The 219924-nt window shown below is 68.1% G+C and carries 234 protein-coding genes, 2 tRNA genes and 1 pseudogene (2 of these 237 cut by a window edge); 103 read left to right on the forward strand and 134 right to left on the reverse strand.

Features of this window, described 5'->3' with window-relative positions:
* Both E6N53_RS03040 and guaB read right to left on the reverse strand, forming a co-directional pair.
* Positions 1-71, reverse strand: partial view of a TrmB family transcriptional regulator gene (locus E6N53_RS03040; RefSeq protein ID WP_136602395.1) — the 5' end (the start) only. 1009 nt of this gene lie to the left of the window's left edge; only the first 71 of its 1080 coding nucleotides appear in the window; it begins with the start codon at positions 69-71; its stop codon lies beyond the left edge, outside the window.
* 85 nt (positions 72-156) lie between these two features.
* Entirely contained in the window at positions 157-1650 is a 1494-nt protein-coding gene (guaB, locus tag E6N53_RS03045; protein ID WP_142856775.1) for an IMP dehydrogenase, read from the reverse strand.
* A 554-nt stretch (positions 1651-2204) separates the two neighbouring features.
* Here guaB and E6N53_RS03055 point away from each other — a divergent pair.
* The 4 genes from E6N53_RS03055 (at position 2205) to E6N53_RS20615 (ending at position 4082) form a co-directional block, all read left to right on the forward strand.
* Positions 2205-3134, forward strand: a complete 930-nt coding sequence (locus E6N53_RS03055) for a DUF5794 domain-containing protein (protein ID WP_142856777.1) — start codon at positions 2205-2207, stop codon at positions 3132-3134.
* Between the two features lie 43 nt (positions 3135-3177).
* Positions 3178-3567 carry a secondary thiamine-phosphate synthase enzyme YjbQ gene (locus tag E6N53_RS03060; protein ID WP_142856779.1) on the forward strand — a complete coding sequence of 130 codons (390 nt, stop codon included), beginning with the start codon at positions 3178-3180 and terminating at the stop codon, positions 3565-3567.
* Between the two features lie 67 nt (positions 3568-3634).
* A complete protein-coding gene (locus tag E6N53_RS03065; protein WP_136588969.1) occupies positions 3635-3859 on the forward strand; it encodes a DUF5795 family protein in 225 nt (74 codons plus the stop codon).
* Between the two features lie 46 nt (positions 3860-3905).
* Positions 3906-4082: transfer RNA gene (locus E6N53_RS20615), tRNA-Trp, on the forward strand.
* Positions 4083-4409: 327 nt separating this feature from the next.
* Here E6N53_RS20615 and E6N53_RS03070 read toward each other — a convergent pair.
* Complete coding sequence (locus E6N53_RS03070; RefSeq protein WP_142856781.1) at positions 4410-4856, reverse strand: hypothetical protein; 447 nt, start codon at positions 4854-4856, stop codon at positions 4410-4412.
* 524 nt (positions 4857-5380) lie between these two features.
* Between E6N53_RS03070 and E6N53_RS03075 the strand changes: the two genes are divergently transcribed.
* Entirely contained in the window at positions 5381-6727 is a 1347-nt protein-coding gene (locus E6N53_RS03075) for a right-handed parallel beta-helix repeat-containing protein (protein WP_142856783.1), read from the forward strand.
* On the opposite strand, the gene E6N53_RS03080 is transcribed toward E6N53_RS03075, so the two are convergent.
* Both E6N53_RS03080 and E6N53_RS03085 read right to left on the reverse strand, forming a co-directional pair.
* The gene (locus E6N53_RS03080) at positions 6724-7515 is read right to left on the reverse strand and encodes a GTP cyclohydrolase III (protein ID WP_142856785.1); all 792 of its coding nucleotides are present in this window, start codon (positions 7513-7515) and stop codon (positions 6724-6726) included. The two genes, E6N53_RS03075 and E6N53_RS03080, sit on opposite strands and share 4 nt — an antisense overlap.
* Before the next feature lie 70 nt (positions 7516-7585).
* Positions 7586-7870: a hypothetical protein gene (locus E6N53_RS03085; RefSeq protein ID WP_136588972.1), complete on the reverse strand. Its 285-nt coding sequence runs from the start codon at positions 7868-7870 to the stop codon at positions 7586-7588.
* 88 nt (positions 7871-7958) lie between these two features.
* Here E6N53_RS03085 and E6N53_RS03090 point away from each other — a divergent pair, with 88 nt between their 5' ends.
* Complete coding sequence (locus tag E6N53_RS03090) at positions 7959-8744, forward strand: HAD-IIA family hydrolase (RefSeq protein WP_142856787.1); 786 nt, start codon at positions 7959-7961, stop codon at positions 8742-8744.
* 97 nt (positions 8745-8841) lie between these two features.
* Entirely contained in the window at positions 8842-8982 is a 141-nt protein-coding gene (locus E6N53_RS20905; protein ID WP_201740106.1) for a hypothetical protein, read from the forward strand.
* A gap of 99 nt (positions 8983-9081) precedes the next feature.
* Here the strand turns inward: E6N53_RS20905 and E6N53_RS03095 are convergent, their stop codons facing one another.
* Together E6N53_RS03095 and E6N53_RS03100 are read right to left on the reverse strand one after the other, a co-directional pair.
* Complete coding sequence (locus E6N53_RS03095; protein ID WP_136588974.1) at positions 9082-9489, reverse strand: OsmC family protein; 408 nt, start codon at positions 9487-9489, stop codon at positions 9082-9084.
* A gap of 81 nt (positions 9490-9570) precedes the next feature.
* Positions 9571-9990, reverse strand: coding sequence for an OsmC family protein (locus E6N53_RS03100; RefSeq protein ID WP_136588975.1), 420 nt, complete (start codon positions 9988-9990; stop codon positions 9571-9573).
* Positions 9991-10103: 113 nt separating this feature from the next.
* Between E6N53_RS03100 and E6N53_RS03105 the strand changes: the two genes are divergently transcribed.
* The gene (locus tag E6N53_RS03105) at positions 10104-10763 is read left to right on the forward strand and encodes a hypothetical protein (RefSeq protein ID WP_142856789.1); all 660 of its coding nucleotides are present in this window, start codon (positions 10104-10106) and stop codon (positions 10761-10763) included.
* A 40-nt stretch (positions 10764-10803) separates the two neighbouring features.
* On the opposite strand, the gene E6N53_RS03110 is transcribed toward E6N53_RS03105, so the two are convergent.
* Positions 10804-11238, reverse strand: coding sequence for an SRPBCC family protein (locus E6N53_RS03110; RefSeq protein WP_142856791.1), 435 nt, complete (start codon positions 11236-11238; stop codon positions 10804-10806).
* A 65-nt stretch (positions 11239-11303) separates the two neighbouring features.
* Positions 11304-12023 (reverse strand): metal-dependent hydrolase, encoded by a 720-nt coding sequence (locus E6N53_RS03115; protein WP_142856793.1) that lies wholly within the window; start codon positions 12021-12023, stop codon positions 11304-11306.
* 130 nt (positions 12024-12153) lie between these two features.
* Between E6N53_RS03115 and E6N53_RS03120 the strand changes: the two genes are divergently transcribed.
* The 6 genes from E6N53_RS03120 (at position 12154) to E6N53_RS03145 (ending at position 17070) form a co-directional block, all read left to right on the forward strand.
* Positions 12154-13335, forward strand: a complete 1182-nt coding sequence (locus E6N53_RS03120; protein ID WP_142856795.1) for a thiolase C-terminal domain-containing protein — start codon at positions 12154-12156, stop codon at positions 13333-13335.
* Complete coding sequence (locus tag E6N53_RS03125) at positions 13332-13802, forward strand: Zn-ribbon domain-containing OB-fold protein (protein ID WP_142856797.1); 471 nt, start codon at positions 13332-13334, stop codon at positions 13800-13802. Before E6N53_RS03120 ends, E6N53_RS03125 begins: the two co-directional genes overlap by 4 nt.
* Positions 13799-14038, forward strand: a complete 240-nt coding sequence (locus E6N53_RS03130; RefSeq protein ID WP_142856799.1) for a hypothetical protein — start codon at positions 13799-13801, stop codon at positions 14036-14038. Before E6N53_RS03125 ends, E6N53_RS03130 begins: the two co-directional genes overlap by 4 nt.
* A 78-nt stretch (positions 14039-14116) precedes the next feature.
* Positions 14117-14848 carry a fumarylacetoacetate hydrolase family protein gene (locus E6N53_RS03135; protein ID WP_142856801.1) on the forward strand — a complete coding sequence of 244 codons (732 nt, stop codon included), beginning with the start codon at positions 14117-14119 and terminating at the stop codon, positions 14846-14848.
* A 70-nt stretch (positions 14849-14918) separates the two neighbouring features.
* Positions 14919-15494, forward strand: coding sequence for a gluconate 2-dehydrogenase subunit 3 family protein (locus tag E6N53_RS03140; protein ID WP_136588982.1), 576 nt, complete (start codon positions 14919-14921; stop codon positions 15492-15494).
* Positions 15487-17070 (forward strand): GMC family oxidoreductase, encoded by a 1584-nt coding sequence (locus E6N53_RS03145; protein ID WP_142856803.1) that lies wholly within the window; start codon positions 15487-15489, stop codon positions 17068-17070. Before E6N53_RS03140 ends, E6N53_RS03145 begins: the two co-directional genes overlap by 8 nt.
* A 4-nt stretch (positions 17071-17074) precedes the next feature.
* Here E6N53_RS03145 and E6N53_RS03150 read toward each other — a convergent pair whose 3' ends face one another.
* Entirely contained in the window at positions 17075-17755 is a 681-nt protein-coding gene (locus E6N53_RS03150) for a helix-turn-helix domain-containing protein (RefSeq protein WP_142856805.1), read from the reverse strand.
* Positions 17756-18160: 405 nt separating this feature from the next.
* Here E6N53_RS03150 and hisC point away from each other — a divergent pair, with 405 nt between their 5' ends.
* The 6 genes from hisC to tpiA all read left to right on the forward strand — a co-directional run bounded on the left by hisC (position 18161) and on the right by tpiA (position 23123).
* Entirely contained in the window at positions 18161-19246 is a 1086-nt protein-coding gene (gene hisC, locus E6N53_RS03155) for a histidinol-phosphate transaminase (RefSeq protein WP_142856807.1), read from the forward strand.
* The gene (locus tag E6N53_RS03160; protein ID WP_142856809.1) at positions 19243-19818 is read left to right on the forward strand and encodes an adenylate kinase family protein; all 576 of its coding nucleotides are present in this window, start codon (positions 19243-19245) and stop codon (positions 19816-19818) included. Before hisC ends, E6N53_RS03160 begins: the two co-directional genes overlap by 4 nt.
* Positions 19815-20420: a CDP-alcohol phosphatidyltransferase family protein gene (locus tag E6N53_RS03165; RefSeq protein ID WP_142856811.1), complete on the forward strand. Its 606-nt coding sequence runs from the start codon at positions 19815-19817 to the stop codon at positions 20418-20420. The genes E6N53_RS03160 and E6N53_RS03165 overlap by 4 nt, the downstream gene beginning before the upstream one ends.
* 115 nt (positions 20421-20535) lie before the next feature.
* Positions 20536-21063, forward strand: a complete 528-nt coding sequence (locus E6N53_RS03170) for a multiprotein bridging factor aMBF1 (protein WP_142856813.1) — start codon at positions 20536-20538, stop codon at positions 21061-21063.
* Positions 21064-21153: 90 nt separating this feature from the next.
* Positions 21154-22251, forward strand: coding sequence for a carbon-nitrogen hydrolase family protein (locus tag E6N53_RS03175; protein WP_142856815.1), 1098 nt, complete (start codon positions 21154-21156; stop codon positions 22249-22251).
* Between the two features lie 227 nt (positions 22252-22478).
* Positions 22479-23123: a triose-phosphate isomerase gene (gene tpiA, locus E6N53_RS03180; protein ID WP_136602410.1), complete on the forward strand. Its 645-nt coding sequence runs from the start codon at positions 22479-22481 to the stop codon at positions 23121-23123.
* A gap of 72 nt (positions 23124-23195) precedes the next feature.
* Here the strand turns inward: tpiA and E6N53_RS03185 are convergent, their stop codons facing one another.
* From E6N53_RS03185 to aroC, 6 genes are all read right to left on the reverse strand, one after another.
* Positions 23196-25034, reverse strand: coding sequence for an ATP-binding protein (locus tag E6N53_RS03185; RefSeq protein ID WP_142856817.1), 1839 nt, complete (start codon positions 25032-25034; stop codon positions 23196-23198).
* Between the two features lie 67 nt (positions 25035-25101).
* The gene (gene dinB, locus E6N53_RS03190; protein ID WP_142856819.1) at positions 25102-26373 is read right to left on the reverse strand and encodes a DNA polymerase IV; all 1272 of its coding nucleotides are present in this window, start codon (positions 26371-26373) and stop codon (positions 25102-25104) included.
* Positions 26374-26468: 95 nt separating this feature from the next.
* A complete protein-coding gene (gene lrpA1, locus E6N53_RS03195) occupies positions 26469-26897 on the reverse strand; it encodes an HTH-type transcriptional regulator LrpA1 (RefSeq protein WP_136588993.1) in 429 nt (142 codons plus the stop codon).
* Positions 26898-27040: 143 nt separating this feature from the next.
* Entirely contained in the window at positions 27041-27979 is a 939-nt protein-coding gene (locus E6N53_RS03200) for a thiamine pyrophosphate-dependent enzyme (RefSeq protein ID WP_142856821.1), read from the reverse strand.
* A 2-nt stretch (positions 27980-27981) separates the two neighbouring features.
* Entirely contained in the window at positions 27982-29874 is a 1893-nt protein-coding gene (locus E6N53_RS03205) for a 2-oxoacid:acceptor oxidoreductase subunit alpha (RefSeq protein ID WP_142856823.1), read from the reverse strand.
* Positions 29875-30067: 193 nt separating this feature from the next.
* Positions 30068-31219, reverse strand: a complete 1152-nt coding sequence (gene aroC / locus E6N53_RS03210; protein ID WP_142856825.1) for a chorismate synthase — start codon at positions 31217-31219, stop codon at positions 30068-30070.
* Between the two features lie 123 nt (positions 31220-31342).
* Here aroC and E6N53_RS03215 point away from each other — a divergent pair, with 123 nt between their 5' ends.
* Positions 31343-31807 (forward strand): DUF6653 family protein, encoded by a 465-nt coding sequence (locus tag E6N53_RS03215; protein ID WP_142856827.1) that lies wholly within the window; start codon positions 31343-31345, stop codon positions 31805-31807.
* Between the two features lie 10 nt (positions 31808-31817).
* Here E6N53_RS03215 and aroA read toward each other — a convergent pair whose 3' ends face one another.
* Entirely contained in the window at positions 31818-33104 is a 1287-nt protein-coding gene (aroA, locus tag E6N53_RS03220; protein ID WP_142856829.1) for a 3-phosphoshikimate 1-carboxyvinyltransferase, read from the reverse strand.
* Positions 33105-33217: 113 nt separating this feature from the next.
* Here aroA and E6N53_RS03225 point away from each other — a divergent pair, with 113 nt between their 5' ends.
* Both E6N53_RS03225 and E6N53_RS03230 read left to right on the forward strand, forming a co-directional pair.
* Entirely contained in the window at positions 33218-33643 is a 426-nt protein-coding gene (locus tag E6N53_RS03225; protein WP_142856832.1) for a CBS domain-containing protein, read from the forward strand.
* A gap of 42 nt (positions 33644-33685) precedes the next feature.
* The gene (locus E6N53_RS03230) at positions 33686-34891 is read left to right on the forward strand and encodes a M24 family metallopeptidase (protein WP_142856834.1); all 1206 of its coding nucleotides are present in this window, start codon (positions 33686-33688) and stop codon (positions 34889-34891) included.
* Here the strand turns inward: E6N53_RS03230 and E6N53_RS03235 are convergent.
* Entirely contained in the window at positions 34867-35358 is a 492-nt protein-coding gene (locus E6N53_RS03235; protein ID WP_142856836.1) for a hypothetical protein, read from the reverse strand. The two genes, E6N53_RS03230 and E6N53_RS03235, sit on opposite strands and share 25 nt — an antisense overlap.
* A 194-nt stretch (positions 35359-35552) precedes the next feature.
* On the opposite strand from E6N53_RS03235, the gene E6N53_RS03240 reads away from it, so the two are divergent.
* From E6N53_RS03240 to surE, 5 genes are all read left to right on the forward strand, one after another.
* Complete coding sequence (locus tag E6N53_RS03240) at positions 35553-36053, forward strand: hypothetical protein (RefSeq protein ID WP_142856839.1); 501 nt, start codon at positions 35553-35555, stop codon at positions 36051-36053.
* Positions 36054-36109: 56 nt separating this feature from the next.
* Positions 36110-36877, forward strand: a complete 768-nt coding sequence (locus E6N53_RS03245; protein WP_142856841.1) for a prephenate dehydrogenase/arogenate dehydrogenase family protein — start codon at positions 36110-36112, stop codon at positions 36875-36877.
* Positions 36874-38295, forward strand: a complete 1422-nt coding sequence (locus tag E6N53_RS03250; protein ID WP_142856844.1) for a small ribosomal subunit Rsm22 family protein — start codon at positions 36874-36876, stop codon at positions 38293-38295. Before E6N53_RS03245 ends, E6N53_RS03250 begins: the two co-directional genes overlap by 4 nt.
* A gap of 138 nt (positions 38296-38433) precedes the next feature.
* Complete coding sequence (locus tag E6N53_RS03255; RefSeq protein ID WP_142856846.1) at positions 38434-39444, forward strand: hypothetical protein; 1011 nt, start codon at positions 38434-38436, stop codon at positions 39442-39444.
* Between the two features lie 60 nt (positions 39445-39504).
* Positions 39505-40281 (forward strand): 5'/3'-nucleotidase SurE, encoded by a 777-nt coding sequence (gene surE / locus E6N53_RS03260; RefSeq protein WP_201740107.1) that lies wholly within the window; start codon positions 39505-39507, stop codon positions 40279-40281.
* Here surE and E6N53_RS03265 read toward each other — a convergent pair.
* Positions 40269-45452: a right-handed parallel beta-helix repeat-containing protein gene (locus tag E6N53_RS03265; protein ID WP_142856849.1), complete on the reverse strand. Its 5184-nt coding sequence runs from the start codon at positions 45450-45452 to the stop codon at positions 40269-40271. The two genes, surE and E6N53_RS03265, sit on opposite strands and share 13 nt — an antisense overlap.
* Positions 45453-45687: 235 nt before the next feature.
* Positions 45688-46470 (reverse strand): helix-turn-helix transcriptional regulator, encoded by a 783-nt coding sequence (locus E6N53_RS03270; RefSeq protein ID WP_142856851.1) that lies wholly within the window; start codon positions 46468-46470, stop codon positions 45688-45690.
* Between the two features lie 153 nt (positions 46471-46623).
* Between E6N53_RS03270 and E6N53_RS03275 the strand changes: the two genes are divergently transcribed.
* Positions 46624-47193 carry an arsinothricin resistance N-acetyltransferase ArsN1 family B gene (locus tag E6N53_RS03275; protein ID WP_136589009.1) on the forward strand — a complete coding sequence of 190 codons (570 nt, stop codon included), beginning with the start codon at positions 46624-46626 and terminating at the stop codon, positions 47191-47193.
* Positions 47194-47209: 16 nt separating this feature from the next.
* Here the strand turns inward: E6N53_RS03275 and E6N53_RS03280 are convergent, their stop codons facing one another.
* From E6N53_RS03280 to E6N53_RS03290, 3 genes are all read right to left on the reverse strand, one after another.
* On the reverse strand, positions 47210-47767 hold the full coding sequence (locus E6N53_RS03280) for a sugar O-acetyltransferase (protein WP_142856853.1): 558 nt from the start codon (positions 47765-47767) through the stop codon (positions 47210-47212).
* 78 nt (positions 47768-47845) lie between these two features.
* A complete protein-coding gene (locus tag E6N53_RS03285; protein WP_142856855.1) occupies positions 47846-48136 on the reverse strand; it encodes a chorismate mutase in 291 nt (96 codons plus the stop codon).
* 34 nt (positions 48137-48170) lie between these two features.
* Entirely contained in the window at positions 48171-49046 is an 876-nt protein-coding gene (locus E6N53_RS03290; RefSeq protein WP_142856857.1) for a shikimate kinase, read from the reverse strand.
* Positions 49047-49181: 135 nt separating this feature from the next.
* On the opposite strand from E6N53_RS03290, the gene E6N53_RS03295 reads away from it, so the two are divergent.
* Positions 49182-49628: a DUF5796 family protein gene (locus tag E6N53_RS03295; protein WP_142856859.1), complete on the forward strand. Its 447-nt coding sequence runs from the start codon at positions 49182-49184 to the stop codon at positions 49626-49628.
* A gap of 1 nt (position 49629) precedes the next feature.
* Positions 49630-49863, forward strand: a complete 234-nt coding sequence (locus tag E6N53_RS03300) for a DUF7508 domain-containing protein (protein ID WP_142856861.1) — start codon at positions 49630-49632, stop codon at positions 49861-49863.
* 36 nt (positions 49864-49899) lie between these two features.
* Here E6N53_RS03300 and E6N53_RS21395 read toward each other — a convergent pair whose 3' ends face one another.
* Positions 49900-50034 carry a DUF7128 family protein gene (locus tag E6N53_RS21395; protein WP_268951685.1) on the reverse strand — a complete coding sequence of 45 codons (135 nt, stop codon included), beginning with the start codon at positions 50032-50034 and terminating at the stop codon, positions 49900-49902.
* Between the two features lie 103 nt (positions 50035-50137).
* Here E6N53_RS21395 and E6N53_RS03305 point away from each other — a divergent pair, with 103 nt between their 5' ends.
* The 3 genes from E6N53_RS03305 (at position 50138) to E6N53_RS03315 (ending at position 53280) form a co-directional block, all read left to right on the forward strand.
* Positions 50138-52339 carry an AAA family ATPase gene (locus E6N53_RS03305; RefSeq protein ID WP_142856863.1) on the forward strand — a complete coding sequence of 734 codons (2202 nt, stop codon included), beginning with the start codon at positions 50138-50140 and terminating at the stop codon, positions 52337-52339.
* 132 nt (positions 52340-52471) lie between these two features.
* Complete coding sequence (locus tag E6N53_RS03310) at positions 52472-52777, forward strand: hypothetical protein (protein WP_136589016.1); 306 nt, start codon at positions 52472-52474, stop codon at positions 52775-52777.
* A gap of 95 nt (positions 52778-52872) precedes the next feature.
* Positions 52873-53280 carry a DUF7522 family protein gene (locus E6N53_RS03315; RefSeq protein ID WP_136589017.1) on the forward strand — a complete coding sequence of 136 codons (408 nt, stop codon included), beginning with the start codon at positions 52873-52875 and terminating at the stop codon, positions 53278-53280.
* A gap of 27 nt (positions 53281-53307) precedes the next feature.
* Here the strand turns inward: E6N53_RS03315 and E6N53_RS03320 are convergent, their stop codons facing one another.
* Positions 53308-53757 carry an ester cyclase gene (locus tag E6N53_RS03320; protein ID WP_142856865.1) on the reverse strand — a complete coding sequence of 150 codons (450 nt, stop codon included), beginning with the start codon at positions 53755-53757 and terminating at the stop codon, positions 53308-53310.
* Positions 53758-53847: 90 nt separating this feature from the next.
* Positions 53848-56697 (reverse strand): DEAD/DEAH box helicase, encoded by a 2850-nt coding sequence (locus E6N53_RS03325; protein ID WP_142856867.1) that lies wholly within the window; start codon positions 56695-56697, stop codon positions 53848-53850.
* Positions 56698-56803: 106 nt separating this feature from the next.
* Between E6N53_RS03325 and E6N53_RS03330 the strand changes: the two genes are divergently transcribed.
* Positions 56804-57079, forward strand: coding sequence for a hypothetical protein (locus E6N53_RS03330; protein WP_136589020.1), 276 nt, complete (start codon positions 56804-56806; stop codon positions 57077-57079).
* A 1-nt stretch (position 57080) separates the two neighbouring features.
* On the opposite strand, the gene E6N53_RS03335 is transcribed toward E6N53_RS03330, so the two are convergent.
* The 4 genes from E6N53_RS03335 to E6N53_RS03350 are packed head-to-tail and all read right to left on the reverse strand — an operon-like array spanning position 57081 to position 61633.
* Complete coding sequence (locus E6N53_RS03335) at positions 57081-57872, reverse strand: metallophosphoesterase (protein ID WP_142856869.1); 792 nt, start codon at positions 57870-57872, stop codon at positions 57081-57083.
* Positions 57873-59759, reverse strand: a complete 1887-nt coding sequence (locus tag E6N53_RS03340) for a hypothetical protein (RefSeq protein WP_142856871.1) — start codon at positions 59757-59759, stop codon at positions 57873-57875. It lies immediately after the preceding gene.
* Positions 59756-61057 (reverse strand): Single-stranded DNA binding protein, encoded by a 1302-nt coding sequence (locus E6N53_RS03345; RefSeq protein ID WP_142856873.1) that lies wholly within the window; start codon positions 61055-61057, stop codon positions 59756-59758. Before E6N53_RS03345 ends, E6N53_RS03340 begins: the two co-directional genes overlap by 4 nt.
* Before the next feature lie 57 nt (positions 61058-61114).
* On the reverse strand, positions 61115-61633 hold the full coding sequence (locus E6N53_RS03350; protein ID WP_142856875.1) for an Ig-like domain-containing protein: 519 nt from the start codon (positions 61631-61633) through the stop codon (positions 61115-61117).
* A gap of 139 nt (positions 61634-61772) precedes the next feature.
* Between E6N53_RS03350 and E6N53_RS03355 the strand changes: the two genes are divergently transcribed.
* Positions 61773-62156, forward strand: a complete 384-nt coding sequence (locus E6N53_RS03355) for a DUF7510 family protein (protein WP_142856877.1) — start codon at positions 61773-61775, stop codon at positions 62154-62156.
* Positions 62157-62266: 110 nt separating this feature from the next.
* Here the strand turns inward: E6N53_RS03355 and E6N53_RS03360 are convergent, their stop codons facing one another.
* Entirely contained in the window at positions 62267-63310 is a 1044-nt protein-coding gene (locus E6N53_RS03360) for a glycosyltransferase family 4 protein (RefSeq protein WP_136602432.1), read from the reverse strand.
* A 468-nt stretch (positions 63311-63778) separates the two neighbouring features.
* Between E6N53_RS03360 and E6N53_RS03365 the strand changes: the two genes are divergently transcribed.
* Both E6N53_RS03365 and trxA read left to right on the forward strand, forming a co-directional pair.
* Positions 63779-64456 (forward strand): 2,5-diamino-6-(ribosylamino)-4(3H)-pyrimidinone 5'-phosphate reductase, encoded by a 678-nt coding sequence (locus E6N53_RS03365; protein ID WP_142856879.1) that lies wholly within the window; start codon positions 63779-63781, stop codon positions 64454-64456.
* A gap of 92 nt (positions 64457-64548) precedes the next feature.
* Positions 64549-64881, forward strand: a complete 333-nt coding sequence (gene trxA / locus E6N53_RS03370) for a thioredoxin (protein ID WP_142856881.1) — start codon at positions 64549-64551, stop codon at positions 64879-64881.
* Between the two features lie 44 nt (positions 64882-64925).
* Here trxA and E6N53_RS20910 read toward each other — a convergent pair whose 3' ends face one another.
* Both E6N53_RS20910 and E6N53_RS03375 read right to left on the reverse strand, forming a co-directional pair.
* On the reverse strand, positions 64926-65075 hold the full coding sequence (locus E6N53_RS20910; RefSeq protein WP_201740108.1) for a hypothetical protein: 150 nt from the start codon (positions 65073-65075) through the stop codon (positions 64926-64928).
* 92 nt (positions 65076-65167) lie between these two features.
* Entirely contained in the window at positions 65168-65470 is a 303-nt protein-coding gene (locus E6N53_RS03375) for a NifU family protein (protein ID WP_136589029.1), read from the reverse strand.
* 100 nt (positions 65471-65570) lie between these two features.
* On the opposite strand from E6N53_RS03375, the gene E6N53_RS03380 reads away from it, so the two are divergent.
* The gene (locus tag E6N53_RS03380) at positions 65571-66296 is read left to right on the forward strand and encodes a ribosome assembly factor SBDS (RefSeq protein WP_142856883.1); all 726 of its coding nucleotides are present in this window, start codon (positions 65571-65573) and stop codon (positions 66294-66296) included.
* 16 nt (positions 66297-66312) lie between these two features.
* On the opposite strand, the gene E6N53_RS03385 is transcribed toward E6N53_RS03380, so the two are convergent.
* Positions 66313-66630, reverse strand: a complete 318-nt coding sequence (locus tag E6N53_RS03385) for an FUN14 domain-containing protein (RefSeq protein ID WP_142856885.1) — start codon at positions 66628-66630, stop codon at positions 66313-66315.
* Between the two features lie 221 nt (positions 66631-66851).
* On the opposite strand from E6N53_RS03385, the gene hflX reads away from it, so the two are divergent.
* Complete coding sequence (gene hflX / locus E6N53_RS03390; RefSeq protein ID WP_142856887.1) at positions 66852-68153, forward strand: GTPase HflX; 1302 nt, start codon at positions 66852-66854, stop codon at positions 68151-68153.
* A gap of 121 nt (positions 68154-68274) precedes the next feature.
* Here the strand turns inward: hflX and moaC are convergent, their stop codons facing one another.
* Together moaC and E6N53_RS03400 are read right to left on the reverse strand one after the other, a co-directional pair.
* Positions 68275-68808, reverse strand: coding sequence for a cyclic pyranopterin monophosphate synthase MoaC (gene moaC, locus E6N53_RS03395; protein ID WP_142856889.1), 534 nt, complete (start codon positions 68806-68808; stop codon positions 68275-68277).
* On the reverse strand, positions 68801-70255 hold the full coding sequence (locus E6N53_RS03400; RefSeq protein ID WP_142856891.1) for an NAD(P)H-hydrate dehydratase: 1455 nt from the start codon (positions 70253-70255) through the stop codon (positions 68801-68803). Before E6N53_RS03400 ends, moaC begins: the two co-directional genes overlap by 8 nt.
* 126 nt (positions 70256-70381) lie before the next feature.
* Here E6N53_RS03400 and E6N53_RS03405 point away from each other — a divergent pair, with 126 nt between their 5' ends.
* Positions 70382-71542 carry an MFS transporter gene (locus tag E6N53_RS03405; RefSeq protein WP_142856894.1) on the forward strand — a complete coding sequence of 387 codons (1161 nt, stop codon included), beginning with the start codon at positions 70382-70384 and terminating at the stop codon, positions 71540-71542.
* Positions 71543-71694: 152 nt separating this feature from the next.
* Here E6N53_RS03405 and E6N53_RS03410 read toward each other — a convergent pair whose 3' ends face one another.
* On the reverse strand, positions 71695-71958 hold the full coding sequence (locus E6N53_RS03410) for a hypothetical protein (protein ID WP_394343903.1): 264 nt from the start codon (positions 71956-71958) through the stop codon (positions 71695-71697).
* A 195-nt stretch (positions 71959-72153) separates the two neighbouring features.
* Between E6N53_RS03410 and E6N53_RS03415 the strand changes: the two genes are divergently transcribed.
* Complete coding sequence (locus E6N53_RS03415) at positions 72154-74469, forward strand: ATP-dependent DNA helicase (RefSeq protein WP_142857256.1); 2316 nt, start codon at positions 72154-72156, stop codon at positions 74467-74469.
* Positions 74470-74472: 3 nt separating this feature from the next.
* On the opposite strand, the gene E6N53_RS03420 is transcribed toward E6N53_RS03415, so the two are convergent.
* A complete protein-coding gene (locus E6N53_RS03420; protein WP_136589037.1) occupies positions 74473-74667 on the reverse strand; it encodes a DUF7576 family protein in 195 nt (64 codons plus the stop codon).
* Positions 74668-74835: 168 nt separating this feature from the next.
* Here E6N53_RS03420 and E6N53_RS03425 point away from each other — a divergent pair, with 168 nt between their 5' ends.
* Positions 74836-75048, forward strand: coding sequence for a DUF7511 domain-containing protein (locus E6N53_RS03425; RefSeq protein ID WP_201741075.1), 213 nt, complete (start codon positions 74836-74838; stop codon positions 75046-75048).
* Here E6N53_RS03425 and E6N53_RS21595 read toward each other — a convergent pair.
* The 12 genes from E6N53_RS21595 to mce form a co-directional block, all read right to left on the reverse strand.
* Positions 74976-75212, reverse strand: coding sequence for a DUF1059 domain-containing protein (locus E6N53_RS21595; RefSeq protein ID WP_161569859.1), 237 nt, complete (start codon positions 75210-75212; stop codon positions 74976-74978). The two genes, E6N53_RS03425 and E6N53_RS21595, sit on opposite strands and share 73 nt — an antisense overlap.
* Positions 75213-75353: 141 nt before the next feature.
* Positions 75354-77078 carry a helix-hairpin-helix domain-containing protein gene (locus E6N53_RS03435; RefSeq protein ID WP_142856896.1) on the reverse strand — a complete coding sequence of 575 codons (1725 nt, stop codon included), beginning with the start codon at positions 77076-77078 and terminating at the stop codon, positions 75354-75356.
* A 49-nt stretch (positions 77079-77127) separates the two neighbouring features.
* Entirely contained in the window at positions 77128-77376 is a 249-nt protein-coding gene (locus E6N53_RS03440) for a UPF0058 family protein (protein ID WP_161596505.1), read from the reverse strand.
* Positions 77377-77446: 70 nt separating this feature from the next.
* Positions 77447-77845 carry a helix-turn-helix domain-containing protein gene (locus E6N53_RS03445; RefSeq protein WP_136589042.1) on the reverse strand — a complete coding sequence of 133 codons (399 nt, stop codon included), beginning with the start codon at positions 77843-77845 and terminating at the stop codon, positions 77447-77449.
* 75 nt (positions 77846-77920) lie between these two features.
* A complete protein-coding gene (locus E6N53_RS03450) occupies positions 77921-78730 on the reverse strand; it encodes an N-acyl homoserine lactonase family protein (protein ID WP_142856901.1) in 810 nt (269 codons plus the stop codon).
* A gap of 236 nt (positions 78731-78966) precedes the next feature.
* Positions 78967-79860, reverse strand: coding sequence for a dihydrodipicolinate synthase family protein (locus tag E6N53_RS03455; RefSeq protein WP_142856903.1), 894 nt, complete (start codon positions 79858-79860; stop codon positions 78967-78969).
* A gap of 51 nt (positions 79861-79911) precedes the next feature.
* Positions 79912-80724, reverse strand: a complete 813-nt coding sequence (locus E6N53_RS03460) for an SDR family NAD(P)-dependent oxidoreductase (protein WP_142856905.1) — start codon at positions 80722-80724, stop codon at positions 79912-79914.
* Between the two features lie 57 nt (positions 80725-80781).
* Complete coding sequence (locus tag E6N53_RS03465; RefSeq protein ID WP_142856907.1) at positions 80782-82008, reverse strand: MFS transporter; 1227 nt, start codon at positions 82006-82008, stop codon at positions 80782-80784.
* A 43-nt stretch (positions 82009-82051) separates the two neighbouring features.
* Positions 82052-83200, reverse strand: a complete 1149-nt coding sequence (locus E6N53_RS03470; protein WP_142856910.1) for an acyl-CoA dehydrogenase family protein — start codon at positions 83198-83200, stop codon at positions 82052-82054.
* A gap of 77 nt (positions 83201-83277) precedes the next feature.
* Positions 83278-84930 carry a long-chain fatty acid--CoA ligase gene (locus E6N53_RS03475; protein WP_142856912.1) on the reverse strand — a complete coding sequence of 551 codons (1653 nt, stop codon included), beginning with the start codon at positions 84928-84930 and terminating at the stop codon, positions 83278-83280.
* A gap of 58 nt (positions 84931-84988) precedes the next feature.
* Positions 84989-86998, reverse strand: a complete 2010-nt coding sequence (gene menE, locus E6N53_RS03480) for an o-succinylbenzoate--CoA ligase (protein ID WP_142857258.1) — start codon at positions 86996-86998, stop codon at positions 84989-84991.
* 149 nt (positions 86999-87147) lie between these two features.
* Complete coding sequence (gene mce, locus E6N53_RS03485) at positions 87148-87531, reverse strand: methylmalonyl-CoA epimerase (RefSeq protein WP_136589050.1); 384 nt, start codon at positions 87529-87531, stop codon at positions 87148-87150.
* Between the two features lie 111 nt (positions 87532-87642).
* Here mce and E6N53_RS03490 point away from each other — a divergent pair, with 111 nt between their 5' ends.
* The gene (locus E6N53_RS03490) at positions 87643-87825 is read left to right on the forward strand and encodes a hypothetical protein (RefSeq protein ID WP_136589051.1); all 183 of its coding nucleotides are present in this window, start codon (positions 87643-87645) and stop codon (positions 87823-87825) included.
* 81 nt (positions 87826-87906) lie between these two features.
* Here the strand turns inward: E6N53_RS03490 and E6N53_RS03495 are convergent, their stop codons facing one another.
* Both E6N53_RS03495 and E6N53_RS21400 read right to left on the reverse strand, forming a co-directional pair.
* Positions 87907-89586: an acyl-CoA mutase large subunit family protein gene (locus tag E6N53_RS03495; RefSeq protein ID WP_136589052.1), complete on the reverse strand. Its 1680-nt coding sequence runs from the start codon at positions 89584-89586 to the stop codon at positions 87907-87909.
* 117 nt (positions 89587-89703) lie between these two features.
* Positions 89704-89832: a hypothetical protein gene (locus E6N53_RS21400; protein ID WP_268951686.1), complete on the reverse strand. Its 129-nt coding sequence runs from the start codon at positions 89830-89832 to the stop codon at positions 89704-89706.
* Between the two features lie 217 nt (positions 89833-90049).
* Between E6N53_RS21400 and E6N53_RS03500 the strand changes: the two genes are divergently transcribed.
* From E6N53_RS03500 to E6N53_RS03520, 5 genes are all read left to right on the forward strand, one after another.
* Positions 90050-90724: an O-methyltransferase gene (locus E6N53_RS03500; RefSeq protein WP_142856914.1), complete on the forward strand. Its 675-nt coding sequence runs from the start codon at positions 90050-90052 to the stop codon at positions 90722-90724.
* A gap of 59 nt (positions 90725-90783) precedes the next feature.
* Entirely contained in the window at positions 90784-91167 is a 384-nt protein-coding gene (locus E6N53_RS03505; RefSeq protein ID WP_142856916.1) for a DUF7475 family protein, read from the forward strand.
* A gap of 102 nt (positions 91168-91269) precedes the next feature.
* The gene (locus E6N53_RS03510) at positions 91270-92043 is read left to right on the forward strand and encodes a creatininase family protein (protein WP_142856918.1); all 774 of its coding nucleotides are present in this window, start codon (positions 91270-91272) and stop codon (positions 92041-92043) included.
* 84 nt (positions 92044-92127) lie between these two features.
* The gene (locus E6N53_RS03515; RefSeq protein WP_142856920.1) at positions 92128-92526 is read left to right on the forward strand and encodes a nascent polypeptide-associated complex protein; all 399 of its coding nucleotides are present in this window, start codon (positions 92128-92130) and stop codon (positions 92524-92526) included.
* Positions 92527-92535: 9 nt separating this feature from the next.
* The gene (locus tag E6N53_RS03520; RefSeq protein ID WP_142856922.1) at positions 92536-93258 is read left to right on the forward strand and encodes a tRNA (adenine-N1)-methyltransferase; all 723 of its coding nucleotides are present in this window, start codon (positions 92536-92538) and stop codon (positions 93256-93258) included.
* Between the two features lie 137 nt (positions 93259-93395).
* Here E6N53_RS03520 and E6N53_RS03525 read toward each other — a convergent pair whose 3' ends face one another.
* The gene (locus tag E6N53_RS03525; RefSeq protein WP_161596506.1) at positions 93396-94355 is read right to left on the reverse strand and encodes a winged helix-turn-helix domain-containing protein; all 960 of its coding nucleotides are present in this window, start codon (positions 94353-94355) and stop codon (positions 93396-93398) included.
* 215 nt (positions 94356-94570) lie between these two features.
* On the opposite strand from E6N53_RS03525, the gene E6N53_RS03530 reads away from it, so the two are divergent.
* Positions 94571-94960 carry a hypothetical protein gene (locus tag E6N53_RS03530; RefSeq protein ID WP_142856926.1) on the forward strand — a complete coding sequence of 130 codons (390 nt, stop codon included), beginning with the start codon at positions 94571-94573 and terminating at the stop codon, positions 94958-94960.
* A gap of 72 nt (positions 94961-95032) precedes the next feature.
* On the opposite strand, the gene E6N53_RS03535 is transcribed toward E6N53_RS03530, so the two are convergent.
* From E6N53_RS03535 to E6N53_RS03570, 8 genes are all read right to left on the reverse strand, one after another.
* Positions 95033-96793, reverse strand: coding sequence for an alkaline phosphatase D family protein (locus E6N53_RS03535; protein WP_142856928.1), 1761 nt, complete (start codon positions 96791-96793; stop codon positions 95033-95035).
* 128 nt (positions 96794-96921) lie between these two features.
* A complete protein-coding gene (locus tag E6N53_RS03540; protein WP_136589061.1) occupies positions 96922-97476 on the reverse strand; it encodes a DUF6517 family protein in 555 nt (184 codons plus the stop codon).
* Positions 97473-98069, reverse strand: coding sequence for a DUF6517 family protein (locus E6N53_RS03545; protein ID WP_142856930.1), 597 nt, complete (start codon positions 98067-98069; stop codon positions 97473-97475). The genes E6N53_RS03540 and E6N53_RS03545 overlap by 4 nt, the downstream gene beginning before the upstream one ends.
* 1 nt (position 98070) lies before the next feature.
* Positions 98071-98397, reverse strand: a complete 327-nt coding sequence (locus tag E6N53_RS03550; protein ID WP_136589063.1) for an RPA12/RPB9/RPC11 RNA polymerase family protein — start codon at positions 98395-98397, stop codon at positions 98071-98073.
* Positions 98398-98439: 42 nt separating this feature from the next.
* On the reverse strand, positions 98440-98664 hold the full coding sequence (locus tag E6N53_RS03555; RefSeq protein ID WP_142856932.1) for a DUF5789 family protein: 225 nt from the start codon (positions 98662-98664) through the stop codon (positions 98440-98442).
* A 111-nt stretch (positions 98665-98775) separates the two neighbouring features.
* Entirely contained in the window at positions 98776-99039 is a 264-nt protein-coding gene (locus E6N53_RS03560) for a DUF5789 family protein (protein WP_136589065.1), read from the reverse strand.
* A gap of 170 nt (positions 99040-99209) precedes the next feature.
* Positions 99210-99995, reverse strand: coding sequence for an enoyl-CoA hydratase/isomerase family protein (locus E6N53_RS03565; protein WP_136589066.1), 786 nt, complete (start codon positions 99993-99995; stop codon positions 99210-99212).
* Positions 99996-100090: 95 nt separating this feature from the next.
* Positions 100091-100531 carry an ester cyclase gene (locus E6N53_RS03570; RefSeq protein ID WP_161596507.1) on the reverse strand — a complete coding sequence of 147 codons (441 nt, stop codon included), beginning with the start codon at positions 100529-100531 and terminating at the stop codon, positions 100091-100093.
* A 155-nt stretch (positions 100532-100686) separates the two neighbouring features.
* Between E6N53_RS03570 and E6N53_RS03575 the strand changes: the two genes are divergently transcribed.
* A complete protein-coding gene (locus E6N53_RS03575) occupies positions 100687-101220 on the forward strand; it encodes a DUF5797 family protein (protein ID WP_142856936.1) in 534 nt (177 codons plus the stop codon).
* Between the two features lie 12 nt (positions 101221-101232).
* Here the strand turns inward: E6N53_RS03575 and E6N53_RS03580 are convergent, their stop codons facing one another.
* Positions 101233-102207 (reverse strand): DUF5787 family protein, encoded by a 975-nt coding sequence (locus E6N53_RS03580; RefSeq protein WP_201741074.1) that lies wholly within the window; start codon positions 102205-102207, stop codon positions 101233-101235.
* Positions 102208-102219: 12 nt separating this feature from the next.
* Positions 102220-102675 carry a bis(5'-nucleosyl)-tetraphosphatase gene (locus E6N53_RS03585; RefSeq protein WP_136589069.1) on the reverse strand — a complete coding sequence of 152 codons (456 nt, stop codon included), beginning with the start codon at positions 102673-102675 and terminating at the stop codon, positions 102220-102222.
* Between the two features lie 131 nt (positions 102676-102806).
* On the opposite strand from E6N53_RS03585, the gene E6N53_RS03590 reads away from it, so the two are divergent.
* On the forward strand, positions 102807-103712 hold the full coding sequence (locus E6N53_RS03590; RefSeq protein WP_142856940.1) for a mechanosensitive ion channel family protein: 906 nt from the start codon (positions 102807-102809) through the stop codon (positions 103710-103712).
* A 113-nt stretch (positions 103713-103825) separates the two neighbouring features.
* Positions 103826-104158: an uS10/mL48 family ribosomal protein gene (locus E6N53_RS03595; RefSeq protein ID WP_136589071.1), complete on the forward strand. Its 333-nt coding sequence runs from the start codon at positions 103826-103828 to the stop codon at positions 104156-104158.
* Between the two features lie 35 nt (positions 104159-104193).
* Here the strand turns inward: E6N53_RS03595 and E6N53_RS03600 are convergent, their stop codons facing one another.
* From E6N53_RS03600 to E6N53_RS03610, 3 genes are all read right to left on the reverse strand, one after another.
* Positions 104194-104454: a DUF7513 family protein gene (locus E6N53_RS03600; protein WP_136589072.1), complete on the reverse strand. Its 261-nt coding sequence runs from the start codon at positions 104452-104454 to the stop codon at positions 104194-104196.
* A complete protein-coding gene (locus E6N53_RS03605) occupies positions 104451-105974 on the reverse strand; it encodes a Na+/H+ antiporter NhaC family protein (protein WP_142856942.1) in 1524 nt (507 codons plus the stop codon). The genes E6N53_RS03600 and E6N53_RS03605 overlap by 4 nt, the downstream gene beginning before the upstream one ends.
* Positions 105975-106104: 130 nt before the next feature.
* Positions 106105-106707, reverse strand: coding sequence for a helix-hairpin-helix domain-containing protein (locus tag E6N53_RS03610; protein ID WP_142856944.1), 603 nt, complete (start codon positions 106705-106707; stop codon positions 106105-106107).
* Positions 106708-106791: 84 nt separating this feature from the next.
* Here E6N53_RS03610 and E6N53_RS03615 point away from each other — a divergent pair, with 84 nt between their 5' ends.
* The gene (locus E6N53_RS03615) at positions 106792-108063 is read left to right on the forward strand and encodes an amidohydrolase (RefSeq protein WP_142856946.1); all 1272 of its coding nucleotides are present in this window, start codon (positions 106792-106794) and stop codon (positions 108061-108063) included.
* 6 nt (positions 108064-108069) lie between these two features.
* Here the strand turns inward: E6N53_RS03615 and E6N53_RS03620 are convergent, their stop codons facing one another.
* The 7 genes from E6N53_RS03620 to E6N53_RS03650 form a co-directional block, all read right to left on the reverse strand.
* Positions 108070-109437, reverse strand: coding sequence for a geranylgeranyl reductase family protein (locus E6N53_RS03620; RefSeq protein WP_142856948.1), 1368 nt, complete (start codon positions 109435-109437; stop codon positions 108070-108072).
* Between the two features lie 73 nt (positions 109438-109510).
* Positions 109511-110698, reverse strand: coding sequence for an MFS transporter (locus tag E6N53_RS03625; protein WP_142856950.1), 1188 nt, complete (start codon positions 110696-110698; stop codon positions 109511-109513).
* A 58-nt stretch (positions 110699-110756) separates the two neighbouring features.
* Entirely contained in the window at positions 110757-111830 is a 1074-nt protein-coding gene (locus E6N53_RS03630) for an ABC transporter permease (protein WP_142856952.1), read from the reverse strand.
* The gene (locus E6N53_RS03635) at positions 111823-113067 is read right to left on the reverse strand and encodes an ABC transporter permease (protein ID WP_201741058.1); all 1245 of its coding nucleotides are present in this window, start codon (positions 113065-113067) and stop codon (positions 111823-111825) included. Before E6N53_RS03635 ends, E6N53_RS03630 begins: the two co-directional genes overlap by 8 nt.
* Positions 113064-114647, reverse strand: coding sequence for an ABC transporter ATP-binding protein (locus tag E6N53_RS03640; RefSeq protein WP_142856954.1), 1584 nt, complete (start codon positions 114645-114647; stop codon positions 113064-113066). Before E6N53_RS03640 ends, E6N53_RS03635 begins: the two co-directional genes overlap by 4 nt.
* 116 nt (positions 114648-114763) lie before the next feature.
* The gene (locus E6N53_RS03645) at positions 114764-115933 is read right to left on the reverse strand and encodes a BMP family lipoprotein (protein ID WP_394344740.1); all 1170 of its coding nucleotides are present in this window, start codon (positions 115931-115933) and stop codon (positions 114764-114766) included.
* A 68-nt stretch (positions 115934-116001) separates the two neighbouring features.
* Positions 116002-117366 carry a phosphohexomutase domain-containing protein gene (locus tag E6N53_RS03650; protein WP_142856956.1) on the reverse strand — a complete coding sequence of 455 codons (1365 nt, stop codon included), beginning with the start codon at positions 117364-117366 and terminating at the stop codon, positions 116002-116004.
* Positions 117367-117503: 137 nt separating this feature from the next.
* Here E6N53_RS03650 and E6N53_RS03655 point away from each other — a divergent pair, with 137 nt between their 5' ends.
* The gene (locus E6N53_RS03655) at positions 117504-117800 is read left to right on the forward strand and encodes an acylphosphatase (protein ID WP_136602473.1); all 297 of its coding nucleotides are present in this window, start codon (positions 117504-117506) and stop codon (positions 117798-117800) included.
* Positions 117801-117827: 27 nt separating this feature from the next.
* Here E6N53_RS03655 and E6N53_RS03660 read toward each other — a convergent pair whose 3' ends face one another.
* The 3 genes from E6N53_RS03660 to E6N53_RS03670 all read right to left on the reverse strand — a co-directional run bounded on the left by E6N53_RS03660 (position 117828) and on the right by E6N53_RS03670 (position 119995).
* The gene (locus E6N53_RS03660; RefSeq protein ID WP_161596508.1) at positions 117828-118499 is read right to left on the reverse strand and encodes a DICT sensory domain-containing protein; all 672 of its coding nucleotides are present in this window, start codon (positions 118497-118499) and stop codon (positions 117828-117830) included.
* Positions 118500-118555: 56 nt separating this feature from the next.
* Positions 118556-119014: a DUF7960 family protein gene (locus E6N53_RS03665; protein ID WP_142856960.1), complete on the reverse strand. Its 459-nt coding sequence runs from the start codon at positions 119012-119014 to the stop codon at positions 118556-118558.
* A 267-nt stretch (positions 119015-119281) separates the two neighbouring features.
* Positions 119282-119995 (reverse strand): DUF429 domain-containing protein, encoded by a 714-nt coding sequence (locus E6N53_RS03670; RefSeq protein WP_201741059.1) that lies wholly within the window; start codon positions 119993-119995, stop codon positions 119282-119284.
* A gap of 110 nt (positions 119996-120105) precedes the next feature.
* On the opposite strand from E6N53_RS03670, the gene E6N53_RS03675 reads away from it, so the two are divergent.
* On the forward strand, positions 120106-120903 hold the full coding sequence (locus E6N53_RS03675) for a BtpA family protein (RefSeq protein ID WP_136589084.1): 798 nt from the start codon (positions 120106-120108) through the stop codon (positions 120901-120903).
* A 327-nt stretch (positions 120904-121230) separates the two neighbouring features.
* Here the strand turns inward: E6N53_RS03675 and E6N53_RS03680 are convergent.
* Positions 121231-122352, reverse strand: a pseudogene (locus tag E6N53_RS03680) (NAD(P)/FAD-dependent oxidoreductase); the annotation flags it as partial.
* 114 nt (positions 122353-122466) lie between these two features.
* Here E6N53_RS03680 and E6N53_RS03685 point away from each other — a divergent pair.
* Positions 122467-122907 (forward strand): DUF5518 domain-containing protein, encoded by a 441-nt coding sequence (locus E6N53_RS03685; RefSeq protein ID WP_142856962.1) that lies wholly within the window; start codon positions 122467-122469, stop codon positions 122905-122907.
* 93 nt (positions 122908-123000) lie between these two features.
* Here E6N53_RS03685 and mvaD read toward each other — a convergent pair whose 3' ends face one another.
* Both mvaD and E6N53_RS21405 read right to left on the reverse strand, forming a co-directional pair.
* The gene (gene mvaD, locus E6N53_RS03690; protein WP_142857265.1) at positions 123001-123972 is read right to left on the reverse strand and encodes a phosphomevalonate decarboxylase MvaD; all 972 of its coding nucleotides are present in this window, start codon (positions 123970-123972) and stop codon (positions 123001-123003) included.
* Positions 123973-124077: 105 nt separating this feature from the next.
* Positions 124078-124212 (reverse strand): DUF7989 family protein, encoded by a 135-nt coding sequence (locus tag E6N53_RS21405; protein ID WP_269090088.1) that lies wholly within the window; start codon positions 124210-124212, stop codon positions 124078-124080.
* A gap of 63 nt (positions 124213-124275) precedes the next feature.
* Between E6N53_RS21405 and E6N53_RS03695 the strand changes: the two genes are divergently transcribed.
* A complete protein-coding gene (locus tag E6N53_RS03695; protein WP_142856964.1) occupies positions 124276-124728 on the forward strand; it encodes an SRPBCC family protein in 453 nt (150 codons plus the stop codon).
* Between the two features lie 6 nt (positions 124729-124734).
* Here the strand turns inward: E6N53_RS03695 and E6N53_RS03700 are convergent, their stop codons facing one another.
* The 3 genes from E6N53_RS03700 to E6N53_RS20915 all read right to left on the reverse strand — a co-directional run bounded on the left by E6N53_RS03700 (position 124735) and on the right by E6N53_RS20915 (position 127050).
* Positions 124735-125319 (reverse strand): flavin reductase family protein, encoded by a 585-nt coding sequence (locus E6N53_RS03700; protein WP_142856966.1) that lies wholly within the window; start codon positions 125317-125319, stop codon positions 124735-124737.
* Positions 125320-125443: 124 nt separating this feature from the next.
* Positions 125444-125890: a DoxX family protein gene (locus E6N53_RS03705; protein WP_142856968.1), complete on the reverse strand. Its 447-nt coding sequence runs from the start codon at positions 125888-125890 to the stop codon at positions 125444-125446.
* A 158-nt stretch (positions 125891-126048) separates the two neighbouring features.
* Positions 126049-127050, reverse strand: a complete 1002-nt coding sequence (locus E6N53_RS20915; protein ID WP_201741061.1) for a hypothetical protein — start codon at positions 127048-127050, stop codon at positions 126049-126051.
* A 242-nt stretch (positions 127051-127292) separates the two neighbouring features.
* Between E6N53_RS20915 and E6N53_RS21215 the strand changes: the two genes are divergently transcribed.
* Entirely contained in the window at positions 127293-127946 is a 654-nt protein-coding gene (locus E6N53_RS21215; RefSeq protein ID WP_236642299.1) for a winged helix-turn-helix domain-containing protein, read from the forward strand.
* A 16-nt stretch (positions 127947-127962) separates the two neighbouring features.
* Here E6N53_RS21215 and E6N53_RS20620 read toward each other — a convergent pair whose 3' ends face one another.
* On the reverse strand, positions 127963-128112 hold the full coding sequence (locus E6N53_RS20620; RefSeq protein ID WP_161596509.1) for a hypothetical protein: 150 nt from the start codon (positions 128110-128112) through the stop codon (positions 127963-127965).
* 87 nt (positions 128113-128199) lie between these two features.
* Here E6N53_RS20620 and E6N53_RS03720 point away from each other — a divergent pair, with 87 nt between their 5' ends.
* The gene (locus E6N53_RS03720; protein ID WP_142857267.1) at positions 128200-128763 is read left to right on the forward strand and encodes a VOC family protein; all 564 of its coding nucleotides are present in this window, start codon (positions 128200-128202) and stop codon (positions 128761-128763) included.
* A 114-nt stretch (positions 128764-128877) separates the two neighbouring features.
* Here the strand turns inward: E6N53_RS03720 and E6N53_RS03725 are convergent.
* Positions 128878-128952 (reverse strand) — tRNA-Arg (locus E6N53_RS03725).
* A 329-nt stretch (positions 128953-129281) separates the two neighbouring features.
* Here E6N53_RS03725 and E6N53_RS03730 point away from each other — a divergent pair.
* A complete protein-coding gene (locus E6N53_RS03730; RefSeq protein ID WP_136589090.1) occupies positions 129282-129887 on the forward strand; it encodes an RAD55 family ATPase in 606 nt (201 codons plus the stop codon).
* A gap of 71 nt (positions 129888-129958) precedes the next feature.
* On the forward strand, positions 129959-130381 hold the full coding sequence (locus tag E6N53_RS03735) for a CoA-binding protein (RefSeq protein ID WP_142856970.1): 423 nt from the start codon (positions 129959-129961) through the stop codon (positions 130379-130381).
* 13 nt (positions 130382-130394) lie between these two features.
* Here the strand turns inward: E6N53_RS03735 and E6N53_RS03740 are convergent, their stop codons facing one another.
* From E6N53_RS03740 to E6N53_RS03755, 4 genes are read right to left on the reverse strand one after another with little or no spacing between them, the layout of a single operon-like run.
* Positions 130395-130778, reverse strand: coding sequence for a DUF5798 family protein (locus E6N53_RS03740; protein WP_142856972.1), 384 nt, complete (start codon positions 130776-130778; stop codon positions 130395-130397).
* Between the two features lie 53 nt (positions 130779-130831).
* On the reverse strand, positions 130832-131890 hold the full coding sequence (locus E6N53_RS03745; protein ID WP_142856974.1) for an ABC transporter permease: 1059 nt from the start codon (positions 131888-131890) through the stop codon (positions 130832-130834).
* Positions 131883-133673: an ABC transporter permease family protein gene (locus E6N53_RS03750; RefSeq protein WP_142856976.1), complete on the reverse strand. Its 1791-nt coding sequence runs from the start codon at positions 133671-133673 to the stop codon at positions 131883-131885. The genes E6N53_RS03745 and E6N53_RS03750 overlap by 8 nt, the downstream gene beginning before the upstream one ends.
* Positions 133670-134569, reverse strand: coding sequence for an ABC transporter ATP-binding protein (locus E6N53_RS03755; protein ID WP_142856978.1), 900 nt, complete (start codon positions 134567-134569; stop codon positions 133670-133672). The genes E6N53_RS03750 and E6N53_RS03755 overlap by 4 nt, the downstream gene beginning before the upstream one ends.
* A gap of 126 nt (positions 134570-134695) precedes the next feature.
* Here E6N53_RS03755 and E6N53_RS20920 point away from each other — a divergent pair, with 126 nt between their 5' ends.
* A complete protein-coding gene (locus tag E6N53_RS20920; protein ID WP_201740112.1) occupies positions 134696-134851 on the forward strand; it encodes a hypothetical protein in 156 nt (51 codons plus the stop codon).
* Between the two features lie 45 nt (positions 134852-134896).
* Here the strand turns inward: E6N53_RS20920 and fba are convergent, their stop codons facing one another.
* The gene (gene fba, locus E6N53_RS03760; RefSeq protein WP_142856980.1) at positions 134897-135889 is read right to left on the reverse strand and encodes a class II fructose-bisphosphate aldolase; all 993 of its coding nucleotides are present in this window, start codon (positions 135887-135889) and stop codon (positions 134897-134899) included.
* Positions 135890-135990: 101 nt separating this feature from the next.
* Positions 135991-136851 carry a 3-hydroxyacyl-CoA dehydrogenase family protein gene (locus E6N53_RS03765; protein WP_142856982.1) on the reverse strand — a complete coding sequence of 287 codons (861 nt, stop codon included), beginning with the start codon at positions 136849-136851 and terminating at the stop codon, positions 135991-135993.
* 361 nt (positions 136852-137212) lie between these two features.
* Between E6N53_RS03765 and E6N53_RS03770 the strand changes: the two genes are divergently transcribed.
* The gene (locus tag E6N53_RS03770; protein WP_136602488.1) at positions 137213-138091 is read left to right on the forward strand and encodes a class 1 fructose-bisphosphatase; all 879 of its coding nucleotides are present in this window, start codon (positions 137213-137215) and stop codon (positions 138089-138091) included.
* A 7-nt stretch (positions 138092-138098) separates the two neighbouring features.
* Here the strand turns inward: E6N53_RS03770 and E6N53_RS03775 are convergent, their stop codons facing one another.
* Positions 138099-138944: an NAD-dependent epimerase/dehydratase family protein gene (locus E6N53_RS03775; RefSeq protein ID WP_142856984.1), complete on the reverse strand. Its 846-nt coding sequence runs from the start codon at positions 138942-138944 to the stop codon at positions 138099-138101.
* A gap of 84 nt (positions 138945-139028) precedes the next feature.
* Between E6N53_RS03775 and E6N53_RS03780 the strand changes: the two genes are divergently transcribed.
* The 4 genes from E6N53_RS03780 (at position 139029) to E6N53_RS03795 (ending at position 142394) form a co-directional block, all read left to right on the forward strand.
* The gene (locus E6N53_RS03780) at positions 139029-139313 is read left to right on the forward strand and encodes a DUF5789 family protein (RefSeq protein WP_136589100.1); all 285 of its coding nucleotides are present in this window, start codon (positions 139029-139031) and stop codon (positions 139311-139313) included.
* Complete coding sequence (locus tag E6N53_RS03785) at positions 139313-139897, forward strand: adenylate kinase (protein WP_136589101.1); 585 nt, start codon at positions 139313-139315, stop codon at positions 139895-139897. The genes E6N53_RS03780 and E6N53_RS03785 overlap by 1 nt, the downstream gene beginning before the upstream one ends.
* A 276-nt stretch (positions 139898-140173) precedes the next feature.
* Positions 140174-141913: an acyl-CoA carboxylase subunit beta gene (locus E6N53_RS03790; RefSeq protein ID WP_142856986.1), complete on the forward strand. Its 1740-nt coding sequence runs from the start codon at positions 140174-140176 to the stop codon at positions 141911-141913.
* A 118-nt stretch (positions 141914-142031) separates the two neighbouring features.
* Complete coding sequence (locus E6N53_RS03795) at positions 142032-142394, forward strand: DUF5658 family protein (RefSeq protein ID WP_142856988.1); 363 nt, start codon at positions 142032-142034, stop codon at positions 142392-142394.
* Here the strand turns inward: E6N53_RS03795 and E6N53_RS03800 are convergent.
* Positions 142391-142849, reverse strand: coding sequence for a MaoC family dehydratase (locus E6N53_RS03800; RefSeq protein WP_136589104.1), 459 nt, complete (start codon positions 142847-142849; stop codon positions 142391-142393). The genes E6N53_RS03795 and E6N53_RS03800 overlap by 4 nt on opposite strands.
* An 86-nt stretch (positions 142850-142935) precedes the next feature.
* On the opposite strand from E6N53_RS03800, the gene E6N53_RS03805 reads away from it, so the two are divergent.
* Both E6N53_RS03805 and E6N53_RS03810 read left to right on the forward strand, forming a co-directional pair.
* Positions 142936-143808, forward strand: coding sequence for an HpcH/HpaI aldolase/citrate lyase family protein (locus E6N53_RS03805; RefSeq protein ID WP_142856990.1), 873 nt, complete (start codon positions 142936-142938; stop codon positions 143806-143808).
* A gap of 108 nt (positions 143809-143916) precedes the next feature.
* Positions 143917-145173: a Glu/Leu/Phe/Val family dehydrogenase gene (locus tag E6N53_RS03810; protein WP_142856992.1), complete on the forward strand. Its 1257-nt coding sequence runs from the start codon at positions 143917-143919 to the stop codon at positions 145171-145173.
* A gap of 158 nt (positions 145174-145331) precedes the next feature.
* On the opposite strand, the gene E6N53_RS20925 is transcribed toward E6N53_RS03810, so the two are convergent.
* The gene (locus E6N53_RS20925; RefSeq protein WP_201741063.1) at positions 145332-146822 is read right to left on the reverse strand and encodes a carbohydrate-binding protein; all 1491 of its coding nucleotides are present in this window, start codon (positions 146820-146822) and stop codon (positions 145332-145334) included.
* Positions 146823-147054: 232 nt separating this feature from the next.
* On the opposite strand from E6N53_RS20925, the gene pyrB reads away from it, so the two are divergent.
* The 3 genes from pyrB (at position 147055) to E6N53_RS03845 (ending at position 149623) form a co-directional block, all read left to right on the forward strand.
* Positions 147055-147978 (forward strand): aspartate carbamoyltransferase, encoded by a 924-nt coding sequence (gene pyrB, locus E6N53_RS03835; protein WP_142856994.1) that lies wholly within the window; start codon positions 147055-147057, stop codon positions 147976-147978.
* Complete coding sequence (gene pyrI / locus E6N53_RS03840) at positions 147975-148436, forward strand: aspartate carbamoyltransferase regulatory subunit (protein ID WP_142856996.1); 462 nt, start codon at positions 147975-147977, stop codon at positions 148434-148436. Before pyrB ends, pyrI begins: the two co-directional genes overlap by 4 nt.
* Positions 148437-148729: 293 nt before the next feature.
* Positions 148730-149623 (forward strand): alpha-amylase family protein, encoded by an 894-nt coding sequence (locus E6N53_RS03845; RefSeq protein WP_142856998.1) that lies wholly within the window; start codon positions 148730-148732, stop codon positions 149621-149623.
* A gap of 195 nt (positions 149624-149818) precedes the next feature.
* Here E6N53_RS03845 and E6N53_RS03850 read toward each other — a convergent pair whose 3' ends face one another.
* Entirely contained in the window at positions 149819-150748 is a 930-nt protein-coding gene (locus E6N53_RS03850; protein ID WP_142857000.1) for a PfkB family carbohydrate kinase, read from the reverse strand.
* Between the two features lie 130 nt (positions 150749-150878).
* On the opposite strand from E6N53_RS03850, the gene E6N53_RS03855 reads away from it, so the two are divergent.
* Positions 150879-151832 carry a nucleoside hydrolase gene (locus tag E6N53_RS03855; RefSeq protein ID WP_142857002.1) on the forward strand — a complete coding sequence of 318 codons (954 nt, stop codon included), beginning with the start codon at positions 150879-150881 and terminating at the stop codon, positions 151830-151832.
* Positions 151833-151985: 153 nt separating this feature from the next.
* On the opposite strand, the gene E6N53_RS03860 is transcribed toward E6N53_RS03855, so the two are convergent.
* A complete protein-coding gene (locus E6N53_RS03860) occupies positions 151986-152717 on the reverse strand; it encodes a ThuA domain-containing protein (RefSeq protein WP_142857004.1) in 732 nt (243 codons plus the stop codon).
* A 97-nt stretch (positions 152718-152814) separates the two neighbouring features.
* On the opposite strand from E6N53_RS03860, the gene E6N53_RS03865 reads away from it, so the two are divergent.
* Both E6N53_RS03865 and E6N53_RS03870 read left to right on the forward strand, forming a co-directional pair.
* Positions 152815-153180 (forward strand): hypothetical protein, encoded by a 366-nt coding sequence (locus E6N53_RS03865; protein WP_142857006.1) that lies wholly within the window; start codon positions 152815-152817, stop codon positions 153178-153180.
* A gap of 57 nt (positions 153181-153237) precedes the next feature.
* On the forward strand, positions 153238-153747 hold the full coding sequence (locus tag E6N53_RS03870; RefSeq protein WP_142857008.1) for a halocyanin domain-containing protein: 510 nt from the start codon (positions 153238-153240) through the stop codon (positions 153745-153747).
* A 2-nt stretch (positions 153748-153749) separates the two neighbouring features.
* Here E6N53_RS03870 and menC read toward each other — a convergent pair whose 3' ends face one another.
* The 5 genes from menC to menD form a co-directional block, all read right to left on the reverse strand.
* A complete protein-coding gene (gene menC / locus E6N53_RS03875; protein ID WP_142857010.1) occupies positions 153750-154799 on the reverse strand; it encodes an o-succinylbenzoate synthase in 1050 nt (349 codons plus the stop codon).
* Between the two features lie 2 nt (positions 154800-154801).
* Positions 154802-155743 carry a 1,4-dihydroxy-2-naphthoate polyprenyltransferase gene (locus E6N53_RS03880; RefSeq protein WP_142857013.1) on the reverse strand — a complete coding sequence of 314 codons (942 nt, stop codon included), beginning with the start codon at positions 155741-155743 and terminating at the stop codon, positions 154802-154804.
* Positions 155744-156417: 674 nt separating this feature from the next.
* Positions 156418-157326, reverse strand: coding sequence for a 1,4-dihydroxy-2-naphthoyl-CoA synthase (locus tag E6N53_RS03885; protein ID WP_142857016.1), 909 nt, complete (start codon positions 157324-157326; stop codon positions 156418-156420).
* A 66-nt stretch (positions 157327-157392) separates the two neighbouring features.
* Positions 157393-157857, reverse strand: coding sequence for a DUF8215 family protein (locus E6N53_RS03890; protein ID WP_142857018.1), 465 nt, complete (start codon positions 157855-157857; stop codon positions 157393-157395).
* A gap of 68 nt (positions 157858-157925) precedes the next feature.
* A complete protein-coding gene (gene menD / locus E6N53_RS03895) occupies positions 157926-159683 on the reverse strand; it encodes a 2-succinyl-5-enolpyruvyl-6-hydroxy-3-cyclohexene-1-carboxylic-acid synthase (RefSeq protein WP_142857020.1) in 1758 nt (585 codons plus the stop codon).
* A gap of 161 nt (positions 159684-159844) precedes the next feature.
* Between menD and E6N53_RS03900 the strand changes: the two genes are divergently transcribed.
* On the forward strand, positions 159845-160342 hold the full coding sequence (locus E6N53_RS03900; RefSeq protein ID WP_142857022.1) for an HTH domain-containing protein: 498 nt from the start codon (positions 159845-159847) through the stop codon (positions 160340-160342).
* Positions 160343-160348: 6 nt separating this feature from the next.
* Here the strand turns inward: E6N53_RS03900 and E6N53_RS03905 are convergent, their stop codons facing one another.
* Both E6N53_RS03905 and E6N53_RS03910 read right to left on the reverse strand, forming a co-directional pair.
* Positions 160349-161683 carry an isochorismate synthase gene (locus E6N53_RS03905; protein ID WP_142857025.1) on the reverse strand — a complete coding sequence of 445 codons (1335 nt, stop codon included), beginning with the start codon at positions 161681-161683 and terminating at the stop codon, positions 160349-160351.
* A gap of 88 nt (positions 161684-161771) precedes the next feature.
* Positions 161772-162383, reverse strand: a complete 612-nt coding sequence (locus E6N53_RS03910) for a sulfite oxidase-like oxidoreductase (RefSeq protein WP_142857027.1) — start codon at positions 162381-162383, stop codon at positions 161772-161774.
* A gap of 133 nt (positions 162384-162516) precedes the next feature.
* Here E6N53_RS03910 and E6N53_RS03915 point away from each other — a divergent pair, with 133 nt between their 5' ends.
* The 3 genes from E6N53_RS03915 to E6N53_RS03925 all read left to right on the forward strand — a co-directional run bounded on the left by E6N53_RS03915 (position 162517) and on the right by E6N53_RS03925 (position 164909).
* Complete coding sequence (locus E6N53_RS03915) at positions 162517-162726, forward strand: DUF7120 family protein (protein ID WP_136589123.1); 210 nt, start codon at positions 162517-162519, stop codon at positions 162724-162726.
* Positions 162727-162886: 160 nt separating this feature from the next.
* The gene (locus tag E6N53_RS03920) at positions 162887-163165 is read left to right on the forward strand and encodes a UPF0058 family protein (RefSeq protein WP_136589124.1); all 279 of its coding nucleotides are present in this window, start codon (positions 162887-162889) and stop codon (positions 163163-163165) included.
* A gap of 55 nt (positions 163166-163220) precedes the next feature.
* Positions 163221-164909, forward strand: coding sequence for a rhomboid family intramembrane serine protease (locus E6N53_RS03925; protein WP_142857269.1), 1689 nt, complete (start codon positions 163221-163223; stop codon positions 164907-164909).
* On the opposite strand, the gene E6N53_RS03930 is transcribed toward E6N53_RS03925, so the two are convergent.
* Positions 164906-165544, reverse strand: a complete 639-nt coding sequence (locus E6N53_RS03930; RefSeq protein WP_136589272.1) for an METTL5 family protein — start codon at positions 165542-165544, stop codon at positions 164906-164908. The genes E6N53_RS03925 and E6N53_RS03930 overlap by 4 nt on opposite strands.
* Before the next feature lie 338 nt (positions 165545-165882).
* Between E6N53_RS03930 and E6N53_RS03935 the strand changes: the two genes are divergently transcribed.
* On the forward strand, positions 165883-166836 hold the full coding sequence (locus E6N53_RS03935) for a transcription initiation factor IIB (RefSeq protein WP_136589125.1): 954 nt from the start codon (positions 165883-165885) through the stop codon (positions 166834-166836).
* Positions 166837-166864: 28 nt separating this feature from the next.
* Here the strand turns inward: E6N53_RS03935 and E6N53_RS03940 are convergent, their stop codons facing one another.
* The gene (locus E6N53_RS03940; protein WP_142857029.1) at positions 166865-168448 is read right to left on the reverse strand and encodes a flippase activity-associated protein Agl23; all 1584 of its coding nucleotides are present in this window, start codon (positions 168446-168448) and stop codon (positions 166865-166867) included.
* Positions 168449-168594: 146 nt separating this feature from the next.
* Here E6N53_RS03940 and E6N53_RS03945 point away from each other — a divergent pair, with 146 nt between their 5' ends.
* Together E6N53_RS03945 and E6N53_RS03950 are read left to right on the forward strand one after the other, a co-directional pair.
* The gene (locus tag E6N53_RS03945; protein ID WP_142857031.1) at positions 168595-169062 is read left to right on the forward strand and encodes a universal stress protein; all 468 of its coding nucleotides are present in this window, start codon (positions 168595-168597) and stop codon (positions 169060-169062) included.
* A gap of 73 nt (positions 169063-169135) precedes the next feature.
* On the forward strand, positions 169136-169459 hold the full coding sequence (locus E6N53_RS03950; protein WP_136589128.1) for a 2Fe-2S iron-sulfur cluster-binding protein: 324 nt from the start codon (positions 169136-169138) through the stop codon (positions 169457-169459).
* 41 nt (positions 169460-169500) lie between these two features.
* Here E6N53_RS03950 and E6N53_RS03960 read toward each other — a convergent pair whose 3' ends face one another.
* A complete protein-coding gene (locus E6N53_RS03960; RefSeq protein ID WP_142857271.1) occupies positions 169501-170628 on the reverse strand; it encodes an MBL fold metallo-hydrolase in 1128 nt (375 codons plus the stop codon).
* Positions 170629-170803: 175 nt separating this feature from the next.
* On the opposite strand from E6N53_RS03960, the gene E6N53_RS03965 reads away from it, so the two are divergent.
* From E6N53_RS03965 to galK, 4 genes are all read left to right on the forward strand, one after another.
* Positions 170804-171436, forward strand: coding sequence for a rubrerythrin family protein (locus tag E6N53_RS03965; RefSeq protein WP_142857035.1), 633 nt, complete (start codon positions 170804-170806; stop codon positions 171434-171436).
* Positions 171437-171541: 105 nt separating this feature from the next.
* Positions 171542-173224 carry a histidine kinase N-terminal 7TM domain-containing protein gene (locus tag E6N53_RS03970; RefSeq protein ID WP_142857037.1) on the forward strand — a complete coding sequence of 561 codons (1683 nt, stop codon included), beginning with the start codon at positions 171542-171544 and terminating at the stop codon, positions 173222-173224.
* A 54-nt stretch (positions 173225-173278) separates the two neighbouring features.
* Positions 173279-173794 carry an MOSC domain-containing protein gene (locus E6N53_RS03975; RefSeq protein ID WP_142857039.1) on the forward strand — a complete coding sequence of 172 codons (516 nt, stop codon included), beginning with the start codon at positions 173279-173281 and terminating at the stop codon, positions 173792-173794.
* 78 nt (positions 173795-173872) lie between these two features.
* A complete protein-coding gene (gene galK / locus E6N53_RS03980) occupies positions 173873-175063 on the forward strand; it encodes a galactokinase (RefSeq protein WP_142857041.1) in 1191 nt (396 codons plus the stop codon).
* 30 nt (positions 175064-175093) lie between these two features.
* Here galK and E6N53_RS03985 read toward each other — a convergent pair whose 3' ends face one another.
* The 5 genes from E6N53_RS03985 to E6N53_RS04005 form a co-directional block, all read right to left on the reverse strand.
* Entirely contained in the window at positions 175094-176050 is a 957-nt protein-coding gene (locus E6N53_RS03985) for an acetamidase/formamidase family protein (protein WP_142857043.1), read from the reverse strand.
* Positions 176051-176135: 85 nt separating this feature from the next.
* Positions 176136-176729 carry a transcriptional regulator gene (locus E6N53_RS03990; RefSeq protein ID WP_142857045.1) on the reverse strand — a complete coding sequence of 198 codons (594 nt, stop codon included), beginning with the start codon at positions 176727-176729 and terminating at the stop codon, positions 176136-176138.
* Positions 176730-176893: 164 nt separating this feature from the next.
* On the reverse strand, positions 176894-178132 hold the full coding sequence (locus tag E6N53_RS03995) for a mandelate racemase/muconate lactonizing enzyme family protein (RefSeq protein ID WP_142857047.1): 1239 nt from the start codon (positions 178130-178132) through the stop codon (positions 176894-176896).
* Between the two features lie 103 nt (positions 178133-178235).
* Complete coding sequence (locus tag E6N53_RS04000; RefSeq protein ID WP_142857050.1) at positions 178236-178649, reverse strand: luciferase domain-containing protein; 414 nt, start codon at positions 178647-178649, stop codon at positions 178236-178238.
* Between the two features lie 71 nt (positions 178650-178720).
* Positions 178721-179962, reverse strand: a complete 1242-nt coding sequence (locus tag E6N53_RS04005; protein WP_142857052.1) for an HAD hydrolase family protein — start codon at positions 179960-179962, stop codon at positions 178721-178723.
* 107 nt (positions 179963-180069) lie between these two features.
* Between E6N53_RS04005 and E6N53_RS04010 the strand changes: the two genes are divergently transcribed.
* On the forward strand, positions 180070-180513 hold the full coding sequence (locus E6N53_RS04010) for a DUF5799 family protein (protein WP_142857054.1): 444 nt from the start codon (positions 180070-180072) through the stop codon (positions 180511-180513).
* On the opposite strand, the gene E6N53_RS20930 is transcribed toward E6N53_RS04010, so the two are convergent.
* From E6N53_RS20930 to E6N53_RS04020, 5 genes are all read right to left on the reverse strand, one after another.
* Positions 180510-180659, reverse strand: a complete 150-nt coding sequence (locus E6N53_RS20930; RefSeq protein WP_201741065.1) for a DUF7557 family protein — start codon at positions 180657-180659, stop codon at positions 180510-180512. The two genes, E6N53_RS04010 and E6N53_RS20930, sit on opposite strands and share 4 nt — an antisense overlap.
* A 211-nt stretch (positions 180660-180870) precedes the next feature.
* Positions 180871-180996 carry a hypothetical protein gene (locus tag E6N53_RS21410; protein ID WP_269090089.1) on the reverse strand — a complete coding sequence of 42 codons (126 nt, stop codon included), beginning with the start codon at positions 180994-180996 and terminating at the stop codon, positions 180871-180873.
* Positions 180993-182711 (reverse strand): phosphoenolpyruvate--protein phosphotransferase, encoded by a 1719-nt coding sequence (gene ptsP / locus E6N53_RS04015; protein WP_142857056.1) that lies wholly within the window; start codon positions 182709-182711, stop codon positions 180993-180995. The genes E6N53_RS21410 and ptsP overlap by 4 nt, the downstream gene beginning before the upstream one ends.
* Positions 182708-182872 (reverse strand): hypothetical protein, encoded by a 165-nt coding sequence (locus tag E6N53_RS20625; RefSeq protein WP_161596510.1) that lies wholly within the window; start codon positions 182870-182872, stop codon positions 182708-182710. Before E6N53_RS20625 ends, ptsP begins: the two co-directional genes overlap by 4 nt.
* 297 nt (positions 182873-183169) lie before the next feature.
* On the reverse strand, positions 183170-184150 hold the full coding sequence (locus tag E6N53_RS04020; RefSeq protein ID WP_142857058.1) for an isocitrate/isopropylmalate family dehydrogenase: 981 nt from the start codon (positions 184148-184150) through the stop codon (positions 183170-183172).
* Between the two features lie 190 nt (positions 184151-184340).
* Between E6N53_RS04020 and E6N53_RS04025 the strand changes: the two genes are divergently transcribed.
* Positions 184341-184682: a hypothetical protein gene (locus E6N53_RS04025; protein WP_142857060.1), complete on the forward strand. Its 342-nt coding sequence runs from the start codon at positions 184341-184343 to the stop codon at positions 184680-184682.
* 85 nt (positions 184683-184767) lie between these two features.
* Here the strand turns inward: E6N53_RS04025 and leuD are convergent, their stop codons facing one another.
* The 7 genes from leuD to E6N53_RS04060 all read right to left on the reverse strand — a co-directional run bounded on the left by leuD (position 184768) and on the right by E6N53_RS04060 (position 192120).
* Positions 184768-185385 carry a 3-isopropylmalate dehydratase small subunit gene (gene leuD / locus E6N53_RS04030; RefSeq protein WP_142857062.1) on the reverse strand — a complete coding sequence of 206 codons (618 nt, stop codon included), beginning with the start codon at positions 185383-185385 and terminating at the stop codon, positions 184768-184770.
* Positions 185382-186803 (reverse strand): 3-isopropylmalate dehydratase large subunit, encoded by a 1422-nt coding sequence (gene leuC, locus E6N53_RS04035; protein WP_142857064.1) that lies wholly within the window; start codon positions 186801-186803, stop codon positions 185382-185384. The genes leuD and leuC overlap by 4 nt, the downstream gene beginning before the upstream one ends.
* The gene (locus E6N53_RS04040) at positions 186796-187047 is read right to left on the reverse strand and encodes a DUF7989 family protein (RefSeq protein WP_136589145.1); all 252 of its coding nucleotides are present in this window, start codon (positions 187045-187047) and stop codon (positions 186796-186798) included. The genes leuC and E6N53_RS04040 overlap by 8 nt, the downstream gene beginning before the upstream one ends.
* A 1-nt stretch (position 187048) precedes the next feature.
* Complete coding sequence (ilvC, locus tag E6N53_RS04045) at positions 187049-188119, reverse strand: ketol-acid reductoisomerase (protein ID WP_136589146.1); 1071 nt, start codon at positions 188117-188119, stop codon at positions 187049-187051.
* A 51-nt stretch (positions 188120-188170) separates the two neighbouring features.
* A complete protein-coding gene (ilvN, locus tag E6N53_RS04050; RefSeq protein ID WP_136602523.1) occupies positions 188171-188830 on the reverse strand; it encodes an acetolactate synthase small subunit in 660 nt (219 codons plus the stop codon).
* Between the two features lie 2 nt (positions 188831-188832).
* Positions 188833-190638 (reverse strand): biosynthetic-type acetolactate synthase large subunit, encoded by a 1806-nt coding sequence (gene ilvB, locus E6N53_RS04055; protein ID WP_142857066.1) that lies wholly within the window; start codon positions 190636-190638, stop codon positions 188833-188835.
* Positions 190639-190950: 312 nt separating this feature from the next.
* On the reverse strand, positions 190951-192120 hold the full coding sequence (locus E6N53_RS04060; RefSeq protein WP_136589149.1) for a LeuA family protein: 1170 nt from the start codon (positions 192118-192120) through the stop codon (positions 190951-190953).
* A gap of 433 nt (positions 192121-192553) precedes the next feature.
* Here E6N53_RS04060 and E6N53_RS04065 point away from each other — a divergent pair, with 433 nt between their 5' ends.
* The gene (locus tag E6N53_RS04065; RefSeq protein WP_136589150.1) at positions 192554-192844 is read left to right on the forward strand and encodes a DUF5779 family protein; all 291 of its coding nucleotides are present in this window, start codon (positions 192554-192556) and stop codon (positions 192842-192844) included.
* Between the two features lie 205 nt (positions 192845-193049).
* Here the strand turns inward: E6N53_RS04065 and E6N53_RS04070 are convergent, their stop codons facing one another.
* Complete coding sequence (locus E6N53_RS04070) at positions 193050-193739, reverse strand: VOC family protein (RefSeq protein ID WP_142857068.1); 690 nt, start codon at positions 193737-193739, stop codon at positions 193050-193052.
* Between the two features lie 103 nt (positions 193740-193842).
* Between E6N53_RS04070 and E6N53_RS04075 the strand changes: the two genes are divergently transcribed.
* Entirely contained in the window at positions 193843-194526 is a 684-nt protein-coding gene (locus E6N53_RS04075) for a hypothetical protein (RefSeq protein WP_201741066.1), read from the forward strand.
* Between the two features lie 75 nt (positions 194527-194601).
* Positions 194602-195081, forward strand: coding sequence for a JAB/MPN domain protein-containing protein (locus E6N53_RS04080; RefSeq protein WP_236639792.1), 480 nt, complete (start codon positions 194602-194604; stop codon positions 195079-195081).
* Between the two features lie 28 nt (positions 195082-195109).
* On the opposite strand, the gene E6N53_RS04085 is transcribed toward E6N53_RS04080, so the two are convergent.
* Positions 195110-195319, reverse strand: coding sequence for a ribbon-helix-helix domain-containing protein (locus E6N53_RS04085; RefSeq protein ID WP_136589152.1), 210 nt, complete (start codon positions 195317-195319; stop codon positions 195110-195112).
* 160 nt (positions 195320-195479) lie between these two features.
* Here E6N53_RS04085 and E6N53_RS04090 point away from each other — a divergent pair, with 160 nt between their 5' ends.
* Positions 195480-195803, forward strand: coding sequence for a DUF5789 family protein (locus tag E6N53_RS04090; RefSeq protein WP_136602525.1), 324 nt, complete (start codon positions 195480-195482; stop codon positions 195801-195803).
* A gap of 36 nt (positions 195804-195839) precedes the next feature.
* On the opposite strand, the gene aglJ is transcribed toward E6N53_RS04090, so the two are convergent.
* Positions 195840-196763 (reverse strand): S-layer glycoprotein N-glycosyltransferase AglJ, encoded by a 924-nt coding sequence (aglJ, locus tag E6N53_RS04095; protein WP_142857071.1) that lies wholly within the window; start codon positions 196761-196763, stop codon positions 195840-195842.
* 149 nt (positions 196764-196912) lie between these two features.
* Here aglJ and glmU point away from each other — a divergent pair, with 149 nt between their 5' ends.
* Complete coding sequence (gene glmU, locus E6N53_RS04100) at positions 196913-198070, forward strand: bifunctional sugar-1-phosphate nucleotidylyltransferase/acetyltransferase (RefSeq protein WP_136589155.1); 1158 nt, start codon at positions 196913-196915, stop codon at positions 198068-198070.
* A 2-nt stretch (positions 198071-198072) separates the two neighbouring features.
* Positions 198073-199875 (forward strand): glutamine--fructose-6-phosphate transaminase (isomerizing), encoded by a 1803-nt coding sequence (gene glmS, locus E6N53_RS04105; RefSeq protein WP_142857074.1) that lies wholly within the window; start codon positions 198073-198075, stop codon positions 199873-199875.
* Positions 199876-200561: 686 nt separating this feature from the next.
* Here glmS and E6N53_RS04110 read toward each other — a convergent pair.
* A complete protein-coding gene (locus E6N53_RS04110) occupies positions 200562-201545 on the reverse strand; it encodes a GDP-mannose 4,6-dehydratase (RefSeq protein ID WP_142857076.1) in 984 nt (327 codons plus the stop codon).
* A 161-nt stretch (positions 201546-201706) separates the two neighbouring features.
* On the opposite strand from E6N53_RS04110, the gene E6N53_RS04115 reads away from it, so the two are divergent.
* Positions 201707-202873, forward strand: a complete 1167-nt coding sequence (locus E6N53_RS04115; protein ID WP_161596511.1) for a DegT/DnrJ/EryC1/StrS family aminotransferase — start codon at positions 201707-201709, stop codon at positions 202871-202873.
* A gap of 18 nt (positions 202874-202891) precedes the next feature.
* On the opposite strand, the gene E6N53_RS04120 is transcribed toward E6N53_RS04115, so the two are convergent.
* The gene (locus tag E6N53_RS04120; protein WP_142857080.1) at positions 202892-203863 is read right to left on the reverse strand and encodes a hypothetical protein; all 972 of its coding nucleotides are present in this window, start codon (positions 203861-203863) and stop codon (positions 202892-202894) included.
* Between the two features lie 76 nt (positions 203864-203939).
* Between E6N53_RS04120 and E6N53_RS04125 the strand changes: the two genes are divergently transcribed.
* A complete protein-coding gene (locus tag E6N53_RS04125; protein WP_142857082.1) occupies positions 203940-204935 on the forward strand; it encodes an NAD-dependent epimerase/dehydratase family protein in 996 nt (331 codons plus the stop codon).
* A gap of 20 nt (positions 204936-204955) precedes the next feature.
* Here E6N53_RS04125 and E6N53_RS04130 read toward each other — a convergent pair whose 3' ends face one another.
* Positions 204956-206053, reverse strand: a complete 1098-nt coding sequence (locus E6N53_RS04130) for a glycosyltransferase family protein (RefSeq protein WP_142857084.1) — start codon at positions 206051-206053, stop codon at positions 204956-204958.
* A 194-nt stretch (positions 206054-206247) separates the two neighbouring features.
* Here E6N53_RS04130 and E6N53_RS04135 point away from each other — a divergent pair, with 194 nt between their 5' ends.
* Positions 206248-206727: an acyltransferase gene (locus E6N53_RS04135; protein ID WP_136589162.1), complete on the forward strand. Its 480-nt coding sequence runs from the start codon at positions 206248-206250 to the stop codon at positions 206725-206727.
* On the opposite strand, the gene E6N53_RS04140 is transcribed toward E6N53_RS04135, so the two are convergent.
* Complete coding sequence (locus E6N53_RS04140; RefSeq protein WP_136589163.1) at positions 206717-207376, reverse strand: PIG-L deacetylase family protein; 660 nt, start codon at positions 207374-207376, stop codon at positions 206717-206719. The two genes, E6N53_RS04135 and E6N53_RS04140, sit on opposite strands and share 11 nt — an antisense overlap.
* Positions 207376-208284 (reverse strand): methionyl-tRNA formyltransferase, encoded by a 909-nt coding sequence (locus tag E6N53_RS04145; protein ID WP_142857086.1) that lies wholly within the window; start codon positions 208282-208284, stop codon positions 207376-207378. The genes E6N53_RS04140 and E6N53_RS04145 overlap by 1 nt, the downstream gene beginning before the upstream one ends.
* Positions 208285-208459: 175 nt before the next feature.
* Here E6N53_RS04145 and E6N53_RS04150 point away from each other — a divergent pair, with 175 nt between their 5' ends.
* A complete protein-coding gene (locus E6N53_RS04150; protein ID WP_142857088.1) occupies positions 208460-209821 on the forward strand; it encodes a sulfatase family protein in 1362 nt (453 codons plus the stop codon).
* A 10-nt stretch (positions 209822-209831) separates the two neighbouring features.
* Positions 209832-211235, forward strand: coding sequence for an oligosaccharide flippase family protein (locus E6N53_RS04155; protein WP_142857090.1), 1404 nt, complete (start codon positions 209832-209834; stop codon positions 211233-211235).
* A gap of 14 nt (positions 211236-211249) precedes the next feature.
* Here the strand turns inward: E6N53_RS04155 and E6N53_RS04160 are convergent, their stop codons facing one another.
* Both E6N53_RS04160 and aglG read right to left on the reverse strand, forming a co-directional pair.
* Positions 211250-212401 carry an NAD-dependent epimerase/dehydratase family protein gene (locus E6N53_RS04160; RefSeq protein WP_142857092.1) on the reverse strand — a complete coding sequence of 384 codons (1152 nt, stop codon included), beginning with the start codon at positions 212399-212401 and terminating at the stop codon, positions 211250-211252.
* 24 nt (positions 212402-212425) lie between these two features.
* The gene (aglG, locus tag E6N53_RS04165; RefSeq protein WP_142857094.1) at positions 212426-213376 is read right to left on the reverse strand and encodes a glucosyl-dolichyl phosphate glucuronosyltransferase; all 951 of its coding nucleotides are present in this window, start codon (positions 213374-213376) and stop codon (positions 212426-212428) included.
* 116 nt (positions 213377-213492) lie between these two features.
* On the opposite strand from aglG, the gene aglM reads away from it, so the two are divergent.
* The 3 genes from aglM to E6N53_RS04180 all read left to right on the forward strand — a co-directional run bounded on the left by aglM (position 213493) and on the right by E6N53_RS04180 (position 219135).
* On the forward strand, positions 213493-214797 hold the full coding sequence (gene aglM, locus E6N53_RS04170) for a UDP-glucose 6-dehydrogenase AglM (RefSeq protein ID WP_142857096.1): 1305 nt from the start codon (positions 213493-213495) through the stop codon (positions 214795-214797).
* A 141-nt stretch (positions 214798-214938) separates the two neighbouring features.
* The gene (locus E6N53_RS04175; RefSeq protein ID WP_142857098.1) at positions 214939-218151 is read left to right on the forward strand and encodes an oligosaccharyl transferase, archaeosortase A system-associated; all 3213 of its coding nucleotides are present in this window, start codon (positions 214939-214941) and stop codon (positions 218149-218151) included.
* A 6-nt stretch (positions 218152-218157) separates the two neighbouring features.
* Complete coding sequence (locus tag E6N53_RS04180; protein WP_142857101.1) at positions 218158-219135, forward strand: DUF368 domain-containing protein; 978 nt, start codon at positions 218158-218160, stop codon at positions 219133-219135.
* A 28-nt stretch (positions 219136-219163) separates the two neighbouring features.
* Here E6N53_RS04180 and E6N53_RS04185 read toward each other — a convergent pair whose 3' ends face one another.
* Together E6N53_RS04185 and E6N53_RS04190 are read right to left on the reverse strand one after the other, a co-directional pair.
* Positions 219164-219319: a rubrerythrin-like domain-containing protein gene (locus E6N53_RS04185; protein ID WP_142857103.1), complete on the reverse strand. Its 156-nt coding sequence runs from the start codon at positions 219317-219319 to the stop codon at positions 219164-219166.
* A gap of 163 nt (positions 219320-219482) precedes the next feature.
* A protein-coding gene (locus E6N53_RS04190; protein WP_142857275.1) for a class I SAM-dependent methyltransferase crosses the window boundary here: on the reverse strand, positions 219483-219924 show its 3' portion. It continues 119 nt past the right edge of the window; only the last 442 of its 561 coding nucleotides appear in the window; its start codon lies off the right edge, out of view — the gene reads right to left on this strand; its stop codon occupies positions 219483-219485.

The following is a 219924-nucleotide window of genomic DNA, read 5'->3' on the forward strand; positions in this document are numbered from 1 at the left end:
TTGTACGCCTCTGCTTGGTACTGCGAGAGCCCAGCCTCTTCCAGTGCCGCGCGGAGTTCGGCCGTATTCATCGACTGTGTGTCACAACGCTTCCCGAGCGTAATAACCTTCGTTACTCGGGGCCGACGCAACCGCCCGGCAGCGAGCGTGTCGGCTCTACTGGTCGGGGCTGTAGTTCGGTGCCTCGTCCGTAATCATCACGTCGTGCGGGTGGCCCTCCGTCTGGCCGGCCGCGGAGATGCGGACGAGTCGGGCGCGTTCTTTGAAGCCGGGAAGCGTCTCGGCACCGACGTAGCCCATCCCGGACTTCATGCCGCCGACGAGCTGGTGGAGTTCGGAGGCGAGCGTCCCCTTGTACGGCGTCGCGGCCTCGACCCCCTCGGGGACGAACTCCTCGTCCTCGTCGGCGTCTTTCAGATACCGGTCGCCGCCGCCGGAGCGCATCGCGCCGACGGAGCCCATCCCTCGGTACTGCTTGTACTTCTTCCCGTTCATCGTGATGACCCTACCAGGAGCTTCCTCCGTCCCGGCGAAGTACGAGCCGAGCATGACGGCGTCGGCACCGGCGGCGACGGCCTTGATGGCGTCGCCCGAGTAGCGGATGCCGCCGTCGGCGATGACCGGGACGCCCTCCGGGGCGGCGACGTCGGCCACCTCGGCGACGGCCGTGATCTGCGGCATCCCCGCGCCGGTGACGACACGCGTCGTACAGATGGAGCCGGGACCGATGCCGACCTTCAGGCCGTCGGCGAAGTCGACACAGGCCTCGGCGGCCTCCTTGGTGCCGATGTTGCCGACGACGACGTCCGCGTCGACCTCCTCTTTGATGGCTCGCGCGGCGTCGAGCACGTTGAGGTTGTGCGCGTGTGCGCAGTCGATGAACAGCACGTCCGCACCGGCATCGTCGGCGGCGACGGCGCGCTCCTCCTCGAAGGGGCCGACGGCGACCCCGACTCTGAGCCGGCCCTCGCTGTCGCGGGCGGCCTCCTCGTGCTCGCGGCGCTGGAGGATGCCCTGCATCGTGACCAGCCCGACGAGGTGGTCCGACCCGTCGACGATGGGGACGCGCTCGATTTTGTGGTCGTACATGAGTTCGAGCGCCTCGCGCGCCGTGACGTCCTTCGTCGCCGTGATGACCTCGTCCGTCATCGCCTCGGTCACCTGGTCGGACTCGCCGACTTCGAGGAACGGCCGGATGTCCGTCCCGGAGATGATACCCAAGACGGTGTCGTCCTCGTCGACGACGGGCGCGCCGGAGACGCCCGCGCGCTCCATCATCTCGTCCACCTCGCGGACGGTCTGGGTGGGCGACGCGGTGACGACGTCCTCGCGACGGATGAACAGTTCGTCGGCACGCTTGACTGCCTCGACCTGTGCGGCCGTCTCTTCGACGGTCATGTTACGGTGGAGCACGCCGAGTCCGCCGTTGCGGGCCATCCCGATGGCCATTCCGGCCTCGGTGACGGTGTCCATCGCCGCCGACAGCACCGGGATGTTGAGTGTGACGTTCCGCGAGACGCGCGTCGACACGTCGGCGTCGTCCGGTTCGACCCGCGACTCCATCGGTCGGAGGAGGACGTCGTCGAACGTCAACGCCTCCGGCACGCGGAGTTTCTCCGAGAACAGACCTGAGTCAGCGTCCTTCGCCATATAAACCGTCAACGAGCGGGCGACAAAAGCGTTGCGAGAACGCACGTGTGTGGGTGGTGCTGGCACCCACGCGCCACGAGATACCCACGGTCGTGTGTATTCAACGTGACACCCCATCGGCCGGTCGGAACTGGCTCCCGCCGGAGGACGGCCGTGGCGGCTGGTCGACCATATAAACGGTCGAGTCGGAGCAATAATTGCTCGGGTACGGCGGAGCTGGCGACGATTCCTCACTCTATCTGGGGGTATCGCCGAGCATCCTTCACTCAAGCGCGCGGAGAGCGACTGTTCTCTTGTGACGTGCGGGCGAGTCCCACACAATCTTTAATATCCTACTCCAGCATCCTTCGAACATGGACTCCGAGCGTTCCATCGCGACCTACAGTGCCGGTCAGTCGACCCACTCCTCCGGCAGCCGATTCTTTACAGCGATGGCACGCACATTTAAACCCACCAACGGCCCCAACGCCCTCTCCGAGGACGTTCAGTGCGAGTCCGGGTCGGGTTTGCGCCCGTATCGCCGTTTGGCCGATGGTGACGGCTGCTGACGTGAGATGAGTGTCTCTCGTCACCCGGTCGCGCTCAGCATCGAGCAGCAGGTAGGCAAGTCGACCCGCCTGCTCGCGACGGTGATGGCGCTCCCGCTCATCGACGGCATCTTCCCCGCGCTAGTCCTCGCTGGCGCGCTCACCTACCCGTTCGGCATCCTCGAGACCGGACTGCTCGTCTTCGGCGGCTCCGCGACCGTCGCGGTCATCCTCGCGGAGATGGACGACTCCCCGCGGGAGATCGTCCCCGCGATCCTCCTCTTGGGACTCGTGCTCGTCCCCGTGGCGGCGCTGGAGGCCGCGCTCGCGCCCACTATCGAGAGCATGCTCGACATGGCGACGTTCCAACGCTTCGCCGGCCTTGTCATCGTCGCCGTCGCCGCGAAGACCGCCTCCGCAACCGTCGGCGAGTACCTCCCGCGCCCGGCGGTCATCATCGGTCTCGGGCTAGTCGCCAGCTTCCAGCCGACGGGCCTCGACGTCGCGCTCACCACCGACCCGGTCCTCATCGCGAAGGCCGCGGCGACCGCGGGCGTCGGTGTCGCGTTCGCCCTCGCCGTCGCTCTCGCGGGCCCCCAGCTCAGAGGGGCCGTCGACATCGACCGCTTCCGCTTCGGCTCCTCGGTGGCGCTGGGCATGCTCGCGCTCTCCGTCCTCGAACTCATGCCGACCGAGGCACCCGTCGCCCTCGGCGTGCTCGTCGTGACGGCGGTGTTCTCGTTCGACCCCGACGCGGCCGCCGCCCCGGCCACCGCGGACGAGAGCAACGACGACGCGGACGACGTCGAACCGGCCGTCGAGGCCGACTCGACCGGCGAATCCGACCCCGCCGCACCCGCGTCGGGCGTCCCCACCGTGGCCGACGGCGGCGACGACTCCGACGGCGACGCCTACCGCTACCCCCGCAGCGAGGATTCGCGGCTCCCCTGGCTGTGAGGACGGGGAAACACCCTTCTCCGTGCTCCGTGTCCGGTCGACCATGCCCCGACTCACCGTCTCGACCGACGCGCGACTGACAGTCCTCGACGTCACCGACCGGGTGCGCGAGGCGCTCGCCGACGAGGACACCGAGGGCGAACAGGTCTGTACCGTCTTCGTCGACCACACCACTGCCGGGGTCGTCGTCAACGAGGCCGAGTCCAGACTGCTCGGCGACGTCGAGTCGTTCCTGGGACGGGTCGTCCCCGACGAGGGGTGGGACCACGACGAACTCGACGGGAACGCCGACTCGCACCTCCGCGCGCTCCTCCTCGGCAACAGTGCGCAGGTTCCCGTCGTCGACGGCGACCTCGCGCTCGGGCGCTGGCAGTCGGTGCTGCTCGTCGAGTGCGACGGGCCGCGCGAACGGACACTCCGTGTCGTCGTCTGAATCGACTGCCCTCGTGCGGACCACGTGGATGACGAACGCTTACGTGTCCCGCTCTCTATCCTGACGTATGAGCAACCGCGTCGTGCAGGGACGGATGGTGACGCCCGACAAACTCGCCGAACTCATCGAGGGGGCCCGGCCGATGGAGACCGACGGTATCGAGGACGCCGACCGCGACTGTCCCGAGTGCGGGGAGAACGTCATCTCGGTGGGCTACATGCCGTCGGTCACCGAGTTCGTCACGGGCTACAAGTGCCAAGAGTGCGACTGGAGCGAGACGGAGCGACAGTAACTGAATCGAAAGCCCTTTTAGGCGAATCGGCATACGGGAAGGTGCAGGGGTCGTGGCCAAGCCCGGCATGGCGACTGACTCCAGAGGCTACCGCCCGGTGACGACACTCCAGACTGATATACCGAGCGACCGACTGATCATCGGTCGTGTTGACGACCCTCTGGAGGACCGAGGCGCGACCGGAGATATCAGTCGATCGGGGGTTCAAATCCCTCCGACCCCACTTCCTGTACGACATCACACGGCGAGCACCGCGTCGCGTGTGCTCGCGACCCGTTGTGAGCTGTGACGTCGACGGAGGGGGATTTGAACCACGCGGACGAGCGAAGCGACGTCCGCGTGGTTCAAATCCCTCCGGCCCCACCATCACTTTTCACCAGCATCAGGAACCCTCTCGCCAGATTACGGCAGATTCTTGATTGTTTCAACCACCAATCTACATCATCCGATGAGGGATTCGTCCCTGTGCCGTACTCGGAATGTCAGCGGGAAGGTATGAACCCCGAGGTTGAATATTTAGTTTCGTCAACAGGGTAATCAATCACTACTCTCACCAGCGCCCTGTTGATGACGCTTCCTCAGTGAGATAGCCCATTATCAAAAATAGCGCACCAACGACTGGTTCAATTGGTAGTAGAAATCCAGTAATAAACATCCAGTAGAACGACACTACACCCAACAAATCACTTTTATCATACATCAATATCGCACCAAGAGTCAAATCAAGCACGGTTCCAACATCAATCATTGAGTAAACAAAGTTAGAGAAGTTCGCGGTCAATATCGGGGTGACAGATACGAGTTCTTTAGAAATTAGCCCCATTGGTGAAAGCCCGACTGATAAAATCAGCCCGTTCCCCAGTGCAACCGTGGTTAGGAGTCGTTTGGCGGACTTGTCCCGAAATGCTCCTACGATTCCCATAAAGACAAAATACAAAACGAATATTGCGATACCTCCGCCAACTGCGTTTAGAAATGCTGTTGGGTTCGGATTCACAGAAAAATTGCTCAATTCCGAAGAATAAGTACCTGCCGCACGCCACGACCGCGATTACAGCAGATCGAAGAACCTGTCCCGTCGCTTCCGTTTCTCCCCCCTCCTTCGCGGCGTCGCAGTGCGCGTCAAGCACGTCTACGCCGACGTTCGCCCGTTCCACGAGGTGTGCTTTCGGGGAGTTCTGATTGAGCGCGTAGGTGATGGCCGCCCGGCGGAGCAGATGTGGACTCACGGACGACGGACAGCCGGACGCCTTCCGCATCTCCAAGTAAATACACGGACGAGTGACCCCGTACAGGTTCTTCCGGTACGTGTTCGACGTGACCCGCTGTTGGTGCGCGGCGAAGAGAGCCTATCGCCCGTTTCACGACCCGAACGGCCCCGTTGAGGAGCCGACTCATGACTCGCACGCGACCGAGCGCGACCCCGCACCCCCTCCGACGGCCGGCAGGGTCACCGTGTCGTCCTGCTCCGCGGCGTTAGCAGGTTGCTATTTATAACAGCCGGTCGCCAGAGTTCAGAGTATGACCCGGTCCCGACTCCCCTCTTCTCGGCCCTCCCGTCGGCGGTTCCTCGCGGCGGTCGGAAGCACCGCAGTCGCAGGGCTCCTCGCCGGCTGTGGGGACCAGCGCGGAAGCCAGCAAGCGCAGTCAACCCCGGCAACGACGACCGAATCCACGCCGACGGCGACGGCGACGCCGACACCGAACGGCCTCGCCGGAACGTACTTCGTCGACCCCGTGAACGGCGACGACGAGTTCGCCGGGAACAGTCCAGAGACGGCCTTCGCCAGCCTCCAGCCGCTGACCACCAACGGTCGCGTCACTCTGCGGCCGGGAGACGTCATCAAGCTCCGGGCGACGGCACCCATCGTCATCGAGGACAACGTCGACTTCTACCTCGTGAAGGGGACGCGCGAGAACCCCATCGTCATCGAACCGTACGGCGACGGCCGGCCGGTCATCGACGCGAGCGAGGTCGGCGGCTCGGCCATCCGCATGGAGGGCGCACAGTACATGACGCTCCGCGGCTTCGAACTCGAGAACGCCGGGAACGACGGTATCCAGGTCCCGGGGGCGGCGAACGGCAATCAGCAGGCCATGGGCTGTGTCTTCGAGGACCTCGAGATTCACCACTACGGACAGGGTGAGAGCACTGAGGGGAACGGTATCGGCTTCTACCGCGACTCGTACGACCACGTCGTTCGCGACGTCGTCTGCCACCACGGGTCGGTCGACGACAACTCCGACGGCTTCTACATCGGCGGGCAGAACCGCCGGTTCAGCGGTGGCCACCGGTTCGTGCGCTGCGTCGCGTACCGCAACGCCGACGACGGCTTCGACTTCTTCCGCTGTGACCCCGAGCGTCCGAGCACACTCGTCGACTGCGTCGCCTTCGGCAACGGGCGCGACGGTGAGGGGGCGACCGGCGACGGCAACGGCTTCAAGATGGGTGGCGGGTGGCGGACCGGCGGTAACCACGTCGTCCGCGCGCGGGCGTTCGACAACGACGCCATCGGCTTCGACTGCAACGGGGCGAGCGCCGCGAACACCTTCGACAACTGCACCGCATACGGCAACGGCACCTACGGGTTCGAGTTCACCGGCGACACGGACCCGGACCACGTCGTCCGCAACTGTATCGCGTTCGAGAACAGTGAGGGGCCGGCGAACCTCCTCTACAACGCCCGGTCGGAGGCGAACACCTGGGACCTCGAGATAGACGACCCGCGGTTCGCGAGCGTCGTCCCCGACGACTCGCGGTTCCTCCATCTCACTGCCGGCTCACCCTGTATCGACGCCGGTGTCGACGTCGGCGTGTCGTTCGTCGGGGCGGCTCCGGACCTCGGGGCCTTCGAGTTCGAGTCCTAATCGGACTCGATTTCGGCGGGTTCGGCCCGGCTGCCGAACTCGACCGCCGTGCCGTCGTGTCGACACGTCTCCAGCGCGTGCTTCGCAGCGAAGCCCGCGTCGTGGGCGTTCGAGCCGGCACCGACGCCGACCTTCAGTTCGACACCGACGCTGTCTTCGACGTGTGTGATGGCGTTCTGGTACTGCGCGGCGGTGAGCGCCGGACAGACCGCGATGATGTTGTCGCCGCCGACGAAAAACGAGAGCGCGCCGTGTTCCTCGCGCATGTAGCGCATCACGGCGGCGTACCCCTGTTCGATCTGGATGAACGAGTCGAACTCGTTGAGCTGGTCGGTGTACTTGCCGGTGGCGTCGTTGACGTCGAAGTGGGCGATGTGGACGTCCGTCTCTGTCCGGTCCGCGTCGGGGAGGGGGGTCCCCCGGAGCACCTGTCGGCGGTCGCCGTCCTGTGCACTTCCGACCTGCTGGACCAGTCCCGTCGCACGCTCGAGCGCGACGGCGGGCGACTCGTCGACGCCGACACCGAGACTCACCGTCACCGGGTAGCGGTTACGGACCGATTCCTGGAGGAGGGCGTGGTCGTCGAGATCGAGCCCGTTGGTGACGGCGACCATGTTGTCGAACCGGGTGAAGAAGACGTAGCCGTCTCGCGCGCCGATGAAGTTCGCGAGGTCGGCGAAGAGCCGCGACTGCATGGTCTGGAGGTCCATCTCACGGCGTGGTTCGGGGGTGACCGTCCACGGGCCGTAGTTGTCGATTTGGATGAGAGTGAGCTGCGTGTTCGTCACACCCGGAGTGTAGGAGGGCGAGAATATCCCTCCTTTGGTTCACGGGCTCACTGCCCGCGGGGCCACAGCGTCACCGGCTCACCGTCCCCCGTGAGACGGCCAGCCGTGACCGGGCCACGGTGACCCCGACGAGGAGCGCGAGCCACGTGGCGAGCCAGACGAACGCCCAGACGAACACGAGCGCCGTCGTCGAGAGCAACGGGAGGACGCTCACCACCGCGAGCACCACCGAGTACCCGACGGCGAGGCTGACGATGGCGACGCCGAGACTGACCACGCCACAGGTCGCCTGGCCGAGGCGTCCGACCGGTGACCACTCCTCCGCCGGACACTGTGCCGAGTTGCGCCAAGCCATGTGTTGTGATAACACGCCTCGAATCTTAACCGTTCCCCCGGTTGCGTCAGCCGACAGCCTGAATTTCCCTGCCTCCTCCACCTCGAGTATGCTCAACGGGGTCATCCTCGACGTCGACGGGACTGTCGTGCGCGGCGACGAAGCCTTACCGGGCGCGCGTGCGGGGCTCGACCTGCTCGAAGAGCGGGGACTGCGTCGGCTGTTCGTCTCGAACAACCCGACGAAGCCCGCCGCCGCGTACGAGGAGCGCTTCGCCCGCGCGGGCTTCGACGTCGCCGCCGAGGAGATCGTCACCGCCGCGACGGTCACCACCGCGTACCTCGACAGACACCACGCCGGGGCGGACCACTTCGTCGTCGGCGAGGACGGCCTGCGGGACATCCTCTCGGCGGCGGGCGTCTCCGTCACGGCAGACCCGGCGGAGGCGACAGTCCTCGTGGCCTCTATCGACCGCGCCTTCGACTACGAAACGCTCTGTACGGCGATGCGCGTCCTCGCGGACGACTCGGTCGCGTTCGTCGGCACCGACCCCGACATGATTATCCCGGCCGCGGAGGGCGACATCCCCGGCTCCGGTGCGGTCATCCACGCCATCGCCGGTGTCGCCGGCCGCGACCCCGATATCGTCCTCGGAAAGCCCTCCGCGCCCGCCAGAGAACTCGTCGAGGCGCGCCTCGGGGTCGACCCCCGCGAGTGTCTGGTCGTCGGCGACCGCCTCGACACCGACATCGCCTTCGGCGCCGCAGCGGGGATGACGACGGCGCTCGTCCGGACCGGCGTCACCGACGACGCGACGCTCGCGACGTCGGACGTCGAACCCGACTACGTCCTCGATTCGCTCGCCGACCTCGACGCGGTCGACGCGCTGTCCTGACCGGTGGTCGACCCGACGGAGCCGACCGACACGGAGAGACGCCCGTGTGTGAGCGTCTGACGAAGAGTTAAATACGTGTGGTGTGCTATCGAGGTACATGGACGAACCGGCCGAAGCACCGACCAGCCCGTACGTGTTCCGCGAGGAGCACGAAGCGCCCCCGTCGCACGACCCCGAGGAGCGAGAGGTCGTCATCGTCGACGGCCGGGCGATGAGCTACCGGGTGTACCGACGCTAGTCTTCTCCGCCGGCCCGTCGCGGTGAGCCGCCGCTCCTGGCGTCAGAAACAAGAGAGAGTGGCCGCGTCGCCGTCGCCGTTGCCGTCGTCGGCTCGCGTCTAGCCCTGGATGTCCGCGCCGCCGTGGACCGTGATCTCCGCGGCGAGGTCATCGCGGAGCGCGGTGTGGACGTGACAGATGCCCTCCGCGCGCTCGGTGATGTCCGCGAGTGTCTCGTCGTCGAGGTCCGCCTCGACGTAGATGTCGAACCGGATGGCCGAGAGGTCGTCGCCGTCGTCGAGGTCGGCCTCCGCGTCGATCTGGACCTTGCCGAGGTCGTCGTGACCGACCTGCTGGGCCCCGACGCGGAACGCCGGCAGGAAGCAGGCCGCGTAGTCCGCGACGAGTACCTCGTTCGGGTTCGGACCGGTCTCGTTGGTCGCGTCGATGTCGAGGGTGTAGTCGCCGACCTGGCTCTTCGTGGCGAAGCCGTCCGTGCTGAGCGTGTGCGTCTGGATATCTCCCATGGCATCGTAACCAGCGGACCGGACCGGCTTAAAAACTGATGACTCGGGCCGCCGCCGTGGCCGACTCCGAGCCCACCTCACTCAGACCAGCGTCGCGTCGAGTGAGATCTCCGCCCCGGCGAGTACCCGCGACACGGGGCAGTTCTCCTTTGCGCCCTCGGCGTACTCCATGAACGTCGCCTCGTCGATACCGGGTACCGACGCCTCGACGACGAGTTCGATGGTGTCGATGGTGAGTGTCTCCATGTCGAGGTGGACGTTCGCTGTCGCGTCGACCCGCTCCGGCTCGTGGCCGTCGGATGCGAGGTCGTTCGACAGCGCCATCGCGTAACAGCCCGCGTGGGCGGCCGCGATGAGTTCCTCGGGGTTCGTTCCCTCGCCGTCTTCGAACCGCGAGAGGAACGAGTACGACCCCTCGTAGGCGCCGCTGCCGAGCGACAGCTGTCCCTCGCCGTTCTTCAGGTCCCCTTGCCACGTCGCGTCAGAGCTTCGAGTTGGCATACGAGTAACACGTCTCCTCGGAGCGGCATAAATACTCACCCGCCGCTCGGCCGCGCACCCGCTGGGCTGCCACGAGAGTTAGGTGCGACGAGTCCTCCGAACCGGACGGGGAGATGACCGGCGACGCTTCCGACGGGCGCGACCCGCCCGAGACGCCCGAGACGTCCGACACGCCAGACACGTACGACGACCCCGTGGCCCAGACGCTTCTCGACGGGAGCGAGTTCCACCGCCGGCGGCTGGCCGTCGGCATCACCCGACTCTCACAGCGGCACAAACTGTTCGCGTTCGGTGCCGTCGCCGGGTCGCTCGCGCTGTGTCTCCCCATCGGTGCGACGCTTCCCGCAGCGGTCCGCGACGGCTTCCTCGGGGGCGCGCCGCTCGCTGCGACACCCGCCATCCTCGTCGTCGGCCTCTTCGGCCTCGGTGCGGAACTCGCGGCGGGTCTCGCCGTCGCTGCCGTCTCGGTTCGCGCGCGCCAGCGGACGCTGACCGAGCGTGAAGCGCTCCACCTCGTCGCCGTCGACAACGTCGCCACCATGGCCGGACTCGGCGTCGGAACGCTCGCCGTCCTCGCCACACTCTGTGGTTTCGCCGTCGGATACGGCGGTGTCGACCTAGTCCAGACGTTCGCCTCACCGGACAACGGTGTCACGGGGCCGTACACCGCCCCCGCCCTCCCGCTGCCGTCCGTCGGCACGGTCGGTGTCGCCGCGCTCGTCGTCGGTGGCCTCCTCACACTCCTCGGGGCCACGGTCGAGGCAGACGCGTAGCCGCGAGTCGACGTCGGCACGGCGGCGGCCCCGTCCCGTCTCACGTCGCCTCGAGCCCGTCACGCAGCCGAGCGAGTGTCTCGTCGAGTTCCCGCTCGTTGTACACCCGAACCACGGGACCGAACAGCGTCGCCAGCGGGCCACCCGGGACGGTGAACGTCGCCTCGCAGGTGACGCGCGTCCCGCCGTCGACCTCCCGGAGCCGCCAGTCCATCTCGCCGTCGATTCCCCCACGAAGCACGAACCCGAGTCGCCGCGGCGGGTCGTGGACGACGGCCTCGACCGTGCCGCGAAGCGGCACGCCGAACAGCCGATACGTGTACCCCGCGCGGTGGCCTCCCTCCGGGAGGCGCTCGACGTCGTGGACGGACGCGATGCTCGGCGAGATGCGTTCGTGGTTCGCCGGGGTGTCGAGGAAGGCGAACACCTCCTCGGGGGGTGCCGGCACCTGTGCTGTCGACGAGACGGTCACCATCGTCTGTCGTAGGCGCTCGTCGGGTGAAAACGTGTGGTCGACGGGTGATTCCTGTGTCGCCGCGCTCAGAGTTCGAACGTCTCGTCGCCCGCGAGGACGTGCACCTCGGCGTCGCTCCCGGTGGCAGCCACCTCGGTGACGAACTCGTCGGTGTCGACTTCGATGGGCGGGAACGTGTCGTAATGCATCGGAAACGCGTGGTCGACGTCGAGCCAGTCGACGGCGATGGCTGCCTGCCACGGCCCCATGGTGAAGTGGTCTCCTATCGGAACGGCGGCGGCGTCGGGTTCGAGGTACGGGCCGATAATCTCGCGCATCTCCGTCATGAGGCCGGTGTCGCCGGCGTGGTAGAACGTCGTCGACTCCTCGTCGGACATCTGCGTCGGCTTCGTGTCCGAGACGACGAAGCCGGCAGGCATCCCCGCGGAGGTGCCGTAGGAGGTCTCGATGCCGTTCGAGTGGTCCGCGCGGTGCATCGTCACGTAGGCGTCGCCGCACTCGACGGTCCCGCCGAGGTTCATCCCCATCCCGCCGACGGCGTCGTACTCGCCGAACTCGTCGCGGCAGTACTCGACCAGTTCGGGCGTCGCGACGAGCGTCGTTCCCTCGTAGCGGTCGACGTCGCCGATGTGGTCGGCGTGGCCGTGTGTCAAGAGGACGTAGTCGGGGTCGAGTTCCTCCGGGTCCGTGTCGGTGTGTGGGTTGTCGAAGAACGGGTCGATGAGCAGCGACGTGTCGTCGACCTGTACGTGCCAGCAGGAGTGTCCGTGCCAGGTGAGTTCCATGTGCGCCCAGGAGTTGTGTCGAGAGCTACATAAATGGTGCCGCGGCGGCAGGACGGCACCGACGGCCCTGCCGCCGCGCCGTCGGTGGTCGCGGGGAGAATTTTTTACCCGGGGTGCACGATGAGAGACGATGCCAGAGCCACGACTCGCCGCCGTCGGACTCTCCGAACTCGGTCGGACAGACCTGCCCGGTCGAGACCTGTTCTCGGCCGCGCTCGCCGACGCGTTCGACGGCCTGCCCGACCCCGCCGAGGTCGTCGATGCGCTCTACCTCGGCAACCAGTCCGAACAGTACGAGAACCAGATCATGCAAGGGACGCTCATGGCCGAGTGGGCCGGTCTCCGGTACGTCCCGGCCGAGCGCGTCGAAGGCTGCGCCGCCGCGGGCGCACTCGCGCTCAAGAACGCCGTTCGCGACGTCCGCGCGGGCGTCCACGACGCCGTCCTCGCCTGCGGCGTCGAGAAGATGACCGCCGGCGGGACCGCGGGCGCGACGGACGCGCTCGCGGCGGCGTTCGACCGCGCGCTCGAGCAGCGGTCGGGGGTGACCGCTCCCGCACAGTACGCGCTCCTCGCTCAGCGGTACCTCCACGACACCGAGGCGACCGAGGCGGACCTCGCGCGCATCGCGGTCAAGAACCACCGCAACGGCGCGCAGAACCCGGACGCGATGTTCCAGCGGGAAATCGACGTCGACACCGTGCTGGAGTCGCCGGCGGTGGCCCGGCCGCTGAAGCTGTACGACTGCGCGCCCGTCACCGACGGTGCCGCCGTCGCGCTCGTCACGAGCGCCGACGTCGCCGACGATTTGGTCGCCCGCGACGAGCAGGTCCGCGTCGGCGGGTCGGCCGTGACCGCAAACAACATCGCCGTCGCCGAGCGGGACATGACGTTCGTCGAGGGCGCACACCGCGCGTCGACCAAGGCCTACGAGCAGGCCGACGTCGACGCCGCGGACGTCGACGTCGCGGAGGTTCACGACGCCTTCACCGTCTGTGAGGCGCTGCTCTCGGAGGCCGTCGGCTTCGCGCCGCGGGGCCGGGGCGTCGAGTCCGCGCTCCCGCCCGCCGAACGGAGCGACGGCTGGACGGACGTCCACCTCAACACCAGCGGCGGCCTGAAGGCCCGCGGGCATCCCATCGGGGCGACCGGAATCGCCCAGGCCGCCGAGGCGTACGCCCAGTTGACTGGCCGCGCGGGTGACCGCCAGCGCGACGCCGACGTGGCCTTGCTGTTGAACGAGGGCGGCGTCGCCGACGCGGTCACGGCCGTCCACGTGCTTCTCGGCCCCGACACGGAGGTGGCACGATGAGCGACGACCGTGACTGGACTGAAGAGAGCGGGCCGCTCGCCCGTGAGAACCTCGTCTCCGAGAGCCCGTTCACGCTTCCGGGCTTCTTCGACGCGCTCGAAGCGGGCCGCCTGCTCGCCGCCGAGTGCCGTGACTGCGAGGCGGTGTTGGTGCCGCCGCGCCCCGCCTGCTACGAGTGTGGGAGTCGCCGCGTCGCCGTCGCCGAGCAGTCGAAGACCGGGACCGTCTACTCGTACACCGAGGTCGGCCGGCCGCCGACGGCGTTCGAGGAACTGGCACCGCTGACGCTCGCCGTGGTCGAACTGGACTCCGGCGGCCGGCTCACGGGGCGCGTCGACGCCGGGTACGACGACCTCGAGGTCGGGACGCCGGTGACGCTGACGACCAGAGCGCCCGACTTCGACGAGGAGGCGGTCCGCTCGTACGAGGCCGACTGGCCGGTCCACGTCTTCGAGCTTCGCGAGTGAGCGGTGACACGCCACGGGCGAGTGCGGCGGACGGACCCGTCCGTTTCGGACTACGCGGCGCGGACCTCTCCCGAGCGCGCAACGTGACGAAGGCAGTGACGGTCGTCCCGGCTGGAACGGAGTCACACGAGCGCCTCGGCTCTCTCGGCGACGGACTGAAACCGGTGAAGGCGTTCGACGAACACGGCGACGGGGTGACGGTCGTCTTCGACGGCGACGAGGTCGTCACGTTCTGACGGCGACTCGGGCCGCCGACTCCGGTCCGGATTTCTCCTTTCACAACTGCTTCCTCGTCTCGCACTGCACCGATGAGCATGCGACACGTTCGATTCCGCGACCCTGCGGGTGCGGTCCGAACCGGTGAGTGGCTCGACGACGGCGTGGCGTTCGCCGACGACGAGTACGACCTGAGCGAGGTGGACGTCCTCCCCCCCTGTGAGCCGTCGAAGCTCGTCTGTATCGGTCGCAACTACGCCGACCACGCCGCCGAGATGGACAGCGACGTCCCCGACCGGCCGATGCTCTTCTTGAAGGGGCCGAACACCCTCGCTAGCCACGGCTCGACGGTGACGCTCCCGGCGGGCAAAGACCGCGTCGACCACGAGGCCGAACTCGGCGTCGTCATCGGCTCGCAGGCACGGAACGTCCCGGAAGAAGCGGCCATGGACCACGTCGCGGGCTTCACCTGTGTCAACGACCTCTCCAACCGCGACGACCAGCGTGAAGAGCAAAACTGGGTCCGCGGCAAGGCGTTCGACGGCGCTGCTCCCATCGGCCCCGTCGTCGCGGACCCCGAAGACGTCCCGGACGACGCCCGCGTGCAGGCGCGGGTCAACGGCGAAGTCCGCCAGGACGGGTCGCGCTCGCAACTCATCTTCTCGATTCCCGAACTCGTCGAGGAGATAACGAGCTATCTGACGCTCGAACCGGGCGACGTCATCTCGACCGGGACGCCGGAGGGCGTCGGGCCACTCTCGGACGGCGACCGCGTCGAAATCGAAGTCGAGGGCGTCGGCACCCTCGAACACGATGTGCGGTTCCCCTGATACGCCGGCCGCGTCGCGAGCCCGTCGCGGATGATAACCCATAAGTTTAGGCTCGCCGAAAAATCTGACGATGAGGCTATCGCGACGAGACGCGCTCGCCGCGCTTGCGGGGGTCACAGCTGCGGGTGGGGGCGTGGCCGTGGGTGCCCTCGGGACGCGTGATGCGCCTGTCGCCGGGCGTGCGGCGGGGACCGACGAGGACGAAGGACGGACGGACGACGAGGCCCTCTCGGTGCTCGTCGCAGCCGCGGAGGTACTCTACCCGTCCGCCGTCGAGGGACACCGAGCGTTCGTCGAGACGTACGTCGACGGACGGCGCCGTCGCGACCCGGACCACTACGCGGGCGTCGTCTCGGCGGCCGCCGAACTCGACGCCGTCGCCCGTGACTGGCACGCCGCCGCCTTCGAGCGGCTCGCGCCCGAGACGCGCGACCGACTCCTCCGCGACCTCGGCGTGGACGTCGCCGACCCCGACCCCGGGGGGAACCTCTCGGACCGACTCCGCTTCTTCGTCGTGAACGACCTGCTGTACGCCTTCTACACCTCGCCCGCCGGTGGCCGACTCGTCGGGACCGAGAACCCGACGGGCTACCCCGGCGGTCTGTCCTCGTATCAGCGCGGCCCGGAGGCGGTCGACGATGGCTGACGGGAGACAGCCGTCACCCCGCGCCGACGTCTGTGTGGTCGGCTCGGGTCCGGCCGGGGCGCTCGTCGCGTGTCGACTCGCGGAAGCGGGCCACGACGTCGTCGTCCTGGAGGCCGGCCCGCGGTTCGACGGCGACCGGGAAAACCGGATGGAGACGCATCTCCGCCCCGACATGGCCAACCCGTGGGAGGTGGGCGGTCCCCGGGACGCCTACGCCGCTTCGGGACCCAGACACTACCCGCTCAACGCCGCGCGGGTCAAGGGCGTCGGTGGGTCGACGCTCCACTGGCACGGCATGGTGATGCGCCTCCACGAGCGCGACTTCGAGATGCGCTCGCGGTACGGCGTCGGCACCGACTGGCCCCTCTCGTACGCCGACCTTCGCCCGCACTACCGCGAGGCAGAACGCGAGATGGGCGTCGCGGGCGCACTCGACAACCCCTACGCCCCACCGCGAGCGGAACCGTTTCCGCTCCCGGCGTTCCCCCCCTCGTACTCGGACTCGCTGTTCGCCCCGGCGTGTGAGCGCCTCGGTATCGACATGCACTCGGTGCCGAACGCGCGTAACTCCGAGCCCTACGACGGACGGAGCTCCTGCGTCGGCTACGGCACCTGCAAACCCGTCTGCCCCTCCGGAGCGAAGTACACCGCCGAGACCCACGTCGCCCGCGCCGTCGACGCGGGCGCGAGAATCATCGACCGCGCGCCCGTCCAGCGACTCGTCCACGACGACACGGGTGAGACCGTCGACGCCGCGGTGTACGCGACGCCCGACGGGACCGAGTACGAACAGACGGCCCGGCGGTTCGTGGTCGCCGCCGGTGGCGTCGAGACGCCGCGACTCCTGCTCCTCTCGCGCTCGGAGACGTACCCCGACGGCCTCGCGAACTCCTCTGGAGCCGTGGGTCGGTACTTCATGGACCACCTCTTCGCGGGCATGGGAGGCCGACTCGACGTCGACACCCGTCAGCACCACGTCGGCTTCAACACCAGCGAGTCACACCAGTTCTACGACGACACGGAGCCAGTGAACGGTCTCAAACTGGAGTTTCTCAACTACGCCGGCCCGACCGTCGCGGGCGCGGCCCTCTCCTCGGGGACGTGGGGCGACGAGTTGCGCGACGAACTCGACGAGGTGTACGGGACGCAGATCGGGATGGGCGCGCTCGTCGAGCAGTTCCCGCGACGAGAGAACCGGGTGACGCTCGACGCGAGCGTGCGAGACGACCACGGCAACCCCGTCCCCGACGTGCAGTGGTCGCTCGACGGGGCGACGAAGGCGGCGCTGACGCGGGCGAACGAACTCCAGGCGCGGGTCCTCGCGGAACTCGGTGTCGAGGTCGAGTGGCGTGTCGGCCCCGAGAACACCGGGCCGGCGTTCCACCACATGGGGACGACCCGGATGGGGACCGACCCCGACGAGAGCGTCGTCGACGCCTCGCTTCGTACACACGACCTCTCGAACCTCTGGCTCGTCGGGTCGAGCGTGTTCCCGACGGGCGGGGCGATGAACCCGACGCTCACCATCGCGGCACTGGCGCTCCGTGCCAGCGAGGCGCTCGCCGAGGGGTTGTAGTCGCCTACCGGTCGACCTCGATGGATTCGACCGGCTCTCGCTCTTCGGTGTCGGCGAGCGTCGCGCCGACGAGTGACTTCATGCCCCGGCGGAGTCGCTCGGAGGCGGCCTGACTCGAGACGTCGAGGTCGTCCGCGACGTCCTGGAGCGAGGCGGCACGCGGGATGGTGAAGTAGCCGGTCTTCAGCGCGGTGAGGAGCGTCTCGTGCTGGGCCGTCGTGAGGCCGAACCGGTGTTCCGGCGCCTGCTGGTCGCGGTCGTAGACCGCGCGGATGTGTATGTCGAAATCGACCGCCCAGCAGCGCTCGCGGAACGCGGCGATGGCCTCCCGGCTCGGAAAGCGCAGCCGGACGAACCAGCCCTGGCCGTCGTTCTCGGCGTGGAGGACGGCACCGTCGAGGTCGACCAGCGCCCGGTAGGCTTCGACCTCGGGCACCTCCGCGGCGTACTGGATGCGGTAGAGTCGGGCGTCGCTCTCCTCGGCGAGGTGTTCGAACGTGGTGATGGTCGGGTCCGCTTCCAGTGCGGCCTCGAACCTGTCGAAATCACCGCCCGCCGCCCAGAAGAGGTGGCGCAGGGGAATCGCGTCCGACGCGTCGAGGGTGTCGACGACGACGGACATCCCCGGCGTGCGCTGGAGGGCGTGTGAGAGGACGTCCGAGTCGATATCGAATTCTACGATCATGAGTGTGGTCTCGTGGGGACGGCCCCGGAGGGCACCGCACCGGTCAGTCCGTAGACACGCTACGACGCCGAGTGACTTGAGCGCTCTGACGCGGCCGACGACACGCCGGGCGAGCGCCGCGTCGCCGCCGTCGGGGTCAGGCAGGGCCGAAGCTGGCGGGCCGGTCCGCAGAGCCACCCCGTCCAGTCGCAGCGTCAGAGTCAGGACGACGGCCGCCACTCCTCTCGCGGCTCCCGTCGGGTCTCCCCGTCGTCTCCCCCAGTGCCGGCCGGCATCGGTACATCAGTCCAGAGTCGCATAGTGTCCGGGGATGGATATTCAGGGGCTTCGCGGGCGACGCAGCCGCCGAACCGCCGGACGACGCATGAGCATTCTTAAGAACCGGGCACCGCATTTTCCGTCTATATGGAACCACGGGACCTCTCCGCGCACTCCCCGTACGTCCCTGGACGGGGCGTCGAGGAGGTCGCCCGCGACCTCGGCATGGCCCCCGAGGAGTTGACGAAGCTCTCTTCGAACGAGAACCCCCACGGCCCGAGTCCCGCGGCCGTCGAGGTGCTCCGCGAGTACGCCCCGAAGGTGCACGTCTACCCGAAAGCCTCGCACACGGACCTCACGGAGCGACTCGCGACGGAGTGGGACGTCGAGCCGACACAGGTGTGGGTCTCCGCCGGTGCCGACGGCTCGCTCGATTACCTCTCCCGCGCGATGCTCGACCCCGGCGACCGCGTCCTCGTTCCCGACCCCGGCTTCTCCTACTACGGCATGACCGCCCGCTACCACCACGGAACCGTCGCCTCCTACCCGCTCTCGAAGGCGGACGACTTCGAACAGACGGCCGCGGGAATCCTGGATGCGTACGACAGCGAGCGAATCGTCTACGTGACGACGCCGCACAACCCGACGGGGAGCGAACTCCCCCGCGCCGAACTCGTCACCCTCCTCGACCGGGTCGACGAGCACACCCTCGTGGTCGTCGACGAGGCCTACGGCGAGTACGCCGACGTCGAGAGCGCCGCCGGCCTCCTTGACGACCACGACAACCTCGCCGTCACCCGGACGTTCTCGAAGGCGTACGGGCTCGCTGGACTCCGCATCGGGTACGCGCTCGTCCCCGCCGCGTGGGGTGAGACGTACGCCCGCGTGAACACGCCGTTCGCGGCGAACGAACTCGCCTGTCGTGCCGCCCGCGCGGCGCTCGACGACGACGACCACCTCGAGAAGAGCGTCGAGACCGCCCGCTGGGGCCGCGACTACCTCCGTGAGGAACTCGACGCACACACCTGGGAGAGCGCGGGTAACTTCGTCCTCGCCGAGGTCGGCGACGCCTCCGCCGTCGCGGACGCGAGCCAGCGCGCTGGCGTCATCGTCCGCGACTGCTCCTCGTTCGGGCTGCCCGGATGTATCCGCATCTCGACGGGCACCCGCGAGGGAACGAAGCGCGCCGTCGAGGTGCTCAACCGGGTCGCCCGCGAGGTGACCGAGGCGTGAGAGTCGCCCTGACCGGGACGCCCGGGACGGGGAAGACGACGGCCTCGGAACGACTCCCGTACGATGTCGTCCACCTCAACGACGTGGTTCGCGAGCACGACCTCTGGACCGAACGGGACGCCGACCGCGACTCGCTCGTCGTCGACGTCGAGGCGCTGGCGGCGTGGGTCGACGAGTACGTGGCATCGAGCGACGCCGACGTCGTGCTTCTCGAGTCGCACCTCGCACACCTCCTCGACGTCGACCGCGTCGTGGTCCTCCGATGTCGCCCCGACCTGCTCGAGTCGCGCCTCCGCGAACGGGGTGAGAACGCGGCGAAGGCTCGCGAGAACGCAGAGCCGGCAGAGCCGTCTCAAGCGCTCGCTCGCAAGGCTCGCGAGAACGCCGAGAGCGAGGCGCTCGACGTCGTCCTCTCCGAGTCCGTGCGCGACCACGGCGCGGAGGCGGTGTACGAGGTCGATACGACGGACCGGACGCCCGAGGCCGTCGCCGCCGACGTCGAAGCCGCCGTCGAGGGCGACCGGGAGCCCTCGGCCGGCACGGTCGACTTCACCGAGTACCTCCAGCGATGACGCTCGACAGGCTTCGGCCGGTCGCCACACGCGCGCTCGGCCCCTTCGTCAGCGCCGCCGACGCGCTCGGTCTCACCCCGAACGGGGTGAGTGTCATCGCATTCGGCGTCGCCGTCGCCGCGGGCGGCGTCTTCTATCTGGCGACCCCCTTCGCGTACGTCGTCGGCGCGGTCTGTGTCTTCCTCAACGGCTGGCTCGACCTCGTCGACGGCGCGTTGGCTCGCGAACAGGGCGTCGCCAGCGACGCCGGGGACTTCCTCGACCACGTGTTGGACCGCTACGCCGACATCGTCATCATCGCCGGCCTCGCCGCCGGCGTCGGGCGATATGGCCTCGGCTTCGCGGCGGTCACGGGCGTCGTGATGACCTCCTATTTGGGAACACAGATTCAGGCCGTCGGCCTCGGCCGGGCCTACGGCGGTCTCGTCGGTCGAGCCGACCGCCTCGCGCTCATGGGGCTCACGGCTGTCGTCGCCGCCGTCGTGTCGGAGCCGCTGGTCTCGGGGCTCACCGTCGTCGGCCTCCTGCTCGCGTTCTTCGCCGTCGTCGGCCACCTCACCGCGCTCCAGCGTTTCTGGGGTGCGTGGTCAGACCTGACGTAAGTGGTGTCGGTGTTTCGGGCGGTGGTCGAAGGAACTGTGCTGAACCCGACGTACAGCGGGTCGCTCCCGACACCTCTGGCGCACCTTTTATACACAGGGCTCTGTTACTGTGGGTATGCCCCAGTGCGAGATGTGCGGCGCCTCCAAGTCGTCGCTCACTACCGTCAAGGTCGAAGGTGCCAAACTGGACCTCTGCGACGAGTGCAAGGACTTCGGCACCGAGGTCCGCACTGAGTCGTCCTCCTCGGCGTCCAGCAAGTACTCGACCTCCTCGTCGTCGGGGAAGGCCTCCTCTTCGTCGTCTTCGTCCTCGTCGGACGGTTCGTCGAAGCGGCGCCGGCGAGACATGTTCGACGACATGGACGAGATCGCGACGGACTACGACCAGCAGGTTCGACAGGCCCGAGAGAGCCGCGGGCTGAGCCAGCAAGACCTCGCGAACGAACTCAACGAGAAGACCAGCCTCATCCGGAAGATCGAACGCGGCGACGTCCTCCCGAGCGACAGCGTGCGCAAGAAGCTCGAACGCAAGCTCGAGGTGTCGCTCACCGAGGGACCGAGCGGCGACGACGACGAGAGCGAGTGGTCTTCGGGCTCGTCGACGAAGACGACTCTCGGCGACGTGGTCAAGCGGAAGGACTGAGCGCGCACGTCGTCGCCGTCTCGCTTTCTCCCTGCTCGTGAGCGTCGCGGTCGACCAAGACTTATATCTCCAGCTTCGGTGCGGTGTGGCATGGCATCACCAGCCCACGAGGAGTTCACGCTCGGCGCTGCACAGGTCGCACCGGTGTACCACGACAAGGAAGGAACACTGGACCGAACCATCGAGTGGATCGAACGCGCCGGCCGGGAGGACGTCGACCTGCTCGTCTTCCCCGAGACGTACTTCCCGGGCTATCCGTACTGGCGACGGAGCACGTCCATCTCGCGGTGGACGGACCTCGTCGTCGACCTCTCGAAGCACTCGCTTTCGGTCGACAGCGAGACCGTCGAACGCATCGGCGAGGCGGTCGACGACGCGAACCTCCACCTCGTGCTCGGGACCAACGAACGAAGCGACCGGCGAGGGTCGGAGACGCTGTACAACTCGCTGTTCTTCTTCGACCGTTCTGGGAGACTCGTGCGACGCCACCGGAAGCTGATGCCGACTCACGACGAGCGGACCATCTGGGGACGCGGCGACCCCTCAAGCCTCACTACCCACGACACCGACATCGGACGCGTGGGTGGCCTCGTCTGCTACGAGAACCACATGACGCTGTCGAAGGCGGCGCTGTGTGCGATGGGTGAGGAGATTCACGCGGCGGCGTGGCCCGGCTTCTGGGAGCAACGCGGCCATCCTGGCGACAAGACCGGTGCGGAGTCCGCCGCGGCGAAGGACACCTGTGACATCTATCCCGCCGTCCGCGAGTACGCCTTCGAGACACAGTCGTTCGTCGCCTCCTGCTCGGCGTACATGGACGACACCGTCCCCGAGCAGTTCGACGAGGACGAACTCGGCTTCGGCGTCGGCAACGGCGGGAGCATGCTCGTCAATCCGGCGGGCATCGTCAAGGCCGGCCCTGTCGTCGGCGAGGAGGCGCTGCTCACCGCCGACTTCCACCGCGACGAGCGGCGGGCCACGAAAGCGTACTTCGACGCGATGGGCCACTACGCGCGGTGGGACGCCGTCTCACTGCAGGTGTCGGACGAGACGCTCGACCCGATTCGGCCGGCGGACGGCACGCCGTCCCGCGCTCGACTGTCCGCTCACCGGGCGGAGGAACTCGCGACGGAGTACGACGTACCGGTCGAGGCCGTCGAGGACGTCGCCGAGGCGCTCCGCGAGTAACTGCGGACGAGACAGGGCCGAGGCGGACGTTCAAGTGCGATCCCGACCCCACCTCGCCGCGTGACGTAGCGACCGACGCGCGGCGAACAGCGGGCGTCCGGGCCGACGCCGCGCGAGCGAGGTGCCCGGCTGTCAGCCCCTCTCGGGCCTCGGTGCTCCCACAGCGCCGCTGTGCCGCCGCCGAGACGTGAAGCTATTTATCCGAGCCAGAGTGAAGACTCATCTGCATGTTCATTCTGGTGAACCTCAAGGCGTACCCCTGCGACCCCGTCGCGGTCGCGGAGGCCGCCCGTGACGTCGCCGAGGAGTCCGGTATCCGAATCGCGGTCTCCCCGCAGGCCGCACACATCGAACGCGTCGCCGAGACGGGCGTCGAGACGTGGGCGCAGCACGTCTCACCGAACGCGCACGGCTCGCACACGGGGAGCACGCTCGCCGAGGCAGTCGCGGAGGCGGGCGCGGTCGGTACCCTCCTGAACCACTCCGAGAACCGGCTGAAGCTCGCCGATATCGACGCCTCGCTCGACGCGGCCGAGCGTGCCGGCCTCGAGACGTGCGTCTGCGGCAACAACCCCGAGCAGATCGGGGCCGTCGCCGCGCTGGGTCCCGATTCGGTCGCCGTCGAGCCGCCGGAGCTCATCGGCGGCGACGTGTCGGTTTCGACCGCCGACCCCGACATCGTCGTCGACGCGGTCGACGCCGCTGGCGCCGTCGACGAGGACGTCGACGTCTACTGCGGGGCCGGTGTCTCGACCGGTGACGACGTCGTCGCCGCCCAGGACCTCGGCGCGACGGGTATCCTCCTCGCGTCGGGCGTCGCCAAGGCCGACGACCCCCGTGCGGCGCTGGAAGACCTCGTCGCGGGACTGTAAGTCGCACCGATCACTCGAGTCAGTTCCCGTTTCTCGTCCGGTGTCTGTCGCCGAGGTGGTCTCTCGCCGACCTCAGTCTGCGGTCGACTCGGCTTCGTCGGCGTCCTCGGCAGCGACCGCCTCGTCGGTGAACACCGCCTCGACCGCCTCGACGGCCTCGTCGAACGAGTCGGGGTGAAGCCGATGCGCGTACTCGTTCCGAACGTGGTCGGGGAGCGCGTAGGCGTACTTGCCTCGACCGGCGTGTCTGACGAATCCGGCCTTTCGAAGCGCGCGGTTCCGCGCGTACGCGACCTTGTGGTCGCCCGGCCCGCCCGCAGCGACCTGTGCGGTGACCGGGTCCCCGATTCCCTGTGACTGGTAGTGGGCGAGCATCCGGCGGGTGACTGCGTCGAACTCGGCCAGCTGTGCTCTGAGCTCGCCGGCGACGGTGCCGACTTCGCCGTCGGGAAGCGGTGGCGACGCGATGTTGAACGTCTCCGTCGACGCGTCGGTGTCTGTCTCGGGCTCAGTGCTGGCTGTGACCGACACCAGCCGTTCCCCACCAGTCGACTCGCCGTTCGTCGCTCCCGACGGTTCGTCGTCGTTGTCGGCCATCTCCGGGTCAGCGGCGAGCGGGAACGGCACGTCCGAGTCAGGGTCTGCACTCGCCGCGGCGTTGACGGCTGCCTCCTCGTCAGCAGCAGTGACCGCGTCCAGTGCCTTCTCGAACGCCTGGCTGGAGTCGTCTCCTCCGTCGTCTCCAGTCGCGGCCGTCGCCTCGTCAGTCGATGCCGTCGACTCTGCCTCGTACTCACGGAGCGCTCGCTGGTGCTCGTCGGGCCGATCGAGGTTTCGGCCGTTCCCACCACGATAGGGTGCCTCGGCCTTCTGGAACATCGCCTGTGCCATCTGGTCGGCGAACCGCCGCAGGTCGCGCGCCTCCTCCAGTTCGCGTTCGAGTTCCGCGATTCGGTGCTCCTTCTTCTCGAGTTCCTGTCTGAGGTCGGCGAGTTCGGACTCCCGTCGTTCCTTCTCGTCGCTGATAGACCGGAGTTCGTCGACGAGGTCACCGCTGACCGATTTGAGGTCCGGTCGTTCGAAATCTTCGAGCCCGGGGGTCGCACCGGCGTCGAACGTCGTCTTCCGGCGGAACTGGACTCGCCGAATCGACTCCGACCAGTCGGTGACCAGAAAGCCCTCACCGTCGCCCATATCCTCGATGGCGTCGGAGTACTCCTTCCCGAGGATGCGCTTGACCACCTTGGTGTCGTTCCGCCAGGTGAGTCGGTGCCAGACGAGCCAGTCACACTGGGTGATGAAGTCCTTCTTTACGTCGGCGGGTCGCTGAGAGATACCGACGATGCCGAGGCCGTGTTTCCGCCCGCGCTTGCCGACCTTGATGAGCATCTTCCCCGTCTCGTCCATCCCACCACCTTCGGGAATGTACTCGTGGCACTCTTCGACGAGCATCAAGAACGGTTTCTTCAGCTTCTTCTCCTTCGCGAAGAGGTGCCGCGTGGTCTGCAGCAGGAGGGACTTGGCCTGGCTCTCGTCGAGGTAGCCCGAGACGTCGAGGATGATCGGCACGTTCTGCTCGAGCGCCAGCGAGGCGATCTTCTCGGCGTGTTCGGGGTTGACCTGGATGTCACACTCCTCGTCCGCGCCGACGTGGAGGATCTCGAACTGCTCTTTCAGGCCGTAGTACTCGCCGTCGGTGTCGACGACCAGCACCGGAAAGTTCGCCGAGAGCAGTTTCTCGACGACGACCGAGGCTGTGTTCGACTTGCCCGACCCGGACTTCCCCGTGATGAACCCTCTCCCCGTGAGAATCTCGACGGCGGGGAGCGAGACGGTCGTCCCCGGATCAGTCCCGTCACCGCCCGGGCCGGCGCTTACGTCTGCAACTGTGATTGTCTCCCGTTCGGTCATGCGGTCTTGAGGATAGGTAACCGGCCGCGCACAAAGAGGTACGTCAGACGAGCGACTGACGACTGGCTCAGCTGCCCGTCTCGTCGGCGTCGAACTCCGCGAGCGAGGCCTGTCCCGACCGCCGTCGCCGTTCGGACCGACCGTCGGGGCGCAGTCCACCGGCTTTTCCCGCCTCGTCGTCGGTCTCGTACCCGTCGAGCCGGGCCTGTTCACCGGCACCGAACGTGAGGTTCGAGACACGCACACCGACCTTCCGGACGCGCTCGCCCTCGAACTCGGAGAGGAGGTCGAGCGCGACCCGTTCGACGAGGCCAGGGTCGTCGACCGGCCCCGACAGCGAGCGTTCCCGCGTGTTCACGTCGAACGGCGGCGTGACGACCTTCACACCGATGGTGCGGTACGTCGCTCCGCGGTCCGTCGCCCGCGTCGCCACGTCGCTCGCGAGCGTTCTGACCCGCTCGCGGACGCGCTCGGACTCGTCGGTAGCCTCGGTGAACGCCGACTCCCGCGAGAGGCTCTTGGGGCGTCCCGTCGGTTCGACGACCCGGTCGTCGTCGCCGCGCGCACGACGGTGCAGCGACACCCCGCGGTCGCCGAACCGCTCTCGCAACACTGTCGGGTCCGCCTCGCCGAGGTCGCCGGCCGTCTCGATTCCCATCTCGCGGAGGTCGCGCGCGGTGACCGGACCCACGCCGTGAATCTCGTCGACGGGAAGCGGTGCGAGAAACGACCGCAGTTCGCTCGGCGGGACGGCGACGAGACCGTCGGGTTTGTCGTGGTCGGAGGCGACCTTCGCCGTGGACATGTTCGGCGCGACGCCGACGCTCGCCGGCACGCCGACCTCCCGACTGATGCGCTGTTTGACGTACCGCCCGTACCCTTCGGCCAGTGTTCTGCCGTCCGCGCCGGCACGCTCCCACGACGTCCGCTCGGAGACGTCCAGATACGCCTCGTCGATGCTCACCTCCCGGACGACGTCGGCGCAGTCGCGGAGGACCGTCTTGACCGCCGCGGCCACCTCGCGGTAGTAGTCGAGGTCGACCGGGAGGTAGTGACCCTCGCCACCGTCTTCGACCCGGGGGAGGACGTCGAGCGCCTGCGAGATGGGTTGGGCGCTGTCGATGCCGAACGCCCGCGCCTCGTAGCTCGCCGTCGCCACTGCGCCGTGGGTCTCGCCCGGTTCGAACCCCATCCCGACCACGACCGGCTCGCCGTCGAGTTCGGGGTGTCGCCGGCGCTCGCAGGAGGCGTAGAAGCAGTCCATATCGACGTGGAGGACGACGCGTGCCTCGGTCTCCGCGGCGGGCGGACCAGCGAAGGGGTCGTCCGGGTCAGCCATCACGCGTTCGTACTCACTCGAGGCTACTGAGCGTTCCCAAAGCGGAGTGAAACTAAACGACCGGGCGGGGCCGAGTCGCGTCGAGGACGGGTCGGTTACTTCAGTCGTTCCTGGAGGAACGAGGGGTGAGCGGCGGTGACACCCTCGATGGTGAGGATATCCTCGGCGATGATGTCGCCGAGGGCGTTGCCGTCGGCGGCGCGGACTTCGGCCATCAGCATGTGGTCACCCGAGGAGGTGTACAACGATTCGACGGAATCGAGCGCCTTCAGCGCCCGTGTCGCCTCGACGTAGCGTTCGGAGGCGACGTCGATTCCCACCATCGCGATGGACTGCCCCGAGAGCTTCTTCGGGTCGACGTCGGCGGAGTAGCCGACGATGACGCCGTCCTCTTCGAGTTTCTTGATGTACTTGCGAACGGTGGGCTTCGAGACCTCCGCCCGTTCGGCGATGTCGGCGTAGGATGCCTGTGCATCCTCCTCGAGCGCCCGGAGAATCCGCCCCTCTGTAGAGGTAACGTCCATAGCGGTGATTTTTCGTCCGTTAGAAAAATATGTTGCGAATCAGAAAACGTCTCTCGGTCCTGTACAACGCCCGACGGGACCGGGCGGTACACACGGGGGCGGGGTGAAAGAAAACGGCCGACCGAGGGGACCGCGACGCGACCCTAGCGGTGCTTGTCGAGGAACAGGTCGTAGGTCCGCTCCCACTCGTAGTCCTCGTCGAAGTAGCGCTCCGCGAGCGGCTCTTCGGGCATCTCGCCGATGGCGCGCTTCTCCTGACCGTAGGAGGGTCGCTCGGAGTCGACGTAGTACCGGCCGGTGAGGACGGTGCCCTCGTGGAGGGCGTCCTCGGTTTCGGCCATCATCTCCGACGCCTCGCGACGGTCGGTGGTGTCGAAGTCGTAGTCGTCGGAGTCCTGGATGTCGATGTAGGGGACGTACTGCCGGGCGTCCTTGTTCCAGGTCGGGCACTGGGTGAGGAAGTCGACGTGGGAGAAGCCGTCGTGCTCGATGGCCTCGATGATGATCTCCTTCGCCTGGTTCGGGTTCACCGCGGCGGTGCGGGCGATGTACGACGCGCCCGAGGTGAGCGACAGCGAGAGCGGGCGGAGCGGCTCCTTCGCCGACCCGTGGGGCTGGGTCTTCGACTTGTGCCCCTTCGGCGACGTCGGCGACGTCTGGCCCTTCGTCAGCCCGAAGATCTCGTTGTTGAACACGATGTACGTCATGTCGTGGTTCTCACGAGCCGAGTGCATGAAGTGGTTCCCGCCGATGCCGTAGCCGTCGCCGTCGCCACCCGCGGCGACGACGGTCAGGCCGGGGTTGGCGAGTTTGGCGGCGCGGGCGATGGGCAGCGAACGGCCGTGGATGGTGTGGAAGCCGTAGCTCTCGAAGTAGCTGTTGAGCTTGCCCGAGCAGCCGATGCCCGTACAGAGGAGCATCTCGTCGGGGCTCAGACCCAACTCGGCGGCCGCGCCCTTCAGCGCCTTCAGGACGCCGAAGTCACCACAGCCGGGACACCACGTGGGCTGTGGTTCGAGCCCGGGGGTGAACTCGTTCTGGTCGTGTTCCGTCTCTTCACCGATTGCACTGAATACACTCATGGTTAGTCACCTGCGGCGGGAACGAACTTGGTCTCGGTTCCCGGGAGCGTGTCGTTCTCGACGACCGTGGTCACGAAGCCGTCGACGATCTCTGCGGGCTCGAAGGGGTTCCCGTTGTACTTGAGGAGGCTGGCGAGCTTCTCGCCGTAGCGGCCCAGTTCCTTCTGGGTAAGACCGCGGAACTGCGCCGAGGCGTTCATCTCGACGACGAGCACCTCGTCGACGCTCTCGATGAACGCTTCGACCTCTTCGACGGGGTAGGGCATCATGTCCGAGACCGAGAGCGCCTTCACGGAGTAGCCGTCGTCGTTGAGGCGGTCGACGGCCTCGAAGACGGTCCCCTGGTTCGAGCCCCACGTGAGGATGCCGTACTCGGCCTCGCTCGGGCCGTGCGGCGTCTGGTGGCTCGTGTCCATCGCGTCGAGGTCTTTCCGGATGTTCTCGACGCGCTCCATGCGGCGGTCCATCTGGAAGACCCGGTTCTCGGGGTCCTCGCTGATGTGCCCGGCGGGCATATGTTCGTTCCCCGTCGCGAGGAAGCGCCCACCCTTCTGGCCGGGGAGTGAGCGCGGGCTGATTCCCTTCTCGACGTTGTGCTGGAAGCGGTTGTACTTCCCGGAGGGGTCGTGCGGCGCTTCGGCGATCTCCTCCTCGGTGAGGACCGAGCCCAGGTCCGGGTTCGGGGCCTCGTCGAAGTGGCTCGCCGGGACGTTCACGAGTTCGCCGCCGAGCTTCTGGTCGTAGATGACGATGGCGGGAATCTGGTACTCGTAGGCGAGCTTGAACGCCTGTCGCGTCTGGGTGTACGCTTCCGAGACGGTCGACGGCGCGAAGACGACGCGGTTCGAGTCGCCCTGTGACGTGTAGAGGACGTGCTCTAAGTCGCCCTGTTCGGGCTTCGTCGGCAGCCCCGTCGAGGGACCGGCGCGCATCGCCTCGACGAAGACGACGGGTGTCTCCGTCATCTCGGCCAGGCCGAGCGGTTCGGACATCAGCGCGAAGCCACCACCGGACGACCCGGACATGGCCTTGACGCCCGCGTGGGAGGCACCGAGCGCGAGCGCGGCCGCGGCGATCTCGTCTTCGACCTGCTCGGAGATGCCGCCGAGTTCGGGGAGGTTCTGCGACATGATGGTGAACACCTCCGTCCACGGCGTCATCGGGTAGCCCGAGATGAAGCGGCAGCCCTCGTCGATGGAGCCGTAGGCGATGGCGTCAGACCCCGAGAGGAGCACCTGTTCCTCGTCGTGCTCGCCTTCGGGGACGGAGACGTCGTGCGTGTGTTCGCGCTCCATCGCCATCTCGTAGGCCTCGTCGAGAATCTCGAGGTTCGGCTCGAGGATCTTCTCCGGCATGGCCTCGGTCATCAGTTCGATGATCCAGTCGCGGTCGATGCCGGCCAGCGCGCAGGTCACGCCGACGCCGGCAGTGTTGCGCATGACCTCGCGACCGTGCTCGCGAGCGAGCGAGCGCAAGTCGAACTCGTAGACGTGCCAGTTGTTCTCTTCGACCCGCTCGTCGAAGTCCTCGACGGAGTCGGTGTCGACGAGCCCCGAGTCGATGACGATGACGCCACCCTCACGGAGTTCGTCGAGGTTCTCGTACAGCGGTTTCTGCTCCTCGTCGCCGTAGTACGCACCCTCCGAGGGGTTGCGGGCGAACGAGTCCCCCAGCGTCAGGAGGAAGTTGTAGCCGTCGCCACGCGACTCGACCGGGTTGGCGGACGCGCGAATCTCCGTGTACGTGTGGCCGCCACGGATGCGCGACGGGTAGTGTCGGTGTGTGAATACGTGCAGCCCCGACCGCATCAGAGCCTTCGCGAAGTTCTGGCTCGTCGAGGCGATTCCGTCTCCGGAACCCCCCGCGATTCGCCAGATGAGTTCGTCATCAGTCATAGTGTGGTCACGGCCCCGTGGGCCCTATCGACAAACTTGGCGACGTACTGAATAAAGACTTTGCTATGGATTGACAAGGAAAGATGATGATAGACCTTATATTGTATACCCACACACGCGTGAAAAGAGAAGAAATCCACTGACGGATCTCTTCGACTTTCGAAGAGAGAACGACCGCGTCGACGTTCCGGCGCTACGAATTGTCAGGAGACGAGGGGTGGTAGTCGGTGTCGTACTCGCCGACCTCGCCATCCAGGCGGTCGGGGTTGATTCGCCCACCGAGGAGCATGAAGTCGAGGATGGTGAGCGACAGCATCGCCTCGACGACCGGGACGGCTCTGGGTGGAAGCACGGGGTCGTGTCGGCCCACGACCTGAATCTCCTTCTCCTCGCCGGTCTCCCAGTCGACCGTCTTCTGCTGTTTGGGGATTGAGGTCGGCGCGTGCCACGTCGCCTCGCCGTAGATGGGCTGACCGGTCGTGATGCCGCCCTGCAGGCCGCCGTGTTTGTTCCCTTCCGGGACCGGGTCACCGCTCTCGTCGAACTCCCAGTCCTCGTTTCTGTCGAGCCCGGTCCACTCGCGCGCCTCCTTCCCGAGGCCGTACTCGACGCTCGTCGTCGCGGGGATGGAGAACATCGCCTGACCCAGACGGGCGGGGAACGAGTCGAACCGCGGCGCGCCCAGTCCACGGGGGACGCCCTGTGCCTCGAAGTAGATGGAGCCGCCGATGGAGTCGCCCTCCTTCTGGTACTGGTCGATACGCTCGCGCATCCGCTCGGCAGTCTCGGGATGTGCACACCGCACCTCGTTCTCTTCGGTGTGTTCGAGCATCTCCTCGAACGTGACTGGTGGGGCCTCGATGTCACCGATCTGGTTGACGTGCGCCTTCACTTCGATGCCGTGCTGTTCGAGAATCTTCCCCGCGATAGCGCCCGCCGCGACCCAGTTGACCGTCTCACGCGCCGACGAACGCCCGCCGCCGCCCCAGTTCCGGGTCCCGAACTTCGCGGAGTACGTGAAGTCGCCGTGGCTCGGCCGCGGTGCCGTCACGTACGGCTCGTACTTGCTCGACCGGGCGTCCTTGTTCTGGATGACCATCCCGATGGGCGTCCCCGTGGTGTAGCCGTCCTGGACGCCGGAGTTGATGACGACCTCGTCGGGTTCGCCTCTCGACGTGGTGATCATCGACTGCCCCGGCTTGCGTCGGTCGAGTTCGCGCTGGATGTCCGCCTCCGACAGTTCCAGTCCCGCCGGACAGCCGGAGACGGTGACCCCCATCGCCTCGCCGTGAGACTCGCCGTAGGTCGTCACCTGGAAGAGACGACCGAATCGGTTTCCGTTCATTACGTGGGTGTGGGAAGGGTGGGCATTTCAACGGTGCGGAACGTGCCCGCCTTGCCGGTCAGCCTCGCCAGAACGTCCGCGTCGGACCGGAACGGTGTTGTCCCCGGCCATCGACAGCGAGGTATGGTCTCCGACAGCCCCTCCCTCCGGAGCCGTCTGCAGGACACCTTCTGGGAACGCCACGCCAACCCCTGGAGCGCAGGGACGCGCTTTCTGACGATGCCGGCCCTGCTGTACGCGGTGTACACCCGCGACGGGCGACTCCTCCTCGCGACGCTGGGGTTCACCGTCGTCAACCCCGTCGCCTTCCCCCCGCCGGCGCGGACCGACTCGTGGCTCTCCCGCATCGTCCTCGCCGAGCGCGAGTGGCTCGGCGAGGGGAAGGGTTCGATGGACCTCGGCTACCCGAACGTCCTCAACCTCCTCAACGTGCCAGCGACGCTGCTGGCGCTGTGGGCCGCCTGGAAGCGGCGGCCGGCAACGACGGTCGTCGCGTGTCTGGTCGCGATGGGCCTCAAGCTGTGGTGGGTCGACGCCATCGCCCGCCGGACCGAGGCCGGACGGACCGGCCAGTGGCGCGCGGAGTAGCGACGCCCCCTCACTCACGCCCGACGGTCGCGCCCAGCCCGTCGAGGACGTCGAAGAAGCCGGGGAAGGAGACGTCGACGTGCTCGCCTCCGGTGATGGTCGTCGTGCCCTCGGCGACGAGACCCGCGACGGCCAGCGACATCACGATGCGGTGGTCGTGGCGGCCATCGACGTCGGCACCGACGAGGTCCGTGTCGGAGCCGTGAACGGTCAGGACGTCGTGTTCTTCCGTGACCGATGCGCCCATCTTCGTCAGCTCCTCGGCCATCGCGCTCACCCGGTCGGTCTCTTTGTACCGGACGTGTTCGCAGTTGACGATGCGTGTGTCGCCGTCGGCGACGGCCCCGAGCGTGGCGATGGTGGGCAGGAGGTCCGGTGTGTCGCCCACGTCGACCTCCACGCCAGACAGCGGGGTCCGGGAGACGTCGATCGTGCCCCCGTCCCGATTCCAGTCGATGTCCGCACCCATCCGTTCGAGGACGGAGACGATGGCCGAGTCGCCCTGTGCGCTCGGACGCGCGCCGTGGACCGTCACGCCGTCGTCGCCGGCGACCGCTCCCGCGGCGAGCAGATACGACATCGACGAGAAGTCGCCCGGGACGCGGTACGTCCCGCCCTCGGCCTCGTAGGACTGCCGACCCGGGACGGAGAAGCCCGCGTCGGTCCGCTCGACCTCGACCCCGAAGTCGGCGAGTACCTCGACCGTGATGTCGACGTAGGGCGCGGATTTGAGTTCGGTCTCCAGGTCGACGTCGACACCCGATTCGGTGACCGCCCCGGCCATCAGCAGGGCGGTGATGAACTGCGAGGAGACGTCGCCGGGGATGGAGACCTGTCCCCCGGAAACGTGGCCGCCGACGACGAGCGGGGCCTGGCCGTTCCCGCGCGTGCTCTCCGCGCGGCCGTCGAGTTGTGCGATGGCGTCGAGGAGCGGGCCGTGCGGACGCGACCGCAGGGAGTCGTCACCCGTCAGCACCGTGAGGCCGTCGCCGAGCGCCGCACACCCGGTAACGAGCCGCATCGTCGTCCCCGAGTTGGCGCAGTCGATGACGTCGTCCGGGACCGCGGGACGGCCGTCGAACCCCTCGACGTCGACCGTGGAGCCGTTGCGGTCGACGGTGCCGCCGAACGCGTCCACGGCACGCATCGTCGCGCGGGTGTCCGCGCTGACCAGCGCGTCCTCGACGGTCGCCGTCTCGCTGTAGCCCGCAGCGAGGATGGCGCGGTGTGTGTAGCTCTTCGACGGCGGAGCACGTGCGTCCCCCGCGACGGATGAGGGCCTGATAGAGACGTCCATACGCGGGCGTGGAGGAGCGGCGACGAAAGGCTACCGGACCCGGCGAGCGAGGTGTCCGGCGAGTTGGCGTCGGCCGACCCTAGCGATTTATCCACCGTCGACGTACGTCCGGTATGGCTATCGAGGATATCGCACACCGCGACGTCGTGACCGTCGACCTCGAGGCGACGCTCACCGACGTCGCGCACGTCATGCGGGACGAGCGGGTCGGGAGCGTGGTCGTCGTCGACGGCAAAGGGACGGTCGCCGGACTGCTCACCGACCGTGACCTCGTGGTGTCGGGGCTCGCCGAGGGCCGCCACCCCGACGAGTGCATCGCCAACGACATCCTCTCGACGAACGTCTTCTCCGTCGACCCCGACGACGACGTGGCCGACGTAGCCAGGCGCATGCGCGAAGAGGGCGTCCGGCGCGTCCCGGTCATGCGCGACCGGGACCTCGTCGGCATCGTGACGCTCGACGACCTGCTCGTCCACCTCGGCGAGGAGTTCGACAGCCTGGTCTCGGTCATCGAGGGCGAGTTCCCCCACCGGGACTGAGCGGGGGACAACGGTTTTGCCCGCGCTCTCCGAGGGAGGGCTATGACCCGCGACCTCAGCGCCCTCGACGACTACCTGGTCGACGCCGGCGTCGACGGCTATCTCGTCGACGCCGACGGGACCGACTCGAACCAGCGGTACCTCTCGGCGTTCGACGCGCCCGACCCGTTCGTCACGCTCTACGTCCCGAGCGACGCGGACGGCGAGGAAGGGACCGCCGGAGGCGTCCACCTCCTCGTGTCGAGTCTCGAGTACGGCCGCGCGACGAAGGTCGAGTCAGCCGCCTCCGTCTCGCGGCTCGTCGACTACGACTACCGCGCCCGGGTCGGGGAACACGGCCCCATCACGGGCCGCGCGCGGACCGTCGCGACGTTCCTCGCCGACCGCGCGGTCGGGAGCGTCGCCGTGCCCGCGGACTTCCCGCTCGGCGTGGGGGACGCGCTCCGCGAGGCGGGCGTCGACGTGACGGCCGACCACACCGACGTGGTGGCGGGGATGCGCGCGACCAAATCGAGCGCGGAGGTCGACAACATCCGGGCTGCACAGCGGGCGAACGAGGCCGCGATGGCCGCCGCGGAGGACCTGCTTCGAGCGGCGACGGTCGACGACGACGGTCGACTCCGCCACGACGACGAGCCCCTGACGGCCGAGCGGGTGAAAGAGGAGATCGAGGTGACGCTCCTGCGTCACGGCTGCGGCCTCGACGAGACCATCGTCGCCTGCGGCGCGGACGCCGCCGACCCCCACAACCGTGGGAGCGGCCCCCTCCGGGCGGGTGAAGCCGTCATCGTCGACATCTTCCCGTGCTCGAAGGAGACGAAGTACCACGCGGACATGACCCGGACGTTCGTGAAGGGCGAACCGACCGCGGAGCTCAGACACCGCTTCGACGTGACCGACGAGGCGCGCGAGGCCGCCCTCGCGGCGCTCGAACCCGGCGTAACCGGCGCTGCCGTCCACGACGCGGTCTGTGACGTCTACGAGGACGCCGGCTACCCGACCCTCCGGTCGGACCCCCACACGGAGGTCGGATTCATCCACTCGACGGGCCACGGCGTCGGCCTCGACGTCCACGAGCGCCCGCGGGTGAGCCCCGACGGCGAGGAGCTACGCCCGGGACACGTCGTCACCATCGAGCCCGGCCTCTACGACCCGTCGGTGGGCGGCGTCCGCATCGAGGACCTCGTCGTCGTGACCGAGACGGGGTACGAGAACCTGACCGACTACCCCGTCGAGTTCGTCGTCTGACCCGCCTCCGCCGACGGGCGGGCGTCCTCCCAGTCTTCGAGCAGGGTCCGCAACCCGTCGACAGTCGACGAGACGGGGAACCCCGCCGCCTGGCGGACGACGTGTTCGTCGTCGAGCAACAGCGCGTAGACGGTGTCCTCGCCGAGGAGGCCGAGCGACTGGCGGAACTGCCGTTTGTTCACCCGGAGGACGAGCATCCGGTCGTGCTGGTCGGCCGTGAGCAGGTCCGCCCGACGGGTGCGGCCGATGAGCATCCGGCTCCGCCAGTCGACGACGAGCAACTCGTAGTACTCGAACGCGTCGTACCGCGCCGCGAGTTGCTCGGCGACAGAACACCACGGGTCGACGAGTGACCGTTGTTGCCACTGGAAAGAGATGACGAGCAACGTCGGGTCTCCGTCGAACCCGTCAGGGAGGGAGCGGTGGTCCCCTTCGAGATTCGAACCGGAGACCCGTGGAAACTTCATCGTCCGAGACTGTCTGTGTTACCGGCTATAACTCATCGCCTCTTATTATCAGACGAGATTATCAGCGTCTGACGCACGGCTGACGCGGTCCTTCCGACTCGTGGACGTGTCTGCATCTCGAGACGAACCGCGGGTGCACGACGGCGGCCGGCATCCTCTTTTCCGTCCGGTCCCTCTGCGGAGCCGTGTCTCTGGTGGACCGACTCGCCCGGCTGTTCCGTGAACCGACCGACGACGAGGAGCCACCCGCTCGACGGGCGGACCGCGCGCCCGACACGTATCGCAGCGACGGCGGCGAGAGCGGGACGAACGCCGACGGCGACGCCGAGGCGGAGACGGGACCGGACGCGGGGTCGGGACGGGACGCTCGGCGCGTCGCTGTCGTCGTGCAGGCTCCGCCGGCCGGCGTCCGGCGGTACGAACTCACCCTCCGGGCAGCGGCCGCCGTCGAGACTGTCGAACCGGGCCTTCTGACGCGTCTCTTCGAGACGTTCGACGACGGGTCGGGAGTCGTCCGCGCCCGCGCGGTCGACGTCGACGGGAACGGCAAGACGGTCGACGCGGCGACGCCGCTCTTCACGGTCCACTTCGAAGCGCCCGTCGACCCGGAGACCGTCTCGGTCGACGGGACGCTCACCGGTCACGACGAAGCGCCCGTCCCGTGGTCACGGGTCCGGCTCACGCCGGTCGACTGAGGCGGGTGACGAGTGGTTCCGAAGCCTTTTGCGACGGCCCGAGTTACGGTGGGTCGATGAAACTGCTCGTCGTCGGCGCAGGGTCGATGGGTCGGTGGTTCGCCGACACCGTCGCGGAGAACGTTCCGGGAGCGGTCGACGTCGCGTTCGCCGACGCGGACCCGACCGTCGCCGCCGCCGCCGCGGAGGCGCTCGGCGGTCGGCAGGTCCCCCTCGACGACGACGAGCGCTTCGACGCAGTCTGCGTCGCGGTCCCCATCTCGGCCGTCGAGACGAGCGTCGCGACGCAGGCGCCGCGCGCACGGACGGCGCTCGTCGACGTCTCGGGCGTGATGGCCGCGCCGGTCGAGGCGATGCGCCACGCGGCCCCGGACCACGAACGAATCAGCTTCCATCCGCTGTTCGCCCCGGCGAACGCCCCCGGGACGGTCGCGAGCGTCGTCGACGCCGCAGGACCGACGACGGACCGCGTCCGCGCCGCCCTCGAAGAGGCGGGGAACACCGTGTTCGAGACGACCCCCGCAGAGCACGACCGGGCGATGGAGACGGTGCAAGCCAGCGCCCACGCGGCCGTCCTCGCGTTCGCGCTCGCCGCTCGTGCGGTCCGCCCGGAGTTCCACACACCGGTATCGGCTGCCCTCACCGAGGCCGTCGGGATGGTCACGGGGGGCACGCCGCGCGTCTACCGTGAGATTCAGGAGACGTTCGAGGGGGCCGAGCGGGTCGCCGAGGCGGCCGCCCGAGTCGCGGCCGCCGACGGCGACGAGTTCGAGGCGCTCTACCACGAGGCGAGCGGTGGCGACGCGAGCGGGGGAGAGCGATGACGACGACCGACCGCGACGGCATCGTCGCCAACGCGAAGTACCTCCGCAACGTCCGCCCCGTCGACCCCGAGGAGATACACGAGTACGTCGAGGGGACGCCGCACCCCGCCGTCGTCAGGCAGGTCCTCCGCGAGGAAGCCGTCGACCTCGGCCTCGTCGAGCGGGACGACGGGACGTTCGTCCCCGCGCCCGAGCGGGTGGTCACCGGCGGGTGGTCGCCGGAGGCGTTCCCCGAGCGGTACGCACACGCCTTCGAGGACCTCCTGGTCGAGCGGTACGGCCTCGACTGGCACGAGGGGGAGTCGGCGGCGCGCCTGCGCGAGACCATCCGTCGGCTGAAAGAACAGTACTACCGTCAACACCCCGTCGAGTACGACGAGGAGGTCGCCGCCGCCTACGGCATCTACCACCTCCCAGACTACTACGCGACGGTTGGCTACGTCCTCGACACGCTGACCGAGCGCGACCTGCTGACGACGCCGATTCGCGTCCTGGACGTCGGTGCGGGCACGGGCGGGCCGGCGCTCGGCCTCCACGACTTTCTCGCCCGGCACGCCGAGGACGCGCTGGTCGACTACCACGCCGTCGAACCGAGTGACGCCGCCGCAGTGCTCGACCACCTCCTCGCGGAGACCGGCCGGAACTTCCACCACACGGTCCACCGCTCGCGGGTCGAGGACCTCGACCTGGGTGCGCTCTGTACAGACCCGTTCGACCTCGTCTTGTTCTCGAACGTGCTCAGCGAGCTAGACGACCCCGTCGCAGTCGTCGAGTCCTCGCTCGACGCGCTCGGTCCGGAGGGGTCGGTCGTGGCGCTCGAACCGGCGGACCTCAACACCGCGACCGCCCTCCGAACGGTCGAACGCGAGGTGGTGTCTCGGACCGGCGTGACCGTGTACGCGCCGACGCTCCGCCTGTGGCCCGACACGGAGCCGTCCGACCGGGGCTGGTCGTTCGACGTCAGAGCCGACCTCGAGGTGCCGCCGTTCCAGTCGCGGCTCGCTGCGGGTGTGGGCGACGCGGACGCGTTCGTCAACACCACCGTACAGTTCGCGTACGCCGTGTTGCGGCCCGACGGGACGCGGCGTAGCGACCTCCGGGCGAACCCGACGCGTCACGCGAAGATGGCCGACCTCGACAGACACGTCACCGAGCGCATCGACCTCCTCGCCGTGAAGCTGAGCCACGACCTGACCGACGACGCCGACGCCAACCCGCTGTTCAAGCTCGGCGACGGGAGCGAGGAGACGGGCGTCTTCGGCGTCCTCACGCGGCGAACCTCGCTCAACGAGGCGCTCGCGACCGCGCCGTACGGTTCCGTGCTCCGACTCGAACAGGTGCTCGCGCTCTGGAACGACGACGAGGAGGCGTACAACCTCGTCGTCGACGACGGCACCATCGTCGACTTCCTCGGCTGAGTCGTTCGCACGCGTGCGAATCACCGCCGTTTCGTCGGTCCCGATGGACGACTGGGTGGGTTCGACGCGGTGTCCGCACGTTATCATTCGAGATAAGATTGCCGACAGCGTTAACCATCCCCGGCGAGCACAGCGGGTATGCACCGGCGTGCGCTCCTCCTCGCTGTCGCCGGACTCTCCGGCTGTACCAGTCTCGTCGGACGTCCCCTCGGCGGCGGCTCCGACCAGGCTGGCGGGTCGAGCGGCTCCGACAGCGGGTCGACCGGGACCGAATCGACGGGAGACGGTGGCACCGGAGCGGAGGCCGACGAGGCCGCGGCCCCCGCCTCGGAGCCGCAGACGCCCTCGCCCGCGGAGCTCCGTCGCATGAGCGTGCCGGACCTCCTGGCACTGTCGCGCGACAACCTCTCGCGCGCCGTCGAGACGTACGCCGACGCCGGGGGCGACGACTCGCTCACCGCCGTCACGGCCGCGACAGACGCGTTCGACCCTGGTCCGGTCGTCGACTACCTCTACGGCGCGCGGCGAGCGTACGAGGCGGCCGACAGGCAGGGGGTGTCGACCGCCGACCGAGCGGAGATCGACCGACTCGGTCGCGTCGAGGAGTTCCTCCGGCTCAGTATCGACGCGCAGGTCCTGCTCATCGAGGCGCACAACGACCTCGAGGGAGTCGTCACGGCCATCGAGTACGTCGACCCCGAGACGGCCCGCTCGCTCACCGACCGGGCGGGGGCCCGACAGGAACGGGCGAGCGGAGCGGTCACCGACCTCTCGAACAGTCGGTACGAACGGTCGATACGCGTGGTCGACACGCTCTCGCGGGACGAGTATCGGGACAAACGCGACCAGCTCAAGGCGGAGACGGCCGTCCTCGGGGACGTACACGAGGCCCTGGCGTCGGTCGTCGAGGGCGTCCGGCTCTTCGCGCGAGCGCGCGGCCGCCGTCGGAGCGGAGCGCCGTACGCCGCCGCCGACCTTGGCCGGGACGCCGCCACCGCGTTCGACCGTGGCGGCAAGGCGCTCAGGGACGTCGGCAGCCGTATTCCCCGGCAGGCACAAGGGTTCGACAGCGTCGTGGCGTCGCTGCGCGCTGCGACCGCCGACGGCGGGACCGAGGCCCGGGCGTTCTACCGGGACATCGAAGCGTAGGCCCCGACGCGCGAGTGTCGCAAGCGGTGCGTTTTTGCTCGGCCCATCGCTGTGTGGGGTATGAACCTCCTCCTGACGAACGACGACGGCATCGACAGCGTCGGGTTTCGAGCGCTGTACGACGCGCTCTCGTCGGTCGCGGACGTGACCGCGGTGGCCCCGGCCGAGGACAAGAGTGCGGTCGGCCGACAGATGTCGGCGGACGTGCTCGTCGAGGAGCATCCGCTCGGCTACGCCATCCACGGGACGCCCGCCGACTGTACGGTGGTCGGGTTAGAGTCGCTCTGTCCCGACGTCGATATGGTCGTCGCGGGCTGTAACAAGGGTGCGAACCTCGGTGCGTACGTCCTCGGCCGCTCGGGGACCGTCTCCGCCGCGGTCGAAGCGGCCTTCTTCGACGTGCCCGCCATCGCGGTCTCGCTGTACGTCCCCGGTGGCGACGCGCCGTGGGAAGAACTCGCGACGGCGGTCGAGGACTTCCGGCCGGCGACCGATGCCGCGACGTATCTTGTCGAACACGCCTCCGAGGCGGGCGTTTTCGAGGAGGCGGAGTACCTGAACGTCAACGCCCCGCTCGATGCCACCGAGGACGCCGAGATGCGGATCACCGAGCCGTCGACGCTGTACGACATGACCGCCCGCCCGGACGGTGACGACCGGATTACCCTCCACGACGGCGTGTGGGAGCGGATGCGCGAAGGTGACCTGCCGGACCCGGAGGGGACCGACCGCCGCGCCGTCGTGGAGGGCCACGTGAGCGTCTCGCCGCTTCTCGCGCCACACCCGACTATGCACCACGAGGCGCTCGACGGCCTCGCGGCGGCCTACCGCGACTGACGGCGGCGACCGACCGCGGCTGCGACCGAGAGGAGTGCGATGAGCGCCACGAGTGCGCCGAACCCGGGGAACGTCGTCCGTGTCGCCGGGGTGTCGGTCGCAGGCGCACTCCCCGTGGCGTCGCGTTCGGCCGGCGTCGCCGCGACACCCGTCGGCGGTTCGGAGCCTCGCTCTGCTGGCGACGGCGACGCGGTTCCGACGGTCTCGGCGACGGCCGTCGGCACGGCCGTCGGCGTCGTCGCCGCGTCCGAGTCCGCCCGTTCGATACTGCCGCCACCTGCCCGACTCACGCCGTCAGCGGAGTCGTCCGACGTCTCGCGCGCGTCCGCGGCTGCCCCGTCCGTCCCGACCACGAAGACCGACAGTCCGGGCGAGGTGGCCTCGAAGACGTACTCGCTCGCCGTCGTCCGGACGAAGGCGGTCGGAAGGGCCGTGGGCGTTCCGTCGACGTAACGGTACAGCGTGACCTCGCTGGCGGTGACTCCCTCGCTCGCCAACCGCGTCCGGGTCACGCGGAACCGGAAGTCGACCTCGTCGATGTTCTCATCGGGGACCGAGTGCTCGACGGTGAGGTACCCGAGCGACGCGCCCGACGAGAGCGCGCCGGTCCCGCTGGGCGGTGAGTCGCTCCCGGTGAAGTTCAGCGTGAAGTCGCCGCCGTCTGTCGTCAGCAGGGTGCTCTCGAACGTCGTGTCGCTCGCGTTCGAGAGGCCCTGGCTCCCGCCGTCGACGAGGACCGGCGTCCCCGACCCGGCGTTCGACACGGACGCGTCGAAGCGGTCGCCGACTCTCGCCTGCTGGACGACCGAGCCCTCGACCGTGACAGTGTACCACGCCGAGGAGTTGCTCACTGTGCCGTTGCGCGTGTCGCTGGTCGCGTTCACCCGGTAGTCGTACGCCCCATCGACGACTGGCGCGGTCAACGTCTCGGTCTTCGACCGGACGTCACCCGGAGCGATGGTGTGGCCTGCACCGAACATCGTCGTTCTCGTCTCCGGGTCGTCCACGTCGTAGTCTCTGTACACCTCGTCGTCGCCGTTCCACAGTTCGTAGCGGACGGCCACGTCGTCCCCGGGGCCGACGGTCACGGCGTCTTCGTCGTCGGGGAAGGTACAACTGTCCGCGTCGGTGGGGTCCCGACAGGTCGACAGCGCCTGTACCGACACGTCGAGGAGCATTCCGGCCTCCGGGAGCCACTGGTCGTTGAAGAAATTCCCCTCGCCAGCGGTGGTGTCCATCCGCTTCGACGCTGCGTAGCGCCGCGCGTCCCGGTACCACATCGAGGCGTACTCGCCTGTCGGGTCGGTGAAGTACAGGCGGGTCGTCACCGTCGAGGACCCCGGCGGTGGCGGGACCTGGAACTCGTAGTAGCCGAACGCGTCCGTCGTCGTCGTCGTGGCGAAGGGTTCGAAGCCTCCCGTCCCGTCGTACCGGTAGACCGTCACCCGTATGCCTTCGAGCGCGTCGTTGTTCTCCGTACTCCGGACGACGCCCGAGACCTGCGTCGTGGGGGCCGCCGTGAGCTGCGTGCCGATGAGGTCTTCGTAGTCGCCGATCGTGCCGTTTCTGGCTTCAGCCGTCGCCCGACTGGTCTCGTCGCGTTCCCACTGTTCGAGATAGTTGCCGTCCTCGTCACGGTAACGAATCTTCACCGAGACGTTCTCCGCTCCCGCTGGCGGGTACACGGCCGCTTCCCAGTAGCCGTTCTCGTCGGTCTGGCGGTTCGTCCACTCGCGATAGGTGCCCGTCCCATCGTCGCGGAAGACCGTTACCCGGATGTCCTCCAGCACCTCGTTGTCCTGGTTGAACACGCTCCCGAAGTACGTGACAGCTACCTCGTCGCGACGCGACAGCGTCACCCGGACGTTCGGGAGTGTCCAGCCCGCGTCGGCGTCGAAGGCGTCGGCGGTCGTAACCGTCCGGGCGTCCCGCCAGAACGTGTCCGCGTACTCGTCGTCGGGGTCGACGAAGCCGACTTTCAGGTCGACCGTCGTCTCTCCGTCCCGGACGGGTACCTCCGTCTCGTAGTCGCCGAACTCGTCGGTGTACGTCGTCCCGGGCTGATATGATTCGAAGCTCCCGTCTGCTTCCTTGCGGTACGGGACGACCAGGATGCCCTCCAGGCCGTCGAGGTCCTCGTTCCGAGCGTCGCCGCTCATGATGACGACGTTGCGCTCTAACACCTCGTTCCTGTACCGCTCGCCACCGACGAGCGAGTCGACCTTGACGGCGTCGTCTATCGTCCGAGCGTTCCGGTAGTCGGTGTTGTTCCACTCCTGAGCGTACTCCCACGTCGGGTCGGTGAAGCGGAGCTTCACGGAGACGCGTCTGTCGGTTTCGTTCACGGGTTCGACGTCGATGTCGTACCGGCCCTGGGTGTCGGTCGACTCGGTCGTCCACTCGCGGTAGGTGCCGGTTCCGTCGTCACGGAAGACCGTCACGTCGACGTCGGAGAGCGGGTCGCCCGACTCGTTCGTCACGGTGCCTGCGAAACCGGCCGTGACGTCGTCCTCTCTGGGCAACGTCTCGCTGACGAACTGGGTCTCGCCACCGGGGACGGTTACGGCAGTGGCGTCGGCCAACGCCAGGGCGTCGTCGTAGTATCGCGACGCGTAGACCTCGTCGGGGTCGGCGAACAGCACCTTCACGTCGACGTCGGTCTCGCCCGCCGGCACGTCCACCTCGGCGACGTATCGGCCGGTAGCGTCGGTTCCGACGCCGGGTAGTTGTCTGTACACCCCCGTTTCGTCGGTGGCGTAGGGGACGACCAGGAGCCCGTCGAGCGGTGTGCCCGAGTCGTTCGTGACCCACCCGGAGACACCGGCGGTGTCGGCCGCTGGGGCCGTGTCGTCGACGAGTGTCGCGTTCAGGTCGCCGAGTTCGGCCGATACCAGCCCCGCGGCCACGTCGGCGTTCGCCTCGCTCGCCCCGTCGTACCACAGTTCGGTGTACTGCCCGCTCGGGTCGCGGAAGCGGAGTTTGACGCGGACAAGCGCGTTGTCCGGGTTCGGCGGCCGGACGTCGATGTCGAACGCACCGTTCGCGTCGGTGGATTCGGTCGTCCACTCGCGGAAGGTCCCGGTGCCGTCGTCGCGGAAGACCGTGACGTCGACGTTCGAGAGCGGACTCCCGCTCTCGTCGGTCACCGTGCCCGAGAAGCCGGCCGTGACGTCGTCCTCTCTCGGGAGGGTCTCGCTGACGAGCACGCGCTCGCCGGCGGGGACAGTCAGTTCTGCCGCCGCCGCGAGCGTCATCGCGTCGTCGTAGTAGCGGGAGGCGTACTCGTCGTCAGGGTCGGCGAACAACACCTTGACCGTCGCACTGGTCGCCCCCGCCGGGACGGCCAGCTCGTAGGCGTAGTAGCCCGTCGTGTTCGTCTCGATACCGGGCTGCTGTCTCAGCACGCCGGTGGTATCCTCGCGGTACGGCACGACCAGTATCCCTTCGAGAGAGTCGCCGCTCTCGTTTCGGACCCAGCCACGGACGGTGACGACGTTGTCGCTCAGTTCGGCGTCGGCGGTCGCCGACGCACCGACGGCGACGTCGAGGACGTCGGCACTCGCCTCGTCACGCCGGTCGTCGTACCACTCGGTCGCGTACGCTCCCGTGGAGTCGTCGAACCGGAGTTTGAGTCGGGCGGTGGTCTCGGACGCAGGTGCGTCGACCGACGCGTTGTACTGGCCTGTCGCGTTCGTCGTGACCGTCTCTTCGAGGAGGAACACACCCGACCCGTCGTCGCGGTAGACGTCCACCTCGACGCCGCTCAGGGCGTCTCCCGAACTGTTCGTCACGGTCCCCGTGACAGTGGCCTGTCTCTGTGGCGCGTTCGTGCCCGGTTCGACCGACAGCGGCGACCCACAGTCGACGTTGCCGACGCACTGGTTGTCGATGGGGCCTCCCGGTTGGCCCCACCAGTTGTCGGTGGCGTCGCCGACGGGGCGGCCGTCTCTCCCCTTCGTCGCGTTGATGCCACCGTTGACGTTGCCGGTGATGGTGGTGTTGTTGATGGCCCACGACCCGAGCGTCCACTCCGCGTTGATGCCGAAGTTCTCGTAGCCGTCCCAGGTGTTCCCGTTGTTCTCGACCCGTGAGTCGTCGATGCGCCAGTTCCCTTCTGCGTTGGTCACCGCGATTCCACCAACCGTGTTGTCGCGTACCGTGACGTTCTCGATGCGGAAGTCGCCCGGGTTGTTCGGAACGTACAGCCCCCAGTCGTCGTTCCCCGCGACCACCGAGTCACGGACGGTCCAGTCGCCGCTGCTCCCGAACCCACCGCCGATGCCGTCGCCGTAGTTGTCCGTGACGGTCGCGTTGTGGATGGTCCAGTCGCCCTGGAAGTTCCCGATAGGATGGATGCCGAAGTCGCTGTTCCCCGAGGCGGTGTGGTTCCCGATGACCCACGCGCTGTCCTCACCGGTGGTGTAGACGCCGGACCCCCCGTTGTCGTTGGTCGTCGAATCCAGCAGTCGCCACCGCCCCATCGAACTGCTCGTGTACACGCCGTGGTCGCCGTTGTCGGACGCGTTGCTCTCCCGAATCGTCCAGCCGACGGCGTTCGGGTTCGGATTCGTGTCGACCTCGATGCCGTCGTCGCCGTTGCCGACGGCGGCGACGCGAGTCATCGTCCACGGGGTGCCGTCGACCTCCCCGACGTCGATGCCGTCCTCGGTGTTGTTCCGGGCCGTGACGTCGCGGATGGTCCACCCGCCCGTGATGGTCGACTCGCCGTCGTTCTGGTAGCTCTCCTCGGCAGACGCACCGACCGTGATGCCGTCGGTGTACCGCTCGACGGTGAAGCCCTCGACGGTCAGCCCCGACGAGAGACTCGGGGCGACGGCGATACCGACCGTCCCCGCACCGAAAGACGGCTCCGGTACCGTCGACCCGTTCAGCGTCGCCCCGTTCGGTGCGACGAGCGTCACGTCCGTTTCGACGCTGACCGCCTCCCGGTAGACGCCCGGCCGGACCTCGACGGTGTCGCCGTCGCTCGATGCGTCGAGCGCCGCCTGAATCGTCGTGTAGTCTCCAGCCCCGCTCGCGTCGACGACGTGTGTCGTCCCCACCGCGCGCGTCGGTTCGACGGCCACTAAGGCCCCGACGGTGCCGACGACCATCACGACCGTGAACACCACCGCGAGAACCCGACGAGCCCCCTGGCGCTGAGACGTCACGGTCGGGCTCCGACGGGTGTCGCGTCTCGCCGCCGCGTTCTGCCCCCTGTGGCCGCTGAGCACATATTATCTCTCGTGATAGTCCGGTTTCCAATCATGTACGACGTTCCGAAACGACTCGCTTAGTTCTATCCCATGAACAGCTGTTCACGGCGTGAACACTCATCGTGGACGTCGCGGTGGTCACCCTCGCCCGGTGCGTCTCACCGTCGACTGGTGCGTCGGTTCACCGCTCTCACGCGTCGTCGACGGGTGTCGCCCGGGCCACGAGGTCGTCCAGCGTCCGCTCGGCCCAGGCCACGACAGCCTCGCTCGTCGATTCGACGACGCCGGTGGGGACGCCTCGCTCGTCCGCCACGCCGATGAAACAGCGCCCATCGAACAGCCCGACGAACGGGACCGACAACGGTTCCGCGACGGTTCCGACGAACGCCGAACACTCGACGAGACCACTCACCTCGTCCCAGAGGGCCTCGTCGGCGCGTGCGGCCGTCAGTGCGTCGCCCGTCAGGACGAGTTCGAGCGTCTGTCCGCGCTCGGAGACGGCGGTGCGGTGGATCACGCTCGCCTCCCTGGTCACGCCCTGTGTGTACATCCGGGCCACCTCCGCGCGCTCGCCGGCGGCACCGATGCGACGGTGGTGGCGGTTCGGTTCGGCCTGCGTCGGCACGGTCACGGTCGCGTCGTCGAACGCCGTCAGCGGGACGTCGAGGCGGTCGACGGCGAACGACGACAGCACCGGGTCGAGTCGCTCGATGGCTCGCAGTCTGTCGAGGAACGCGCTCAGTTCGCGGGCGAGCAGTCGCCCCCGCGTCGTCGGCTCGTACGCCGGCCCGGACCGCTCGACCCACTCACGCACCGCGAAGTCGTGGAGGATGCGGCCGATAGTGACCCGAGACGCGGGTGTCTCGTCGACGAGGTCGTCCCGCGAACGCGGGCCGTCGGCGAGCGCCTTCAGCACCGCCACACGGTTCGGCGACCGCACGAGGAAAGCGACGTCGTCGACTGGCGGTGGCATCTATGTTGAATTCTCTGGCGTACGTGATATATCCATCTCTCGGGACGACTGCGGTGTCCTGGAGGGGGGGGTTGCCGCTCCCGGTCGGCCCGTGTCGGCGGCCACCACTCGGCGAACCGCGGTACTTACCTCGCCGTGTCGCCCGCTCTGGACATGGACGCGACACTCCGACTGGCGCACCCGGACGACGCCGCGGCGGTACGGCGCATCTACGCGCCGTACGTCGAGGAGACGGCGGTCACGTTCGCCACCACTCCACCCTCAGTCGACGAACTCGAGACGAAGCTGACGAAGACGCTCGAACAGTATCCGTGGCTCGTCTGCGAGCGCGGGGGCGAGGTCGTCGGCTACGCCTACGCGGGGCCGCTGCGGGAACGCGACGCGTACCAGTGGACGACCGAACTCTCGGTCTACGTCGACGCGGACGCGCAGGGTGTGGGTCTCGGTCGACGGCTGTACGAAGCGCTCCTCACCGTGCTCGACCGCCAGGGGTACGCGAGCGCGTACGGCGTCGTCACGCTCCCCAACCCGGCGAGCGTCGCGCTCCACGAGCGACTGGGGTTCGAGCGGGTCGGCCTGTTCGACGACGTCGGCTACAAGCACGGGGCGTGGCACGACGTCGGCTGGTGGCGACGCCGACTCACGGACCCGGCCGCACCCGACCCGCCCCGACCCGTGACCGCTCTCTCGGAAGACCAGACCGACGACGCGCTCTCGCGGTGAGCGGGCGGCCCAGGGCTCAGTCGAGTTCTTTGACCACGTCCGCGGGGTTCCCCTGGACGACCACGTCGCTCGGCACGTCCTCCGTGACGACGGCACCCGAGGCGACGATGGCGCGGTCGCCGACCGTCACACCGGGGTTGACGACGGCCCGGCCGCCGACCCAGACGTCGTCGCCGATGGAGACGGGCTTCCCGTACTCCGGCCCCTCGATTCGGGTCGCGGCGTCGAGCGGATGTGTCGCGGTGTAGACGTGGACGCCGGGACCCAGCAGACAGTTCCGGCCGACGGTTATCTCACACACGTCAAGGAAGACGCAGCCGAAGTTCGCGTAGAAGCCGTCGTCGACGTGGATGTTGTACCCGTAATCACAGCGAAACGGCGGTTCGACGGCGACGTCCTCCCCGACAGTTCCGAAGAGCTCTCCGATGAGTGTCTCCCGTCGGTCCGCCTGGTCCGGCCCGGTCTCGTTGTACCATCGGGTGAGTGCCCGGGCGCTCTCGCGGTCGGCGACGAGTTCCGGGTCCGCGGCGTCGTACAGCTCCCCGGCGAGCATCTTTTCTTTCTCGCTCTGCACGGCCTCGGAGACTCACGGCGGGGGTAAATAATCGCCGACGCAGTCGTCTCCCGACCCATCATCGCGCGGAGCCGTCCGTCAGCGTGACCGTCGCTGTTCGGCCTTGTTCAACTCGATGAGCAGTCTGAAGACCGCCTTCACGAGGTTGGCGTCGACCTCGAACCGCTCGGCGTTCTCGGCGGCGCGCTCCATCACGCGCTCTTCTTGGGATTCGTCGGTCGTCGGGAGGTCGCGCTCGGCTTTCACATCGGCGATGGTGTCGGCCACGTAGGTGCGTCGGGCGACGAGTTCGACGATCTCGCGGTCGATGTCTTCGATCTCTGTGCGCAGTTCGTCCAGGTCCATGTCCTCGGGGTGTGTCTCTGTCATGATGTGGTGTCGTCGGATGGTGATGATATCGGGGTTAGAGGACGCGTGCGCCGTCGGTTCGCGTCGTCGTCAGTCGGGTCGTCCCGTCACGCTCGCCCCACATAGCCGCGACGGTTTCCAGTTCGTCCCGGTGGCCGACGGCGACGACGCTCGGTCCCGTCCCCGAGAGGGAGACACCGTCCGCGTGAGGCATGGCTTCGACCGCCGGGTCCGTGGGAAAGCCGAGCGCGGCCGAGAAGGCGAGGCCGTTGACTGTCATGCCCGCTGCGTACCGTCCCTCCGAGGCGAGGTCGGCGACGAGTCGTGCCATCGGCGCGACGCGCTCACAGCGGGAGACGTCGGCGTCGGCGCTGTAGGCGCGCTCGGGGGGCGTCCAGACGAGGACGTCCCAGTCGCGTTCGTCTCTCGCGAGCAGGTCGTCGCGCGTGTTGTCGGTGAGGGTGACGCCGCCGAGCATCGACGCGGAGGCGTCGTCGAACGCGCCGGTGACGGTCACGCCCGCGTCGCGAGCGGCCTCGACGCCGAGTCGACACGCGTCGAGGCGGGTCACGCGCCCGCCCGAGTCAGCGTCACCGACGTCGACACCGAGCGCCGACAGCGTCGCCAGCACCGTCGCGTTCGCGGCCGCGCTCGACGATTTGAGGCCTGCGGCCATCGGCACCTCGCTCTCGGTACGGACGCGTCCGCCCGTCTCACCGGAGCCGTAGCGCTCGACGGTCAGTTCGACACAGCGCTCGATGAGTCGCGTGTCCGCGTCGGGCGCGCCGTCGACGTCGCCGCGCACCTCGCCGGAGTCGTCGAGTTCGACCGTCGCCGTCGTCTCGGCGTCGATGGCGAACGCCGACCCGACGCCGGTTGCGAGCGCGTTCAACACCGTGCCGGCACCCAGCGCGACTGCGCGACCCTTCATACTCTCGTGGTGTGTGAACGCCTCGTTTAGGTGTGACGGTTCGGACGGTCCCACACCACTGTTTCCTCGGTCTCCGGGGTGCGCCCGAGCAGTCGAACCCAGCCCCTCTTTAGTTCCCGACGACTACCGTCGAGTATGAGCGCGCATCACCGGACCGACGTCGCACCGAGCACCCTCTCGATCACCCTGCTCGACGAGGGCGTCGAGGTGGAGTACACCGACGGCCGGACGACGCTCTACCGCGGCGTCCCCGAGAAGGTGTCGACACTCACGACCAAACCCGGCCGCGACCTGCACGTCCTCGTCACCGACCCCACGGAGGCAGAGGGTGTCCTCGTGTACGTCAACGACCTCAAGACGCACGACGACATCCTCGAATCGACGGGCGTCGGCCGCGTCATCCTCGACCTGGACGAAGAGTCGGAACTCTTCCCCGGCGTGGTCGTCCGCCGCCTCGGCGAACTCCGATACGAGGTCGAAGCCGACCCGGAGGTCGCTCGCGGCCGCGTGTTCGCCTTCGTCGAGGACGACTGGGGCGAAGACTCCTACGAGTTCGTGAACGAGGCGGACGCAGGGGAGTGAGATGAGCCTCCGCAAACCCTGGAATCCGCTGACGACAGAGACGCTCCGGAGCGTCCCCGACCGCTACGGCGTGTACGAACTCGGCGACGAGGAGGGTGCCTCCCTCGGTGTCGACGCCGGCCCGCTCCAGGACGACCTCAAGGAGGCGCTGGCGTACGGCGACGGCGAGCAAGTCCGCTGGCAGGTCGCCACCTCCCGCGAACACGCGGAGTCGATGCTCAAGTCCCACCGCTGAGCGGCCACTGCCGGCTCGCGTCTCACCGGCCCCCGCTCACTGCAGATACGACGGCGAATCGGTGTCGCAATGTCCCTCGTGTGCCTTCGCGTCCCCCTCCGACTCGAACAGCATCCCGCAGTCTTCGCACTCGTACCACGTCCCGTCCTCGCGGCGGGTCGTCGTGACCATGCCGTGCGGTATGGTGTCTAGTGACAAAACGGTTTCTGCGGTAGTCCCCGTCCGCGTCGCCGTCGCGCGGAAAGCTAAGTAGCGTGGAGACCCAACGTCGTCTATGACCGACGACGCGGCGGTCGAACTGACCGTCCGCGGTGCGGAGAAACGCGACGCCGGCCGCGGCATCGCCCGCCTCCCCGAGGACGCCCGCAAGCGGCTTGGCGTCCTGAGCGGCGACAACGTCGTCGTCGAGGGTGCGCGGACCACCGTCGCGCGAGTGTGGCCCGGTCGCGGGTCGCTCCCGGCCGGCAGCATCCAGATCGACGCCGATACGCGTTCGAACGCCGGCGTGAAGATCGGCGAGACCGTTCGCGTCTCCGCCGTCGACATCGACGACGCCGACGCCATCACCGTCGTCGCACCCGGCCGCGTCACCGACGAGGACGCCCTGGAGCGGCACGTCAAGCGCGGACTGCGCGGGAGGCCGGTCAGCGAGGGCGACCGGGTCCACCTCGAACATCTGAGCGACGCCCCCTTCGTCGTGCACGCGACGAAACCCGACGGCACGGTCCACGTCACCGACGGGACGAAGGTGTTCATCCGGATGCGCGAGGGCGCTGGCGGCGGGACGGCGGCTCGCACCGACGACACTGACACGTCGAGCCGGGGTGGCCGCAGTCGCTCGTCCGACGAGCAACGGACGACGACGGTCAGCCCCCCGACCCCCACGGCGGGTGCGGAGACGGGCGTCACGTACGAGGACATCGGCGGGCTCGACCGCGAACTCGAACTCGTCCGGGAGATGATCGAACTCCCTCTCTCGGAGCCCGAGGTGTTCGCCTACCTCGGCATCGACCCGCCGAAGGGCGTGCTCTTACACGGACCGCCAGGCACGGGAAAGACCCTCATCGCGAAGGCCGTCGCCAACGAGGTCGACGCCTCCTTCCTCACCGTCTCGGGGCCGGAGATCATGTCGAAGTACAAGGGCGACTCCGAAGAGAACCTCCGACAGAAGTTCCAGCAGGCCCGTGACGAGGCGCCCGCCATCATCTTCTTCGACGAGATCGACTCCATCGCCTCGAAGCGCGACGACGACTCCGACGTCGAAAACAGGATCGTCGGCCAGCTCCTCTCGTTGATGGACGGGCTCGACGCCCGTGGCGAGGTGGTCGTCATCGGCGCCACCAACCGGGTCGATTCGCTCGACCCCGCGCTTCGGCGGGGCGGCCGGTTCGACCGCGAGATCGAGATCGGCGTCCCGAACGAGGCCGGCCGGCGCGAGGTCCTCGAGGTGCACACCCGACGGATGCCGCTCGCGGACGACGTCGACCTCGACACGCTCGCCGGGCGGACACACGGTTTCGTCGGCGCGGACCTCGAATCGCTCTCGACGGAGGCCGCGATGGTCGCGCTCCGCCGCCGCGAGCCGGGCAGCGCGCTCACCGACCTCCGGGTGACGCGCGCGGACTTCGAGCGGGCGCTCTCGAGCGTCGAACCCTCCGCGATGCGCGAGTACGTCGCGGAGAAGCCCACCGAGGGGTTCGAGGCGGTCGGCGGGCTCGACGAGGTGAAAGCGTCGCTGGAGCGCGCCGTCTCGTGGCCCTTGCGGTACGGACCACTGTTCGAGGCGGCCGACGCCGCCCCGCCCTCGGGCGTGTTGCTGCACGGTCCGCCGGGGACCGGGAAGACCCTCCTCGCGCGAGCCATCGCCGCCGAGTCGGGGGTGAACTTCATCCACGTCGCCGGCCCCGAACTCCTCGACAGATACGTCGGCGAGTCGGAGAAGTCCGTCCGCGAGGTGTTCGAGCGGGCCCGACAGACCGCCCCGGCCATCGTCTTCTTCGACGAGGTCGACGCCATCGCAGCCAAGCGAGGAGACGGCGACACCGAGGTCACAGAGCGCGTGGTCTCACAGCTCCTGACCGAACTCGACCGCGCCGCCGAGAACCCCTCGCTCGTCGTGTTGGCGGCCACGAATCGGCGGGACGTGCTCGACCCCGCCCTCTTGCGCCCCGGTCGGTTCGAACAGCACATCCACGTCCCCGAACCCGACGAGGCCGCCCGGCGGGCCATCCTCGCGGTCCACTCCCGTGAGAAGCCGCTCGCGGACGACGTCGACCTCGACGCGCTGGCCGCCCGGACCGAGGGGTTCTCCGGCGCGGACCTCGAAGCGCTCTGCCGCGAGGCGGCCGTCCGGGCGGTGACCGAGATAACCGACCGCTACGACGGAGCGGCGGCGAACGAGCACGCCGACGAACTCTCGGTCACGCAGGCGGCGTTCGACGCGGCGTTCGAGTCGGTGTCGTCCGGCGTCGACTGACCCGGCCGGCGTCCTGTCCGAACACCTGACAGTCGTCATGGCTGTCTGTCACGGTTATGCTCTCCGCGCGCGATTCTCGCGTATGCCCGACAATCCAGACAGTGTCGACACGCGGCCGGGGCGGCGGTTCCCGTGAGGACGCCGTGGCCGACCAAGGTACGGCGGGAGTGGGCGCTGCTCACCGGCGGCCCCGTCTCGCTGTCGCTGTGGCTCTTCCGGGCGACTGGACGCGTCGCGTTCACGGTCGCCCTCTTCGGTGTCGTGGGACTGCTGTACGTCGACCCGCCGATGCTGACTGGTGTCCTCGACGGCTCGACGTCGCCGCTGGCGCTCGTCGTGTGGGTCCTCACGACGCCGACGTTCGTCGGGTTCTTGGCGTTCGTCGCCGTCGTCGCGTTCGTCCTGCCGTTCCTGCCCGACCGCGACCCCACCAGGTGAGGTTCCCGGACCTCCCGTCGCCCCCGTGTCGTCGGTCGGATACCGACTTCGCCGCCGCCCCCACCTTCTTGTACTCGGGGCGCGGTCACTCGGCCATGAGCGACGACACCCCGACGGACGTGGAACTGCTTCCGGACGAGGCACAGGAGCACCTCGCGACGACGTGTCGGACCGCCGCAGGCGACAGCGTTCGCTCTGTCATCTACTTCTCCCGCACCGACTACGAGCAGGTCTACTTGCGGGGTGATCTCGAGCGCGACGCCGACCTCGACACGTTCGTCGGCAGCGAGTGGCAGGACTTCAACATCACACAGGACGCCTACCAGGGCTCCGAACTCGGCGACTACCGCTACACGATTCGGGTGTTCGAGAACGGCTTCCTCGTGCGCGTCACGACGGCGAACCACGGCGTCATCATCACTACCGACAACGTCACGCTCCGCGACTTCGAGGAGCTGGCGACCGCCGTGGGTCACCTGTTCGACGAGTGGAACCTGGACTGAGCGGGTCGAAACGCGAGGCGGCGCTCGTCACTCGCCGTCCGTGAGGCCGAGTTGCGCGAAGACGTCCAGTCGGTCGAAGTAGACCCGATGTTCCTCGAGTTCGTCGTCCCCGACGAGGTACGTGGACATCAGCCGGAACCTCGCGTCCCGTCCCGTCGGGGACATCCCGTCGAACTCCCCCTCGTGTGTCATCGTGACCTCCGCCTCGTACATCACGACGTCGTCGCGAGAGAGGGTGTCGAGCACTCGCACGTGAAAGTCGGGGAACCCGGCGATGACGCCGCGGATGAAGCGCGCGACGGCGTCGGGTCCGTGCGCTTCGCCCCGCGGCCCGGCGATCCCCTCCTCGGGCACCGCCGGGTCGTACAGGACGAACGACTCCGACACTACCTCCGGGATGTGCTGATACGCCCGTTCGTTCCACACGTCCACGTACGCGGACACGAGCTGCTCCGGCGTTCTCGTTCGGTGAGACATCTGATTGCTCCCCCCGGCCGACGTACGTCATGAGATGTCATATCACTATCTGTTGCGTGCACGGAGAGACCCGTCGCGCGGCCGACCGTCTCAGTCCCAGAACGACTGCGTCCGCGCGTACTGACGCTCCTGTTCGAGGATGTCCCGGTAGAAGTCGTCCTCGTCCTCCCGCAGTTTGGAGATGATGCGCGCCGCGTTGTGCGGGCCGACGCCGCGGGCCGCCATCGCGACGACGGCCTGCTTGCCGTGTGCCTGCACGAGACTCGCCGAGCGGTACGCACGCTCTGTCAACCGCTCCTGTTCGTCGTCCTTGTCCGGCGCGCGGACGGCCTTCACCGCCTCCTCGTCCCACGGGTTCAGCGCAGCGATTCGCGTCGCCCCGCACTCGGGACACTCGGGTCGGTCGCGCACCCGTCGCACCTTGGTCTTGCGCCGCCACTCCTGACAGTGCAGACAGAAGAGGATGACCCGGTCGTTCTGGATTCGCTCGCGCACCGCGTCGATGACGCTCGCGTCGGCGTTCTCGGGCACGAGGAGTTCTCTCCCGGAGGACTGTCCGCCCGTCCCGAGCGGCGTACGCTCGCGAGCGACCGCGATTTCGATGTCGCCCTCGTCGACCCGGCCGAGTACCGCTGTCGTCGCGTCGACGGCGAGGTCACGGTGGAACACCTCCCGGACCGCCTCGTCGAACACGGGGGTGTCCGAGAGCGCCGCGAGGAGTCGGTCGCCGCCGAAGCGTCCCCGACCCTGGTAGCGCTTCAGGGTCCCGAACTTCGCGGCGACCTGCGCCAGCGTGAACTTGAGCGTGTCCGAGTTCTTCAGCGCGAGTTCACAGATAGCCTCGACGTGGTCTGGGTCGGTCTCTTCGAGGGTGGAGACGAACGCCGAGGCGCGCGTCTTCGCCGGCACCTCGAACTCGATGCGGTAGGGGTCGACCTCCATCCCGACCGAGGAGCCGGTTCGCTGGCCGACGAGCGCCGCGAGCATCCGCCCCAGGGTCTCGTTCACCTGGTGGCCGTTGGTCGAGTTCACCACGACCTGTCGAGCACTGGCTTCGACGACGAGCCGGTCGTCCGTCGGCAGGGGGTGGTCGGCCTCGACGTGGCGGGAGACGGGGGCGAGCGCCTGCTTCACCGTCTCCACGTCGGCGGGGTAGCGGGCACACAGGTCCCGCGCGACCGAGTCGAGGTCCGCGCCGCGCTCCAACTGCGTCCCCGCGACGCCCCGGAGTTCGCCGACCTCCTGCGCGACGGCCTGTGGCACCGGAATCTCCTGGCCGACCCACGAGGGAATCTCTCCCGTCGGGTCCTGGATGGGGCTGACGTTCACCCGACTCTCGTCGTCGTCGATGTCGTCGATACGCCACATCTCGCCGCGCTGGATGAACGACGCCCCGGGCTCGGCGAAGTTGACGACGAACCGCTCGTCGAGGGTGCCGACCTGTTTTCGCGAGGATAGGTCGTACACCTCGTAGGTCTCCTCGTCGGGGATCATCGAGAGGTTGGCGTAGAAGTACTGCCACGTGCCTCCCGACTTCTCCAGTCGGTCCGCGTCCTCGTCGAGCCACACGAGCCGGTTCTTCGACAGCTCTCGCACGACTGCTTTGAACTGTTCCTCGCTCAGGTCGCGGAAGGGGTACGCCCGGGTGACGAGTTCGTACGCGTCCGGGGCGCGGACCTCGCCGACGTCCATCAACAGGCCGACGAGCTGGTTGGCGACGACGTCGAGGCTCCCGTGGTGGATGGCCGCAGGTTCGACCTCCCCTTCCCGACCGCGCCGGGCGATGACGAGCGCCTCCAGCGCGTCGTCCGGATGCCCGACGACGACTGTTCCCTCCGAGACGAGGTCCTGACGGTGTCCGGCGCGGCCGACCCGTTGCAGGAGGCGTGCCACCTCCCGTGGACTGCCGTACTGGACCACGTGGTCGACGCGTCCCACGTCGATGCCGAGTTCCATCGACGACGTACAGACGAGGCCGTCTATCTCGCCGGCCTTGAACCGGTCTTCGACCTCGACGCGCGCCTCCCGCGAGAGCGACCCGTGGTGGACCCCGATGGGCTCGTCGAGCTTGGTGAAGAGCGCCCCGAGCGCCTCCGCGGTCTGTCGGGTGTTGACGAATATTAGGGTCGACTCGTGCTCGCGCACGAGGTCACGGATGAAGCGGACGTGCGTCGCCATCTCCTCGTCGCACGCCAGTTCCCCGGCGAGGAGGCGGTCCTCGTCTCGTTTTTCGGGCCAGTGGACGTCGAACGCGACGCGGTTACCGACGTCGACTTCGACGACGGTGAAGTCGCGGTCGCCCGTGAGGAACTTCCCCACCTCCTCGGGCGAGCCGACCGTCGCGGAGAGGCCGATGCGCTGGAACCGCCCCGAGAGCAGTCCGAGTCGCTCCAGTCCGACCGAGAGCTGTGCGCCCCGCTTCGACGAGGCGAGTTCGTGGACCTCGTCGACGACCACGTGCGAGACGTCCGAGAGTGCCCGTCGGAGTTTCTCCCCCGTCAGCATCGCCTGCAGCGTCTCAGGCGTCGTCACCAGCACGTCCGGCGGGTCGTTCGCCTGCTTCGTCCGCTGGTACCGCGTGGTGTCGCCGTGGCGGACGTCGACCGCCACCCCCAGCTTCTCGCCCCACCACTCCAGCCGGTCGCGCATGTCGCGGTTCAGGGCTCTCAGGGGCGTGATGTACAGTGCCGAGATGCCCTCGCGTTCCTCCTCACTCATCGCACAGATGTCCGAGAACACCGGCAGCATCGCCGTCTCGGTCTTCCCCGTGCCGGTGGGCGCGATGACGAGGGCGTTCCGTCCCGAAGCCAGTGGGGGAATCGCCCGCCGCTGTGGCTCCGTCGGCGTCGTGAACCCCCGCTCGGAGAGTGCGCTCCGCACCTGCGCGTGGAGGTGGGTGAACGCGTCGAGTCCCTCGCTCTCGGCCGGGGGACTGGTCATGGCTCGGCTAGCGACGCGAGTGGATTAAGCGACTCGCTTTCGCCACTCACGCCCCCGACACGGGCGCAGACGGTGGGCTCTTGACCCTCCCTGTCGAGTGCGACGTATGGACGTCGAGGTCGACTACCCGCGACTGTACTGGCTCTCGTTCGCCGTCGCCGGACTTGTCACGCTCCTCCGGGCCGTCGTCATGGGACTCTCGCAGGTGACGCTCCAGACGCTCGTCCTGCTCGTCGTCGGGATGGTCGTCCTCGGGACGGCCGTACGCGGACTGAAAGACCCCGCCGCGTCCGGGGCACCGACGGAGCCGACGCCGCTGCTCGTCGTCGCCGTGCTCGCCGCGACGGTCTACTCGCTGTTCACGCTGGCGACGATCCTCTAGGTCACACCCGACGGTAGTGTCCCAGCCGCGTCCCGTCGAGCAGGTACAGTTCGCCGTCGGGGAGCGCCTCGGGGAGGAACGGCGAGAGGAAGTCCTGCCCGTCGACGTTGACCCACGTGCCGCCCGAGCGGTCGTTGAACGCCGGGACGACGACGAGTTCGGTCGCTCCGTGTCCCGCCCCCGTGTCGGCGTCGACATCGACGTCGACGTGGCCCGTGAACGCGGTGGGGTCGAGACGACCACGAAGCCAGGCCCGCTCGACTCTGCTCCCGCCGACCTCGTCCGCCAGTTTCACCGTGGGGTGTTCGTGGGCCGTGCAGACCACGTCCGCGCGCAGGACGTCGCTCGCCGGCCAGGTGTGGCCGTGGACGAACCCGACCGGGCCGAGCCGAACGCCGCCCGAGCCGACGACTTCCAGGTCGACCCCCCGCCTCGCGACCGTGTCGGCGACGCCGCCGTCGTGGTTGCCGGGGACGAGCGTCATCGGAACCCGGTCGGTCACCCGGTCGACGACCGTCACGAGTTCGTCGACTTCGTCACCGTCGGGTGGGCCGATGCGGTGGACGAGGTCACCCAGCACGAGGAGTCTGTCGGGCCGCGTCCGGTCGAGCAGTCGCTCCAGTCGGGCCAGGCGGACGTCCGCCGCGCTCTCCAGTTCGACGCCGCGCTCGTAGCGCAGGCCGACCTCGATGCCGGCGTGGTAGTCGGCGACGACGAGGACGCGCTCCCCGTCGGTTCGCGCGACCGCTGCCGGTTCGCCGGGAACCGGTTCGACGCGCGCCCGCCGAGACATTCAGATGGCCTTCAGCGAGTCTTCGGTCGGCTCGTAACACTGCCCGCTCATCAGCGCGCTCTGGATGGCGTCCTCGACTGCCTCGGGGTCCGCCCCGTACTCGTCGACCACGTGCGCCACGACGGCCTCCCGGGAGGCCCCGTCGCCGTCGTCGAGGGCGTCCATCGCCTCGACGGCGACGGCCTCGAGGTCGACATCGGCACCCGCCTCGTCGTCGCCGGCGTCGACTGCTTCCGTCTCGTCCGCGGCGGCGTCCGTCTCGCCGGCCACGGTCGCAGGGTCGGGTTCGCTCGCCTCTGGCGCGGCGGCGTCCGTCGCCGCCTCGCTCGGTGATGCTGCTTCGCTCGGGGCGCTCTCGTCGCGTTCGGCCTCCAGTTCGTCGACGGAGGGGACGTCGATGTCCGCTTCGCCCGCCGGGGCGACCTCGCTCCCCGTCGCGAACTCGGTGCCGAACTCCGCTTCGATCTGTGCGCGTTCCTCCGCGTCGAGTTCGTACATCCCGTCGTCGCCCGCCTCGCCAGCGTCACCACCGTCGTCGGTCCCGTCGGTGCCGGACTCTGATTCGACCGTCAGGTCGTCTGTAGCGTCGGTGTCTCCCGTCTGTGTCTCGGCCGTCTCCGTCGGGGGAGCCGTCGCTCCTGCGTCGAAGTCACCGAGTTCGTCCGTGGAGGGACCGGTCTCGTCGGTGCCGCCCGCATCGAAATCGCCGAGTTCGTCGTCGGTCGACGCCCCCGATTCGGTCGGTGCCGTCGGCTCGGACGACGCAGCAGCCTCGCTCGACACTGTCGACGTCGGAGCGTCCGTCTCCGACGTGGCGGTCTCGGCTTCGGGGTCGCTCGACGGCTCCTCGCTGGCACTCGTCTCTGTGGTCGAGGCCGGCGACGCGGTCGACGTCGTCTCCGGTTCACGGGTGTCGGTCGTGTCGGCCGCGTCGACAGTCGGTTCGGCCGTCTCGGGAGCGGCCGCTGTCGCAGACGGCTCCTCGTCGAACTCGGGGATCGACTCGGCCTCCTCTGCGGCGTCCGGCGCGGCTGCGGTCTGCTCGTCGGTCGCGTCGACCTGGGCCGGCTCCGCGGTGTCTGTGTCCGACGCCGCGGCCTCCGGACTCGCGGGTGCTGCCGCGTCGTCCTCGTCGGACACAGCGAGGTCGAGGTCGGCAGCCAGGTCGCCGAGGTCGACGTCCGCACCGGTGTCACCGGGTTCGACTCCGAGTGCGCGGACGCTGTCGCGGTCGTCCGCCACGACTTCGAGGGCGTCGAGCGCGAGTCGACGGAGTGCGGCGAGGTAGCCCGGCGTGGTCCCGTAGTGGTCGATGGCGAGCGGAACGCCCTTCGCGAGCGCCTCGTCGACGCCCGCACCGAGGAGCGCCTCGCTGAGGTCGCCCCCGCGCAGGCCCGACCGAAGCGCGGCAGCCATGACGCCGACCCGGTCGAGCGTCGCCTCGGCGGTCGAGACGGTCCACCGGTCGCGCGTGTCGGCGTCGACGCGGCTCATCGACTCCGGGCGGACGGAGGTGAAGACGCGGTCGGAGTCGTCCGGCTGAAACGTCCGGGCTTTCCCCGAGAGCGCGACGAACGCCGGTGGCGACGCCCGGTCGAGGAACGCCATCTCGTCGGGCTGGTACTGTCCGGCGTAGCTGACGAACGCGCCCGTCGGGTCGACGATTCGCCCCCGAAGGACGTCGTCGTTGACCGGTTCGACCTCGGTCAGGACGCCGACGGCGAACAGCCGGTTGACCCGCGCCCCGGTCGGCGTCACGACGTAGTTCGGCGCGCGCTCCTCGTCGGATTCGGAGTACGAGAAGGAGGCGTCGTCGAACTCGGCGGCGAACAGTCGGTAGGCGATCTCGCGGCTCGGCCGGCTCTCGTCGGCCTCGTTCGCGCTCATGCGGACACCTCCTCGGGGTCGTCGTCGACCGCATCCAGCACGTCGCGCGCCCGCGTCGCCGGGTCGTCGGCGGACTCGGCGAACTCGTCGGCGTCGAGGTTGGCACCGTAGTCGTCCACCGAGAGGTTCCCGCGGACCCGGTACTCCCTGCCGACGAGGCGGTCGCGGATGCGGTCGGCGACGACTTCCTTGTCCATCGCCTCGCGGGCCTGTTCGCGCGCCTCGGCCATCGTCCCACCGTACACCTCCTCGGTGAGGTCACGGTCGAGCACGACGGTGACGGTGCCGCTCCCGTCGTCGAGGATGGCCTTCACCCGCATGTCGTCCTCGCCGTCGACGTCGCCGTGCGTGCGACACTGGCCGTTCTGGACGACCCGGCCACACTCGGGACAGCGCTCGATGAGACCCGAGCCGTCGCGCACTTCGAGGAGGTTGCCGACGACCTCGACGTCGAACATCCCGCCGGAGGTGACGGCCTCACGAACCGATAGCTGTGGGGCCGAATCGCGAACCGAGACCGGCTCCGAGAGCGGCGTCACGGTCGTGAACTCGGAGAGGTTCACCGAGGGGACGCCCCGGAACTCGCGGACGTAGACGCCCTCGATTCGGACGCTCGCCCCCTCGGAGAGCCCCTCGCGCGGCTCCCAGTCGGTGAAGGGCAGGCGTCCCGACGCGTCGCCGAGGACGCCCGAGAGGATGTCTGTCTCGCCGTTGCGGCCGTTGATCGTCTTCGACTCGACCTCGACGACGCGCACCTCGACGGTCCGGCCGCGGTCGCCGGGTTCGAGGTCGGCGAGGGCGGCCTCGCCGCCGATGTCGTCGTCGTAGGGGGTCTCGACGGTCTCGTTCGCCATCGCCACCGTCGTCGAACTCCCCAGGTTGAGTTCGGGCTTGCCGTCCCACTCGCGGACGCCCGCGTTGCCGACGGTGACGGAGTCCCCGGGCTCGAAGCCGAAGTCCTCCCACGAGGTGTACGATATCGTCCCGGTCGCGTCCGCGAGTTCTCCCTCGCGGATGACCTGTTCGTCGCCCTGATACTGAATCGAGCGCGTCCCGACAGTGAGCACGCGGGCGGTGACCGTCACGTTCCCGTCCTCGGTCGTGATCGACCCGACCTCTTTCGTCGACGGGGCCGACGGAGAACTCCCGGTGTCGCCGCCGTGTTTCCGCCGGACGCTCTGTTTCGCTTCCTCGATGGGGACGCTGTACTGGAGCAGGTTCTGCAGGTCCGCTTTGACCTCCGCTTTGTCGACGCCGAGGGCGGAGGCGAGCTCCTCGGCATGGTCGTCGATGTTCATCGGGAAGAGGTATGGGCGGGCTGGCTTAAAAGCGTTCGACGCGTTCGGCGTGAGCGGTCAACAGGTCGGCGGCGGGTCGACCGTCTGCCGCATCGTTCGAATCGTCACCGCGTCGGTGTCCTCGACGTACACCTGGAGGTACTCGACACTCTCGCAGTTCGTCACCTGCCACTCCCGTTCGGCCCGCTCTCGGCCGTCGACGGTCGCGACGACCGAGTACACACCCTGCGTCTCGATGGGGTTGTCGACGTCCGCCGCGGCACCGGGACCGAGGTCACGCCGCTCGTCGACGAGCACCTCCCCGTCGCGACTGACGGTGATACCGACCCGGTGTCGCTCGTCGCCGTCGTTCCACAGGACGAACCAGCCGAGGTGCGGGGCGGGCGCCGGGCCCTGTGCCGACGGCGTCTCCCCGTGGGTCGTCGTCGCTGTCGGACTGTGCGGACTCCGACGCTGCGTCTCGCGTCGGCCGTCCGTCGTCGTCGCTGTCGCCGACGCTCCCGGGACGTTGCGGCTGCATCCTGCTACGACAGCGAGCACGCCGGCACACAGCGCGAGGTTGTCGCGTCGTCGCATGTGGGTCAAAAGACAACTGAGAGACAAGTCACTGTCGCCGTGTGCCGACCCGAGTGCGCTCCACACCGGTCGTCCGTATGGCGCTGCGGCTCGCTTTCCGGACCCGATAGTTAAGTACTGGGCCCACGCACCGAACGCTATGACAGACGAAGACGTCGAGTTCACGGTGGAGATCGTCGACGGCGAGACGCTGATCGAGATGACGGGCGACCGTGACACGGCCGTCGTCGTCTACTCCGACTCGGGCGAGCGTATCTACCTCCCGCCGGAGGACTTCGAGCGCCCGCCGGAGACGAGCGACAGTCCGTACCGGTCCGCACGCAGCGACAGTCCGTATCAGGCCGCACGCAACGACAGCCCGTATCAGTCCGCGCGCAACGACAGCCCCTACCAGTCTGCCCGCGACGACAGCCCGTATCAGTCCGCGCGTCAGCAGTTCCCCGAGGAGGGCATGCGGTCGACCCGAGACGGCTACGCCATCCGCCACCCCGAGGCCGTCACGGACGTTCGGGTTCTGCGGTAACACCGGCATCTTCTCCGGCCTCCTCGCTCACGACTCCGCGTCGGTCACACGAACGGCGTCGTTCTGGTCGCCTGTCGTCGGTGCGGTCCGCCACCGGTTCGACGACCGTCTCAGGCGATGCGCTCGTAGAAGTCGAGGTGTTCGTCGACGACAGTGTCCCAGGTCCGCGGCTCGTACTCGAGCGGCCCGTCGAGCGACAGGCCGTGCTCGATCGCGTCGGCGAGCGAGCCCGAGTCGACCTCGGCGGGGACGACGCAGGACTCGGGGATGACCTCCGCGGCCCCGCACTCGGTGGCGACGACACGCGTCCCCACTGAGAGCGCCTCGGTGATGGTGATGCCGAACGGCTCCGACAGCGACGGGGAGACGAACAGGTCAGCCGAGGCGTAGTAGTCGCCGAGGTACTGCTCTTCGACGAAGCCCGCCCACTCGATCTGGTCTTCGACGCCGAGGAGTTCGGCGAACTTCTTCAACTGGTCGGTGAGGTGGCCGCTCCCGCCCATCACGAGCGTGACGTCGTCCCGGCGGAGCTTGTCCATCGCGTAGATGAGGTGTGAGAGCCCCTTCTGGTCGGTGTGTCGTCCCACGTAGAAGAGCATCTTCCCGTCGATGCCCAGCTCGTCTTTGATGTCGCGACCCGTCGGCTCGACGGTCGAGAAGCCGTTGTGGATGACCTCCGACTCGCCGCCGTACTCGGCTTGTACCTTGCGGGCGGTGATGTGGCTCACGGCGATGAGTTCGTCACAGCGCTCGACGACGCGCCGTTCGGTCTCGACCTCGCGCTGCGGCGGGTCGATGTTTCGGTCCGACGAGAGTGAGTGGAACGTCGTCACCCACGTCGCGTCGGTGTTGTTCATCGCACGCGACCCCGGCCCGTAGCCGAACCAGTCGTGGGTGTGGATGATGTCTTTCCCCTCGGCGCGGTTGGCGAACTCGGCGGAGAGGCGGCCGATGCGGGTGATGATGTCGCCGTCGCCCGTCGGGACGCCGATGATGTTGTCACGTCCCTCGGGCGCGTACTCCCCGGGCAGGACGAGTTCGATGTCTACGCCTCGGTCGAGGAAGCGCTCGAACATCTCGCCGACGAACGTGTCGAGGCCGCCGGTCACGTTTGGCGGGTACCCCCAGCCGAGCCAGAGTACTTTGAGCGACATGATTGCCACAACCTTCCGGGAGCCAGTATATAATTCATGGCGGTGGGTACGGCCGTGAGTAGTGGCCCGGCTGAGAGACGGGAAAGAGCGACCGAAGCGTTCGAAACGCTCCGCCACTGGTTTCGTTCCTCGTGCTGGGCTGGCAGGTGGACGAGGTGTCTCGCCGACCGAGTGAGTGGTCTCTTTCGAAGCTACGGTCGTCACTCGGCTGCGGACCCGAACCGCACGGGGACCGACTCGGCGCCAGGGTGGTGAGACCGCGAGCCTCCCCAGCCGATTCGCTCCCTCCCGGCGGTCGCCCATCCCTCGCGCGTGCGTCGCGCGGACAGAGCCGCACGACGTCACGCACCACCGCACCGGGCCGACCCGTGATAGCCGGGACGGGACGGGGCCGTGGGTCGTCGCGTCCCGTGTCGACCGACGGCCGTTCGACGAAAAGTAGTTCACGCCCCCCCGACACTCGACGGTATGGACGTCGTCGTCAACGCCGCGATGAGCGTCGACGGGAAGCTCTCCACCCGACGGCGCGAACAGCTGAAGATCAGCGGTGAGGCAGACTTCGACCGTGTCGACCGCCTCCGCGCCGCCGCCGACGCGGTCATGGTCGGCGTCGGGACCGTACTCGCGGACGACCCACACCTCACGCTGGACGACGACGACCGACGCGTGCACCGGCTTCGGAACGGTCGCCCCGGAAACCCCGCCCGAGTCGTGGCCGACTCGCGTGGTCGAACGCCGCTCGATGCGCGCATCCTCGACGACGCAGCCGGGACGCACCTCCTCGTGACCGACGCCGCCAGCGAGTCACGGCGGGAGGCGCTCGCCGGCGTGGGCGACCACGTGCGCGTGCACCGCGTCGACGAAGACGAGTCGGGACATGTCGACCTCGGTGTCGGTCTCGCGGCCCTCGAATCGGCGGGCATCGACCGGCTCATGGTCGAAGGCGGCGGCGAACTCATCTCGTCGCTCTTCGGTGCCTCGCTAGTCGACGAACTCTCGGTCTACGTCGGGTCACTCGTGGTGGGCGGACGGGACGCGCCGACGCTCGTCGACGGCGAGGGGTTCGTCGACGCGTTCCCACGCCTCGACCTCCGGGACGTCGAACGGCTCGACGACGGTGTGGTGCTGCGGTACGACGTGGTGTGAGAGAAGGCGACACCCGAACCCGACGCTCGCGGCTGTGCGGTCGCACGACACGCCGTCTCAACTGTTAAGAAGGTCGCGCCGCAACTGGGGATATGAGTACTGCACAGCCCAGCGAGCCGATCCACGTGAAGAGCAAAGCACACCTCGACGAACTCGTCGCTGAACACGACGTCGTCCTCGCGGACTTCTACGCCGACTGGTGCGGCCCGTGCAAGATGCTCGAACCGACCGTCGCGGAGATCGCGGCCGAGACCGAGGTGGCCGTGGTGAAGGTAGACATCGACGAACTGCAGGACCTCGCCCGCGACGCCGGGGTGCGGAGCGTCCCGACGCTCCAGTTCTACGCCCACGGGGAGGAGGCGAAGCGGCTCATCGGCGTGCAGGACAAAGACGCCCTGCTCGACGTCATCGCGGAACTCGCGTAAGTTGATTCTGCGGTCGGCCCCGCTCGTCACGTGTTAGTGACGACTCACTGAATCCGTGCGTAGCGTGTCTGGTGGTCCGCCTCGGTGGCGTGTGCCTGAGAGAGCCGACGGGCCTCCGCGTTCGTCTGCGTGAGCGATTCGAACGCACAGTCGTGGCAGACGACGTGGTAGGTCTGTCGTTCCTGAGAGAGCATGTCTCCACGCAGACACGCCAACCTGTTAAGTACGCGGAGCGTTCGCGAGCTAAACCACCGGATTCAGCGGCTTAACCGGCCACTAAAGGGGTTCAGAACGGGACGTCGGAGAGGTCCGGCCGCTCCGTGTCGTCGAACCCGTACCCGGTCGAAGCGTGGACCTCGCTGAGTTCGTCGAACTCCATCACCATCCGCGACTTGAGCGCCTGGATGGTCATCGGCGAGATTCCGCAGCCGGAGCACGCGCCGGCGAGCGTAATCCACACCTCGCCGGTGTCCTCGTCGAGCGCGTCGATACCGGCCGTGCCACCGTGCATCGCGATCTGTGGGAAGTTCCGGTTCATGAACCGCTCGAGCCGTCGTTCGAGCGGCTCCGCGTCAGCGGTGGAGTCCATGCCGCATTACGGGGGTGCAGAGGATATAGCGCTTACTCGTCCCGCCGCTCGCACGCCGTGGCAGCGAGGGCTTTTAAATTCGGAGGTGGTACGCCTCGCTATGATATCACTCGACGAAGCGGTCACAGCTCGCCTCGAATCCCACGGCGCGCGGTTCGAGGTCCTCATCGACCCCGACGCCGCCCTCGCCATCAAGCGCGGGGAGTTCGACGGCGACCTCGAGGAGGTCATCGCCGCCGAGGACGTCTTCGAGGACGCCTCACGCGGTGACCGCCCGGCGGAGGCGGACCTGAAGAAGGTGTTCGAGACGACAGACCCGATGAGCATCATCCCCGAAGTCGTCAAACGCGGGGAGATCCAGATCACGGCCGACCAGCGCCGAGAGATGCAAGAGCAGAAGCGTCGCCAGCTCATCGACCGCATCGCGCGCAACGCGGTCAACCCTCAGATGGACGACGCGCCGCACCCGCCGGACCGCATCGAACGCGCCCTCGAAGAGGCCGGCTTCCGCGTCGACCCGATGGAGCCCATCGAGACCCAGGTCGACGACGCCCTGGAGGCGCTCCGGCCGGTGATTCCCATCCGATTCTCGGAGGTCACCATCGCCGTCCAGGTCCCCGCGGACAGGGCGGGGAGCGCACAGGCGCGCATCCGGCAGTTCGGCGACCTCGAACGCGAGGAGTGGCAGAGCGACGGGTCGTGGGTCGGCGTCCTCACGTTCCCCGCCGGGATGCAGAACGACTTCTACGACCTCGTGAACGACGTCACGAGCGGCGAGGCCGAGACACGCATCGTCAAGGACAAAGACGACCTGAACGTCCGCTGAGACGCCGCACGGACGGCTATCCCTTCTTGAAGCCGACGAGGAAGCCACCGGTGAAGCCCGCCGACACCGACAGCGTCGACAGGATGGTCATCGCCCAGTCCGGCGGTGTCCCCGACGTCGCGGCCTCCCCCGTACTGAGCATCCCCGCGGTCAGCCGTTCCCAGTCCACGGTGATAATCTGCCGCGACTCGAGGAACTTGAACAGAGCGAGTTCGAGACCGATGATGATGGCGATGACCTTCGCGACCTTCTTGGCCGCGAAGCCGATGATGCCGCCGACGAGCGCCCCGCTCCCCAGTTCGAGCCCGAGTTGCTGGAGGTTGATGTCGACCATAGCGCCACATCGCGCGGGTCGGCATAAGTCGTTTGTGGAGACCTGTCTGTAGGCGTATATTTCTTCCACCCTCTCTCTGACACGAGGTAACATACAATACCGCCGAGCATCAACACGCGGGCATGGAGGTGTGACCGACCCATCACGTTCGCCCGCCCGCTTAAGCCGTTCGACGGCCAATCCCCGATAACAGTGCTGGAACACACCGTGGAGGCTGTGCGATGAGCCGGGACGCCATCGTCGCCAAACGCGTGGATACGGGGACAGCCGACCTCACCGAGATCTGCGACCTCGCGCGCGCGGCTGGCTACGACGTCGTCGGCGAACTCACGCAGTCACGCGAGGAGGACGCCGCGTACATGTTCGGCGAGGGGAAGGTCGACGAACTCGCCGCGCTCGTCGTCGAGACGGGTGCCGACGTGGTCGTCGTCGACAACCGAGTCGGACCGTATCAGCTGTACAACATCGGCTCGAAGCTCCCGGACGAGGTCGAGGTCGTCGACCGGTTCACGCTCATCCTCGACATCTTCGGGCAGCGTGCCCACACCAAGAAGGCGCAGTTGCAGGTCGAACTCGCCGAACTCCGGTACGAACTCCCCCGGGCGGAGGCGAAAGCCTCGCTCGCAAAGCGCGACGAGCGGCCCGGGTTCATGGGGCTCGGCGAGTACGACGAGAGCCGAGAGCAGGACATCAAGGCCCAGATCGCCCGCATCAAACGCGAACTGGACGCCATCGCGGAGAAAGAAGAGACCCGACGCGAGGAGCGCCGCGAGTCCGGCTTCGACCTCGTCGCACTCGCGGGCTACACCAACGCGGGGAAGTCGACGCTGATGCGGCAACTCGCCGCGGACCTCTCGGTCGACGAGAACGAGGACCTCCACCCGGACCTCGACCCCACCGCGGAGTCGGAAGACAGGCTGTTCACCACCCTCGGAACCACCACTCGTCGAGCCGACACGGGGACGAGGGACGTCCTCTTGACCGACACGGTCGGGTTCATATCGAACCTCCCCCACTGGCTCGTCGAGTCGTTCAAGTCGACGCTCGATTCCGTGTATCGAGCCGACCTCGTCCTGCTCGTCGTCGACGCCTCCGAGTCGACTGAGGAGATGCGCGAGAAGCTCGTCACCTGTCACGACACGCTGTACGAGCGCAACGAGGCCCCCATCGTCACCGTGTTGAACAAGGTCGACAAGGTCGACGAGAGCGAGTTAGAAGAGAAGAAGCGCGCCCTCTCGGCGCTCGCGCCAAACCCCGTCGTCGTCTCGGGATTGACCGGCGAGAACATCGGCGAACTGACGGCGAGAATCGAGGCCGAACTCCCCGACTGGCAGCACGAGCGCCTCCTCCTCCCGATGACCGACGACACGATGAGCCTCGTCTCGTGGGTCCACGACCACGGCCACGTCGAGCGCGAGGAGTACGACGGCGACTCCGTCACGCTGGAGTTCGAGGCGCGCCCCGCCGTCGTCGAGAAGGCGCGGGCGAAAGCCGGCGACCTCGCCGCAGTCGAGTCGGCCTGACCCGTTCTCGCGCCCTCGGTCGCTCACTGTGAGAGTCGGGCGTCGCCGCTCGCTGGCAGCACCCGGCCCGGTCACCAGGTCGAGGTGCGGCGTGTTCTCCCTCACGCTCCCGCTCGACCACTCACTCGTCGCGTTCTCGTTTCTCCTTCTGGACCACGTGGACGTCCGTGATGTGCGTGTCGGGGTACTGTCCTGCCTCGTTCTTCTCTGCGGCCTTCACCATATCCCAGACGACGTTCAGTCCCGTCGTCACGCCCTCCAGCGCCTCCATCTCACAGCCGGTCTTCCCGGTGGTCTCGACGGCGACGGTGAGCACGATTCGGTCCGTCTCCACCCGGAAGTCGGTGTCGACGTTCGTGATCGGGATCTGATGGCACATCGGGATGGTCTCCCAGGTGTGTTTCACCGCCTGGACCGCCCCCACGCGAGCCGTCGCGAGGACGTCGCCCTTCCCGATGTCGTCGGCGCGGACGGCGTCGAGAGTCGACGGCTGGAGGTGGATCGTCCCCCGTGCGACCGCACGTCTGTCCGAGTCGGGCTTCGAGCCGACGTCGACCATCTGGACGTTACCCTCCTCGTCGGTGTGCGTGAGTTCCTCGCCCGTGTCGGTCGCCCGGGGGTCCTCACCGGTCGGGGCGTCGTCCGGGTCACTCATCTCGCCCACCCCACATCGCCGCAGGGACCGCAGCGAGGAGGTCCGTCGCGACCAGGCCGAACCCGTTGTCCTCGACGACCCGGTCGCCGGCCAGCCCGTTCACGTAAGCGGCGATGGCCGCCGCGTCGAGCGGGCCCTGCGTACAGCAGAGCGCCCCCGTGACGCCCGCCAGGACGTCACCGGTCCCCCCGACGGTCATCCCTGGGTTGCCCGTTCGGTTGACCCTGGTCTCGGAGCCGTCGCTGACGACGTCGTACGCGCCCTTCACCAGCAGCGTGTGACCGAGTTCGCCGGCGAACGATTCCACGAGCGCGCGCCGTTCGCGCCAGTCCTCCGAAGTCGAACCACCCATCTCCCGTAACTCGCCCTGGTGGGGGGTACAGACGAGCGTCGCCGCCGTGTCCACGTCGGGAACGACCTGCAACGCGTCGGCGTCGACGACGGCCCGGCCGTCGTATCTCGCGAGAAAATCCCCGACCGCATCGAGCGTCCGCTCGTCGGAGCCGAGGCCCGGCCCGAAGACGACGACGTCGTGTTCGGCTGCCCGCCGGAGCAGTCCGTCGACGTGGTCCGGCTCGAGCACCTGTCCCTCGAAGGGGACGAGGATGAAGTTCTCGCTGTACGCCTGAATCTCGCGGGCGACTGCCTCGGGACAGGCCACGCGGACGAGGTCCGCGCCCGCGCGGAGCGCCGCGCCCGCGGCGAGGGCCGGCGCGCCGGTGTAGGGGCCGCCACCGACGACCAGTACCTCGCCGTGGTCCCCCTTGTGCGACTGGGGGTCGCGAGAGAGTGCGAGCAGGTCACCCGGCCCGGTGAACGTCTCGGCGGCGGCGGGGATACCGATGTCCGCGACGTGTACCTTGGCATCGAGGCTCGACAGCCCGGGCTTCTCGTCGTGGAACGTGACGACGTGGTCGGCGTCGACGGCGATTCCCGCTGCGTCACCGGTATCCGCATCGACGCCGGACGGAACGTCGACGGCGACGACCGTCGCGTCGGTCGCGTTTATCGCCTCGGCCGCGGCTGCCTCGGGTTCGCGCAACGCGCCGGTCACACCCGTCCCGAGCATGGCGTCGACGACCACGTCGGGGTCGTCGAGGTCGAGGGCTCGGGAGTCGCTCACCGTCTCGACGTCGTACTCGGCCTCGACGAGCGCCTCGTAGTTCTCGCGGGCGATGTCGGTCGAGATGGTCTCGGGGCGACCGAGGAGGTGGGTCCGGGTGTCGAACCCGTCGAGGAAACGCACGGCCACGAACGCGTCGCCGCCGTTGTTCCCGCGGCCAGCGACGACGGCGACCTCGGTTGCGTCGTCGGCATCTGCGCCGCCGGCGACCTCGCGGACGACGCGGGCGACCGCGTTCCCACTCGACTCCATCAACTGCTTCCGCGGGACGCCGAGGGCGGCCGCGTTCGCGTCGACGGCAGCCATCCGTCTTGCGGTTATCATGCGTCGCGCTTCGGTCGGGTCGTACCTAAATGGCGGTGTCACCGGCTCCACCCCGCCGGCGGCCGCCGTCCGTGAGGCAGCGAGACGGAACGCAACGCTTTACCGCGGACCGAAGGCACTCCCGCTGTGACCCGCCGCCTCTTCGGCTCGCTGCTCGGGCTGGTCTTTCTCGTCAACTTCGGGCGGACCGCCTTCGCTCCCCTCCTCCCGGAGCTCCAGGCGTCGTTCGGCGTCGGCCCGGCCGCCGTCGGCCTCGTCGCCTCCCTGGTCTGGCTCGGGACGGGTGCCGTGCGGTTCCCCGTCGGGTACCTCCTGACGCGGACGCCTCGACGGGGCGTCGTCGTCCTCGCCGGACTCCTGCTCGGAGTCGCGGCTGGCTTCACCGCGGCGTCCCCGTCTATCGGTGCGCTCCAGCTCGGCTCGCTGCTCGTCGGGCTGGCGTCCGGCGCGTACTTCGCCGCCGCCGTCCCGCTCATCAGCGACCTCTTCCCGGAGGGCGTCGGGCGGGCCATCGGAATCCACGGCACCGCGGCGCAACTCGCCGCCGTCGTCGCGCCGACGGCCGTCGTCGTCGTGCTCGGGGTGGCCACCTGGCGCGCGGTGTTCTGGCTGCTCGCGACCGGCTGTATCCTCGTGACCGGCGTGCTCGTCGTCACCACCCGCGACGACGCCGTCTCCGGGGATAGCGCGGACCGCTCGTTCCGCGCCGCGCTCGCGAACTGGCGCGTCATGGGGGTCGGTATTTTGATGATCGCGACGGCCGGGTTCGTCTGGCAGGGACTGTTCAACTTCTACGTCGTCTACCTCACGACCGCCAGAGGGCTCGACGCCGGGACGGCGAGCACGCTCCTCACGCTGATCTTCGCGGCCGGCGTCCCCGCGTTCTGGCTCGGTGGTCGCCTCGCCGACCGCCTCCCGAGCGTCCCCTACATCGTCGGCCTGCTCGTGTGTTTCACCGCCGGCGTGTTCGCGCTCACCGTCACGCGGGGGCTGGTCGGCCTCGTCGCCGTCTCCCTGCTCGTCGGCTACGTCATCCACAGCCTCTTTCCGGCGCTCGACGTGTACGTCCTCGGCGCGCTCCCCGCGGACACCCGCGGAAGCACCTACGCCGTCTTCAGCGGGCTCTCGCTCCTCGTCGAGGCGACGGGGAGCGGCGTCGTCGGTCTCCTCGTGGAGGCCGGCTACCCGTTCGACGTCGTCTTCCGCGCCTTCGCCGCGGGGATGGTGGTCGTCGTGGCCGTGCTCGTCTCGCTCTGGCTCGCGGGGCGACTGCCCGAGCCGCAGTGACGGTCGATACGTGAGGGGCCCGACCCGTCACGCGAGGGAGCCGCCGCGCTCCTGTCGGGGCCGTTGTGGGTGCTCGTCGCCGGCGGCTTCGTCGTCTCCACGAACCCCTCGCCGCCGTGGCCCGCGGCGCGAGCCGTTGTACCTGCCGGGCCTCACAACACCCGGAGTCGGTAGCCGTCGGCGTCGGTCGCATCGGCGAGTCGGTCGGTCTCTGCCGCCGTGTCGAGCACCGCCGCGACGAAGGACTTCGGGACCTCGACACCGATGAAGTCGTTGTCGCCGGGCACGGTCAGCCGCGCCATCGTCTTCTGGGTCCCGTGGTCGTTGTAGATGCTGCCGACCTTCTCACCGTCGCGGAGGAAGTGTAGCGTGACGTCCGTCGCCGCCAGGGTGTCGAAGTTGACCTCGAACACCATGTGGTCGTCTTCGATCCGCGCGAGCAGTCGGCCGTCGTGTTCGACGATCTTCGTGTTCACGGGACCGCTAGCGACCGTGGCGGCATAGCGTCGGCGGTGACGGGGTCCCCGAGGTTCAAATACGAGACCGCCACAGCTCTCACCGTGACGACAGAGGGCGACACCGCTTTGTGTGCCGGGCAGCGAGAGGCGGGCGTGCAGTGGGAGGAGGTGTTCGGCCACGACTCGCCGTACCCCGAGCAGGTCGACGGCATCGAGACCGCCATCGAGGTGGGCCACCGAGGCGGGTTCACCGTCGTCGAGGGCGCTTGCGGGACGGGCAAGACGATGCTGGCGCTCACCGCCGGTATCGAACTCGTCCGTGACCCCGAGAGCACGTACGAGCGCGTCCTGGTGCTGACGAGCGTCAAACAGCAACTGCGCCAGTTCGAAGCCGACATCGAGACCATCAACGCGGGGCTCCCCGACGAGTGGCGGCCCGTTTCGGCGCTCACGCTCGTCGGCAAGGCGGACGTCTGTCCGTACGCCCGCGAGCGACGGGGACGGGTCGACACGTCGAACGTCTACGAGCGCTGTGAGGGGCTCCGCGAGCGGACCCGCAACCTCTCGGGCGAGAACGGTCCGACGACCGCCGGCGCACTCGCCAGCGAGGCGCGGCGGGCGCAGACCGGCCTCGCCGACTCGGGGGCGAGCGGCGTCAGCTATCTCGAGACCGCCGGTGATTCGACGCCCTACCTCCCCGAGATGCCCGAGTACGACGGGACGGAGTTTTGCCCGTTCTACGCGCAGTACCTCGACGACCTCCCCGATGAGGGCGAACCTGCCGAGGCCATCCCGTTCGCGTTCGAAGACCGCGGTCTCATCGACACCGAGACGCTCGTGGGACTGGCCGCCTCACACGGGAGCTGTCCACACTCGGTGATGGGCGCGCTCCTCCCCGAGGTGGAAGTCGTCATCGGCAACTACTACCACGCGTTCGACCCGACGACGGCGGCGACGTTCACGGGCGCGCTCGTGGACGAGTCGACGTTCGTCGTCTGCGACGAGGCGCACATGGTCGAACCGCGCGTGCGAGACCTGGTGAGCGACGGTGTCGCCGATGTGACGCTCAGAGACGCGGTGAACGAGCTGAACCGCATCGTCACGCCGCTGGAGTTCGACGACGCCGGCCACGAGACCGACGACGCGCGACTCGTTCGCGAGGAGTTCGCGGACGCCGACGTGACGCTCGAAGAGGTCACGGCGGTCCGAGACGCCATCGTCGCGCTCCGCGAGGAATTGAGCCGCCGGGTCGAGACGTACCTCGACCGCGAGCGCCCGGACTGGCGCGCCTCGCTCGCCGACCGTCCAGAGACGTACGACGACCACGAACTGCCCCTCCGAGACCCCACGTCGACCGAGGAGGACGAACTCACCCGGTGGGCGCGGGAGGCGGGCCATCTCGACGCGTGGACGCGCGCCGAGGCCGTCGGAGCAGTCGTCGCCCGCGTCCTGAACGAACTCGACGACGAGGACCAGACGCGCGCGGTGACCGCCGCTGGTCGGACACTCACGGCGTGGCGCGCGCTCGACCACGGCACCTTCTTCCGCGAAATCGAACTCGAGCGCACGTGGGACGAGACGGCGAGCGAGTGGCGCCGGGGGTACAACGCGCGGCTCGCGCTCCACAACTGTCTCCCCGGCGAGGCCATCGCCGACCGCCTCTCGGAGTTCGGTGGCGGCGTCCTGATGAGCGCGACGCTCGAACCGATGGACGTCTTCCGGCAGGTCACGGGCCTCGACGCGCTCGCAGACGGCGGTCGACCGGTCGTCGAGCGGACGTACGGGCTCGGGTTCCCCGAAGCGCACCGCGCGAGCTTCGCCGTCGACGCGCCCAAGTACACCTACGAGAACCGCGGCTCCGTGGGGACCGACTCGGAGACGCGAGCGGTGTACGTCGACGCCGTCTGCGAGGTGGCCCGCTCGCCCGGGAACGTCCTCGTCGGGATGCCCAGCTACGCCGAGGCGCGGTGGATGGCCGAACGACTCGACGAGACCGTCGAGAAGGCTGTCCTCGTCGACGAGGCGTCGGGTGACGACGCGACGGAGTCGCTGAAGAGCGAGTTCTTCGCCGGTTCCGGCAAGGTGCTCGTGACGAGTCTCCGCGGGACACTGACCGAGGGCGTCGACTACCGCGGCGACCGGCTCTCGGCGGCCGTCGTCTGCGGGGTCCCCATCGTCGACACGTCGAGCCCCCGCACGAAGGCTGTTCGAGCGGCGTACGACCGGGAGTTCGGCGACGGCTTTCGGACGGCGTTGCTCGTTCCCGCCGTGAGAAAAGCCCGGCAGGCGCTCGGCCGCGTCATCCGGGGCACCGACGAGCGAGGGGTCCGCGTCCTCGTCGACGAACGCTACGCCCGCGACTCGTGGGACAGCGTCCGCGGGTTCTTCCCCGAGACCGAACGCGAGGAGTTCCGGCCCGTCAGCGCCGACATGCTCTCGTTTGGCCTCGACCGGTTCTGGTCGGAGTGAGCGTCAGACCCGTTCGCTGTCGTCCCACGCTTCGCGACACGCCGGGCTACAGAAGTGTCGAACCTGCATCTGTCCGGCGTCGATCCACGTGACGACGTGGTGGTCCGGGTCGCGGATGAGCTTCGTCTCGCAGATCGCACAGGCCGGCGCGTTGCTCTCGTCGACGTCCTCGTCGAGGTCGGAGGTCGGGTCAACCATCTCACGGAGAGAGGCCCGTCCGGCTACTTCAATCTGCCACTTTCGTCGGAGGGCCGTGGTCGACCCGACAGGAGACAGTCACTGACCCGACCCACAGCGACCCCTGACGCCGGAAGATAAATATTTCTTTTCTAGTCTATATATCAGACTTAGCAGGGTTCATGCCCGGTGACAGCGAGTCGGCAGGCGATGGCCGTCCACTCCGACACGACGGATGCCGCGGAGACCCGCTCGTTCGACCTCCACAGCGTCGTCGTCAGCTACGAACATCGGACGGACCGCTGTACCATCTACCCGCGGGGGCGCGCTCACTCCGAGCGACTCGAGACGTGGCTCTCGGCGGACGTGGACGCGTTCGTCTCTCTGTGTGAGATGCGGTGACTCGGGCGGACCATCTCGCGCACGTCGAGCGGGTCGACCTGGAGACGATGTTCTTCCCACATGTGTGTCGTCATCTCCTCGACGACCGCCAGTTCGTCTCGGGACTCGACTTCGTACTCGCAGTCGGGCACACAGCCGACGGAGAGGAGGGGACCTGTATTCACAGTACCACTCAATAGCCGTACGTATTAAAGCCTTCGTGAATCTATAACACGAATGCGGTCCGTTTTTCGGAATAAACTGATGAAAATACAGTTAACACTCGTTTTACACCCGATACTGTTCGCTCTGACGGTAAACACTGGTCACTTCGACCATCGTGCATCCGAGAGCGTCTGTTGGACGGCTTCCTCGCCGACCGCCGCCGCGAGCGCCTCGAACCCCTGTCGTTCCGTACGGTCGCGGGCGTTCGCCACCAGCCGCGAGACGATGAACTCCGGCGTCGACGTACCGATCTGGCCGAACCGCGGCTGGTAATCCACCTCGAGTTCCAGGTCGGGTGTGAGCCCCTCCGCGAAGATGCCGTCGGTGCGTGCCTCGTCGGGGAGCGGCGAGAGGTCGTCGGCGAGGTGGGTGACGTACACGCCGAGCGCGTCGCGGTCGACGGTGAGCGACACGAGGCCGTTGAGGAGGTCCGCCGCGCGCCCGGGTTCGGTGATGGCCTCGAACTCGTCGACGAGCATCAGCGTCCGCCCCTCGCGCGACAGCGGCGGGACGATGGTCTTCAGCGTCGATTCGAGGACGCCCGCGTTGAACGAGGCGTGTCGCCGGTGGAAGACGACGGCGTCGAACCGGCCGACCGCTGCGCGTTCGGCCGGCACCGGGAGCCCCATCGACGCGAGGAGGGCGACCTGACAGAGCGTCTCCAGCAGCGTCGTCTTCCCCCCGCTGTTGGCACCGGTGAGGACGGCGACCCTGTCCGAAGACGGCGCGGTGAGCGAGTGGTCCCCGATGCCGTACGAGACCGGCTGTGGGTCCGACAGGCCGAGGTTCCGCGCCCGGTCGACCGCGAGGCCGTCCTTGACGAGCGTGGGTCTGGTGAGGTCGTTCGTGTCGGCGAACCGTCCCAGCGAGAGCGCGACGGCGATGTCGTCGACTGCCGACACCGCCCGTTCGACGTCGTCGCGGACCTCGTCGACGGCCGCCTCCAACTCGGTGCGGACCGTCGTCTCCCGCTCGTCGACCCGTGCGCGACGGTCGGCGACCAGCGCTCGAAGCGAACTCGAGACGAAGTCCGCGGCGTCGACGGCGTCGTCGGCAGTCGCGGCGGTCACCGTCCCTCGCGTCAGGTCGGTCTCCGCGGCGACGTACTCGACGAACGCGTGGCGGAATTCGGAGAGGTCGCGGACACCGCGCTCGCGGATGCTGTCGATGAGGTCGAACGCGCTCCCCTCAAGTTCCTCGGCGGCCGCCAACTGCGTCCGTAGTCGGTCGAGTTCGGCGTCTGCGCCCATCGCCACCTGCTCGTCCGCGTCGAGTGCCTCCAGCGCGTCGGCTGCGTCCGCGAGTCGGTCCTCGTCGATGTCCTCGAGCGCCGCGAACGTCTCACCGCCGAGTCCCGCCTCGCGGAGCGCGAGCGCCGCACGGACGGCGGCCGGTTTCGTCACCTCCGCGTCGTCGTACGCCTCGAACGCGTCGATGACACGGGTGCGGCCCCCCTCGTCGAGCGCACGCCACGCGTCACGAGCGGCGAGCACCTCGTCGAGCCGGGCCTCCTGTTCGGCCCGGTCGGTCAGCGGGGTGAGGACGCGGATTCGGTCGGCCGCGTGCGCCGTGACCGCGTGGGCAGCCGCCCGCGTGACCAGGTCGTCGTAGACCTTCCGGACGTCACGTGTCGCCAGCAGGTCCATCCCGGCCTCCCCCTGCGCCCGCCTGAGGATGCGTGTGGCCCGTCCACGGGTCACGCCAGCCCCGACGAGCCGTCGGACGTCCGCGGACTCGATGGCGTCGACGGCTTCCACCTCCCCGAGCGAGTCGCGGAGTCGTTCGGCCGTCTTCGGTCCGACGCCCCAGAATTCCTCGAGTCGCATACCCGTGGCTACGCTGGGCGGCCCTTAGTGGTTTGTCGAATCGCTCCGGTCAGCGGGTCGCGGCGTCTTCGACCGACTGGACCTCGAGCCGGGGGGTCCCCGAGAGTTCCGCGAGCGTCCGCGCGAGGACGAGCGTCGCGGCCTCGTGGTCGGCACGCGAGCGCCTGAGTGCCATCGGTGTCGTCCGGAGGGCGCGATACGCCGAGAAGTCGTCGCTGGTCGCGACGCCCCACCCGGCGTACTCCTCGGCCACCCGGACCAGGAGGGTGTGGAGGTGGACGAGTTCGTTCTTGTTCACAACGGGATAAATAGGGGCTCAGCGTTCCTAAGTGAACCGGTGAGATAGGTGGTACCGAGGCGCGTGAAACTCAGTCGGCCGTCGCCGGTTCCAGCTCGTCGTCGTACTTGTCGCGAAACTCCTGGATGAGCTGGCCCATCTTGGCGTACCAGTCGTTGAGCATCCGCTGCATGTCCTCGGTGACCTCCTCGGCGCTGACCGGCCGGTAGACGTGGTAGTACCCGCCCTGCTCGTAGTTGACCTGTTCCTTCTGGACGAGCCCTGCTTGCAGCAGCCGTTGGACGCTCCGGTACGCCGTCGAGCGTTCCCGTTCGACGCGCTCGGCGATCTCGTCGACGGTCAACCGCTCCTCCGCGTCGACGAGCGACTGGAAGACCTCTCGGTCGAGCTCTTTGAGCCCGTGGAAACACTCGAGGAGGCCCTCGCACTCCATATCTGCCCGCAGGTACTCGGCCATCGAACTCGGCATTGATGCTCAGATACGAGGCCTGCACCTAAAAGAATTTGTCCTCGGTGCGCACGACTGGCACCAGCCGGGCGGTCGTCACCGGTTCCAGCCGCCGTCGAACGATTCGAACCGTTCGAGGTCGTGACCGTACAGCACGTCGACCGGCCCGTCCGTCTGTCGGACCTCCTCTTTCAGGAGGTGGAGGCTGTCGAGCCAGTCACGCTCGCTCCAGAGGAGCCCCGGCCCCAGCGGGGCTTCCTCGGTGAAGTTGGCGTCGACGTAGCACTCGTCGCCGGCGACGAGCACGGTCTCGTCGGGGAGGTCGATGCGAGCCCCGAGGACGCCGGGCGTGTGGCCCGGAAGGTGGACGAGTTCGAAGTCCGTCGCCAGGGTGTGCCTGTCACGGTGGACGACCTCCCAGGCGAGGTCGTGGTCGAAGTCGGACGCGAGGTACGCCATCGAGCCCTCCGTCGTCTTCGCCGAGTAGTACGCGAACTTCAGCTCCTCCTCGTGGACGTAGATGGGCGTGTCCGTCCCCGCGAAGGCCGCGAGCCCGCCGGCGTGGTCGAGGTGGAGGTGACTCATCACGACGGCGTCGATGTCGTCGAGGCCGAACCCGGCCTCGTCGAGGTCCGACTCGAGGTCGTGGTCGGCGGCATCGACGTGCTGGAACGCAGCGTACAGCGGTTCGGGCCAGTAGCCGTCGCCCGCCTCGGGGTGAGAGCCAGTATCCCACAGCGCGGTGCAGTCGGGGTGGTCGACGACGGCGTTCCACACCACGAACTCCGCGATGTCGTGGTCGGGGTTCGGCTCCTGGGCGGTGCCCATCGTGTAGCCGTCGACGACGAACCCTCTGTCGGCGTGGACACGACCACGGTCGATGAGGTGGACAGATGCGTCTACCATAGCCAGAGGTAGGTCCGAGCGTGGATAAGTGTACAGCTCGATGTCAGGAGGAGCGCGTCACTCGTCCGTGAGACAGAGCAGAGGGAGAGACGACCATGGGGCGAACAGGCGACACCGGTGAGAGACACGGGGTAGTGTGCCGCACAACCGCTGGACGCCCCGTGACTGGTCTCAGGTCACGGGACCACTGGCCGCGTCATCGTACCTAAACCCTCTGTCGCAAGAGTCAGAACGAGTCAGTCCACGTCGACGACCGCCAGCGCCTCGTCGACGGCGTCGGCGACGTCTCCCCGTGCGCCCTCGTCGAGGTCGACGAGCGGCGGCCGAACCGCCGTCGAGTCGAGGAACCCGCGGGCGGCCGCACCGACCTTCGTCGCCGGCGCGAACCCGTGAGCGGCACACTGCTCGAACAGCGGGGCAATCGCCATCTGTGAGAGGTGGACGGCTCGTTCGATTTCGCCCTCCGCGAGTGCCACAGTCGCCGCGTCGAACACTTCCGGGACGACGTTCGCGAGCGCGTTGATTCCGCCAGTCGCCCCGCTGGTGAGTGCGGGCACGAGGACGCTGTCGTAGCCACAGAACAGCTCGAAGTCGTCGGGCGTCGACCGGTCGAGCGAGAGCGAGTAGTCGAGGTCGCCGCTGGAGTCTTTGATGCCCGCGACCAGCCCCGCCTCGGCGAGCGCGCTCACCGTCCGCGAGTCGAGTCGGTCACCGACGTACACCGGGATGTTGTAGAGGTACACCGGGAGGGGCGCGTCCGTGACGGCCGCCCGCAGGAACGACTCGGTTCCACCCGCCGCGTTCTCGGTGTGGAAGTACGGCCCCGTCACGAGCACCGCGTCACAGCCCGCGTCGGCGGCGGTTTCGACCTTCGACCGGACGCCCGCGACGCTCGTATCGGCGACACCCGCGACCACACGGCCGCTCGCCGTGTCGGCCGTCGTCTCGACGACCGTCTCGTACTCCGCCTCGGTGAGGCTGGCGAACTCGCCGGTGGTGCCACAGGGGACGACGCCGTCGACGCCGCGGGATTCGACGGCGTCGACGAGCGCGGCGAGCGCGTCGACGTCGACCTCGTTGGACGCGGTGAACGGTGTGACGAGCGGCGGATACACGGGAGGTGTGGCCATGGTCGAGACACCGAGTGCCGGATGAAAAACGTTGGGTGCGTCGTCCGACCGTCAGATGACGTTCTGGGTGATGCCGCCGTCGACCTTGACCGCCTCGCCGGTGACGTTCCGGTTCGTGGCGAAGAAGACCGCCAGCCGGCCCATGTCTTCCGGCGTCTGGTCGCGTCCGAGGGGCATCACGTCCTCGATTATCTCCTCGTAATCGCCGCCCATCGCCGGCGTGAGCACCTTCGACCACATCGGCGTGTTCACGATGCCCGGACAGATGGCGTTGACCGTGACGTCGTCCGGCGCGAGTTCCAGCGCGAGACACTTCGTCAGCCCCATCACGGCGTGTTTGGAGGCGACGTAGTGTCCGAGCCCCGCGGCACCGATTTCACCCGCGATAGAGGCCGTGTTTATCATCGTCCCGTTGCTCCGCTTGAGTTCGGGAATCGCCGCTTTCGCACAGAGGAACACCCCCTTCGCGTTGACGTCCATGACCGCGTCCCACTCGGCCTCCTCCAGTTCCTCGACGTTCGAGAGCGTGATGATGCCGGCGTTGTTCACCATGATGTCGAGGCCGCCGAACTCCTCGACCGTCCGGTCGATCATCGCGTCGACCTGGTCCGCCTTGGTCACGTCGCACTCGACCACCATCGACTGCCGCCCCATCGTCTCGATGTCGTCGGCGAGCCTGTGGGCCGTCTCCGCCCCGTGCATCTCCTCGCTCGCCTGCTGGTTGTAGGCCGTATCGAGGACGTCCACGTCCGCGAGTACCACGTCGCTCCCGGCTTTCGCCAACTCACGCGCGATGCCGCCGCCGATCTGTCCACCCGCCCCGGTCACGATTGCCGTCTTGCCGTCGAGTTCGGTTGTCGACATAGCCGCCTTCTCCTCGTCGTGTGGTAACAAATACCATTTTGAAGGCGTTCGTGAATGTCACGTTCGCGCGGCATCCACGGCGTCCGCGGGTTCGGGCGCTCGCCACGCCACCGCGACGCCCACCGCGCCGACGAGGCCCGCGACGAGGAACGTCGTCTGGTAGCCCACGCGCTCGATAAGTCCGCCCGCGACCACGGGGGCGAGACCGGCACCGGCCAGTCCAGCCGCGGTCAACAGTGAGACGGCCGTCGTGCGGACCTCGCTGGCGACCACCTCCGTCACGTACGAGAACAACAGCCCGATGGCGAGTTGCACTCCCAGCCCCGCGACGACGACGAGACCGACGACCGTCCCGACGTGTCTCGTCACCACGAGGCCGAGAACGCCGGGTGTCGCGACGGCGAACGCGAGCACGGCGACCGGCCGACGGTGGCCGTCGAACAGCCGGTCGGAGAGCACGCCCCCACCGGTGCGTGCGACGACGCCCACCGCGGGGAACACTGCCGTCAGGAGACCGCTCAGCGCCAGTCCGACGCCGAGCCCCTCCGAGAGGTAGCTGGGCAACCAGCTGTTCAAGACGAGATAGAGGTCGAACGCGATGAAACAGAGCAGGCAGAGCGTCCAGACCCCCCGGTCGGTGAAGAGGGAGACGAGCGCCGCCCTGTCTGGAACCTCCGCCGACACCGAGAACTCGTAGCCGTGGGTCGTGACGAGGAAGATGACCATCCCGACGACGGCGAGCCCCGCGAACGTGGGCAGGACGGCCGGCCACCCCGCGACGGCAGCGATGCGCGGCCCGCCGAACTGCCCGAGGGCGAACCCGAGCGGGGCGCTCGCGGTGAAGACGCCGACGGCCGTCGCGCGGCGCTGCGGCGTGACCGCCTCACCGACGAGGTTGGCGCCGGCGTTCCAGAGCACGACGTACGCCAGTCCGCCGAGAACGCGCGAGGCGACGACCCACCAGTACGCGCCCGCGACGCTGGCGGCGTACCCCCACGCGCCCGCGACGAGCAGCGCGACACCGGCGGCCACGACGCTCCGGACGACACCCACGCGGTCGAGCGCGATGCCGGCGGGGACGCTCGCGACGACGGACGTCGCGTACATCACGGTCACGAGCAGTCCGGCCGCGGCCGCGCCGATACCGAGCGAGTCACGGATGAGGGGGGTCACGCTCGCGGGGACGATTTCGTACGCCGCCGCGGCCGCCGAGAGCGTGAACAGCCCGGCGAGGAGTCCAGCGGTTCGGACCTGTGCGCCGCTCGGCGCCGTCCGCGCCTTCATCGGCACTGTGCCCCGGCTCTCGATGTGTGTCGCGCCTCGCCGCTCATCCCGACTGTCGGTAGACGAGGTCTCGCTGTATCTCGTTCGCGCCCTCGTAGATGACCGGGATGCGCACGTCGCGGTACACCCGCGAGATGCGGTTCTCCGCGAAGACGGAGCGGCCGCCGTGCAGTTGCATGCTGCGCTCGGCGCAGTCGTTCGCCACTTCGGTCGCCTTCAGCTTCGCCATCGCGGCCCACAGCCCCGGCTCCTCCCCGGCGTGGACCTGCTCGGCCGCTCGCCAGGTGAGCGCCCGCGCCGCCTCGAACTCCGTCCGCATGTCGGCGAGGATGTGCTGGACCGCCTGGAACTCGTTGACGGAACGGTCGAACGCCTCCCGCTCGTGGACGAACGTCCACGCCTCCTCGAGCGCCGCGGCCGCGAGTCCGAGGCCGTGGCCGCCGACGATGACACGGCCCTTGTTGAAGAAGTCCGCGAGCATCCGGAAGCCGTTCCCCCGTTCCCCGACGAGGTTCGCCGCCGGGACGAAACAGTCGTCGAGGACGATGTGTCCCTGCTTCGACGCCCGCATACCGATCTTCTCGGGGATGTGCTCGGCGTGATACCCCTCGGCGTCGGTGGGGACGATGAACAGCGAGTAGTTGTCGTGTGGCTTCTCGTGGTCGTCCGTCTTCGCGTAGAGGGTGAGCCAGTCGGCTTCGACGGCGTTGCCGACCCAGTACTTCTCGCCGTTCAACAGCCAGCCGTCGTCGGTCCGCTCGGCCGCTGTCGTCATCCCCGCCATGTCGCTCCCGGTGTCGGGCTCCGAAACCGCGAGCCCCGAGACCTGGTCGTGTGCGGCCACGGGCTCTAACCACTCTTCCGCCTGCGCTTCCGTCCCGTAGTCCTCGACGATGCTGCAGCCGAAGCTCGTCAGCTGGAGGGTGAGTGCGATGCCCGCGTCGGCGCGGAAGAGCTCCTCGGCGATGGCCAGCTGTTCGAGGAGGTCGTATCCGTTCCCGCCCCACGCTTCGCCGATGTCGCCCGCGACGAGGCCGGCTTCCATCCCGGCCTCGAGCACGTCCCACGGGTACTCGCCGGTGGAGTGGTAGTCGGCCGCCATGGGTTCGATGTGGTCGGCTGCGAACGCCCGCGCTCGCTCCTTGACGGGGCGAGCGTGCTCGGGGACGACACTGTCGTCGAGGAGGTCCATGCTTCGGCGTTAGTGGGGACCGTGAAAATAGTTCGTGAACGTCTCCGCGTGTGCTGGGCTGTCTGGGTCGCCGGCCGTCACTCGTCGTCCGGCGCCGCCTCCGCCGGGGCCGCCACGTCGTGGTCGGCGTACTCCTCTCTGAGTACCTTCTTGTCGAACTTCCCGGTCGCCGTCTTCGGCACCGACTCGATGTAGACGACGTCGTCGGGGAGCCACCACGTCGGGTAGTCCTCGCGGAGGAAGTCCATGATGTCGTCCTTCAGTGGCCCCTCGCCGACGCCCTCGCGGGCGACGACGAACGCCACCGGCCGCTCCTGCCAGCGCTCGTGGGGGACGCCGACGACCGTCGCCTCGCTCACGTCGTCGTGGGCCATGATGGCGTTCTCCAGCTCCTGGCTCGAGATCCACTCGCCGCCGGACTTGATGACGTCCTTCGCGCGGTCGACGATCTGGATGTACCCCTCGGAATCGACCCGGACGACGTCACCGGTCTTCAGCCAGCCGTCCTCGAAGTCCGTCTCGTTCGCGTCCGGCCGTCCGAAGTACTCCGTCGTCACCCACGGCCCGCGGATCCACAGTTCGCCGAACTCCTCGTCGTTCCACGGCACCTCGCCGTCTTCGCCGATCACCTTGAACTCCAGTCCGGGCAGGACGAGCCCCTGTTTCACCCGCTTCTCGTCCCGTTTCTCGGCGGGCCACGACTCCATTCCCGGCTTGAGGTGTGCCGCGGCGGCGACCGGGGAGGTCTCCGTCATCCCCCACGCGTGCAACACCTGGACGTCGTACTCCTCCTCGTACGTTCGGATGAGCGACTTCGGTGCTGCCGCGCCACCGATGGCGATGCGTTCGAGCGACGAGAGGTCCGCGTCGTGTTCTTCGAGGTAGTCCAGCAGGCCGAGCCACACCGTCGGCACGCCGGCGGTGAACGTCACCCCTTCCTCCTCGATGAGGTGGGCGATGTCCGCCGGGTCGGGGGACGGTCCGGGGTAGACGTGTTTGGCCCCCGCCGCGGTCACCGCGTGCGGCAGGCCCCAGGCCATCACGTGGAACATCGGCACGACGGGCATCACCACGTCGGCGGCGCGGATGTCGAGGCCCGCCTCCGGGAGGATGCCCATCGTGTGCGCCCACATCATCTGCTGGGTGTACTCGACACCCTTCGGCCTCCCGGTCGTCCCGGACGTGTAGCACATCCCCGCCGGCGTCTCCTCGTCGAGGTCGGGCCACTCGTACGTCTCGTCGTGGCCGGCCAGGAACGACTCGTAGTCGGTCACGGGGTCGAGCGACGTCTCCGGGACCTCCTCGCCCATCACGACGAACTGCTCGACGGTGTCGAACGCACCGCCGTCGTCCCTGGACGCGCTCTCGACCTTCTCGACGAGCGACGGGTCGACGAACAACAGGGCGTCCGCGGCGTTCTCGACGATGTACTGGACGTGGTGGTCCGGCAGGAGCGGGTTGATAGTGTGAAGCTGTGACCCGCGGCACGGGACGCCGAAGTACGTCTCGAAGTGCCGGGTGTGGTTCCAGCAGACCGTCGCGATGCGGTCGTCCCGTCCGACCCCGGCGTCGTCGAGCGCGTGCGCCAACTGGGCGACGCGCCGCTCGTAGGCGGCGTACGTCGTCCGTTCGATTCCCTCGTGCGTCCGCGAGACGACCTCTCGCTCGGGGTACAGCTTCGCGGCCCGCCACAGGAACGGCCGTAGCGTCTGTGCAGTGGTCCCTACCATACGAACCCGTGACACGGAATCGTAATCATTGTTCCTCCGAGAAGACGGCGGGGCCGGGTCAGGGCGACGGACTCGTCTCGTCGTCACCGACGTCGGCTTCCCGCTCCTCGGGTTCCTCCTCGTCTACGCTCGCGCCCCCGTCCTCGTCCTCGTCGGCGGCGTCTCCGTTCGGCTCGACCGACACGTCGTCGACCGCTTCCGCCGACTGGTCGTCCGAGAGGACCTCGCGGACGAAGTCCGGCGTCTCGGGCGCTTCCGCGGGCTGTTCGCCGTCGTCAGCGGTTGCCGGGTCGGGGTCGTCGGTACCGTCCTCGTCCGGGAGGGGGTCGCCTGGACGCCAGTCGGACCCACCGATGAGGAACGTCTCGGCCGCCTCGTCGGCGGTCGTCTCCCGAGCGCCGTCGGGTGTCCCTGTCGCGGTCGGTCCCGTCACGTCACCCGTGTCCCCCCCGGCCGCGTCGCTGCGAGCGCCCCCCGTCGCGTCGGACTCGTCGCCGGTCCGCGTCGTGGGGTCGCCCGTCTCGGTCGACTCCGGGACCAGGTCCGCGTCGACGCCGATGTCGATGTCGGGTCCGACGTCGGACTCGGTCATCCCCTCGACCAGGCGGTCACGGACCGTCTCCCGCTCCACGGTCCCCGAGGCCGTCCGCGGGAGCGCTTCGGCGAACGAGATGACGCGCGGGAGTTTGAACCCCGCGAGGCGTTCGCGGCAGTACCCTTCGAGGTCGTCGACGGTCAGTTCGTCGGCGTCCCCGACGACGAGCGCGCCGACCAGTTCGCCCCACTCGTCGTCGGGGACGCCGACGACGACGACGTCGTCGACCTGTGGGTGCTCTCGAAGGACGTCGACGACCTCCCGAGGGTGGACGTTCTCCCCGCCGGTGATGATTTGGTCGTCGACTCGCCCGAGAACGAACAGCCTCCCGTGTTCGTCCAGATAGCCGACGTCGCCCGTTCGGAGCCCGTGGGGGCCGAACGCGGCGCCCGTCGCGTCGGGGTTCTCGTAGTACCCCGGCGAGACCGTCGGCCCGTCGACGACCAGTTCGCCCGACTCGCCGGGGTCGACTGTGGCCCCGTCGCCGTCGCGGACGGTGACGTCGGTCCAAAAGAGCGGTCGCCCGACCGTCCCGACGTCGTCGAACGCCTCTCTCGGCGTCGCCGTCGCGACCTGCGAGGACGTCTCCGTCATCCCGTAGGTGGGGTAGACGGGGACCGAGAAGTCCCGACAGCGTTCGACGAGGGTGTCCGGGGCGGGCGCGCCGCCGAGTAAGACCACCCGAAGCGAGTCCGCCAGCGTCCCCCGAAGGTCGAGCATTCGCTTCAGCATCGTCGGGACGAGCGAGACGCACGTGACGTCCTGGCTGGCGATGTCGTCGGCCGTCCGCCCGGGGTCGAACGACTCCTGCAGGACGACAGTCATCCCGTAGAGCGGCATCCGGAGGACGGGCGAGAGCCCTCCCATGTGGTGCAAGGAGAGACAGACCAGCCAGCGGTCGTCGGCGTGGAGACCGAGGCGGAAGGCCGACGCGACGGCGCTCCACAGGAGGTTCCCCTGGGTGAGTCGGACGGCCTTCGGGTCGCCGGTCGTGCCGGACGTGAAAAGCAGGAGTCGGGTGTCGTCGAGCGCCCACTCGGTGGGACCGACGGGTTCGGGCGTGGCGTCGGCGAGCGACGCCACGGCGTCGCGGTCGGGGTCGTCGACGGAGCAGACGGGGCCTTCGAACGCCTCGACGGCCGTCGCCTCCGTCTCCGCGGAGCAGACGAGCGTCGTGACGTCGGCCGCCGCGAGCTGGTCGGCCAGTTCGACGGGCGTGAGGGTGTCCCCGAGCGGCACGAAGACCGCGCCCAGCCGCTCGGCCGCGTGGACGGTACAGACCGCGGCCAGACGGGTCCCCATCACCATCCCGAGGTGGTCGCCGTCCTCGACGCCGAGCGCCGCGAGGCGACCGGCGAGGTCGTCGACCATCGCGTCGAGGCCCGCGAAGTCGAGTGTTTCGCCGGTCGATGCGCGCACGAGCGCCGTGCGGTTCGGTGTCGCCCGTACGCGGTGAGAGAGCCAGTCCTGCATCCGTAGCGTCCCTGTCTGCGCGCGCCCACTACTGTCTTTCTTTCGGGCCACGCGGACACGTCGTCGACGGTGCCGTGTCGTACTCGCTGCGTCGTGACTCGTGGCGGGGCTCGGCGAGGCCGGTGTGGGGCCGGAGAGTGCGACCGGGCTCAGTGCTCGACGAACTCGACCAGCACGCCGCCGGTCGACTTCGGATGCAAGAACGCGACGGTGTGGCCCCACGCGCCCAGCCGCGGCTCCTCGTCGACGAGGGCGATGTCGAGGTCGCGGGCGCGGTCGAGCGCCGCGTGAACGTCCTCGGTCACGAACGCGACGTGGTGGATGCCCGGCCCGTTCGTGTCGAGGTATCGCGAGATGGTTCCGTCCTCCTGCGGTTCGAGCAGTTCGAAGTAGCCGTTCCCCATGTCGAGGAAGACGACGTGCATCCCGTCGAACACCTCCTCGTGAACGACGCTCGTCCCCAGGAGGTCGGCGTACAGTCCAGCTAGCCCGGAGGCGTCGGTGGTGGCGACCCCGACGTGGTCGAGTTCCATACCCACAAGACCCGCTCGCGACGCATAAACAGTGCCCCGCCGGTCCAACCGACTCTCGACTGGGTGACCGATACCTATTTGAGGTCCGCACCCAGTATATCATTAACAACCATGAAGGATACGACACAGTGTCCGATGTGCGCGCGGCGGTTCGCCGACCGGACCGACCTGCGAGTCCATCTGATGTGTGACCACCGCAAGAGCTCCATCACCGAGGAGTTGCTCGCGACCGTCGAGACGCGCGACGACCGGTCGATGCGCGAGCGACAGCCGATTCCCGTCGGCGACTCGTGAGACGCTCGTTCGAGGTGGTGTCTCGCCCCCAGCGAGTGTGAGCTTCGCGCGGCGGTGTCGCGACCGACCGCCGATGGCCCCTCAGAGCGCGCTGCCCGGCTGATACTCGCCGAACTCCTCGCGCAGGACGTTGCAGACCTCGCCGACCGTCACACGTGCTTTCACCGCGTCGATGATGTACGGGACGAGGTTGTCGTCGCCGCGGGCCGCCTCCCGCAGGGCCGCGGTGGTCTCCTCGACGGTCGCCCCGTCGCGCTCCGCTCGGGCGTCCTGCAACTTCTCGACCTGCCGCGCCTCGTCCTCCTCGGACACCTCCTCGATGTCGACCTCCGGCTCCTCGTCGACGCGGTACTCGTTGACGCCGACGATGACGCGCTCGCCGGTCTCGATCTCGCGCTGGCGCTCGAAGGCGACGTCCTGTATCTGTTTCTGCACCCACTGGTTCTTCACGCAGTCGAGCATCCCACCGCGGTCGTCGACCTCCTGGAGGATCTCGAACGCCTCCGCTTCGACCTCGTCCGTGAGCGACTCCACGTAGTACGACCCCGCGAGCGGGTCGATGGTGTCGGCCGCCCCCGACTCGTGGGCGAGTATCTGCTGGGTTCTGAGTGCCGTCCGGACGGACTTTTCGGTGGGGAGCGAGAGCGCCTCGTCCTTCCCGTTGGTGTGGAGGCTCTGTGTCCCGCCGAGGACGGCCGCGAGCGCCTGGTACGACACCCGGACGATGTTGTTCTCGACCTGCTGGGCGGTCAGGGTGGAGCCGCCGGTCTGGGTGTGGAACTTCAGCTGCTTCGATTTGGGCGCTTCCGCCCCGAAGCGTTCCTCCATGATCGTCGCCCACATCCGCCGGGCCGCGCGGAACTTGGCGACCTCTTCGAGGATGTTGTTGTGGGCGTTGAAGAAGAACGACAGCTGCGGGGCGAAGGAGTCGACGTCCAGCCCCGCATCCACGGCCGCCTGGACGTACTCGATGCCGTTACCGAGGGTGAACGCGACCTCCTGGGCCGCCGTCGAGCCGGCCTCGCGGATGTGGTACCCCGAGATGGAGATGGTGTTGAACTTCGGCGTCTCGGCCGCGCAGAACTCGAAGATGTCCGTAATCAGCCGCATCGACGGCTCCGGCGGGTAGATGTAGAGGTTCCGCGCGACGTACTCCTTCATGATGTCGTTCTGGATGGTCCCTCTGAGCTTCTCGCGGTCGACACCCTGTTCGTCGCCGACGGCGATGTACATCGCCAGGAGGACGGCTGCGGGCGCGTTGATGGTCATCGACGTCGAGACCTCGTCCAGCGGGATTCCCTCGAACACGGTCCGCATGTCGTCGATGGTGTCGATGGCGACGCCGGATTTCCCGACCTCGCCCGCGGCCATCTCCGCGTCGGAGTCGTAGCCCATCTGTGTCGGCAGGTCGAACGCCAGCGAGAGCCCCGAGGAGCCGTTGTCGATGAGGTAGCGGAAGCGTTCGTTCGTCTCGCGGGCCGTCCCGAAGCCGGCGTACTGTCGCATCGTCCACAGCCGACCGCGGTGCATCGTCGGGTACACCCCGCGCGTGTAGGGCTCTTGGCCCGGGAAGCCGAGGTCCTCCCGGTAGTCGGTCTCGACGTCAGCGGGCGTGTACAGCGGCTCGACTTCCTGGCCTCCGGTGTCCGTGGTGAACTGCTCCTCGCGTTCGCCGAATCGCTCTACGGTCGGGTCGAGCGTCTCCGCTTCCCACTCGGCTTTCGCCTCGCGGATGCGCTCGAGTTCGTCGGTGTCGTACATTGACTACCGTGAGGGTCGGGGGCGACTTAACCGTGGTCGTTGGCGTGAAGAAACGAGGACGTGAGCGGGGGCGGCGAGCGGTCGTGATTCGAGACTCCGACGGCGCTGCAGTCGGTCCTACGCGCGGCCCGTCGACGGCGACCGGTCGTCGCCGCCGTTCAGGATCCGGTCGAGGATCTCGTCGAAGTCCGGTAGGTACGGCTCTGGCGCTGGGTCGTCGTCGGGGTCGTACGGGGCGATGGGCATCTCCGTTGGCTCCTCCGTTCACCTCTCGACAACTCACCATCAGGTCATAACAGTTGTTCTTCCGAGTTGGTCTGTTCGTCCCTCCCGAGGGTCGGGTTCGCACGACTGTCGTCCGTCGCGGTCAGTCGCGGCCGTCGGGTGAGGGGTGCGGAGCGACCGGCGGAGACGCGACCGAGCGGAGGTACAGTTAACCGCTGTCCGGCGCGACCACGGACACATGATGCAGGCGATAGACGCACTCCTCGAGGCGGTGGGGCCGACCCACGACGACCGACAGTCGGCGATGCTCGAACACGCCGTCGCCGAGGGGTTCCCGACCGTCGGTCCCGGCGCTGGACGGGTGCTTCGGCTTCTCGCGCGACTCGCCGACGCGCGCGAGGTGTTCGAATTCGGCTCCGGCTTCGGCTACTCTGCCTCGTGGTTCGCCCGCGGGATGAGCGACGGCCGAATCGTCCTCACCGAGTACGACGAGGACGAACTCGCCCTCGCCCGGGAGTTCCTCGACGACGCCTACGACGTGACGTTCGCCTTCGAGTCCGGCGACGCGATGGCGGCCGTCGAGCGATACGACGGCCCCTTCGACGTCGTGCTCTTAGACCACGAGGCCGCGCGGTACGCTCCGGCGCTCGCTCGCGTCCGCTCGAAGCTCCGGCCCGGCGGGGTCGTCGTCGCGGACAACGTCGCCTCGGGCCCCGTCGACACCGAGGCGCTCGTCGCGATGTTGGGCGCGGAGTCCGACCCCGAGACACACCGCCGGGAGGCGTCGTGGGACGTCGACACGACGACCGAGGGGGCCGCGGCGTACCTCGGCCTCGTCCGGGCCGACCCCGGCTTCGAGACGACGCTACTCCCGGTCGAAGAAGGGCTCGCCGTGAGCGTCCGCGTCGAGTGAGCGGAGTTGGCGTGCGCCAGCCCAACAGTCTATGTTCCGTCGCTGTCGACAGATACCCGATGTCTGGGTCATCCGCCACCGCACGCACCCGACCGCTGTTGAGCCTCCCGTCGAACCCCGTCGTGTACGTCGCCGTCGTCGGCGCGCTCGTCTCCGCCGGAATCCACCTGCTCCTCGCGCCGCGGGTGATGGGCTTCAGCCAGACGATGGGGATACTCTTCTACCTCAACGGGCTCGGGTTCGTCGGTGGGGTGGCCCTCCTCCTGAGCCGGTACTGGCGGCGCGAACTCTACCTCGTCGCCGCCGGCTACGCGCTCGTGACCGTCGTCGCCTTCTTCGTGATGAGCGGCCGGGTCAACGCGCTGTCCGTCGCCTCGAAGGTCGCCGAAGTCGTCGTCGCCGTCGTCGCGGTCTCCCTCTACACCGCCGACGGCGGCTCCTGAGCGTCTCGCTGGCGGCGACCTGAGACCACCGCGCTCCCCCGCGGAGCCGACCCGGCCTCGCTCGGGCCAACTTATACTTACCCGACGGCAGATATCTACTCGATGTATCTCGCAGACGAGGCGTGGCCCGACCTCGAGACGTACTTCGACGAGGAGTCTCTGGCCCTCGTCCCGCTCGGCTCGACAGAACAGCACGGCCCCCACCTCCCCGAGGGAACCGACCACCTCATCGCCGAGGCGTTCGCCCGCGAGGCCGCCGAGCGCACCGGCTACCTCTGTACGCCGACCATCACCGTCGGTGTCAGCCCTCACCACCGGCAGTTCGACGGCACCATGTGGGCCGACGCGCCCGTGTTCAGAGACTACGTCGAGTCCATCAGTCGGAACCTGACGTACCACGGAATCGACCGAATCGTCTACGTCAACGCCCACGGCGGCAACATCGAACACCTCCGAGAGGTTGGCCGTCGCCTTCGCGACTCGCGGACGGCGTACGCGATCGAGTGGATGTGGAACGACTCAATCCCGGACCTCGTCGAGGAGGTCTTCGCCCAGCCCGGTCCCCACGGCGGCCCGAAGGAGACGTCGCTCATCCAGCACCTCCACCCACACCTCGTCCACGACGACCGCCTCGAGGCGGCGCGAGACGGCGGCCTCGTCGACTGGGAGAACCACCCGGGTGCGGTGCAGAACGGCGCACGGACCTTCTACGACGCCATCGACAACACCGACAACGGCGTGTTGGGCGACCAGACCGACGCCTCCGCCGAGAAGGGCGAACGGCTGTTCGAGGCCGCCACGGACCAGCTCGTCCAGCTCTGTGAGTGGCTCGCAACGCGGGAGTTCGCGGCGCTCATGCCGAAAGACCACGTCTGAACACTCGTCGTCGCGTGTGTGGGCGACAGACACAGACTCCGGTCGTTCGCCACGCTTTTGCCGGCCCACACCTTCTCGCCAGGTATGTTTGGAGGCGGCGGCATGAACCCGCGGAAGATGCAGCAGATGATGAAGCAGATGGGTATCGACGTCACCGATATCGACGCCGAGGAGGTCATCATCCGGACCGAAGACGAAGAGCTCGTCTTCTCGGACGCACAGGTCACCCGGATGGACGCCCAGGGCACCCAGACCTACCAGGTCGTCGGCGAGCCCGAGACGCGCGAGCGCGGGGCGAGCGAGGAGAGCGCGTCCGAAGATACCGACGCCGACACCGACACGGACGCGGACGCGAGCGCAGGCATCCCCGACTCGGACGTCGAAATCGTCGCCCAGCGTGCCGGCGTCTCGGCCGACGAGGCCCGCGAGGCGCTCGCCGACGAAGACGGCGACCTCGCCGCGGCCATCGCGCGGTTCGAGTGAGCTGACGACGTGAGACTGCTCTTCGTCCACGACGACCGCGAGTACCTCCTCGCACCCGGCGCGGAGTTCGGCACCGACCTCGGAGTCATCGAGGTGCCCGAGGACGTCGCACCCGGCGACACCGTCGAGACCCATCTCGGCACCGAGTTCGTCGCCCGCGAACCGCGGGGTCCCGACCTCTTCGACCACTTCGAGCGCACGGGCGCGCCGATGATGCCCCGCGACATCGGGCTCGTCATGGGGCACACGGGTGTCTCCCGCGGCGACCGCGTCCTCGACGCCGGGACCGGCACGGGCGTGCTCGCCGCGTATCTCGGTCGCACCGGTGCCGACGTGGTGAGCTACGAGCGCGACCCAGACTTCGCCGACGTCGCGCGGGAGAACATGGCGCTCGCGGGTGTCGCGGAGAACGTCGAGGTCCGGACGGGCGACCTCACCGACGACCTCGACACCTTCGAGCGCGAGTTCGACCTCCTCACGCTCGACACCGAGGACGCGCCGACGGCGGTCGGACGCGCTCCCGACCTCCTCGTCTCGGGCGGCTTCGTCGCCGTCTACTCACCCTTCGTCGAGGGGACCCGTGACGCACACCTGGCCGCACGCGAGGCCGGCCTGAGCGAGGTCGAGACGTTCGAGACCATCCAGCGTCGGATGGACTTCGGCGAGCGTGGCTCTCGTCCCTCGACGGCGGGTGTCGGACACACGGGCTACCTGCTGTTCGGGCGGAACTGACCTGGACGGAGGAGCGACCGGGCCCAACGGCCGTCGACGATTCGCCCCCCACGTCGCCGACATCCTCGCGTCCGCGAGACGGTCCGACGGTCGTTCGCGGCGGACTCACCTCTGCACGGCCGAAGGAGAGCCACTGCTCAGGCGACCTCGGAATCGTCACGTCTCGTCACGTCGACGACCGAGAGGTCGCCGTCTACCGTCAGCGTCAGCTCCTCCCCGTCGAGCGCGAACACGAACCGGAGTTCGACCGGGTCGGTCGAGCGGACCTCTGCGCTGTAGTCCCAGCTCCACTCGACGATATCGGCGGTCGGGTCGAGCCCGTGGTCCTTCACGAAGGCCAACAGCTCCGGCGTGTACAACAGCGCCGTCACGGCGTCGAACACTCGTCCGTCCGTGCAGTTCGCGCAGCGAAACTCGACGCACACGGCGGGATGGCGACCGCACCGGTCACAGCGCTCCTCGACAGCGTCGTGGGCCTCACAGACGCGGACGAAACGTTCCACGGCAGCCGAACAGGTCGGACAGACGCCGCTCGCGACTGCCAGCGCGTCCAGGTGGGTCCACGTTGCCGCCGCTCGAAGGATGTCCATCGCCGTCCGTCCCTGCACGCCCGCCGGCGGCAGCGGCAGTACCGCGACGGTCCCGTGGTCGACGTCGCGCTCCGGACGTCGCACGGTCGCCGTCTCGTCGGTTCCGCGACACGCCGGGCACGACACCCGAACCGCGCCGTGGTAGTAACGCACCTCGAGTGGAACTTCACAGCGAGCGCACGCGAGGTCGACCTCGGCCGGGTCGACCGTCGGACCGCCGGTCAGGGTCCCCGAGCGAATCGCCCGGACGACCCAGTCGCCCGGCTGACAGAGCGTGTAGCCGGCGTCGACCTTGTCGACGAAGTGCCCGACCAGTTTGTCGAGGTGATAGTTGAACTTGCCCCCGTGGCGGACGCCGACGCGGTCCCGGAGCTCCGAGAACGAGAGGGGACGACCCGCATCGCTGAGTGCCCGGAGGATCTGAATCCGCGTCTCGTTACTCAGGGCACCGAACGCCTCGGCCGGCGACACGGTCGAAGCGTCTCTTCGCCCATCGCTCGGCCCCATCGTGAAAAGATTGGATATATGACAAATTAAATCCAGCGGTCGACCCGACGGCCGACGCCGGCCACACCGAGCGCACTGACACAGCAAGAGGGGGTCGGACGACGCTCTACACAAGTATTGTTCAGCATACATTTTAGGATGCGGAGCACCACTAGACTGCTGGTCCGCCCCGTCGACGAGCGTCGACCGGTCGGACCGCACGGGGGACACAGAGCATGACCGATACACCCGAGCAGCTCGGGATTTGGCGGCGACGCGCTCTCGGTCGCGGCGACCTCGCCTCAGGGGCGGCCCGACTGGGTGAGCGGGCACTGGGGAGTGCAAACGAGCGCGTCGAGCAGGCGTATCAACGCACGGGTGACCCGGACGTCAAAGGTGCGACCTGGACGCTCACGAGTCGGGTCACACGACGGAACATCACCTGCAACGTGAGTATCAGAGCCGACGCGTTCGTCGCCGAGCAGGTGGACGGGACGGTCTCGACGACACTGTATCTCACCGCCCGGTCGTTCGAGGTCGGCGACCACGTGTTCGTCGAGTCGGACCCGCTCACGGGCTGTCCGACGAGCTACGAGGCGGTTCGTGTGCGTTCGGTCCCGGAGTGACCGCGTCTGGGGGGACCACTCACCCGGGACCGGGTCTCTCGGGGCGTCAGGCACACGAGACCGGACGGGCGACTACCGGACGTACTCGTCGGTCACGTCCCGGAGTTCGACCCGACCGTCCGGCACGCGGTAGGCGACGACGACCTCCTTCTCGGCCGCGGGGCCGTTCACGGTCTTGTCCACCGCGTAGCCGACGTAGGTACAGTCCTCACGGGTGAACTCCACGACCGAGTAGCCCCAGTTGTGGCTGTCGAAGAACTCGATGTGGGGGTTCATCAGCGGAATCAGCCACGAGAGCAGCGGCTCGGTGAGACGTTTGCGCCACCCCCGGGTGAGGTGTAACGCCTCGGCGACGTTCAGCGAGGTGATGGCGGGCGTCATGAACTCGACGCCCATCCGCTCGCCCTGGGCGACGCCCTCACCGCCGGTGACTCGTCCGGGGTAGGACGTCTGCTGGTAGGCCGCGATGTAACAGTGCATGTCGCCGGTCAGCGTGACGAAGTTGTCGACGTCGGCGTCGGCGAGTCGCTCCGTGATGCGCATCCGTTCTCTCGTGTAGCCGTCCCAGCCGCCCTGTACGGGGTACAGCGACAGCGGGCCGGAGCCGAGTCGGAACGGGACCGTCAGCACCTCGTCGGCCCAGACGGTCCACCTCGACCCCGACTCGGTGAGCGTCTCCACGAGCCACTCGCGCTGGTCGGTTCCGAGCATCGTCCGCCCTGGGGGTTCGTACTGGGGGCCGACGTTGTCCGCCGTGGGAATCGCTTCGCGCGGTGGGTCACGAAAGAGTCGCTCGTCGGTCATCGCGAGCGTCACGAGGTCACCGAACTCGAAGTCGCGCCAGAGGCGGAAGCGCTCCTGCAACGAGTCGCCGCCGGGGTCGTACTCGACGCGGGCGGGCATGAACTCCCACCAGGCGTGCATCGCGTCGGCGATCAGTTCGGTCATGAATCGCGGGTCGTCCCCTCGCGGATGGTCGCCGGCGGGCGCGTCCGTCTCGCGGTTCCAGTAGACGTCGTTGACCATCTCGTGGTCGTCCCAGCCGGCGATGAGCGTGTGTGCCTCCATCGCCTCCTGAAGGAAGCGGTCGCTCCGGTACAGTCGATACAGATAGCGGTAATCGTCGAGGTTCCAGACACGACCGTTCCCGCTCGGGAGCGACTTCTCCCGACCGGGGTAGTCGTACGACCCCAGCCCCTTGAAGTCACCCGCGCCGGACTCGTAGACGAAGTCGCCGACGTGGACGAGGAAGTCGACGTCCTCCTCGGCGACGTGATGATAGGCGGGGTAGTAGCCGTTGAGGTAGTTCTGACACGCCAACAGGCCGAGACGGAGCGACTCCGGGGACGAGTCGGGAGCCGGGAGCGTCCGACATCGGCCGGTGTTCGAGCGGGTTCCACGGTAGACGAACCGGTACCGGTACTCGCTGTCGGAAGCGAGTCGTCCGTCGAGGTCAACCTTGACCGTGTAGTCGTGTGCGCGGATACGTGCCGTGTCCGTCACGACGCCCTCGTAGCAGACGTCCTCGAAGGCCTCGTCGTGGGCGACCTGCACCCCCAGTGGCTCCGTGGGGTCGAACGCCCCGGGGTCGATGCGGGTCCAGAGGATGACACCCTCGGGCGTCGGACCGCCACTCGCGACGGACTGGGGGAAGACGGCGTCGGCAGTCGACTCCGCCGCCCCGAGGGCGAAGTCGAACCCGGCTTCGGCCGGGGACTCCGGGTCGGTCGCCACCGCCAGGTCGTGTGAGTCGAGCGCGGAGAGGAGTTCGGCGTGGTCGTCGGGGCCGCGCGCGGGTTCGTCCAGCCCGTCGAGGCCAGCGTCGTCTGCCATCGACCCCCGTTTGCGTGGGTGTGACTTGCCGGTTACGGCTTCGGTGGGGTCCGAGGGTCGGGTGGAACTGTGGCCCGGTCGAAGCTTCGGTCGGACGGCCGACCGCTACTGACTCACGAACAGTCCGCTCAGCGGATTCCCCGGACGATAGAGAACAGTTCGTCGCGGAACCGACCGGGTTCGAGGTGGTCACTTCCATCACCGTCGAGGACCCGTGTGGGGTACGCGCCGCCGGCGACCAGGTAGTCGCCGCTCTCGTGGGGCCAGGCGGCGACCCAGCCGTCGACGGCGAGGCTCGTTCGGTCCACCGCACACGAGGCATCGTAGCCCACGAGCGTCGCGTCGCTGTCGTCGACCCGAAACCGCCGCGTCTCGCGCTCTTCGACGCCCTCCATCCCGCGCTCTCGCAGGCGGTCGGCGAAACCGGCCTTCGCCCGCGACGTGACCAGTTTGGTCAGCGGCTTCGACGGTTTCGTCGCGGGCTGGAGGCGGAGACGGCTGGCGAAGACGAACCGGCGGAACGCCTCGTCACCCCGCTCGCGGAGCTGTTCGTCCTCGTACACGACCGTCGTGGCGGTGACGGTCACCTTGCTCACGGAGAAGACGCGCTCGGTGGTGGTCTCCGTCGCGACCCACCCGTCCGGAACGTCGACGTGGGGGGCCGGTGGGTCGTCGTTGCTCATCTCGTCCCCCGGACGAGGTCGACGAGTTCGTCTCTGAAGCCGTTGGGGTCGGTCTCGGGCGCACCATCGAGGGTCGCCGCGAGCGACTGCTCCGGGTAACAGCCACCCGCCAGCCGGAAATCGCCGTCGTGGGTCCAGACGCCGAGGAGCCCCGCGACGGGGACGTCGACCGACGCCTCGTCGGTGCGCAGGCGGTACCGTCCGCGGTAGCGCGTCAGGGAGACCCGGTCGCCCGTCTCGGTCCGGGTGCGTTCGGTCCGTCCCCGGTCGATGGCCTCGATTCCCCGGTCGCGGAGGTCGTCGACGAAGGCGTCGCGCGCCTCCGACCGGACCGAGCCGTACACCGACGCGGTTCCCGTCAGCGGCGGCAGCGGCGGCTCGAACTCGAGCGCCGTCGCGAAGAAGAAACGCCACGTGTGGTCGACTCCCGTACAGTCCCGAACCCGGGCGCGCAGAGCCGCGTCCTCGTAGACGAGCGTGTGCGCGAGCACCCGCATCGTCGGAAGCTCGAATCGGACCTCCTCACGTTCGTCGGTTCGCTCCCACTCCCGCTCGTCGAGTGGCGGGACCGACGGAGCGGGGGGTCGGGGCATCTCAGTGGTCGTCCTCGCGCCACTTCTGGCCGCACTCGGTGCAGGTGAAAAAGCGCGTCTCGGACTCGTCCGCCGACCGGATCTGCTTCATCTCGTAGCGAGCGCGGTCGTTGTCGCAGTCGGGGTTGACGCATTTGACCGTCGTCGTCGGGCCGATTTCGGCGTCGTCGACGTCGGACATGTCGACGGCGCTGCTGTGTTCTTGGCCCTGGGTCGTCTTCATCGTCGTCTCCTTCGCGCGGTCGCGCAGCTTCTCGTGTCCTTCGGGGCAGACCCACTTGTCTCCGTCCGTCTTCATCATCGAACCGCACTCGTCACAGAACTCCATGATAGGGGAATCAATCGGTTGTCACACTTAAGCCCCGCGGACTCAGGGGGCTCGTTCGAGGGCGGCCGTGAGTTCGGCGTGCAGTTCGTCGGGGTTCGCGAAGGAGTCGCGTTCCGACTCGGAGATGACGACTCCGAGGTTCGTCTCTCCCGCGTCGGTCTCGACGGTCACGTCCGAGAACGCCGCCGCGGCGTCGGCCCGCATCACCGGGTAACGAAGCCGCTCGCATCGTGCCTCGACGTCGACGTTCTCGGAAAAGTCGCTCATACCGGGCAGAGCGCCGCCAGCGACTTGGCTGTATGGGCGCTTGACGGTCCGCTCGGGCAGGCTGTCTGGGGCTCGTGGGGGACGACACCACCGCCGAGAGCGGTGACAGCGTCAGGCGTCGCCGTCCGACTGTCCGGGCTCACCCACCGCCTCGATGGGGAGGACGGTCTGCAGTTCGACGAAGAGGTCCTCGGCCGAGGCGAACGTCGGCGTCACCGTCTGTTCGATGAGCGTCCCGAGGTTCGTCTCGCCGTCGGCCATCAACAGCGTCGACCGCTCGAACGACTCGGCCGCCGTGTCACGGTCGAGGGGGTAGTCGAGGGATTCGAACTGCTCGAGGAGCGTGTTCAGTTTGAGTTCGGCTTCCACGTACATTATTAATCGTTATCGTACTTAACGACGACGGTCGTGTCAGTCAAAGACAAACTCACTTCCGGGATGTCGTGTTCACCCGGCGTGGTCGCCACCGGCGACCCGGCCTCGGCTCCCGCTTCGACGGCGCGACGGGGAGCGCCCGCCGGGCGGCCGCTCTCAGCTGTACGTGCTCACTCGAACTCGGCGTCTCGCTTCTCGACGAACGCCTCCATCCCCTCGCGCTGGTCGTGGCTGCCGAACAGCCCCGACCAGGTGCGCCGCTCGAAGTCCAGCGCCGCGTCGCGCGGTGCCTCGTGGAACTTGTTCAGCGCCTCCTTCGCGGCCCGGAGGGCGAACTTCGGCTTCGCGGCGAGGTCGGCGGCCATCTCCGCGACGTGGTCGTCAAGTTGGTCGTGAGCGACCACCTCGCCGACGAGACCGTGCTCGTAGGCGTCCTGGGCGTCGATTCGGTCGCCGAAGAAGATGAGCCGCCGCGCGACCTCGTCGCCGACGAGTGCGGGGAGTCGTTGGGTCCCACCCCACCCGGGGATGATGCCCAGGTCGATTTCGGTCTGTCCGAGGACGGCGCGTTCGCTGGCGACGCGGAGGTCACAGGCCAGTGCCATCTCACAGCCGCCGCCGAAGGCGTAGCCGTTGACGGCCGCGATAGTCGCCCCCGGGAACCGTTCGAGCGTCCGGCAGATGTCGTGACCCTGTTCGGCGTACGCTTCGGCCTCCTCCGTCGAGAGCGACTGCATGTAGGAGATGTCCGCGCCCGCGATGAACGCCTTGTCGCCCGCGCCCGTGAGTACGAGGGCGCGGACGTCGGCGTCTTCGGCGGCGGCGAGCGCCTCCTCCAGCGCGTCCATCGTCGCCGTGTTGAGGGCGTTGAGGCTGTCGGGGCGGTCGACCGTCAGGGTGGCGACGTCGTCGTCGATGTCGAGCGAGACTGTCTCCCAATCCGTGTCCGTGGCCATGGGCGGGCCCACGTAGCCATCCCTGATAACGGTTGGCTCCCCGGCCGTCTGTACTCGTCCGACCGGGTGAAAACCCGCTCCGAGGGATTGGTAGACTACGCCGTCCCTGCGGCTTCCGGCTCCAGCACGCCTAGCTGTTGCATGAGCGTGAGGGTGTCCGTCAGGTGCCACATCTCGACGACGCGGCCGTCTTCGAGTCGGTCGATGAAGAGCCCCGAGAACTCGACGGTCCTTCCGGTCGGCTCGATGCCGAGGTCGGGCATCTGACCCTCGTGTGTCCCGGTGAACGCCCAGCGGCCGCAGACGACGTCGGCGGCGGTGAAGACCGGCTCGAACGCGAGTCGGAGGTCCGGGAACGTCTCGCGGGTCTCCTCGACCCACTGCCGATATCCGTCCGGGCCGTGCAGGTCCCGTCCGTCCTCCATCAGGTGGCCGACGAAGTCCGTCGCGATGTACTCGTCGACCAGCCCGAGGTTCCCCTCGTTCCACATCTCCGCGACCCCTTCGATGAGTTCGTCGTTGGTCGTTTCGATCACCTGCGTGTCCGCAGATGAACGTACGCCGGCCGGTAGTGTCACTCTGCAGGGTGTTTCTCGGGAGGGGAGAAGCGGGGGAACCGGTGCCGTGAACATCCTGCGACGCGACGCCAGAACAGAAGGTCCATGTACTCCGCCGCCACAGGATTCGACAGATGACGCTCTCCGAGGAGGCTACAGAGCGGCTGGCCGACATCGTCCGCCTCCAGCCCACGAAGAACAAGGAGCTGCAGCAACGCTGGGGCCTCGACAGCGGGAGCGAGGTCCACCAGTACCTCGAGAACGAGCTCAAAGAGTACTACTACCGCGACGACAACAGCCTCATCCGCGCGACGACCGAGGCCGCGGAACTCGTCGGCGTCGACCCCGGTGTCGAGGCCGACGACGAGGGCGGCGTCCCCTCTGTCATCCGCGTCCCCGAACTCGAAGCACGGGTGTTCGAGGCCGTTGCCGACCCCGACGAGCGGTCGATGAGCGTCGTGAGCGTGCTGCACACGCTCCGCGAGACGACGACGCTCGACCCCGACGTCGACGCGGTCCGACAGGCGCTCCAGAGCCTCCGGCGCAAGGGAGTCGTCGAAGTCGAGTACCGCGCGGTCCCGACGTTTCGACGGGCCGTCGAGGCCGACGCCGTCACCGTCGAGGCCGTCGAGACTCCCTCGAGCGACGAGGGCGCGACGAGCGACTGACGCGTCTCGCTCTCACTCTGACGCTCGCTCCCGCTCCCGTTCTCGCTGTCGAACCCGCTCGCGCCGCCGTTCGAGAAGCGACCTGAGTCCCTTACCCGGCCCGCCCTCGATGGGCCAGCCACGCGTCCGCCAGCCGGGCGGCTCCGGTTCGAAGGCGTCGCACGACCCGGCGCACTCGGCCCCGGTCTGACACCGCCCTTTCGCCGCGCAGTACGGGACGAACGCCCGCCCGGATTCGGCGAGTTCGAAGTGTCGGCAGTCCGGCCGCATCGTGTCGAGGTACGACCGCCACCCCCGCCCGTACGCCCGCTCGGCGGTGACGGTCCGCCGCGCTTCGTCCGTCGTCGACAGGCTCGACGGATGCCACAGCACCTCCGCCTCGCCCGCGACGGGGTCGACGGCGAGGACACCCGCCTCGACGGGGAACTCCTCCAAGAGGACGCTCGGAACGGACTCGTCGGTCGCGCGCGTGGCGACCCACACCTCGTCCAGGAGGCCGCAGTCGACGTCGTATCTGATCTGGGAGGCGAGCGCGCGGGCGGCGCTCGCGTTGAGGTCGGGTTTGTTCTCGATGGCGACCACCCTCGACACCCAGTCGGGGTACGGCGCGACCCGCCGGAGTTCGATGCGGTTCCCTCGGCGGCGCGTCTCGACGGCGTCGCGGGCGGCGGCGCGGTGGATTGCCTCGCGGACGTACCGCCACGGATACCCTGGCTGGGGCAGAGCGTCGCGGTACCACGCCCACTCGGCCGGGGCGTGCTGAACGACGTGCAGGAGGTCCGAGTCGAGTTCCTCGCGACCCAGTCGGTCACGCGTCGCGAGACCCGCGGGGTCCGCCTCGACGACGAGGGTGTCCCACCGGCGTTTCCGGGTGCCGACCTGTCGTGCGACCAAGACGGCGTCGGCTCTCGAGCCGTCGGGCGGCCAGGCGCGTTCGGCCCACCGACAGGTGACGAGTTCGAACGTGAACTCCGCGTTCACAGCCACGTCGGTCACGCGCTACGCCAGGTAGGTGCGGCCCTCCTCGGTCTTCTCGGCCAGTTCGTCGAGATACTCGTGGGCGCGCTTGAATATCTCGCGCGGGCCGTCCTGGGTGATGGTGTTGATGGCCTGCTCGTAGTCGCGCCACTGCAGGTCACGGTGTTCGCGGGAGAGTTCGGCGCTGGCCTCGAACGACCGCGCGATGAACAGGTGGACCGTCTTGTGGATGGTCGTCCCGTTCGCCTCGAACACGTAGCTGTAATCCTCACGGAAGCCGTCGACGAGGCGGAAATCCTCGACGCCGGCCTCCTCTTTCACTTCTCTGATCGCTGTCTGCTGGAGCTCCTCGTCGCCTTCGACCCCGCCTTTGGGGAACTCCCAGTCCCCCGGTCGGCTCTTCAGGAGCAAGTACTCCCGGTGGCCACGGGTGTCGCGGAAGAGGATCGCTCCAGCGCTGACCGCTTCCACTGCCATTAGCTCAGATAACCATGCCAACGTTTAAGAGGGTGTCGGAGGCCGGTGCCGTCGAATCAGACGGGTCAGTGCCCCACAACACCGCTCAGCCCCCGAGTTTTATCACCCTCCGTGAAGTCGTGTCACTGGATATGCATCCACTGTTCGTACTCCTTCAGCAGGGAATCCCGACGAGTCTCGGCGAAGCGGTGGCCCGATACGGGGACGCACTGGTCTCGTTCGCCGTGACGGTCGCCATCTTCGTCGTCTCGTTCGTCATCATCTACTACGTCGCCCGGTCGGTGCTGGTCCGGGTGACGAAACGTGCCCTCGGTGCGCGCGACTTCTCGCCCGCCGTCATCAGCCTCGGGTCGAGTCTCGCCGGCGGGGTCGCCCTCGCCGGTGCGTTCGCCCTCGCCGCGACAGTCGCCGGGTTCGGCGTCATCTTGGCGGCCTTCGCCACGCTGGCCGGCGCGCTCGCGCTCGCCGTCGGCTTCGCCGCCCAGGACCTCATCGCGAACTTCGTCGCCGGCATCTTCATCCTCAAGGACAAGCCGTTCGAGGTCGGCGACTACGTCGAGTGGAGCGGCAACAGCGGCATCGTCCGCGACATCCAGCTCCGCGTGACGAAGCTCGACACGTTCGACAACGAGCAGGTGACGGTCCCGAACAGCGACCTCGCGAACAGCGCGGTGACCAACCCCGTCGCGAACGACACGCGCCGGGTGACCTTCGACTTCGGCATCGACTACGAGGCGAACATCGACGAGGCGCGGGCGATTATCCTCGGAGAGGCGGTCGACATCGAGGGCGTCCTGACCGACCCCGAACCCACGGCACCGGTGACCGGGCTCGGGGACTCCGCGGTCGTGCTCAACGCACGCGTGTGGGTCAACCCGGCGGAGACGGGTGCCGGTCCGGTCAAGTTCGAACTCGTCGAGCGCGTCAAGGAACGCTTCGACGAGGAGGACATCGGCATGCCGTACCCGCACCGCCAGATTGTGGGGTCGCTCGACGTCAACTCCGTCGAGCCCGTGGCGGCACCGTCGGACGACTGACCGACCCCGCCGCCTCATCTGCTCGCCGCCGGGTCGGTCGCCGGCCGCTGGCGCCGACGTGCGGAGCCGCGTTCAGATGCCCTTTTGAACCCGGCGAACAGAGAAGGTGAGTAATGACCTTCGTCACGAAACTCTCACTCGAGAGCGGTGACCGTGCCGTCCTCGAAGAGACCGTCACCGAGATCAAGGAGTTCTTAGCGCGCAAGGGCGCGGAGTGTCGCGGCCCGTTCAACGACCCGCCCGAACGGCTCTCGGTGCCGCAGTATCGAAACCTCACCCCGGGGGACCGCTTCTCCGCGTGGAACTACTCGGTGTACGCGCGGCGGCTGGAGATACACGGCAACGACCACATCGCCCGCCAGATCGGCCACCGCGACTTCCCCCAGAGCCTCCACGTCGAAATCGAGGTCGAACAGCGGAAACCCGCCGGCCACCGTCGTTCCTGACTCCGACGAGAGCGACCCGTCCTCGCGAGACCGCCTCAGTCGGCGTCGACGACCGAGAGCAGCTCCGCCTCGCCTTCGTGCGACGTCGTCTCGAACGAGACGACCTTGAGCCGCACCTGTCTGTCGAGGAGCGACGGGTCGCCGCCGCGGATGGAGAGCTTCGAGTCGCCGATGCGGACGACGACGCCCGACTCCGTGAGTCCCGTGACGTAGGCGGCGAACTCCTCGCCCGGTTCGAACGCCGGCGTGGACGTCCGGAACGTGACCGCCGACCGAATCGTGTCGAGGAAGCTCATACGCGGCTCACCTCGTCGGAGCGGCGGTCGCTGACGTACTCCCTCCCGTAGCCGGTCCACGCGGCGAGGAGGAACACGCCGACGAGGAACCAGCCGTGGAAGACGAAGGGCCACACCGACGCGGGGTTCACGAGCATCGACGCCGTGAACCACTCGTACTCCGCGGGGAGTCCCTGCATGGCGGTGAACCCCGCGAGCACACCGCCGCCCCACGGGAAGATGTACCCGAGTGCAGAGGTGTTTGCGTCGAGGATGTTCGCGCGCCGGTAGCCGTTGATGTTGAACTTCTTCCCGAGTCGAGCGACGTACGGCGCGATGGCGATCTCCGCGGCGGTGTTGATGGTGATCGCGGCGTTGACCGTCGCCGTCCCGAGCACCATCGTCGTCTCGGCCCGCCGCACCGAGGTCGCTACGCGGTCGAGTAAGAACGACTGGACCGCCTCGAAGCCGCCGCCGCGCTGCATCACCTCGGCTCCGGCCACGATGAGGAGGACGAGGACGATGAGCGGGAAGAACCCCGCCGCACCCGAGTACAGCGAGCCGCCGACGCCCGACTCCGCGGTGGGGACGAGCGTGACGACGCTCCCGAGGACGGGCAGGGCGTCGACCGACTGTGCGAGCCCCGCCGACTCGGGGGCCCTGAACACGAGCATCCCCGCCGCCGGCGCCAACCCGAGCCCGAGGTTGAGGACGACGCTGACGATGAGGCCCCACGAGACGGCCTCGACGATGTGTCGCCCGTTGATTGCGGTCCCGATGACGACACCGATGGAGAGGAGATGGGTGAGACCGAGCGGGCGGGCCGCCTCGGTGATTCCTGCCGCGCCCTGAAGCGGCGTCCCGGCCATCGTCGCCCCGGCGACGAGGTAGGCGACGAACGCGAGGACGGCGGCCACGATGGCGTACTTGAAGCGCGAGGCGACCACGCCGCCGATGTCGGCGTCCTGCGTGACCGCCGAGACGATGGTGGTGTCGGAGACGGGCGCGAGGTTGTCGCCGAACACCGCACCCGAGAGGATGGCCCCGAAGAGGAGCACCGGGGACGCCCCGAGGAGGACGCCCGCCGGGAAGACCAGCGCGGTGAACGCGATGGCCGTCCCGTACCCCGTGCCGATGCCGGTCGCGAGCAGCGCCGCGAGGAGGAAGGTGACCGCGGGGAACAGCGCCGCACCGACGTCGAGGACCGAGGCCGCCCAGACGAGGCCGTCGACGAAGCCGCCGGTCTGGATGGTGTTCGCGAACATCCCCGCCCAGAGCCAGGCGACGATGGCCGTCGCAGCCACCCGTTTGGTCATCCCCTCGAACACCACGTCGGCGTACTGCTTCCAGTCGCCGCGAACGAGAAGCAAGCCGGCGATGAGGCCGACGAGCATCCCCACGACGAGTCCGGTGGTGTCGCCGATTCCTAAGAGGCCGCTCTGGACGACCGCCCAGACGACGAAGAACGCCACGGGCACCGCGCTCGCCGCGGGGCCGCCGCGAAACGTCAAGCGTGTCTCTGCTTCGGTTTCGTGACTCATCTACACGCACTGTGACGAGGTGACCCGTAAAATCGTACGGATTGCCGCACCAGTGGCTCGTGTTGACGTATCATGCTCGTGTCGAGGCAGCAGGCCGACCGTCGACTCACCGCGCCGTCGGCGGAGGTGGCTACGCGTCGGTCTCGGCGTCGTCGGAGTCGTCGGCTTCACTGTCGCCGGAGTCGCCGTCTCCGGTCACACTCTCTGGTTCGTCCGCCTCTGTGTCGACTGCCCGCCCGGCGGCGTCGACCCACCGCCGTCCCCGGCCCGGCGCGACCGATGCGGCCTCGGCGACGGCGACGGGGTCGGCCGCGGCGAGGTCGGCGAGTGTTTCGTATCCGGCCGCCTGCAACCGCTCGGCGTACGTCGAGCCCAACCCGCCGAGCCGACGGAGTTCGCTCGCGGCGCGGTCGACCGCCCCCGCGGGTCGAACCTCGACGCTCCCTGTCTCGGTCGACGCTGTCGGCGTCGTCGACCCGATAGACAGGTCGTCGCTGTGTGGGTCGGGAGGTGTGTCGGGGACGGTCGTCGGTGACACGGCCGCGGCCTCACCGGTCGTCGGCGGCGTGGCCACCGGTTCGAGGTCGTCGGGGACGACGTACCGCACCTGATGGGTCGGGACGAACCCAACGACCTTCTTCCGTTTCTTGTCCGTGGTGAGCAACACACCCGACTCGATGGCCCTGAAGTTCTTGCAGGAGAACTCCGTCCCGTCAGTGAGGACGACTCGCATGCCCTCTCCACGTCGGCGGGGCACAAGAAGTCACCCTCGACCCCCGCCGGAACCGCTTAGACAGGGGGGTGTCTTCTCCCGGGTATGAGCCACACCGACGACCTTCGCGCCCTCCGTCGCGACCTCCACCGCCACCCCGAACCCGCCTGGCGCGAGTTCTACACCACCGCCCGCATCGTCGACGAACTCGAGACCCGCCCCCTCGACGCCCTCTACGTCGGGCCCGAGGTACTCGGCGAGGAGCGAAACGCCGTCCCCGACGACGAGGAACTGGCGTCGTGGATGGACCGCGCCCGCGAGGCCGGAGCCCGCGCGGACGTCCTCGACCGACTCGCCGGCGGCTACACCGGCGCGCTGGCCGTCCTCGAACGCGGGGAAGGGCCCACCGTCGGCCTTCGCGTCGACATCGACGCCCTCCCCATCCTGGAGTCAGAGGGGGACGACCATCTCCCTGCCCGGGAGGGCTTCCGCTCGGAGAACGAGGGCTTCATGCACGCCTGCGGGCACGACGCGCACGCGACCATCGGCATCGGCGTCATCGATTCGATACTGGCGAGCGAGTTCCAGGGGACGCTCAAAGTGGTGTTCCAGCCCGCAGAGGAGGTCATCGGCGGCGGCGAACCCGTCGTCGCGGGTGGCCACCTCGACGACGTCGACTACCTCCTCGCCGTCCACGTCGGCCTCGACCACCCCACCGGCGAGGTGGTCGCCGGTATCGACGGCTTCCTGGCCGTCAATCACCTCTCGGTCTCGTTCACCGGCGAGTCGTCGCACGCCGGTGCCCGTCCCGAACAGGGGCGCAACGCCAACCTGGCGCTCGCGACGGCGGTGCAGAACCTCCACGCCATCCCCCGCCACGCCGACGGCGCAACCCGGGTGAACGCGGGCGTCATCGAGGGCGGGACGGCGTCGAACATCATCGCGGAGGAGAGTTCGATGGAAGTCGAGGTGCGCGGGGAGACGACCGAACTGATGGAGTACATGGTCGAGCACGCGGAGCGCATCGTCCGCGCCGCAGGCGAGATGCACGCCTGTGACGTCGCGACCGACACCGTCGCCCGCGCCCCGTCGGCGACGAGCGACCCCGACCTCGCGAACGTCGTCGGCGCGGTCGCTGCGTCGGTTCCCGGCGTCGAGTCGGTCCTCCCGTCCGACGCGCTGGGGGGGAGCGAGGACGCGACCTACCTCATGCAACACGTCCAGGCACAGGGTGGCAAGGCCGCCTACGTCGGCATCGGCACCGACCACCCGACGGGCCACCACACCCCCCGCTTCGACGTCGACGAGGAGTCGATTCGAATCGGCATCGAGACGCTCGCGGGTGCAATCGAACGCCTCGCCGCCGAACGACCCTGACCGCGGTCAGTACTTCGCGTCCGCGCCGGTCGTCTCGTAGACCCGCTCCATGATGTCGTCGCGGGTCGCCTGCCAGCCGCCGAGTGCCCCCGGGCGCGAGGGATAGCGCTTGTAGTGTGCCAAGAGTTCGTCGGCGACGCGCTTGGTCTCGAAGAAGTTCCAGATCTGTCGCCAGTGGCCGTAGCTCTGCTTGAGCGTCTGTGCGACGAGGAGCGGCGACATCGAGGTCGACCCATCGTACAGCGCCTCGGCGATCTTCTCACCCGGGAGCGACGCGAGCAGGCCCATGAGGCTGTCGACGTCGACCGCCGTCGAGAGGATGTTGTAGACGTCGAGCGCGGCGTAGCGCGCGCCGAAGTGGTCCATCACGCGTTCGTTGTAGCGCCAGAGGGTCTCCTCCGAGACGTCACCCTCGCTCACGGCCTCGATAATCTGCTCGGCGGCGTACTGCCCGGAGTAGGCAGCGCCAGCGATTCCCCCGCCCGTCGTCGGGTTGACGAGGCCGGCGGCGTCACCGGCGGCGACGAACCCCGGTGCCGTCGCCGAGTCGTACGGCCGCCGCGTGGGGAGTGCCGCGCCGAGTTTGTCCGTCACCCGAGCGTTCGCGAACTCCGGGCGCTTCCGGAGGTCCCGCCGGAGGTCCTCGACGAGCTTCATCGGCTGCTCGTTCATCTGGAACCCCAGGCCGACGTTGATCTCCGTCCCCGTGCGCGGGAAGTACCAGAGGTAGCCCGCCGCGCGCTCTGTCGGCTTGAACACCAACGCGTCCTGCCACGGGACCTCCTGTTCGACCTCGACGATTTCGCGGTACGCCGACGAGAACTGCGAGTACGAGACGTTGGTGTCGAAGGTGGCGGCCGAGAAGTCGACCTTGTCCTGTAACAGCGACAGCGAGCCCGCGCCGTCGAGCGTCACGTCGGCCTCGTACGTCACCACGTCCCCCTCGTGTTTGGCGCGGACACCGCTCACCCGTCCGTCCTCCTGGACGACGTCCTGGACGACGGTGTCGTAGTGGAACTCCGCACCCGCCCGCGACGCCCCGTCGATGATGCGGCGGCCGTACTCCCAGCGGTCGATGACGGCGAGTTCGCCGGGGACCGGAATCTCGAGGACGGTGTCCTCTTGGGGAATCTCGAAGCGACCGTGGTCGACGCCCGTGTTGGTGAACGCCGGTTCGAGCTGTGACTTGGGGATGGCGTCGGGGAAGTTGTCCGCCCCCTTCAGCGCGTCACCGCAGGCGATGTGACCGGCTTCCTCCTCGTCCTTGCGCTCGACGACGACGACGTCGAGACCCTCGCTGGCCGCCGTCGCCGCGGCGTAGCAACCGGCGGTGCCCGCGCCCACGACGACGAGGTCGTACTCGTGCGTAGTCATTGGTAACTCTTCCCGAGTCTGCGGTGAAAACTCTTCGTTCCGTCTCCGTCGTGGGGCCGCCAGACCGTGTGAGTCACCGGCGGCTGACGAGGGCGACGAGGAGGCTACTCACGAGCAGACAGCCGACGAGCCCCGAGAACGCCAGGGTGAAGTCGTACGCGTCGGCCGTCGCGCCGACGACCGTCGGGCCGAGCGCGCCCAGGCCGATGTAGACGGTCCGCATCGCGCCGAGGTCTCCCCCCATACTGTCGGTCGGAAACGAGTCCATGAGGTGCGCCTGCATCACCGGCGGGAAGGCCATCAGCCCCAGGGCGAACACCACGACAGCCGCGAGGACGACAGCCGGCGACGTCGCGACCACCAGCACGACCAGCGTCGCGGCGGCGGCCAGGAGGACGGTCGCCGCGAGCAGGCTCCGGGACACCGCGTCGCCCACCGCGCCGGCGGTCGGTTTCGCGACCGCGCCGACGACGAACAGCGCGGCGAAGCCGGTGTTGGCGAGCGACGGGGAGAACCCCTTCGAGACCTGGAGATAGGTCGGGAGGAACCCCACCATCGACTGCCAGGTGAACGCGTACAGCGAGTACGAGACGAGTAGCCACCGCAGGCGCGGCTCGCCGAGGAGGCGTCGACCCGTGTCGGCGACCGCCATATCGACCCGGCCGACGACGTACGGCTCGTGGTTCCAGCGGTGGAGTGCGACCGCGACCGCCACGATCACGACGACGACCGGCAAGAACGCCGCACGCCACGTCGCGACCGCGAGGACGAGCGTCGCCAGCCCGGCCGCGACCACGCCGCCGAGGTCGCCCGACGCCGTGTGCAGTCCGAACGCCTGTCCCCGTCGTGTGACGAAGAGGTCCGAGACCAGGCCACGGGCGGGCGTCGGGTACAGGCCCGCACCGAGGCCGACGACCGCGGCCCCGACGAGGAACGCGAGGTAGGTCGGGGCCGTCGCGAGCGTTCCGAAGCCGACACAGAGCAGCCCGAGGCCGCCGACGAGGAGCGTCTTCCGCGACAGCCGATCCGAGAGCCGCCCGCTCGGGTACTGCAACAGCGCGTACAGTCCCCAGAGGACAGAGATGGCGGCGCCGGCGCGCGTGCTGGAGAGGCCGAGGTCGGTACTGATCGCCGGGAGGAGCGGGGAGATGACGAGCCGCCCGCTCTGGATGAGTCCCCAGCCAACCGACACTGCGAGCAACAGCCGACCGCTGTAGCCGGTCACGAGGCGTTCCTCGTCGGCTCCCGTCGAGTCGGTCACCTGTCGCCTCCGGTGTGGGTCGAACGCGGCCGGGCGCGCCGTGGGGTGTCTGGCACCCTCACCGGCTGTCGTCGCCGGATTCGTAATGTTCGCCGGCGGCTTCGGGAATCCGGGTCCGACCGACCAGCGCGAGCACCACGATGACCATCACGAACGGGATGACCCGCACCAACTGGTTCGGGATGCCGATGTTCTGCAGTTGGAGCGCCGTCTGCATCGCGTCCAATCCGGCGAACAGCAGGGTGGAGAGGAAGGCCCCGATGGGATTGTAGTTGCCGAACAGGTAGGCGACGATGGCGATGAACCCTTTCCCGTTGACCATCGTCGGACCGTTGCCGGTGAACTGCCCGAGGTCCAACGAGAGCGAGGCACCGCCCATCCCGGCCAGGAGGCCCGACAGAAGTACCGCGGCGTAGCGGACCCGCGAGACGCTCACACCCGCAGTGTCGAGCGCCTTCGGGTTCTCGCCGGAGGCGCGGACCCACCGCCCGAAGCGAGTCCGGTTGAGGACGTACCACGAGACGCCCACGGCCAGGAACATCAGGTACACCGTCGGCGAGGCGTCGAACAGCGCGCGGAACGGCCCGAGCGCCGACAGCTCCGAGAGGACGGGCACCGTGACGGTGCCGGGCGTCGTGACGCTCGGGGAGTTCGGCCGACCGTAGATGACCTGCGAGGCGAACGGGGCGAGGCCGAGCGCGATGAGCCACACCGCGAGGCCGGCGATAATCTGGTCGGCGCGGAACTCGATGACGACGACGGCGAAGAGCGCCGACAGGAGGACCGAGGCGACGACGCCGCCCGCGAACCCGACCCAGACGCCGCCCGTGACCTCGGCGACGTAGATGGCGGCGAACGCCGAGATGATGAGCAGGCCCTCCAGTCCGATGTTGATGACGCCGGACTTCTCGGAGAAGATGCCACCGAGTGCGGCCAGTGCGATGGGCACCGAGAGCCGGAGTGCCGAGGAGAGCGTCCCCTCCCGGGCGAGGATGTCGACGATCGTCCCCGCGATGGAGTCGGGAGCGACGAGGCCGGCGGCGAACACGACGGCGAGCGCGCCGAGCGTCCCGACGGTGGCGACCCCCCGTGCGGACAGGTCGCCACGTCCCGACGCCGTCGACTCACTCATCGCCGTCACCTCCCCCGACCCCGCCGTCGGTCGCAACCGGCTTCGAGCCGCGCTTGCCGGCCGACCCGACGCGCTTGCCGATGAGTCGGAAGAACTCCGGCATCGCCACGAAGAGGATGATGAGCCCGCGGAGCACGCCCACCAGCTGTGGCGGCACGTCAGTCGCGAACTGGACGACCGTCGTCCCGCTCTTCAGCACGCCGAACAGCAGCGCGGCGAAGCCGACGCCGAGCGGGTTGTTCCCGGCGAGGATGGAGACGGTGATGCCGTCGAACCCGTACGCCGGCACGCCCGTCTGGAACTTCCCGAGTATCATCAACACGTACATCGCCCCGCCGATGCCGCCGAGTGCGCCCGAGAGCATCATGCTCGCGACGATGGTCTTCTTCGAGTCGACGCCGCCGTACTCGGCGGCCTCCGGCTGGAGCCCCGACGTCCGGACGTCGTAGCCGAACGTCGTCCGCTCGATGAGGTACGCGAGCGCGCCGAGGGCGACGACGCCGAAGAGCAGCGCGAGGAGGGAGAAGTCGGTCGACGAGTCGAACAGGACGGCGGGGAAGGTCGCGAAGTCGGGGAGGGGCACGGTCTGGTTCGCCTGGCTGTTGGGGTCTTTGAACACGTCGGAGACGAGATACAGCGTCACCCCGGTCGCGATGAGGTTGAGCATGATGGTCGTGATGACCTCGTTCGCGTCGGCGTACGCCTTCAACACGCCCGGAATCGCGCCGTAGAGCGCGCCGAACGTCGCGCCGACGGCCAGCCCGAGCGGGATGAGTGCCACGGTGCCGACGACGCCCGAGACGAGCGACGACGCCCACAGCACGCCCAGCCCGGTCGCGAGCGCGCCGACGACGAGCTGTCCCTGCGTCCCGATGTTGAAGATGCCCGCACGGAACGCGATGGCGACCGACAGCCCCGTGAAGATGAGGACCGTCGTCTCCCGGAGCGTCACGGCGAGCTGACTGTTGAGCGGCGACCACCCCGCGTCGAGCGGGTCACCGAGCGCACCGAGGAACAGTCGGTCGTACACCGTGATGGGATCGTAGCAGAACCCGACGCCGAAGTAGTACGCCGCATCGGCGGGTGCGCAGGTCGTCATCCGGCCCGAGACGAGGATGATGACGGTCCCGACGAACATCGCGAGGACGAGCGAGGCGAGCGAGATGAGCGCTCGCTCCGCCGTGGATGCGCCCACGAGACGGTCCAGCGCGTCGAGCGCGCGGTCGCGTGCGCTCACTGGCCATCACCGTCCGTGCGGACGCCCGCACCCGCCTCGGGTGCGTTTGAGGAGTCGTCCCAGTCGTCGGGGTACTCCCCACCCATCAGCAGGCCGATCTGTTCTTCGGTGACGGTCTCGGGGTCGACCGTGTCCATGAACTGCCCGTCGTGCATCACGGCGAGGCGGTCCGAGAGCCCCTGGACCTCCTCGAGTTTCGAGGAGATGAGCAACACGGCGACGCCCTCGTCGCGGAGGTCGAGCAGTCGTTCGTGGATGAACTCGATAGAGCCGACGTCGACCCCTCGCGTCGGGTGGGCGGCGACGACGAGCTTCGGGTCGCGCTCGAACTCCCGACCGACGATGAACTTCTGCTGGTTCCCACCCGACAGCGACTCGGCGGTCGCGTCGGCGTTCGGCGGACGGACGTCGTACTCACCGATGACCGACTCGGCGTGTCCCCGCGCGGTGGCCCAGTCGAGCCGTCCCGACCGCGCGAAGGGCGCGCGGTGCTGACTCCCAAGCATCCCGTTCCCGACGAGGTCGAAGTCCATGACGAGCCCGCGCTCCTGGCGGTCCTCGGGGATGTACGCCATGCCGCGGTCGATACGCTCGCGGCGCGACCGGCCGGTGACGTCCGTCCCGTCGAAGGAGATGCGCCCCGCGGTCGGTTCGCGCAGGCCGGTGATGGCCTCGATGAGCTCGGACTGCCCGTTGCCGTCGACGCCCGCAATGCCGAACACCTCTCCGCCGTTGACCGCAAAGGAGACGTCGTCGACGGCACGCACCCCGCGTTCGTCGTCGACGACGAGCCCTTCGACGCCGAGGGTGCGCTCGCCGGTCGAGGCGGGTCGCTTCTCGACCTCCAGTAAGACCTCCCGTCCGACCATCAGCTCTGCGAGTTCCTCCCGCGTGGTCTCGTCGCCCGCGACGGTCCCGACGTTCTTCCCGTCTCGCAGGACGGTGACCTCGTCCGCGGCGTGCATCGCCTCGCTCAGCTTGTGGCTGATGAAGATGATCGTCTTGCCCTGCGCAGTGAGCTCCTCGAAGACGGTGAACAGCTCCTCGACCTCCTGGGGGGTGAGGACGGCCGTCGGCTCGTCGAGGATGAGAGTGTCCGCGCCGCGGTAGAGCGCTTTCAGAATCTCGACGCGCTGTTGGACGCCGACGGAGACGTCCTCGATGCGCGCGTCGGGGTCGACGTCGAAGCCGAACCGTTCGGAGAGTTCGACGACCTCACGGCGGGCCTGCTCGCGGTCGACGGCGAGCCCGCCCCACTTCCGCGGCTCGTTGCCGAGCGTGATGTTCTCGGCGATGGTCATCGGGTCGACCAGCATGAAGTGCTGGTGAATCATCCCGACGCCGGCGTCGATGGCGTCGCGCGGCGAGTCGAAGTCGCGCTCCTCGCCGTTCAGGACGACGCGGCCCTCCGTCGGCTGGTAGAGCCCGTAAAGTACGTTCATCAGCGTCGTCTTCCCGGCCCCGTTCTCGCCGAGAAGGGCGTGGACGGAGCCCTGTTCGACCCGGAGGGTGACGTCGTCGTTGGCGACCACGCCGGGGAAGCGTTTCGTGATGCCGTCGAGATGGACGGCCGTAGTCATTGGCTCTTTCGTCGGACAGGAATCGTTTAAACCCGAGGATTCGCGCCGAGACCTCTCAGTCACCTTGGAAAAACGGAGGGTGTCGCGTGGGTGGCGGGCGTCGCGGGTGCGAACGGTCAGGCGTTACTGGGGTCGGTCGGCACCGAGACGTCGCCGGCGATGATGGACTCGCGCGAGGCGGCGACGCTGTCTTTGATCTCCTGGGGAATCTCGCTCTCGAGCTGCGACCCGTAGACGGCGGCGACGCCGTTCGCCTCGAGCCCGAGGGTGACGACGTCGCCGCCCTGGAACTCGTCGTCGACGATGGAGCTGATGGAGTCGTAGACGGCGGTGTCGACGCGCTTGACCATGCTCGCGAGGATGACGTCCGCGAACGAACTCTTTGTCACCGACTGGTCGCGGTCGACACCGATGGCGAACCGGCCCTGCTCCTGGGCGGCCTGGAAGACGCCCGTCCCGGTGTTCCCGGAGGCGTGGTAGACGATGTCCGCGCCGGAGTTGTACATCGCCAGTGCGGCCTCCTTCCCCGCGGCGGGGTCGTTGAAGCTCCCCGTGTAGTTCGTGAGGACCTCGACGTCGGCGTTGGCGGCCTTCACGCCCGCGGTGAAGCCGGCCTCGAATTTCCGGATGAGGTCGGATTCGACGCCGCCGACGAAGCCGACGGTCGTGGCGTCGCTCGCCGTCGACCCGGCGCCCGCGGAGAAGTCCTGCGTCGTGAGGAGGCTCGCCATCTGTCCGACGAGGTACGACCCCTCGTGCTCGGCGAACACGTAGTTGGCGACGTTGTCGGCCTCGACGACGGAGTCGACGAGCATGAAGTTCTGGTCGGGGAAGTCGCTGGCCGTCTGGCTCAGCGCGTCGGTCTGGAGGAAGCCGATACAGCAGACGAGTTCGTACGTCGGGTCCGTCGACTGGGCGAACTGCTGCTGGAAGGTGCTGAACTGTGCGACCTCGTCCGGCTGGGCCTCGCCGATCTGGACGCCGAACTCGTCGCGCGCCTGGAACGCGCCCTGCTGGGCCTGGTCGTTGAACGAGCCGTCACCCAGCCCGCCAGTCGCGTACACCATCCCGACGTTCGTCGGGTCGTCCATCGCAGTCGACTCGGACGCGGACTCGGTCGCTTCGGTCTCGCCGCCGTCGCCGCTATCGCCGCCGGATGACGTCTCCGTCGCGGTGCTCTCCGAGCCGCCCGACGGGCCGCCGCCCGCACAGCCGGCCAGGCCGGCGAGACCCGCCACACCGGTTCCCTTGATGAACGTCCGCCTATCTATGTCTTCGAATCTCATGCGAGAAACGAGGTGTCGTGTCGCCAATAAAGCCGTCGTTTAGCTGATTACGCCGCGGCTCGACGGGGTCAGCTGTCGGCGACGGCGTCTTCGACCGCCGCCCGCGCCATCTCGACCAGCGCGTCGACGTCGTCACTCTCGGCGTAGATTCTGACGTACGGTTCGGTTCCGGACGGACGGACGAGGAGCCAGGAGGCGTCGGGGAACTCCAGTCGGACGCCGTGTTCGGTGTCCACCGCGCTCTCGGGGAACGTCTCCGGGAGCGACGCCTCCAGGGTGGCCATCACCGCGCGCTTCGACCCGTCCGGGCAGGGGACCGAGAGCTTCCGGTACGGGCGTTCGGTGATGGGGTCGCGGAGGCCGTCGAGGCCCGTGTCAGCGCCGGCGACGAGACGCGCGAGGACCGCCGCCGAACAGACCCCGTCTATCCAGCCGCCGAACGAGGGGTGGATGTGTTTCCACGGTTCGGCGGCGAAGACGACGTCGCCGCCGTCGTTTCGCACCGCGGCGATCCCCTCGTGCAGCGCCCCGAGACGGACGCGTTCGACGCGGCCGCCCAGAGCGGTCACCCGCTCGTCGATGCGGCCCGAGGCGTTCGGGGTCGTCACGACGACGGGGTCCGCCGCCGAACTCGCGCCGACGTATGCCGACGCGTACATCGCGAGGACGGTGTCCTCGTGGACGACCCCCCCATCGCTGTCGACGACCACCAGCCGGTCGGCGTCGCCGTCGTGAGCGAGGCCGAGGTCGAAGTCGCCGTCGGAGACGAACGCGCGGAGGTCTGTGAGCGACCCCGGCGTCGGCTTCGACTCCCGCCCCGGGAAGTGGCCGTCGACGTTGTCGTTGAGGCCGACGACGTGCGCCCCGAGTTCCCGGAGCACCTCCGGTGTCGCCAGCGCGCCGACGCCGTTGCCACAGTCGACGGCCACCGAGAGGCCGTCGAGGTCGGCACCGAGTTCCCGCGCGTACGAGACGACCGCCCGGCGGTACCGAGAGAGCGGTGTCACCGCCTCCGTCGTCCCCCAGCGGTCCCACGGGACCGGTGGGGCATCGTCGTCGACCCGCCGCTCGACCGCCTGCTCTTGGCCCCGGTCGTACTCGACCCCGTCGACGAACAGCTTCAGGCCGTTGTCCGCGGGCGGGTTGTGACTCGCGGTGAGCATCACGCCGCGCCGGCCGCGTGAGGCGAACGCCAGCGCCGGTGTCGGGAGCACGCCCCCACGGCGAACCGTCGCGCCCGCCGAGAGTAGCCCCGCCTCGACGGCCGACGCGAGCGCCTCGCCCGTCGTCCGTCCGTCACGGCCGACCACGAACTCGGCGTCCTCGGCCTCGCCTGCGACGAGGCCCGCAGCGCGCCCGACGGCGAGCGCCAACTCGGGCGTCACTCGTTCTGTCGTGTCACCGCGGATGCCCGCGGTACCGAACAGCTCCATATCCGCCCCACACGGGGGACCGTCCTTATACTGTCGGTCATCGGTCGTGACGGTCGGCGCGTGCGACCCCTCAGACCGCTCCCCTCGTGGCGACCGTGTGCACGTGATTTTTTACTCCTCGAGGACTCACGCACTCTATGAGTGAACACGACGGAGCCGAGCGTCGGGTCCACGCACACGTGTACGTCTCTGGGCGTGTCCAGGGCGTCGCCTACCGGGCCAACACTCGCGAGACCGTCCGCGAGTACGACATCGAAGGCTGGGTTCGGAACCTCGACGACGGCCGGGTCGAGGCCGTCTTCGAGGGGCCGCGCTCGGACGTCGAGGAGATGGTCGAGTGGTGCGAGACGGGAAGTCCGGCGGCGTCGGTCGAGAACGTCTCGGTCGACTACTCCGAGCCGAAGGGCGCGTCGGGCTTCCGCGTCCGCTGGTGAGCGGTCGAACGCGGCCGTGAGCGCGGCTCAGTAGGTCGTCTCGATGTACGTGTCGACCTCGTCGACCAGGGCCGCCGAGTAGGTCAGAAAGCCCGCGAACTGTCGTTCTCCGCGCTCTTCGGCGACGAGCGCGCACTTGTCCGCGTCGCGACCGTCGCCGTCGTAGACGACGAACCACGAGCGCTCTATCTCAGCCGCCGGGTCGAGGTGGACCGTCGCCTCGCCCATGTCCGGCGGCGAGCCCCCGGGGACGGCGTACGTGTGGACGTCGAGCGCCGTCGCCAACTGCGCGTAGACCGCCGCCTGTTCGGCGAGCGCACTGACGCGCTGGAACCCAGCGCGAAGCCGGCCGCGTCCAACCCGCCACGCTCGGTCTTCGATCTCTCGAGTCGTCGCGAACATCCCGGTCAGGTCGTAGGAGACGAACGTCGTCCGGTCGAGCGTCGACAGCGCGTTCGTCAGCGCCTCGGTCGTCTCCGCGAACGACGCGTCGTCGCCGAGCGGGACGACGCTGACGACGTCGTTCCCGTCTCGGACCAGCGCCGACGGCCGGTCGGCTCCGTCTTCGACGTCGACGCTGACGCCCTGGGGGCCGAAGGTCCGCCGTACGGCACTCACGACGTCGCGCGAGGGCGGCGAGACGAGGGTCACCCGTCGCTCGTGCCGCTCGACACGGTCGATGATGGCCCCGAGTGACATGAGGGCGGCTACGTCGATAGAGGTCATAAATGTTCGCTCGGAGCAGTCGAAAAAATCTACGCGTGGTCCGGCTGCCGGGCCTCGTGACCGTCGGTGACACCGAGTTCGTCGAGCGCGAAGACGACCACACGCGCCTGGACCGCCGCTTGCGGTTCGGCCTCGGGGTCGTCGAGGACCTCGCGACTCCGTTCCAGCGCGCTCGCTTCGAGCGCCGTCTGGTCGGGTTCGTCGCGCGTCGCGTTCAACAGCGCCTCGAAGTCCTCGCGCAGCGACATCGACGCGTGAGCGACGTTACACCGCGAGAGGGGGAGCATCCCCATGTCGAGGACGAGTTCTCGCACGAGCTCCCAGTCGCTCTCACAGAAGTGGATAGAGACCTCGCCGACGATGTCACGCCACGCGATGGGGCCGGAGTTCCGCATCAGCGTCACCGTCCGCGGCGGCAGGTCGAGCCGTGCGACGGTCTCGTCGGCACCGCAGAGACAGCACGGCTGCTCCGTCTGGCCAGTGTACATGCTCGCTCTGAGGAGTCGACGGATTAGTGACTTTCGCGAGAAGAGGGCGATGGTGGCAGGGTGTGTCGCCCCCGTACTTATTCGGGACTACGGTGGCGCGACGAAATGGCTGGTACTGAGACACACATGGCAGGGTGGGATGTCGTTCGCGCCAACTGATACTGAGGGTGTGCTATATAAAAGTCTTCTGTCCGATATGTATGTACTGTATATATCCTACATACTGTTATATCGGGCAGCGATATCCCGAAATCGTTGCTGAACCGTTCATTTCGAAGGGGCGCGAATCTCCATCGGAAGCCCCTCGATATCGCGCGGAACCTCGTCCTCGGGCACGTCCGGGACACGGCCCAGCGGCAGCGACGCCGCGAGCGCGAGGACGGCCGCGTCGAGGACGTCGTCGCGGCCGACCGTGTTCCGGAGGTACGCGTCGAGACACGTCTCGTACCACGCGTCGACGTCGGGCAGCCGCGGCCGCAGTCGCGCGAGACGCTCCGCACGCCCTGCTTCGGTCGACTTCGACTCCGAGACCGGACCGTCGCCGAGCGCGGCGAAGCAGAGTTCGGGGTGCGCCTCGGCCACCGTGTCTCTCGCCTCGGGTGACGCGCGGAGCGTCGCGTCGACCGCGCGGATCTTCGGGACGAGGTGCCACGCCTGGATGGAGAGGCCGTAGCCCGTGTGCTCGCGGTTCATCGCCGAGGCCGTCTCGTGGTCTGCCGCGTTCAACACGGCCCGACACGGCGCGAAGAACACCGTCGAGGCGCGCGACCCCAGTCGTTCACGGGCGGCCTCGTCACATCGGCGACGACCCGTCTCGGGCAGACCGATGGGCATGTCGACTAGAATCCGCGCGGCGTCCGGGTGCGAATCGAGGACGTCCTCGAACGCCGTGTGGTGGCCGTGAGTCAGTCCCTCGTCGGGGGCGTATCCGACCGCGAACCACCCGCCTGCACAGCCGTCGACGCCGACGTATCTGGACACGTCCGGAGGGGCGGCCCGCGGAGAAAAGAGGCTTCCTCTGCCCGTTCGCTCGCCGTTCGCTCGCCTTCGCAGACCGAACGGGCTTTGCTGCTCGCTCGAGACGCTCGGCTATGTTCCCCTTCGACCCGCCGCTGGTCGTCGGTATGGTCCACCTCCAGCCGCTGCCCGGTTCACCCGAGTACGACGCCGCCGGAGGTCGTGAGCGGATTGCCGCGCGTGCGGTGTCGGACGCCCGAGCGCTCGTCGCCGGCGGCTGTGACGCCGTCATGGTCGAGAACTTCGGGGACGTCCCGTTCTACCCCGACTCGGTCCCGCCGCACGTCGTCGCGTCGATGACGCACGTGGTGGGTCGCGTCCGGGAGGCCGTCGACTGCCCCGTCGGCGTGAACGTCCTCCGGAACGACGCGGAGGCCGCCCTCTCGGTGGCGAGTGCGACCGGCGCGTCGTTCGTACGCGTCAACGTGCACGCGGGCGCTCGCGTGACCGACCAGGGCCTCGTCGAGGGACGCGCCCACGAGACGGTTCGGCTCCGCTCGCGTCTCGACTGCGACGTCGCGTTCTTCGCCGACGTCGCGGTCAAACACTCGGCCCCCCTGGGCGAGCGTCGGTCGCTCGACGAGTCCGTCGACGACGTGGTGACGCGCGGCCTCGCGGACGCCGTCGTCGTCTCCGGGCGCGGGACGGGACACGCGGTCGACGACGAGCGACTCGCCCGCGCTGCGGCGGCGTGTGAACGCCACGGCACGCCGCTGTTCGTCGGCAGCGGTGTCACGGCCGACACGGTGGCCGCGTGCGTCGAACGCGCCGACGGCGTCATCGTCGGCACCGCGCTCAAGGTCGACGGCGAGACGACCAACCCGGTCGACGAAGCGCGGGTCCGCGCCGTCGTCGACGCCGCCCGCACGTAGACGGCGCAGCACACGTCGACGCCGTCGAGCGTCGCACCGGCCGCCGACCTACTCTTCGTCGGCCTCGTCTCCGGCCGTCGGTTCGTCGGGCTCGGCCCCCGCTCTGGCGGTGTCAGTCCCGTCGTCGGCCTCCGCCGCGGATTCGTCCTCGACGGGAATCTCTATCTCGACCGGCTCGACGGACTCGGTCTCGTCGCGAGCGACGTCGGTCCCGCCGCGGAGACCATCGACGACGTCCGCCGCGTCGGGCACCTCGCCGTCGACGGGAATCTGGAGTGCCTCCTCGACCTGTTCGAGGTGCTCGTCGTTCACCCGGCCGGCCGGCCCGAGTTCGGCTTCGACGAGTTGGGTCGCCTGCCGGAGCGCGCCCACGCTCGAGAGATGGCCCGCCCCAACGGTCGCCTTCATCGCTCGCGCGGCGCCGCCGCGGAGGACCGTCGGACCGACCTGCGCGACGGTCCCCTCGCCGACGGAGACGATCCAGCCGGGGACCGCGAAGCGGTACTGCTGGAGCCGCGGGCGGAACTCGTCGGGGTCCGCCTCGAACTCGTGACGGACGAGCGTCAGGAGGTTGTCGGCGACGACGCGCGCCTCGCGGAGGGCGGCCGAGGCGGACGCGGGGACGGCTTCGCCGTCGGCGTCGACCACGCGGGCCGCGTCGCCGACGACGAACGTCCGCGCGTCGAGTCGCAGGTCGCTCCGCACCCCCGGCCGGTCGCCACCGAGCGCTTCCGGGCCGCGGATGCCGCCCGTCCACACGAGCGTCGAGTACGGAATCGGCCCTCTGTCGGTCTCGACGGCGTCGGCGGTCGCCCGCTCGACGGTCGTTCCGGTCCGGACGTCGACGCCTCGGGCCTCGAGTTCGTCGCGAACGGCGCGCTGGAAGTTCTCGGGGAACGACGGCGCGACGGACTCGAACTGTTCGAGCAGGACGACGTCGACGTCTGCGGCCTCCTCGTCGGCCAGGGCCGCGAGTTCGCCGGCGACCTGCACGCCGGAGAGCCCCGCACCGCCGACGACGGCCGTACCGCCCTGTGCACACGTGTCGAGGAACGACTCGCGGACGGCGCGGGCGTCTTCGACCCGCTTGAGAGGGGTCGCGTGGGCTTCGAGTCCCGGGAGGTCGTAGAACGCGGTCTCAGCGCCGAGACAGACCGCGCAGTAGTCGTAGTCGAGGTCGCCGTCGGAGAGGTGAACGGTCCGGTTCTCCCTGTCGACGGACTCGACGCGGGCAGTCCGAACGTCGGCCCGCTCGAAGAGGTCTTCGAGCGGCACCTGGATGACGTCTTCGAGGTCCGGGTAGCGGACCAGGCGGTGGAGTTCGTGCTGGACCAGATGCGTGGGACGTTCGTCGACGACGACGAGTTCGACGTCTGCGGGGAGTCCGGCGTCGAGGCGACGCGCGACGGTCACGCCTGCGTAGCCTGCGCCGAGGACGGCGATGCGCATGTACCACTACAGGGACGCGAGGGCAAAGAGCGTTTCACGATGTGAGTGGGGTTCGACCACGTGTCGTGTCGACTCGCCGGCTGGATTTATTCGACTCGGCCGAGACGAACAGGCGTGACCCGAACTGGTTCCCTCCACGACCGACTGGGTGACAGGTGGACGTACGCCCTGTTGGGCGGCGTCCCGTCCATCCCGTTCACGACCCTCGCGTACTGGCAGTCCGGCTCCGAGATGTCGCTCTGGCCGGTGTTCTTCGGTGGCCTCCTCGCTGGGTATCTCGCACAGCGGCGGACGGGACAGTGCAGCGGCGTCGGCCTCCGCGCCGGACTGGTCGGGGGACTCGCTATCGGCTGGATACTCGCCGACGGCCTCGCCGCGGCGTCGGCGCTCTCGGGGCCGACGTGGTTCGTGGTGACCGCCCTCGTCATCACGGTGGTGGTTCTGGGCGTGCTCGGCATCGGGCTGGCCGCACTCGCTGGGGCGGTCGGCGGTCGAGTCGGCGGCTGGCTGGCCGGGCGGGTCGACGACCGACGACCGACGACGGCCGGTCGCTGACCGACACCGCTTCGGCGACCCGTCGCCCGTGGTCAGAACAACGACTGAGACTCCTCCAGCACGCGCGCCGGCCCTGCGACCCGTCGCCCGTGGTCAGAACAACGACCGAGACTCCTCCAGCACGCGCGCCGGGCCGCCCACCTCCCACACGTCGGTGTCGACACCACACTCTGACACCGCCGCTTCGACCTCATCGACGTACGCCTCGGTGGTGTTGACGTACACCGACGCGCCCGTGTCCGTCGAGAAGTAGACGGGGACGCCCTCGTCTCGAAGCTCGCGTACGGCGTTGAAGATGGCGATGGTACGCGGCTGCCAGTAGACCCACCCTGCCGGGCCGGTCATGGTCGTCGCCGCCAGCGAGAGCGAGTCGTGTTCGGCGAGTTCGAAGACGCGGTCGAAGTCTCCCTCCCGCAGCCCGTCGCGCATCTCGGCGATCTGGCCGTGGATGTGCGCCATCCGGGCCTGGAACATGTGCGAGTCGGCCGCCTCCTCGTGGGCCTGTTCGGTCTCCTTGTACGCGGGGACGAGCCCCGTGACGATGCGAAGCTCGGATTCGAGGTCACTCTCGATGCGCTCGGAGCGGCAGTCGTCGTCGTTGAGGCCCGTGTAGAGCTGGGAGAACGCGCCCGTGACGGCGCGGGCCGCAGAGGACGACCCGCGGCGGGCGACGGCCGAGACCTCGGGGCGCGTCATCTCCAGCCCGGCGGCCTCACACGCGGCCATCGCCAGCGCGGCGAAGCCGGACGAAGAGGAGCCGAAGCCGACGTTCGAGGGGAAGGAGTTCTCCGACTCGACGCGGGCCCGGTGGTCGAACGCGGCGAGGTCGCGGACGTGGTCGACGACGTGCTCGATGCGCTCTGCGCCCCGTCCGTCGACAGCCTCGCCGTCGATGCGGTAGACGTCCGCGTCCAGTTCGGGGTCGAACTCGACGGTGGTCCGCGTGTGCGACGGGGCGGTACAGACGCTGATGCTGTCGTGATACGGTAAGCGGAGGTCGGGGTCGCGCATCCCGTGGTACTTCACGAGCCCTTGGATTGGGTGGGCCTTCGCGGTGGCTTTCATCGTCATACACGAGGCCCCGCGTGACTCGGGGTTAAACGTCCCGAAACTGTCGGTCGGTGCGGCGGCTCGCCGAAGCGGAGGCGTCAGTCACAGAGAGAAGTCGGCTCAGTCGTCGGCGGGCGACGGCGTCTCACTCGCCTCGGTCGATTCTCGACCTCGCTGCCAGACGTTGGTGACGGAGTCTCCCTCCGGCGGTGTGTGGCTGATCTCCTTCATCCGTGGTGTGTCACTCGATGTCATTGAACGTGTGAGGAAGGGACGTGTATTAACCCTTTCCCGAGTGATGTATTAGGTGTACGTGTCATGCCTAGGAATATATATTCGCACGCGCTCGGCGTCGAGCGGCGAGACGGGACGCGACAGTTCGCGGTCTCGCGCGTCGTCGACGCCCCGGCGGAGCGTGTGTGGGACGTCCTTACGGATACGACGCGGTGGGACGAGTGGGGGCCGAGCGTCGCCGCCGTCGACTGTCCGACACGGTACGTCCACGAGGGAGTGACCGGACGGGTCCGCATCTCTCGTACGGGCCTCTGGGTCCCGTTCGAGATAGACTCGTACGTGGACGGCGGGGAGACGAAGCGGTGGACGTGGCGTGTCGCTCGTGTCCCGGCGACGGGCCACCGGGTCGACGCGCTCGGCGAGCAGTGCCGCGTGACGTTCGAGGTCCCGCTCGTCGCCGCCGGCTACGTCCCGGTGTGTCGGCGGGCGCTCGACCGTCTCGCGCGCCTCGTCGAGAGCCGCGGGCCGGACGTGTGAGTGCCGTCAGGGCGGGCGTTCGAGGTGGTATCGGTCCCGCGTCGAGGCGTAGTACCCGCCGGCGAGGCGGCCGACCGCGTCGAGTTTCGTCACGTCGAGTTTGTGCCCCTCGACGAGGAGGTCGTCGTCGACGTGGGCGTGGACGACCTCGCCGAACAGCAGCGTCGACCCGCCCATCTCCATCGACTCCGCCAGCGTGCACTCGAGGGCGACGTGGGCCTCCTCGACGCGGGGCGCGTCGACGGCGGTGGCTTCGACGGCTGTCACGCCCGCGCGCTCGAACTCGCTCTCGCCGGCGTCGAGCGACGCCGCCGTCTCGTTCATCGCCTCCACGAGGTCGCCCGTGACGACGTTGACGACGAAGGCTTCGCTCTCGAGCACGTTCTCGGGCGTGTCTTTCCGCTCGCGACCGACACCGACGGGTGCGACCATCAACACCGGCGGGTTGATGGCGGCGACGTTGAAGAAGCTGAAGGGCGCGAGGTTCTCCCCGCGCGACCCACGCGAGGAGACCCACGCGATGGGGCGGGGAACGACCGCCGCCGACAGCAGTCGGTACGGCGAACCGAACTCGTCGGGACGTCCCTCCATCAGTTCACCTCGCGCTCCGGAGAGTCGTCTGCTCGGTACTCGCTCGGCGTCGCATCGAACGGGTGGTCCGTCGGGGATGTCTCGGTCATGTGTGGTCGTATGGAAAGGGGGGTCAAAACAGTGCTTACAGGCCGACTCCGACGGCGAGCGGCCACGGGAGTTGGCTCACGACGAGAAAGCCGAGTGCGGTCCCGAGGAGCGCGACGTTCTTCAGGAACTGCGTCATCTCGGTCATCTGCTCCTCGTCGGGAGCGGCCCAGAAATCGTGCATCGTGGGTGTCGCGACGAGCAGGAAGAGCGCAATCGCACCGGCGGCGAGCACCGGGAACACGCCGAGGAGGATGCCCAGTCCGCCGAACAGGAGCAGCCCGCCGGAGAACGGCACGGCGAGGCCGGGGAGCGGCACCCCCTTCGCCCCGGCGTACCCGGACATCGTCTCGGCGTTCAGGAAGTGGTTCACGCCCGTGAAGGCCATGACCGCCCCGAACAGGACGCGCGCCAGGAGGAACACGACCGCCGCGCCGGTCGACCCGAACAGCGCGTCAGCCTGCAGGACGACGTCGGCGTTCATACACGAAACACCTCGAAGGTGGACGGAACGTACATTGCACCCGTCGCTACGCACCCACCCGATATATCAGTTCCCGGACATCAGTGTCACCGGGTAGCGTCCGACGTCACCGGGTGACACGGATGCCACCCGAGGGGCCGACCGGAGCTCCGTGCGGGCTACGAGTTGTCCTCGACGAGTTCGCGCGCGTCTTCGGCCTTCGTCTCCGCGATGTCCGCGAGGTCGGCCGCGAGCGGTCGGAGCGCGACACCCGCCTCGGTGAGGTCGTTGGCGAACGTCCGGAGGTCTGTCGCGAGCGCGTCGAACGCGTCGGCGGCAGCCTGGCCGTCTTCACGCGCTCGACGCTCGCGCTCGGCGCGGTCGAACCGCTCGGCGTCGTTGAGGTCGACGATGGCCGGTCTGAACCGGTCGAAGAAATCGGCGAGCGAGCCGAAGCCGTCGACCTCCGCGCCGAACTGGGCGACCTTGGCCTCGTAGTCGCCGGCGGGGATGGCGGGCACGACCGAGACACGCTCGGCGTCGGTCTCCGATTCGATGCTGTCGAACCCCGCCTCGGCGTCCTGTCGCTCGTCCCGTAGGTCGGCAGTCGCGCCTTCGACTTCCGTCTCCCGCTGACTCTCGACGGCGTCGCGCGCGCGCGCTGCTTCACCGTAGGCCGCGATGAGGCGAGGCTGCGTGTCGAGACAGAGTCTGAGGAAGCGACGGGCGGTCTCGACGGCCTCGAGGCGCGGTTCCTGCCGACTGCTCACCAGCCGTCGGGCGTCTTCGATGTCGTCGTCCGCGTCCGACAGGTCGGTGAGGACGGCCGTTCGTGAGAAGTTCTCGGTCGCCGCCGAGACGTCGACGAGCGAGTCGCCCGCGTTCCCCACGTAGGTCGAGACGGCCTGCGAGAGTTCGGAGATGGCCCGGTCGAGTGCCTGTGCGGCGCGCTCTTCGCGTTCGCTCAACTCCGGCGTCTCCGTCTCGGTCGCCGTGGGCGTCTCCGTCGGTTCCGCCGTCTCGGTCGGGGACGCCGTGGGCGTCTCCGTCGGTGACGGCGAGGACGTCGCCGTCGGCGTCCGGGTCGCGGTTCCGGTCGGCGTCGACGTGTCGGTGGAGGGCTGTTGGCCACACCCGGCGAGCAGTGCCGCCGCCGCGGCGAGAACGGAGCGTCGGTCCATACCGTCCCATCCTGTCGGGGCAGGAATAAGTATACCGCTGCATATCTCTCCCGTCTGTCGATTAGCCGCGTGTACGGACAGCCTCGACTGGCGGGCCCGTCGCCGACGTCCACCCAGAGCAGGGAGTACCCGACGCGTCACGCTTCAGTGCTCGCGTATTCGTCTCTGAATTTACGTGCACGGCGAACACAAAAATGATATACCGGCTTGTCAAGAACTGATGCACGGAGGGGACGTCAAGAATGACCGACACATGGGATGCCGCCGGATTCGTGGCCAGCTCTCGCTATCGTCTCGCCGTCTGTGAGTACCTCTCGGACGACGGACCGGGGCTCCCGTCGGAGATCTCCTCACACACCGACCTCGCACAGCCACACGTCTCTCGGGCACTCTCGGAACTCCGCGAACGAGAGGTCGTCGAGCTCCTCGTCCCCGAATCACAGCAGAAGGGCCGGCTCTACGACCTCACGGACGCGGGACGGGTCGCCCTCAACCGGCTAGCACACGGTCGCAACGCGGTCGACGTCGAGGTCGTCGGGCGTGACGACTTCCCGCACGACGACCTCGTCGAGTTCCTCGAGTCGGGGTACTCGTCGGTCGTACAGGCCGTCGCCGCGTACGACGGTGACGCCGCGAGTGTCCACTTCTTCGAGGACGAACCGGCCGACCACCAGGCGTCACCGGTCGTCCGGCTCTGGACGACGACCGGCCCGGACGGTGAGCTGACCTCGGGCGCGACGGGGAAACACGAGTTCACCGTCTACGGCCTCGAAAACGTCACCCTCGTCGACCTCGCGCTCGACGAGCACTCCCGTCTCGGCATCTCGCTCGACGACGACGCCGACGTGTCCGTGCGGAGTTTCGTCGACGCGATCGAAGGCTGCCTGCAGAACTGAGCGCCCTCCACGTACCTCACCACGTGACGCTACGTGACGCCACCGACGCACAGAACCTGATGGTGCCCGTCACGAAGACGATGACGAGTTCCGGCAGTCCCCGCACCCCGCCGGTCCGCGTCGCGACGGCGAACAGCCCGGTAACCCCGACGTCACCGGCTGACATCGACGTCGCCGAGAGTACATTACCACAGGGTCCGTACCGTACACCGTGTCAGAGCACGACGTCTCCACCGACCGACCCGACAGTCTCATGCACGCTGCCGGGTGGGACCACGTCACCCTCGTCGGGAGCAACGCCGAGGACACCATCGCCTTCTACCGCGACGTTCTCGGGCTTCGACTCGTGATTCGCCAGCCGAATCTCGACCGTGCCGAGGTCGAACACCTCTTCTTCGACGCTGGTGACGGTCGCCTCGTCACGTTCTTCGTCGACGAGTCGCGCGAGTCGGCCGAGCGTCAGGACCCGGGTGTCGGTGCCGTCCACCACCTCGCGTTCCGCATCGAAGCCGCCGACCTCCCCGAGATTCGCGACAGACTGCACGAGGCCGGCCACGGCGTGAGCGAGTACGACCGCGGCGCGTTCCACTCGCTGTACACGCACGACCACAACGGCCTCGTCATCGAACTCGCGGCCGACAAGTACGAGATTCCCGACGACAGGCGTGCCGAGATTCTCGCCCGTGCACACGCCGCTCGTGTCGACGACGGGGCCGACTACATCGGCTCCGAACACCTCGAAACCGCGCTCGCGGAACTGGGGCTTCCGGTGAAGCCGAACGCGCTTCCTGACGCGGCGACGGGCCGCGACTTCTGAAGCTTCGACTCGCGGGAGAACTACCGGTGCTGTAGGGTTTTGAATCCCGATCGATTCCCGATTCGACTCCTTCGCGGTCCAGTTTTCACTGCTCGTTATCGTTCGCAGGACAAGTGGGCGCTGCAGGATTTGAACCCGCGACAACTTGGTCCGAAGCCAAGCACTCTGTCCAAACTGAGCTAAGCGCCCGTACCCGAACGTAGCGAGATACGCCGTGTTAAACTTCGTGGTTTCACACACAGTGTGCGGGTCGTTGACTGGATTGACGGTCGGCCGACGAGATGAGCGACCACCCCCACGGGCCGCTCACCCGGTCACGGACCCACGCGGGCGACGCGCGACACCGTCCCGATGCACACCGGGAGAAATCCCGGCACGACGTGACGGTGACTAGTAAGGGAATCAAAAAGAATATTACCGGCACACTGTATCTTCTTACCACCTCATGACTCCCGGAGAGTCGACCCGTCACACGAGCGTCTCTCTACCCACGGGACTGACTGCCCGGGAGGTTCCCCATGTATGACCTCTCGCCTGCGCTCGACGCCACGGTCCAACCTGGAACGAACATCCTCCTGGCAGGGCCGCCGCTGACCGGCAAGCGTTCGCTCGGTTTCGACGTCGTCGCTGGCGGACTCGAGGCAGGCGAGGGTGCCGTCGTCGTCAGCACGAAGGACAGCGCCCAGCGCGTGCTGAACGAGTTCGAGTCCCGCTTCGAGATTGAGGGCAAGCCCCTCACCGTCATCGACTGCGTCACCCGCCAACAGGGCATCAGCGACGTCACGGAGAACGACCACGTCAAGTACGCCTCCTCGCCCGTCGACATGACCGGCATCGGCATCAAGTTTTCCGAGGTCTTAGAGGAGTACTACCAGACGCGCGAGATCAAACAGAACCGTGTCATGCTCCACTCGCTGTCGACGCTGTTGATGTACTCGGACCTCCAGACCGTGTTCCGGTTCCTCCATGTCTTCACTGGGCGGGTCCAGAGTATCGACGGTCTCGGGCTGTTCTCCATCGACTCGACGGCGCACGACGACCAGACGATGAACACGCTCAAACAGCTGTTCGACGGAATCGTCACCACGCACGAGGAGGGCGAACCGACGGTTCGCCTCCCGTGAACTGAGCCTCTCGGGACAGACCGCCGCCAGCCGGCCGGCCGTTTTTAACCACGGCTGCTCTCTGTCCGTCCATGCCAGTCACCAGCGACGACGGTCTGCGACGCCTCCTCGACCTGACGCCCATCGCCGTCATCGGCTGCTCGAGCACACCAAGCAAGGCCGCACACCGGATTCCGAAGTACCTCCAGCAGCACGGATACCGAATCGTCCCCGTGAACCCGACGACCGACGAGATTCTCGGCGAACCCACATACGACCGCCTCGCGGATATTCCCGTCGACGTCGAACTCGTCAACGTGTTCCGGCCGAGTCCGGAGGTGAGCGGCATCGTCGACCAGGTCCTCGAGCGAGCCGACGACCGCGGCGACGTCGACGCCGTCTGGCTCCAACTCGGTATCCGTGACGACGAGGCGGCCGCACGCGCCGAGGACGCCGGCGTCGACGTGGTACAGGACAAGTGTCTCAAGGTCGAACACGGCCGACTGCTCGGCTGAGTCGTCGACGCGTCTACTCGCGCGTCGCGCCGGCCGACGTCGAGTCGTCGGCGTCCTCGGCGTGTTCGTCCGTCCCCGCCGTGTCGCCTCCCGCGGCCGTGTCGTCGCTCCCCTCGGCAGCCGATGCCGTGTCGGCCGTCGCCGCGCTCTCGGCTTCGGAGATGTGCGCCTCCGCGACCAGTGCGTCGACGTCGATGCCCTCGTGTTCGGCGAGCGCCGCGAGGATGGCGCGCTGTTCGGCCACCTCGTTCTCGAGCCGGTCGACTCGCTCGTGGGTCTCCGTGACCGTCTCGCGCATCTCCGCGACCTGCGTGCGGAGTTCGTTGATCCGTTTGTACAGCTCTTCGCCCATCTCCGCGACTTTCTGGAGCTTCTTCGCGGTTCCGCCGATTCCCATACCCCTGCGTGTGACCGCCGCCCTTGTGTGCGTTCCGCTTGTATCCGCCCACCTCACGACAGCGTCGCGGGGTCGACCCGTCGCGTCACCCACCGTAGGCCGAGGTACGCGCCAGCGCCAGCGACGGCGACGGCACCGACGGCGGCGGCGCTCGTCGGGTCGGCGCTGTCGATGGCGAGTCGCGCGGCGACGTTGGCCGGGTTCACCGGGAGGACCGTCGACCCGCCGAAGACGAGCAAAACGGCGACGGAGTACAGCAGTTGGGCGGTCCGACGGTCGGGCGAGACGATGGCGAGCGCCAGCGCGACCGAGACCACCAACAGGGCGAGCGACGCGACGAACGCGACCAGCAGCGCGGGGTGGGAGACGCTCGTGCCGTTCAGCCGGAGGAGGCCGACCCAGAGCGCGGCCTGCGTGGGCGCGAGCCCCGCCGCGGCCAGCAACTTCCCGTCGACGATGTCACCGAACGAGACGGGGGCCACCCTGAGCAGTTCGAGCGTGCCGCGGTCGCGTTCCTCGGTGAGCGAGTCGACGGCGAGTGACCCGCTGATGAACACCGGGAGGAACAACAGGAGCGGAACGAGGACGGTGTAGGTGAAGCCGAAGTACGGGCTCGACGTCCCCTGTCGCGGGAGATCGAGTGGGACCCGCTCGAGCGAACTCGCTCGTTCTGTGCGCTCTGTGCGCTCGAACGCCTGGAGCACCTCCCGGACCTGGACCACCGTGACGGTCGTCTCGATGTTCGAGTCGGGGACCGTCGCCCGGACGAACGTCCGGCCGTCGCGTCGCTGGGCCACGAGGACGGCCTCGACGTCACCATCCTGGAAGGCGGCGAGCGCCGCCTCCCTCGTCTCGTACGGCACCGGCCGCACGCCGGGCTGGTCGTTCATGACGCCGAGGAGTTCGCGCGCTTCCTCCTCGGAGCCGCTGAGAGCGACGTCGACCTGATACCCCTGGACGCTACCGGGGTCGTACAGCGAGACGAGCCCGACGACGAGGAACGAAGAGAACGCGGCGATGAACACCTGGATGAGCAGCGCGAGGACGATGGTCTTCTCCGCCTTCAGCACCTGCAGTTCCCGTCGGGCGATGGTGAGCGAGCCGTCAGCCAAGGAGCGTCACCACCGTGAGGTTGTAGGCCGTGTGAACGAGAATCGCGGCTCCGAGCCCGACGAGATACCACCGGAACCCCTTCCGAGCGCCGAGCGCCGACAGCGACGCCGTCACGACGTGGAGGACGAGCGGCGCGGCGAGCAGCGCGAGCGCGACGGGGAGCGCCTCCACGCCGACGGTCCCGGCGGGGGCGAACGCCGCCCGGCCGACCGCGAGGTCGGGGAGGCCGACGAGTTGGATGACCGCCGTCGCCTTCTCGCCGGCGAAGAACCCCACGCCGGAGGCCGCCCCGACGGCGAGTGTGGCCGGGAGCGAGGACGCGAACCGGCCCTTCTCGAAGCCGGCCAGCACGTGGAGGCTCTTCGCGACCTCTTCGACGAGCGCGACCACCACGAGGATGACCGGAATCGAGACGGCGATGGGGAGTGCGAAGAGAACGGCGATGCCGAGCAGTTCGGCGACGAAGACGAACGGGATGGAGAACGCGGAGACGAGCGCCACCGAACCGTTCCCCGAGAGCCGTGCGTCGAGCGCGTCGAGGAACTTCAGCGGGACCGACCGCTGTGTGAACATGTCCTCCTCCCGGTAGACGCCGATACCGAGGAGGAAGAGGAGTACCGAAGAGAGGTAGATGGGGCCTGTCGAGAACAGGTACGCCGACGGGTCGACCGCGGCCCCCTGGAGGTCGCGGACCACGAGCGACAGCGGCGAGATGAGCGCGATGGGCGTGACGTTCGTAAAGATGGCCGGGACGAACGCGTAGGAGGTGAGGAACACCGAGACGGAGACGGTGACGAAGGTGAGTTCCTTGAACGACCGGGCGAACATCGCGCCGACGAACGTCGCCGCCAGGAACAAGAGCGCCAGCGGGACGACGGCGGCGACAGCGACGACCCCGCCGCCGACGAGGAGTGCGATACCCGCGGTCACCGCGACCATCGCGGTCAGGTACGGAAGCGTCTTCCCGGCGACGATGTCGCTCGGGGCGACGGGCGCGACGAGGAGGAGTTCGCCCCGCCGGTTCACCCGCTCGTTGAGGACGGTCGAACCGTACGCCTGGATGACGAAGTTCATCGGCACCAAGAATGCGAACGCGAGGACGAGCGACCCGAACGGGAAGGGTGGGTCGATGTCCGCCGGCGACCCGGTCGAGTCCTGTGCGAAGACGCTGGCACCGATTCCAGGGATGGAGAGCGGCCCCTCCTGGGTGCCGACCGGGTCTCCGTCACCGGAACCCTCGGGGGAGACACTGCCGCCGTCTCCCGTCGCGCCGGACCCACCAGCACCCGTCGTGTCGCCGCGGTTCTCGGTCGTCGGCGTCGCGACGACCGCTTCGTCGCGTGCCGCGTAGGTGAGCGAGACCACGACGGGGAACGCCGCCGACTGGTTCGGTTCCGCGCGCATCGCCCGAACGTTGTGTCGTTCGACGCTCGCGCGGAACGCGGCCAGCGCGGCCTCACCCTTCGGGGTCTCGCGACTGACGACGCGCCCGTCGACGACGAGCAGGTCGAGGTCACCCGCGACGAAGGCGGCTTCGCTGGCCGGCCGGGTCGCGAGCGACGTACTCGCGGCGACGGGGTCGTGATACGGGCTCGACGCGTCGACGCCGACACGGTAGAGGTCGCGGTCGAGGGCGACGCCCTGGGTGAGGACGCCGGCCCCGAGGACGCTCCCGACGACGACGAACGCCACGAGTCCCATGATGACAGTCCGCCTGTCGACGACGGCGGCCGACCGACTCACCTCCCAGCGCGCGATGCGCGCGACGGCGCGCGGTCTCACCGAGTCGCCTCCGCGCGGGGGTCGGACGCCAGTTCGCGGCCCGCGATGTCGAGAAAGAGGGCTTCGAGGCTCGGTTCCTCCGTTCGGATGTCGACCACGCTGCCGCCTGCGCTTGCGGCCGCCTCACGAACCGAGTCGACGGCGGTCATGTCCTCGACGACCGTCACGTGGTCGTCGCCGGCGGGGTCGCTCTCGGGGAGCGGGACGGTCGTGAACACGTGGTACGTCGTCGAACCGTGTTCGGCGCGGATGTCCGCGACGGTGCCGCGGGCGACGATTTGCCCGCGGTTCATGATGACGACGCGGTCACAGACGCTCTCGACGTGGTAGAGGTTGTGCGCCGAGAACACGACGGTCTTGCCTCGGTCGGCGAGTTCGCGCGTGAACTCCAGGACGTAGTTGGTCGTGAGCGGGTCGAGTCCGGAGGCGGGTTCGTCGTAGATGAGCAGGTCCGGGTCGTTGACGAGCGACCGCGCGATGGCGACCTTCCGTTTCATCCCCTTCGACATGTCACCCAGTCGGCGCTCGCGGTGTTCGAGTTCGAGGCGGTCGAGCGTCTCCTCGGTTCGCTCGCGGGCCACCTCGCGCGGCACGTCGTAGAGGTCGGCGAAGAAGCGGAGATACGACCGCGGCGTCATGTCCTCGTACAGCGGCGACTCCTCCGGGAGGAAACCGAGCGAACGGCGCATCTCGGCGTCGCCGGCATCGTGGTCGCCGACGCTCGCTGTGCCTCCCGACGGCTCGACGAGGCCGGCGAGCATCTTCAGCGTCGTCGTCTTCCCCGCGCCGTTGGGGCCGACGATGCCGAATATCTCCCCCCGCTCGACCGCGAAGTCGCTCCCGACGACGGCCGGAAAGTCCCCGTAGGTCTTGCGGAGGCCGCTGACGCGTATCATACGCGTGGCAGCGACCCCACGCTGTTTAATCTCACCCGCCGACTCTCACGCGTGAGAACGGACTGGCGCGGCGCGGTCCGTCCGACCGGCGATACACACAAGACGGTGGACAGTGGATTGACAGATATGGGTGAACTCACCGTCATCAGAGCCGACGGTACCTGGCATCGCACGGACATCCTCGGGTGTTCGTACGCCGACGTCGCCGTGGTCGACGAGGAACGGACTGTCGACCGCGACGGGCTGTCGGAACTCGACCGCTGTGAGACGTGTACGTGGTAGACGAGGCCGCGAGAAGACACCGCGAAGGCGTCGGTCGGCGCTGACCTACGCGAACTTGGTCCGACCGGCGCTGCCGGCGATCTCGGCGAGGTCGCCGTAGACGTCGGCGATGCGTTCGCGGACGTCGCGGCCGCCGACGCGGGGGTCGAAGACGTCCTTGTTCGGCGACCAGTCGACCGCGTTGTAGAAGCCGTCGCGGTCGTCCTCGACACCGTCGGGTGGGACGATGTTCGTCGGGTCCTCGCGGTAGAGGTCGAACAGCGTCCGCGTGTACTCGTACTGATACCGCGTGTCCTTGTTCACCTTGCAGATGCCGTACTGGAGCATCTGCTGGAGCTGTTCGGGGAGGATACCCGACGAGCCGTGTAGGACGAGCGGCGTGTCGAGGCCGTGGTCGCGGAGTTCCTGGCGGATGTCCTGGGCGATGTCCGGGCGGAGTTCGAGGTTCTTGCCCTTCGCGACGCCGTGTTGGGTCCCGACGGAGATGGCGAGGAGGTCACAGCCCGTCCGGTCGACGAACTCGACCGCCTCCTCGGGGTCGGTGTAGAACGCCTCCTCGGAGACGATCTCGTCCTCGACACCCTTGATACGCCCCAGTTCGGCCTCGACGAGAATGTCGCGGCCGGCGTCTTCGATCATCTCGACCACCTGCTTGGACTCGGCGACGTTCTCCTCGAACGGGTGGTGTGACGCGTCGATCATGATCGAGGAGGGGATGTCGAGTTCGATCTGTTTCTCGATGAACTCCATGTCCGTCTGGTGGTCCATGTTGAGGAAGACGCCGATGTCGTACTGTTCGGCGATGACCTCGATGTAGTTCCCCATCGCCTTCAGGCCCGCGACGGGGTCGCCGTTCCCAGCGAACGTGCAGGCACCCCCGCTGAGCTGGAGCAGCAGGTCGGAGTTCACCTGCGAGGCACCCTCCATGAGCCCCATCATGACGTTCGGTTCGGCGACGTTGCTCGCGACGAGCCCGAACCCCTCGTCGAGCGCGTCGTCGTATACGGTGTCGAGTTCGTCCCCACTGTAGAATGGCATCGTGGTGTTCCTCGCTTTTCCCATGAGATGACAGCGTTATAATTCATGCGGGCGACACTCGCGGCGGGTCGCTGCGCGGCAGAACGGGGGCCGACGGGACGCTACTCGTAGTCGTAGAAGCCGCTGCCGGTTTTCTTTCCTAACTCCCCTGCCTCGACCTTCCGCTTCAGGAGGTACGCCGGCTTGTAGCGGTCTCCGAGTTCGTCGTAGAGTGTCTCGGAGGCGTGCAGACAGACGTCGAGGCCGATGTGGTCCGCCAGCGTGAGCGGCCCCATCGGGACGTTGGTTCCGAGAGTCATCCCCCGGTCGATATCCTCCTTCGAGGCGACCCCTTCGTCGAACGCGCGGATGCCCTCGTTGAGCCACGGCATCAGGATGCGGTTGGTGACGAAGCCGGGCTTGTCGTCGGACTCCCACGTCTCCTTCTCGAGGGACTCGGCGAAGCCGTGAGCGAGGTCGACCGCCGCCTCGGACGTGAGTTCGCCGCGGACCACTTCGACGCCCTTCATCACCGGCACGGGGTTCATGAAGTGGAGGCCGACGACGTGCTCGGGGCGCTCTGTCGCCGCCGCGATGGAGGTGATCGAGAGCGTGGAGGTGTTCGTCGCGAGCACGACGTCCTCGTCGACGAGGTCGGCGAGGTCGGCGAAGATGTCCTTCTTCACGTCCATGTTCTCGACCGCCGCCTCGACGACGAGGTCCGCGGCGGCGAGGTCGTCGAACGCCGTCGTCCCGGTGATGCGGTCGCGTGCGGCGTCGGCCTCTGCCTGTGTGAGCTGTTCTTTCTTGACGAGTCGCGAGAGCGAACTGTCGATGCTGTCGAAGCCGCGCTCGACGAACTCGCTCTCGATATCCCGCATGACGACGTCGTAGCCGGCCGTGGCGGCGACCTGTGCGATGCCGTTCCCCATTGTTCCCGCGCCGACGATACCGACCGTCTGGACGTCTTCGAGCGTTCGCATATCTCTCACCAGACCCGGGGGTGTTGTAAGGCTGGCGTCGGGGGCAGCCGATGCTCACAGAAACGGGCCGTGGGCTCGGCCGCGTCCGGCGGCGGACGTGAGCCACACAGCGGACGGGACGAGCAGGCGGAGACGGACGGTTCGCCGCCCGACCGCGTCCGTCGCCTGTCGGTCCCAGCCGTCTTCACCGTCGGTCTGCCGACCCTCGACACGTCCCCGTGGCGTGTTCTGGCCCCGAGCGGTCCCACAGAACTATATGTGCTGTTGTCACAGTGACAAGCCATGTACACAGCGGCTGGACTGACCGACGGCCCCGAGACACACACCGACACGCGAACGGCTCGTGGGGGGGTGAACTGAGATGGACGGCAAGACGCGCGCCATCGTCGAGGAGATATTCGAGACCGTCGCCGAGGCGTCCCCCGAAATCCGCGCCGGCCTGCCGAGTCGGCGGCTGAAGAGCGGGTCGGAGAACCCGAGCGGCGAGAAACAGATGGCCGCGGACGTGTTCGCCGACGACCTGCTTCAGTCCCGCCTCGGGGCGCTCGACAGCGTCGGCGAGTACGCCAGCGAGGAGCGTGAGACCGTCGACGACGTCGGCGAGGGCCTCTCCGTGACGGTAGACCCGCTCGACGGGTCGTCGAACCTCAAGCCCAACAACACGATGGGGACGGTGGTGGGTATCTACGACGAACCGCTTCCGGCCACGGGTGATGACCTCGTCGGCGCGGCGTACGTGCTCTTCGGCCCCGTCGCGACGATGATGTGCGCCGTCGACGGGCAGGTCGACGAGTACCTCGTCGACAACGGCGTCCGCAACCTCGTCACCGAGGACGTCCAGCTGCCAGCAGAGCCCTCCGTCTACGGGTTCGGTGGGCGCGTCCCCGAGTGGTTCGACGACTTCACGGCCTTCGCGCGGGAGGTCGAACAGGACGCGTCGATGAAGCTCCGGTACGGCGGGGCGATGATCGGCGACGTCAACCAGGTCCTGACCTACGGCGGCATCTTCTCGTACCCCGCGTTCACGAACGCGCCCGAAGGAAAGCTCCGGCTCCAGTACGAGGGCTACCCCGTCGCGTACATCGTCGAGACGGCCGGCGGGGCCTCTTCGGACGGTGAGAAGTCCATCCTCGAGGTCGTGAAGACCGACGACATCCACGCACGGGTGCCGGTCCACGTCGGTAACCACGAACTCATCGAACGACTCGAGGCGACGCTGGACGAGTCGGTCCCGTCGTAAACGGCGTCTATCGGGGCGGTGCCGACCACGCCTCACCGGAGTCCGCCGGGTCGTACCCCACCACCTCGCGGGCGTGGTCGAGGTCGAACCACCGCCGCTCGTTGTCGCTGACGCCGTAGAAGACGTCGAACCGCCCGTCGAACCCGAGACAGCAGTCGAACAGCGCCGCGCAGTCGCGTCGAGACTGCCACAGTGCCTTCATCCGCGCGACCTGCTCGTCGTACGCGCCGCTGTCGCGGTCCCATCGCCCCTCGTGGACCCCGCGTTCGGCGTCGCCGTACGGGTGGTCGTACCGCGGCGCGCGGACGCTGCAGATGCGCACGGCGACGAACCGGAGGTCGCCCCGCTCGGTGTACTCCCGACCGCACACCTCACCTGCGGCCTTCGAGGTGCCGTACGGCGAGTCTGGGCGGAACGAGGCGGTGTGGTCGACGACGAGGTCGGTGCCGTGGTAGATGTCGGGGGCGAGTTCCTGTTCGTAGCCGCCGACGACGTGGTTCGAGGAGGCGAAGACGACCAGGTCGACCCCGGCCTCGACGGCCGCGTCGAGGACGGTCCGCGTCCCGACGACGTTGTTCTCCAGTACCTCCGCCCAGGAACCGTCCGTGCGTGGGTAGCCCGCGAGATGCACGACGGCCTCGTGACCTGTCATCGCCGCGTGGACCGCGTCCGCGTCGGTGACGTCGCCGGTGATGGCCTCACGGTCGGCGTGCGGATGTGAGCCCGCCCCGTCCCACGTCGTCTCCTCGCCGACGGTCCGCCGGTCGAACAGCGTGAACTCGTGTCGGTCGCCGAGGTGGGCGGTGAGAGCCGTACCGACGGTCCCGTGAGCGCCGGTGAGGAGGACGCGCATGGGTCGTGGCTCACCGCGCGCCGACAAAAGGGTAGTCCTGCGGAATTCCACACGTTTAATAATACGTATTTGCGACTGACAACTATGCGCCTCGCCGAGACCCGGAACGCGTTCGCCCGACAACTGACGTTCCCCACCGACCGAGAGACGGTCCTCGCGGAGGTCGGTGACCAGCCCCTCGAAGCGCCCTACGGTGACCCTGAGACCATCCGGACGGTGCTCGAGCGGACGGACGAAGCGTCGTTCAACAGCGCGGACGAACTGTTCGACACGGTGCTGGCGAACGTCGGCGACCAGTACATCGGGCGGAAGCACTACGACGACCGGGGGGCCCAGGGCGGCATCGAGACCGAGGAGGTGCACTTCTGATGGCCCTGACCGTCGTCTCGGGCGTCCCCGGCGTGGGGAGTTCTCGGGTGACGGAGGCCGCCGTCGCGTCGCTCGACGAGCGGTTCGAACTCCTGAACTCGGGCGACGTGATGCTCGAGGAGGCGCTCGGGAGTGGCCGGAACGTCGAGGGCCGCGACGACCTCTCGGACCTCGCCCCGACGGAACTCCGTCGGCTCCAGCGACGGATGGGTGAGTACGTCGCCGCCATCGCCGCCGACCCCGACACGCACGTCGTCCTCAACACGCACCTCGTGGTCAGCACGTCCGCCGGGTTCGTCCCGGGGCTTCCACCCGAGGTCCTGCGAGACCTCGACCCCGACGCGTTCGTGCTCGTCGAGGCCAGCCCGGACCTCATCCGAGAGCGTCGCGCCGACAGCGACTACCGCTCGTATCGGGTGAGCGACCGGCTCGGTATCGAGTTCCAGCAGTCGATGAGCCGGACGGCAGCCCTCAGCTACTCGACCGCCGTCGGGGCTCCGGTCGCGCTCGTCGAGAACACCGACGACGTCGAGTCCGCTGCCGTCCAGTTGGCCCACGAGATTCAGCGCGCGGCGAGCCGCTGAGCTGTCGGGCCCACCACGACCGGATTCTCCGCTCTCCCGGCGCCAGGACGTCGACAGAGCGCCGTCCCGAGCGTGCTAACGAACCCACCACGAGACCACTCCACACACACCACCACGAGACCACCCCACACACACCACCACGAGACCACTCCACACACACCACCGTCCCTTTTTGCTCGAGCTTTTTCTGGCGCGAGTGGTCGCTGCAGGCGACCCTCGCGCCCCGAAAAAGGTCGGGGGGCAAGACCTTTTTCGCTCCCCGATGCAGGGTCCGTCATGAGAGTCCGAATCGGGCAGGGCGCGACGGCGGACGAGGCCCACGCCATCGCCGCGGCGCTCGCGGAGCATCTCGGCGACCCCGTCGAGGTCGTCGTCGGAGACGAGGGAGTGGTTGCCAGCGCCGACCCGCCCGAGCGGGAGTACCCGCTGGAGGACGACCTCGGCCCCACCGACCGGGAACGACGCCTCCGCGAGGAGCTGGCAGACATCTACGAGGGCGGCCCCGAGAAGTACCGCGAGCGCCTGAGCGAACAGGGCAAACTGTTCGTCCGTGACCGTCTGGACCTCTGGTTCGGCGACCTCGCCTTCGAGGACGGTCGGTTCGCCAACTTCGATTCGTGGCACCCAAACGCCCCCGACGTCGACGAGGCCGACCCGGACACCCGCCTCCCCGCCGACGGCCTCATCACCGGGGCAGCCGAGTTCGAGGGGCGAGACGTCCACTTCATGGCCAACGACTTCACCGTGAAGGCGGGGTCGATGGCCCGCCGCGGCGTCGAGAAGTTCCTCCGGATGCAACAGCGCGCGCTCAAGAGCGGGAAGCCGGTCCTGTACCTGATGGACTCCTCCGGGGGGCGCATCGACGAACAGACGGGGTTCTTCGCGAACAGAGAGGGCATCGGCAAGTACTACTACAACCACTCGATGCTCTCGGGGCGCGTGCCCCAGATCTGCGTGCTCTACGGGCCGTGTATCGCCGGGGCGGCCTACACGCCCGTGTTCGCCGACTTCACGGTCATGGTCGAGGGGATGTCGGCGATGGCTATCGCCTCGCCGCGGATGGTCGAGATGGTGACCGGAGAAGAGATTTCGATGGACGACCTCGGCGGGCCAGCAGTCCACGCTCGCCACTCGGGGAGTGCGGACCTCGTCGCCCACGACGAGGAACACGCCCGGGAGCTCGTGGCTCAGCTCGTCACGTATCTGCCGGACCACGCCGGCGAGAAGCCGCCGACGTCGGCACCGAGGCCGCCGACCTACCCCACCGAGGGCATCGACGAACTCATCCCCGAGTCGCCGAACAGGCCCTACGACGTCCACGACCTCCTCGACCGGGTAGTCGACGCCGAGTCGGTCCTCGAACTCCGTCCCGACTACGGCTCGGAAATCGTCACGGCGTTCGCGCGCATCGACGGACGGCCCGTCGGCGTGGTCGCCAACCAGCCGACCCAGCGGTCGGGGGCAATCTTCCCGGACTCCGCCCGCAAGGCTGCGGAGTTCATCTGGACCTGCGACGCCTACGAGATTCCCCTCCTCTACCTCTGTGACACGCCGGGGTTCATGGCGGGGTCGGCCGTCGAGAAGGAGGGAATCCTCGAACAGGGCAAGAAGTTCATCTACGCCACCTCGTCGGCGACCGTTCCGAAACAGACGGTCGTAGTGCGGAAGGCGTACGGCGCGGGCATCTACGCGATGGGTGGCCCGGCGTACGACCCCGAGAGTGTCATCGGACTCCCCTCTGGCGAGGTGGGTATCATGGGGCCCGAGGCGGCCATCAACGCCGTCTACCGGAACAAACTCGACGCCATCGAGGACGACGAGGAGCGCGCGGCACGCGAAGCCGAGTTGCGGGCGGAGTACCGCCGCGACATCGCCGTCCACCGGATGGCGAGCGAGGTGGTCGTCGACGACGTGGTCCCCCCGTCGGACCTCCGCGCGGAACTCGCCGCGCGCTTTGCCTTCTACGAGGACGTCGAGAAGTCGCTCCCGGACAAGAAACACGGGACGGTCCTCTGATACCGGCCGTTCTCTCCGATTAATGGCATCGTAATCGGCGTTTAGCGTCCGGTTTCGATACCGTAAGTACCTGCTACTGAAGTATCCGACACGCGTCGGGTCGGATAGACACCCCACGATGTCGCGCACCCAGTTCCCCTCGGCGGACGCTCAAACGCAGTCAGAAACGGAGCGTTCGCGACTCAGGTCACCCGACACGTGGCTCTGGGCGTTCGTCGTCGTGGCACTGGTCCTCGACGTCGCGTTGACCTACTACGGACTCACCGTCGGTCTCCACGAGAGCAATCCGGTCGCCCGAACCCTGTTCTCGATGTACGGCGTCGTCGAGTCGATGCTGTTGTTGAAAGGCGCCGTCATCGCGGTTGCGCTCGTCGCGTACGCCTGGCTTCCCGAACGGTACCGTCCCATCGTTCCGCTCGGCGTCGCGACTCCGTGGTTCGTCGCTGGCCTCATCAACGCGGGCCTCATCCTGCAGGTCTAGTCGCCGTCGGCCGCTCGCTTCAGCGAGAGGACCGTCCTGTCGAACGAACAGACGACCTCGTCGGACTGGTTGAACACCTCGACGTGCATGGTCACGACGCCGCGCTCGCCGTCCGAGGTCTCCCGTTTCGTCTTCACCGTCGACACCGCCCGGAGCGTGTCGCCGTGGAACACCGGCTTCGGGTGTGAGACGTCGTCGTACGAGAGGTTCGCGACGATGGTTCCGTCCGTGGTTTCGGGAATCGTGAGACCGACCCCCAGGCTCATGGTGTAGAGGCCGTTGACGAGCCGTTCGCCGAACTGCGTCTCGGCCGCGAACTCGGCGTCGAGGTGAAGCGGCTGCTGGTTCATGGTCATGTCGCAGAACCGCTGGTTGTCCGCCTCGGAGACGGTTCGGCGCTTCTCGTGGTCGATGCGGTCGCCTTCGGAGAACTCCTCGTAGTAGCGGCCGACCATGGCCCGTCCACGCGCGAGGGGGACAAAAGCGCCCCGGCGGCCACGGCGAGGCCTACGCTTATTGTGACGTTCGCCCATCCACCCGTATGTCCCGCCGAAGCGTCCTCTTTGCACCCGGCGACCGACCCGAACTCCTCCGGAAAGCCCCGCGCACGGAAGCCGACACCGTCGTCTTCGACCTCGAAGACGCCGTCGCACCGTCGCGGAGAGCCGAAGCCCGGACGGCAGTCCGCGAGGTGCTCTCTGACCCCGCGTTCGCCCCCGACTGTGAGGTGACCGTCCGCCTCGGCGAACTGACGGCGGACCTGGACGTACTCTTCGAGGACGGCGGCGACGGAGACGGCGCTGTCAGCCGCCTCGATGCGCTCGTCGTCCCGAAAGTCGAGTCGGCCGCGGACGTGCGTCGAGTCGCGGACGCCGTTGCCGCTCGCGGGGCGTCCCTCCCACTCCTCGCACTGGTCGAGACCGCCGAGGGGGTGTTGAACGCTCCCGAAATCGCCCGCGTCGACCACGTCGACGCGCTCGTGTTCGGCGCGGAGGACTTCGCCGCCTCGGTGGGAGCGACGCGCACACTGGAGGGTGGTGAGGTCTCGTACGCCCGCCAGCGCGTCCTCGTCGCCGCTCGCGCCGCTGACGTCGACGCGATCGACACCCTCCACACCGACTACGAGGACGACGAGGGACTCCGCGCCGATACGGCGACGACGGTCCAGTTGGGGTACGACGGGAAGCTCGCGATTCACCCCGCACAGGTCGCGGTCATCAACGAGGCACTCACCCCGTCCGAGGCGCGAATCGAGTGGGCGCGGCGTGTGCTGACGGCGAAGGAGCGAGCAGATGCCGAGGGACGCGGCGTGTTCAGTGTCGACGGCGAGATGATCGATGCACCCCTCGTCGCGCAGGCGGAGCGGGCGCTTGAGCGGGCGCGCGCGGCGGGAGTCGAAGGAAGCGGTGAGTGACGGAACCGCCAGACAGGAGCGCGCGGCCGTACACTTGAATCCCCTCTAGGGTTACTGTATGGTATATACTCCGTCACACTTATTCTCGCGCCCGGTGGTCGTTCCACTATGTCGGACGAGGCGAACCCGTTCGAGAGTCTGCAGGAACAGATTGACGACGCCGCGGCCTTCCTTGACGTGCCCGGAGATGTGGTGACACGGCTCAAATCGCCCGAGCGCGTCCTCGAGGTCACACTCACCGTCGAGATGGACGACGGACGCCTCGAAGGTTTCCAGGCCTTCCGCTCGCAGTTCAACGGCGACCGCGGCCCGTACAAAGGCGGCATCCGCTATCACCCGAACGTCTCCCGCGACGAGGTGAAGGCGCTCTCGGGGTGGATGGTGTACAAGTGCGCCGTCGTCGACATCCCTTACGGAGGCGGCAAGGGCGGGATTGTCATCGACCCCCGCGAGTACTCCGAGTCCGAACTGGAACGGGTGACGAGGGCGTTCGCCAAGGAGCTTCGCCCGTTCATCGGACCGGACCGAGACATCCCTGCACCCGACGTCAACACCGGACAGCGGGAGATGAACTGGATCAAAGACACCTACGAGAAGCTCGAGAACACCACGGCACCGGGTGTCATCACGGGCAAGTCGCTCGACAACGGCGGGAGCGAGGGTCGTGTCGAGGCGACCGGCCGGTCGGTGATGCTCGCCGCGCGCGAGGCGTTCGCCTACCTCGATAGGGACCTCTCGGGTGCGACCGTCGCGGTCCAGGGGTACGGGAACGCTGGCTCCGTCGCCGCGAAACTCCTCGAAGACCAGGGCGCGAGCGTCGTCGCCGTCTCGGACTCCTCGGGTGCCGTGTTCCATCCGGAGGGGTTGGACGCCCGCGCGGTCAAGGAGTTCAAGCGTGAGACGGGTGCTGTCACCGGCTACGCGGACGCGGAGGAGGAGCTCTCGAACGAGGAACTGCTCACGATGGACGTCGACCTCCTCGTCCCCGCGGCGCTCGAGAACGCCATCGACGCCGAGATCGCCTCACACCTCGAGGCCGACGTCGTCGTCGAGGCCGCGAACGGCCCGATCACGCCCGAGGCGGACGACATCTTGGCCAGCAAGGACGTGATGGTGGTCCCGGACATCCTCGCAAACGCCGGCGGCGTCACCGTGAGCTACTTCGAGTGGGTCCAGAACCGACAGCGGTTCGCCTGGACCGAAGCGCGCGTCAACGACGAACTCGAACGGGTCATCGTCGACGCCTTCGACCGCCTCGTCGACGCCTTCGAGGAGAAGGAGCTTCCGAACTTCCGGACGGCCGCCTACGTGGTCGCGATCCAGCGGGTCGCCGACGCGTTCGGCGGTGCCGGAAGTTGGCCGTAACTCGACGAGACCAACCGGCCGCGCCCCTCCGAACCGCCGTCCCGTCTCTGCCCTGTTGTCCGCCGGGGGTCGGTACTGACGCCGACCCCCTCTGGCTGGTGTCGCACTCACCGACGCACCCGTCGAAGCGGTGATGCGGTCGACGTCGTCGGTCGGACTCAGTCCGGCGTCCCGCCGTACCCGAACTCACCGTAGTTCTGGTCGCCGTACTCGTCGTCTGCCGATGGGGTCGGGGTGGGAGTCGGAGTGGCTGTGGGCGTCGCCGTCGGTGTGGGGGTGGGTGTCGCCGTCGGTTCTGGGGTCGGTGTGGGGGTGGGTGTCGCCGTCGGTTCTGGGGTCGGTGTGGGGGTGGGCGTCGCCGTCGGTTCTGGGGTCGGTGTGGGGGTGGGTGTCGCCGTCGGTGTCGGGGTTGGCGTCGTCGTGGCCGAGAACTCGACCCAGTTGAGATTGAAACTGCCACCCGTGGTCTCTATCCGGAGGACCTGTTCCCCTTCGGCGGCGATTTCGACGCCGGACAGCGTGATCGTCGTCCAGTTGTACCAGTCGCCGGTGTTCGGGACGTCCAGTGACCCGAGCGTCTCGCCAGCGAGTGTCACTCCGACCCGGCGGGCGTCCTCTGGCGTGGCGATACGGAACCGGACGTCGTACGTACCGGGGCTGACGTCGACCGTGTATTCGAGCCACTCACCGTCGCGGACCCACCCGATGCTGTATCCCTCGTCGTCGTCCTTGGACTGTTCGATGTCGACGGCTTCGGCACGGTACTCACCGCCGAGGTTGTCGACGGTCGTGTCGCTGTAAGCGACGCCCTCACCGCCCTCGTCGAAGTTCTCCGCCTCGATTCGACCGGGGATGGAACGCACGGTCCCGTAGTAGGGGCGCTGTTCAGTCGGCTCGGGCGTGGGTGTGGGCGTCGCCGTCGGTTCCGGGGTCGGTGTCGCTGTCGGCGTTGGCGTTGGTGTGGGCGTCGCCGTCGGTTCCGGAGTTGGTGTCGCTGTCGGCGTGGGCGTCGCCGTCGGTTCCGGGGTCGGTGTGGGAGTTGCCGCATCGGCTCCCTGCACGGTCAGCTCGTACCACCCGATGTCTTTGTTACTGTAGACGCGCACGTAGTACGGCCCCGTCGTCGGAACGGGGTCGAGTTCGATGTTCACCGACTGGCCGTTCCTGATCTTCGCCGAACCGATCCGGTTCCCGTCGGTGTCGTACAGTTCGAACCGGGAGTTCCCCTTGTTCGAAGACGCCTCCAGCGTCAGCCGGAGTGCATCTCCCTCGTCGAGTTCGACCGCGTACCAGTCGTCGTCTCGACGGGTGAGCGTCCCCCAGACGGTCGTTCCGAGGCTGACGACGTCGGCGTTGGCCTCGGTGTCGTTCGGCTCCGACTCCTCTTGCACTTGGGTCGCTGCTGCCACCGACCCGAGGAGGACACCGGGGACGGGGAGCTGCTGACGGGTTAGCTGCGACCCCCCGTACCCGAAACTCACCGAACCCGCGCTCGGGTCGGGAAGTGTCGACGTCGAAGATTCGGTCGTACATCCGGCGAACGAGCCGAGAACCGCCGTCGTTCCGGCCGCTTTCAGGAACGTCCGACGATTCAACCGCCGGCTATGACGGTCTGACTCGGCGTCTGTTCGTGACTGTTCGCGTGCCATTATCTGGATATCCGGAAGGTCAGATAAAAGCTAGCCGCCCAAAATTTCGATATTGATATCGATATACTGTAATCTGAATTCTACTACAACTCACTTTGGAGGATTCTGACGCTATTCTGTGAATACTTATTTTGATTTTATTAAAGTAGAGATTAGAAGTGGCCGCCAGCTCGTGCCACGCTGTCGACGCCCTCCGAGGGATTCAAGCATCTGCCCCGTTCGGGATACACTGATGCGCCACGACCACCTCATCTCCGCCGCGCAGTTGTCCCGGGACGACATCGAGGCGGTGTTGGACCGCGCCGCCGAGATCGATGCCGACCCGGCGGCCGTCCGCGAACGCCACGCCGGAACGGTGCTCGCACTCTGTTTCTTCGAGCCGAGCACGCGGACGAAGATGAGCTTCGACACGGCCATGAAGCGGCTCGGCGGGGAGACCATCGACATGGGTTCCGTCGAGTCCTCGTCGGTCAAGAAGGGCGAGACGCTCGCAGACACCGCCCGCGTCATCGAGGGCTACGCCGACGCCATCGTCCTCCGGCACCCCTCGGAGGGCTCGGCGAAGATGGCGTCGGAGTTCGTCGACGTCCCACTCGTCAACGCGGGCGACGGCGCGGGCCAGCACCCGTCGCAGACGCTTCTGGACCTCTACACCATCCGCGAGAACGCCGGCCTCGACGACATCACCGTCGGTATCATGGGTGACCTCAAGTACGGGCGGACGGTCCACTCGCTCTCGATGGCACTGACGAACTTCGACGTGCGCCAGCACTTCGTCTCGCCCGAGTCCCTGCGCCTCCCCCGGAGCGTCCGATACGACCTCCACGAGGCCGGGGCACAGGTCCGCGAGCACGAGGAACTCGCCGGCATCCTCCCCGAACTCGACGTTCTCTACGTCACCCGTATCCAGCGCGAGCGGTTCCCCGACGAGCGCGAATACCGTGAAGTCGCTGGCGAGTACCAGATCGACCCCGACATCTTGGCGGAGGCGAAGGAGTCGCTGACGGTGATGCACCCCCTGCCGAGAGTCGACGAGATCGACCCCGCCGTCGACGAGACCCCACACGCACAGTACTTCGAACAGGCACACAACGGCGTCCCCGTCCGGATGGCGCTGCTCGACACGCTCCTCAGCCAGGGAGGTCGCGACCGATGAGCGAACACGAACTCCGCGTCTCGAAGATCCGCAACGGCACCGTCATCGACCACGTCGCCGCCGGACAGGCGCTGAACGTGCTCACCATCCTCGGTATCGACGGCACCAGCGGTGAGTCGGTCTCCGTGGGCATGAACGTTCCATCGGGGCGGCTCGGCCGCAAGGACATCGTGAAGGTCGAAGACCGCGAACTCAGCCCCTCGGAGGTCGACGTCCTCTCACTCATCGCGCCCGAGGCGACCATCAACATCGTCCGCGACTACGAGGTGGTCGAGAAGAACCGCGTCGAGCGCCCCGAGCGGGTCGTCGGCGTCCTCTCGTGTCCGAACCACAACTGCATCACGAACGGGAACGAACCCGTCGCCTCGAAGTTCACCGTCGTCTCCGACGGGCTCCGGTGTGAATACTGCGGGACGTTCATCCACGAGTCGTTCGCCGAGCACATCGACGGCTCCTGAACGGTGCGGTCTGTCACCGTCCACGGCTCGCGGTGGTCCGCGTCGACGACAGTCACGGCTGAACGAACGCCACGCCCGCCGCTGCCATCGCCGAAACCACTTTGTAACCCCTGCATCAACGTACATACATGTCCGGAAAAGCAAAGCTGGTCCTCGTGGTGGCACTCGTCGCAGCCGTCTACCTGATGGTCTCCTCGGGCGGTGAGGCCGTCGAAGTGTCCGAGGAGTGACGCCACCTCCAGTCGCACAGCGCGAACGAAAACCGTTACCCGCCGCGGCCCCTTCTTCGACCCATGTACGGCGTCGTCACGCGGAACGCGGAGGAGGTCGAGTGGAGCGATTTCGACCGCGGCTTCTACGAGGTCAAGGACGTCACGGGCCGAGCGGCCGCGCCGCTCCCGAACGCGGTGAACATGGTCTCTTGTTTCGGCGACAACGCCGCCGCCGACGAGAACCCGGACCTCGTCCCCGTCGACGACGAGGGCAACCTCGCAACACGGGACATGACCTACTTCGACTGGGCGTACGTCTGCCCGACGAACGAGCGCTACCGAGAGGGGTTGCTCGAGATCGTCGACGACTGCGTCGCCGAGAACGACGACGTCCGACTCGACGACGTCGGCTTCCCCCGCGCGGAGTTCTGTCACTGCGAGCGGTGTGAGCGACTCTTCGCCGAGTGGACGGAGCGACGCGACGCCGAACGGTCGAGCGGGCCGGGCCCGCGAGACAGCGACCGCGACGACTGGTTCGACTGGCGCGCCGCGGTCATCACCGACTTCGTCGCCGAGGCCGCGTCGCGGATTCCGGGGCGAACCTACCTGACGCTCTACCCCGACCCCTACCCGGGACATCTGTACGAGCGCGCCGGCCTCGACCTCGACGCGCTGGCCGAGCACGTCGACGAGTTCGTCGTCCCCCTCTACGACACCCACTACGGGACGACCTACTGGCTGGAGACCATCGCAAAGGGGTTCGAGACGCGCCTCGCGGACCTCCCGGTCGACCTCTCCATCGAACTGTACGCCGTGAACGTCGACCTCGACGACCTCATCCACGCGATGGAGGTCGCCGAAGCCTACGCGAAGGACGTGCTGTTCGGCTACGACGCGAGCAACGCGGCCGCGGCGCTCCGACGGATGCGTGCGGACGCCGAGGAGGGCCGGACGTTCACACCCGACGACTCGTAGCGACTGTCACGACCCGGGTCAGAGCCGACTCGCGACGGGTCGTCTCACAGGCCCGAGAGGAACCAGATGACCGCGATGCCGAGGAGCGTCATGACGATGGCGAAGGCGAACAGACCGATCATCAGCCGTTTCTGTCCCGCAGTTGCTTCTGCCATACGAATCCCTGGGAGCCGACAGGCTTAGGCGCACCGCCTCTCACAGGCGCGCGTCGACCGTCTCGGCGTCGGGAACAGCCGGCTGGACGCCTTCTGACTCGGTGGACAGCGCCGCGGCTGTCACCGCGCGTTCGACCGCGGTCCGGAAGGCCTCGCCTGTCGCCAGAGTCGCCGCGAGGTAGCCCGTGAAGACGTCGCCCGCACCGGTGGTGTCGACGGGGTCGACCGCGGGCGGGGCAACCTCGAACGACTCGGGGCCGGCGACGCTGACGAGGTCGGAGCCGTGCGTGACGACGAGCGTCCCCTCGAAGTCCGCGAGTTCGGCTTCGAGGTGGTGGAACTCGGTCGCGTTCGGGACGACGACGTCGACCGCGTCGTGACCGACGAGTGGTTCGGCCCCCGCCGCAGGTGCGGGGTCGACGACGACGGTCGGCGCGTCGGGGTCGGCTGCGAGTCGGTCGAGGAGCCAGACGGCCGTCTCACACGGAATCTCGTTCTGGAGGAGGAGGGCCGACGCATCGCGAACCGTGTCGAGTCGGGGTTCGACGTACTGGCGATCGACGGCGTCGTTCGCGCCGGCGAGGATGGTGATGCGGTTCTCCGCGGCCTCGTCGACGACGATGTACGCCGACCCCGTCGGGCCGTCGACGCGGGCGACGTCGGAGACGTCGACGCCGTGTCCACCGACGCCGCTGCAGACCCCGTACTCGGACTCGTCGTCGCCGACGCAGCCGAGGAACGCCGTGCCGGCACCCGCGTGTGCGGCCGCGACAGCCTGATTCGCGCCCTTTCCACCCAGAGACACCTCGGTCAGCCGGTCGACGAATTCGTTCGGGACGGACTCGACGGCCGTCGTCTCCCCCGGTGCCGGCAGCCAGTCGTACTGTCGTTCGAGCGTCGCGACCGCGTCGTCGGAGAGGTAGCCGACGTGGTCGACGTTGACGCTCCCGAGACTCACCACCTCGTGCATGGCAGGTCTCAGGTACCTCGAATAAAAGCCAGTTGGGATACCACGCCAGACGTGTCAGCGCCGTGAATTTCGACCGGTCGGCTCCGGAACGCTTCGCAGGCGCTTTCACCACTCACTCGTGAGAGGGCGTATGACCCGACGAGTAATCGTCGACACGGACACCGCGGGCGACGACACGCAGGCGCTCGTGCTGTCGCTCCTGTCGGAGCGGGTGACGGTCGACGCCGTGACCGTCGTCGCGGGCAACGTGGAGTTCGAGTACGAGGTCGAGAACGCCAAGTACACGCTCGACCTCCTCGGTCGGTCGGACGTCCCCGTCTACGAGGGAGCTCGCTCGCCGCTCCTCAAAGCGTGGGAGCACGCCGACCAGGTCCACGGCGAGGGCGGCCTCGGCGGCGACCTCTTCCCCGACACGGGCATCGACTCCGCCGATGGCCACGCGGTCGACGCCATCGTCAAGCGCGCCCGCGCCGCGCCGGGGGAGATTTCGCTCCTCTGTATCGGTCCGCTCACGAACGTCGCGCTCGCCCTCGCGCGCGAACCCGACCTGCCCGACCTCCTCGACGAGGTCGTCGTCATGGGCGGGGCTGTCGGCACACTCGGCAACGACACGCCCGCCGCCGAGTACAACTTCTGGGTCGACCCCGACGCGGCCAAGCGGGTCGTCCGCGACCTCGACGTGACGCTCGTCGACTGGGGACTCACCCTCAGAGACGGCTTCTTCGGTCCCGCCGACTTCGAGCGGGTCGCCGCGCTCGACACGCCGACGAGCGAGTTCTTCGAGACCATCACCGAGCGTCACCGGACGTTCTCGAGAGAACAGAACGGCACCGACGGCGTCACTCTCCCCGACTCGCTGGCGGCAGCCTGTCTACTCGCCCCCGAGCTCGTCGACCGCGAGGCGCGCTACCACGTCGACGTGGACGAGCGCGAGGGGCTGACGCGTGGGTACAGCCTCGTCGACGTAAACGGCGTGCTGGACGAGGAGCCGAACGCGACGGTCGTCGAATCCGTCGACGCCGACCGGTTCACCGAGATGGTCCACGCGACGCTCGCCGGCGACGCGCCCGAATCGGTGCTGTGACTCCGGCGGCGACCGACCTCGCAACCGCGACACGCGACTCGACTCGACGGTCGGCCCGCACGCGGCACTCGAACGCAGCGTTCTCCCGCACGGTGAGGGGCCTGCCACGCGGTGACGGGGAGATACCCGTCGCCGCCAGCCCGTGCGACGCACTCAGTCGAGCGTGACGTCCTCGGCGGGTTCCGACTGCTCGAACCGTGGCGTCGGCCCGTCGGTCGGGGCGGCCCAGGCGACCGCGTTGGCTAACACCCGACGGATCTCGTCTTGGTAGTAGATGGGATACGTCTCGTGGCCGGGACGGAAGTAGAAGACGCGCCCGCTCCCGCGGGTGTAACAGCAGCCGCTTCGGAACACCTCGCCGCCTTCGAACCAGGAGGTGAAGACGAGTTCGTCGGGCGCGGGCACGTCGAACCGCTCGCCGTACATCTCCGCGCGAGGGACGACGAACGACTCGTCGAGGCCGGCGGCGATGGGGTGGCCCGGTTCGATGGTCCAGAGCCGCTCGCGCTCGCCTGCTTCGCGCCACTTCAACGCGCAGGAGGTCCCCATCAGCCGTTTGAACGGCTTCGAGTAGTGACCCGAGTGGAGGACGAGCAGGCCCATCCCGTCTCGGACTCGCTCGCAGACGCGTTCGACGACGTCGTCGCGCACCTCGTCGTGCGCGCGGTGTCCCCACCACGTGAGGACGTCGGTCGATTCGAGGACGTCGGGAGTGAGGCCGTGGTCGGGTTCGTCGAGTGTCGCCGTTCGCGTCTCGAACCCGCGCTCGGCGAGGCCGTCGGCGATGGCGGTGTGGATGCCGTCGGGGTACACCGCGCGCACCGCGTCGGCGTCACGTTCGTGTCGGTACTCGTTCCAGACGGTGACCCGTGTCTCGTGTGTCATCGTGATACAGTCGCGTCGTCCCCGGGCGTGATGAACGTGTTGAGTGCGGTGGCCCGCACGGCGAACGGTTCAAACCCGTCCGGTCCAACTCCCGTGCGTGTTCGACCCCGAACCGGTCCGCCACCCGGACGACGAACCCGAGCGCGACGAGGCCGGGCCGTGGCTCGCGATTCTCGCGGGCTGTGCGGCCGTGTGGGTCGCCCTCGCGCTCGTCGACTGGCGACTCCTCTCGGAGGGGACGTTCCTGTGGGCGACGGCGAAGAGCCTCTACACGCTCGTCCTCGCGCCACTCGCGGCCGCGGCGCTGCTGCAGGACACGCGCGCACTCGGCGTCGACGGCATCGAGGTCGGCCCGCTCAAGTGGGCGTACGCGGCCGTCGCGCTGTTCTTCCCGCCCGTCGGTGGCCTGTACCTGTTCCACCGGCGCGCCATCTGCGACCGGGCGACGGCGTCCGTCGACTGAGCGACCGCACGACAGAGAAACAGTCCCGATAAGACGACGGAGCCCCGAGCGACGGGTATGTCCGAACGAACGACGTCGGTGACTCGCCGACGGGCTCTCCGTGTCGGCGCACTGGCGTGTGTAGTGGGTGTCGCTGGCTGTTCCTCCGGCGGCGACGAGAGCGGCGGCGGGAGCGACGGCGAGCGCGAGGCGAGCAGCGATGACGACGGGAGCGGCGGCTCGGCCGACTACGCCGACTGGCTCGCGGACGCTCCCAACTACGACGGCTCGGCCGTCGACCGAACCGGCCAGGGCTCGGTGACGGTCACCGTCGGCGCGGGGAACGGGCTGCTCTTCGACCCGGTCGCCGTCGAGGTGTCGCCCGGAACCACCGTCGTCTGGGAGTGGACCGGCCGCGGCGGGCAGCACAACGTCGTCGAGGCGGACGGGGCGTTCGAGTCCGAACTCGCCTCCGCGCAGGGGACCACCTACGAGCGGACGTTCGACGAGCCGGGTGCCGTGCGGTACTACTGCCTCCCTCACCAGGCGGTCGGGATGAAGGGCGTCGTTGACGTCGTCGAGGACTGACCTCAGCCGTCGGCGTCGAGACCAGAGAACGCCTCGCCGGCCAGGCCAGGACCCGCGGGGACCGTCATCCCGCCGTCGACGACCGGCGCGGGGTCGGCCGCGAGGTCGCGGGAGAGGAAGTCGCCAGTCGCGAGACCGCACGCCGGCGGGTCGCCGAGCGCGGCGGCGACGTGGAGCGCGCCCGTCCGGGCGACGACGGCGTCGATGGTCGTGGTCACGACGCTGCCGAGGCCCGCCTCGCGCGCCTGCTCGGCGACCGCGAGGGCTTGGTCGACCCCGCCGAGCGCCATCGGCTTCAGCACGAGTACGTCCGCCGCCGCTCGGGCGAGTATCTCGTCGACGGTGCTGGTGGCGAGCGTCTCGTCGACGGCGACGCGGAACGGACATCGCTCACGGAACGACGCGTGGCCCGCGACGTCTGCGGCGTCGAGCGGCTGTTCGACGTACTCGAGGTCGACCCCACGCTCGGCGACACGCTCGACGAACCGCGTCGCCTCGTCTGTCGTCCACGCCCCGTTGGCGTCGACGCGCAGGGCCACCTCGGCGGCGGCCTCCCGTGCGGCGACGACGCGCTCGACGTCCCGCTCGACGAGGCCGACTCCGACCTTCAGCTTCACGCAGTCGTAGCCCGACGCCACGGCGGTCGTGACGGCGTCGGCCGTCTCGGTCGGCCCCTCGTCTCCGACGGTCGCGTTGACCGCGACCGTCTCGGCGACGTCCCCCCCATCGCCAACGAGAAAGCGTGCGAGCGACACACCCTCACCTCGCGCGCGCGCGTCGAACAGCGCGAGCGAGACGGCGTGGCGGGCCGCCGGCGCGTCGTCGAGAACGTTCGCCGAGAGCGCCGCGCCGAGGTCGTCGACGAGTTCGAGCGCGCGGCGGCAGTCGTCGTACGACTCGGTCCAGCCCGGCAGGGGCGTGGCCTCGCCGACCCCCTGAACGTCGCCGACGGTCCCGCGAACGACGAAGCCCCTTCGAACGCTGATGTCGCCACGCGCCGTCGACAGTGGCCGCTCGAGCGGGAGGGCGAACCGAGTGACGTCGACGGACATCGTCAGAGCGCGAACCCGACCGCCGCGAGCGCGGCGTACAGTGCGAGCGTCTTGCCGTTCTGTTCGAGCGCGGGGTTCAACGCAGCGCCGGACTCCTCGGTGAGCACCGTCCGGGTGACGAGCGCGGCGAGCGGGAGCGACAGTAGCGGCAGCAGTACCGGCAGCCCGAACGCGGGGGTGGTGAACAGGTAGAGTGGGACGGCGTACGCGAGTGCGAACAGCGCGACGTACTCGGCCCGTCCGAACCGGGCACCGAACCGGACGACGAGCGTTCGTTTCCCCGTGCGGGCGTCTTCTCGTCGGTCTCGCAGGTTGTTCACGACGAGGATGTTCGTCGAGATGGCGGCGATGGGAAGCGAGGCGACGACGGCTGCCGTGGTGACCGTATCGGGCGGAAGCCACAGCGGGAACGCCCCCGCGAGCACGGCCGCGGCCTGCACGTAGTACGTTCCGACGACGGCGACGAGGCCGAAGAAGACGAAGACGAACACGTCACCGAGGCCGTGGTAGCCCAGCGGGTAGGGGCCGCCGGTGTAGGCGATGCCCGAGAGGACCGAGAGGAGTCCCACGACGAGGATGGGCACCCCGCCGACGGAGACGAGGTAGGTGCCGACGACGACGGCGACGAGGAAGGTGAGGTACATCGCGCGCTTCACCTCCGGCGCGGAGATGAGTCCCGAGGCCGTCACCCGCGTGAACCCCTCTCGCGCCTCGGTGTCCGCGCCCTGGACGGCGTCGTAGTAGTCGTTCGCGAAGTTGGTCCCGACCTGGATGAGCGCCGCACCGAGGAGGGCGAAGAGGGCGGGCAGTGCGGCGAAGACGCCGTCGTGGACCGCCAGCCCCGTCCCGACGACGACGGGGGCGATGGCCGCGGGCAGTGTCTGCGGGCGGGCGGCCATCACCCACGCCTTCGTCCGGGAGACGTCTGTCGAAGTCGCGCTCATTGGCTCAGATTCAGGACGCGAGGAGCCTAAATGGTGCGTTTCGTGCAGGGGTTCGGGGTCGCCTTCCCCCTGTGCACGACGTCGTGCGACCTCTGTGATTCCTTCGTTCGGGGCAGAGCCCGGACAGAGGTGTACTCGGCCGAAGGTGTCCGGGAAGGCGCGAGCGAAACGGTCCGAGACGTGTTGTCGGCAGTGGTCACGGGGGGCGTGGGTCCTCCTGCATGGTGGTGACATTGTCTCGTCCTCTCTATTCGACAGGGAGCCCTCGTCAGCAGCTGGATCATTTCCAAATGCTCACACGATTTCGAGCCGAATTGCTCGTTTCTCACGCGGGTTCTATCTGGAAAAAGATTTTCTGACACCTGGTGAGCACGTTCGAGAAGAGACAGATTCGTCCGTGAGTGCGTCGTGCTGAGTCTCAGACACCAGAGCGGTGAGACCACAGACCTCCCCAGCCGATTCGCTCGTTCGCATCACTCACGCGCTCGTCCCTCACGTGTCGTCGCGGCCGGTGCCGCGACTGTCGCGCCACCGTACGCTCGGCAGTCGCCCTGCGACTCTCCAGTGGCCGACCGCGAGGCTCGCGTATACTCGCCTCGCGGCTCTTTTTTGACCGAGCTTTTTTCAACGAGCGGTTCGCGCAGAGCGCGAATCCGAGGCACAAAAACGGTCGTCTAGTAGTGCCAGGGGAACTTTCGAAATTCAGGCTCGCGCTTCTCCAGGAAGGCATCTCTGCCCTCCTGGGCCTCGTCGGTCATGTACGCCAACCGCGTGGCCTCGCCCGCGAACACCTGTTGGCCGACCATCCCGTCGGTGTCGAGGTTGAACGCGTACTTGAGCATCCGAATCGCCGTCGGCGACTTCTTCGTAATCTCGTCGGCCCACGCCAGCGCCGTCTCCTCCAGTTCGTCGTGGTCCACGACTTCGTTCACCATCCCCATCTCGTGGGCTTCGGCGGCATCGTAGTCGCGCCCGAGGAAGAATATCTCGCGGGCCTTCTTCTGCCCGACCTGATGAGCGAGGTACGCCGAGCCGAATCCGCCGTCGAAGGAGGCGACGTCGGCGTCGGTCTGCTTGAACACGGCGTGCTCGCGCGAGGCGAGCGTGAGGTCACAGACCACGTGCAGCGAGTGACCGCCGCCGACAGCCCACCCCGGGACCACGGCGATGACGGGTTTGGGCATGAACCGGATGAGTCGCTGTACCTCGAGGATGTGGAGTCGACCGACCTTCGGAGCCCCGTCGTCCGCGTCGCCCTGGGCGTCGTCGTCCTCGTACTCGTACCCCGACGCCCCCCGAATCGCCTGGTCGCCCCCGGACGAGAAGGCCCAACCGCCGTCTTTCTCCGAGGGGCCGTTGCCGGTGAGGAGCACGCAGCCGACCGCCGGGTCCTGCCGGGCGTGGTCGAGCGCGACGTACAGTTCGTCGACCGTCCGGGGCCTGAAGGCGTTTCGGACCGCCGGGCGGTCGAAGGCGATGCGGACCGCGGGCACGTCGGCGGCCCGGTGGTAGGTGACGTCGGTGAACTCCTCGGCCGCGTCGACTGGCTCCCACCGGTCGCCGTCGAAAATCTCAGAGACCATACGCCGAGGGCGGGTCGGGCGCGCAAAAAGATTCGCGTCTGCGGGGTGACGAAGGGAGTCGACGGGTCAGTCGGCGGAGCGCCCGACGAGAGCGACGAGCGGCGGGAACAGCCCCGCGCCGACCACACCGACGACAAACGCCGTCGGCAGCAAGAGCGAGGCGCCGGCACCGGTCGTCGCACCGACCAGGCCGGGCAGCGTGATACCGACGACGACGACCGTGTTGAAGTACGCGATGCGGGCGAGACTCAGTCGCGTGCTCGTCTTCGGCCACTCCGCCCCGACGGCGAGCGTGCGGCGTTTGACGGCCGCTGCGACGAGGATGAAGCCCGTCGCCGTGACGATGGTCCGGCCGCTGAGGGTGGCGCTGTTGAACAGGACGACGAGGACGAACGCGGGGATGGCGAAGACGACGAGTTCGGAGGTGGCGTCGAACAGGCGTTCGAGCCAGGTGCCGACGGCGTCGTTCTCCGGGCGGAGGCGGATGCGACGCTCTTCGATCTCGGGCGTCGTGCCGCGATGCTCGTCCATGCAGGGGGGAACGAAGAGGAGTCAATTAACGGTGTTGGGCTCCGCCTGCCCGACCGCGCCGGACGCGCTCAGTTCGCGTCGAGCAGCCGGTCGACGACACGCGCTTTCAGCCGACTACGGACCCGATGGCTCGCCTCGGCGTCGGTCTCCACCTCGATGACCTGCGTCCCCTCGCGTGCGACCGACTCGGCGTACGCGTCACGGAACCCGTCCGCACCCACACGAGCGAAGGAGAGGTCGTACAGGTCCGCCGTGGGGGCGAAGTCCAGCCCGTGTGGCGTGACGAACTGCTCGGTGAACGGCGGCTCGAAGTCGGCGATGGGGAGCATATGGAAGATGCCGCCGCCGTCGTTGTTCACGACGACGATGGTCGCGTCGACGTCACAGCGACCCAGCGCGAGCAGACCGTTCATGTCGTGGTAGTACGCGAGGTCACCCGTCACCAGCGTGAGTGGGTCGGTCGTCGCACTGCCCGCCCCGAGCGCCGTCGAGACGATGCCGTCGATGCCCGACGCGCCGCGGTTGCCCAGGACGGTGAGGGATTTCGCGACCGGCGCGCCGAAGCGGTCGAGGTCGCGGACGGGCATGGAGTTCGAGACGAAGAGTGTGGACGGGTCCGGCGCGTCCCGTGCGACGGCCGCCAGCACGCGGCCCTCACAGAACGACGGCGACGACGCGAACTCGTCGAAGTGCGCGTCGTCGGCGTCGAGCCACCGCTGTTTCCACTGGTTGCTCCCGGAGCCGCGACCGAGCGTCTGTGCGAGCCGCCACGCGAGCGTCGAGGGGTCGGCGACGACGAGGTCCGTCGCCGTGAACTCCGCCTCGCGCCACCCCGCCGCGGGGTCGACGAGGAACTGCCGCGCCCCCGTCCGAGCGAGGTACTTCCGGAGCGGTTTGGACGTGGGCGACGCGCCGATGCGGAGGACGACCTCGAGAGCCGGCCACGCCTCGGTGAGCCGCTCGTCGAGGAAGCCGTCGTAGCCGCCGACGACGGGCGTCGTTCGGACGTGCCCGCCGAACCGGAGGCCGGAGAGCGGGTCTGCGAGCACGGGAAAGTTCGTCGCGTGCGAGAGTGCGGCGACCGTCTCGGCGTCGACGCCCGGCGCGTCCGCGGGTCCGGCGACGATGAGGCCGCGCTCGGTGTCGAGTTCTCGCGCCACCGTACGCAGTTCTTTCTCGTCGACCTCCTGGACCCCTGGCGACGTGCGGACGAACGGCGTGTCGCCGTCGCGACCCTCGCGCGCCAGTGTCGAGAGCGAGTCCGGAACGTCGCCGTCGACGGGCGTCGGCTCCAGCGGCTTGCGGAACGGGACGTTGAGGTGGACCGGGCCCGCGGGCGCACCCGTCGCCTTCGCTACCGCTCGGCCTACCGTCGTCCGCAGCGACCGAAGTTTCCGGTCGGTGGCCTCGGGTTCGGCGACGTCGCGGTACCATCGGGTCGACGTCCCGAACAGTTTCTCCTGGTCGATCGTCTGGTTCGCGCCCGAGTCACGGAGTTCCGGTGGGCGGTCCGCGGTCAAAACCAGGAGTGGGACACGCGACTGTGACGCCTCGATGACGGCGGGGTGGAAGTTGGCCGCCGCGGTTCCGGAGGTGCAGACGAGTGGCGTCACCTCGCCCGTCCGTCGCGCACGGCCGAGCGCGAAGAACGCCGAGGACCGTTCGTCGAGGTGCGAGAAGACGTGGACGTCCTCGTGGCGGTCGAAGGCGACGGTGAGGGGGGTCGAACGGCTCCCCGGCGTGATACACACCGCGGAGACGCCGCCGCGGACGAGTTCGTCGACGAACGCCTCGGCCCAGAGGGTGTTCCGGTTCGGCGCGGTCATTGCCCTGGGTTGGGGGGTCGGCGTCAATACTCCTGTGGGTTCGTGCCGCGTCCCCCACCGTAGAACGGGACGAATCCCGAACGAAATATAGTGACGATAATACACATATTTCGTCTACTAGCTAACACTTTTGCGGTGATATGCGGATAGACTAGTCAGAGATGAACCCGATGGGGGAGAACCTGGACGTTCTGTCTGAACTGCCCGTGCACGGCGAGGTGACGATGACGCTCCGGACGCGGACGCCCGTCTGTGGCGCGCGGACGACGGTCATCAATCGGCTGGGCCGGCTCCGGGCCGCCGGCGTCATCGAGGAGTTCGAGGTGCAGACGTGGCCCGACGAGGTGGTACTCTCGGACGGGGCGACGACGGACGACGCGGTGCAGACGTTCGAGCGCTTCGAACGCTGGGCCGACGAACGAGGTGTGAGCGTCCGCCCGGCGTTCGACGTCCGGACGCTCTCGTCGCTCGTCGGGCGGAGTCGTGAGGTCCTCACGCTCCCGATGATGAGCCTCGCCGTCCGGTCGGGCGACGACCTCGTCGGCGTGTTCCCTTCACAGCGCGGGGAACGGACGTGGACCATCGGCGACTGCCTGGACGCGTACGAGCGTCACCTCGACGGTGGGCGGGGGGCCGACGGAGAACCAGCCAGCCCGTAGCCCCGCTCACCCGTCCGTCTCGAGTTCGTCGAGGATCGGTCGGTACTTCAACTGCACCTCGTCCCACTCGCGGTCGGGGTCCGAGTCGGCGACGATGCCGACGCCGGCGAACGCCGTCACCTTCTGCTGTGAGGCCACGGCCGACCGGAGCGCGACGGCGAACGAGCCGTAGCCGGCGGCGTCGATCCACCCGACGGGAGCGGCGTACCAGCCACGGTCGAACGGCTCGGTCTCGCGAATCGTCGCCAGCGCGGCCTCGGGCGGGAGTCCACCGACCGCCGGGGTGGGGTGGAGCGCCTCGACGAGGTCGAGCACGTGATAGTTCCGGCCGAGTTCGGCCGTGATGGGCGTCCAGAGGTGCTGGACCGTCGCAAGTCGGCGGACCTGACGCTCGCCCATCGCGACGGACGCCGCGAAGGGGGCGAGTTGGTCGCGGATGGTCTCGGCGACCAGGTCGTGTTCGTGGACGTTCTTCTCGGACTGCATGAGTTCGCGGGCGAGCCACTCGTCCTCGGTGGGCGTCTCGCCGCGGCCGGTCGTCCCCGCGAGCGCGCCGGTCTCGACCGTCCGCCCGCGGACGGAGACGAGCCGCTCGGGCGTCGCGCCGAAGAAACTCGCGTCCCCCTCCGCGGGCTCGACGAGGAACCGGTGGCAGTCGGGGTACTTCTCTCCCAGGCGGACGAGCGTGTCGGAGAGCGACAGCGGCGCGTCGAGGTCGACCGCCAGGGCCTGTGCGAGCACGACTTTTCGGAGGTCGCCCGCGCGGATGCGTGCGACGGCCGCCTCGACCCCGTCACGCCAGTCTTCGAGCGCCGTCGTCCGGGTTCGCCCGCGGATGCCCGGTCGGGGGGACATCGGTTCGTCGGCGAGGTCTTCGAGGCGCTCGCGCTCGGCGCCGAGGCGCGCCTCGACGGCCTCGACCGTCGCGTCGGGGCCGACGGCGTTGACCGTGAGCCACGTGCCGTTGTCGGCGTAGGTCACCTGGACTCTGGGGAAGACGAATCGGGCGTCGGGGAACGCCTCCCAGGGGCTCCGTTCGGCACCGTCGTCGTGGAACGCGAACCCGCCGAACAGTCGGGGGCGGGCCGCTTCGGTGCCGGCGTGGACGTCACCCGTCTCGAACAGCGCCTCGGCCGCCTCGCGCACCCGGACGAAGCGGTCGGCCCCGTTCGCGGTGATGGTCGCCGCGGCGCCGCTGCCGACGATGGTCGCGTCGCCCGGGGCGCTCCAGACCGTTCGCGGACGCGTCGCGGTTTCGAGGACGGCTCGGAACGGTGGGTCACGGATCTGCACCGTCCGGCTGACGAGGTGTTCGACCTCGCCAGTCTGTAACGGTTCCATTGCCCGTCTCTCAGGACCACGTGCTCTTGTACCTGACTATCGGGCCAGCCTCGTCGTGCCGAACGGCCGGGCTGGGGCCCCAGCGCGGTCAGGCGTACCGCTCTTCGGCCCAGGGGTTCGCGGTGTTCGAGTAGCCGCGCTTCTCCCAGTACCCCCGTTCGGGCTCGGTGAGGAACTCCACGCCGGAGACCCACTTGGCACCCTTGTACGCGTACTTGTGCGGCGTGACGACGCGGAGCGGTCCGCCGTGTTCTGCGGGCAGCGACTCGCCGTCGAACTCGGTGACGAACAACACACCCTCCGCGAGGCAGTCCTCGAGCGGCAGGTTGGTGGTGTAGTCGTCCATCGCGTGGAACATGACGTGGACGGCGTCGTCGGTGACACCGGCTGCGTCCGCCAGCGCCGTGAAGGGCACACCGGTGAACTCGCAGTCGAACTTGCTCCAGCCGGTGACACAGTGGAAGTCCTGTCTCTGTCTCTCGGTCGGGAGGGCCACGAACTCCTCCCAGGAGAGTGTCAGCGGGTCGTCGACGGCACCCCACACCTCGAACCGCCACGACTCGCGGTCGAAACTCGGCGTCCCGGACTTCGACAGGACGGGGAATCGACTCGTCTCGCGCTGGCCCGGCGGGAGCCGGTCGTCGCCGTACGTGCGGTAGAGTCCCGTGAGGTCTTTCACATCCGTCCTTCGGTCGTGCACCACCTATTCGTACCGACTTCCCGCGGGCCTCAGGGGTGACCGACCGCTGCCCGGACGGTCGTCTCACGTCCTGACGCGCCCACGAGCCCCCGCCAGAGTTAAATAAGGTCCCTTCAAACCCCCGCACAGTCAGATGCCGAACGTAGAGATAACCGTCCCCGAACACCTGGAGATGCAGATCGCACAGATGGTCGAACAGGGGGAGTTCGTCACCCGCGAGGAGGCCATCGAGGAACTGCTCTCGACGGGACTGCGCGCGTACAAGACGAGCGGCCCGCTCGAAGACGACCAGGAGTTCCAGGACGACGGGATGATGGGGCACGAAGACGAGTACGTCTTCTGAGCGGCGAGTAGCCCGGCAGGGCGACGGACGACCCCGAACGCAGCACAGACGTCCCCGCCGGTAAAGCGAGCGTGCGTCCCGCCTCGAGTCGATGGCGAGCCCCCGCTGTGTCAGACGGGCCCCAACAATCCTTAAACGGGACTCTCCCGTACCACGGAGTATGCACAAGGACGAACTGCTCGAACTCCACGAGCAACTCGTGGTCATCAAAGATCACTTCAAGACGCGCGAGGAGGTCCCCGACGGCCTCTTCGACGAGTACGAGAGCCTCGGCGTCGACCCCTCGCACGTCCACAAGTCGAAGTCGGAGCACAAACACGCCGTCTTCGTCCTCGGGAGCGCGCTCGCCTCGGCGATGTCCGACGACGAGTTCTCCAGCGCCGGTCGCGTCGGCAAGCGGATGGAGGAACTCGCCGAGGACGCCGAGTCGAAGCTCTGAGCGTGCGTGAGACCACCCCGCCCCTGACGTCCCGCCGCTAGCCGTGCAGTTCGCACTGCCCGCCGTCCCCCCGTGGCTCCCCCTCCAGCAGCTCGTCGTCGTCGTGGCCGTGGTCGCCTCGCTCCTCGCGGTCTGGTACGCCGAGCGCCCCGCCGGACGCTGGGGGGCGCGGCTGCGACACCGTTTCGTCGCCGGCGTCCCCTGGGGAACACTCGTCGTCGCGAGCGCGGTGCTCGGCTTCTACCTGTTCGTCCAGGCGGGACTCGACTACTGGTTCTCCCCAATCGTCATCCCGTTCCGGGCGTGGTCGTACTTCTACCCCCTGGGGATGGTCGCCTCCGGCTTCGCGCACGCGGGGCCGAACCACCTCCTCGGGAACCTCGTCGGCACGCTCGTCTTCGCCCCCATCGCCGAGTACGTCTGGGGGCACTTCCCCACGGCGCGCGGGTCGTCGTCGTTCTCGTCGTGGCGGACGAATCCCTACGTCCGGGCGTTTCTCCTCTTCCCCGGCGCTGTCTTCGCCGTGACGGTGCTGACCTCCGTGTTCGCCATCGGTCCGGTCGTCGGTTTCTCGGGTGCCGTGTTCGCCTTCGCCGGGTTCGCGCTCGTCCGGTACCCGCTGACGACGGTGGTCGCGCTGGTCGCCGGCCGGGTGCTCGGACTCCTCCGGGCCGCCCTCCAGACGCCGACGGTGGAGGCGACGGCCCGGCCGACGTTCTCGACCCCCTGGTGGGCCGAAATCGCCATCCAGGGTCACGCGATCGGCCTCTTCGCCGGCGTGTTGCTCGGGGTGTGGCTGCTCCGCCACCGTGGCGACGCCCGCCCGCCCGCCGGCCGAACCTGGGCTGGCGTTCTCCTCTTTGCGGTGTCGCAGTCGCTCTGGGCCGTCTACTGGTTCCGCGGCGGAGAGACGTACGTCCTGTTCCGCGCACTGGGCGTCGTCCTCGTCTTCTCGCTCGCGACGCTCGTCGCGCTCACTGTCACCGCCTCCGACCGGCCGCTGTTCGGACGGCCGGGGGGAAGCGGCGTCGACCGGTCCCTCCTCGCCCTGCCGCGCTGGCAGTGGGGCGTCGTCGTCATGGTGCTCGTGGCGTCGGCGCTCGCCGGCCCCGCCGTGCCAGTGAACCTCTTTACCGCCTCCGACGCCGACCTGCCCGGTGAGCCGGTCGAGATTCGCGACTACGAGGTGGTCTACGCCGAAGACGTCACCGACGGGATGGTCGCCGCCGTGAACGTCAGCGCGTTCGGCGAGACCACCTCGGTGAACACCTCCGGCGTCATCGTCCGCAGCGACGAGCGCGGCATCTGGACGACTGCGGTGAGCAAAGGTCGGCTCGGCTTCGAGGGCCGGACGGCCGTCCGCGTCGGCGGTGTCGGCTGGCGCGAGACCGTCGTCGTCGAGCGCCGCGGGTGGACCGTCACCGGTGGCAACGTCACCTACCTCGTCAACCTGACCCACGCGGGCGAGACGCGGACGGCCTACCGCGCTCCGCCCGCGCGGGCGTCACCCGTCATCGGCGGCCGCAACGTCTCGGTCGCCGTCGAGGAGCGTCGGTTCCTCGTCGGTGTCTCGCGCGACAACGAGACGGCCCGTGCACCGATTCCGCCGGTGAACGAGTCGGTGACGCTCGACGGAGTGACGTTCCGGCGGACCGAGAAGGGGCTCTTCGCCGTGTACGAGGGAACCAGGGTACAGGTCGCCACGCCCGAGACGTACCGCGGACAGCGGGCACCGGCGGACTAGTCGTCTCGCTCGGCGTCCCAGACGATTCGGTACACCTCGGTTCGGAGCTCCTTCCGCGCTTCCTCGTGGAAGTCGAACTGCCGTTCGAGGTCGAACGTCGCCTCGAACGCGTGGGTCACCTCGCCCCCGTTGTCGGCGGCGAACGCCTCGACGAACTCCTGGCTGCCCGCGTTGTGGATGGAGTACGACACGTCGGCGATGGCTGCGGCGGTCGCGAGGAAGGCCCGGTCGGCGTGTTCGTGACCGCGCTGTGCGCCGAACGGCGGGTTCATCACGACGGTCGTCCGCTCCGTCGTCGTGATCGGACAGCGGGTCGCGTCGGCCTGCACCCAGTGGATTGGTGTGGTCGTTCCCACCCTGACTCGGTTGGTGCGGGCCGTCGACAGCGCGGCGCGGTCGACGTCAACGCCAACGACGCGCGCGGCACCACGGAGCGCTGCGCCGAGCGCGAGCATCCCGGTCCCCGTGCCGAGGTCGACGACGGTCCGTCCCTCGATGTCGTCGTTGAGGTCCGCGACGTGGACGACGTGAGCGGCGAGGTCCGGCGGTGTCGGGTACTGTTCGAGGCTCACGCGTGGACTCTCGAACCCCGCGACGACGGCGAGTTGGGTCTCCAGTGCAGCCTTCGTCGCCACGGCTACGTCCCCCCTCGACCGTCGGTGGCCCGAGCGGGTCGCTCGTGACCGGTGCGTCTGCTTGTCGGATTCGGCGGCCGCGTCATACGTGTGATATTTTCGAGTTATGGTAAAAATCTCTCGTATGTGTAGAGGTAATCTTCCCCGACCGTCGCGCCGAGACCGGTCGGCCCGGTGCGCCGGCGAGTCGTCTCCGACGCGACCGGACACTCGTCGACCCCACTTGACTGCACTGTCGACGGAGAGGGCCGGTGACGCCGCCGTCGGGACACGGTTTTCGGACTGTATCAAAAATCTGTTACAAAGGTTTAAATTTACCCCTCACCACAAACCTTATAATGGAACGTCCGAGTCGGCAGCGTCAGCGCGAGCAGGCATCGGAACAGGAGTCGGACGAACAGGTCGTCTGTCCTGAGTGTGACTCGGAAAACATCATCACCGACGCCGACCAGGGCGAGTTGGTGTGTGACGACTGTGGGCTCGTTCTGGACGAGCGACAGATCGACCGCGGGCCGGAGTGGCGGGCGTTCAACCACTCCGAGCGCCAGTCGAAGTCGCGCGTCGGTGCCCCCATCACCGAGACGATGCACGACCGGGGACTGACGACGACCATCGACTGGAAGGACAAAGACGCCTACGGTCGGTCGCTCTCTTCCGAGAAACGCTCGCAGATGCACCGCCTGCGGAAGTGGCAAGAGCGCATCCGGACGAAGGACGCGGGCGAGCGTAACCTCCAGTTCGCGCTGAGCGAGATCGACCGGATGGCGAGCGCGCTCGGCGTGCCGCGGTCGGTGCGCGAGGTCGCGTCGGTCATCTATCGACGTGCGCTCAACGAGGACCTCATCCGCGGGCGAAGTATCGAGGGTGTCGCCACCAGCGCGCTCTACGCCGCCTGCCGCCAGGAGGGTATCCCCCGCTCGCTGGACGAGGTCGCCGAGGTCTCCCGCGTCCCACAGAAGGAGATCGGTCGTACCTACCGGTACATCTCCCAGGAACTCGGCCTCGAACTCAAGCCGGTCGACCCCAAGCAGTTCGTCCCGCGCTTTGCGAGCGCGCTGAACCTCTCCGAGGAGGTCCAGGCGAAGGCCACCGAGATCATCGACGTCTCCGCCGAGCAGGGGCTGCTCTCGGGGAAGTCGCCCACCGGCTTCGCGGCCGCGGCCATCTACGCGGCCTCGCTCCTCTGTAACGAGAAGAAGACCCAGCGTGAGGTCGCCGACGTCGCGCAGGTGACCGAGGTCACCATCCGCAACCGGTATCAAGAACAGATCGAAGCGATGGGCTTCCGCTGAGCCTCGGCCGCGACGCCGTACTGGGGCGTTACGACCGTCCGACGAACACCACGACTTCTCGGTTCCACAGCGCGAGGCGGTAGCGACTGCGCTCGTAGTCGGCCAGTTCGGGCCGGAGCGTCGGCGCGTCCTCCGGAGTGGTGACGACGACTGCCGGCGGCGTCTCGGGGAGCGGCGCGCCGGAGGGCAGCGTCGTCGACGACCCGCCCTCACGTGCGACGTACCACGGAAGCGGGAGCCGATTCCCCCACGCGTCCGGGACCGGCGGCCCGTCGGCTTCGGTCCACCCGCGCGTGTGGAACCGGTCGCCGTAGTACAGCACCGTCGACTCCCCGGAGAGGTTCGCCGCGAAGGGGTCGAGGTCGTCGGCCGGCTGAGCGTAGCCCGCGAGGGAACTGTCGGGCGTCGGCTCCCCGTAGACGTCGTCGGCGAAGACGGCACCGACGCCCGCGACGGCCGCGGCACAGACGAGGAGCGCGCTGGCGACGACGGCGGCGTCCTCGCGCGCGACGGCGTCTCGCAGGAACGCGACGCCGCGAGCGAGGCCGACGGCGGCCGGCACGGCGAGCGGAACGACGACGTGGACTGCCGTCCAGGGGCCGTCGACTTCGGCGACCGTCGGGAAGACGAGGACGCCGACGCCCGCCCACGCGGCGAAGAAGGTGACGACCGGGCGGACGGACCCGACGTAGCGGTCGTAGAGCGCGCCGAAGACACCCGCGAGAAGCGTCACCGGTGCCGCGGCGAGGAGCACTTCCAGGAGCGAGGAAACGAAGGGCCAGAGTTCGTGGGTCGCCCCATCCGCGTACCGGGACGCGACCCGGACCGCGAAGAACCGCCCGGGGGCCTCGTCGAAGACGAACGCCAGCACGTCGGGGAACGCGAGGGGGTTCCAGAGGCTCGCGCTCCCGCCTCGGGGGGCGAACAGGAAGACGACCGCCGCGACTCCCACGAGGAACAGCCGGGCGACGAGGGTCGACCGCGCCCGCACCCTGTCGGGGAGCGCGACGAGGTCGTTGAGCGACACCCACCGGGCGTCGACGGAGACGGCGACCGCGGCGACGACGCAGGCGGCAGTGGCGACGACGAACCCGGAGGCCGCGAGGGCGGCGACTGCCGCGAGCACGGCGGCGAAGGCTGCGCTCTGCCGTTCGGTGTCGACCGCGCGAACGACGAGGACACACGCGAGGAACGCCGCGGCCGCGAGCAGGAGGTCTCCACGGAGGACCCGCCCGTAGTACACGAGCGGTGGCGACCCGGCGAGGAGCGCGGCGAGGAGAACGGTCTCCGCGGCCGAGAGTCGTGTTCGCAGACCGAGCGCGGCGAGCGGGAGGAGGCCACCGACGAGGGCGACGGGGAGGCGTGCCGCGGCGTCCGTAGCGCCGAGGAGCGACAGGGACGCCCGCGCGAGGTGGTACGGGAGCGGCCCACCGGCGACGGGGCGATACTCGAAGACCCCCATCCGGGCGAACCGGAGCGCCCAGACGCCGGCGCGCGCCTCGTCCCAGTGGAACGGCCGCTCGCCGAGCGCGACGACTCTGAGGACGACCCCCAGTACGGAGAGCGCGACGACGGCGGCGGTGAGACGAGCGGTGGGGTCGACGCGCGACATGGCACTCGGTGCCGACGCGGGTGGCAGAAACGTTTCGATTCCGGCCGGTTCGACTCGGGGGCCCCGGACCTCGCCCGCCCGACTCGCCGCTCGGCCGCCGGGAACAGGTACCAACAGATAAGTCCTGCCCCCTTGATACGTCGGGTATGTACGACGCAATCCTCGTCCCGACTGACGGCAGCGCCGCCGGCGACCGGGCAGTCGAACACGCAGTCGAGTTCGCGACGGCGTACGACGCGACGGTCCACGCGCTGTACGTCGTCGACGCCGCGCTGTACTCCTCGCTGGAGGCTGGCGTCGACGCCGTCATCGACGCCCTGGAGTCGGAAGGACAGGCAGCCGTCGACGCGGTCGCCGACCGGTGTGAGGCCGAGGGAATCGACGTGGAGACCGCGGTGCTCGTCGGGACCATCCACCGAAGCATCCGTGACTACGTCACCGACCACGACATCGACCTCGTGGTGATGGGGACCCACGGGCGGAAGGGAATCGAACGGTTCCTGCTCGGGAGCGTGACGGAGCGGACCGTCCGAACCTCGCCGGTCCCCGTCCTCACGGTCCGCGCGCCCGACGAGGAGGAGGGCACAGAGACGGCCGACGACGACGACGCGTGACCGGAGTTCGCGTCGCCTCGCGGCCGACACGAGTGTATAAAGAGTTTTGCGCCGGTCACCCGAAACCCGCGGTATGACCGAATACACCGTCGAGTTCGTCGGGACCGGTGACACCATCACCGTCTCCGACAAGCAGACCATCCTCCGCGCCTGTATCGACGCCGGCATCGCCCAGGAGTACTCCTGCCGGGTCGGGATGTGTCTCGCCTGTTCGGCCGAGATTCTCGAAGGGGAGGTGACACAGCCGGCGGCGCACGCGCTCACCGACGAGGAGAAGACGTCGTACGCGCTCACCTGCATGGCCCGGCCGCAGTCCGACCTGAAGCTCGACCGTGGGTCGTACCCGCCGAGCATCGAGGCCGACGCGACGGCGGCCGACGCCGCGGCCGACGACTGACCGGTTCCCCGGGAGGTCGAACCGGGCCCGAACCCCCGAGCCTAGTCGGCGTCGGCCGTCGCCGCGCAGTTGTTGGGTCCGAGTTCGAGTTCGAACGACTCCTCGTCGTCGACGGCGTCGCGTCCGAGGTTGACGGCGATGATTTCCTCGTAGTTGGCTGGCCGTGGCGGCAGTTCGCCCGAGACGCGTTCGACGAACGCCTCGCGGTCGAGCGACAGGGTCGGTATCCGCTCGCGGAGGTCCCCCAGTCGCGCCAGATACGCGCCCGACTCGCCCGGCCGCGCCGTCGAGAAGTGTCCGGGCGCGATGACCGTGTCGTCGTCGAGTGACGCGATGGTGTCGTAGAGTCGGCGGGCCGCCTCGGCCGCGCCGTCGTCGCCCCGTTCGAGGTCCGGTCGGGCGACGCTCTCGCAAAAGACGGTGTCGCCGGCGAACAGGAGGTCGCCCAGCCGGAAGCCGAGGTGCTCCGTCGTGTGGCCGGGGAGCGCGACAACGTCGAGGGTCACGTCGCCGACGGTGAGCGGCTCTCCCGCCGAGAGGAGCGACGCGTCGAAGTCGAGGCCGCGCTCGCGGGCACCCGCGGGAAGCAGCACGTCGGCACCGGTCGCGTCGCGGAGGCCGCGCACGCCGCTGACGTGGTCGGCGTGGACGTGGGTGTCGACGACGGCGACGACCTCGGCACCGTGTTCGCGAGCGTCTTCGACGTAGCGGTCGGCGAACGCCCTGAGAGGGTCGACGACGAGCGCCTCGTCGCCAGAGACGACGAGGTACGCCAGACAGCCCGAGGAGGGCCGCTGGTACTGGACGACCGTGGCCGTTTCGACCGGGAGGTCGACCGCGTGGTAGACACGCGCCCACCCTCGCATCCCCTCGGCGAGGTTCGCAGCCTCGAGACCCTCCGCGAGGAGTCGCTCGGCGACGAACGCGCTGGCCTCCCCGCGACCGCAGACGACCAGGACCGGTTCGTCGAGTGCCGCGCGGACCGCTGTCGCCAGTTCGTCGACCGCGTCGTTCACCTTCGCCTCGACGAACCGGTAGTAGGGGAGGTGGTGCGTCGTAATCGTCTCACCCGACAGCGGCCACGCCTCCGCGTCGGCGCGGTTCCGTACGTCGAGGACCGAGACGGCCTCTCCCCGGCGAAGCCGAGCGGCCAGTTCCGCGGGCGACACCGCTTCGACGTCGCCCGACGCCTGTGGGTACTCGCTCATGTCGTCGAGTAGGCGTGCGAGAGACAAAAGCGGGCTGGCGGGTCGGCGCGGGAGGTGTCGTCCGGAGAGGCGTGTAGCTTCACCTGCAGACGACGCCGGGGAAAACGTTGAACCCGAGGGGTTCGCATACACCGGTATGGACGGCACCACCTTTCGCGAGTCGGTCGAGGCGTCGAAGCGGACGGAACTCGACCGGCTCGGCTCCTCGAAGCTACTCATCGCGCTGACGGGCGCGCGAATCGAGCGTCCTCGCGTCCTCGAGGTCGCGGCACACTCCGAACACGCCGCCCGAGAGACGTTCCGTGCCTGGGCCGCCGACGAGTCCCACCCCGACGCGCGCGCGGCGTTCGAGGCCGTCGCGGCGCAGGAAGACGAACACCTCGACCGCGTCCTCGACGCGCTCGACGGGGACGTGGACCTCGCCGACGGCGGCCCGATGCACGCGTATCTCCGCGGCCGCGAGGACACGGTCGAGCGCGTGGCGAGCGGGATGGTCGGCCGTCCGCTGGTCAGCATCCGCGCGCACAACCAGCTCATCGGGTTCTTCGTCAACGAGGCCGACGAGGTGGGCGCGAACCTCTTTCGTGACCTCAAGACCGAAACCGCCGCCGTCGTCGACGACGGAGTCGCGCTCCTCGACGAACTGTGTGGGGACGACGCCGACTGGGAGCGCGCCGAGATGGTCGCCGAGTACGTGATTCAGGTCGCGTACGACGACTACGCCGACTCGCTGACGGAGATGGGGCTGGGCGTCAAAGACATCTGCTGAGGCGGGCGGTCGGGACGGCCCACGGTCGGTCGCGGCGCTGCCCGTTCTCAAAGGTAAGTTCTGGAGAGATATAATTAAATAAGATATTCACTTCCGGAGAATATAATGGCGCTCTTCGGTCTCCCCGTGATGTTTTTGAGCTACGTGCTGGCCTTCGCGACGGCGACGTTGGTCTGCGGCGCTGCGCTGTTCCGAGCGCGACAGGTCGAAGACGACGCGACCCGCCGTGGGCTGGTCGCGCTCTTCGTCGGGAGCGGCGGCTGGGCCGCGTGGGAACTCGGCTTCCTCGTCGCTCCGACACCCGACCTCAAATACGCGAGCTATCTCGTCAGCCTCGTCATCGGCCTCACCACCGTCGGTGCGTGGCTCTACTTCTGTTCGGCGTACACCGGGCGGTCGTTCCACACCGACCGGATGTATCGCCTCGGGGCCGTCGTCGTGTACCTCGTCATCGTCGTGGTGAAGGTGACGAACCCGCTCCACGGCTACTACTTTACGACCGCGTACGTGGCCGAGCCGTTCCCCCACCTGACCGTCATGCACGGAACGTTCCACTGGGTCATCACCGGCCTCTCGTACGCGCTGGTCGCCGTCGGCTTCTTCATGCTCTACGAGCTGTTCTTGGAGGCCGACTACGACACCCACGCTCTCGGTGCCGTCGCGGCGCTCACCGGACTACCGGTGCTGTTCGACATCGTCGGGTTCGCCACCCCGGCGGTCATCGACATGAACTACGAGCCGCTCGGCGTGGCCGTCTTCGCCGTCGGCGTGCTCTTCGTCTTCGAAGAGCAGTTCCTCGCCGTCCAGCTCTCCGACGGCGTCGACGACCCCGTCGTCTACCTCGACGACGAGGGGCGGATCCGCCAGTTCAACGACCAGGCACGCCTGCTGTTTCCCGCTCTCTCGGGGGCAGTCGGCTCGACACTCCCGGCCGTCCTCCCCGACGTCGCCGACCGACTCTCCTCGGAGGAGCGGGTCATCGACCGGACGTACGAGGGCGAGCGCCGGCACTACCTCGTGAGCGACACCTCGTTCACGATGGGCCAGACCGACATCGGGCGCATCGTCGTGTTCACCGACGTGACACGGACGGAGCGTCAGCGTCGCGAACTCGACAGACAGAACGAACAGCTCGAAGGGTTCGCCGCCGCCATCAGGCACGAACTGCTCAACACCCTCCAAATCGTCAACGGGCGCGTGACCATCGCCGGGGAGGCGCTCGAAGACGGCGACGTGCAGACCGCCCGCGACTCGCTCCGGACGGCGTCGCAGACGGCCGACCGGATGTCGGACATCGTCGACGACCTCGCTCGGCTCGCCCGTCAGGGGCAGACGCTCGAGGCGACCGGCTGCGTCGACGTCGACGCCGCCGCTCGAGAGGCGTGGAACGGCCTCGAGACGGACGGGATCTCGCTGTCGCTCCGCGCCGAGGGGAGCATCGACGCCGACGCCGGCCGGACCCACGGCCTCTTCGAGAGCGCGTTCGCCTTCGCCCGTCACAACGGCGCTTCCGTGGTGAGTGTCACACTCCGCGACGACGGGTTCGTCATCACCGACGACGGCGACCCCGTGGGGACGGCGAACCCCGAGGACTTCTTCGCGTACGGCGTCTCGGTACCGGACGCGGCCGCCGGGATGTTGCTGCCGAACCTGCGGACGCTCGCGCGTACCCACGGCTGGGAGGCGACCATCGACACCGCCTACACCGAAGGGGTTCGCCTCGTCGTCTCCGGGGTAGACGTGCGGCTCCCGACGGACGAGGTGGGCAGCGAAGGACAGGCCGCCTGAGGCCCGACCGCCTGCACCCCGAACCGCTTTCTCTCCTCGTCGCCTCGGTCACCTATGGGACGCGTCGAAGCCCTGTTCACGGCACCGGCCGACGGCGAGCCGATGCGAGCCCACGAGACCGTCGACGTCGTCGACGGGGGCATCCGCGGCGACCGCTACCTGCTCGGGACGGGCCACTACGCCCCGTTCGACGTCTGCGAGGTGACGTTCGTCGCGAGCGAGGGGCTCGAGTTCGTCCGCGACGAGTACGACATCGACCTCTCGGACGGCCGCCACCGACGAAACGTCGTCACGCGGGACGTCGACCTCCGCGCCCTCCTGGAGACGACCTTCCGCGTCGGCGACGCCGTCTTCAGGGGGACGCGGCCGCGACCACCGTGTGCCCACGTCGGGCGCGTCGCCGGCGAGGAGGGGGTCGCCCGTGCGCTGAAGGAGGGCCGCGGTGGCATCTGTGCCGACGTCGTCGACCCCGGCTCGGTGACGGTGGGTGACGACGTCGCTGTCGTCGAGGCCGCTCCGCGCGACGTCGGCCGTGATATCGCGGCGCGACTTCGTGAGACACGGGAGTGACTCGACACGAGACGGGCGCAGTTCCCCTCGACGACCCCCGGGTTTGAAGCCCTCTCCTCGAAGACTCACGAGCCACACATGACGACCAGGGAGGCGCGAAGCGCGTTCGAGGCGGCGTACGGTCGAGAGCCGACCACGGTGGCGAGTGCGCCGGGTCGGGTGAACCTCGTCGGCGGCCACACCGACTACAACGAGGGGTTCGTCCTCCCCATGGCCATCGACCGCCGCACGGCCGTCGCCGTCGCCCCGCGCGACGACGGGCAGTTCAGACTGGAGTCGGCCGACGTCGGGGCCGCAGTCGCGGTCGACGACGTCCCCGCGGAACCGCTCACGGCCGACGACGAGGTGTGGGCGAACTACCCGCTCGGCGTGCTCGTCGACCTCGCCGCCGCGGGGCGGTTCGAGCCACGGGGACTCGACCTGCTCGTCGCGGGCGACGTGCCCCGGGGCGCTGGTCTCTCCTCGTCGGCGGCACTGGAAGTAGCGACTGCGGCCGCAGCGTACGCGGTCGACCGTCCCGGGGTCGGGACGGCCGACCTCCCGAAGCGCGACCTCGCCGAGGCGGCCTGGCGCGCAGAGACCGGCTTCGTCGGCCTCGACTGTGGCATCATGGACCAGTACGCCAGCGCACTCTGTCGCGTTGACGAGGTACTCTTTCTCGACTGTCGGTCCCGCGAGACGCGAGGCGTTCCCTTCGGCGACGCCGGACTCAACGTCGTCGTCGTCGACACGCGCGTCGAACACGAACTCGCCTCGTCGGCGTACAACGACCGGGTGCGCGAGTGCGAGGAAGCGGTCGAACGGCTCGACGGACTGCTTGGCGGTGTCGCATCGCTCAGAGACGTCGACCGCGACGCGTTCCTCGCACACGCTGCCGACCTCCCCGGTGAACTCCGCCGCCGGGCGCGACACGTCATCACCGAGAACGAGCGGGTGGAGGCGGCCGTCGACGCCCTCGAAAGCGGGGACGTGGACGCCGTCGGCGACTGCATGTTCGAGTCACACGCCAGCCTCCGCGACGACTACGAGGTCTCCTGTGGGGAGCTCGACACCGTCGTCGAACTCGCGTGGGAGACCGAGGGCGTCGTCGGTGCCCGGATGACCGGCGGCGGCTTCGGTGGGAGCGTGGTCGCCCTCGTGGAGACCGACGCGGTCGACGGCTTTCGAGCCACCGTCGACGCGGAGTACGCCGACCGCGCGGGCGTCGACGTCGAGCCCCGCACGTTCGTCTGCTCGTCCGCCGAGGGTGTTCGACTCGACTCCGCGTGAACGGAGCCGTCCCGTCGGTGTTCACCCCGGTCAGGGGAAGATGCTCTCCGGTAGATACGCCGTCACCGTCCAGTTGGGTGCGTCGACCACCTCGCTGATCTTCAGGTCGACGGCGGCCGAACAGAGGATGTACGCTTCCGACCGCGACAGACCGCGTTCGGCCTCGAGGTGGTCGAGCATGTGGCGGACAGCCTTCTTCGTCGCCTCCATCAGGTCGTCGGCGATGCCCGCCGTCCCGTACATCGGTTCGTCCCGACCGGTGGGCGTGAACGGGCCCGTCGTCTCCAGTTCGGGTTGGGAGATGGACTTGTCCTTCAGCACGTCGAAACGAGCCGTGACGAACATCGGGGCTTCGATGCCCGTCACACAGACTTCACCGTCGCCCTGTGCGGCGTGGCAGTCGGCGGTCGAAAAGAGCGCACCATCGACCTCCACGGGCAGATAGAGCGTCGACCCCGCCGTCAGGTGTTTGATGTCGAAGTTGCCGCCCGTATCGCGGGGTGGGAGCGTGTCGTGTTCGCCGTCTTCCGCCGGCGCGACGCCGGCGATGCCCGGGAACATATCGAGCGGTACCTCGATGCCGTCGACGAAGTGCGCTACCTCCTCGTCGAGGTCCCAGACGTGTAGCCCGGCCTCGGGGAACTCCTCGGGGAGGAGTCCGAGTCCCATCTCGCCCGGCATGAAGCCCGTGAAGCCCCAGCCCTTGTGCTCGAAGTCGAGAAAGTCGACGGCGAGCACGTCGCCCGGTTCGGCACCCTCGACGGCGACCGGTCCGGTGAGCGGGTGGACGGGGTCGAAACTCGCGTTCGCGAGGTCCTCGACACCCGATTCGGGACCGACCTGTCCGTCGAGCGCGTCGCGACATTCGAAACGGACGACTTCGCCCGCCTCGACGGTGAGAATCGGGTCGAGGCTGTTGTCCCACGCGTTGTGGATGTGTCTGTCGGCGTCTGAGAGTTCGTGATCGACCGAATACTCTGTCGACATTAGAGTAGCGACCACGTGGCGTGTCGACAAAACTGTTGGCTCGACTCCATGTGGGTGGCGACGTCCGCGTCGAGCGCGACCGGGCTCACCCCCGTTCGAGTCCCCACGTGATGACCGCGCCCTGCTGATGCACCGGATGGCGTAACCCAGAGAACCGCCCGATTGCACGCGTCCTCGCGTCCACGCCGAACCAGTACTCGACGTCCAGACAGACCTTCTCCGCCAGCGTCGCGGGGCTCATCGGCGGCGTGTCCTCACCGGTCCGGTCGTAGTAGAGACCGAGCAGTCCACCGGGGGTCTCGAAGTCACTCTCGACGAGTTTCGTGGCGTCCGCGACGAGTGAGTTCGAGAAGGGGTCGAAGACGGTCCCGAACGTGTTCGGCTCGCGGTCGCCGTTGTCGCGGCGGAACCGGAGCAGTTTCGCCTCGACCGGAACGCGTCGTCCGTTCGCTTCGACCACCAGGTCACATCGCCGGTCGCCGTTCGGATACGTGACCTCGCGCTCGACCGTCCAGTCGCCCGTATCGCGGAGCGCCCCGACGAGCAGTTCGAGCTGTCTCTCCGCTTCGAACGCACCGAGACCGGGTTGCCACCGTTCGTGTTCGGCCGTCGCGTCGATTCGTGGGACGACGGCCGCGAGGTCACGCGCGAGTCGGTCGAGCAGGTGGTCGCTGGTCATCCAGGTCGGCTCACAGCCGCCAGCAGGAAGAAGCAGTCGGATGGATTCCGACCCACGACGCGCGTCGCGCGTCGAACGGTACCGGGCAGCGCGTCACGCTGCTGGCTTGCTGAATCTACGACTCGTCGAACAGCGCAGCACTGCGTGCTGCTGGCTCGACGAAGCTACGCTTCATCAAACAACGTCTCGCCCTCGACCATGTGCGCCTCGACGGCGTCCATGTCGAGCGTCACACCGAGACCCGGTTCCTCGGGGATAGTGATGTAGCCGTCTTCGATGACGGTCTCTTCGACCAGGTCCTCCCACCAGCCGAGTTCGTACGAGTGGTACTCGACGGCGAGGGAGTTCGGGATGGACGTCCCGACGTGCGCGGAGGCCATCGTCGCGACGGGCGAGGAGACGTTGTGCATCGCCACCGGCACGTAGTACTGGTTGGCGACGTCGGCGATCTTTCGTGTCTCGCGCATCCCACCGACCTTGGGCAGGTCGGGCGCGATGATGTCGACCGCCTGGTTCTCGATGAGGCGACGCTCCTCGGTGACTCGGTACCGGTTCTCGCCCACGGTGATGGGCGTCGTCGTCGACTTCGTGACCTCCTCTTGCACCTTGAGGTTCTCCGGCGGGACGGGGTCTTCGAGCCACCAGACGTCGTACTCCTCGATGGCGGCGGCGAGTCGCTTCGCGGAGCCGCCGGAGAAGGTCCAGTGACAGTCGAAGGCGACGTCGGCGCGGTCTCTCACGCGCTCTGTGACCTTCTCGACGATTTCGGCCTTGTGGCGAATCTCGCCGGGGCGGAGGTGACGGTTCGCGCGGTCCTTCTCCAACCCGGACGGAACGTCCAGGTCGAACTTCAGCGCGTCGTACCCGAGTTCCTCGACGACGCGCTCGGCCTCGTCGGCGCAAGCGTCGGGGTCGGCCTCCTCCTCGGTGTGACAGTCACAGTAGACGCGGACCTGGTCGCGGTACTTCCCGCCGAGGAGCTGGTAGGCCGGAACCTCCAGAATCTTGCCCGCGAGGTCGTGCAGCGCGATTTCGATACCCGCGATGGCGGTGACCGTGACGCCCTCGACGCTCCCCTCGCCGGACATCTTCTGGACGAGGTGCTCGAAGAGACGGTCGATGTCGAGGGGGTTCTCGCCGACGACGAACGGCGTCATCCGTTCGATGAGTTCCGGGACGCCCGCACCCCAGTAGGCCTCGCCGGTGCCGACGATGCCGGCGTCGGTGTAGATGCGCACGAGCGTCCACGGGAAGTTGCCGTCGACCATCGTCGTCTGGACGTCGGTAATCTCGACGTCGCGGCCGCCCCCGCGCTTCGCCGTGACGCCCATCGTCTCGCTGGAGAGCTCCCGCATCGTGTACTCCGCGTTCGGATCGTGGAGCGAACCGTAGTCGATTCCCATGGTCGTGGGTTTACTGGACGAGTGGTAAATCTTTGGAGATTCCGGAGCGGGGGCGCTCGCGCGGCGTTCGCCGGTGTGCCTGCCGACGGGCCAGGCAGCGCCTTCAGGCGCTTGTCTCGCCCGGACCGCCCGCTCGCGGTCCGACCAACAGCGCGGCGAGTTCGGTGCTCGCGCCGAGCCGTCGGAGGTGCGTGTCGGCGTCGAACGCCCGCGCTCGTGACCCGGCGTGCTGGAGATACGCCACCCGGGCCAGTCGGATGGCCCCGGGGACGTCCGCGGGCGAACGGACTCGGTACCGAACGAGCGCCGGCACCCCCGGAACGCTGTCGGCGAAGCCGTCAGTCAACAGCTGGTCGCGGAGGGCGGGCGTCGTCGGGACGGTGAGGGAACCGTGCCGAGAGAGGTGTGCGAAGGTCCGGCCGCCGACCCGGAACGTCTCCCCGTCGTGGCTCGAATCGGTGTCGACGCCGGACCATCGGGAGACGCGGTGTGTGATGGGCGCGAGTGTCGAGTTCATGTTGGGTGAGATTCCGTCTGGGGTCCGAACGTACGCGCCGTGTCGGCATAAGCTTCCTCGGCACTCGACCCCTAGAGGTCGGCGAGCAGGTTCATCACGTATATCGTCCGGAGCATCGCCGCCGCGCCACCGCGGTCGAAGACGAGCCCGTCGGTCGAGCGGACGTGGTCGAGCACCGCCGCCGAGGAGTGTTCCGGCGCGGCGGCGATGCCGCACTCGTTCTCGGCGGCCCACTCCATCACCCGGAGGTCGGACTTCGAGTCGCCCATCACGACCAGGAACGGGTCGTCGATGCCGAGGACCTCGAGCGCGGCCCCCACGCCGCGGGGCTTGTTGAGTTCCAGCGAGCCGACCTCGGCCGCGTCGGCGTGGTAGTAGGCGACGTCGACGCGCTCGAAGATGGCAGTCACGGCCTCGGGCACCTCGTCGGGTGCGCAGTCGACGGACGCGCCCTCGCTCTCGAACACCTGTTCGATTTCGGGGTCGGCGGCCGCGAAGTACGCCCGCGCCCAGTCGGAGCCACGCGTCGTCACCTCGTCGGTCTCGGCCGCGACGGCCTCGCCCAGGAGGTCGACGAGGTAGACCAGCCCGCGGTCGATGACGCGCTCTGCCTCGGGAGAGCCCACATCGAAGTTCGGTTTGAGCGTGACGTTGAACTCGTTACCCTGGAGGTGGATGCCGCGGGCGACGTCGTCCGGAGCCTCCGGGAGGACGCGCGAGCGTACCTCGTCGAAGACCGAGATCATCTCCTCGTCGAGTTCGTCGTAGAGGAGCCGTTTCGTCTGTGAGCCGTGGCCGGGCGTGAACACCCCCGTGCCGGTCTCGTAGACGATACTCACGTCGCTCGAGTGGACGAGTTCGTTCCCGAGCCCCTGGATGAGAAACCCCTTGACGTTCTCCAGGGTCTGACCCGTGCAGATGACGATGGGGACGCCGGCCTCGTGGAACTCCGTGAGCGCGTGGAGGGTCTCGCGGGGGATCTCGTTGTCCGTCCCACCCGCCGAGCGGAGCGTCTCGTCGACGTCGAGGACGAGCACGTTCACCGCGCGTCCGTACTTCGAGTGGAGGTCGAGGCCGGTGAAGGCGTGGTCGCGGTCGGCCGTCGCGGCGATTTCGACGAGCGTCTCGCCGACGGCGAACGAGTCGCGTACCTCCGCCTTCCGCGTGTCGAGTTCGGCCCGGGCGTCCTGCCAGTAGTCGAGGGCGACCCGCGAGTCGACGGCCGGGAAGACGTCGACGAACGTCTGGAGGTCCCGGATGGCGGCCGTGTCGAAGTCCTCGTAGAGCCGGTAGAGGAGGTCGTATCGTTCCATAGCTCGAAACGGACCGAGGAGGTATTAAAAACCGGTCGGTCCGACGGTCGGTGCGCCGCCGGAGACGCGGGGAAACCCTGATACGCCGCCTCGTCATACGCTCGGGCATGGCAGACTGGACCGACCGTATCGTCGGCGACCGGATGACGGTCGACAGGGAGTTCAACGACCGCGTGATGGCCTCCGAGTTCGCGAGTCAGGAGTGGAGCCTCATCATGACTGCGACGGAGTTCGAGATCGAGAACGCAGACGACCCCGAGCGGGCACGGATCGTCGCGAACACCGACAAACTCGAGGGGATGATGCCGCACATCGAGGAGGCGGGCAAGCGCCAGCAGTCGATGGCCGGCGGGGGTGGCCGTGACGACGGCGGGGGCGACAGCATCATCGATACGGTCAAAGGCGCGCTCGGACTCGGAAACGGGAGAGAGGACCACGACGCCAAACTCGCCGCTGCCGAGAAACTCGTCCAGGAGTACGCCGACGAACTCCAGTCCCACCTCGAATCGCGGGGGAAGTGGGAGCAGGTCCGACGGTCGTACGAGAGTTAATACTCGTCGCCCGCGTGGAACAGCGTCATCTCGCTGGCCCGGTAGATGTTGATGAGTTCGTTGATTATCTCGTCGTACTCCTCGTCCTCGACACGGAGTCCGTCGAGTCGCTCCAGCGTCTCTTCGTCGACCTGTATCTGTGCCATAGATGAGAGGAAACGCCGCGCGGCCTTAAATCCACCAGCGAACTCCGCTCGAACCGAGCGAGACGGCGAGACGACGAACAGACCGCGCCACTCGAGAACACAGTCGCTTCGACCGCGCGAACAGCCGCCCACCGGTCGCGTTCGACCGCTGTGCCGGTGGCGACGACGTCGGCGCTGGCGATGTCTTCTGCGGTCAGTTCGTTCTGTGGGCTCATCGACCCTCGCACCGCGCCTCGATGTCGTGGCCCCTCTCTCGAGTGGTCGTCTCGGCGTTCTCGGCGGCCATCTGGCTGTGCGCGATACCGGTCGAGCACGCGGTGCCTGCGACGATGCTCACGGCGACTCCCCCTGCGACGTCAGTCGGTCGACTACTTGCTCTTTGGTGCTGGCGCTGGCGACGTGGGTGGCGAGTTCCCTCGCCTCGTCGGTGTCGACCGCCGTGACGCGCTGTTTCACCGCGGGGACGGTCACGGCGCTCATCGACAGTTCGTCGAGGCCCAGTCCGAGGAGGAGTTCGGTCAGGTCGGGGTCGCCGGCCATCTCGCCGCACATCCCGACCCAGCACTCTGTGCCCTCCGCGGCGCGGACGGTCTCTCGAATCGCACGGATGACTGCTGGCTGGCGGAAGTCGCGCAGTTCCGAGACACGTTCGTTCCCGCGTGCGGCGGCCATCACGTACTGTGCGAGGTCGTTCGTCCCGATGCTGAAGAAGTCGACCTCGCTCGCCAGGTCGGGGCCCATAAGCACCGCCGCGGGCGTCTCGATCATCACGCCGAACTCGGGAATCGCGTGGTCGACGCCCGCCTCGTCGAGCGCGGACGCGACCGCTTCGAGTCGTGTCCGGGCCGCACGGACCTCCTCGACCGTCGAGACGAGCGGGAGCATCACGGCCAGGTCGCCGGCCCCGTCGGCAGCCGCCCGCAACAGTGCGCGGAGCTGTGTCTCGAACAGGTCGGCGTCGTTTCCGAGCGACCGTCTGATACCCCTGTCTCCCAGGAAGGGGTTCTCCTCCTCGGGGAGGTCGAGGTACGGGACGGGCTTGTCGCCACCGATGTCGAGCGTGCGGACGACGACCCGCCCGTCGGGGAACGCGTCGAGCGCGTCGCGGTAGGCCTCGTACTGCTCTGCTTCTCCCGGCGGCGCGTCCCGGTCGACGAAGAGGAACTCCGACCGATACAGCCCCACACCGTCGGCACCGCGCTCGACCGCGGCCTCGATTTCGGCCGGGCGACCGACGTTCGCGGCGACTTCGATCTCTCTCCCGTCGCTGGTCTCGACGGGGGCCTCGCGGACGGGCGCGTCGAGCCCGTCGCTCGCGCGCGCTCTCGTCTCCTCGGTCGGGTTCAGCACCACTTCGCCGGCGTCACCGTCGACGACGACTTCAGTCCCTTCGTCGACCTCGTACAGCCCCGCGCCGACTCCGACCACGGCAGGGAGGGCGAGCGAGCGGGCGAAGATGGCCGCGTGCGACGTGCGACCGCCCGTCGCGGTGACGAATCCCGCGACGACCGCCGGGTCGAGCTGTGCAGTGTCGGACGGGGTGAGCCGCTCGGCGAAGACGACGCTGCCCTCGGGGAGCGACCGGAGGTCGACCCGCTCGGCCCCAGTCAGGATGCGGAGCAGTCGGTCGCGCACGTCGCGGAGGTCGTCCGCGCGTTCTTTCATCCGCCCGTCCATCCCCTCGAACTGCTCGATGGGGCCGGCGAAGGCCGCCCGGACCGCGTGCGGGGCGGGCAAACCGTCGTCGGTGACGGCCGCCTCGACCCCGTCTTCGATTATCGGGTCCGAGAGGAACTGGAGGTGCGCACCGAACACTTCGGCTTCCTCCTCGCCGACATGCTCGCGGGTCTCTTCGCGCTCGCGTTCGAGTTCCGTGCGGGCGGTCTCGATGGCTTCTTCGAACCGTGCGAGTTCCGCCTTCGGGTCGACGTCATCGGGTGGTTCGTCCAGGTCGACCGAGTCGTCGGGGCGGTACCACACGACGGTTCCGACCCCCGCGAGCGGTGTCGCGCCCTCGCCCTGAAGACGACGGTCGACGGCGGGGCCACTCATCGGACCGCCCCCGTGAGCGCCTCGAATTCGTCGAGGCGGCTCGTCTCGGTGGCCCCGTCGAGCAGGAACTCGGTGCGGGCGTCTCTCGGCGCGGGCGGTCGTTCGAGCGTTACCGGGTCGGGCGGGGTGAGTCGGTCGATGTCGGTGGAGTCGATGGTCATGAGAGGTCTGTGATGGGTGTCGGTCCGTTCGGTGAGTATAGTCGTCGCGGGGCGAGACAAAAAGTCCGCTCCCGGATATCGCAGGCCGCGGTGGCAACGACTCGCCGAGCGGTGAGCGTGCGTTCGAGGTCCCGGTTCCCTCTTCGAGGTCGTCCCTGCGGAGGGTCGTCGGCGACAACGACGCGGACGTGGACGTCGGCTGCGTCGAACCGCCCGGGTCTTGGCTGGTCTACCAGGACGTCGACTCCGCACGCCCGGTTCAGCCCGTGACTATCCACGAGAATCAGACGGCCGGCACTAGTCGAGGCGGTCGACGACTGCTGCGGTGACGTCCTCGGTCGAGGCGTCGCCGCCGAGGTCGGGCGTCCGCGGGCCGTCGGCGAGGACGTCCTCGACGGCGGTGTGGACGGCCTGTGACTCCTCGTGGTGGCCGAGCGACTCTAAGAGCATCGCGGCGGAGAGGATGGTCGCCGAGGGGTTCGCGATGCCCTCGCCCGCGATGTCCGGGGCGCTCCCGTGGACGGGTTCGAAGAGGCCACGGGCGGGGCCGAGATTCGCCGAGGGGAGGAGGCCGAGCCCACCGACCAGGCCGGCAGCGAGGTCAGACAGCATGTCGCCCGCGAGGTTCGGACAGACGATGACGCCGTACTCCTCCGGGTGGAGACAGAGGTGCATCGCCAGCGCGTCCATCAGGGCGTCGTCGGTGTCGACACCGCGCTTGCGAGCGACGTCCTCGACGGCGTTCTTGAACCGACCGTCCGTCTCGCGCATCACGTTCGCCTTGTGGGCGACGGTGAAGCCGTCCCACGCGCCGTCGTCGACGTAGTCGCAGGCGAAGCGTGCGAGTCGACGCGAGGCCGAGTCGGTGACGACGCGCGTGAGCGTCGAGAGGTCCTCGGTCAACCGGTGTTCGTGACCGCCGTAGACGCCCTCGGTGTTCTCGCGGAGGAACACCAGGTCGGTCTCGGGTTGGAGCGCGTCGACGCCGGGGTACGCCTTCGCCGGGCGGACGTTGACGAACGAGTCCACCGCGTGTCGAAGCGGGATGATGACGTCGGCGGCCGTCTCACCGGCCGCTCCGAACAGCGTCGCGTCCGCGCTCGCCGCGAGGTCGAACGTCTCGTCCGGCAGTGCCTCGCCCTCGCTCTCGAGCACGTGGTCGCCCGCGCGGGCCTCGACGAAGTCGAAGTCGCCGACGGTCTCGAGAACCTCGCGTGCGGCCGGCACCACTTCCTGTCCGATTCCGTCACCGGGAATGACGACGATCTCGTCGGTCATGGCTAATGAGGTGAGCGGGCCCCTGATGAATGGGTCGGTACGGAGCCGTGCGTCTGACGCGCGACCGACTGAGACTTATCAACGACCGGGGCGACAGCCCGGGTATGTATCGGCGATGGCGGCTCGACGTGACAGAGAGCGGGACAGTGTCGCGCACACGAGGGCCACAGCCAGGGTGGGGAGACGCCACATGAGCGACACGGACGCGGGCGCGAACGAGAAGCCGAGCCGGCACGTCTCGATCGAGATCATCGAACCACCGGAGCCCGGCGAATCGCTCGAGGTCGACCCCGCGACCCGGGTGGACACGATGGTCCAGGACCGACTGCTCCCGACGGCCCGGCTGAGCGACGGGCGGTACGTCGCCTGGTGGTTCGACACCGACGCGCCCGACCCGGACGACGACCTGACGACGGAGTGGGTCGTCGCCCCGACGCGGTTCCTGGCGGCGGCGACCTTTCGAGAGTTGACCGAGGACCCCGCCCGGTTCGAGGCGCTGGTGTCGGCCGACGAGAACGGCGCCATCGAGTAGCGGTCGCTCGCTGGTGTGACCGAACCCGCGCGCAGAACCGTTCTCGCTGGTAACGAAGCGAACCGAGAGGATGCGGTACGGCGGCTTACGCGTCGAGGTCGACGTACGGAAGCGACTCGGCCAGTTCGCGCACCGCGTTCTGGTTCGAGCGCATCAGCGCCGTCGTGTCCCACTCGCCGTCGACGAGCGCCTTCCGCTGGGCGTCGTCGACGGTCACGTCGACGGTCGTGTCGCCGTAGGTCACCGTCTCCGCCTCGACGTCGACCTCGAGTTCGATGTCGGGGTTCTCGTCGACGAAGTCCTGAATCGCCTCGACCGTCTCCGAGTCCGCCGTGACGGTCGGGATGCCGAGCGCGAGGCAGTTGCCCGCGAAGATTTCGGCGAACGACTCGCCGATGATGGCGTCGATGCCCCAGCGCATGAGCGCCTGCGGGGCGTGTTCGCGCGAGGAGCCACAGCCGAAGTTGGCGTTGACGACCATCACGGAGGCGTCCTGGAACCGCTCCTCGTTGAACGGGTGTTCCTTCGGCGTGTCGTCGTCTTCGAACCGCAGGTCGAAGAAGGCGAACTCGCCGAGGCCGTCGAAGGTGACGACCTTCATGAAGCGCGCCGGGATGATCTGGTCGGTGTCGATGTCGTTCCCGCGGATGGGGATTCCGGTGCCAGCGGCGTAATCAATCTGTGGAATCTCGGCGTCGCTCATGCCAGGGCCACCTCCTTCAGGTCGCGCACGTCGGTCACTTCTCCCTTGAGGGCCGCGGCGGCGACCATCCGGGGGTTCATGAGCACCGTGCGACCGTCTTTCGAGCCCTGCCGCCCGATGAAGTTCCGGTTCGACGACGAGGCACAGGCTTCGTCGCCCTGCAGCTGGTCCTCGTTCATGCCGAGACACATCGAACAGCCCGCGTTGCGCCAGTCGAAGCCGGCCTCGGTGAAGATTTCCTTCAGGCCCTCCTCCTCGGCGGCGCGCTGGACGCGCTGACTGCCGGGGACGACCATCGCGCGGACGTCCGGGTGGACCTGTCGGCCCTTGACGATTTTCGCCGCTCTGCGGAGGTCGGCGAGCCGGGAGTTCGTACAGGAGCCGAGGAAGGCCACGTCGATCTCGTACCCCTCCATCGTGTCGCCGGGACTCACGCGCATGTGCTCTTGGGCACGACGGGCGGTCTCTTGCTTTGCCTTCGGGAGGTCGTCGGGGTCCGGGATGGGCTCGGAGATGCCGATGCCCTGTCCGGGGGTCGTCCCCCAGGTGACCACGGGTTCGAGGTCTGCGCCGTCGATGACGACGACGTCGTCGTACTCGGCGTCCTCGTCCGACCGGACCGACTCCCAGTAGGGCTTCAGCCGCTCGAACTTCTCGGGGTCGTCTCCGAACTCGTCCGTCTCGGCGAGCCACTCGTAGGTCGTCTCGTCGGGGTTGACGTAGCCCGCGCGGGCACCGCCCTCGATGGACATGTTGCAGATGCTCATCCGCCCTTCCATGTCCAGCGACTCGATGGCCTCGCCGGCGTACTCGTAGACGTAGCCGACGCCACCTTCGGTGCCGAGCCGGCGGATAATCTCGAGGATGACGTCCTTCGCCTCGACGCCGTCGCCGAGTTCGCCGGTGACCTCGATCTTCCGCACCTTCTGTTTCTCCATGGCGATACAGCCCGTCGCCAGGACGTCGCGAATCTGCGACGTGCCGATACCGAACGCCAGCGCGCCGAACGCGCCGTGCGTCGACGTGTGGCTGTCACCGCAGACGATGGTCTTGCCGGGCTGGGTGATGCCCTGCTCCGGGCCGATGACGTGGACGATACCCTGGTTGCCCGTCGTGGGGTCGTCGAACTCGATGCCCGCGTCGCGGACGTTCTGTTCGAGTTCGGCCATCATCTCCTCGGCGGCACCGTCGCCGTAGGGGCGAGACTGGTCCGCCGTCGGGACGATGTGGTCGACCGTCGCGTGCGTCAGTTCCGGGTAGGCCACCTCGAGCCCGCGCTCGCGGAGCATCCCGAACGCCTGGGGGCTCGTCACCTCGTGGATGAGGTGCAGTCCGACGAACAGCTGCGTCTGTCCCGTCGGGAGCGTGGTGACCGTGTGTCGGTCCCAGACCTTGTCGTACAGCGTTCCCTCACTCATCGTCCCGTTCTACCGTCTCTGCACGGTTGGCTTCGTCGGTCGCCTCACGGTCGTCGGGACCGCGCTCCCAGACCTCGTTCGCGCCGTCACCGTCGGGCGATTCGTGTTCGATGTCTTTCATCTCGTCGCCCTCGGTGCCGCCGTCGGCCGCCGCGGGCCCCCGCGTGAAGACGCCTCCGTTCGCGCCGAAGGCCTCCCCGGTGTGGGGGTTCGTGTGTTCGATGTCTCCCATTCGTCGTGTCATCTTACTCGCTCAGTGTGATCTTCTCGTCTTCCGCTTCGTCTTCGGTCTCGTCGTCGGCCCACGCGAACAGGCCCCGGAGGCGTGCGCCGACCTCCTCGATCTCGTGGTTCTCCTCTTGGGCGCGGAGCTGCCAGTACTTCGGTCGATTCGCCTGGTTCTCGGTGATCCACTCCTGGGCGAACTCGCCGTTCTGGACCTCCTCGAGGACCGCCTCCATGTTCGCGCGGGCGTGCTCGTCGATGATGCGGTCGCCGCGGGTGAGGCCGCCGAACTCGGCGGTGTCGGAGACGGAGCCCCACATCGCGCCGAGCCCGCCCTCGTACATCAGGTCGACGATGAGTTTCATCTCGTTGAGACACTCGAAGTACGCCATCTCCTTCGAGTAGCCGGCGTCGACGAGGGTCTCGTACCCCTGCTTGATGAGCGACGCGATGCCGCCGCAGAGGACGGCCTGCTCGCCGAAGAGGTCCGTCTCGGTCTCCTCGCGGAACGTCGTCTCGACGACGCCCGCGCGGGTGCAGCCGATGGCGTGGGCGTACGCCAGCGCCTCTTCTTTGGCCTCGCCGGTGGCGTCCTGGTACACCGCCAGCAGGCCGGGGGTGCCCTCGCCGCTCTCGTACGTCCGGCGGACGATGTGCCCCGGCGACTTCGGCGCGATCATCGTCACGTCGACGTCTTCTGGCGGTCGAATCTGGTTGTAGTGGATGTTGAATCCGTGGGCGAACTGCAGGGTGTTGCCCGGTTCGAGTTCGTCGCGGATGGCCTCGAACACCGCCGGCTGGACGGTGTCGGGGACCAGTACGGACACGATGTCCGCCTCGGCCGCGGCCTCGACCGGCGTCGCGACCTGGAGGCCGTCGGATTCGGCGACGTCCCACGAGGAGGAACTCTCGCGGAGGCCGACGATGACGTCGACGCCCGAGTCGGAGAGGTTCTGCGCGTGGGCGTGGCCCTGGCTGCCGTAGCCGAGGACGGCGACCGTCTTGTCGTCGATGTGCGAGCGGTCCGCGTCGTCGTCGTAGTAGACGTCGATGGTGAATTCAGAGTCTGCGTTTGCGCTTGAGTCTGACATGGATGGATAGGTGGGAAACTGTGGTTTTTACGTTTCGATACGTCGGCGGGGTCAGTCGTCGGGCCAGTGTTTCGCCGTCGCGTTCGCGCCCGCCTCGAGCGCGGCCGTCCCGGTGCGGACGATCTCGCGGACGCCGAAGCGCTCGAACGTGTCGAGCGCGTTCTCGATGGTCGTGCTGGTGCCCGTCACCTCGATGGTGATGGCCTCGGCGCTCGCGTCCACGACGGTGCCGTCGTACATGTCGGCGACCGCGGCGATCTGGTCGGGATGCTCGCCGTCGACCTTGATGAGCGCGAGTTCGCGCCGCACCGCGTCTTCCGTCAGTTCGGTCACGGAGATGACCGGCACGAGCTTTTCTAACTGCTTTTTCGCCTGCTCGATGCCCGGTTCGGGCTCGCGAACGACGAGCGTGATGCGCGAGTACTCCTCGTCCTGGGTGGTCCCGACGGTGAGCGACTCGATGTTGAACTGCCGTCGAGCGAACAGTCCGGAGGCGCGGGCGAGGACGCCCGGCTCGTTGAGCACGAGCGCGGAGAGGACCGCCTCGCGCACCTCGGGTTCGGCTTCGACCTCGGGGTCGATGCGGATACCCTGGGAGTTGCGCCGCCCCTCGGGGTGTGGGCGTTCGTCGGGTGCGGGCCCTTTCAGGCCACGTCGGTGGGTGTCCTCCGCTCTGGACGTCTCGGTGTCGGGAGAGTGTTCCGAACTCATGGTTACAGCTGGTCCTCCGAGAGGGCGAACTGTCCGTTGGGCGCACCGGAGGCGACCATCGGGTAGACGTTCTCCGCGGGGTCGACGTGGAAGTCGATGACCGACGGACCGTCGTACGCGAGGGCCTCCTCGATGGCGTCGGCGACCTGGTCGTAGTCGTCGACGCGCCAGCCGCGCGCGCCGAACGCCTCCGCGAGACGGTCGAACTCGGGACACCAGTTGTACTCGGCCGCCATTCGACGACCCTCGTAGAAGGCGTCCTGCCACTGTCGAACCATCCCGATGTACTCGTTGTTGAGGACCGCGACGGTGATGTCCATGTTCTCGCGGACGGCCACGGACAGCTCCTGCATCGTCATCAGGAACGAGCCGTCGCCGTCGAAACAGACCACCGAACGGTCCTCCTGTCCCATCTGGTCGGCGGCGAGACGGGCACCGATTGCGGCGGGGAGGCCGTACCCCATCGTCCCTAACCCGTGCGATGAGACCCACGTCCGCGGTTCACGGTAGGTCCAGTACTGGGAGGCCCACATCTGGTGCTGGCCGACGCCCGTGGTGACGATGGTGTCGTCGCCGGTGGCCTCGTCGAACGCTTCGACGACGAACTGCGGTTTGATGGGTTCGTCCGACGGCGCTGCGTAGTCCATCGGATACTCCTCTTTCCACGTCTGGCACTGCTCGCGCCACTCGCGCGCGTCGGGCGAGTGGTCCATCCGCGCGTCGACCTGGTCGAGCACCCGGCCGGCGTCACCGACGAGCGGGTAGTCCGCGTGGACGTTCTTGCTAATCTCGGCGGGGTCGATGTCGATGTGGACCACCTCCGCCTCGGGCGCGAACGTGTCGATGCCGCCTGTCAGCCGGTCGTCGAACCGGGTGCCGACTGCGATGAGGAGGTCGGTGTGGGTGATGGCCATGTTCGCGTAGCCGGTCCCGTGCATCCCGGCCCACGACAGACAGAGGTCGTGGTCCTCGGGGAAGGTTCCGATGCCGGGCATCGTCGTCACCACGGGGATGCCGTGGTCGATGGCGAACGCCCGAGCCGTCTCGGTGGCGTTGCCCTTGACGACGCCGCCGCCGAACAGCAACACGGGCTTCTCGGCGTTCTCGATGGCCCGTGCCGCGACCTTCACGTCCTTCTCGTCCGCCTCCATCTGGGGGTTGTACGTCTTCGGCGGGCGCGCGGGCCCGGGCTCGCGCCCGGTCTCGCTCTGTGTGATGTCCTTCGGCAGGTCGACCAGCGTCGGTCCCGGTCGGCCCATACCCGCGAGGGCGAACGCCTCGCCGACGGTGTCGCCGACGGTGTCCGCGTCGCCCGCGAAGTAGTTGTGTTTCGTGACCGGCGAGGTGACGCCGATGGTGTCGGTCTCTTGGAAGGCGTCCGAGCCGACCATGTCGCTCGGCACCTGGCCCGTGAGCGCCAACACGGCGTCGGAGTCCATGTTCGCGTCGGCGAGGCCGGTCACGAGGTTCGTCGCACCCGGCCCCGACGTGGCGAGACAGACGCCCGGCTCGCCCTTGACGACGCCGTACGCGTCCGCCGCGTGAGATGCGCCCTGTTCGTGGGCCATCATCACGTGTCGGATCGAGGAGTCGTACAGCGCGTCGTAGACGGGCATAATCGCGCCGCCCTGGACGCCGAAGGCCGCCTCGACGCCCGCGTTCTCGAGCGCGCGAACGACGGAGGACGCACCGGTCGTGACCGGTCGTTCCTCGGCTCGCTGTTCGTCCGCTCGTGGCTGTTCCTCCGCTTCGGTCGACTCCGGTGTGGAGTCGTCCGCTTCGGGTGTCGGTGTCGCACGTTCGCTCATGTGTGTGTCTCGGCTTGGTGTGGTGATCGCTGCACTCGGTGGTCGGTTCTGAACTGGCCGGTCGGCGAGGAGAAGAGTGTGTGAGGGGCTAGGCGGCCCCTACAATCGACCCGATAGCGGCGACACTGTCCGTGCCCGACGGGCGGGCGTCGCACGAAGTGGGACAGTGTCTCATCGTATCGGGTGAGATACGCTCGTCTCATAAAACCCTTTCGTGAGCGTCGTCGCGCACGCGGACGCCCACGGGGTCGCACCGGTCCGCCGTCACGGACCTGCCGCTCGCGGACGGTCGCGAACGGGAGGGAGGGCATCCTACGCCCGGACCTCCTCTTCCTCGTCGACGTGGTCGACGCCGACCTCGTCGGCGAACCGCTCCAGCTCGGTCATCGTGACCCGCTGCTTCTCCGCGCCGTAGTCCTTGACGCGCCGGGTGATCTCTCGCACCTGCGCGTCCGTCGGCTCGTAGCCCGCGTCCGACAGGCGCTTGCGGACGGAGTGGGTGCCCGTGTGCTTGCCGAGGACGAACTCCCGGGAGGCACCGACCATCTCGGGGGTCATCACGCCCGGCTCGAACGTGCTCGCGTTCTCCAGCACGCCGGCGGCGTGGATGCCGCTCTCGTGGGAGAAGGCGTTCCGCCCGACGACGGGTTTGTTCTGCGGCACCGGGATGTCGCTCGCCGCCTCGACGATGCGCGACAGCTCCGTGATGCGCCGCGTCTCGATGCCGGTGTCCACGCCGTACAGTGACTCGGCGGACATGACGACCTCTTCGTAGGCCGCGTTGCCCGCGCGCTCGCCGATGCCGTTGACGGACACCTGCGCCTGTGTGGCACCCGCCTCGAAGCCGGCCATCGCGTTCGCGGTGGCGAGGCCGAAGTCGTCGTGCGCGTGCACGTCGATGTTGGCGTCGGTGACCTCGACGATCTCGCCGACCAGGTTCGCCATCCGCGTCGGGGTGCAGACCCCACAGGTGTCGGGGATGTTGATCCAGTCGACGTCCTCTCCCGAGACGGCCTCGATGACCTCGAAGAGGAAGGCCTTCTCCGTCCGGGTGGCGTCCATCGGCGAGAACATACACTCCACGCCGGCGTCCTTGACGCGACGGACGCTCTCGACCGCGCGCTCGACGGCCTCCTCGCGGGAGGCGTGCATGGAGTCTTGCAACTGGACGTCGCTGGTGGACACGAAGACGTGCACCATATCAACGCCCGAGTCGAGCGCGGCCTCGACGTCCTTGTCGACGACGCGGGCCAGGCCACACGTCGTCGTCTGGGAGGCGTCGGCGATGTCTCTGACTGCCTCGAACTCGGCGTCCGAGTTCACGGGGAAGCCCGCCTCGATGACGTGCGTCCCCATCGCGTCGAGCAGCGTCGCTATCTCTCGTTTCTCGTCGTACGAGAACGAAGTGCGTGGCGACTGCTCACCGTCGCGGAGCGTCGTGTCGAAAACCCGTACCGTCTCGATCTCAGATGTGGTTTCCAGTGTGCCCTGGAAGAACTCGACCCGCCGGGGAACCCGACGAAGTGTCCTCCACGTCCATGTTGTTGGACATTGTAGTCGTTCACATACTACGCCGCCATATAAAGGTGTCCTTCCGCGTCGGCGTCAGCCGTACTCGTGTCTCCCGTCTGCCAGCTCTGTCCCGACGAATCACCCGGCATCAACGGCCTATGACGCCCCATATCTCCTAGTATGAGACTATCTGTGGCACCGGGCGTGTCGGAACGCGGCTGAGCAGACCCCGTATTTTTCGCCCGATTTGTGTGAAATGCACGCGCGAACGGTCGCACGCGCCGAGCGATTGAACGTTCGTCTACGGCTGTGGTGAGTGGGTGGGTCCCCGAGATGGGCTGCGCCCCGACCCGGTCTCCGTCTCCGACCGAACGCTTTTCTCGTACGACCGCAACCGACGGATATGGCCGACTTCGACCTCGACCTCCGCGGCGCGGAGGAGTACCTCGACACCGACGACATCGAGGGGAACGTCATCCTCGGCGTCCTCGACGGGTCGACGCCCCCCGAGGAGTGGATCGCTGCCGTCGAGAGCGGGAGCGTCCTGTTCCTCGCCATCGAGGGGGACCTCAACCGCCTCGCCGCGGGCTTCGCGCGCGACGTCCGAGACATGGGCGGTGAACTGATGCACTTCCGCACGTTCCTCGTCGTCGCTCCCCCGGGCGTCCGCATCGACACCGAGCGTCTCTCCTGAACCGACGCGCACCCGGCTCGACCCGCTCGGGCCGACACCGCCTCGTCCCCGACCGTTCTTATCCGATGAGGCGGCCCACCGTGTCCGTGCGCTGACCGCCGCCGACGGACGGGTCGCGACGTGACGACACGCCGTCCGCCGACTCGCTCTCGCCCCACCTCGTGTCGTCCGTTCGCCCCTCCTCGATGTCTCGTGTCCCGCCGCGCTACGCCCGTGACTCGTCGACGAAGGTGAGAACGTGGCCGTCGGCCTCTCTGACCCGAACCCCGCCGTCGACCGTCTCGACCGTTGCCTCCGGCGCGACGGCCTCGGCGGCGAGAACAGGGTCGTCCGCGGCGAACCTGGCGTCGACGTGGACGCCCCCGCGCGCGTCGGCGATACCCAACTGCGGCTCCCACAGTTCGAGGTCCATCGGGCCCCGCAGTCGGACACGTCGACGGTCGCCGCCCCGGTCGACGACCTCGAACCCGAGCGTCTGATACCGCTCGACTGCGGGCGCGAGCGACTCGACTTCGAGCACGAGTTCGAAGACGCCCACGAGGCCGTCGGTGGCCTGCTCCGAGACGGTCCCGACCTCGACACAGTGGTCGTCGGGGTCGTCGACGTACAGCGACCGCGACCCGCCGAAGTCGAACGCGACGGTGGGGAGCGCCGAGAGCCGCGCCTCCCAGGTCTCGTACGCGTCCGCGCCCGTCGCGAAGGCGTAGTGGACGTGGAGGCCGCCGCGTGGAACCCCGTCGGGGCGCCGGAGCACGAGTCGCGTCTCGCCGACCTCGAAGACGACCTCGCTCTCGGTCGCTTCGACGGGGTCGAGGTCGAAGTACTCGGCGTAGAAGTCACGAGCCCTGTCGAGGTACTTCACTTCGAGTGCGAGTTGGGTGAGCGCGGAGAGCATCAGCCGGTGTTCGTCGGCCCGCGTGTTATACTGTCGGTCACGTCGGGGTGCGCAGCCGGTCGCAGTCGGGTTTTTTATGCGCGTCCGACCCGTGAATCCGACCATGCCGATGAAGGGTAGCGGAACGTCGCAACTGCGGGAGATCGACCGGTGGGACGGTGGGGTCGGCTGGATCGCCTATCCCGACGAGGGGATGCAACGGGCGAGCCACGCGCTGGCTGGCGACGACGGCGGGACGTGGGTCGTCGACCCGGTGGACGTTCGTGGCGTCGACGACCTCCTCGACTCGGTGGGCGACGTCGCCGGTGTCGTCGTCTGTCTCGACCGGCACAAACGCGACGCCGCCGCCGTCGCCCGCCGACACGACGTGTCGGTGTACGTCCCCAACTGGATGACCGGGGTCGCCTCGGACCTCGACGCGCCGACGGAGCGGTTCGGTCGCGACCTGGCCAGCAGCGGCTACCGCTCTGTGACCGTCGTCGACCGCTCGCTCCCGCCGTGGCAGGAGGCCGCCCTCTACCACGACGAGTCCGAGACACTCGTCGTTCCGGAGGCCGTGGGAACGGCCGAGTACTTCTGTGCGCCGGGGGAACCGCTCGGCGTCCACCCGATGCTCCGGCCGTCCCCGCCGAAGCGGGCGTTCCGTGGGCTTGACCCCGAGCGAGTCCTCGTCGGTCACGGCCCGGGCGTGTTCGAAGACGCCGGCACGGCCCTGCACGACGCGCTCGACAACGCCCGCGCACGACTCCCGGCCGCCTACGCCAGGGCGTTTCGGAGTCTCCTCTGAGGCGGGACGAGAGACGGAGTCGAGTCACGACCGGTCGGCAACACACTTTTTCGCGCCTGAGCACCTACAGCGAACGTGAACGACGTGGGCCAGTCGAGTGAAGCGACGAGTCACGGCGACGACCGCCAGCCGCTGTACGTCACGAGTGCGCTCCTCGACGTCCTCCTCGACATGAGCGAGAGCGACGAACCCGACGCGCTCAGTGTCGTGTTGACGTCGACCCGTGCGGGCGCGTTCGACACTGACCTCGGTCTCGACAGCGACACACCCGTCCTGTCGCACTTTTACCTCCCCGACGCAGGGCGCTCGGTCAACGCGGTCTTCGGACTGGACCTGTCGACACCCGCGGGACGGGGCCGCGCGCGGTTTCACGCCCACCCCCAGGGACCACGTGAACCGACGAAGCGCGACGACTTCGCGGCCGCCGTCATCGTCGCCGTCCCGCCGTGGGACCGGACGGCGGTCCGGGCGTACGGTCGCTCGGGCGAGCGACTGGCGCTCGAAACCGTGGACGCGGAGCCGCCGGAGGAGACACTCGGAGACGCATCACTGTGACGCCGCACACAGGGGACGACGCCCTGGGTTACTCGAGATAGCCCAGGTCGACGAGCTGGTCGGCGATCTCCTCGAACTCCGCCTCGGTCAGCTCCCCGGTCCGTTCGTGCTGGATGACGATGCTCCGGAGCAGAAAGCGCACGAGGTCGCTCGTCGAGGAGAAGCTCGTCCCCTCGATGGTGTCTTCGACACGTTCGGCGAGCTCCTTCGGAATCGAAACCGTCGTGTAGTCGGTCACGACTGGAGAGTGACGGTGACACGAGTTACGCCTTGTGGAGTTCGATGGACTACAGCGACGCCCGGCAGTCACTGGTTTCGACGCGGGACGCGTCTGGAATCTCCGGCGCGCCCACGCGTCTTCGGGAGTTTTTCAACACAGGACCACGTACGCGGCAGTGATGGGAGTCAGGCCACCACAGCAGGACGGGTCGGACGCCGACCACATCGAGTTCGGCATCGCGGCGCTCGAGCCCCACATCGACGAGCGAATCGACTACCCCGCGACAGCCGACGAAATCGTCGAGACCGTCGGCGACGTCCAGGTCTCGTACGACGCCTCCGGCGGCACGGTCGCGCTGTCGGAAATCCTCGAAGCGGCCCCTGCCCGTCGGTTCGAATCGAAGCGCGACCTGCTCGACACGCTCCACCCGGTGTTCGAGGAGTACCGTGCCGCCACGTCGAACAGCCTCGTCGGGCGACTCCGCGGTCTCCTCCCGTTCTAGCGGTCGCTGACTCGGGCCGTCTCCCGGACGCCGACCTCACTCGCGTCGCTCTTCGAGGCGGTCGAGCCGTTGCATCTGCTCTCTGTGGAGCGAGAAGATGAGGTCCGAGAGGACGCCGAACATCAGCAGTTGAACGCCGAAGAGGATGCCCGACGCCGCGACGACCGCCATGACCTCGTGTGAGATACTGCGGGTGACCCACTCGACACCGACCCAGATGGCGATGCCGAGGCCGACCGCCGTCGAGACGAAGCCGACGCTCCCGAAGTAAAACAGCGGGTTGTTCGTCTTCGCGCGGCGGTACAGTTCGAGGAGGATGATGCTCCCGTCGCGCAGCGGGCTGAGGTTCGTGTTCGACCCCGACGGCCGCGGGAGGTAGGTGATGGGAACGACGGTGGTCTCGATGCGGTGTTTCGCACACTCGACCGCCATCTCCGTCTCGATACCGAACCCCTCCGCGGTGAGCGTCATCCGCTCGAACGACTCCCGAGAGAACGCCCGGTAGCCCGAGAGGATGTCGCCGAAGTCGGTCCCGTGGATGTACGCGAAGGCCCGGTTGAACAGTCGGTTTCCGACCCGATTGAGCCGCGTCATCGCCCCCGCACGCATGTCGGCGAAGCGGTCTCCGATGACGTGTTCGTACCCCTCGTCGAGCGGTTCGAGCATCGCCTCGGCGTCCGACGGCAGATACGTCCCGTCCCCGTCCACCATCAGGACGTACGGTGCCTCGATGTGCTCCGAGACGGCTTCACGGACGGCCTGCCCCTTGCCGGTCCCCGCCTGTGAGACGACTCGCGCACCCGCGTCGGTCGCCGCGTCGACGGTTCCGTCGGTCGACCCGCCGTCGATTACGAGCACGTTCTCGAACCCCGCCTCACGGTAGTCGCGGACGACGTCTCCGATGGTCTCTGCCTCGTCGAGCGTCGGCACGAGGACGCAGACGTCGTCACGCGGTGGCATCATCGGCGGTAACGTGCATGGTTTAAATAACACTTCCGCTCTCCCCACGTCAGCCGGGGTCCGAGCCCGGTCGCAGGCTGTGGGTACCGGCGTGAAAGTTGTGCTAGGCGCAGCATATACAAGGACGTCCGGCGCATCTGCAAGAGAGTATGCACGCAGTTATTCTTGCGGCGGGGGAGGGGATGCGCCTCCGACCGCTCACCCGCACGAGGCCGAAACCGATGGTCCCCATCGGGAACCGGCCGCTTCTCGAGTACGTCCTCGAAGCAGTCGCCGACGCGGGCATCGAGGACGTCGTCCTCGTCGTCGGGTACAAGCGCGAACGGATCCAGAGCCACTTCGGCGACGGCAACGACTGGGAGGTCGATATCACCTACGCCGTCCAGGACAAACAGCTCGGCACGGGGCACGCTGTCGCCCAGGCCGAACCGTACGTCGACGGCGAGTTCATCGTCCTGAACGGAGACCGAATCATCGACAGCTCGCTCGTCTCACGCATCGCCGACGACGCGACGCCGGCCCCCGCAGTGGCCATCCGACGGTCGGAGACGCCGAGCGCGTACGGCGTCGTCGACCTCGACGGCGACAGGGTCGTCTCGGTCGACGAGAAACCCCGGGGTCGAACCCCGGCGAGCGACCTCATCAACGCGGGCGTCTACAAGTTCACGCCGAGCGTCTTCGACGCCATCGGCCGGATAGACACCGTCGGCGAGTCGCCCATCACGGCCGCGCTCGACCACCTCGCTGCGGAGGGGTCGGTCCGGGCCGTCCGGTACGACGGCCGCTGGCTCGACGTCTCGGTCCCGTGGGACCTCCTGTCGGTGAACGCCAGCGTCCTCGACGAGACGGGCGGCCACGTCGACGACGCCGCCGTCATCCACGACTCCGCGACCGTCGCGGGCCCCGTCGACATCGACGAGGACACCCACGTCCACCCGAACGCGACGCTCCTCGCGGGCACCAGCCTCGGCGCCAACGCCGAAGTCGGGGCCAACGCGGTCGTCTCTAACACCGTCGTCCTCCCCGACGCCACCGTCGAGGCCGGCGCGGTGTTGCACGACTGCATCGTCGGCTCCAACACCGTCGTCGGCGCGAACGGAACCGTCTCGGGCGGCCTCGCAACCGTCGCCATCGCGGGCGAACTGTACGAGTCGGCCCGCATCGGCGCCGTCGTCGGCGACAACGTCGACATCGGCGGCGGCGTCACGCTGGCACCCGGCACGATCATCGGGAACGACGCACGCGTCCACGAGGGGACGACGGTCGACGGGCAGGTCGAAGACGGCGCGACCATCAGGAGAGGGTAACCATGTGTGGAATCATCGGCTACATCGGCGAGGAACGAGCACTGCCGATTCTTCAGACCGGCCTGGAGAATCTCGAGTACCGCGGCTACGACTCCGTGGGCGTCGCGCTCCGGGGCGTCGACGACCTCCGCCTGTTCAAGCAGGCGGGGCGCATCAAGGACCTCACGCTCCCCGACACCGACGACGCGACGGTCGGCATCGGCCACACCCGCTGGAGCACTCACGGCGAGCCGACGGACGCGAACGCCCACCCCCACACCGACTGCACGGGCACCGTCGCCGTAGTCCACAACGGTATCATCGAGAACTACGACAGCCTCCGCGAGGAACTCGCCGACCACGCGTTCACCTCGGAGACGGACACCGAGGTGGTCCCCCACCTCATCGAGGAGTACCTCGCGGAGGGGGACGACCTGCCCGAGGCGGTCGACAAGGTCCTCGAACGCCTCGAGGGAACGTTCGCGCTCGGAATCGTTAGCACCGACTTCGACGGCATCGTCGCCGCCCGGCAGGACAGCCCGCTCGTCATCGGGCACGGTGAGACGGGCGCGTTCATCGCCAGCGACGTCACCGCCTTCCTCGAACACACCCGCGACGTGACCTACGTCGAGGACGGCGACGTCGCCGTCCTCACCGACGAGGGCGTCGAGATTCGGAACGACGGCGCGCTCGTCGAGCGTCCACACGAACACGTCGAGTGGGAGGCCGAAGCCGCCGAGAAGAGCGGCTACGACCACTACATGCTCAAGGAGATCCACGAGCAGCCGACGGCGCTCCGCCAGACCCTCTCGGGACGCATCGACGAACTCAACGGCGAGGTCGACCTCGACGTCGACCTCCCGAAGGAGTACCTCAACTCCCTCGAAGAGGTGACGTTCGTGGCCTGTGGGACATCTTACCACGCAGGACTGTACGCCGCGCGCCTCGTCGAGTCGCTGGCCGACGTCCGCGCCTCCGCGGAGATCGCCAGCGAGTACGAGTTCGACGGCGGCCGCGACCCCTGGCGCACCCTCGTCGTTCCCGTCACCCAGAGCGGCGAGACCGCCGACACCCTCTCGGCACTCCGCCGGGCGAAGCGCGCCGGCGCACGGAGTCTCGCCGTGACGAACACGCTCGGCAGTACCGTGACCCGCGAGGCCGACGAGACCGTGTTCATCCGCGCCGGCCCCGAGATCGGCGTGGCGGCGACCAAGACGTTCGTCTCGCAGGTCGCGACTCTCGCCCTCCTCACGGTCTCCGTCGCCCGCGCACGCGGTGAGATGTCGACCACGGACGCCATCGAGTTCCTCGGCCACGTCCGCCAACTCCCGGGGGCCGTCCAGAAGGTCCTCGACGAGGAGGCCGGGTTCAAGGAGGCCGCGGCGGAGTACGCCGACGGCGAGGCGTTCTTCTTCATCGGCCGCAACCTCGGCTATCCGGTGGCGCTGGAGGGCGCGCTCAAACTGAAGGAGATCGCGTACGTCCACGCCGAGGGCTTCGCCGCCGGCGAGCTGAAACACGGACCGCTCGCGCTCGTCACGCCGAAGTCGCCGGTGCTCGCGGTCCTCACGCAGGGGTCGCGCCCGGAGGCGACGCTCAACAACGTGAAGGAGGTCGAATCACGCGGCGCGCCCGTCATCGGCTGTACCTCGCTCGACGACGCGGAGAAGTTCCTCGACGTCACGTTCGAGATGCCCGAACTGGGCGACCTCTCGCCGCTCATCGCGAACGTCTGTTTCCAGCTGTTCGCCTACCACGTGGCGAACCTGAAGGGACGATCAATCGACAAACCGCGGAACCTCGCGAAGAGCGTCACGGTCGAGTAAATCCGGTAGACTGCGCCGCCGTTCTTTCACCGGTTCAGACGGTCTGTCCTCGTTCTGACCGGGTCGTCACCGTTGCTGGAGATCGAAGCTGATAGCGGTTCGCAACGAACATCGTCGATTCGTGTGCTCCGGCAGGCTGCACACGCGCCGTGGGATCTGTACAGCGCGTCTCCATCGCGGATGGAGGCAACTACTCAGAAGTAGTGCTGTGAGTGTACGTACTGAGTGACACGAGTTGGGTCAGTGGTTGAGCTGTGAGGACGAACAGTGAGCGTATGGAGTCGCCAGGGCAGTGGACCGCAGCCTCACTCCTCCCCGGCCGGTCGCTCGCGCACGGGGGCGCGAGCAGACCCTCGCGCGCTGTTCGCTCGTTGCCCTCGCTCACTTCCGCGCGCCGACCGCCACGACACGAGGGCGCGTGACGGTCGCGGACGGAGCCGCGACCACACGCGCGAGGGGCGAGTGAGCGACCGAAGGGAGGCGAGCGAGTCGGTTGGGGTGGGTGAGGTTACACCGCCCTGGTGACTGCTCTCGTACGGTGCCTCTCTGACACTCATCGCTGTGTCGACACTCTCGCCGAATGACGAGCCGATCAACTGTCTCTCGTACGCTACTCCTCCCACGTCTGACCGCTCACGCTGAGACGTACGAGGACGTGGGTCAGTCGCGTATGACGACAGACCGACTCAGGAGTCGAAGACGAGCGGTTCGTACCACTCCCGGTTGTCGCGGTACCAGTCGATGAACTTCGAGACGCCCTCGCGAATCGACGTCGACGGCTCGTAGCCGACGAGTTCCTTCGCACGCGAGACGTCCGAGTGGGTGTGCCGCGCGTCGGCCTCGAGCGCCTCCTGATAGACGATTTCGACGTCCGCGCCCGTCTCGTCGACGACGTACTGCGCGAGGTCGGTGATGGTGATGTTCCCCGTCGACCCGACGTTCATCGTCTCGCCGTCCGCGGCGTCCGTGTCGAGCAGTTTCAGATTCGCCCCGACGATGTCGTCGACGTAGGTGAAGTCCCGCGTCTGCTTCCCGTCGCCGTAGATGAGCGGCGGGTCACCGTTCAGACAGCGCGAGACGAAGTTCGAGATGGCCATGTTCGGGCGCATCCGGGGCCCGTAGACGGTGAAGTACCGGAGGTTCACACAGGGGAGGTCGAAGAGGTCCGTCCAGACGTTGCAGTAGTGTTCCGCCGTGAGTTTGGTGACGCCGTAGGGGGAGCGGGGGTTCGTCGGATGCTCCTCGTCGTACGGGAGATACTGGTCGCGCCCGTAGACCGACGAGGACGAGGCGTGGACGAACCGCTGGACGTCGTGGTCGGCGGCGGCTTCGAGAAGGTTCAAGAGGCCGGTAGTGTTGACCGCGTGGACGCGTTTGGGGTCCTCGACGCTCGCGCGGACACCCGCCTGTGCGGCCTGGTGGTAGACGAACTCGACGTCGTACTCGTCGAAGAGCGACTCGACGCGCTCCTCGTCGAGGATGGTGCCGTCGACGAAGGTGTAGTGGTCGCCGCCGAGTTCGCGGCAGGTGTCGACGTTGTGCTGCTTGATCCCGACGTCGTAGTACGGTTCGAGGTTGTCGAAGACGACGACGTCGTGGCCCGCCTCGAGGAGGCCTTCGGTGATGTGTGAGCCGATGAATCCGGCACCGCCGGTTACGAGGACACGCATTGTCCTCTGTATTTCGCCCGGGTGGTTTGTGGATTCCGGTTGCTGAAGCGTCGAGAACAGGTCGGACGTGGTGACCCCGACCGGTCACGACCCAGAACGGTCGACGACCCGGTGAGCACCGGCGACGCTGCATTGATATGTACCGACAGGTCAGATGGAGTATGAGCGACCGATACGTCAGCGTGGCCGAGCCGATTCTCGGGCCCGAAGAACACGAGAACGTCGAGGCGGTCCTGGAGAGCGGCCGGTTCCTCCAGGGACCGTACGTCGAGGAGTTCGAGCAGAAGTGGGCCGACCTGGTCGGTGTCGACCACGCCATCGCCGTGAGCAACGGCACCACCGCCATCCAGCTCTCGCTGAAGGCGCTCGGTCTCCGGCCCGGTGACGAGGTCGTCGTCCCCAGCCTGACGTTCGGGTCGACGGCGACCGCCATCGTCCACCAGGCGGGTGTCCCCGTCTTCGCCGACATCGACCGCGAGCTCTACACCCTCGACCACACCGACGTCGAGCGCTGTCTGAGCGACCGGACCGCGGCCGTCATGCCGGTCCACCTCTACGGCCATCCGGCGGAGATGGACGAGATCTGCGCCTTCGCCGACGAGCACGACCTCGCGGTCATCGAGGACGCCGCACAGGCGCACGGCGCGCGGTACAGAGGTGACGTGGTCGGGAGCATCGGCGACGTGGGCTGTTTCTCCTTCTACGCGACGAAGAACATCACCACGGGTGAGGGCGGCGTCGTCACCACCGACGACGACGACCTCGCCGCCGAGATTCGTCTCCTCCGGAGCCACGGGATGGCGAACCGTGACGAGCACGTCACCCTCGGCTACAACTATCGAATGAGCGACCTCAACGGAGCCATCGGCTCCGCGCAGGTCGACCGTCTCGCCGGGTTCAATCAGCGTCGCCGAGAGATCTCCGAGCGACTCTTCGAGGAACTGTCTGACCTCGACTGGCTCCGCCCGGCAGTCGTTCGCGACTACGTCGACCACGCGTACTTCTGGGCGCCGTTCGAGATCGATACCGACGCCATCGGGATGAGCGGCAAGGAGGTGTGGCGCGAACTCAAAGAGCGGGGCGTCGAGACGCGTCACCGCTACGTCGACCCGCTGTACGACCAGCCGGTGTTCGCCGAACACCGCGGGTTCAACAGCGACTTCCCGTGGAGTGCGAACGAACACGCCCACGACTACGACCTCTCGCTCCCGAACGTCGAGGCCGTCGCGGGCAACACCATCGGCCTCCCGAACCATCCGGGCCTCGACGACGAGGACGTCGACTACGTCGTCGAGACGGTACAGGCGTTCGGTGACGAGGTGCGGTGACGTCCGGCGGAGTAGTCCTCACTCGACGTAGCCGAGCATCCGGAGCCGTTCTGCGGCGGTGCCGTCGTCGAACTGTTCGCGCTGGCGGGGTGGCTCACTCGTGATGTCCCGTCGTTCGTCCGCCTCAGAGACGAACCACGGGACCTCGGTCAGTGCGGGAATCAACACGCCGAGCGGGTGGCCGTACACCCGGATGGGGAACGGCCACGCGAACTCGCCGAACGCCTCGCCGTGGTCGGCCGTCACCACCGTCTTCCCCGGTATCTCGTCGAGCAGGTCGTGAACGACCGGCATCGCCCGGTCGAGGTTAGACCGATACGCCGACCACACGGTCTCCTTCGAGAGGTCGCCGCGGGCGAGGCGTTCGAACGAGGTCGGCTCCCGCTCTGCGTGAGCCTTCGCCTCCCGACCCAGGGCCTTCTCACGGAGGGCAGAGTCTCGAACCCCGAGTCTCTGCTCGCCGACGAACGGCTCGTGTGGCTGGACGAAGTGGAAGACGTGGCGCTTGTTCGGATACTGTTCGAGTGCGGCCCGACAGGCCGCACCCATCGCCTCGGGCGTGACCGTGTTCAGTTCGTCGTCCCAGTTGTCACGCCAAGCCGGGACGACGGCGTGGAAGGTGTCGTCGTCGAGCAGCGTGTTCACGTACGCGTTCGCTGTGACGTACACGGTGTCGTGGAACTGGCCGTCTGAGAAGTTCTCACGGAGGAAGCCGGGCGTCCCCGACTCACGCGAGATGCGCCGCTCCAGACGCCCGTCGAGCCCGTGTTCGGCCGCCGCGCGCTGGAAGGCGTCGTACCGACAGGCGTCGAGGATAACGAGCGTGTCCCAGTCGGCTTCGTGGACCGGCCGGTCCGCACTGTCATCCACCCGACGAAAGTACCGGCTCACGGCGTGGGTGAGAAACCGCTGGCGCCACCAGAACGTGTTCCGACCGTTCGTTCGAATCTCGTCGAGGGCGTACGCGATGCGAGACGTGGGGAGAGACACGACCAATCGAGTAATCATCGCGACTGATAAATAAAAACAAAGTGTTTAACCTCCGCTTGGTATATCGCCGCGTGAGATGCGAGTACTCGTCACGGGCGGCGCCGGCTACATCGGGAACTACATCATCGAGGAACTCCTCCAGAACGGTCACGACGTTCGTGTGCTCGACTCGATGCTCTTCGGAGACGACGCACTCGAGCCGTTCTTCGACCACGAGCGACTCGAGATTCGAGAGGGCGACATCCGCCACATCGAGGACCTGTCTTACGCTCTCGAGGACATGGAGGCGGTCGTCCACATGGCCGGTATCGTCGGCGACCCCGCGTGTGACGTGAACGAACAGGCGACCCAGTCGGTGAATATCGAGGCGACGAAGGCGCTCGTCGAGACGTGCAAGCTCCACGACATCGACCGCCTCGTCTTCGCCTCCACCTGTAGCGTCTACGGCGCGAGCGAACTGATGGAACTCAACGAGGGGTCGTATCTCAACCCGCTCTCGCTGTACGCCGAGTCGAAGATCGAGTCCGAGGAGATCATCCTCCACGCGACGAACGAGAAGTTCGCCGACGCGAACGACCTCACGCCGACGATTCTCCGACTGGGGACCCTCTTCGGCTGGTCGCGGCGGATGCGGTTCGACCTCGTGGTGAACCTCCTGACCGCGAAGGCAGTGCTCGAAGGCGACATCCCCGTCTACGGTGGCGAACAGTACCGCCCGCTCGTCCACGCCCAGGACGCCGCCCGGGCGTTCGTCGCCGTGCTGGAAGCCCCGAGGGAGAAGGTCGACCAGCAGATTTTCAACGTCGGCGACAACGACCTCAACTACCAGATCAAGGAGGTGGGTCGCATCGTCGAGGAGAACGTCCCCGACGCCGAGGTGCGCTTCGTCGAGCACAAGGAGGACGAACGCACCTATCGGGTGAGCTTCGACAAGATCAACTACATCCTCGGCTGGGAGGCGGAGAAGGACATCGCGGACGGTGTCGGGGAAATCAAGGCGTGGATGGATCAAGAAGACATCACCGAGTACGGAAAGGACGCGTTCCGGAACTCCGAGTACCCGTATATATAACCTCCTCGCTGCGCTGGGCCTCACTCGGCCGCCTCGTACATCGAGTCGAGTACCCTCGCTAGTTCGTCGACGAGCTGTGACCGTGAGAACCGTTCGTAGACTGCCGTCGAGGCACCGTGGAACTGCCCGTCTCGAAGTTGACGAAGTGCCGTCGCGACCTCCGCGGGGTCGTCCGGTGAGGCGACGACGCCGAGGTCGTGCTCTTCGATGAACGTGGCGACTCGAAACGACGGGTCGACGACGGCCAGAATCGGTCGTCTCGAAGCGATGTAGTCCCAGATCTTCGAGGGGACGTTTCGTGCGTTCTTCTCGTCGGTTCCGCCGATGTACAACACCGCATCCGACCCGTTGAGCACAGGGACGATTTCCTCGTGGGGAACGAACCCGTGTGTTCGAACGACCGTATCGACGGCGTGGTCTTCGGCATACTGCTGATACTCGTCGCACCAGTCGCCGTAGAACTGGACGACGATGTCGTCATCAGCGTCCCGGATGAACTGGTTGAGGCCGTCGAGGAACGAGAACGGCTCCAGCCAGCCGGGGTAGAACGACCCCGCGTAGGTAATCGTGAACGTGTCGTAGGCGGCCGCTCCCGCGTCCTCGAAGCGGTCCGGGACGAACCCGAGGAACGGGAGCCGTTCGATATCCGCGTTGTGATCGGGGTACTGTGTGCGGAAGTAGTCCGGTGGGAGTTGGATACCGTCGATCCACACCACCTTCGTCGCACGGGAGACGACCAGCTGCTCGACGAGCCGTCTGGCGTGATACCGGGCAGAGCCCGCTGCCACGTCGGGATCAGTCACGAGTGCGTCCCGGAGTTCGGCGAGCCACGGGAGCCCACAGAGGAGGCTGATGACGAACCCGATGAGGTGCAGGTGGAACGGGTTGTTGATAGAGTGAACCACGTCCACGTCGTGTTTTCGAGCCATGCGGACACCCCGAATGATCGCCACAGGAAGGGTGAGGACGTAGGGCTCGTCGACCGGGCAGATGACGAGATTCCACCCTCGCTCATCGAGCAGCACCTCCCTCGTCGCCAGTTTCTCCGCACGTCCACCGGGGTCCGTCGGGAGGTAATCCGAGACCAGGAGTACTGTCCGCTGATTCGGTCGGGTCACAGCTCTCAGCTAGCCACTTCGAGAAGCCGTCCGAAAACACTACTCATCCGAATCAGCGACGTCTGACTCCCTGACAACGCCGTGGGATTCGCTGGCTGGTCAGCACGTCGGAACGAACCATTATCACGACTCGACCCGACTGCTCCGCGTATGGGCTCGAAGGTCAGACGCGACAGAGACACCATCGACGGCACATGACCGGGACGATTCACCAGCCGAGCGTGGTCATCGATGAGGAGAACCTGGCGCTCCACGAGACGGGGCGCATCGACGCGTTCTGTTACATCAACTGCAGTGGCGGGGTCGAAATCGGTCCCGAATCCGTCATCCACTGCGGGAGCCACGTCGTCGGTGCCGGCGGGCTGGTTATGGGGGCACGAAGCGTCGTGACGTACAACTGTGTCCTCGCCACGGCGGTCCCGGGGATGGACGGCCCGATGTCGTCGATGGTCGACAAACGTGAGGTGAACCGGAACGTCGCTCCCATAACGATCGGTGACGAGGCGTTCGTCGGCTCGTGTGCGGTGGTTATGCCAGGGGTGACGATTCACGACGCCGGTGTGGTAGCCGCTGGCGCCTACGTCGACAGAGACGTCCCACCGGGGACCGTCCTGATGCCCGACGGGTCGACTCGTGAGCGGCCGGGGGAGTGGTCACGGTTCACTAACCGGTGAGCGCGTCGTCGAAATCGAACCACCGGACGATGTTGAACGCCTCCGCGTGGTCGTAGCCGACCTCCATGCCACGTTGTCTGGCCTTCGTTCGAATCCCTTCGACCGAGCGCGGGTGTGGCCACTCCTCGACCTCGGACTCGATTTTCCGCATCGCCTCGACCTTCTGGTCGATGGTCTCCGAGACGTCGGTGTAGAAGTTCGGAGCGAACGGTTCCGGCCCCCACTCGCTCGACGAGAGCACCTCTAGCGTAGCGATTCCGACCGGTTTCTCTATGGAGCGGCCGACGACCATCGCGCTCCGGAACGCCGCCCAGTGGTCCTGGTTGACGTCACCCTCGTCGAGCGTGAGGATGACGTCCGGGTCGAGCCCGAGTTCGTCGAACGCGATGTTGATGTCGATGAGCGGGGTCGTATCGAGCTTCATCGTCGGGAAGTCCAGGAAGTGGATGTGGTCCGACGGGACTCCAAGCGACCCGAGCGCCTCGTGGGCGTTGTCCCGGTTGTCGTAGTTCTTCTCCGGGTGGTAGTTGTAGTCCTCAGTCAAGTACACGACGTCGACGGTGTGCCCGGCCTCGACCATCTGTGGAATCGTCCCACCACAGCCGAGAACGCCGTCGTCGACGTGGCAGACGTAGATGACGACCTGCATCAGTACGGTGCCGCCCCCAGACGGTCTCCCGCTGTCGCAGGATTGTCGTCGTTCGTGTACTCGACTGAGAGGTCGACGGTCCCCTCGCCGCACTGGACGACGACGCGGTCGGTCTCCGCTGTCGCGTCGAGGACAGCCCCCGGTGCGGCCTTCGTCACGGTCGGGTGGGACACGCGGCTCTCCCACGCAGTCACCTTGTTCATTTCGTGGTAGGAGAACGCGCCAGGGTATGGGTGTGACTGTCCGCGGACGAAGTTGTGGACGTCCCACGCCGAATCGGTCCAGTCGATGATTCCCATGTCTGGCCGTCGCGGATGGGTATAGGTCGCGTCGCCGGCGTCCTGTGGGTCCGCAGAGAAGTCGCCCTCGCAGAACCGTGGGAGGAGCGACTCCTCGAGGAGCGTAATCGACTCCTGGGTACACTTGTCGTGAAGCTCCTGAGCGTGGTCGTCAGGAGCGATGTCTACGATACCCTGTTCGAGGATGGGACCGGAGTCGACGCCCTCGTCGAGCCAGAACAGCGAGACACCCGTCCGGTCGAGGCCGTGAATGAGTGCCCACGCCACCGGCGCTCGCCCCCGACGTTCGGGCAGCAGTGAGAGGTGTCGGCCGACGCACCCGACGTTCGGCGTCTCGAGCGCGTCCTCGTGGAGCAACTCTGGCCACCCCATGACGAGGAGGACGTCGATATCGTGTTCTCGCAGCGCGTCGAGCGCCTCCGGGGAGTTGATCGTCTCGACCCGGAGCCACGGGTCGTACGACTCGTACGCCACCCCTCGACCGTACGTCGCTTCGACCTCGTCGGTGAACGAGATGACCAGTTCCGGGTCGACGTCGATGGCGTCGAGTATCTCTTTGGTAACCGTGCTGTACCCGAGATAGCCGACGTTCAGATTCTCGTGAGACATCTTGTCATCTGATTCGCAATGCGTCCACCAACGTATAACAACAGGTCACTGGTACTGCTCCTGCTAGCACCACGGCAGCGCACGGCGAGTCCGGTGAATTCGAAGCGGGGTACAACGAGGGCGGACATAGAAAGATACACGTAATCCACTCGTAGAATATGGCACGAATCGTCTCATGCAGAATCTCCTCCTGATCACCGTCGACTCGCTCCGAGCCGACCACATGAGCTGTTACGGCTACGAGCGAGAGACGTCCCCGTCGCTCGACGCACTCGCGGCGTCCTCCCATCGGTTCACCAGCGCGTTCGCTCACGCCCACGCGACCCGCGCGTCGTTCCCGAGCATCCTGACGTCGACGTATCCGACGATGTACGGCGGGTTCGAACGGCTCGCCCCCGAGCAGACCGTCGTCGCGGAGCCGCTCCAGGAGGCCGGGCTCGACACGGCGGGCTTTCACTCCAATCCGTTCCTCTCGCGGGGGTTCGGCTACGAGCGCGGGTTCGACACGTTCTACGACTCACAGTCGGAGCCGACGCTCTTCTCGAAGCTCCGCGAGTGGGTGAAACAGAACCTCGACAACGACGGGGTCGTCTTCGGCCTCCTGAGTTCGGCGTTCAACGCGACCGAACGGAAGGCGGGTATCGAAATCGGGTCGTCGTACGTCAAGGCGGACGACCTGACCGACCGAGCGGTCGAGTGGGTGGACAGACCCGACGCGTCTGCGACGGGGAACTTCCTCTGGGTCCACTACATGGACGTCCACCATCCGTACGTGCCACCCGAACGGTACCAGCGGCTGTTCCGGTCGGAGCCGGTCGCCGACCGCCGGTCCATCCGCCTGCGCCGGAAGATGCTCCAGACCCCCGCAGACGTTACGGACGAGGAACTGCAGACCATCGTCGACCTGTACGACGCCGAGATCCGGTTCGTGGACGACGAGGTCGACCGACTCCTGCGTCACGTCGCCGAGCGCTGGGGAGAGACGGCCGTGTTCTTCACGGCCGACCACGGCGAGGAGTTCCGCGACCACGGCGCGTTCAGTCACGGGACGCTCCACGACGAGGGGATTCACGTCCCGCTCGTCGTCGACCTCGACGACACCGGCGGGACGCACGACGAACTCGTCGGACTCCTCGACCTCGCCCCGACGATTCTCGACTACGCCGGCGTCGAGGCACCGGAGACGTATCTGGGGCGGAGCTTCAGACCCCTGCTCGACGGCGGGACGTGGACCCGCGACCACGTCATCGGCGAGCGGGGTTCGGACGACGAGACGGGTAACGCCCGGATGTACTACCGCGACCGCCGCTGGAAGTACCTCGTCGACGGCGGTCCACCGCAGCTGTTCGACGTCGTCGCCGACCCCGACGAACGCGACGACGTCATCGACCAGCACCCCGAGGTGAGTGCGCGCATCGCCGAGGTCCTCTCGGACCACCGGGCGACCGTCGACCGCACGGACACCGACCTCGACGCCGTCGAACTGGACGACGACATCGAGGACCGGCTGACTGCCCTCGGGTACCGGGACGAGTAACGCCGCTGCAATGCGTATCGGACAGAACTCGGTCATCGCCTTTCTCTCACAGGCCCTCACGTCCGTTGCGGGATTCGTCGCGACCGTCTACATCGCCCGCGAACTGGGTGAGGCGACACTCGGCGTGTACAGCCTGGTGTTGGCCGTCGTCATCTGGCTGAAGATCATCGGCGGGCTCGGGATTCAAACCGCGCTCAAGAAGCGGCTCTCCGAACCCGGCGACGACGGGCCGTATCTCGTCGCCGGCGTGGTGACGCAACTGATCGTCTTCGTCGTGCTGGCCAGCGTCGTGGTCGGCCTCGGCCCGTGGCTCTCGTCGTACCTCCGCGGGACGCCCGTCGGGACCGTCGTCGCCCTGTTCGCCCTCACGCTCTCGTTCGCGTTCGTGACGACGGCACTCGAAGGGCAGAACCGCGTCCACATCGCCTCGCTCCTCGCCCCGGCGGACCGACTCGTCCGGAGCGTCGTCCAGATCCTCCTCATCGTCGTCGGGTTCGGTCTCACCGGGCTCCTGTTCGGCTACGGCCTCGGCGCGCTCGTCGGCACCCTCCTCGGAGTCGTGTTCTTCTCGGTGCCGCTCGCGCTCCCGACGAGGGAACACTTCGAGGCCATCACCGGCTACGCGAAGTACTCGTGGCTGAGCAATCTGAGCAACCGTGCGTTCGCGTCGATGGACACCCTCGTCCTCGGGCTGTTCGTCGCCGACGGGCTCATCGGGGTGTACGAGGTGGCGTGGAACCTCGCGTCGGTTCTCGCCGTGTTCGGCGTCGCCATCGGGACGGCGATGTTCCCGGCGATGAGCGAACTCTCGAGCGAGGGGAACCTCGAGGAGGTCCGGTACCTGTTCTCGGACTCGATGTCGTTCACCGGACTGCTCCTCATCCCGGGGCTCGTCGGCGCGGCGCTCGTCGGCGACCTCGTCTTGACGCTGTACGGGCAGTCGTTCTCACGCGGCCATCTCGTCTTGGTCGTCCTGACGTTCTCCCGGACGGTGTACGCGTACGAGTTCCAGATCGTCAACACACTGAACGCACTCGACCGGCCCGACCGCGCGTTCCGTATCGACGGTGTGTTCATCACGGTGAACGTCGCGCTCAACCTCGTCCTCGTCTGGCAGTTCGGCTGGGTCGGTGCCGCCGCGGCGACCGCTGTCTCGGCCGTCGTCGCCCTCGCGCTCGGACACCGTGCGGTGCAGGACGTCGTCGGGGTGCAGTTGCCACTGGACGAGATCGGACGCCAGCTGCTCGCCGCGGTCGTCATGGGGCTCGTCGTGGCCGGGGGGCGATACCTCCTCGCCCCGACGCTCGTGACTGGCGTCGTCCTCGTCGTTGTCGGCGGGGTCGTCTACTTCGCCGCGCTGACGGGGCTCTCGGTTCGGTTCCGGGAGGTCGTCGTCGACAACGTTCCCTTCTGACCGGCAGCGGACGGTTACTCGTCGACGAGCACGCCCGGGAGGAAGCGGTCCTCGTGGGCCTCGATGCGGTCGCGGTGGTCGACGAGCGAGCCGAACACGTCGTGGATGCCGTCTTCGAGCGTCTGGCGCTGTCCGCCGACGAGGTCGATGAACCGGTCGTTGTCGATCTCCATCTTGTGGCTCTCGTCCTCGTCGCGCGGGTTCTCGTAGTGTTTCACCTCGGCGTCGATGCCGTACTCAGCGGCGACGTCGGCGATCGTCTCGGCGAGTTCCACGATGGCGACGGGTCGCGTGACCTGGTTGTACACGTCGACCGTCCCTGACTCGCCGGCGTGTCCCCGCTCGGTGAGGCGGACGAGGCTCTCGACGGTGTCTTCGAGGCTCACCATCGGTTTCCGCTGTTCGCCCTTACCGTACACCGTGATGGGGTAGCCGGCCACCGCCTGTGCACAGAACCGGTTGACGACGGTGCCGAAGTAGTAGTCGAAGTCGAACCGCGTCTCCAGCCCGGTGTCGTCGGTCTCGGGCGTGCGCGTCCCGTAGACGATGGCGGTCCGAACGTCGCTGACGTCGAGGTCGAAGTCGGCGGCGGCGAGGCGCATGTTGCCCGCGTCGAACGCCTTTGTCTGGTGGTACCAGCTCCCACCCATCGCGGGGAACGGAACGTGGTCGCGCTCGCCGTCGTTCTCCATCACCGCGCCGCCCTCGGGAATCGGGAAGCCGGGTGCGCCGTAGACGCCGGTGGTCGTCGTCTCGACGAAGTGCGTATCGTCCAGTCCGGCCTCGTGCAGGCCGTGGAGGAGGTTCAGTGCACACGAGACGTTGTTTCGCTGGGTGTACAGCGCCCGTTCGCCGTTGATACCCGCGTAGGGGGCGCTCGGCTGTGCCGCGAGGTGGAGCACGGTGTCGGGTTCGTGCACGTCGAGCAAGCCGGCCACGACGTCGCGGTCGGCGAGGTCGCCCTCGACGAAGCTCAGGTTCTCTCTCGCCGCGAACCGGTCGGCGGGCGAGTCGACCGGGACGGCAGAGACGCTTCCGACCTGTTCGACCCACTCACGCCGGCCGAGGTTGTCGACGCAGACGACGCGTTCGTCCAGCTGGTCCGCGAGTCGGAGCGCCGTCGGCCACCCGACGTAGCCGTCCGCTCCGGTGAGAAGTACGGTCATACGCAAGCATCCCCGATGGGGATATTAAGTATGTTGCTCTGGTGAACGGTCAGCACGCCAGCGGTCGACGGTGGCGAAGGCGAAACCGAGGCCCACCGTCGCCGTGAGGGCGACGAGGAACCCCAACTGGAGCGCACTCGCCGCGGTCCGTTCGGTGACGACCGCCCGGAGACGAGCGGGGACGAACGCGAACAGCAGCTGCCGCAGGAACGCACTCTCTTCCCCGCCGTCCTCGTCCGGAAGGATGTCGGCCATCACCCGCTTCGAGTAGCCCTGCCAGAATGCGCGCTCCAGCAGCCACTTTGGCTTCGTCCGGTAGTCGAACACCTTGTGTTCTACCACCGCCTCGGGGTCGTACCACACACCCTCCCCGTACCGCGTTCGCATCCGCGCGGCGAACTCCGTCTCCTCCCCCTGGAGGTTCTGCTCGCCCGCGCGACCGAGGTCCGTCTCGAACCCACCCAGTTCCTCGAAGACCTCCTTCCGAAAGGAGATGTTCGACCCGAACGTGTTTCTGACTTCGCACTCCTCGAGGGGGAATCCCCGGTGAGTGACGCCGACGAGCCAGTAGAACTCCGCGGGGAGGAACGTCGGCTTGCCCGCGACCCACCGGCCGGTCATCCGGCCGCCGGCGGCGACGGCGTCGTGTCGTTCGTAGAGGGAGACGAGTCGTTCGACCCACTCCGGGTGTGCGACAGCGTCGTCGTCGAGGAAGGCGACGACGTCGCCCGACGCTCGTTCGACACCGACGTTTCGACTCGCCGACAGGCCCAGGTTCTCGTCGTTGCAGTGGACGACCACGTCGTCGTGACGCCCGTATCGGTCGCGGACGCGCTCGAAGAGGGACTCGTCACCGTCGACGACGACGACGACCTCGACGTCGTCGTACGTCCCCGCGAGGACGCTGTTGACCGCGTCGACGAAGTGGTCGAACACGTCGGGTGCGTACGTGCAGATGACGACGGAGACCTTCACTGGAGGGTGATATCGACCCGGCGAAATAGCTCTTCTCGTCTCCGTCGTGCTCGGAGCTGTCGCGTGGTGGCTTCTCTCACACACCCTTTTTGCCGCCGCCCGACAGTCAGAGAACCATGGATATCAGCGTCATCGGGAGCGGGTACGTCGGCACGACGCTCGCAGCCTGTCTCGCGGAACTGGGCCACGACGTCGTCAACGTCGACATCGACGAGGAGGTCGTCGCGACGCTCACCCGCGGCGAACCGCCCATCCACGAGGAACACCTCCCGGAACTGGTCTCACGGCACGTCTTAGAAACAGAGCGCCTCAGCGCGACGACCGACTACACGGCCGTCCTCGACACGGAAGCGACGTTCGTCGCGCTGCCGACGCCCTCTCGTGAGGACGGGAGTATCGACCTCTCCATCATGGAGGCCGGGGCGGAGCAGTTGGGCGAAACCCTCACGGAGAAAGACGCGTGGCACACGGTCATCGTCAAGAGTACCGTCGTTCCGGGGTCGACGCAGGACCTCATCGCGCCGCTCGTCGCCGAGGCGAGCGGGAACGAGCTGGGCGAGGAGGTCGGCGTCGGGATGAACCCCGAGTTCCTGCGCGAGGGGACCGCCGTGATGGACTTCATGGAGCCGGACAAGGTAGTGCTGGGCGCGGACGACGACCGGACGCTCGCCGTCCAGCGGCGTGTCTACGAGCCCCTCACCGACCGGTACGACACCAGCGTCGTCGAGACCGGCACCAGAGAGGCGGAGATGATGAAGTACGCGAACAACGCGTTCCTCGCGGCAAAAGTGTCACTCATCAACGATTTGGGGAACATCTGCAAGGAACTCGGCGTCGACACCTACGAGATCGCCGACGCGATGGGGCTGGACGACCGCATCACGCGGTCGTTCCTCGACTCCGGGTTGGGATGGGGCGGCTCGTGCTTCCCGAAGGACGTCGCGGCCATCATCGCGGCGGCCCGTGCCGAGGGGTACGAACCCCCGATGCTGACGGCCGCGGTCGAGGTGAACGAGATGATGCCCGAGCGGCTCCTCGGTCTGTTGGACGACCATCTCGACGTCACCGGCAAGCGCGTGGCACTGCTCGGCCTGTCGTTCAAACCCGGTACCGACGACGTCCGAGAGACGCGCTCGGCACCGCTCCTGCGCGGGCTCGCGGAACGGGGAGCCGACGTCGTCGCCCACGACCCGGCGGCCGTCGAGACGATGCGGAAGGCGTACCCCGACCTCGAGTTCGCCGTCGCCGACAGTCCCGAAGAAGCGCTCGACGGTGCGTACGCGTGTCTCGTCGCGACGGACTGGCCCGAGTACGCCGACCTCGACGCGGCGTTCGACGCGATGGCACACCCGCTCGTCCTCGACGGGAGACACTGTATCGAGCCGCGCGAGGGACTCGTCTACGAAGGGCTGACCTGGTAGGGCGGGTCGACCCCCGGCCTGGACGTGACGGGCGAGACCGGTACAGCGGATGTGTGGCGATGACACGCTCACCCGCGTGAGTACGCCGTTTCGGACATCGTTTCACAAGGCTTATGCGCGAGATGGCGGTCCACACGAACAATGAGTCAGCGTAGCGAGCGTGCCGAGGACGACGGCGGATCCGTCCTCGACATCTTCGAAGACTGGTTCCACGTCCCCGCCCTCCTGGTGGCGATGGCCTTCATGGTAGGCCTCCGCCTCCAGGAACTGGACTCGTTCACACGGGGGGGAACCGTCTACTTCTCCGGAAACGACGCATGGTATCACCTCCGCGAGGTGAACTACACGGTTCGGAACTGGCCGACGACGATGCCGTTCGACCCCTGGACGTACTTCCCGTTCGGGACGAGTGTCGGCCAGTTCGGGACGCTGTACGACCAGCTCGTCGCGACGGGCGCGCTCGTCATCGGTCTCGGGGCACCGAGCGACTCGCAGGTCTCGATGGCCCTGCTCGTCGCGCCGACGGTGTTCGGTGCGCTTGCGGCCGTCCCGACGTACTACCTCGGGAAGCGCCTCGGCGGACGCGTCGGCGGGCTGTTCGGCGTGGTCGTCCTCGCCCTCCTGCCGGGGACGTTCCTCCAGCGGACCCTGGTCGGATTCGCCGACCACAACGGGGCCGAGCCGTTCTTCCAGGCGCTCGCCGTGCTCGGCATCGTCGTCGCGCTGTCCGTCGCCGAGCGCGAGTTGCCCGTCTGGGAACTCGTGACGGACGGCGAGTGGGACGCGCTCCGACGGCCCACGGCGTACGCCGCGCTCGGCGGCCTCGCGCTCGCCGCCTACATGTGGGTGTGGCCGCCGGGCGTGCTGCTCGTCGGCGTCTTCGGCGTGTTCACGCTGGTGAAGCTCTCGAGTCGCGTCGTCGCCGGCGAGACGCCCGAACCAGTCGCGTACGCCGTGGCCGTCATCGGCGTCGTCACGGCCCTGTTGATGCTCGTACAGGTCGACGTCGTGGGCTTTTCCGTCACCGACTTCTCGCTCCTGCAGGTCGTCGCACCCCTCGGCGTGGGTGCCGCCGCCGTCTTCTTGGGCTGGCTCGCGCGCCAGTGGGAGACGCGCGACGTCGACACGTCGCTGTACCCGGTCGCGGTGCTCGGCATCGTGGTCGTCGGGGCCGGAATCGTCGCCGTCGCCCTCCCCTCGGTGCTCTCGTTGGTCCAGACGAACCTCCTCCGCATCGTCGGGTTCTCACAGGGTGCGGCCGCCCGGACCATCGGCGAGGCACAGCCGTTCTTGAGCCCGAGCCTCCTCCAGCAACAGGGGGTGGACGCGACGGGACGACTCCTCCTCGAGTACGGCTTCACCCTCTTCACCGGCGTCGCCGCTGCCGTCTGGTTCCTCGCGAAGCCGCTGGTCGACGAGGGCGAGACGCGCCACCTCGCGTACGTCCTCGGGTCACTCGTCGTCGTCGCGCTCGTCTTCCTCGTCCCGAGCCTCTTCGGAGCCATCGGCGGTGTCGTCGGCCTGAACGCACAGGTCACGAGCCTCGTCGTCGTGGCGGCACTCATCGTCGGTGCGGCGCTCCTCACCGACTACGACTCCGAGCACCTGTTCGTCGTCGTCTGGGCCGTCTTCATCACGGCCGCCGCGTTCACGCAGGTGCGGTTCAACTACTACCTCGCCGTCGTCGTGGCGGTGATGAACGCCTACCTCGTCGGCGAACTCCTGCGGTACATCGACCTCCGCTCGGTCCCCGAGTCGCTCTCGGACGTCAAGGCCTGGCAGGTCATCACCGTCGCCGTCGTGATTATGCTCGTGCTCGCGCCGGTGCTCGTCGTCCCGCTGAACGTGCGGAACACCGGTAACCCGTCGGTCGACGGCAGCCAGACCGCGTGGCAGACCGCCCAGCAGAACGGCCCGGGCAACGTCGTCCAGTGGGACGACAGCCTGCGGTGGATGGCCAACGAGACGCCCGCGGAGGGCACGTTCGGCGGCGCGTCCAACGAGATGGCGTACTACGGGACGTACGACCGAACCGACGACTTCGCGTACCCCGACGGGAGCTACGGGGTCCAGTCGTGGTGGGACTACGGGCACTGGATAACGGTCCGCGGTGAGCGTATCCCGAACGCCAACCCGTTCCAGGAGGGCGCCACCGAGGCGGCGAACTACCTGCTCGCCCCCTCCGAAGACCAGGCCGAATCGGTGCTGGCCCGACAGAGCCAGGAGGGCAACGAGACGCGGTACGTGATGGTCGACTGGCAGATGGCCTCGCCCAACTCGAAGTTCGGCGCGCCCATCGTCTTCTACGACGAGGAGAACGTCACCCAAGAGGAGTTCTTCCAGCCGATGTACACCCAGAACTTCCGGGGGAGTCTCGTCGTCCGCGAGCAGCGGTACTACGAGAGTCAGATGGTCCGCCTCTACCACTACCACGGCAGCGCCGTCGAGCCGCGACCGGTCGTCGTCGACTGGGAGACGCGACAGGCCGAGACGCAGGCCGGCGACAGCGTCAGCGTCCGGACGTTCCCGAGCAACCGGACGGACGCCGTCCGTGAGTTCCAGAACATGAGCGCCGCGCGGGCCTACGTCGAACGGGACGGCACCGCACAGCTCGGTGGTATCGGTGCGGTTCCCGCCGAGCGGGTCTCCGCGCTCGAACACTACCGCCTCGTGCGGACGAGCAACCGGTCGGCGTTCAGCGCCGCGTCGTACCAGCGTGAGTTCCTCTTGGCCCAGCAGCTGACGGGCTTCCCGGCGACTCGCATGTTCGTCACGAACCCCTCGTGGCTGAAGACGTTCGAGCGGGTGCCCGGCGCACGCATCGAGGGGAGCGGCGCTCCCGCCAACACGACGGTGACCGCCGAAGTCGACATGCGCGCCCCGGTCGGGAACTACACCTTCACCTACCGCCAGCAGGCGCGGACGAACGCTGACGGGGAGTTCACGATGACCCTCCCCTACTCGACGACCGGCTACGACCAGTACGGTCCCGAGAACGGCTACACGAACGTGAGCGTCCGTGCGGTGGGGCCGTACAACATCTCGACCCCGAGCACACTCGTCCAGCTCAACGAGTCGGCCGGCGTCGAGGAGTACGCGGCGACGGTCGACGTCCCCGAGGGACAGGTCAACGGTGACCAGTCGGGCACGGTCGAGGTCACGCTCGAACGACGGACCTCGGAGCTGACGCTCGGCGACACCGACGGTGAGAGCCAGATCGACACGGCGTCGACCGCTCCGGACGACGACGCGTCTTCGGCTGACAGGTCGACGGACGCGACTGCCGACCTCGCGGTCGGCCAGTCGCTCGACGACCCGACAGGGACGGCCGACTATCGCGCTCGCGTGAACTGATTCGCGATGGACCGACGCACTGCTGCGCTGGGGTGGCTCATCGTCTACGCGAAGGGGGTCTGTATGGGGACCGCCGACGCGGTCCCCGGGGTCTCGGGCGGGACCATCGCGCTCGTCACCGGTATCTACGAGCGGCTCATCGGTGCCATCACCGGAGTCTCGCCGGGGCGGCTTCGCTCGCTCGCGAGCGTCGTCGTCCCCGGCGAGGACTCGCGCGAAGCCTGGCAGGCCGCCGCGGAGATGGACCTGCCGTTCCTCGTCGTGCTGGGCGTCGGCATCGTGACAGCGATCATCACCGTGACGCGGCTCGTCGATACGGCCATCGAGACCGTCCCGGTGCTCACCTTCGGGTTCTTCTTCGGGCTCATCGGTGCCTCCGCGGTGGTGCTGTGGAGCGACGTACAGCTGAACACGCGTGGACGCGTCGCGGCCGCCATCGCGGGGTTCGTCTTCGCGTTCGTCGTCTCCGGCCGGGCCGCGGCGGCGCTCGGTCACCAGTCGGCCGTCGTCTTCGTCGCGGGGCTCATCGCGGTCAGCGCGCTCGTCCTCCCGGGTATCTCCGGTTCGCTCATCCTCATCCTCATCGGACAGTACGAGTTCATGATCGACACCCTCCGTGAGACGGTCGACGGGCTCATCGCCGTCGCGCTCGGCGGAACCGTTCCCGGGCTCACGCCCGCCGTCGTGACTGTCGTGACGTTCGTCTCCGGGGCCGTCGTGGGACTCTTCACGACCTCACACGTCGTCCAGTGGGCACTCAGCCGACGTCGGGAGGCGACGCTCGCGTTCCTCGTCAGCCTCATCGTCGGTGCGCTCCGTGCTCCCGTCGCGGACGTCAGCCGGCGACTCGCCGAGGCGAACCAGGGCTGGACGCCGGAGCTGGTGGGCAGTTTCCTCGCGGCGGCGGTCGTCGGTGGTGCCGTCGTCCTCCTCATCGAACGAGGTACCTCGATGGGGAGCGTCGGGGAGACCAAGTCCGCCTGACCTGTACCTGACGTCGCGTTCCTCTGCGTTACTCGCGGGCGACCCCGATGTTTCGGACCTCGCCGCCGCAGTCGACACACCGCCCGAGCGGGTCGTCGCTCGTCGTCCGCGTGCCACACGAGAGACACTCGTAGTAGCCGTGCTCGTTCCGGTGTGGGTCGATATCGGCGTTGTGGAGTACCATGTGTAACGCTGGCACGACTCGAGGTTTAACGGTTGTCCTCATATTCCATGTAGTCGTATTATCTACTAGTTCACGTTTGTATTCAGAGAATCATAGATTTTATACGGAGAATATACCGCTTGTTTCCGATTATATTCGTACGTTCGTCAAATTATAGCTGAAGTCAGGCCGTGCGGCGGACGACCGAGACGAACGTCTCTCGGCGTTCTGTGGCGCGGACCGTGGCGAAGCCGGCGTCGGCGAAGGCAGTGACGGCGTCACCCAGCCCGTAACGTTCGTCGACCGGCGGGCCATCCACGGCGTCGCCGCGTGCCGACCAGTCCACGGTGACGACGCGGCCGCCGGGACGGACCACTCGGGCGAGTTCGGCGAGTGCATCGTCGGTCGCGAACTCGTGGTACGTCATGGTCGAAAAGGCCGCGTCGAGGGCGTCGTCGGGGAAGGGAAGGTCACGCACCTCGGCAGTCACGAGTTCGACGCCGTCGGGGACACCCTTCTCGCGGTAGCGGTCGTGCATCTCGCTCTGGACGTCGACGGCGTACAGCGTGTCGACGAACGGCGCGACCTCGTCGGTGTAGAAGCCGGTTCCGCTCCCGAGGTCGGCG

The sequence above is a fragment of the Salinigranum halophilum genome, assembly GCF_007004735.1.
Lineage (GTDB): Archaea > Halobacteriota > Halobacteria > Halobacteriales > Haloferacaceae > Salinigranum > Salinigranum halophilum.

Excerpts from the sequence above, each read along its gene's own strand:
- guaB (WP_142856775.1), bottom strand. The coding sequence starts at position 1,650 with ATGGCGAAGGACGCTGACTCAGGTCTGTTCTCGGAGAAACTCCGCGTG.
- E6N53_RS03055 (WP_142856777.1), top strand. The coding sequence starts at position 2,205 with ATGAGTGTCTCTCGTCACCCGGTCGCGCTCAGCATCGAGCAGCAGGTA.
- E6N53_RS03060 (WP_142856779.1), top strand. The coding sequence starts at position 3,178 with ATGCCCCGACTCACCGTCTCGACCGACGCGCGACTGACAGTCCTCGAC.
- E6N53_RS03065 (WP_136588969.1), top strand. The coding sequence starts at position 3,635 with ATGAGCAACCGCGTCGTGCAGGGACGGATGGTGACGCCCGACAAACTC.
- E6N53_RS03075 (WP_142856783.1), top strand. The coding sequence starts at position 5,381 with ATGACCCGGTCCCGACTCCCCTCTTCTCGGCCCTCCCGTCGGCGGTTC.
- E6N53_RS03085 (WP_136588972.1), bottom strand. The coding sequence starts at position 7,870 with ATGGCTTGGCGCAACTCGGCACAGTGTCCGGCGGAGGAGTGGTCACCG.
- E6N53_RS03090 (WP_142856787.1), top strand. The coding sequence starts at position 7,959 with ATGCTCAACGGGGTCATCCTCGACGTCGACGGGACTGTCGTGCGCGGC.
- E6N53_RS20905 (WP_201740106.1), top strand. The coding sequence starts at position 8,842 with ATGGACGAACCGGCCGAAGCACCGACCAGCCCGTACGTGTTCCGCGAG.
- E6N53_RS03095 (WP_136588974.1), bottom strand. The coding sequence starts at position 9,489 with ATGGGAGATATCCAGACGCACACGCTCAGCACGGACGGCTTCGCCACG.
- E6N53_RS03100 (WP_136588975.1), bottom strand. The coding sequence starts at position 9,990 with ATGCCAACTCGAAGCTCTGACGCGACGTGGCAAGGGGACCTGAAGAAC.
- E6N53_RS03105 (WP_142856789.1), top strand. The coding sequence starts at position 10,104 with ATGACCGGCGACGCTTCCGACGGGCGCGACCCGCCCGAGACGCCCGAG.
- E6N53_RS03110 (WP_142856791.1), bottom strand. The coding sequence starts at position 11,238 with ATGGTGACCGTCTCGTCGACAGCACAGGTGCCGGCACCCCCCGAGGAG.
- E6N53_RS03115 (WP_142856793.1), bottom strand. The coding sequence starts at position 12,023 with ATGGAACTCACCTGGCACGGACACTCCTGCTGGCACGTACAGGTCGAC.
- E6N53_RS03120 (WP_142856795.1), top strand. The coding sequence starts at position 12,154 with ATGCCAGAGCCACGACTCGCCGCCGTCGGACTCTCCGAACTCGGTCGG.
- E6N53_RS03125 (WP_142856797.1), top strand. The coding sequence starts at position 13,332 with ATGAGCGACGACCGTGACTGGACTGAAGAGAGCGGGCCGCTCGCCCGT.
- E6N53_RS03135 (WP_142856801.1), top strand. The coding sequence starts at position 14,117 with ATGCGACACGTTCGATTCCGCGACCCTGCGGGTGCGGTCCGAACCGGT.
- E6N53_RS03140 (WP_136588982.1), top strand. The coding sequence starts at position 14,919 with ATGAGGCTATCGCGACGAGACGCGCTCGCCGCGCTTGCGGGGGTCACA.
- E6N53_RS03145 (WP_142856803.1), top strand. The coding sequence starts at position 15,487 with ATGGCTGACGGGAGACAGCCGTCACCCCGCGCCGACGTCTGTGTGGTC.
- E6N53_RS03150 (WP_142856805.1), bottom strand. The coding sequence starts at position 17,755 with ATGATCGTAGAATTCGATATCGACTCGGACGTCCTCTCACACGCCCTC.
- hisC (WP_142856807.1), top strand. The coding sequence starts at position 18,161 with ATGGAACCACGGGACCTCTCCGCGCACTCCCCGTACGTCCCTGGACGG.
- E6N53_RS03165 (WP_142856811.1), top strand. The coding sequence starts at position 19,815 with ATGACGCTCGACAGGCTTCGGCCGGTCGCCACACGCGCGCTCGGCCCC.
- E6N53_RS03170 (WP_142856813.1), top strand. The coding sequence starts at position 20,536 with ATGCCCCAGTGCGAGATGTGCGGCGCCTCCAAGTCGTCGCTCACTACC.
- E6N53_RS03175 (WP_142856815.1), top strand. The coding sequence starts at position 21,154 with ATGGCATCACCAGCCCACGAGGAGTTCACGCTCGGCGCTGCACAGGTC.
- tpiA (WP_136602410.1), top strand. The coding sequence starts at position 22,479 with ATGTTCATTCTGGTGAACCTCAAGGCGTACCCCTGCGACCCCGTCGCG.
- E6N53_RS03185 (WP_142856817.1), bottom strand. The coding sequence starts at position 25,034 with ATGACCGAACGGGAGACAATCACAGTTGCAGACGTAAGCGCCGGCCCG.
- dinB (WP_142856819.1), bottom strand. The coding sequence starts at position 26,373 with ATGGCTGACCCGGACGACCCCTTCGCTGGTCCGCCCGCCGCGGAGACC.
- lrpA1 (WP_136588993.1), bottom strand. The coding sequence starts at position 26,897 with ATGGACGTTACCTCTACAGAGGGGCGGATTCTCCGGGCGCTCGAGGAG.
- E6N53_RS03200 (WP_142856821.1), bottom strand. The coding sequence starts at position 27,979 with ATGAGTGTATTCAGTGCAATCGGTGAAGAGACGGAACACGACCAGAAC.
- E6N53_RS03205 (WP_142856823.1), bottom strand. The coding sequence starts at position 29,874 with ATGACTGATGACGAACTCATCTGGCGAATCGCGGGGGGTTCCGGAGAC.
- aroC (WP_142856825.1), bottom strand. The coding sequence starts at position 31,219 with ATGAACGGAAACCGATTCGGTCGTCTCTTCCAGGTGACGACCTACGGC.
- E6N53_RS03215 (WP_142856827.1), top strand. The coding sequence starts at position 31,343 with ATGGTCTCCGACAGCCCCTCCCTCCGGAGCCGTCTGCAGGACACCTTC.
- aroA (WP_142856829.1), bottom strand. The coding sequence starts at position 33,104 with ATGGACGTCTCTATCAGGCCCTCATCCGTCGCGGGGGACGCACGTGCT.
- E6N53_RS03225 (WP_142856832.1), top strand. The coding sequence starts at position 33,218 with ATGGCTATCGAGGATATCGCACACCGCGACGTCGTGACCGTCGACCTC.
- E6N53_RS03230 (WP_142856834.1), top strand. The coding sequence starts at position 33,686 with ATGACCCGCGACCTCAGCGCCCTCGACGACTACCTGGTCGACGCCGGC.
- E6N53_RS03235 (WP_142856836.1), bottom strand. The coding sequence starts at position 35,358 with ATGAAGTTTCCACGGGTCTCCGGTTCGAATCTCGAAGGGGACCACCGC.
- E6N53_RS03245 (WP_142856841.1), top strand. The coding sequence starts at position 36,110 with ATGAAACTGCTCGTCGTCGGCGCAGGGTCGATGGGTCGGTGGTTCGCC.
- E6N53_RS03250 (WP_142856844.1), top strand. The coding sequence starts at position 36,874 with ATGACGACGACCGACCGCGACGGCATCGTCGCCAACGCGAAGTACCTC.
- E6N53_RS03255 (WP_142856846.1), top strand. The coding sequence starts at position 38,434 with ATGCACCGGCGTGCGCTCCTCCTCGCTGTCGCCGGACTCTCCGGCTGT.
- surE (WP_201740107.1), top strand. The coding sequence starts at position 39,505 with ATGAACCTCCTCCTGACGAACGACGACGGCATCGACAGCGTCGGGTTT.
- E6N53_RS03270 (WP_142856851.1), bottom strand. The coding sequence starts at position 46,470 with ATGCCACCGCCAGTCGACGACGTCGCTTTCCTCGTGCGGTCGCCGAAC.
- E6N53_RS03275 (WP_136589009.1), top strand. The coding sequence starts at position 46,624 with ATGGACGCGACACTCCGACTGGCGCACCCGGACGACGCCGCGGCGGTA.
- E6N53_RS03285 (WP_142856855.1), bottom strand. The coding sequence starts at position 48,136 with ATGACAGAGACACACCCCGAGGACATGGACCTGGACGAACTGCGCACA.
- E6N53_RS03290 (WP_142856857.1), bottom strand. The coding sequence starts at position 49,046 with ATGAAGGGTCGCGCAGTCGCGCTGGGTGCCGGCACGGTGTTGAACGCG.
- E6N53_RS03295 (WP_142856859.1), top strand. The coding sequence starts at position 49,182 with ATGAGCGCGCATCACCGGACCGACGTCGCACCGAGCACCCTCTCGATC.
- E6N53_RS03300 (WP_142856861.1), top strand. The coding sequence starts at position 49,630 with ATGAGCCTCCGCAAACCCTGGAATCCGCTGACGACAGAGACGCTCCGG.
- E6N53_RS21395 (WP_268951685.1), bottom strand. The coding sequence starts at position 50,034 with ATGGTCACGACGACCCGCCGCGAGGACGGGACGTGGTACGAGTGCGAA.
- E6N53_RS03305 (WP_142856863.1), top strand. The coding sequence starts at position 50,138 with ATGACCGACGACGCGGCGGTCGAACTGACCGTCCGCGGTGCGGAGAAA.
- E6N53_RS03315 (WP_136589017.1), top strand. The coding sequence starts at position 52,873 with ATGAGCGACGACACCCCGACGGACGTGGAACTGCTTCCGGACGAGGCA.
- E6N53_RS03320 (WP_142856865.1), bottom strand. The coding sequence starts at position 53,757 with ATGTCTCACCGAACGAGAACGCCGGAGCAGCTCGTGTCCGCGTACGTG.
- E6N53_RS03325 (WP_142856867.1), bottom strand. The coding sequence starts at position 56,697 with ATGACCAGTCCCCCGGCCGAGAGCGAGGGACTCGACGCGTTCACCCAC.
- E6N53_RS03330 (WP_136589020.1), top strand. The coding sequence starts at position 56,804 with ATGGACGTCGAGGTCGACTACCCGCGACTGTACTGGCTCTCGTTCGCC.
- E6N53_RS03335 (WP_142856869.1), bottom strand. The coding sequence starts at position 57,872 with ATGTCTCGGCGGGCGCGCGTCGAACCGGTTCCCGGCGAACCGGCAGCG.
- E6N53_RS03340 (WP_142856871.1), bottom strand. The coding sequence starts at position 59,759 with ATGAGCGCGAACGAGGCCGACGAGAGCCGGCCGAGCCGCGAGATCGCC.
- E6N53_RS03345 (WP_142856873.1), bottom strand. The coding sequence starts at position 61,057 with ATGAACATCGACGACCATGCCGAGGAGCTCGCCTCCGCCCTCGGCGTC.
- E6N53_RS03350 (WP_142856875.1), bottom strand. The coding sequence starts at position 61,633 with ATGCGACGACGCGACAACCTCGCGCTGTGTGCCGGCGTGCTCGCTGTC.
- E6N53_RS03355 (WP_142856877.1), top strand. The coding sequence starts at position 61,773 with ATGACAGACGAAGACGTCGAGTTCACGGTGGAGATCGTCGACGGCGAG.
- E6N53_RS03360 (WP_136602432.1), bottom strand. The coding sequence starts at position 63,310 with ATGTCGCTCAAAGTACTCTGGCTCGGCTGGGGGTACCCGCCAAACGTG.
- E6N53_RS03365 (WP_142856879.1), top strand. The coding sequence starts at position 63,779 with ATGGACGTCGTCGTCAACGCCGCGATGAGCGTCGACGGGAAGCTCTCC.
- trxA (WP_142856881.1), top strand. The coding sequence starts at position 64,549 with ATGAGTACTGCACAGCCCAGCGAGCCGATCCACGTGAAGAGCAAAGCA.
- E6N53_RS20910 (WP_201740108.1), bottom strand. The coding sequence starts at position 65,075 with ATGCTCTCTCAGGAACGACAGACCTACCACGTCGTCTGCCACGACTGT.
- E6N53_RS03375 (WP_136589029.1), bottom strand. The coding sequence starts at position 65,470 with ATGGACTCCACCGCTGACGCGGAGCCGCTCGAACGACGGCTCGAGCGG.
- E6N53_RS03380 (WP_142856883.1), top strand. The coding sequence starts at position 65,571 with ATGATATCACTCGACGAAGCGGTCACAGCTCGCCTCGAATCCCACGGC.
- E6N53_RS03385 (WP_142856885.1), bottom strand. The coding sequence starts at position 66,630 with ATGGTCGACATCAACCTCCAGCAACTCGGGCTCGAACTGGGGAGCGGG.
- hflX (WP_142856887.1), top strand. The coding sequence starts at position 66,852 with ATGAGCCGGGACGCCATCGTCGCCAAACGCGTGGATACGGGGACAGCC.
- moaC (WP_142856889.1), bottom strand. The coding sequence starts at position 68,808 with ATGAGTGACCCGGACGACGCCCCGACCGGTGAGGACCCCCGGGCGACC.
- E6N53_RS03400 (WP_142856891.1), bottom strand. The coding sequence starts at position 70,255 with ATGATAACCGCAAGACGGATGGCTGCCGTCGACGCGAACGCGGCCGCC.
- E6N53_RS03410 (WP_394343903.1), bottom strand. The coding sequence starts at position 71,958 with ATGGTGTTCGAGGTCAACTTCGACACCCTGGCGGCGACGGACGTCACG.
- E6N53_RS03420 (WP_136589037.1), bottom strand. The coding sequence starts at position 74,667 with ATGGTTGACCCGACCTCCGACCTCGACGAGGACGTCGACGAGAGCAAC.
- E6N53_RS03435 (WP_142856896.1), bottom strand. The coding sequence starts at position 77,078 with ATGCGACTCGAGGAATTCTGGGGCGTCGGACCGAAGACGGCCGAACGA.
- E6N53_RS03445 (WP_136589042.1), bottom strand. The coding sequence starts at position 77,845 with ATGCCGAGTTCGATGGCCGAGTACCTGCGGGCAGATATGGAGTGCGAG.
- E6N53_RS03450 (WP_142856901.1), bottom strand. The coding sequence starts at position 78,730 with ATGGTAGACGCATCTGTCCACCTCATCGACCGTGGTCGTGTCCACGCC.
- E6N53_RS03455 (WP_142856903.1), bottom strand. The coding sequence starts at position 79,860 with ATGGCCACACCTCCCGTGTATCCGCCGCTCGTCACACCGTTCACCGCG.
- E6N53_RS03460 (WP_142856905.1), bottom strand. The coding sequence starts at position 80,724 with ATGTCGACAACCGAACTCGACGGCAAGACGGCAATCGTGACCGGGGCG.
- E6N53_RS03465 (WP_142856907.1), bottom strand. The coding sequence starts at position 82,008 with ATGAAGGCGCGGACGGCGCCGAGCGGCGCACAGGTCCGAACCGCTGGA.
- E6N53_RS03470 (WP_142856910.1), bottom strand. The coding sequence starts at position 83,200 with ATGGACCTCCTCGACGACAGTGTCGTCCCCGAGCACGCTCGCCCCGTC.
- E6N53_RS03475 (WP_142856912.1), bottom strand. The coding sequence starts at position 84,930 with ATGGTAGGGACCACTGCACAGACGCTACGGCCGTTCCTGTGGCGGGCC.
- menE (WP_142857258.1), bottom strand. The coding sequence starts at position 86,998 with ATGCAGGACTGGCTCTCTCACCGCGTACGGGCGACACCGAACCGCACG.
- mce (WP_136589050.1), bottom strand. The coding sequence starts at position 87,531 with ATGGAACTCGACCACGTCGGGGTCGCCACCACCGACGCCTCCGGGCTA.
- E6N53_RS03490 (WP_136589051.1), top strand. The coding sequence starts at position 87,643 with ATGAAGGATACGACACAGTGTCCGATGTGCGCGCGGCGGTTCGCCGAC.
- E6N53_RS03495 (WP_136589052.1), bottom strand. The coding sequence starts at position 89,586 with ATGTACGACACCGACGAACTCGAGCGCATCCGCGAGGCGAAAGCCGAG.
- E6N53_RS21400 (WP_268951686.1), bottom strand. The coding sequence starts at position 89,832 with ATGCCCATCGCCCCGTACGACCCCGACGACGACCCAGCGCCAGAGCCG.
- E6N53_RS03500 (WP_142856914.1), top strand. The coding sequence starts at position 90,050 with ATGATGCAGGCGATAGACGCACTCCTCGAGGCGGTGGGGCCGACCCAC.
- E6N53_RS03505 (WP_142856916.1), top strand. The coding sequence starts at position 90,784 with ATGTCTGGGTCATCCGCCACCGCACGCACCCGACCGCTGTTGAGCCTC.
- E6N53_RS03510 (WP_142856918.1), top strand. The coding sequence starts at position 91,270 with ATGTATCTCGCAGACGAGGCGTGGCCCGACCTCGAGACGTACTTCGAC.
- E6N53_RS03515 (WP_142856920.1), top strand. The coding sequence starts at position 92,128 with ATGTTTGGAGGCGGCGGCATGAACCCGCGGAAGATGCAGCAGATGATG.
- E6N53_RS03525 (WP_161596506.1), bottom strand. The coding sequence starts at position 94,355 with ATGGGGCCGAGCGATGGGCGAAGAGACGCTTCGACCGTGTCGCCGGCC.
- E6N53_RS03530 (WP_142856926.1), top strand. The coding sequence starts at position 94,571 with ATGACCGATACACCCGAGCAGCTCGGGATTTGGCGGCGACGCGCTCTC.
- E6N53_RS03535 (WP_142856928.1), bottom strand. The coding sequence starts at position 96,793 with ATGGCAGACGACGCTGGCCTCGACGGGCTGGACGAACCCGCGCGCGGC.
- E6N53_RS03540 (WP_136589061.1), bottom strand. The coding sequence starts at position 97,476 with ATGAGCAACGACGACCCACCGGCCCCCCACGTCGACGTTCCGGACGGG.
- E6N53_RS03545 (WP_142856930.1), bottom strand. The coding sequence starts at position 98,069 with ATGCCCCGACCCCCCGCTCCGTCGGTCCCGCCACTCGACGAGCGGGAG.
- E6N53_RS03550 (WP_136589063.1), bottom strand. The coding sequence starts at position 98,397 with ATGGAGTTCTGTGACGAGTGCGGTTCGATGATGAAGACGGACGGAGAC.
- E6N53_RS03555 (WP_142856932.1), bottom strand. The coding sequence starts at position 98,664 with ATGAGCGACTTTTCCGAGAACGTCGACGTCGAGGCACGATGCGAGCGG.
- E6N53_RS03560 (WP_136589065.1), bottom strand. The coding sequence starts at position 99,039 with ATGTACGTGGAAGCCGAACTCAAACTGAACACGCTCCTCGAGCAGTTC.
- E6N53_RS03565 (WP_136589066.1), bottom strand. The coding sequence starts at position 99,995 with ATGGCCACGGACACGGATTGGGAGACAGTCTCGCTCGACATCGACGAC.
- E6N53_RS03575 (WP_142856936.1), top strand. The coding sequence starts at position 100,687 with ATGACGCTCTCCGAGGAGGCTACAGAGCGGCTGGCCGACATCGTCCGC.
- E6N53_RS03585 (WP_136589069.1), bottom strand. The coding sequence starts at position 102,675 with ATGGCAGTGGAAGCGGTCAGCGCTGGAGCGATCCTCTTCCGCGACACC.
- E6N53_RS03590 (WP_142856940.1), top strand. The coding sequence starts at position 102,807 with ATGCATCCACTGTTCGTACTCCTTCAGCAGGGAATCCCGACGAGTCTC.
- E6N53_RS03595 (WP_136589071.1), top strand. The coding sequence starts at position 103,826 with ATGACCTTCGTCACGAAACTCTCACTCGAGAGCGGTGACCGTGCCGTC.
- E6N53_RS03600 (WP_136589072.1), bottom strand. The coding sequence starts at position 104,454 with ATGAGCTTCCTCGACACGATTCGGTCGGCGGTCACGTTCCGGACGTCC.
- E6N53_RS03605 (WP_142856942.1), bottom strand. The coding sequence starts at position 105,974 with ATGAGTCACGAAACCGAAGCAGAGACACGCTTGACGTTTCGCGGCGGC.
- E6N53_RS03610 (WP_142856944.1), bottom strand. The coding sequence starts at position 106,707 with ATGCGAGTCGTCCTCACTGACGGGACGGAGTTCTCCTGCAAGAACTTC.
- E6N53_RS03615 (WP_142856946.1), top strand. The coding sequence starts at position 106,792 with ATGAGCCACACCGACGACCTTCGCGCCCTCCGTCGCGACCTCCACCGC.
- E6N53_RS03620 (WP_142856948.1), bottom strand. The coding sequence starts at position 109,437 with ATGACTACGCACGAGTACGACCTCGTCGTCGTGGGCGCGGGCACCGCC.
- E6N53_RS03630 (WP_142856952.1), bottom strand. The coding sequence starts at position 111,830 with ATGAGTGAGTCGACGGCGTCGGGACGTGGCGACCTGTCCGCACGGGGG.
- E6N53_RS03640 (WP_142856954.1), bottom strand. The coding sequence starts at position 114,647 with ATGACTACGGCCGTCCATCTCGACGGCATCACGAAACGCTTCCCCGGC.
- E6N53_RS03645 (WP_394344740.1), bottom strand. The coding sequence starts at position 115,933 with ATGAGATTCGAAGACATAGATAGGCGGACGTTCATCAAGGGAACCGGT.
- E6N53_RS03650 (WP_142856956.1), bottom strand. The coding sequence starts at position 117,366 with ATGGAGCTGTTCGGTACCGCGGGCATCCGCGGTGACACGACAGAACGA.
- E6N53_RS03655 (WP_136602473.1), top strand. The coding sequence starts at position 117,504 with ATGAGTGAACACGACGGAGCCGAGCGTCGGGTCCACGCACACGTGTAC.
- E6N53_RS03660 (WP_161596508.1), bottom strand. The coding sequence starts at position 118,499 with ATGTCACTCGGGGCCATCATCGACCGTGTCGAGCGGCACGAGCGACGG.
- E6N53_RS03665 (WP_142856960.1), bottom strand. The coding sequence starts at position 119,014 with ATGTACACTGGCCAGACGGAGCAGCCGTGCTGTCTCTGCGGTGCCGAC.
- E6N53_RS03675 (WP_136589084.1), top strand. The coding sequence starts at position 120,106 with ATGTTCCCCTTCGACCCGCCGCTGGTCGTCGGTATGGTCCACCTCCAG.
- mvaD (WP_142857265.1), bottom strand. The coding sequence starts at position 123,972 with ATGAAAGCCACCGCGAAGGCCCACCCAATCCAAGGGCTCGTGAAGTAC.
- E6N53_RS21405 (WP_269090088.1), bottom strand. The coding sequence starts at position 124,212 with ATGACATCGAGTGACACACCACGGATGAAGGAGATCAGCCACACACCG.
- E6N53_RS03695 (WP_142856964.1), top strand. The coding sequence starts at position 124,276 with ATGCCTAGGAATATATATTCGCACGCGCTCGGCGTCGAGCGGCGAGAC.
- E6N53_RS03700 (WP_142856966.1), bottom strand. The coding sequence starts at position 125,319 with ATGGAGGGACGTCCCGACGAGTTCGGTTCGCCGTACCGACTGCTGTCG.
- E6N53_RS03705 (WP_142856968.1), bottom strand. The coding sequence starts at position 125,890 with ATGAACGCCGACGTCGTCCTGCAGGCTGACGCGCTGTTCGGGTCGACC.
- E6N53_RS20915 (WP_201741061.1), bottom strand. The coding sequence starts at position 127,050 with ATGGACCGACGCTCCGTTCTCGCCGCGGCGGCGGCACTGCTCGCCGGG.
- E6N53_RS21215 (WP_236642299.1), top strand. The coding sequence starts at position 127,293 with ATGACCGACACATGGGATGCCGCCGGATTCGTGGCCAGCTCTCGCTAT.
- E6N53_RS20620 (WP_161596509.1), bottom strand. The coding sequence starts at position 128,112 with ATGTCAGCCGGTGACGTCGGGGTTACCGGGCTGTTCGCCGTCGCGACG.
- E6N53_RS03720 (WP_142857267.1), top strand. The coding sequence starts at position 128,200 with ATGCACGCTGCCGGGTGGGACCACGTCACCCTCGTCGGGAGCAACGCC.
- E6N53_RS03730 (WP_136589090.1), top strand. The coding sequence starts at position 129,282 with ATGTATGACCTCTCGCCTGCGCTCGACGCCACGGTCCAACCTGGAACG.
- E6N53_RS03735 (WP_142856970.1), top strand. The coding sequence starts at position 129,959 with ATGCCAGTCACCAGCGACGACGGTCTGCGACGCCTCCTCGACCTGACG.
- E6N53_RS03740 (WP_142856972.1), bottom strand. The coding sequence starts at position 130,778 with ATGGGAATCGGCGGAACCGCGAAGAAGCTCCAGAAAGTCGCGGAGATG.
- E6N53_RS03755 (WP_142856978.1), bottom strand. The coding sequence starts at position 134,569 with ATGATACGCGTCAGCGGCCTCCGCAAGACCTACGGGGACTTTCCGGCC.
- E6N53_RS20920 (WP_201740112.1), top strand. The coding sequence starts at position 134,696 with ATGGGTGAACTCACCGTCATCAGAGCCGACGGTACCTGGCATCGCACG.
- fba (WP_142856980.1), bottom strand. The coding sequence starts at position 135,889 with ATGCCATTCTACAGTGGGGACGAACTCGACACCGTATACGACGACGCG.
- E6N53_RS03765 (WP_142856982.1), bottom strand. The coding sequence starts at position 136,851 with ATGCGAACGCTCGAAGACGTCCAGACGGTCGGTATCGTCGGCGCGGGA.
- E6N53_RS03770 (WP_136602488.1), top strand. The coding sequence starts at position 137,213 with ATGGACGGCAAGACGCGCGCCATCGTCGAGGAGATATTCGAGACCGTC.
- E6N53_RS03775 (WP_142856984.1), bottom strand. The coding sequence starts at position 138,944 with ATGCGCGTCCTCCTCACCGGCGCTCACGGGACCGTCGGTACGGCTCTC.
- E6N53_RS03780 (WP_136589100.1), top strand. The coding sequence starts at position 139,029 with ATGCGCCTCGCCGAGACCCGGAACGCGTTCGCCCGACAACTGACGTTC.
- E6N53_RS03785 (WP_136589101.1), top strand. The coding sequence starts at position 139,313 with ATGGCCCTGACCGTCGTCTCGGGCGTCCCCGGCGTGGGGAGTTCTCGG.
- E6N53_RS03790 (WP_142856986.1), top strand. The coding sequence starts at position 140,174 with ATGAGAGTCCGAATCGGGCAGGGCGCGACGGCGGACGAGGCCCACGCC.
- E6N53_RS03795 (WP_142856988.1), top strand. The coding sequence starts at position 142,032 with ATGTCGCGCACCCAGTTCCCCTCGGCGGACGCTCAAACGCAGTCAGAA.
- E6N53_RS03800 (WP_136589104.1), bottom strand. The coding sequence starts at position 142,849 with ATGGTCGGCCGCTACTACGAGGAGTTCTCCGAAGGCGACCGCATCGAC.
- E6N53_RS03805 (WP_142856990.1), top strand. The coding sequence starts at position 142,936 with ATGTCCCGCCGAAGCGTCCTCTTTGCACCCGGCGACCGACCCGAACTC.
- E6N53_RS03810 (WP_142856992.1), top strand. The coding sequence starts at position 143,917 with ATGTCGGACGAGGCGAACCCGTTCGAGAGTCTGCAGGAACAGATTGAC.
- E6N53_RS20925 (WP_201741063.1), bottom strand. The coding sequence starts at position 146,822 with ATGGCACGCGAACAGTCACGAACAGACGCCGAGTCAGACCGTCATAGC.
- pyrB (WP_142856994.1), top strand. The coding sequence starts at position 147,055 with ATGCGCCACGACCACCTCATCTCCGCCGCGCAGTTGTCCCGGGACGAC.
- pyrI (WP_142856996.1), top strand. The coding sequence starts at position 147,975 with ATGAGCGAACACGAACTCCGCGTCTCGAAGATCCGCAACGGCACCGTC.
- E6N53_RS03845 (WP_142856998.1), top strand. The coding sequence starts at position 148,730 with ATGTACGGCGTCGTCACGCGGAACGCGGAGGAGGTCGAGTGGAGCGAT.
- E6N53_RS03850 (WP_142857000.1), bottom strand. The coding sequence starts at position 150,748 with ATGCACGAGGTGGTGAGTCTCGGGAGCGTCAACGTCGACCACGTCGGC.
- E6N53_RS03855 (WP_142857002.1), top strand. The coding sequence starts at position 150,879 with ATGACCCGACGAGTAATCGTCGACACGGACACCGCGGGCGACGACACG.
- E6N53_RS03860 (WP_142857004.1), bottom strand. The coding sequence starts at position 152,717 with ATGACACACGAGACACGGGTCACCGTCTGGAACGAGTACCGACACGAA.
- E6N53_RS03870 (WP_142857008.1), top strand. The coding sequence starts at position 153,238 with ATGTCCGAACGAACGACGTCGGTGACTCGCCGACGGGCTCTCCGTGTC.
- menC (WP_142857010.1), bottom strand. The coding sequence starts at position 154,799 with ATGTCCGTCGACGTCACTCGGTTCGCCCTCCCGCTCGAGCGGCCACTG.
- E6N53_RS03880 (WP_142857013.1), bottom strand. The coding sequence starts at position 155,743 with ATGAGCGCGACTTCGACAGACGTCTCCCGGACGAAGGCGTGGGTGATG.
- E6N53_RS03885 (WP_142857016.1), bottom strand. The coding sequence starts at position 157,326 with ATGGTCTCTGAGATTTTCGACGGCGACCGGTGGGAGCCAGTCGACGCG.
- E6N53_RS03890 (WP_142857018.1), bottom strand. The coding sequence starts at position 157,857 with ATGGACGAGCATCGCGGCACGACGCCCGAGATCGAAGAGCGTCGCATC.
- menD (WP_142857020.1), bottom strand. The coding sequence starts at position 159,683 with ATGACCGCGCCGAACCGGAACACCCTCTGGGCCGAGGCGTTCGTCGAC.
- E6N53_RS03900 (WP_142857022.1), top strand. The coding sequence starts at position 159,845 with ATGAACCCGATGGGGGAGAACCTGGACGTTCTGTCTGAACTGCCCGTG.
- E6N53_RS03905 (WP_142857025.1), bottom strand. The coding sequence starts at position 161,683 with ATGGAACCGTTACAGACTGGCGAGGTCGAACACCTCGTCAGCCGGACG.
- E6N53_RS03915 (WP_136589123.1), top strand. The coding sequence starts at position 162,517 with ATGCCGAACGTAGAGATAACCGTCCCCGAACACCTGGAGATGCAGATC.
- E6N53_RS03920 (WP_136589124.1), top strand. The coding sequence starts at position 162,887 with ATGCACAAGGACGAACTGCTCGAACTCCACGAGCAACTCGTGGTCATC.
- E6N53_RS03935 (WP_136589125.1), top strand. The coding sequence starts at position 165,883 with ATGGAACGTCCGAGTCGGCAGCGTCAGCGCGAGCAGGCATCGGAACAG.
- E6N53_RS03940 (WP_142857029.1), bottom strand. The coding sequence starts at position 168,448 with ATGTCGCGCGTCGACCCCACCGCTCGTCTCACCGCCGCCGTCGTCGCG.
- E6N53_RS03945 (WP_142857031.1), top strand. The coding sequence starts at position 168,595 with ATGTACGACGCAATCCTCGTCCCGACTGACGGCAGCGCCGCCGGCGAC.
- E6N53_RS03950 (WP_136589128.1), top strand. The coding sequence starts at position 169,136 with ATGACCGAATACACCGTCGAGTTCGTCGGGACCGGTGACACCATCACC.
- E6N53_RS03965 (WP_142857035.1), top strand. The coding sequence starts at position 170,804 with ATGGACGGCACCACCTTTCGCGAGTCGGTCGAGGCGTCGAAGCGGACG.
- E6N53_RS03970 (WP_142857037.1), top strand. The coding sequence starts at position 171,542 with ATGGCGCTCTTCGGTCTCCCCGTGATGTTTTTGAGCTACGTGCTGGCC.
- E6N53_RS03975 (WP_142857039.1), top strand. The coding sequence starts at position 173,279 with ATGGGACGCGTCGAAGCCCTGTTCACGGCACCGGCCGACGGCGAGCCG.
- galK (WP_142857041.1), top strand. The coding sequence starts at position 173,873 with ATGACGACCAGGGAGGCGCGAAGCGCGTTCGAGGCGGCGTACGGTCGA.
- E6N53_RS03985 (WP_142857043.1), bottom strand. The coding sequence starts at position 176,050 with ATGTCGACAGAGTATTCGGTCGATCACGAACTCTCAGACGCCGACAGA.
- E6N53_RS03990 (WP_142857045.1), bottom strand. The coding sequence starts at position 176,729 with ATGACCAGCGACCACCTGCTCGACCGACTCGCGCGTGACCTCGCGGCC.
- E6N53_RS03995 (WP_142857047.1), bottom strand. The coding sequence starts at position 178,132 with ATGGGAATCGACTACGGTTCGCTCCACGATCCGAACGCGGAGTACACG.
- E6N53_RS04000 (WP_142857050.1), bottom strand. The coding sequence starts at position 178,649 with ATGAACTCGACACTCGCGCCCATCACACACCGCGTCTCCCGATGGTCC.
- E6N53_RS04005 (WP_142857052.1), bottom strand. The coding sequence starts at position 179,962 with ATGGAACGATACGACCTCCTCTACCGGCTCTACGAGGACTTCGACACG.
- E6N53_RS04010 (WP_142857054.1), top strand. The coding sequence starts at position 180,070 with ATGGCAGACTGGACCGACCGTATCGTCGGCGACCGGATGACGGTCGAC.
- E6N53_RS20930 (WP_201741065.1), bottom strand. The coding sequence starts at position 180,659 with ATGGCACAGATACAGGTCGACGAAGAGACGCTGGAGCGACTCGACGGA.
- ptsP (WP_142857056.1), bottom strand. The coding sequence starts at position 182,711 with ATGAGTGGCCCCGCCGTCGACCGTCGTCTTCAGGGCGAGGGCGCGACA.
- E6N53_RS20625 (WP_161596510.1), bottom strand. The coding sequence starts at position 182,872 with ATGACCATCGACTCCACCGACATCGACCGACTCACCCCGCCCGACCCG.
- E6N53_RS04020 (WP_142857058.1), bottom strand. The coding sequence starts at position 184,150 with ATGACCGACGAGATCGTCGTCATTCCCGGTGACGGAATCGGACAGGAA.
- E6N53_RS04025 (WP_142857060.1), top strand. The coding sequence starts at position 184,341 with ATGAGCGACACGGACGCGGGCGCGAACGAGAAGCCGAGCCGGCACGTC.
- leuD (WP_142857062.1), bottom strand. The coding sequence starts at position 185,385 with ATGAGCGACGCCGAGATTCCACAGATTGATTACGCCGCTGGCACCGGA.
- leuC (WP_142857064.1), bottom strand. The coding sequence starts at position 186,803 with ATGAGTGAGGGAACGCTGTACGACAAGGTCTGGGACCGACACACGGTC.
- E6N53_RS04040 (WP_136589145.1), bottom strand. The coding sequence starts at position 187,047 with ATGACACGACGAATGGGAGACATCGAACACACGAACCCCCACACCGGG.
- ilvC (WP_136589146.1), bottom strand. The coding sequence starts at position 188,119 with ATGTCAGACTCAAGCGCAAACGCAGACTCTGAATTCACCATCGACGTC.
- ilvN (WP_136602523.1), bottom strand. The coding sequence starts at position 188,830 with ATGAGTTCGGAACACTCTCCCGACACCGAGACGTCCAGAGCGGAGGAC.
- ilvB (WP_142857066.1), bottom strand. The coding sequence starts at position 190,638 with ATGAGCGAACGTGCGACACCGACACCCGAAGCGGACGACTCCACACCG.
- E6N53_RS04065 (WP_136589150.1), top strand. The coding sequence starts at position 192,554 with ATGGCCGACTTCGACCTCGACCTCCGCGGCGCGGAGGAGTACCTCGAC.
- E6N53_RS04070 (WP_142857068.1), bottom strand. The coding sequence starts at position 193,739 with ATGCTCTCCGCGCTCACCCAACTCGCACTCGAAGTGAAGTACCTCGAC.
- E6N53_RS04075 (WP_201741066.1), top strand. The coding sequence starts at position 193,843 with ATGCCGATGAAGGGTAGCGGAACGTCGCAACTGCGGGAGATCGACCGG.
- E6N53_RS04090 (WP_136602525.1), top strand. The coding sequence starts at position 195,480 with ATGGGAGTCAGGCCACCACAGCAGGACGGGTCGGACGCCGACCACATC.
- aglJ (WP_142857071.1), bottom strand. The coding sequence starts at position 196,763 with ATGCCACCGCGTGACGACGTCTGCGTCCTCGTGCCGACGCTCGACGAG.
- glmU (WP_136589155.1), top strand. The coding sequence starts at position 196,913 with ATGCACGCAGTTATTCTTGCGGCGGGGGAGGGGATGCGCCTCCGACCG.
- glmS (WP_142857074.1), top strand. The coding sequence starts at position 198,073 with ATGTGTGGAATCATCGGCTACATCGGCGAGGAACGAGCACTGCCGATT.
- E6N53_RS04110 (WP_142857076.1), bottom strand. The coding sequence starts at position 201,545 with ATGCGTGTCCTCGTAACCGGCGGTGCCGGATTCATCGGCTCACACATC.
- E6N53_RS04115 (WP_161596511.1), top strand. The coding sequence starts at position 201,707 with ATGAGCGACCGATACGTCAGCGTGGCCGAGCCGATTCTCGGGCCCGAA.
- E6N53_RS04125 (WP_142857082.1), top strand. The coding sequence starts at position 203,940 with ATGCGAGTACTCGTCACGGGCGGCGCCGGCTACATCGGGAACTACATC.
- E6N53_RS04135 (WP_136589162.1), top strand. The coding sequence starts at position 206,248 with ATGACCGGGACGATTCACCAGCCGAGCGTGGTCATCGATGAGGAGAAC.
- E6N53_RS04140 (WP_136589163.1), bottom strand. The coding sequence starts at position 207,376 with ATGCAGGTCGTCATCTACGTCTGCCACGTCGACGACGGCGTTCTCGGC.
- E6N53_RS04145 (WP_142857086.1), bottom strand. The coding sequence starts at position 208,284 with ATGTCTCACGAGAATCTGAACGTCGGCTATCTCGGGTACAGCACGGTT.
- E6N53_RS04150 (WP_142857088.1), top strand. The coding sequence starts at position 208,460 with ATGCAGAATCTCCTCCTGATCACCGTCGACTCGCTCCGAGCCGACCAC.
- E6N53_RS04155 (WP_142857090.1), top strand. The coding sequence starts at position 209,832 with ATGCGTATCGGACAGAACTCGGTCATCGCCTTTCTCTCACAGGCCCTC.
- E6N53_RS04160 (WP_142857092.1), bottom strand. The coding sequence starts at position 212,401 with ATGACCGTACTTCTCACCGGAGCGGACGGCTACGTCGGGTGGCCGACG.
- aglM (WP_142857096.1), top strand. The coding sequence starts at position 213,493 with ATGGATATCAGCGTCATCGGGAGCGGGTACGTCGGCACGACGCTCGCA.
- E6N53_RS04175 (WP_142857098.1), top strand. The coding sequence starts at position 214,939 with ATGAGTCAGCGTAGCGAGCGTGCCGAGGACGACGGCGGATCCGTCCTC.
- E6N53_RS04180 (WP_142857101.1), top strand. The coding sequence starts at position 218,158 with ATGGACCGACGCACTGCTGCGCTGGGGTGGCTCATCGTCTACGCGAAG.
- E6N53_RS04185 (WP_142857103.1), bottom strand. The coding sequence starts at position 219,319 with ATGGTACTCCACAACGCCGATATCGACCCACACCGGAACGAGCACGGC.